This is a genomic window from Streptomyces sp. NBC_01275 (assembly GCF_026340655.1).
Taxonomy (GTDB): domain Bacteria; phylum Actinomycetota; class Actinomycetes; order Streptomycetales; family Streptomycetaceae; genus Streptomyces.
This window is the reverse complement of record NZ_JAPEOZ010000001.1, coordinates 571383-802068: the sequence shown is the minus strand read 5'-3', so window position 1 is coordinate 802068 and position 230686 is coordinate 571383. Positions and strand designations below refer to the sequence as shown.

The 230686-nt window shown below is 71.4% G+C and carries 189 protein-coding genes and 12 pseudogenes (2 of these 201 only partly in view); 103 read left to right on the top strand and 98 right to left on the bottom strand.

The features are described 5' to 3' along the window. The 6 genes in view from OG562_RS03515 to OG562_RS03490 are tightly spaced (at most 16 nt apart) and all read right to left on the bottom strand, a layout consistent with a single transcriptional unit that may run on beyond the window. Positions 1-561 carry the beginning of a (2,3-dihydroxybenzoyl)adenylate synthase gene (locus OG562_RS03515; protein ID WP_266393485.1) on the bottom strand. The gene continues 1101 nt to the left of window position 1, outside the view, so only the first 561 of its 1662 coding nucleotides appear in the window; the start codon lies at positions 559-561; its stop codon lies beyond the left edge, outside the window. Continuing rightward, positions 551-2608 (bottom strand): acetate--CoA ligase family protein, encoded by a 2058-nt coding sequence (locus tag OG562_RS03510; RefSeq protein ID WP_266393483.1) that lies wholly within the window; start codon positions 2606-2608, stop codon positions 551-553. The genes OG562_RS03515 and OG562_RS03510 overlap by 11 nt, the downstream gene beginning before the upstream one ends. Then, a complete protein-coding gene (locus tag OG562_RS03505; RefSeq protein ID WP_266393481.1) occupies positions 2605-4158 on the bottom strand; it encodes an FAD-dependent monooxygenase in 1554 nt (517 codons plus the stop codon). The genes OG562_RS03510 and OG562_RS03505 overlap by 4 nt, the downstream gene beginning before the upstream one ends. 16 nt (positions 4159-4174) lie before the next feature. Next, on the bottom strand, positions 4175-4900 hold the full coding sequence (locus OG562_RS03500; protein ID WP_266393479.1) for a maleylpyruvate isomerase family mycothiol-dependent enzyme: 726 nt from the start codon (positions 4898-4900) through the stop codon (positions 4175-4177). Then, on the bottom strand, positions 4897-5727 hold the full coding sequence (locus OG562_RS03495) for a fumarylacetoacetate hydrolase family protein (protein WP_266393477.1): 831 nt from the start codon (positions 5725-5727) through the stop codon (positions 4897-4899). The genes OG562_RS03500 and OG562_RS03495 overlap by 4 nt, the downstream gene beginning before the upstream one ends. Continuing rightward, entirely contained in the window at positions 5724-6800 is a 1077-nt protein-coding gene (locus tag OG562_RS03490) for a cupin domain-containing protein (RefSeq protein ID WP_266393475.1), read from the bottom strand. The genes OG562_RS03495 and OG562_RS03490 overlap by 4 nt, the downstream gene beginning before the upstream one ends. 122 nt (positions 6801-6922) lie before the next feature. On the opposite strand from OG562_RS03490, the gene OG562_RS03485 reads away from it, so the two are divergent. Next, positions 6923-7696 (top strand): IclR family transcriptional regulator, encoded by a 774-nt coding sequence (locus OG562_RS03485; protein WP_266393473.1) that lies wholly within the window; start codon positions 6923-6925, stop codon positions 7694-7696. Between the two features lie 397 nt (positions 7697-8093). Here the strand turns inward: OG562_RS03485 and OG562_RS03480 are convergent, their stop codons facing one another. Next, entirely contained in the window at positions 8094-9356 is a 1263-nt protein-coding gene (locus tag OG562_RS03480; RefSeq protein ID WP_266393471.1) for an amidohydrolase family protein, read from the bottom strand. 707 nt (positions 9357-10063) lie between these two features. Here OG562_RS03480 and OG562_RS03475 point away from each other — a divergent pair. From OG562_RS03475 to OG562_RS03460, 4 genes and pseudogenes are all read left to right on the top strand, one after another. Beyond that, positions 10064-11128: a zinc-binding dehydrogenase gene (locus OG562_RS03475; protein WP_266393469.1), complete on the top strand. Its 1065-nt coding sequence runs from the start codon at positions 10064-10066 to the stop codon at positions 11126-11128. Positions 11129-11393: 265 nt separating this feature from the next. Continuing rightward, entirely contained in the window at positions 11394-12338 is a 945-nt protein-coding gene (locus tag OG562_RS03470; protein ID WP_266393463.1) for an amidohydrolase family protein, read from the top strand. 940 nt (positions 12339-13278) lie between these two features. Further along, positions 13279-13473 carry a hypothetical protein gene (locus OG562_RS03465; protein WP_266393462.1) on the top strand — a complete coding sequence of 65 codons (195 nt, stop codon included), beginning with the start codon at positions 13279-13281 and terminating at the stop codon, positions 13471-13473. A gap of 712 nt (positions 13474-14185) precedes the next feature. Next, positions 14186-15028 (top strand): annotated as a pseudogene (locus OG562_RS03460) (IS5 family transposase). Positions 15029-15098: 70 nt separating this feature from the next. Here OG562_RS03460 and OG562_RS03455 read toward each other — a convergent pair. Further along, positions 15099-15467 (bottom strand): MerR family transcriptional regulator, encoded by a 369-nt coding sequence (locus OG562_RS03455; RefSeq protein ID WP_099946741.1) that lies wholly within the window; start codon positions 15465-15467, stop codon positions 15099-15101. A gap of 117 nt (positions 15468-15584) precedes the next feature. Here OG562_RS03455 and OG562_RS03450 point away from each other — a divergent pair, with 117 nt between their 5' ends. The 5 genes from OG562_RS03450 (at position 15585) to OG562_RS03430 (ending at position 20731) form a co-directional block, all read left to right on the top strand. Further along, on the top strand, positions 15585-16295 hold the full coding sequence (locus OG562_RS03450) for an SDR family oxidoreductase (RefSeq protein WP_266393452.1): 711 nt from the start codon (positions 15585-15587) through the stop codon (positions 16293-16295). 519 nt (positions 16296-16814) lie between these two features. Continuing rightward, positions 16815-17513 (top strand): polyprenyl diphosphate synthase, encoded by a 699-nt coding sequence (gene uppS, locus OG562_RS03445; protein ID WP_266393451.1) that lies wholly within the window; start codon positions 16815-16817, stop codon positions 17511-17513. A gap of 101 nt (positions 17514-17614) precedes the next feature. Next, positions 17615-18526 carry a hypothetical protein gene (locus OG562_RS03440; RefSeq protein WP_266393449.1) on the top strand — a complete coding sequence of 304 codons (912 nt, stop codon included), beginning with the start codon at positions 17615-17617 and terminating at the stop codon, positions 18524-18526. After that, positions 18526-19680, top strand: coding sequence for a Rieske 2Fe-2S domain-containing protein (locus OG562_RS03435; RefSeq protein WP_266393447.1), 1155 nt, complete (start codon positions 18526-18528; stop codon positions 19678-19680). The genes OG562_RS03440 and OG562_RS03435 overlap by 1 nt, the downstream gene beginning before the upstream one ends. Next, the gene (locus OG562_RS03430; RefSeq protein ID WP_266393446.1) at positions 19604-20731 is read left to right on the top strand and encodes a terpene synthase family protein; all 1128 of its coding nucleotides are present in this window, start codon (positions 19604-19606) and stop codon (positions 20729-20731) included. The genes OG562_RS03435 and OG562_RS03430 overlap by 77 nt, the downstream gene beginning before the upstream one ends. Before the next feature lie 119 nt (positions 20732-20850). Here OG562_RS03430 and OG562_RS03425 read toward each other — a convergent pair whose 3' ends face one another. Beyond that, positions 20851-21816: a spirocyclase AveC family protein gene (locus tag OG562_RS03425; RefSeq protein WP_266393445.1), complete on the bottom strand. Its 966-nt coding sequence runs from the start codon at positions 21814-21816 to the stop codon at positions 20851-20853. Positions 21817-22311: 495 nt separating this feature from the next. Here OG562_RS03425 and OG562_RS03420 point away from each other — a divergent pair. Both OG562_RS03420 and OG562_RS03415 read left to right on the top strand, forming a co-directional pair. After that, a pseudogene (locus OG562_RS03420) lies at positions 22312-22494 on the top strand (hypothetical protein); the annotation flags it as partial. Positions 22495-23096: 602 nt separating this feature from the next. Then, positions 23097-26312: a Tn3 family transposase gene (locus OG562_RS03415; protein WP_266393441.1), complete on the top strand. Its 3216-nt coding sequence runs from the start codon at positions 23097-23099 to the stop codon at positions 26310-26312. A gap of 33 nt (positions 26313-26345) precedes the next feature. Here OG562_RS03415 and OG562_RS03410 read toward each other — a convergent pair whose 3' ends face one another. Together OG562_RS03410 and OG562_RS03405 are read right to left on the bottom strand one after the other, a co-directional pair. After that, a complete protein-coding gene (locus OG562_RS03410; RefSeq protein ID WP_266393439.1) occupies positions 26346-27293 on the bottom strand; it encodes a chlorophyllase in 948 nt (315 codons plus the stop codon). A gap of 76 nt (positions 27294-27369) precedes the next feature. Beyond that, positions 27370-28302 (bottom strand): alpha/beta fold hydrolase, encoded by a 933-nt coding sequence (locus OG562_RS03405; RefSeq protein ID WP_266393437.1) that lies wholly within the window; start codon positions 28300-28302, stop codon positions 27370-27372. Positions 28303-28588: 286 nt separating this feature from the next. Here OG562_RS03405 and OG562_RS03400 point away from each other — a divergent pair, with 286 nt between their 5' ends. Both OG562_RS03400 and OG562_RS03395 read left to right on the top strand, forming a co-directional pair. Continuing rightward, the gene (locus tag OG562_RS03400; RefSeq protein ID WP_266393435.1) at positions 28589-29179 is read left to right on the top strand and encodes a TetR/AcrR family transcriptional regulator; all 591 of its coding nucleotides are present in this window, start codon (positions 28589-28591) and stop codon (positions 29177-29179) included. A 173-nt stretch (positions 29180-29352) separates the two neighbouring features. After that, a complete protein-coding gene (locus OG562_RS03395; RefSeq protein ID WP_266393433.1) occupies positions 29353-30354 on the top strand; it encodes a recombinase family protein in 1002 nt (333 codons plus the stop codon). Positions 30355-30395: 41 nt separating this feature from the next. On the opposite strand, the gene OG562_RS46195 is transcribed toward OG562_RS03395, so the two are convergent. After that, positions 30396-30641, bottom strand: a complete 246-nt coding sequence (locus OG562_RS46195) for a cytochrome P450 (protein ID WP_353962846.1) — start codon at positions 30639-30641, stop codon at positions 30396-30398. A 64-nt stretch (positions 30642-30705) separates the two neighbouring features. Continuing rightward, positions 30706-31086: pseudogene (locus tag OG562_RS46190) on the bottom strand (cytochrome P450); the annotation flags it as partial. Between the two features lie 470 nt (positions 31087-31556). Between OG562_RS46190 and OG562_RS03385 the strand changes: the two are divergent. Further along, positions 31557-32255, top strand: coding sequence for a tectonin domain-containing protein (locus OG562_RS03385; protein ID WP_266393430.1), 699 nt, complete (start codon positions 31557-31559; stop codon positions 32253-32255). Between the two features lie 702 nt (positions 32256-32957). Further along, complete coding sequence (locus tag OG562_RS03380) at positions 32958-33446, top strand: GNAT family N-acetyltransferase (RefSeq protein WP_266408989.1); 489 nt, start codon at positions 32958-32960, stop codon at positions 33444-33446. An 803-nt stretch (positions 33447-34249) separates the two neighbouring features. Here the strand turns inward: OG562_RS03380 and OG562_RS03370 are convergent. Both OG562_RS03370 and OG562_RS03365 read right to left on the bottom strand, forming a co-directional pair. Further along, positions 34250-35488, bottom strand: a complete 1239-nt coding sequence (locus OG562_RS03370) for a hypothetical protein (protein WP_266393428.1) — start codon at positions 35486-35488, stop codon at positions 34250-34252. Beyond that, positions 35485-36447 (bottom strand): hypothetical protein, encoded by a 963-nt coding sequence (locus tag OG562_RS03365; RefSeq protein ID WP_266393426.1) that lies wholly within the window; start codon positions 36445-36447, stop codon positions 35485-35487. The genes OG562_RS03370 and OG562_RS03365 overlap by 4 nt, the downstream gene beginning before the upstream one ends. A 283-nt stretch (positions 36448-36730) precedes the next feature. Between OG562_RS03365 and OG562_RS03360 the strand changes: the two genes are divergently transcribed. Then, complete coding sequence (locus OG562_RS03360) at positions 36731-37789, top strand: SDR family oxidoreductase (RefSeq protein WP_323187473.1); 1059 nt, start codon at positions 36731-36733, stop codon at positions 37787-37789. Here OG562_RS03360 and OG562_RS03355 read toward each other — a convergent pair. Together OG562_RS03355 and OG562_RS03350 are read right to left on the bottom strand one after the other, a co-directional pair. Continuing rightward, positions 37762-38772 carry a TauD/TfdA family dioxygenase gene (locus tag OG562_RS03355; protein ID WP_266393424.1) on the bottom strand — a complete coding sequence of 337 codons (1011 nt, stop codon included), beginning with the start codon at positions 38770-38772 and terminating at the stop codon, positions 37762-37764. The two genes, OG562_RS03360 and OG562_RS03355, sit on opposite strands and share 28 nt — an antisense overlap. Before the next feature lie 41 nt (positions 38773-38813). Beyond that, a complete protein-coding gene (locus OG562_RS03350; RefSeq protein ID WP_266393422.1) occupies positions 38814-39800 on the bottom strand; it encodes a hypothetical protein in 987 nt (328 codons plus the stop codon). Positions 39801-40379: 579 nt separating this feature from the next. Here OG562_RS03350 and OG562_RS03345 point away from each other — a divergent pair. After that, positions 40380-40895, top strand: a complete 516-nt coding sequence (locus tag OG562_RS03345; RefSeq protein WP_266393420.1) for a hypothetical protein — start codon at positions 40380-40382, stop codon at positions 40893-40895. Here the strand turns inward: OG562_RS03345 and OG562_RS46185 are convergent. Further along, a complete protein-coding gene (locus OG562_RS46185; RefSeq protein ID WP_353962845.1) occupies positions 40798-41139 on the bottom strand; it encodes a PH domain-containing protein in 342 nt (113 codons plus the stop codon). The genes OG562_RS03345 and OG562_RS46185 overlap by 98 nt on opposite strands. Before the next feature lie 423 nt (positions 41140-41562). On the opposite strand from OG562_RS46185, the gene OG562_RS03340 reads away from it, so the two are divergent. Beyond that, entirely contained in the window at positions 41563-42315 is a 753-nt protein-coding gene (locus OG562_RS03340; RefSeq protein ID WP_266393418.1) for a hypothetical protein, read from the top strand. An 844-nt stretch (positions 42316-43159) separates the two neighbouring features. Then, positions 43160-43759, top strand: a complete 600-nt coding sequence (locus tag OG562_RS03335; protein ID WP_266393416.1) for a hypothetical protein — start codon at positions 43160-43162, stop codon at positions 43757-43759. A 24-nt stretch (positions 43760-43783) separates the two neighbouring features. Here OG562_RS03335 and OG562_RS03330 read toward each other — a convergent pair. Beyond that, positions 43784-44825 (bottom strand): annotated as a pseudogene (locus tag OG562_RS03330) (hypothetical protein). 594 nt (positions 44826-45419) lie between these two features. Next, the gene (locus tag OG562_RS03325) at positions 45420-45668 is read right to left on the bottom strand and encodes a hypothetical protein (protein WP_266393414.1); all 249 of its coding nucleotides are present in this window, start codon (positions 45666-45668) and stop codon (positions 45420-45422) included. 285 nt (positions 45669-45953) lie between these two features. On the opposite strand from OG562_RS03325, the gene OG562_RS03320 reads away from it, so the two are divergent. After that, positions 45954-46985 carry a hypothetical protein gene (locus tag OG562_RS03320; protein ID WP_266393412.1) on the top strand — a complete coding sequence of 344 codons (1032 nt, stop codon included), beginning with the start codon at positions 45954-45956 and terminating at the stop codon, positions 46983-46985. A 211-nt stretch (positions 46986-47196) separates the two neighbouring features. Here OG562_RS03320 and OG562_RS03315 read toward each other — a convergent pair. Continuing rightward, positions 47197-47592: pseudogene (locus tag OG562_RS03315) on the bottom strand (hypothetical protein); the annotation flags it as partial. Positions 47593-47680: 88 nt separating this feature from the next. Further along, entirely contained in the window at positions 47681-48100 is a 420-nt protein-coding gene (locus tag OG562_RS03310) for a hypothetical protein (protein ID WP_266393411.1), read from the bottom strand. Between the two features lie 3 nt (positions 48101-48103). Here OG562_RS03310 and OG562_RS03305 point away from each other — a divergent pair. Both OG562_RS03305 and OG562_RS03300 read left to right on the top strand, forming a co-directional pair. Continuing rightward, a pseudogene (locus OG562_RS03305) lies at positions 48104-48532 on the top strand (transposase); the annotation flags it as partial. 378 nt (positions 48533-48910) lie between these two features. After that, positions 48911-49333 carry a hypothetical protein gene (locus tag OG562_RS03300; RefSeq protein WP_266393409.1) on the top strand — a complete coding sequence of 141 codons (423 nt, stop codon included), beginning with the start codon at positions 48911-48913 and terminating at the stop codon, positions 49331-49333. Between the two features lie 15 nt (positions 49334-49348). Here the strand turns inward: OG562_RS03300 and OG562_RS03295 are convergent, their stop codons facing one another. Then, positions 49349-49906: an HD domain-containing protein gene (locus OG562_RS03295; protein WP_266393407.1), complete on the bottom strand. Its 558-nt coding sequence runs from the start codon at positions 49904-49906 to the stop codon at positions 49349-49351. Between the two features lie 158 nt (positions 49907-50064). On the opposite strand from OG562_RS03295, the gene OG562_RS03290 reads away from it, so the two are divergent. Then, positions 50065-51369 (top strand): XRE family transcriptional regulator, encoded by a 1305-nt coding sequence (locus OG562_RS03290; protein ID WP_266393405.1) that lies wholly within the window; start codon positions 50065-50067, stop codon positions 51367-51369. 10 nt (positions 51370-51379) lie between these two features. On the opposite strand, the gene OG562_RS03285 is transcribed toward OG562_RS03290, so the two are convergent. Continuing rightward, the gene (locus tag OG562_RS03285) at positions 51380-51961 is read right to left on the bottom strand and encodes an HAD family phosphatase (RefSeq protein WP_266393403.1); all 582 of its coding nucleotides are present in this window, start codon (positions 51959-51961) and stop codon (positions 51380-51382) included. Between the two features lie 237 nt (positions 51962-52198). Between OG562_RS03285 and OG562_RS03280 the strand changes: the two are divergent. The 5 genes and pseudogenes from OG562_RS03280 to OG562_RS03260 all read left to right on the top strand — a co-directional run. After that, a pseudogene (locus OG562_RS03280) lies at positions 52199-52792 on the top strand (hypothetical protein); the annotation flags it as partial. Between the two features lie 874 nt (positions 52793-53666). Further along, positions 53667-55079, top strand: a complete 1413-nt coding sequence (locus OG562_RS03275) for an integrase (protein WP_266393401.1) — start codon at positions 53667-53669, stop codon at positions 55077-55079. Continuing rightward, positions 55076-57229, top strand: coding sequence for a hypothetical protein (locus OG562_RS03270; protein WP_266393396.1), 2154 nt, complete (start codon positions 55076-55078; stop codon positions 57227-57229). Before OG562_RS03275 ends, OG562_RS03270 begins: the two co-directional genes overlap by 4 nt. Then, on the top strand, positions 57226-58941 hold the full coding sequence (locus OG562_RS03265) for a hypothetical protein (RefSeq protein WP_266393395.1): 1716 nt from the start codon (positions 57226-57228) through the stop codon (positions 58939-58941). Before OG562_RS03270 ends, OG562_RS03265 begins: the two co-directional genes overlap by 4 nt. Further along, positions 58938-59468: a hypothetical protein gene (locus OG562_RS03260; protein WP_266393394.1), complete on the top strand. Its 531-nt coding sequence runs from the start codon at positions 58938-58940 to the stop codon at positions 59466-59468. Before OG562_RS03265 ends, OG562_RS03260 begins: the two co-directional genes overlap by 4 nt. Positions 59469-59537: 69 nt before the next feature. Here OG562_RS03260 and OG562_RS03255 read toward each other — a convergent pair whose 3' ends face one another. The 3 genes from OG562_RS03255 to OG562_RS03245 are packed head-to-tail and all read right to left on the bottom strand — an operon-like array spanning position 59538 to position 70411. Continuing rightward, a complete protein-coding gene (locus OG562_RS03255) occupies positions 59538-60437 on the bottom strand; it encodes an SDR family NAD(P)-dependent oxidoreductase (RefSeq protein ID WP_266393393.1) in 900 nt (299 codons plus the stop codon). Between the two features lie 30 nt (positions 60438-60467). Then, on the bottom strand, positions 60468-62831 hold the full coding sequence (locus OG562_RS03250; protein ID WP_266393391.1) for an MMPL family transporter: 2364 nt from the start codon (positions 62829-62831) through the stop codon (positions 60468-60470). 41 nt (positions 62832-62872) lie between these two features. Continuing rightward, positions 62873-70411, bottom strand: a complete 7539-nt coding sequence (locus OG562_RS03245; RefSeq protein WP_266393389.1) for a type I polyketide synthase — start codon at positions 70409-70411, stop codon at positions 62873-62875. A 494-nt stretch (positions 70412-70905) separates the two neighbouring features. Here OG562_RS03245 and OG562_RS03240 point away from each other — a divergent pair, with 494 nt between their 5' ends. Together OG562_RS03240 and OG562_RS03235 are read left to right on the top strand one after the other, a co-directional pair. Beyond that, positions 70906-72306: a hypothetical protein gene (locus OG562_RS03240; protein ID WP_266393388.1), complete on the top strand. Its 1401-nt coding sequence runs from the start codon at positions 70906-70908 to the stop codon at positions 72304-72306. A gap of 218 nt (positions 72307-72524) precedes the next feature. Beyond that, positions 72525-74381, top strand: coding sequence for an ABC transporter ATP-binding protein (locus OG562_RS03235; protein WP_266393386.1), 1857 nt, complete (start codon positions 72525-72527; stop codon positions 74379-74381). A 588-nt stretch (positions 74382-74969) separates the two neighbouring features. Here the strand turns inward: OG562_RS03235 and OG562_RS03230 are convergent. After that, positions 74970-75119, bottom strand: coding sequence for a hypothetical protein (locus tag OG562_RS03230; RefSeq protein WP_266393384.1), 150 nt, complete (start codon positions 75117-75119; stop codon positions 74970-74972). Between OG562_RS03230 and OG562_RS03225 the strand changes: the two genes are divergently transcribed. The 3 genes from OG562_RS03225 (at position 75118) to OG562_RS03215 (ending at position 78247) form a co-directional block, all read left to right on the top strand. Then, on the top strand, positions 75118-75474 hold the full coding sequence (locus OG562_RS03225) for a hypothetical protein (protein WP_266393379.1): 357 nt from the start codon (positions 75118-75120) through the stop codon (positions 75472-75474). The genes OG562_RS03230 and OG562_RS03225 overlap by 2 nt on opposite strands. Before the next feature lie 55 nt (positions 75475-75529). Further along, entirely contained in the window at positions 75530-75832 is a 303-nt protein-coding gene (locus OG562_RS03220) for a hypothetical protein (protein ID WP_266393377.1), read from the top strand. A 735-nt stretch (positions 75833-76567) separates the two neighbouring features. Then, a complete protein-coding gene (locus OG562_RS03215) occupies positions 76568-78247 on the top strand; it encodes a hypothetical protein (RefSeq protein WP_266393375.1) in 1680 nt (559 codons plus the stop codon). Between the two features lie 581 nt (positions 78248-78828). Here OG562_RS03215 and OG562_RS03210 read toward each other — a convergent pair. The 3 genes and pseudogenes from OG562_RS03210 to OG562_RS03200 all read right to left on the bottom strand — a co-directional run. After that, positions 78829-78957 (bottom strand): hypothetical protein, encoded by a 129-nt coding sequence (locus OG562_RS03210; protein WP_266393373.1) that lies wholly within the window; start codon positions 78955-78957, stop codon positions 78829-78831. 28 nt (positions 78958-78985) lie between these two features. Next, a complete protein-coding gene (locus OG562_RS03205) occupies positions 78986-79933 on the bottom strand; it encodes a hypothetical protein (RefSeq protein WP_266393371.1) in 948 nt (315 codons plus the stop codon). Positions 79934-80306: 373 nt separating this feature from the next. Next, positions 80307-80447, bottom strand: a pseudogene (locus OG562_RS03200) (NAD(+) synthase); the annotation flags it as partial. Between the two features lie 51 nt (positions 80448-80498). Between OG562_RS03200 and OG562_RS03195 the strand changes: the two are divergent. Then, positions 80499-80720 (top strand): annotated as a pseudogene (locus tag OG562_RS03195) (HSP90 family protein); the annotation flags it as partial. Next, positions 80720-81053: pseudogene (locus OG562_RS03190) on the top strand (hypothetical protein); the annotation flags it as partial. The pseudogenes OG562_RS03195 and OG562_RS03190, both read left to right, overlap by 1 nt. Before the next feature lie 170 nt (positions 81054-81223). Here OG562_RS03190 and OG562_RS03185 read toward each other — a convergent pair. From OG562_RS03185 to OG562_RS03140, 10 genes are all read right to left on the bottom strand, one after another. Further along, positions 81224-83605 (bottom strand): carbohydrate binding domain-containing protein, encoded by a 2382-nt coding sequence (locus OG562_RS03185; RefSeq protein WP_266393369.1) that lies wholly within the window; start codon positions 83603-83605, stop codon positions 81224-81226. After that, positions 83602-84120 carry a hypothetical protein gene (locus tag OG562_RS03180; protein ID WP_266393367.1) on the bottom strand — a complete coding sequence of 173 codons (519 nt, stop codon included), beginning with the start codon at positions 84118-84120 and terminating at the stop codon, positions 83602-83604. The genes OG562_RS03185 and OG562_RS03180 overlap by 4 nt, the downstream gene beginning before the upstream one ends. A gap of 65 nt (positions 84121-84185) precedes the next feature. After that, positions 84186-85139, bottom strand: coding sequence for a glycosyl hydrolase (locus OG562_RS03175; RefSeq protein ID WP_266393365.1), 954 nt, complete (start codon positions 85137-85139; stop codon positions 84186-84188). Positions 85140-85183: 44 nt separating this feature from the next. Then, positions 85184-86710, bottom strand: coding sequence for an alpha-N-arabinofuranosidase (locus OG562_RS03170; RefSeq protein ID WP_266393363.1), 1527 nt, complete (start codon positions 86708-86710; stop codon positions 85184-85186). A gap of 44 nt (positions 86711-86754) precedes the next feature. Further along, positions 86755-87828 carry a lactonase family protein gene (locus OG562_RS03165; protein WP_266393361.1) on the bottom strand — a complete coding sequence of 358 codons (1074 nt, stop codon included), beginning with the start codon at positions 87826-87828 and terminating at the stop codon, positions 86755-86757. Between the two features lie 46 nt (positions 87829-87874). After that, positions 87875-88777, bottom strand: a complete 903-nt coding sequence (locus OG562_RS03160; RefSeq protein ID WP_266408986.1) for a sugar kinase — start codon at positions 88775-88777, stop codon at positions 87875-87877. Between the two features lie 68 nt (positions 88778-88845). Then, positions 88846-89517, bottom strand: coding sequence for a bifunctional 4-hydroxy-2-oxoglutarate aldolase/2-dehydro-3-deoxy-phosphogluconate aldolase (locus OG562_RS03155; protein WP_266393359.1), 672 nt, complete (start codon positions 89515-89517; stop codon positions 88846-88848). A gap of 98 nt (positions 89518-89615) precedes the next feature. Then, entirely contained in the window at positions 89616-90437 is an 822-nt protein-coding gene (locus OG562_RS03150) for a carbohydrate ABC transporter permease (protein WP_266393357.1), read from the bottom strand. Beyond that, entirely contained in the window at positions 90437-91480 is a 1044-nt protein-coding gene (locus tag OG562_RS03145) for a carbohydrate ABC transporter permease (RefSeq protein WP_266393355.1), read from the bottom strand. Before OG562_RS03145 ends, OG562_RS03150 begins: the two co-directional genes overlap by 1 nt. Next, positions 91477-92829, bottom strand: coding sequence for an extracellular solute-binding protein (locus OG562_RS03140; RefSeq protein ID WP_266393353.1), 1353 nt, complete (start codon positions 92827-92829; stop codon positions 91477-91479). The genes OG562_RS03145 and OG562_RS03140 overlap by 4 nt, the downstream gene beginning before the upstream one ends. A 494-nt stretch (positions 92830-93323) precedes the next feature. On the opposite strand from OG562_RS03140, the gene OG562_RS03135 reads away from it, so the two are divergent. The 3 genes from OG562_RS03135 (at position 93324) to dgoD (ending at position 96671) form a co-directional block, all read left to right on the top strand. Further along, entirely contained in the window at positions 93324-94373 is a 1050-nt protein-coding gene (locus OG562_RS03135) for a LacI family DNA-binding transcriptional regulator (protein ID WP_266393351.1), read from the top strand. Then, positions 94370-95137 (top strand): SDR family NAD(P)-dependent oxidoreductase, encoded by a 768-nt coding sequence (locus OG562_RS03130; RefSeq protein WP_266393349.1) that lies wholly within the window; start codon positions 94370-94372, stop codon positions 95135-95137. Before OG562_RS03135 ends, OG562_RS03130 begins: the two co-directional genes overlap by 4 nt. 388 nt (positions 95138-95525) lie before the next feature. After that, positions 95526-96671 (top strand): galactonate dehydratase, encoded by a 1146-nt coding sequence (dgoD, locus tag OG562_RS03125; protein ID WP_266393347.1) that lies wholly within the window; start codon positions 95526-95528, stop codon positions 96669-96671. A gap of 234 nt (positions 96672-96905) precedes the next feature. Here the strand turns inward: dgoD and OG562_RS03120 are convergent, their stop codons facing one another. Continuing rightward, positions 96906-97427, bottom strand: coding sequence for a class I SAM-dependent methyltransferase (locus OG562_RS03120; RefSeq protein ID WP_266408985.1), 522 nt, complete (start codon positions 97425-97427; stop codon positions 96906-96908). Positions 97428-97573: 146 nt separating this feature from the next. On the opposite strand from OG562_RS03120, the gene OG562_RS03115 reads away from it, so the two are divergent. Beyond that, positions 97574-97762 carry an integrase gene (locus OG562_RS03115; RefSeq protein ID WP_266393345.1) on the top strand — a complete coding sequence of 63 codons (189 nt, stop codon included), beginning with the start codon at positions 97574-97576 and terminating at the stop codon, positions 97760-97762. Positions 97763-97924: 162 nt separating this feature from the next. On the opposite strand, the gene OG562_RS03110 is transcribed toward OG562_RS03115, so the two are convergent. From OG562_RS03110 to xylB, 6 genes are all read right to left on the bottom strand, one after another. After that, entirely contained in the window at positions 97925-99448 is a 1524-nt protein-coding gene (locus OG562_RS03110; RefSeq protein ID WP_266393343.1) for an aldehyde dehydrogenase family protein, read from the bottom strand. Between the two features lie 183 nt (positions 99449-99631). Further along, positions 99632-100900, bottom strand: a complete 1269-nt coding sequence (locus tag OG562_RS03105) for a GAF domain-containing protein (RefSeq protein ID WP_266393340.1) — start codon at positions 100898-100900, stop codon at positions 99632-99634. A gap of 77 nt (positions 100901-100977) precedes the next feature. Then, on the bottom strand, positions 100978-101577 hold the full coding sequence (locus tag OG562_RS03100) for an N-acetylmuramoyl-L-alanine amidase (RefSeq protein ID WP_266393334.1): 600 nt from the start codon (positions 101575-101577) through the stop codon (positions 100978-100980). 26 nt (positions 101578-101603) lie between these two features. Then, positions 101604-102617 (bottom strand): acetamidase/formamidase family protein, encoded by a 1014-nt coding sequence (locus OG562_RS03095; protein WP_266393332.1) that lies wholly within the window; start codon positions 102615-102617, stop codon positions 101604-101606. A gap of 339 nt (positions 102618-102956) precedes the next feature. Further along, positions 102957-104165, bottom strand: a complete 1209-nt coding sequence (locus OG562_RS03090) for an ROK family transcriptional regulator (protein WP_266393330.1) — start codon at positions 104163-104165, stop codon at positions 102957-102959. A 22-nt stretch (positions 104166-104187) separates the two neighbouring features. Then, positions 104188-105621, bottom strand: coding sequence for a xylulokinase (xylB, locus tag OG562_RS03085; RefSeq protein WP_266393328.1), 1434 nt, complete (start codon positions 105619-105621; stop codon positions 104188-104190). Between the two features lie 139 nt (positions 105622-105760). Between xylB and xylA the strand changes: the two genes are divergently transcribed. Both xylA and OG562_RS03075 read left to right on the top strand, forming a co-directional pair. After that, positions 105761-106927, top strand: coding sequence for a xylose isomerase (xylA, locus tag OG562_RS03080; protein ID WP_266393327.1), 1167 nt, complete (start codon positions 105761-105763; stop codon positions 106925-106927). Positions 106928-107071: 144 nt separating this feature from the next. After that, on the top strand, positions 107072-107506 hold the full coding sequence (locus tag OG562_RS03075; RefSeq protein WP_266393325.1) for a hypothetical protein: 435 nt from the start codon (positions 107072-107074) through the stop codon (positions 107504-107506). 85 nt (positions 107507-107591) lie between these two features. Here OG562_RS03075 and OG562_RS03070 read toward each other — a convergent pair whose 3' ends face one another. Both OG562_RS03070 and OG562_RS03065 read right to left on the bottom strand, forming a co-directional pair. Then, positions 107592-108938 carry an esterase-like activity of phytase family protein gene (locus OG562_RS03070; protein ID WP_266393323.1) on the bottom strand — a complete coding sequence of 449 codons (1347 nt, stop codon included), beginning with the start codon at positions 108936-108938 and terminating at the stop codon, positions 107592-107594. A 178-nt stretch (positions 108939-109116) separates the two neighbouring features. After that, positions 109117-109972, bottom strand: a pseudogene (locus tag OG562_RS03065) (SWF or SNF family helicase); the annotation flags it as partial. An 813-nt stretch (positions 109973-110785) separates the two neighbouring features. On the opposite strand from OG562_RS03065, the gene OG562_RS03055 reads away from it, so the two are divergent. Next, positions 110786-110968 carry a hypothetical protein gene (locus OG562_RS03055; protein WP_266393321.1) on the top strand — a complete coding sequence of 61 codons (183 nt, stop codon included), beginning with the start codon at positions 110786-110788 and terminating at the stop codon, positions 110966-110968. A gap of 74 nt (positions 110969-111042) precedes the next feature. On the opposite strand, the gene OG562_RS03050 is transcribed toward OG562_RS03055, so the two are convergent. Both OG562_RS03050 and OG562_RS03045 read right to left on the bottom strand, forming a co-directional pair. Beyond that, on the bottom strand, positions 111043-112008 hold the full coding sequence (locus OG562_RS03050; RefSeq protein ID WP_266393319.1) for a hypothetical protein: 966 nt from the start codon (positions 112006-112008) through the stop codon (positions 111043-111045). Between the two features lie 137 nt (positions 112009-112145). Beyond that, positions 112146-112457, bottom strand: a complete 312-nt coding sequence (locus OG562_RS03045; protein ID WP_266393317.1) for a hypothetical protein — start codon at positions 112455-112457, stop codon at positions 112146-112148. 103 nt (positions 112458-112560) lie between these two features. On the opposite strand from OG562_RS03045, the gene OG562_RS03040 reads away from it, so the two are divergent. After that, positions 112561-113457: an oxygenase MpaB family protein gene (locus OG562_RS03040; RefSeq protein ID WP_266393315.1), complete on the top strand. Its 897-nt coding sequence runs from the start codon at positions 112561-112563 to the stop codon at positions 113455-113457. Here the strand turns inward: OG562_RS03040 and OG562_RS03035 are convergent. Then, entirely contained in the window at positions 113443-113967 is a 525-nt protein-coding gene (locus tag OG562_RS03035) for a PadR family transcriptional regulator (RefSeq protein ID WP_266393313.1), read from the bottom strand. The genes OG562_RS03040 and OG562_RS03035 overlap by 15 nt on opposite strands. Before the next feature lie 151 nt (positions 113968-114118). On the opposite strand from OG562_RS03035, the gene OG562_RS03030 reads away from it, so the two are divergent. Continuing rightward, positions 114119-114877 carry an alpha/beta fold hydrolase gene (locus tag OG562_RS03030; protein ID WP_266393308.1) on the top strand — a complete coding sequence of 253 codons (759 nt, stop codon included), beginning with the start codon at positions 114119-114121 and terminating at the stop codon, positions 114875-114877. 4 nt (positions 114878-114881) lie between these two features. On the opposite strand, the gene OG562_RS03025 is transcribed toward OG562_RS03030, so the two are convergent. Continuing rightward, complete coding sequence (locus tag OG562_RS03025) at positions 114882-115481, bottom strand: class I SAM-dependent methyltransferase (RefSeq protein ID WP_266393306.1); 600 nt, start codon at positions 115479-115481, stop codon at positions 114882-114884. 162 nt (positions 115482-115643) lie between these two features. Here OG562_RS03025 and OG562_RS03020 point away from each other — a divergent pair, with 162 nt between their 5' ends. From OG562_RS03020 to OG562_RS03000, 5 genes are all read left to right on the top strand, one after another. Then, entirely contained in the window at positions 115644-116438 is a 795-nt protein-coding gene (locus OG562_RS03020; RefSeq protein WP_266393304.1) for an MHYT domain-containing protein, read from the top strand. An 84-nt stretch (positions 116439-116522) separates the two neighbouring features. Then, positions 116523-119045, top strand: coding sequence for a nitrate- and nitrite sensing domain-containing protein (locus OG562_RS03015; protein WP_266393302.1), 2523 nt, complete (start codon positions 116523-116525; stop codon positions 119043-119045). Further along, complete coding sequence (locus tag OG562_RS03010; RefSeq protein WP_266393300.1) at positions 119042-119479, top strand: roadblock/LC7 domain-containing protein; 438 nt, start codon at positions 119042-119044, stop codon at positions 119477-119479. Before OG562_RS03015 ends, OG562_RS03010 begins: the two co-directional genes overlap by 4 nt. 22 nt (positions 119480-119501) lie before the next feature. Continuing rightward, on the top strand, positions 119502-119912 hold the full coding sequence (locus OG562_RS03005) for a DUF742 domain-containing protein (RefSeq protein ID WP_266393298.1): 411 nt from the start codon (positions 119502-119504) through the stop codon (positions 119910-119912). Between the two features lie 48 nt (positions 119913-119960). Beyond that, positions 119961-120566: an ATP/GTP-binding protein gene (locus OG562_RS03000; protein WP_266393296.1), complete on the top strand. Its 606-nt coding sequence runs from the start codon at positions 119961-119963 to the stop codon at positions 120564-120566. Between the two features lie 19 nt (positions 120567-120585). On the opposite strand, the gene OG562_RS02995 is transcribed toward OG562_RS03000, so the two are convergent. Continuing rightward, positions 120586-121014: a PPOX class F420-dependent oxidoreductase gene (locus OG562_RS02995; protein ID WP_266393294.1), complete on the bottom strand. Its 429-nt coding sequence runs from the start codon at positions 121012-121014 to the stop codon at positions 120586-120588. Positions 121015-121121: 107 nt separating this feature from the next. On the opposite strand from OG562_RS02995, the gene OG562_RS02990 reads away from it, so the two are divergent. Together OG562_RS02990 and OG562_RS02985 are read left to right on the top strand one after the other, a co-directional pair. Then, a complete protein-coding gene (locus tag OG562_RS02990) occupies positions 121122-121532 on the top strand; it encodes a roadblock/LC7 domain-containing protein (RefSeq protein ID WP_266393292.1) in 411 nt (136 codons plus the stop codon). Positions 121533-121670: 138 nt separating this feature from the next. Beyond that, positions 121671-122591 (top strand): DUF6397 family protein, encoded by a 921-nt coding sequence (locus OG562_RS02985; protein WP_266393290.1) that lies wholly within the window; start codon positions 121671-121673, stop codon positions 122589-122591. Between the two features lie 18 nt (positions 122592-122609). Here OG562_RS02985 and OG562_RS02980 read toward each other — a convergent pair whose 3' ends face one another. Both OG562_RS02980 and OG562_RS02975 read right to left on the bottom strand, forming a co-directional pair. Continuing rightward, positions 122610-123476, bottom strand: coding sequence for an acyl-CoA thioesterase II (locus tag OG562_RS02980; RefSeq protein WP_266393288.1), 867 nt, complete (start codon positions 123474-123476; stop codon positions 122610-122612). A 94-nt stretch (positions 123477-123570) separates the two neighbouring features. Continuing rightward, the gene (locus tag OG562_RS02975) at positions 123571-126084 is read right to left on the bottom strand and encodes an RNA helicase (protein WP_266393286.1); all 2514 of its coding nucleotides are present in this window, start codon (positions 126082-126084) and stop codon (positions 123571-123573) included. A 145-nt stretch (positions 126085-126229) separates the two neighbouring features. Here OG562_RS02975 and OG562_RS02970 point away from each other — a divergent pair, with 145 nt between their 5' ends. Further along, on the top strand, positions 126230-127024 hold the full coding sequence (locus OG562_RS02970; RefSeq protein ID WP_266393285.1) for a metal-dependent hydrolase: 795 nt from the start codon (positions 126230-126232) through the stop codon (positions 127022-127024). A gap of 68 nt (positions 127025-127092) precedes the next feature. On the opposite strand, the gene OG562_RS02965 is transcribed toward OG562_RS02970, so the two are convergent. From OG562_RS02965 to OG562_RS02950, 4 genes are all read right to left on the bottom strand, one after another. Further along, positions 127093-127347, bottom strand: coding sequence for a type B 50S ribosomal protein L31 (locus tag OG562_RS02965; protein ID WP_266393284.1), 255 nt, complete (start codon positions 127345-127347; stop codon positions 127093-127095). A 63-nt stretch (positions 127348-127410) separates the two neighbouring features. After that, the gene (locus OG562_RS02960; RefSeq protein ID WP_266393282.1) at positions 127411-127881 is read right to left on the bottom strand and encodes a DUF5709 domain-containing protein; all 471 of its coding nucleotides are present in this window, start codon (positions 127879-127881) and stop codon (positions 127411-127413) included. Positions 127882-128742: 861 nt separating this feature from the next. After that, complete coding sequence (locus OG562_RS02955; protein WP_266393280.1) at positions 128743-130539, bottom strand: ABC transporter ATP-binding protein; 1797 nt, start codon at positions 130537-130539, stop codon at positions 128743-128745. Further along, on the bottom strand, positions 130536-132470 hold the full coding sequence (locus OG562_RS02950; protein ID WP_266393278.1) for an ABC transporter ATP-binding protein: 1935 nt from the start codon (positions 132468-132470) through the stop codon (positions 130536-130538). Before OG562_RS02950 ends, OG562_RS02955 begins: the two co-directional genes overlap by 4 nt. A gap of 243 nt (positions 132471-132713) precedes the next feature. Here OG562_RS02950 and OG562_RS02945 point away from each other — a divergent pair, with 243 nt between their 5' ends. From OG562_RS02945 to OG562_RS02935, 3 genes are all read left to right on the top strand, one after another. Then, positions 132714-133466, top strand: coding sequence for a L,D-transpeptidase family protein (locus tag OG562_RS02945; protein WP_266393276.1), 753 nt, complete (start codon positions 132714-132716; stop codon positions 133464-133466). A gap of 57 nt (positions 133467-133523) precedes the next feature. Continuing rightward, complete coding sequence (locus tag OG562_RS02940; RefSeq protein ID WP_323187471.1) at positions 133524-135230, top strand: peptide-N4-asparagine amidase; 1707 nt, start codon at positions 133524-133526, stop codon at positions 135228-135230. Positions 135231-135424: 194 nt separating this feature from the next. Beyond that, positions 135425-136909, top strand: coding sequence for a cation:dicarboxylase symporter family transporter (locus OG562_RS02935; RefSeq protein ID WP_266393272.1), 1485 nt, complete (start codon positions 135425-135427; stop codon positions 136907-136909). A gap of 105 nt (positions 136910-137014) precedes the next feature. Here the strand turns inward: OG562_RS02935 and OG562_RS02930 are convergent, their stop codons facing one another. Further along, complete coding sequence (locus tag OG562_RS02930; RefSeq protein ID WP_266393270.1) at positions 137015-137512, bottom strand: MarR family winged helix-turn-helix transcriptional regulator; 498 nt, start codon at positions 137510-137512, stop codon at positions 137015-137017. 93 nt (positions 137513-137605) lie between these two features. On the opposite strand from OG562_RS02930, the gene OG562_RS02925 reads away from it, so the two are divergent. Next, complete coding sequence (locus OG562_RS02925) at positions 137606-139417, top strand: ABC transporter ATP-binding protein (RefSeq protein ID WP_266393268.1); 1812 nt, start codon at positions 137606-137608, stop codon at positions 139415-139417. A gap of 53 nt (positions 139418-139470) precedes the next feature. After that, positions 139471-140361 carry an endolytic transglycosylase MltG gene (gene mltG / locus OG562_RS02920; RefSeq protein ID WP_266393266.1) on the top strand — a complete coding sequence of 297 codons (891 nt, stop codon included), beginning with the start codon at positions 139471-139473 and terminating at the stop codon, positions 140359-140361. Between the two features lie 12 nt (positions 140362-140373). Here the strand turns inward: mltG and OG562_RS02915 are convergent, their stop codons facing one another. The 5 genes from OG562_RS02915 to OG562_RS46180 form a co-directional block, all read right to left on the bottom strand. Then, positions 140374-141450: an NAD(P)-binding domain-containing protein gene (locus tag OG562_RS02915; protein WP_266393264.1), complete on the bottom strand. Its 1077-nt coding sequence runs from the start codon at positions 141448-141450 to the stop codon at positions 140374-140376. A 58-nt stretch (positions 141451-141508) separates the two neighbouring features. Continuing rightward, positions 141509-142534: an ABC transporter substrate-binding protein gene (locus tag OG562_RS02910; protein ID WP_266393262.1), complete on the bottom strand. Its 1026-nt coding sequence runs from the start codon at positions 142532-142534 to the stop codon at positions 141509-141511. A gap of 111 nt (positions 142535-142645) precedes the next feature. Further along, a complete protein-coding gene (locus OG562_RS02905; protein WP_266393260.1) occupies positions 142646-143455 on the bottom strand; it encodes an ABC transporter ATP-binding protein in 810 nt (269 codons plus the stop codon). Beyond that, positions 143428-144396, bottom strand: coding sequence for an ABC transporter permease (locus OG562_RS02900; protein ID WP_266393258.1), 969 nt, complete (start codon positions 144394-144396; stop codon positions 143428-143430). The genes OG562_RS02905 and OG562_RS02900 overlap by 28 nt, the downstream gene beginning before the upstream one ends. 162 nt (positions 144397-144558) lie before the next feature. Further along, positions 144559-144627 carry a putative leader peptide gene (locus OG562_RS46180; RefSeq protein ID WP_351286961.1) on the bottom strand — a complete coding sequence of 23 codons (69 nt, stop codon included), beginning with the start codon at positions 144625-144627 and terminating at the stop codon, positions 144559-144561. A gap of 138 nt (positions 144628-144765) precedes the next feature. Here OG562_RS46180 and OG562_RS02895 point away from each other — a divergent pair, with 138 nt between their 5' ends. Both OG562_RS02895 and OG562_RS02890 read left to right on the top strand, forming a co-directional pair. After that, the gene (locus OG562_RS02895; RefSeq protein ID WP_266393252.1) at positions 144766-145188 is read left to right on the top strand and encodes a secondary thiamine-phosphate synthase enzyme YjbQ; all 423 of its coding nucleotides are present in this window, start codon (positions 144766-144768) and stop codon (positions 145186-145188) included. A gap of 286 nt (positions 145189-145474) precedes the next feature. Then, positions 145475-146827, top strand: coding sequence for a phosphoglucosamine mutase (locus OG562_RS02890; RefSeq protein WP_266393251.1), 1353 nt, complete (start codon positions 145475-145477; stop codon positions 146825-146827). A 223-nt stretch (positions 146828-147050) separates the two neighbouring features. Here the strand turns inward: OG562_RS02890 and OG562_RS02885 are convergent, their stop codons facing one another. The 5 genes from OG562_RS02885 to OG562_RS02865 all read right to left on the bottom strand — a co-directional run bounded on the left by OG562_RS02885 (position 147051) and on the right by OG562_RS02865 (position 150698). Further along, positions 147051-147593, bottom strand: coding sequence for a GNAT family N-acetyltransferase (locus OG562_RS02885; protein WP_266393249.1), 543 nt, complete (start codon positions 147591-147593; stop codon positions 147051-147053). A gap of 130 nt (positions 147594-147723) precedes the next feature. Next, positions 147724-148464: a class I SAM-dependent methyltransferase gene (locus tag OG562_RS02880; protein ID WP_266393247.1), complete on the bottom strand. Its 741-nt coding sequence runs from the start codon at positions 148462-148464 to the stop codon at positions 147724-147726. A 180-nt stretch (positions 148465-148644) separates the two neighbouring features. Further along, complete coding sequence (locus OG562_RS02875) at positions 148645-148860, bottom strand: DUF4177 domain-containing protein (protein ID WP_266393245.1); 216 nt, start codon at positions 148858-148860, stop codon at positions 148645-148647. A gap of 439 nt (positions 148861-149299) precedes the next feature. After that, positions 149300-149872, bottom strand: a complete 573-nt coding sequence (locus tag OG562_RS02870; protein ID WP_266393243.1) for a hypothetical protein — start codon at positions 149870-149872, stop codon at positions 149300-149302. A 166-nt stretch (positions 149873-150038) separates the two neighbouring features. Beyond that, the gene (locus OG562_RS02865; RefSeq protein ID WP_266393241.1) at positions 150039-150698 is read right to left on the bottom strand and encodes a response regulator transcription factor; all 660 of its coding nucleotides are present in this window, start codon (positions 150696-150698) and stop codon (positions 150039-150041) included. Between the two features lie 346 nt (positions 150699-151044). Between OG562_RS02865 and OG562_RS02860 the strand changes: the two genes are divergently transcribed. Next, a complete protein-coding gene (locus tag OG562_RS02860) occupies positions 151045-151998 on the top strand; it encodes a hypothetical protein (protein ID WP_266393239.1) in 954 nt (317 codons plus the stop codon). Positions 151999-152033: 35 nt separating this feature from the next. Here the strand turns inward: OG562_RS02860 and OG562_RS02855 are convergent, their stop codons facing one another. Genes OG562_RS02855 through OG562_RS02845 form a run of 3 tightly spaced genes read right to left on the bottom strand, consistent with a single transcriptional unit; the run spans position 152034 to position 152715 of the window. Beyond that, positions 152034-152162, bottom strand: coding sequence for a hypothetical protein (locus tag OG562_RS02855; RefSeq protein WP_266393237.1), 129 nt, complete (start codon positions 152160-152162; stop codon positions 152034-152036). Between the two features lie 47 nt (positions 152163-152209). Continuing rightward, positions 152210-152374 carry a hypothetical protein gene (locus OG562_RS02850; RefSeq protein WP_266393235.1) on the bottom strand — a complete coding sequence of 55 codons (165 nt, stop codon included), beginning with the start codon at positions 152372-152374 and terminating at the stop codon, positions 152210-152212. Positions 152375-152409: 35 nt separating this feature from the next. Beyond that, entirely contained in the window at positions 152410-152715 is a 306-nt protein-coding gene (locus OG562_RS02845) for a hypothetical protein (RefSeq protein WP_266393230.1), read from the bottom strand. Between the two features lie 25 nt (positions 152716-152740). On the opposite strand from OG562_RS02845, the gene OG562_RS02840 reads away from it, so the two are divergent. From OG562_RS02840 to OG562_RS02725, 24 genes are all read left to right on the top strand, one after another. Further along, complete coding sequence (locus OG562_RS02840; protein ID WP_266393228.1) at positions 152741-153019, top strand: hypothetical protein; 279 nt, start codon at positions 152741-152743, stop codon at positions 153017-153019. Between the two features lie 368 nt (positions 153020-153387). After that, complete coding sequence (locus tag OG562_RS02835) at positions 153388-154242, top strand: sugar ABC transporter permease (protein ID WP_266393226.1); 855 nt, start codon at positions 153388-153390, stop codon at positions 154240-154242. A gap of 11 nt (positions 154243-154253) precedes the next feature. Continuing rightward, positions 154254-155141, top strand: a complete 888-nt coding sequence (locus OG562_RS02830) for a carbohydrate ABC transporter permease (RefSeq protein WP_266393224.1) — start codon at positions 154254-154256, stop codon at positions 155139-155141. Between the two features lie 121 nt (positions 155142-155262). Next, positions 155263-156912 carry an extracellular solute-binding protein gene (locus tag OG562_RS02825; protein WP_266393222.1) on the top strand — a complete coding sequence of 550 codons (1650 nt, stop codon included), beginning with the start codon at positions 155263-155265 and terminating at the stop codon, positions 156910-156912. 95 nt (positions 156913-157007) lie between these two features. Beyond that, positions 157008-158093 (top strand): LacI family DNA-binding transcriptional regulator, encoded by a 1086-nt coding sequence (locus OG562_RS02820; protein ID WP_266393220.1) that lies wholly within the window; start codon positions 157008-157010, stop codon positions 158091-158093. Between the two features lie 69 nt (positions 158094-158162). After that, positions 158163-160118 (top strand): DUF2264 domain-containing protein, encoded by a 1956-nt coding sequence (locus OG562_RS02815; RefSeq protein ID WP_266393218.1) that lies wholly within the window; start codon positions 158163-158165, stop codon positions 160116-160118. Positions 160119-160184: 66 nt separating this feature from the next. Then, positions 160185-161858, top strand: coding sequence for a serine/threonine-protein kinase (locus OG562_RS02810; RefSeq protein WP_266393216.1), 1674 nt, complete (start codon positions 160185-160187; stop codon positions 161856-161858). A 338-nt stretch (positions 161859-162196) separates the two neighbouring features. Continuing rightward, positions 162197-162400, top strand: a complete 204-nt coding sequence (locus OG562_RS02805; protein WP_210586179.1) for a cold-shock protein — start codon at positions 162197-162199, stop codon at positions 162398-162400. A 174-nt stretch (positions 162401-162574) separates the two neighbouring features. Continuing rightward, positions 162575-164086, top strand: a complete 1512-nt coding sequence (locus OG562_RS02800; RefSeq protein ID WP_266393210.1) for a DEAD/DEAH box helicase — start codon at positions 162575-162577, stop codon at positions 164084-164086. A 126-nt stretch (positions 164087-164212) separates the two neighbouring features. Then, positions 164213-165217, top strand: coding sequence for a cyclase family protein (locus OG562_RS02795; RefSeq protein WP_266393208.1), 1005 nt, complete (start codon positions 164213-164215; stop codon positions 165215-165217). A gap of 133 nt (positions 165218-165350) precedes the next feature. After that, positions 165351-168287, top strand: a complete 2937-nt coding sequence (locus OG562_RS02790; RefSeq protein WP_266393206.1) for a SpoIIE family protein phosphatase — start codon at positions 165351-165353, stop codon at positions 168285-168287. Positions 168288-168368: 81 nt separating this feature from the next. Further along, a complete protein-coding gene (locus tag OG562_RS02785; protein ID WP_266393204.1) occupies positions 168369-169925 on the top strand; it encodes a sugar ABC transporter ATP-binding protein in 1557 nt (518 codons plus the stop codon). Continuing rightward, positions 169922-170992: an ABC transporter permease gene (locus tag OG562_RS02780; RefSeq protein ID WP_266393202.1), complete on the top strand. Its 1071-nt coding sequence runs from the start codon at positions 169922-169924 to the stop codon at positions 170990-170992. The genes OG562_RS02785 and OG562_RS02780 overlap by 4 nt, the downstream gene beginning before the upstream one ends. Positions 170993-171060: 68 nt before the next feature. Next, on the top strand, positions 171061-172227 hold the full coding sequence (locus tag OG562_RS02775; protein ID WP_266393200.1) for a substrate-binding domain-containing protein: 1167 nt from the start codon (positions 171061-171063) through the stop codon (positions 172225-172227). Between the two features lie 175 nt (positions 172228-172402). Continuing rightward, a complete protein-coding gene (locus OG562_RS02770) occupies positions 172403-174172 on the top strand; it encodes an FAD-dependent monooxygenase (RefSeq protein WP_266393198.1) in 1770 nt (589 codons plus the stop codon). 111 nt (positions 174173-174283) lie between these two features. Further along, positions 174284-174838 (top strand): hypothetical protein, encoded by a 555-nt coding sequence (locus OG562_RS02765; protein WP_266393196.1) that lies wholly within the window; start codon positions 174284-174286, stop codon positions 174836-174838. 120 nt (positions 174839-174958) lie between these two features. Further along, positions 174959-175666 (top strand): class F sortase, encoded by a 708-nt coding sequence (locus OG562_RS02760; RefSeq protein WP_266393194.1) that lies wholly within the window; start codon positions 174959-174961, stop codon positions 175664-175666. A gap of 152 nt (positions 175667-175818) precedes the next feature. Beyond that, the gene (locus OG562_RS02755) at positions 175819-176961 is read left to right on the top strand and encodes a SchA/CurD-like domain-containing protein (RefSeq protein ID WP_266393192.1); all 1143 of its coding nucleotides are present in this window, start codon (positions 175819-175821) and stop codon (positions 176959-176961) included. An 87-nt stretch (positions 176962-177048) separates the two neighbouring features. Then, positions 177049-177462 (top strand): cupin domain-containing protein, encoded by a 414-nt coding sequence (locus tag OG562_RS02750; protein WP_266408983.1) that lies wholly within the window; start codon positions 177049-177051, stop codon positions 177460-177462. Further along, complete coding sequence (locus OG562_RS02745) at positions 177459-178727, top strand: beta-ketoacyl synthase (protein ID WP_266393190.1); 1269 nt, start codon at positions 177459-177461, stop codon at positions 178725-178727. Before OG562_RS02750 ends, OG562_RS02745 begins: the two co-directional genes overlap by 4 nt. Continuing rightward, positions 178724-179968 (top strand): ketosynthase chain-length factor, encoded by a 1245-nt coding sequence (locus OG562_RS02740; RefSeq protein WP_266393188.1) that lies wholly within the window; start codon positions 178724-178726, stop codon positions 179966-179968. Before OG562_RS02745 ends, OG562_RS02740 begins: the two co-directional genes overlap by 4 nt. Before the next feature lie 74 nt (positions 179969-180042). Next, positions 180043-180300, top strand: a complete 258-nt coding sequence (locus OG562_RS02735; RefSeq protein ID WP_266408980.1) for an acyl carrier protein — start codon at positions 180043-180045, stop codon at positions 180298-180300. A 1-nt stretch (position 180301) separates the two neighbouring features. Further along, positions 180302-180766 (top strand): SRPBCC family protein, encoded by a 465-nt coding sequence (locus OG562_RS02730; RefSeq protein WP_266393186.1) that lies wholly within the window; start codon positions 180302-180304, stop codon positions 180764-180766. After that, a complete protein-coding gene (locus OG562_RS02725; RefSeq protein ID WP_266393184.1) occupies positions 180763-181098 on the top strand; it encodes a TcmI family type II polyketide cyclase in 336 nt (111 codons plus the stop codon). The genes OG562_RS02730 and OG562_RS02725 overlap by 4 nt, the downstream gene beginning before the upstream one ends. A 108-nt stretch (positions 181099-181206) precedes the next feature. Here the strand turns inward: OG562_RS02725 and OG562_RS02720 are convergent, their stop codons facing one another. From OG562_RS02720 to OG562_RS02705, 4 genes are all read right to left on the bottom strand, one after another. After that, positions 181207-182247 (bottom strand): methyltransferase, encoded by a 1041-nt coding sequence (locus OG562_RS02720; RefSeq protein ID WP_266393182.1) that lies wholly within the window; start codon positions 182245-182247, stop codon positions 181207-181209. Positions 182248-182305: 58 nt separating this feature from the next. Further along, complete coding sequence (locus tag OG562_RS02715; RefSeq protein ID WP_266393180.1) at positions 182306-183541, bottom strand: nitrous oxide reductase family maturation protein NosD; 1236 nt, start codon at positions 183539-183541, stop codon at positions 182306-182308. Between the two features lie 77 nt (positions 183542-183618). Continuing rightward, entirely contained in the window at positions 183619-184635 is a 1017-nt protein-coding gene (locus OG562_RS02710) for a M56 family metallopeptidase (protein WP_266393178.1), read from the bottom strand. Further along, positions 184632-185048 carry a BlaI/MecI/CopY family transcriptional regulator gene (locus tag OG562_RS02705; RefSeq protein WP_266393174.1) on the bottom strand — a complete coding sequence of 139 codons (417 nt, stop codon included), beginning with the start codon at positions 185046-185048 and terminating at the stop codon, positions 184632-184634. Before OG562_RS02705 ends, OG562_RS02710 begins: the two co-directional genes overlap by 4 nt. 104 nt (positions 185049-185152) lie before the next feature. Here OG562_RS02705 and OG562_RS02700 point away from each other — a divergent pair, with 104 nt between their 5' ends. From OG562_RS02700 to OG562_RS02680, 5 genes are read left to right on the top strand one after another with little or no spacing between them, the layout of a single operon-like run. Further along, positions 185153-185836, top strand: a complete 684-nt coding sequence (locus OG562_RS02700; protein WP_266393172.1) for a DedA family protein — start codon at positions 185153-185155, stop codon at positions 185834-185836. Next, positions 185833-185985 carry a hypothetical protein gene (locus OG562_RS02695; protein ID WP_266393170.1) on the top strand — a complete coding sequence of 51 codons (153 nt, stop codon included), beginning with the start codon at positions 185833-185835 and terminating at the stop codon, positions 185983-185985. Before OG562_RS02700 ends, OG562_RS02695 begins: the two co-directional genes overlap by 4 nt. 29 nt (positions 185986-186014) lie before the next feature. Next, entirely contained in the window at positions 186015-186761 is a 747-nt protein-coding gene (locus OG562_RS02690; RefSeq protein WP_266393168.1) for a phosphatase PAP2 family protein, read from the top strand. After that, entirely contained in the window at positions 186715-187377 is a 663-nt protein-coding gene (locus tag OG562_RS02685) for a response regulator transcription factor (protein WP_266393166.1), read from the top strand. The genes OG562_RS02690 and OG562_RS02685 overlap by 47 nt, the downstream gene beginning before the upstream one ends. Positions 187378-187391: 14 nt before the next feature. Next, entirely contained in the window at positions 187392-188888 is a 1497-nt protein-coding gene (locus OG562_RS02680; RefSeq protein WP_266393164.1) for a HAMP domain-containing sensor histidine kinase, read from the top strand. 10 nt (positions 188889-188898) lie between these two features. Here the strand turns inward: OG562_RS02680 and OG562_RS02675 are convergent, their stop codons facing one another. Next, positions 188899-189900: a sodium-dependent transporter gene (locus OG562_RS02675; protein ID WP_266393162.1), complete on the bottom strand. Its 1002-nt coding sequence runs from the start codon at positions 189898-189900 to the stop codon at positions 188899-188901. Between the two features lie 92 nt (positions 189901-189992). On the opposite strand from OG562_RS02675, the gene OG562_RS02670 reads away from it, so the two are divergent. From OG562_RS02670 to OG562_RS02660, 3 genes are all read left to right on the top strand, one after another. Further along, positions 189993-190856: a hypothetical protein gene (locus OG562_RS02670; RefSeq protein WP_266393161.1), complete on the top strand. Its 864-nt coding sequence runs from the start codon at positions 189993-189995 to the stop codon at positions 190854-190856. 226 nt (positions 190857-191082) lie between these two features. Further along, positions 191083-193845, top strand: a complete 2763-nt coding sequence (locus OG562_RS02665) for a glucosidase (RefSeq protein WP_266393159.1) — start codon at positions 191083-191085, stop codon at positions 193843-193845. After that, positions 193842-195290, top strand: a complete 1449-nt coding sequence (locus tag OG562_RS02660) for an alpha-amylase family glycosyl hydrolase (protein WP_266393158.1) — start codon at positions 193842-193844, stop codon at positions 195288-195290. The genes OG562_RS02665 and OG562_RS02660 overlap by 4 nt, the downstream gene beginning before the upstream one ends. Positions 195291-195305: 15 nt before the next feature. On the opposite strand, the gene OG562_RS02655 is transcribed toward OG562_RS02660, so the two are convergent. The 6 genes from OG562_RS02655 to OG562_RS02630 form a co-directional block, all read right to left on the bottom strand. After that, on the bottom strand, positions 195306-195845 hold the full coding sequence (locus OG562_RS02655) for a DinB family protein (RefSeq protein ID WP_266393156.1): 540 nt from the start codon (positions 195843-195845) through the stop codon (positions 195306-195308). Between the two features lie 101 nt (positions 195846-195946). Beyond that, positions 195947-197752 carry a hypothetical protein gene (locus OG562_RS02650; RefSeq protein ID WP_266393154.1) on the bottom strand — a complete coding sequence of 602 codons (1806 nt, stop codon included), beginning with the start codon at positions 197750-197752 and terminating at the stop codon, positions 195947-195949. Next, on the bottom strand, positions 197749-201585 hold the full coding sequence (locus tag OG562_RS02645) for a DUF5682 family protein (RefSeq protein WP_266408977.1): 3837 nt from the start codon (positions 201583-201585) through the stop codon (positions 197749-197751). Before OG562_RS02645 ends, OG562_RS02650 begins: the two co-directional genes overlap by 4 nt. 314 nt (positions 201586-201899) lie before the next feature. Beyond that, positions 201900-203111, bottom strand: a complete 1212-nt coding sequence (locus OG562_RS02640; RefSeq protein ID WP_266393148.1) for an AAA family ATPase — start codon at positions 203109-203111, stop codon at positions 201900-201902. Between the two features lie 35 nt (positions 203112-203146). Continuing rightward, positions 203147-208234: a hypothetical protein gene (locus tag OG562_RS02635; protein ID WP_266393146.1), complete on the bottom strand. Its 5088-nt coding sequence runs from the start codon at positions 208232-208234 to the stop codon at positions 203147-203149. Continuing rightward, positions 208231-209085: a DUF4132 domain-containing protein gene (locus tag OG562_RS02630; RefSeq protein ID WP_266393145.1), complete on the bottom strand. Its 855-nt coding sequence runs from the start codon at positions 209083-209085 to the stop codon at positions 208231-208233. Before OG562_RS02630 ends, OG562_RS02635 begins: the two co-directional genes overlap by 4 nt. 29 nt (positions 209086-209114) lie before the next feature. Here OG562_RS02630 and OG562_RS02625 point away from each other — a divergent pair, with 29 nt between their 5' ends. Beyond that, entirely contained in the window at positions 209115-209240 is a 126-nt protein-coding gene (locus OG562_RS02625) for a hypothetical protein (protein ID WP_266393143.1), read from the top strand. Between the two features lie 35 nt (positions 209241-209275). Here the strand turns inward: OG562_RS02625 and OG562_RS02620 are convergent, their stop codons facing one another. Together OG562_RS02620 and OG562_RS02615 are read right to left on the bottom strand one after the other, a co-directional pair. Next, positions 209276-209665: a cold-shock protein gene (locus OG562_RS02620; protein ID WP_266393141.1), complete on the bottom strand. Its 390-nt coding sequence runs from the start codon at positions 209663-209665 to the stop codon at positions 209276-209278. Between the two features lie 117 nt (positions 209666-209782). Next, positions 209783-210649: a LysR family transcriptional regulator gene (locus tag OG562_RS02615; RefSeq protein WP_266393139.1), complete on the bottom strand. Its 867-nt coding sequence runs from the start codon at positions 210647-210649 to the stop codon at positions 209783-209785. Between the two features lie 68 nt (positions 210650-210717). Between OG562_RS02615 and OG562_RS02610 the strand changes: the two genes are divergently transcribed. After that, positions 210718-211623: a DMT family transporter gene (locus tag OG562_RS02610; RefSeq protein ID WP_266393137.1), complete on the top strand. Its 906-nt coding sequence runs from the start codon at positions 210718-210720 to the stop codon at positions 211621-211623. A gap of 74 nt (positions 211624-211697) precedes the next feature. Here the strand turns inward: OG562_RS02610 and OG562_RS02605 are convergent, their stop codons facing one another. Continuing rightward, positions 211698-212093, bottom strand: coding sequence for a DUF5997 family protein (locus OG562_RS02605; protein ID WP_266393135.1), 396 nt, complete (start codon positions 212091-212093; stop codon positions 211698-211700). Between the two features lie 58 nt (positions 212094-212151). Between OG562_RS02605 and OG562_RS02600 the strand changes: the two genes are divergently transcribed. After that, complete coding sequence (locus tag OG562_RS02600; RefSeq protein ID WP_266393132.1) at positions 212152-212949, top strand: LysR family substrate-binding domain-containing protein; 798 nt, start codon at positions 212152-212154, stop codon at positions 212947-212949. A 92-nt stretch (positions 212950-213041) separates the two neighbouring features. On the opposite strand, the gene OG562_RS02595 is transcribed toward OG562_RS02600, so the two are convergent. Then, positions 213042-213518, bottom strand: a complete 477-nt coding sequence (locus OG562_RS02595) for an Lrp/AsnC family transcriptional regulator (protein WP_266393130.1) — start codon at positions 213516-213518, stop codon at positions 213042-213044. Positions 213519-213760: 242 nt separating this feature from the next. Here OG562_RS02595 and OG562_RS02590 point away from each other — a divergent pair, with 242 nt between their 5' ends. Further along, positions 213761-215272 (top strand): FUSC family protein, encoded by a 1512-nt coding sequence (locus OG562_RS02590; protein ID WP_266393128.1) that lies wholly within the window; start codon positions 213761-213763, stop codon positions 215270-215272. Positions 215273-215521: 249 nt separating this feature from the next. Then, positions 215522-216568 carry a lactonase family protein gene (locus OG562_RS02585; protein ID WP_266393127.1) on the top strand — a complete coding sequence of 349 codons (1047 nt, stop codon included), beginning with the start codon at positions 215522-215524 and terminating at the stop codon, positions 216566-216568. A 97-nt stretch (positions 216569-216665) separates the two neighbouring features. Here OG562_RS02585 and OG562_RS02580 read toward each other — a convergent pair whose 3' ends face one another. The 4 genes from OG562_RS02580 to OG562_RS02565 all read right to left on the bottom strand — a co-directional run bounded on the left by OG562_RS02580 (position 216666) and on the right by OG562_RS02565 (position 220743). Further along, on the bottom strand, positions 216666-217589 hold the full coding sequence (locus OG562_RS02580; RefSeq protein ID WP_266393126.1) for a sirohydrochlorin chelatase: 924 nt from the start codon (positions 217587-217589) through the stop codon (positions 216666-216668). A 251-nt stretch (positions 217590-217840) separates the two neighbouring features. Next, positions 217841-218845, bottom strand: coding sequence for an N-acetylglucosamine kinase (locus OG562_RS02575; protein ID WP_266393125.1), 1005 nt, complete (start codon positions 218843-218845; stop codon positions 217841-217843). A gap of 52 nt (positions 218846-218897) precedes the next feature. Further along, complete coding sequence (locus tag OG562_RS02570; protein WP_266393124.1) at positions 218898-219575, bottom strand: uracil-DNA glycosylase; 678 nt, start codon at positions 219573-219575, stop codon at positions 218898-218900. An 82-nt stretch (positions 219576-219657) separates the two neighbouring features. Beyond that, complete coding sequence (locus tag OG562_RS02565; RefSeq protein ID WP_266393123.1) at positions 219658-220743, bottom strand: exo-alpha-sialidase; 1086 nt, start codon at positions 220741-220743, stop codon at positions 219658-219660. A gap of 268 nt (positions 220744-221011) precedes the next feature. Between OG562_RS02565 and OG562_RS02560 the strand changes: the two genes are divergently transcribed. Beyond that, positions 221012-221596 (top strand): hypothetical protein, encoded by a 585-nt coding sequence (locus OG562_RS02560; protein ID WP_266393122.1) that lies wholly within the window; start codon positions 221012-221014, stop codon positions 221594-221596. A 102-nt stretch (positions 221597-221698) separates the two neighbouring features. On the opposite strand, the gene OG562_RS02555 is transcribed toward OG562_RS02560, so the two are convergent. Together OG562_RS02555 and OG562_RS02550 are read right to left on the bottom strand one after the other, a co-directional pair. Then, entirely contained in the window at positions 221699-223750 is a 2052-nt protein-coding gene (locus OG562_RS02555; protein WP_266393121.1) for a HEAT repeat domain-containing protein, read from the bottom strand. Positions 223751-223924: 174 nt separating this feature from the next. After that, positions 223925-225676 (bottom strand): acyl-CoA dehydrogenase family protein, encoded by a 1752-nt coding sequence (locus OG562_RS02550; protein WP_266393120.1) that lies wholly within the window; start codon positions 225674-225676, stop codon positions 223925-223927. 73 nt (positions 225677-225749) lie between these two features. Between OG562_RS02550 and OG562_RS02545 the strand changes: the two genes are divergently transcribed. Next, positions 225750-226502, top strand: coding sequence for a PaaX family transcriptional regulator C-terminal domain-containing protein (locus tag OG562_RS02545; RefSeq protein WP_266393119.1), 753 nt, complete (start codon positions 225750-225752; stop codon positions 226500-226502). Between the two features lie 21 nt (positions 226503-226523). Continuing rightward, a pseudogene (locus OG562_RS46175) lies at positions 226524-226754 on the top strand (hypothetical protein); the annotation flags it as partial. On the opposite strand, the gene OG562_RS02540 reads toward OG562_RS46175, so the two are convergent. After that, positions 226741-227550: a pectate lyase gene (locus tag OG562_RS02540; protein WP_266393118.1), complete on the bottom strand. Its 810-nt coding sequence runs from the start codon at positions 227548-227550 to the stop codon at positions 226741-226743. The pseudogene OG562_RS46175 and the gene OG562_RS02540 overlap by 14 nt on opposite strands. A gap of 47 nt (positions 227551-227597) precedes the next feature. Further along, the gene (locus tag OG562_RS02535) at positions 227598-228575 is read right to left on the bottom strand and encodes a polysaccharide lyase family 1 protein (protein WP_266393117.1); all 978 of its coding nucleotides are present in this window, start codon (positions 228573-228575) and stop codon (positions 227598-227600) included. A 370-nt stretch (positions 228576-228945) separates the two neighbouring features. Here OG562_RS02535 and OG562_RS02530 point away from each other — a divergent pair, with 370 nt between their 5' ends. Next, complete coding sequence (locus OG562_RS02530; protein WP_266393116.1) at positions 228946-230067, top strand: non-reducing end alpha-L-arabinofuranosidase family hydrolase; 1122 nt, start codon at positions 228946-228948, stop codon at positions 230065-230067. A gap of 62 nt (positions 230068-230129) precedes the next feature. Continuing rightward, positions 230130-230686 carry the 5' end (the start) of a PHB depolymerase family esterase gene (locus tag OG562_RS02525; protein WP_266393115.1) on the top strand. 751 nt of this gene lie beyond the right edge of the window, so 557 of the gene's 1308 nt are visible here — the first part of the coding sequence; its start codon is at positions 230130-230132; its stop codon lies off the right edge, out of view.

Genomic DNA, 230686 nt, shown 5'->3' with positions numbered 1-230686 from the left:
GTCGAGCCGGGCACGTGCGCCGGCCGGGTCGTCGGCCGGTTCGGCCAGGGCGCGCAGGTCCGTGGCGTCGGTACCGGCCGTGCCACCCGCGACGAGCAACAGCCGTACGCTCGGGGTGCCTTCGGCGACCTCCCGCCCCAGGGCCTGGTGGTCGAAGTCGCCGAGTCGGTCCGGTACGGCGATCGAGGTGACCTCGGCATGGGCGGCCAGATAGCGCAGTTCGTGACCGCGGTGCGCGGGCATCGCCATCACGGGAGCGATTCCAGCCCGCAGACAGGCAAGGGTGAGTGTGACGAACTCCCAGCCGTTGGGCAGCTGGACGAGCATCGCGTCCCCGGATTTGAGACCACTGTCCAGCAGGCGGCACGCCAATCCGTCGGTTCTGTCGACGAGTTGACGGTAAGTCAGACGTGTGTCGCCGTCCACTACGGCCACCGCGTCGCCGTAGGTCTCCGCCCATTCGTGAAGGTACGAGCCGAGCGGCCTGCCACGCCAGTATCCGGCCTCGCGGTAGCGGTCGGCCGCCTCCTTGGGCCAGGGCACGAATCCCTCACGCGTCATCGGATCCTCCTTGATCCCGGGGGTCACGCAACAGCAGTACGGCGTCGAGCGCGACGACGTCGCCGTCGGGCAGGACGCGCAAAGGGTTGATCTCGCACTCGGCCACGGCATCGTCGGCGGCGAGGGAGGCCAGGGCGAGCAGTACGTGGGTGAGTCGCGCGCGGTCGACCGGGGTGGCGCCGCGCGCGCCGAGGAACAGCTGGCGGGTGGCGAGCTCGTCGAGCATCGCGTGAGCCTCGTTCGAGGACAGAGGCGCGAGGCGCAGGGAGACGTCGCCGAGGATTTCGGCAGCCGTTCCCCCGGCGCCCAGAGCCAGCACGGGGCCGAAGACCGGGTCGCGGCGTACGCCGACGATGAGTTCGGGACCGGCGGGGGCCATCTGTTCCACCAGCAGCGCGGAGCTCGCGGGCATGCGGGCGAGGGCTTCGTCGAGCTCCTTGTGGGTGCGGATGCCGACCTGGACCCCGCCCACTTCCGTCTTGTGCAGGATGTCCGCGTCGAGAATCTTCACGACGACCGAGCCGCCGAGCTCGTCGAGAGCCGCGTGCGCCGCGGCGGGGTCGGCGCACACGCGCCGTACGGGCGTGTGGATGCCCAAGTCCGCGAGGACGCCCTTGGCCGTGTGCTCGTCGACCGGCCCCGGCGGGGGCAGGGTGGGGGCATCGGAGGCGGTGAGGACGGCCTCCGGTCGAGTGCGCGCAGCCGCGTCCTCGACGAGCGCGCGTACCATCGCCGATCCCGAGGCCGGCGTGGCCGCGCAGGGAATGCCGGCTTCGCCGAGTTCACGGCGGGTCCGCCGCGCCTGCTCCACGGGTCCGCCGACGACGGCGACGAGCGGGGTGGCCGTACGGGCGGCGGTCAGCGCGGCCGGGAGGTCCACCGCCGTCGGTTCCAGCAGCCCGTAGACGGCGGTGACGTCGATACCGGGGTCCTCCGAGACCCGCTCCACGATCTGCGTGATCGTGGGTGAGGGCCGACCGGTGTCGACAGGGTTGTTCAGATAGGTGAGGGCCGGGAGCAGCTCGCGCAGCTCCTTCACCGTCCGTTCGACCAACGGGGGAACCTGGATGCCGTGGGAGCGCAGGTCGTCCGTGAGCAGCAGACCGGGTCCGGCCTGGGCGGTGACCAGGCCGACGCCTGCACGGGGATGCGCGGGGAGTCGTACACGGCTGAGCGCGGTGACTGCGTCGACGAGGTCGCGCTCGTCGTCGACGAGGACGGCTCCGGCCTGGCGCAGGGCCGTCCTGGTCACGCGCCAGGAGGTGGCCAGGGCACCGGTGTGGGAGCGGGCGAAATCTCCGATGTCGCTGCGGCCCACGACCAGGGCCACCACGGGGACACGATCGGTCAGACGCCGCACCGCCTCGGTGAGACGGCGGCCTTCCGCGGCGGTCTCCACGTGCAGGGCGACGGCCCGTACGCCATCGTCCTCGGCAAGGTGGTCGAGGACGTCGGCCTGGGTGACGTCCAGGCTGTTGCCCAGCCCGACCCCGAGGCGCAGGCCGACGCCGGCCTCGGCCAGGGCGAACGCCAGCGCGTGGTTCACGCCGCCGCTCGCGGCCACGACCGCCACCGGACCCGCTTCCAGGTCGGGCGCGCCCGGGACGAAACTGGCCGTGAGCCGTCGGTGGGGGACGAGGAAGCCTGATGTGTTCGGTCCGAGGACCCGGATGCCGGTGTCCGCCACCACGTCAGTCAACGCCTGCTGGTGCAGCACCCCGTCGCCGCCGGCTTCTGCGAAACCGCCCGCGCACACGAGCGCGGCGCGGGCACCGACGGCTGCCGCCTCGCGTAGGGCGTCCGCGGTCACGGCGGCCGGAATGCAGGAGACGACCAGGTCGGGTGTGATGCCGTGGGCTGCGGCGGCCTCGCCGACGGTGGGGAAGAAGCCCCGATCGGGTTCCGGGCGGCCGGAGTTGACCTTCATCACCGGCCCCGGGAAGGAAGCCAGGGAGTCGGCCATGGCCGCGCCGAGCTTCCCAGGCGTGGCCGATGCGCCGAGCACGGCGATGGCTCGGGGTGCGAACAGCGGTTCCAGGGAGGTCACTTGGTGCCTCCGACGAGGTCGGCCCGGCCGGAGAGGACGAGCGTGGTCGCGGTGTCGTCGTCGTAGGCGCCGACGATCGCGGCGGGCAGGCTGTGCACGAGCCGGGCTTCCTCCGCGACCAGTACGCGGGTCAGCGCCGTACCGCCGCGTACACCGACGAGCAAGGCGCCCGCCTCTGCCGTCTCACGCACCTGATCAAGAGCGAGCGGCAGACCCTCCTCAGTGTCCGGGGCGTCGATCCATACGCCCGCCCCCGACGACTGACCGCTGAAGGGGACCATCGGGATGCCGGTGCCGTCGGTTCCGGTCAGGACGTCGTCGTCGACCGTCACCCGCCGCGAGGGAAGGCGGTATGGTCCGCCGCGGAAAGGCGTCTGCAGGGGCCCCGCATCGTGACAGCGCCGCCACCATCCGTCGACGCGGTCCACGTATGCCGCGTCACGCAGGGTGAGTTTGCCCCGCGGGATGCTGCGGGTGAGGAAGTGGAAGGCGAACTGCGTCGGGTCGTCGAGCGTACGGACGTAGCGGCCGAAGTGCTCCCACCAGGACAGGCTGGGCCGCGCCGAGTTCTGGATCTTTTCCACCTTGGGGCGGCGGCGCTCCTCGTAGATCTCCAGTGCCTCCGGCACGCTGTGCGACGCCTCCCCCAGGGTCTCGGCCAGCGCGACCGCGTCCTCCATGGCCATCTTGGTGCCGGACCCGACGGAGAAGTGCGCGGTGTGCGCAGCGTCGCCCAGCAGCACCCACTTGCCCCGTCGCCACGAACGGGCCCTGCGGGTCGCGAAGTTGGCCCAGCGGGAGTTGTTGCCGACCAGCGGGTGCCCGTCGATCTGCTCGCGGAACAGGTCTTCCAGGTAGCTCTTGGTCTTCTCGTCGCTCATGCCCGGCGGGGTCGACGGATCGAAGGCGTCGAGACCGGCCCTGGTCCAGGAGTCCGCGTCGGTCTCGACGATGAAGGTGCTCAGCGACTCACTGATCGGATAGGCGTGGGCGGCGAAGACACCGTGGGGGCCGTCCTGGTGGACGAACGTGAGCCCGTCGAACGCGTAGGTGGTGCCGAACCAGATGAACTTCGCGCTCGCCACCTCGGCGGTCGGTCCGAAGTCGTCGGCGAACAGGGTGCGGAAGCGGCTGTTGGCGCCGTCGCACACCACGACCAGGTCGAAGTCGTCCAGCTCGGTGGGATCGCGGACCTCGTGCTGGAAGCGCATCTGCACGCCCTCGGCGTGGGCCCGCTCCTGCAGCAGGCTCAGCAGCGTTTTGCGTACGACAGCCGCCATGCCCATGCCGCCAACGCGCTCCCGAGCCCCGTGCACGCGGACCTCGATGTCGTCCCAATGCCGGCCGTGCTTCTCCAGCGCCTCGCTGAGGACGGGATCGGCGGCGTCAATGGCGTCGAGTGTGGCGTCGGAGAAGACCACTCCGAAGCCGAACGTGTCGTCGGGGCGGTTGCGTTCGAAGACCACGACCTCGGCGCCGGGCCGGCTCCGTTTGAGCAGTGTGGCGAAGAACAGTCCTCCGGGACCTGCGCCGATGCAGGCAACTTTCATCGTCTTTCCTTCGTGCTCACAGCCACGCGGGCAGCTTCGGCAGGGATCCCCCGCCGGTCGGGTACAGCGGGCCGGGGACGGGGCGCCCGGTCGCGTAGGCGGCCAGGCTGGGCAGGTCACCGCTCACCACGACCGGCTCGACGTCGGCCGAGTCGCCCAGCAGCCAGGTGTGGGCACCGGCCTCGGACCGCAGCCGGACGGTGGGACTGTCCGGTCGGCCGGGGAAGGAGGCGGCCACGTCGTCGACGAGGGCCGCGCACACGTCGTGCGGCACGTCGTCGAAGCTGGTGTCGATGTTCAGGTCGACGGCGTGGACCCATACCTCGCGCACCCGCATCCAGGGCACCTGAGAGAGGGGCACCTCACGGCCTCGCGCGGTGCGGACGGTCGCCGCCCAGTACTCGTCGGGCAGCGCGGCGAGCTCCTCGGCGAGACGGCCGTCGGCCGCGAGCAGCTCGGCACGCAGCTTTTCGGCCGGCTGCCGGGCGCCCTCCTCGATCTCGCGCGCACGCTGGGCGCCACTTGCGTACATGGGCGTCTCGACACCAGTACGCGCCCAGATCAGCAGGTTGACGAGGGCGTCGGCGTTGCGGGCGACGTGGGCGACGACGTGGGCGCGGCTCCAGCCCGGCAGGTACGAGGGCCTGGTGAATCCCGGGTCGGTCAGCCGGTGCACGGCGGCTTCGAAGGCCGCCGTGCCCTTGGCCGCCTGCTCCAGCACCATGGCCGGGCCTGCGCTCACCGTGTCTCCCGGCGGCAGGTGTTGCGAGTCTCGCCGATTCCCTCGATCCGGGTGACGAGGAGTGAACCGTCCTGCAGATAGCGGGCGGGCTTGCGGGCGTGGCCGACCCCGCCCGGGGTTCCGGTGGCGATCACGTCGCCGGGCACGAGGGTGACGATCTCGGACAGGTACGCGACCAGGGTGGCCGGGTCGAAGACAAGGTCACCGGTGTCGGCCTTCTGGACCGTGTCGCCGTCGACTTCACAGGTCAGGTTCAGGCCCTGGGCGGAGACCGCGGGGTCGTCGGCGGTCACCAGCCACGGTCCGATGGGGGTGGTGGCCTCGAAGGTCTTGCCCTGGTCCCACTGGGTGGTGCGGTACTGCCAGTCGCGTGCGGTGACGTCGTTGAGCACGGTGTACCCGGCGATCGCGGCCCGCGCCTGCTCTGTGTCGGCGTGCCGGACCTCGGTACCGATGACGACGCCGAGCTCGGCCTCCCAGTCCATCTGCGTGGACGCGGCGGGCAGGGTCACGTCGTCGTACGCACCGACCAGCGCCCTCGCGAACTTGGAGAACAGCGTGGGGTGCGAGGGGAGTTCGCGGCCCATCTCCAGAATGTGGGTGCGGTAGTTGAGACCGACGCACACGACCTTCTCCGGCGCGACGACCACGGGGGCGTAGTCCAGGGCGCCTTCGTATGTGTCACCGTCGGCGTCCGCGGCACGCGTCGCCCAGTCACTGTGGCGCAGGAAGGCCACCAGGTCGCTCTCGCCGAGGTCGACGGCCTTGTCCTCGTCGACGCGGACGGCGCGCGTGGTGCCGTTGACGCGGATGGTGGCGAGCTTCACTTGTGTTCTCCTCGGGAGGTACGGGCGAGACCGAGGGCCTCGTAGACGGGCTCGTCGCTGAAGCGGAAGAAGTCGACCTGGGTGCGGGCGGACAGCGAGACCTCGCACCAGGACGGGACGACGAACAGGTCGCCCTTGGCGATCTCGAAGACCTTGTCGCCGACCTGCGCGACCGCCTCACCCTCGAACACCTGCCAGACCGCGGAGCCGACCGTGCGCACCGGGGTGGTCTGGGTGCCGGCCCTCAGACGGCGCATCTCGGTGCGCATCGTGACCAGGGCGTCCCTGCCAGTGGTGGGGTTCGAGAAGCGGACTCCGGCGTGCCCGGGCTCGAGCACGCCGGGCACACCCTCCTGCTCCAACTCCAGCTGGGCGGTCAAAGCGGCATCGGTGTGCTCCCAGCGGTACGCGTTCAGCGGGGAGTTGGGCTGGTCAGGCCGGCTGATCGGGCGCAGTCCGGGGTGGCCCCACAGTCGCTGGCCGCGCGAGCGCTCGGGGGTCTCACGGGTGGAGAGCTCGTCGGGGCCGAACTCGAAGAAGCCGGCGTCCAGCTTGGAGACGAGCGGGATGTCCAGGCCGTCGAGCCAGGCCATCGGCTCATCGGTGACGTTCTGGTGCTCGTGGAAGGCCCAGCTCGGCGTGAGCAGCAGGTCACCCCGTCGCATCGCCACCGCGTCCCCGTCGACGTTGGTCCATACGCCCTCGCCTTCGACCACGAACCGGAAGGCCCCCTGGCTGTGCCTGTGCGAGGGTGCGACCTCGCGGGGTCCCAGGTACTGGATCGCGGTCCACAGGGTCGGGGTGACGTAAGGAAGGCCCGGAAGGCCGGGGTTGGAGAGGGCCATGGCGCGGCGCTCGCCACCACGGCCCACCGGCACGAGCTCTCCGGAGCGCTGCGCGATGGGCAGCAGCTCCGCCCACCGCCACAGGTGCGGCACCGCGGCTGGCTGCGGCACCATCGGCATGAGGCCGTCCACCTGGGTCCACAGCGGGATCAGACCCGCGTCCTCGAAATCCGCGTACAGCTCGTCGAGCAGCTTGCGCTCGGTCTGTTCGCTGGTGGTGTCGGTCATGGAAAACCTCCACGTTCGTGTCGTACGGCGACCGCCGGACGAAGCGCGCATCGTTCCGCGCCGTCCCTGACGCTACGCCGTGATTTCCCCTCATCGGAATCCGTGAAGGGTAGGATTCCTCTATGGAGAATTCAGGCAGTCTTTCGCCGAGCCCTTCGTATCCGGTGAGCGCCGCCGGCAACGCCCTGCGCGTCGTCCGGCTGCTGCACGAGCTCGACGAACTTCGGGTGATGGACGTCGCCGACCGGCTCGGCGTCGCGCGCTCGACCGCGCACCGCATCCTCGCGATGCTCGTCTTCGAGGGATTCGCAGTGCAGGACCGCCACAAGGTGTACCGGCCGGGGCCGGCTCTGCAGGCGATCAGGGGAAGCCAGGCAGCCCCTCCTCCGGACCTGATCACCATCGCCCACCCCCACCTGCAACGGCTGGCGGACGCCGTTCGAGAGACGACCCACCTGATGGTGCTCGAGGGCAACGGCAGCCGCTTCCTCGACGGCGTGGAAGGCCCACAGGCGCTGCGCGTCAGCTACCGCACCGGCACACTCCTGCCCGCCCACGTGACCTCGGGCGGCAAGGCCCTGCTCGCGGCACTGCCGACTGACCGGCTCCGGGCCCTCTACCCCAACGGACTCCCCGACGGCCGGGCCAAAGCTCCCAAGGACTTCGAGAGCCTGATGAACGAGCTGGTGTCCGTGCGCCGCCACGGCTACGCCCTCAATTTTCAGGAGAGCGAGCGCGGAGTGCACGCCGTCGGCGCGTGTGTGCGCGACCGCACCGGCGCCGCCGTAGCTGCCGTGGTCGTGGCGGCTCCGTCCGTCCGCTGCACCCGCGCAAGGCTCGCTGAACTGTCCCAACCTCTGCTCGCGGCCGCGCGGGACATCGGTCAGGGTCTGTGAACGGCGGCGGCGCACGCCACCGTCAAACCGCATGGTGGCGTGCGCCGTAGCGTCTTCGCAGCATGTCGTACGACCTCTGCGAAGGGCATCCCGGTGAAGGCGGCAGCTGTAGTCGTTCTCCAGAGCGGCCCCGGCCCGCGCCGCCGACCCACCGGCTGGGCGCGAACTTCGTTCATCAGCGGGGGTGACGGATCGTCAGGGCTTGAGCACGATCCTTCCTCACCGTGCGAGGACGTTCCGGTCCGTGGAAGGCTTTGAGCACGTTGTCGAGCCTGTGGCGAGGGCGATGGGGATTCGCCGATCACCATCGGCGATCAGCGTGGTGACACGCTGAGGGACAGTGCCCTTGCCACGGCGCAACCTCCATCTTGGTGCCGCGCCTCGCGCCCGGGGCTCGTCACAGTCCCAGAACGCGCTCGGCGTTGCCGTGCGCGATGCTCGCGAGGTCGGCCGGCGCGTACGGTGCGGAGCGCAGGAATTCCACCGCCGCAGCGCTGGACTCGAACGGGTAGTCGATGGAGAACAGCACCCGGTCGACACCCACGGCATGGACGGCTCCCAGCAGCGCGGCATGCGACATGACTCCGCTGGTGGTGACGTACACGTTGTTCCGCAGGTAGTAGGAGGGCAGGTGTTGGACCCTGTGCTCGGGGGGCACCTGGTCGTAGCGGCTGTCGAGCCTGGCCATCTGGAACGGCAGCAGCTCGCCCATGTGGCCCAACATCACCGACGCGCGGGGGAACTCGTCGAACACTCCGCCGTAGATCAGCCGGAGCGCATGGGCACCCGTCGTCGCGGTCCATCCCCAGGAGGGCCCGACCAGCACGGGATACCCGTCGAAGACATGCCAGTTGTCTGCCGGAACGACAGCCGGATGCAGATACAACGTCACACCGAGGCGCTCCAGTTCGGCCCAGACCGGCCTGAACTGCGGCTCGTCAAGGTAGTGGCCCCGCACATGGTCGTTGTACAGCACGCCCTTGAAACCGAGCTCCGTCACCGCCCGGCGCAGCTCCACAACCGCGGCCTTCGGATCTTGCAACGGAAGGGTCGCAAAGCCTGCGAAGCGGGTCGGATGGGCGGCGATGGCCTTGGCGAGATAGTCGTTGATCCGCCGCGCGACCGCAACGGCCTCCGCGGGATCCTCTATCACTTCCACGCCCGGCGTGGAATACGAGAGGACCTGGACGTCGACGCCGTTGGCGTCCATGTCCGCCAGCCGCAGCTCGGTCAGATCGTCCAGGCGCCGGAACCACTCCTGCTTGATCGCCTCCGGCACTGCCATGTGCTGACGGATCGCTTCCTCCTGCCGGATGGCTCCGGGAACGGAGAACGCCTCTTCCACGGCCACAATGCGCATCTTGTCCTCCGAAGTGTTCCGATGGTCCTTCGAGCGGCCGCCTGCGGGCCGGGGCGGCGGACCTGACGTCGGGTGTTTGGGGTTGCCCCCCTGGGCACCGGTGACCGCCGTGGAGACACGGCTGCCGGGCGCGGCCTCGGCGGCCCGCGCGGGCGACCCCGCGACCAGACCGCCGATCACGGCGGCTCCTGAAGCAGCGGCGGTCGCGGCGATGAATCTTCGCCGGGTGGCCTCGGTAGCGGGCTTGGTGCGGGGCTCGGCGGGCGGAGTCACGGCTTGGAAGGGACGGTCGTCGGGCATGTCCACTCTCCCTCAAGGGCGCGCGGGTGATTGCCGGGGTCCTGTCAATGGCTGTTGCGCTCCGCGAGGGTGCGCGTCGTTCGCGAGCGGTCCGACGGCCCTTCCAGCCGCGGCCGCTGAGGCATGGCGTCAGTCAGGGGGCAGGTCGTGACCGGCTGGTCCTGGTCGGTTCGCAGAGTCGGCGAGCCGCGTCCGGGGACAGGGTCCGACTGTGAGTGCACTCTTTCGGGCTGGACCAGCCGAAAGAGGTCAGGCTGTTTCTCGGTAAGTCGCTGATGCTCGTCCCTGCGTGCCACCTGACCATCAGCGTCTGAGCAGAGGCGGTGTTGGCTCATGCCGCTACAGAGCGCTCCTGCGTGGCGTGGGACTGCCGTCGTCCCTCTCTTGAACTGGAGCCAAGCTAGTTCTAGGGTACTTTCCAGTCAAGGCCAGCAAGGAAGCTGCTTAGGCTCGGCCTTTTCTCATGACCCGTAGCCAAGAATGTGGGCGGACTGTCACCGTGTGGCGGCTGCCGATGCGGCTGCGTCGGAGTGTCGAGCGTCGGGTGCGTCGGGTGCGTCGGACTCGGTCGCTGTTGCGTTCGTGGTCCGGACCTGGTGAGCCGCCTGGCCGGGATCCGTTCGCTCACGGTGTCGCCGGGTCGGGTGAGGTGCGGGCGGCTGTGTGGAGCCTGCGGTGAAGTGCGTAACGATCTGAAGGAACGTGAAGTGGAACAGACCATGATGGCGGTCCGCCTGTTCGAACACGGCGGCCCCGAGGTGCTCCAGTACATCGAGACGCCGATTCCCGAAGTCGGACCGGACGACGTCTTGATGCGCGTGCACGCCACGGCCGTCAACAGCTGGGACCTGCGCTACCGTTCGGGCAATCTGCCGCAGCCTCTCCCGGGACGTCCGCCGTGGCCCCTGCCCTTCCAACTCGGCCGGGACGCGGCCGGTGAAATCGTCGCCACCGGCGAGAACGTCACCCGCTGGCGCCCGGGCGACAGGGCGGTACAGCTCCCGCACCCCCCGTGCCGCAACTGCGCCCTGTGCCTACGCGGACTCGAAAACCTCTGCATCGACACCGCCTACCCAGGACACCAGGTCTTCGGCGGATACGCCCAGTACGTCGCCCGCCGCCAGGACGCCATCCTGCCCATTCCCGACGGCGTCGACTACGAGACAGCCGCAGCCACCATGTGGACCTACACCACCCCCCTCAACTGCGCGCGCCAAGCACCCGTCGGCCCCGGCGACACCGTGGTCATCACCGGCGCCAGCGGCGGAATGGCCATCGCCTGCGCACAACTGGCAAAACTGAGCGGAGCCACCGTCATCGGCACCACCACCAAGGCGGACCGCGACGATGCGCTCACCAAACTCGGCTACGACCACATCGTGCACTCCACCGATCCCCGGATGCCCGCACAGGTACGAGAGCTGACCCACGGCCTGGGCGCCGACGCCGTCTGGGACTGCGTCGGCGGCAACGACTTCTTCCAGCTCTCCCTCGCCTGCACACGACTCGGCGGCACCGTCATGGTCCTGGGCACACCGACCGACCAGGGATCCCGCCTCGAACTGGACGCACTCGCCGTCATCGGCCAGCAGGTGACCATCGCCAGCGTCCGCGGCGCCACCCTGCGCGACCAGCAACTATGCCTTCAACTGCTGGCAGACAAAAAGATCACCCCGATCATCGACCGCGCCTACCCCCTCGAACAAGCCGCCGAAGCCCACACCTACCTCGAAAGCCACCGACAGACCGGCAAAGTACTCCTCCTGCCCTAACACCCCGGAGCCGATCACTGACGAGGTGAAGGCGGCAGAACCCTGCCAGAGGTCGGTGGGACCGCTGTGGTGGTCCCACTTGCAGGCGTCCCGTTCGGTGACCGAGAGCTTGTCGACCCACCCAGGACCCACGGACCGGGGAGCCGGCTCACAGCGGGTGATGTCTCCTTGAACAGCGACGCCCAAGCCGCCGTGTGCCCTCGGCGAACCCGGAATCCGCCCCCCCCTCTCTCCCCTCTTCCCTCCACGATTGAGGAACGCCTTCATGCGCATCGACACACACGCGCACGTCTACCCCAGCGACTACCTGGACTTCCTGGCCGACTCGGGCGTCACCACCACCGGCGGCCAGCGTGGGCTCGGGGCGGACGACACCGACAAGGAACTCGAGGCCCGCTTCTCCCTGATGGACCGGGCCGGTGTGGACCGGCAGGTGATCTCCGCCTCGCCGCTGACGGGCGCCCTTCCGGATCCGGATCGGGCCGCCGCCGCCGCCCGCCTGATCAACGACCGGTACGTCTCCCTGGTGGACCGCCACCCCGACCGCTTCCTGGCCTTCGTCGTGCTTCCTCTGCCGCACGTCGACGCGGCCCTGGCGGAACTCGACCGCGTCTTCGACGCGCCGGGGGTGGTGGGCGTGGCCCTGACCACCTCGGCCGCGGGCCGGGCGCTGACCGACCCGGCCTTCGCGCCGGTGTGGCAGGAACTCGACCGCCGCGGCACCGTGATGTACCTCCACCCCGCCGGCGACGGCGTCGCCTCCCCGCAGATCACCGACCACCACCTCGCCTGGATGGTCGGCGCGCCCGTGGAGGACACCGTCGTAGCGGCCCAGCTCATCACCCGCGGCTTCGTGACGTGCTACCCCCATGTGCGCATCCTCAACTCCCATTTCGGAGGGGCGTTGCCCATGCTGCTGGAGCGGTGGGACAACCTTGCCCACTTCGAGGCACCTGAGGCCCCCCTCCCGCCGAGCCAGGCGGCGCGCCGAATGTGGTACGACACCGTCGCCCACAGTTCCCAGACCGCGCTGCGGGCCGCGGTCCAGGCCGTCGGCGCAGACCGACTCGTCCTCGGCAGCGACTTCCCGTACCAGGGCGGCGAGCACTACCTGGACACTGTCGCCTACATCGAACGAGCAGGTCTCGACGCAGAGGACACCCAGGGCATCCTGGCCGGCAACGCCGAAGCGCTTCTGGGACTGACTTGATCATCGGGGTGCGCTGACGAGACCATCCGGGGCCGACAGGACAGCGGTGGCCGGATGTCAGGACGGCGTGGTGGCGGGCCCGGCGACGTCCGCCGGGCCCACCACCACGCCGTGGAGCGGGAATCAGGCGCGCAGCATCCGGTCGGAGTGCGTCCCGGGTCCTCCTCCGTGGCGGAGACATCCGGCGTGGTCTGTCCGCGCTCGCCGCTGCGCCCAGGTCGCGTCACGCCGTTGGCCGATCGTCATTGCCGGGGCGTTGTTTCCGGTGGCTGCCGACGGGCGGCTGGAGGATCTCGGCCTGTGCCGAGGCTGCTCGCAAGGCGCTGTCCGCCGTGCACAGCCCGACGATGATCCTTTGCGCTGCCTCCGTCGTCGCCGCTCAGCTTGGTCACGGGTGTGCGCATGGTCAGCGACGGGGCGACTGGGGGCCTGTCTCCCAGTGTTGTCGGCGGTTCGGGCGCTGCTTACGGGTGCCGGCGGGGCCTGCGCTCGTGAGCCGGTGGCTCGTGGGGTGATGTCCCTCAGTGCTATTTGGTCCGCGACTGGTCCGGCGGATCCCCCTTGGATGTCGGATAGTAACTTGAAGTACCCGGTTGATCACATTAGGTGCTCGCAATGTCGGGTTGCCTGGAGCGCGACGATGCCTCCAGGCAACCCGACTTCAGGCTCTAGGAAAAGCCAAGTTTCTGAGGGCTGTAAGAACAAGGAATGTTCTTGGTCTGCTGGTTGTACGGCGCAAGCAGCTCGCTGACCTGCGGATATGGCAGCCGTGGGGACGTTGCCGGGACCGCCGGCCCGGGACTGGTCCGGATCTTGACTGATGCCTATCTCGGGGCGGCGGCTCTGTTGGAGTGGCCGCATCCGCCTGCCCCGCGTTGACGGTCCCACCTGGCACAGGTTGTAGAGACCGTCCACGGGCGTCCAGTTGGTCCAGGGTGCCGTGGCCGGCGGCGAGATCACCAAGGCTGCACGCAACTGGCTGGGCAACGCATTGGACGCAGCGAAGCGAAGCCAGGTCATGCTCATGGATCGCGACGACATCCTGAACCAGTTCGTTGTGACCAACCTGCCGCTTCCCGAAGGTGTACTGCCCGGTGCGATGCCATCCGGTGGTACCACCGGAGCGCCATTCTGATGCGCTGATGCAGCTTCTCCCACCTGCCGGTCAGGCAGCGCCCTGACCTTGGCGCGCGACGTACAGCGTTGCCCGGGCAGCCGCCGGCGCCCAGTCTGTGCCACCACGATTGCCCTATTCCTCCACAGGTCAGGCAGCGGGGCATCGCGTCCCACGCCCTGCCGGCAGGCACGCCCACCTCGCCGCCGGTGTCGCATGCAGACGCCCGGGTCCGTCATGGTCGGCGGACCGGGCGCTTCGCTGTTCGAAGTGGCTACGGCGACGCCATTTGGGACCACCGAGGCGTCTGCAAGCGGCCCCTGTCTGTGAAGATCGATGCTCGTGAAGGCGGCCTGAAACCGGCCCACTTGGCCCTCCGCGCCGGTCACTGATGGAGCCGATTCAGGCCGTCCCGGTGCGGGCTATGCAAACTGGGGCCTGCTGGAGGCGCCGCGGACGATGCCGTGGCCCGCGGCGGCGTCCGTCGTCCAGCAGCTGTTGCAATCGGGCCCGGATTCCGTACCAGATGGCGCAGCTTGCCGGTGTCCTGGTGGTGCCGGGTCGACGCCGGCCAGCCGGTGCCCTAAATGGGTGAGGCGGGAGAGTCCCGCCGGGGAGGTAAGAGAGCCCGGCGGTAGGTGTGGCGAATGGCCGTGTGACGACCCGGAGGCAAGACAGGCACGAGCCTGGGTGATCATGGAGTTCTTGACGCTCAGTGATCACCGGAGGGCTCGTGCCTGTCCTGCCACCATGCCTGCTCGAACCCCTGTGGGACCAGTTCGCAGCGCTGCTGCCCGAGCATGTCGATACCCATCCGCTCGGCTGCCACAACCCGCGCATCCCGGACCGGATTGTCTTCGAGCGCGTCATCGCCGCCCTGGTGCACGGCTCCGGATAGGAGCGGATCGCCGACCGCCAGTGCTCCGACCGCACCATCCGACGCCGCGTCAAGTACTGGTCACAGCTGGGCATGGCCGAGCAGGTCCACGGGCTGGCCGTGCAGGCGTACGACCGCGTGATCGGCCTCCAACTCCATGAGCTGTCCGTCGACGGGTGCATCACCAAGGCTCCCTGCGGCGGCGAGAGAGCCGGACGCTCCCCGGTCGACCGGGGCAAGCAGGGCCTGAAGCGCTCAGTGGCCACCGAAGCCCGCGGCGTCCCGATTGGTCTCGTCTCGGCCGGGGCCAACCGTCATGACTCCCCGCTGCTCGTGCCCACCCTGGAGGCCGCGAAGAAGCAGATCGGTGTGTTTCCCGAGCAGGTCAACGTCAACTTGGACCGGGGCTACGACAGTGACAAGACCCGAGCCGCGCTCGAGGAACTGGGCTTCACCGGCGAGATCGCCCGCAAGGGCGTGCCCGCACCGATCCAGGCCGGCAAGAGGTGGGTCGTGGAGCGGAGCCACGCATGGATGAACGGCTTCGGCAAGCTCCGCCGCTGCACCGAGAAGCGCCAGTGCGCTGTGGACTTCTACCTCTACCTGTCCGCCACAATCGTCACGTTCCGCATGCTCATCCGCCGCGCGACCCCGCTCTACCGCTGGGACGGACGGCCCACCGCCAAGAGACTCAAGTGACGCCTGCTGACGGGCGTCCGTCTGCGTCGGGCGGACAAGCACTGCCGCACGCCTGGGGAAGGCGCGCTGCTCAACGAGGGCAGGGCCGGCCCGCGCTCCTGGCTGTGGAGGCTGTGGTGATGATGGCGTCGAGCCGGTCCCGGGTTTTCACCAGGGTGCTGACCTGCGTATCGATGCGGTCCCGCTCGGCCGACAGCCGGTCGAGCAGCGCGGGGGTCACGTCACCGGTCTCGACGCACGGCAGCAGTTCCAGGATCGCCCTGCTCGGCAGCCCTGCGGAGTACAGCTGCTGAATCAGCTGGACGCGGTCGACCGCGCTGTCCGGGTACTGCCGCTGGCCGCTGGGGCTGCGCGCCGAGGCCAGCAGGTCCTGCTCTTCGTAGTAGCGCAGTGCCCGCACGCTCACGCCCACCCTTGAGGCCAGCTCACCGATGCGCATCAACGCCCCCTCCATGACCTGGATCACATTCCTTGCCTCTGACGTCAACGTCAGGTTCTAGCGTAGCCCGTGAACAGCCCGGACAGGAATCACCTCACCACTGCCAGGAGACTCCCCATGAAGATCACCGGTTCCGTCGCCCTCGTCACCGGCGCCAACCGCGGCATCGGCAGGCACTTCGCCCAACAGCTCCTGCACCGGGGCGCCACCAAGGTCTACGCGACCGCGCGCACCCCCCACCTCGTCGGCCTCCCCGGTGTGGAGGTACTGCGGCTCGACATCACCGATCCGGCTTCGGTCGCCGCCGCGGCGGGCGCGGCCTCGGACGTCACCCTCTTGATCAACAATGCTGGCGTCTTCACCCAGCAGAACCTCGTCACCGGGGACCCCGAGAAGATCCGGCTGGAGATGGACACCAACTACTTCGGCACCCTCAACGTGGTCCGGGCGTTCACTCCCGTCCTGGCCGCCAACGGCGGTGGGGCCATCCTCAACGTCCTGTCGGCGATGTCCTGGCTCGCCTACGACGGGGCCAACGCCTACAGCGCGTCGAAGGCGGCGGCGTGGAGCCTCACCAACGGCATCCGCCTCGAACTCGCGGGCCAGGGAACCGCGGTGACGGGCCTGCACCTGGCCAGCACCGACACCGACATGATGGCCGGGTGGGACGTGGAGAAGAACGACCCCGCCGATGTCGTGCGCGCCGCCCTCGACGGCATCGAGGCCGGGAAGATGGAGATCCTCGCCGACAACAACTGCGTCCAGCTCAAGGCGGCCCTGTCCGCCGACCCGAGCGTGCTCTATCCGCAGGCGGTTCCCGCCGCCTGACCCTTCGGCAGCCGCCCGCCCGGCCAGGCTTCAGCCGACGTTCGAGGATCTAGGGATCAGCCGGGCGCGGCCATGCGTACTCGTCACGCTCCGCACGCGCGTCCGCCGCGCTACTGCTGGGACACCTACCCACCACCAGAAGACTCAAGTGACGCCTACCGCCGGGCTCTCTAAGTGGCGGAGCCGATGGGCCCAGCCCCAGCCTGTTGCGCTGGGCGTGCACGGCGCTCAGGGCAGGCCCTGGGCCCGCTCAAGGCAGGCTGATGCATCGTGTCAATCCGTGAGCCCCCGGTGAAGGGGTGTTCCGGGAGGGTCCGGACCGTTACACCTGGATCAGGCACAGTCGCCCGAAGCCGGTCCACGAGCGGGTAAGCGTTCACGCAGGTTCGTGCCCGATTTTCCTCAAGAACGTCCCAGGCCGCGCACAGCCACCTCTGTGGGAGTAGTGCGATGACCATCAGCTCTGCCGCCGACCCGTCCATCCCTCCTGCGGAGTACCTTCCTTCGCCGTGTCCGAGCATGGCGGCACTGCGGCATGTCGCCGTGATCGTGGACGGCAATCGCCGGTGGGCGCGCGCGCATCACACCGATCCGGCCTCCGCCTACCGGCGGGGTGGTGACCGCGTCCACGAGCTCCTGACGTGGTGTGAGGCGGCCGGTATGAGTGCGGTCACGCTGTGGCCTCTGTCCGCCGACAATCTGCGGCGTGATCCCGGTGACGTGCGTGCCCTGGTCCAGGTGATCACCGAAGTAGTCGGTGAGCTCGTCGATGCCAAGCGCTGGCACCTGAACCTGTTCGGTAACACGGCGTTCCTCGGCAAGGGCGTGCACCGCAAGGTCTGCCACGCCGCGCGGCACACCGGTGTGGTGTCAGGTATGACGGTCAACATTGCGGTGGCTTACGACGGGCGTGAGGACATCACCTCGGCCGTCCGGTCGCTGCTGACCGAGCACGCCGGCCGGGGGACGGCGGTCGCGGACATCGTGGACGGCCTCACCAGTGATCAGATCGCCGGCCATCTGTCCCTGACCGGGCAGCCTCCGGTGGACCTGATCATCCGAACCTCGGGCGAGCAGCGCCTGTCCGGCTTTCTGCCCTGGCAGAGCGCTTACAGCGAGTTCTACTTCTGCGACGTGAACTGGCCCGACTTCACCCGGGCGGACTTTGACGCCGCCCTCCTCAGCTATACCCGACGATCGCGGAGGTACGGGCAGTGACGACGTGCACAACGCTCTCCACGCCCTACGATCCCCCGCGCCCGGCCTTTCCGTTTCCGTCGCTGCGCAGCGCGCATGCCGCGGGGTTCGAGGAAGGTGCGTTGAAGTGGGCGATCCAGCGGGGGCTGGTGAGCGGCGGGAAGGCGGAGGCGTACTGGCGCGAGGTGGGCCTGGGCGAGGTCAGTGCCCGCGCGTATCCGTACGCGGAGGCGTCCACGGGGCTGCTCCTGACGTGCTGGATCGGTTGGACCGCCTGTGTGGAGCGGTACTTCGACGGGCCGACCGCGCCGGCCCCGCGGGAACTGCTCGCCCTGGGGGAGAGTCTGGCGAGCGGGGATGAGCCGCTGCGGGTGCGGGATCCGCTCGCCGCGGCGCTGGCCTACCTGTGGCAGGACACCAGCAGGCTGATGCCGCCGCACTGGAGGCGGCATCTCGCGGTCAACCTCGCGGGTTACCTCCACGCCTGCGCCGCAGAATCCCAGGAGCACGACAGCGACTCGCGGCGGGTCGGGATCGACGACTTCTTCGAGCAGCGCCGGCTCACGGTCGGAAGCTACGTCTACTGCGACCTGGTCGAATTGTCCGTGGGCTTCGCCGTTCCGGACGGCCTGTACCGAAGCGAGGTCTTCCGCCGGATGCGGCAGGTCTGGAACGACCTGACCTCACTCGTCAATGACCTGGCGTCGGTTCCCAAGGAACTGGCGGCCGGGGACATGCGGCACAACCTGGTGCTCCTCATCCACCAGCAGGAGGCGATCCCTCTCGCCCGGGCCTCCCACCAGGTCGCCGCCCGCATCGAGGCACTCGCCGGGACCTTCACCGCCCTCAAGGAGCAACTCGAGGCCGAAGCCTGCCGGCAAGAACTTTCGACGAGGGACCGGGAAGGCGTCCGGCGCTGCACCGAGGCCATGGAGGCGTTCATCGCGGGAGAACAGCGCTGGCACGAACTCAGCGCCCGGTACACGCGGGCAGCCAGTGAACCTCTCGATTCGCACGCGGTGAAAGGACTGTGATGTTCGGTCGCAAGCGACAGCGCTGGTACACGAAACCCGACCTGCGCCCCGCGGCAGGCGACGAAGCCTTCCCGCCCGCCCTGCCCAACCCCGCGGGCTGGTTCTGCATCGGCTTCTCCGACGAAGTCCGGCCCGGCCAGGTTGTCACCCGCATGCTCGTGGACCGCGACGTCGTGCTGTACCGCACCCGCAAGGGGCTCCTTCGGGTGACCGAGGCATACTGCCCGCACCTGGGCGCACACCTGGGAGTCGGCGGCACCGTCGAACGCGAGAACCTCGTCTGCCCCTTCCACCGGTTCGCCTACGCACCCGACGGAACCTGCGTGAAGACCGCCTACGGCAAGCGCCCTCCCAAAGCCCGGCTGCGGCAGCTCGAGGTCCGGGAGATCAACGGCGGCATCATCTTCGCCTGGTACGACCACGACGGCGCCGGGCCGCAGTGGGAACTCCCCGAAGTCGACCTGACCGGGTATTCACCGCTGGTGCACATCACCGTGGACATGCCCACCCACCCCCAGGAGATCGGCGAGAACACGGTCGACGAGGGGCACTTCCCCGTCATGCACAAGTCGCCGATCCTGGAGATCCGCCCCTACACCTTCACGGGGCACGTCCTCGGCCTCAACTTCACGATGCGCGTCCCGCTCCCTCATCTGCCCCGCGCGGCCATGACCGTGACCTACGACGGGGAACTCCACGGCCTGGGCTACACGGCCGGATCCATGACCTTGAAGGCCGGGCCCGTCCTGCGCGGCTGGATCATGCCCACCGTTGTCGGGCCCTGGCGGATCCAGCTGCGGTTCGCCGCCTGCCTGCGCCTGCCCGCCCCGCGCTGGCTGCCACCCCGTCTCGGCCAGCCCCTGGCCTACGCCGCCGCCCGGGCCCTGTGCGACATCGGGCTGCGCACCACCGCCGCCGGTTTCGTGCTGAACGACGACAGCCCGATCTGGCACACCAAGCGCTACCAGCCGGCCCCGCGCCTGGCCGACGGAGACGGCCCGATCACGGCCTACCGCCGCTGGGCCCAGCAGTTCTACCCCGGCGGGCACCGGCTGGCCGACGAGCAGAAGGGCACCCATGCCGCCTCTCTCCCCAGCGATCGACAAGCGCCCCTTCTACTGCCCCATACCCCCCGCACCCCATCCGCCGGCTGACACACTCGACGCCGACTCGGTGCGCTGGATGGTGGACTTCGGGATCTGCACGCCCGGCTCCTGGATCACCCAGATCAACAGCGGGCACGTCGCCGCCATGATGATCCCGCTCCACGAGGGCATCCCAGCCCGGCACATGAGCTTGTTCTCCGACGTCTGCTACTGGACCTACGCCTGGGACGACGCACGCGACGCACGCCTGGACCTGCGGCCCCCCGCCGCACTGACCTCACACTGCCAGCGCCTGGACCGGATCCTCGACCACCCCGAAATCCGCCCGCACGAGAGCGACCCCTACTGCCAGGCCCTGTGGGACCTGCGCCGCCGCCTCGCCGAACTCCCCGACACCGACCAGGCCATCCGCGTCACCGACGGCCTGCGCCGCTTCTTCCACGGCTGCCACCACTGGACCCGCATGCAGCGCAAACGCGCGATTCCCAGCCTCAACGACTACCTGCTCGCCCGCAGCGACGACTGCGCCGGCAGCTGGATGGTGCCGTTCTATCCCCTCATCGGTGGCTACCGGCTCACATTCCAGGAAGCCGCCGACCCGCTCACCCTGATCCTCAACGACCTCGTCCCCCTGGTCGGCGCCCTGGACAACGACATCGTCTCCTACCACCGCGAAGCCGCCATCGGAGAGTTCAACGTCCTCGACGTCCTGCAACAGGAGAACGGCTACTCCCTCTCGCACGCCGTCACCGACACGATCGCCCTGCGCGACCGCCTCATGACCCTGTACGTACGCATCCGCGACCACCTCGCCCGCACCGCCGGCCCCCACCTCGCCCGCTTCGCACACGACATCGGCTACATCATCCGCGGCCACATGGAATGGGCCCTGGAAACCAGCCGCTACCGAGCACCCCAGAACGCGAAAACCGGGACGCTCCACGACGCCACCGCGTTCACCATCGCCTGGAGCGACCATCCCGCCGACGACAATCCCCACCCACCAGAGCTTCCTGCGATCTCGTGGTGGTGGGATTACATTCGGGCCGCCGAAGCCAACGGGTGCGGCGTGGAAGACCTGCCTCCTGCCCGGCGCTGACAGGCGCCCCGAGCAGCCGCCGGAGCGGCCGTCAGCGGCTGCCCGGGCGGAGCAACTAAGTGCACGCCATCGCGACAGGCGCGAGCGCAGGCTGCGGACGGGGAGGTCACCGGGAAGGATCACCAGAGCCAGCTCGGCATGTCGCGGGGGAACGGGCCGCCGAGTTCCGCGATGGCGACATTACTCAGGAGATAAGCCAGGATCACGACGTTGGCCAGGCCCACGCCCGCGAGGAGCCGGATGAGGGGGCGCGCCGGCGTCGTGGTTCGGCTGCTCGTCGAGAAGAGCCAGGGGACCGGGCGGGACTGGTCGATCCGGCGCAGCACGAGGACGGGGGTGACCAGGACGAGGCTGGCCGACAGAACCTCCAGCAAAGGCAGCTGGTACCAGTGCCCGGTGAACAACGTGAGCGGGGGGTACCCGACCGGATAGGCGAACACACCGGTGAACAGGAACAGGGGCTCAAGGGGCAAGTCGATGAGGGCCCCGATTCCCGCCGCGGTCAGGAACAGCCGCCAGCTGCTCCAGTGCGGCCGACGACGGGCGATCTGCCGGTACACCTTGTACTGGAGCCAGAACCAGACCATCACGATGGGATACGCCAGCCCCGAGCCGCCGGCCACCGACTCGTAGATGGGTTGGCCTGCGGTGTCCGGGCCGTGCCAGCCGGGAATATAGGGGCCCCAGGTCTCCACGTTCGGCAAGTTCTGGTTGTAGACGACGTACAGCTTGTTCCAGTACAGGATCGGGTCCTGCCACATGGACAGCACAAGTCCTGTGTAGAGCGCGGCGTCGAAGGTGACCGTCCGTTCCCGCAGGCAGCGGCGTACGAGGACGATCCCGATGGACAGTACGGTCGCGGCGACGACCACTTGCAAGGCCCAGGCCGCGGCCATCCGCGCACCCGAGATCCGGTAGCCCGACGGCGGGGCGGACCGGAGCTCGCTGAAGATGAGCCACCGGCCCAGAACCCACGCCTGCAGGGCGACAGCGGCCACCCCCAGACCGCTCCAGACACCGACCGGTGAGATACGAGTACGGACGGAGAAACCCGCGGCGACCGTCGGCCTCAGTTCTTGCGTCATGTGAAGACGTCCCTCCTGGGCGGGCTGGCCATGCGGCCTTTTCTCTGCGCCTCTCTCCTCCCTGCTTCAATGTCTGGTCCCCGCAAGACCAACCCGAACGCCAGGCCAGGGGGCGTGCGGATCGACACGACGCACCCGCCTCGAACCGTGCGACCCCCAGACCCGCCCCCACGCACTGCTCCGCTCATCTGCGCAGCGTGACGTGTCCTCGGCGAGCCGGATCGGGGAACTGCGCACGGGCGAGGCAGCCGCCGCCGTCAGCGGACGGGTGGCTACGGCGGCTTCTTCCGGCTCCACCGCGGCGCCTCCAGCCGGCCCCAGTTTGTAAAGCCCGCACCGGGACGGCCTGAATCGGCTCCATCAGTGACCGGCGCGGAGGGCCAAGTGGGCCGGTTTCAGGCCGCCTTCACGAGCATCGATCTTCACAGACAGGGGCCGCTTGCAGACGCCTCGGTGGTCCCAAATGGCGTCGCCGTAGCCACTTCGAAGTGGGCGCCGGAGGTGGCGAAGCCTAAGTCACAGGTGCCGGTGTGGCCGTGAGGGCTGGCCTGGTCGGTGCTGTCGGTGGACTACGAGCGCATCCTGCAGGCGCTCGCAGGCCGCGTCCGCCAGGGGCCATTGACGTGCCAGGAGCCGGCCGTCGGGTTCGGCACGGAGGTGGTGCCGACGCGGGTGGAGAGCCGAACGACCGTCAGCATCAGATCTCATCACAACCGGAATCCACCCAACTCGGCAGGTCACTACCCTATCTGACAGGACATGACCAAGAGGTCGGGCACACTGGGGATGAACAGCGCCGACACCGTTCATCCTCGAGGCGCGCCCGCTCGGTTGCGGATCGGTGTGAAGGTACGGCGCCAGCGTGTTCTGAATCGCTCAGCAAAGCGCGGCGGCATCCGCAAGACGCAGGAGTCGGCTCAACGCACCAAGAGAATCATGGGGCAGATGCACGGCCGAGCCGGGTTCCCCCTCCTCCGCCACCGCATCCTCCTTCGGTGATCGCCACGTGGTGAACCACCGATTACGTGACAGAGCCGATCGTTTTACAGTCCCGATCAGCTGGAGCAGATCCCTGCCTCGGCCTGGCCGGCTGTGTCCATGTTCAGCGGGGGGGGGGGCACTGTCAGCAGTCGGTCGAGGCGTTCTAGGGGGATCGCCGAGGTAAGCCCAAAAGGGGCCACAGGATGATCTTGGTTCGTTGAGGCCGCAACCCGTCACCTGTTCGGCTCCGCCTCGTTGGTGTGATGTTGGGCTTGTCGTCTGGGGTCGGGGCGGGACTTGTGACCTCGATCGAGCGGACCGCGTATCCGCGGTTCAAGCGGCTGATCACCGCGCATGAGCTGCATCTGTTCTTCTCGCCGACACGCGATGAGGTCGCGTGGGCGTCGGGGGCCACGGACTGCGACGAGCATCTGCTGGCGCTGCTGCTGAAGTCCTACCAGCGGATGGGGTGTTTCCCCAGGCTGGAGGACGTCCCGGAGATGGTGGTGGACTTCGTGCGGCGGGCGGTGGAGCTACCGGAGGGCACGCTGCCGCTGTACCAGGCGGTGAAGACCGCGAAGAACCACCGGGGCCTGGTGCGGCAGCGGGTGGGCGTGGTCTACGACCAGGCCGAGGCCCGGAGGATCGCCGAGGCGTCGATCCGCAGCGAGGCCGCGGCGAAGAACGGCCCGGCGGATCTGATCAACATCGCGCTGGAGAAGGTCGTGGGGGCCGGGCTGGAGCTGCTGGCGTTCTCCACCCTGGACACGATGGCCTCGACCGTCCGCAAGGAGGTCAACGCGTCGATCTGCGCGGGCATCCACGACCGGATGAGCGCGGTGGAACGGGCGGGGCTGCTGCGGCTCCTGGAGGAGCGCGACGCGGACGGCACCACGCAGTACAACCGGCTGAAGAAGTTCGCGCAGTCTCCGACGTGGTCGCACTTCAAGCGGCTGATCGCGCAGTTGGAGTGGCTGGACTCCCTGGGCGATTCCGGGGTGTGGACGGACGGGGTGGCGCCGCGGAAGGTCACGGACTTCGCCGGGGAGGCGGATGCGGCGGACGCGTCCGAGCTGAAGGCGTACACGCCGGTCAAGCGGGTCGCGATGGTGGCGTGCCTGGTGCACAAGGCACGGATGCGGGTGCGCGACGAGCTGGCGCTGATGTTCTGCAAGCGGGTCGGGTCGAAGACGAAGAGGGCGAAGGAGGAGCTGGAGGCGCTGCGGCTTGCCGAGCGGGAAATGACCGAGACGCTGATCGGCAACTACCGCACGGTACTCAAGCACCTCGACGACGGCGGCCCGGCCCAGGAGGCGCTGGCGAAGGCCGCCGCGATGACCGCCGATACAGTCACTGCGCTTCAGGGCCTGGACGAGCAGGCGCCGGCCGACGAGGTCGCGCGGCGGCTGGAGGGGAAGGTCTCCCCGGCGGTGCTCGCCTTCCTGAAGGCCATGACGGTGCAGGCCGGAGGGCTGGTCACAGTGCCCAGGGTGGTGGAGGGGTTCGGCGGGTTCGCCCGGGAGTACGAGCAGATCGAGAAGGTCTCCGCCCACCACGGCAACTTCTGGGAAGTGCTGCTGTACGGGCAGATCGGCCGGGACCGGGCCCTGATGTTCGACCTGGCCGGGAAGCTGGAGTTCGCCGCGACCTCGGAGGACCGCACCGTGCTGGCCGCGCTCGCGCACGCCCGCCGCAACCAGGCGGCCCGCGGCGAGTACATCAGCGCCGTCGGGGAGGACGGCCGCGTGGTCGACATCTCCTTCGCCACGCAGAACTGGCAGAAGGCCGTTCTCGACCGGACACGGCCGGGACAGTTCATGCGCCGGCACTTCGAGGCGATGGTGTTCACCTACCTCGCCGAGGAACTGCGCACCGGGGACGTGGCGGTGGCCGGATCGGAGGAGTACGGCGACTGGTCCAAGCAGCTGCTCGCGTGGGAGGTCGTCGAGGAGAAGCTGCCCGCCTACCTGGTGGAGATCGGGCTCGCCGAGGACGAGGGCGAGACCGCCGGCTTCGACGCCGGGGTCTTCCGCCGCCAGCTGGAGGACCGGCTGCGGGCCGCCGCCGCGGCGGCCGACGCCGGGTACCCGGACAACGAGAGCCTGGTGATCGACCCGTCCACCGGCATCCCGTCACTCAAGGCGCACCGCTCGGAGGGACAGCGGCCGTCGGCGAAGCGGCTGGAGCAGGAGGTCAAGGCGCGCATGCCGGAGCGCACACTGATCGGCATCTGCGCGCGGACCGCGTACTGGGTGGAGTGGTGGCGCCGCTTCGGCCCGCCCTCGGGCCACGACCCGAAGCTCGCCGACCCCTTCGGCCGGTACGTGCTCACCACCTTCGTCAAGGGCACCAACATGGGCCCGTACGAGGCGGCCCGGCACATCCCGGGCGTGAGCGGGCACGAGCTGGCGTACGTGGCGAACCGGCACTTCTCCCTCGTGCTGCTCAACGAGGCGATTGCCGACCTGGTCAACGCCCATGCCCGCCTGGACATCTCGCAGGCGTGGGGCGACGGCACGGCCGTCGCGGCGGACGGCACGCACATGGACACCTACCTCGACTACCTGCTCGCCGAGACGTCCGTCAGGTACGGCAAGCCGGGCGGCATCGCCTACCATCACATCTCGGACACCTACATCGCGCTGTTCACGCACTTCATCCCGTGCGGGGTGTGGGAGGCCGTCTACATCATCGAGGGCCTGCTCAAGAACGCCTCCGAGGTCAAGCCCGCCACCGTGCACGCCGACACCCAGGGCCAGTCGCTGCCTGTCTTCACCCTCGCGCACCTGCTGGGCTTCGACCTGATGCCCAGGATCAGGAACTGGAAGGGCCTGGTCTTCTACCGGCCGTCCAAGACCACCGAGTACGTGCACATCGACGCCCTGTTCGGCGAGGCCGGGAAGAACGTCATCGACTTCGACCTGATCGAGTCCCAGTTCCGGCACCTGATGCGGGTGGCCGTCTCCGTCCGCGAGGGCGTCATCTCCTCGGCGACGCTGCTGAAGCGGCTGCGCTCCGGCTCCCACAAGAACGCCACCTACACCGCGTTCCGCGAGGTCGGGCGCGCGATACGCACCGTGCAGCTGCTGCGCTATCTGACGGACGCGCCGCTGCGCCGGCGGGTGACGGCGGCGACGAACAAGGTGGAGTCGTTCAACCGGTTCTCCCAGTGGGTCGGCTTCGGCAACCGGGGCGTCATCGCCGACAACGACCCTGTCGAGCAGGAGAAGGCGATGAAGTTCAACGCCTTGCTGACCAACGCCGTCATCTTCCACAACGCCCTGGACATCGCCGAGATCGTCCGCCAGCTGCTGGAGGAGGGATGGGAGATCGACCCCGAGGACCTGGCGCACATCTCGACGTACCTGACCGAGCACATCAAACGGTTCGGCGAGTACTCCACCCACGAACTCGGCATCCAGCCCGACGCGTACGACCCGCACCTCGACGTCGACTTCAGCCCACTCCGCGGCGACCACCCGGAGAGTGCGGACGGCTACGGCCAGGCGGCCTGACCGCGGAGCGGGGTCAGCCAGGCGACGGACGCACTACTTGGTTTCGACGCGTCCGACGGGTCCGGGTCCGGTTGCCAGCGCCTCGCACGCTGTCTGCCACGCGGTGTCGCCGGGGTGGAGCCGGCTGTGGAGGTAGGCCGCGGTGAGCTGCGCGAGCGCCGCGACCAGGCCGGGGTTCTCGTCGGTGGTCTCGGCGGCGTCGTACCCAGCGAGCCCACCGAGTCCGTGTTCCGCGCCGAACAGGGTGAGCAGGGTCTTGGGGCCGGGGGCGAGTGTGTAGGGGTCGGTGTGCCAGGCCGGGCCCATGTCGGTGAAGTGCCGGGAGTCGTCCTTGTCGCCCGCGATGACCAGCGCGGGTGTGGTCATCGCGGAGAAGTCCGTGGTCCGGAAGAACGGCGTCTTCTCGGCCATGAACCCGGTCAGGACCTTGCCGCCTCTGCCGGGCGCGGCGAGCAGCACGCCCGCCTTGATGCGAGGCTCGATGAGGTTCGCCTCCTGCCCGGTGTCGGGGTCGGTGATCCGGGCGCCCAGCAGCTGGCTCGCGGTGAAGCCGCCGAGGGAGTGTCCGGCGACGGCGACCTTGCTGTGGTCGATCCGGCTGGCGAGCAGCGGCACGGCCTTCTCAATCACGTCGAGCCGGTCGAGGATGTACGTCATGTCCTCGGTCCGCGAGCGCCAGAAGAAGGGGGCGCCCGGGACATCGGCCAGCACGTGGCCCAGGGTCCTGGAGTTGAGGTGGGTGGGCTGGATGACGACGAAGCCGAGGGCCGCCCAGAGGTTGACGATCGGTCCGTAGCCGTTCAGGGAGGAGAGGTTGTTCGAGGGGCCGTGGCCGTGGGAGAGGAGGATCACGGGCAGGCCGGTCCCGGTCGCGGGTGCCGTGACGCGAACCTGGAGGACGACGGGCCGTCCGGGCACGGACAGGACCACCGGGCTGTACGACAGGACCGGAGCGGGCGGGCCGACGGTGGACGCGCTCATGAGGGCTGGTTCCTTTCTGCTGCGTGTGCCGCCGCCCGGCAGAGGCCGGGCGGCGGGAGGCGAGTGCTCGGGCGCGTTACTTGCTCTGCAGCGTGCCGAGCGGGTTGGGGTCCTCCTCCAGTGCGGTGGCCGCCGCCTTCCAGGCGGCGGCCTCGCCGTACAGGGCGCTGCGCAGGTAGGCCGTGGTGAGCTGCTGGATCAGGGCGACGCGTGCGGGGCTGGCGTCGGTCGTCTCGGCGACCTCGTGTCCTGGGATGCCACCGAGGGAGTGCTCGGCGTCGAACAAAGTGAGCAGGCTCTTGCTGCCGGGGCTGTAGGTGTAGGGGTCGGTGAACCAGTCCGGTCCGCGGGTGGACAGGGGGGACTGGTCCTTGTCCCCGGCGACGATGAGGGCCGGGGTGGTCATGGTGTCGAAGGACGGCTTCATGAAGGGGAAGTGCTCGGCGGCGAACGGGACCAGGTCGTCGCCCAAGCCGGTCAGGGACAGCAGCACGCCCGCCTTGACCCGGGGGTCGGACATGTCCTCACCCGGCTTGCCATCAGAGTCGAGGACACGCGCGCCCAGCAGCGTGCTCGCCGACTGGGCTCCCCAGGAGTGGCCAGCCACGGCGACGCCGTCACGGTCCAGGCGCCCGGCCAGGCCCGGCACGGAGGCTTCCAGGACGTCGAGTCCGTCCAGGACGCGGGTGAGGTCCTCGATGCGCAGGCGCCAGATCCGCGGGGTGCGGGGGTCTTCGGCGGGGATGCCCAGGGTCCTGGAGTCGAGGTGGGTGGGCTGGACGACCATGAAGCCGTGGGCGGCCCAGAAGTCGGCCAGCGGGGCGTAGCCGTCCATCGACCAGCCGAAGCCGTGCGAGAAGACGATGACGGGCAGGCCGGTGCCGGTCGCGGGGGCGGACACGCGGACCTGGAGGTCGTCACCGCGGCCCGGGGCGGACAGGACGACCGGCCGCGCTGATACCACCGTGGCGGGTATCTGTTGGGCGTTCGCGGTCTTGGATTCGGACATGGAGGTGCCTTCCGTTCGGTGCGTGCGCACTCTTGGGTTCGGTGGGCCCCGGCGGGCGGCGACGCCGCGGGCATGGGCCGGATGGGGAGCGTTTCTCATGCGGAGCCACATCGACGCCGGGTGGCGACGGGCGGGTGGCTGTTCCGGTCCCGGGTGGAGCGTGCTGAGGACAGCAGTTGGCCGCAGCACTGCCGGTCTGCCATCATGAGGGAAACGGAACCTTGTTTCGCATAAGATACGGAACGTCGATCCGTTTTGCAAGTTCGACCATGGGAGGAGTGTTGCGGTGAACGACGGCGGCCCGGGCCCGGGAAGCTCAGCCAGGTCCAATCGCAAGGACGCCCGGCGCAACCAGCAGGCGCTGCTGGACGCGGCCGCCGCGGTCTTCGTGACCTCGGGTGTGGAGGCGCCGGTACGCGACATCGCGGCCAAGGCTGGCGTCGGGGTGGCCACGATCTACCGCCACTTCCCCACCCGGGCGGACCTCGTCGTCGCCGTCTACCGCCACCAGATCGACGCCTGCGCCGAAGCCGGCCCCACCCTGCTGGCGGTCGGCCCCACTCCCTATGCCGCCCTGGGGCGGTGGGTCGACCTCTTCGTCGACTTCCTCGTCACCAAACACGGCCTCGCAGCCGCGATGCGGGGCGACAGCACCAGCTTCGAGGCGCTCCATGCCTACTTCCTCGAACGCCTCCTGCCGGTGTGCACCCAGCTCCTCGAAGCTGCCGCCGCCTCCGGCGAGATCCACTCCGGCCTCGACGCCTACCACCTCATGCGCGGCATCGGAAACCTCTGCATCGGCGCCGAGAGCGACCCCCGCTACGACGCACGCCGACTGGTCGCACTCCTCGTCGCCGGCCTACGCCAACCGAACTGACCGCGGCGCTCGTGAATCATGGATGTTCTCGCACAAACGGTCCTTTGCCCGAGCAAGATCAAGAACAGGCCGCCGGAGACCGCCGAGACTGGTTCGGGTTTGCAGAACCCGTTCTCACCCAAAGGAGGGACGGACCCCCTTCTGAGAGTTGCATTGTGCGAAAATTCGGGCCCATGACGGACCCTCAGCACCCCTCCCCGTCCGGCCGGTCGGATGCGGACGACATCGAGCAGCACGCCTGTCCGAAGTGCGACGCACAGCCCGGCTCGCCGTGCCGCTCCCGCGGCGGCGCGGTCGCCTCCGCCTACCACACCCGCCGCTTCACCCAGGTTCCCCGCCTGAAGAAGGCACTGCGGGTGCCGCCCCCCACGGACCGCAGCCCCGGCAAGCCCTGGCGGCCCGGTAGCCCGCCCCCGGCTCCGGCCGTCGCGGACACCCCGGGCGCGGACATCCGCATCGGCTACGTCCGCTGTTCGACCCTCGGCCAGGAACTCGGCTCCCAGCTCGACGCGCTCACCGCGCACGGCATCCCCCGCGACAAGATCTTCAGCGAGAAGATCAGCACCCGGGTACGGGTCCGCCCCCAGTTCGAGGCGGCGCTGAAGACCGCGCGGGAGATCAAGGCGCACGCCCCGCACTGCCGGGTGATCTTCACCGTGTACGAGATGAAGCGGCTCGGCCGCGACGCCGCCGAACTCACCGCGCTCGCCGATCACCTCACCGCCCACGGCCTGGTCCTGGAGATGCTCGCCGGGCCCCTGCCCGGCATCTACGACCCCACCGGCGCGGCGCCGCTGCTGTTCGCGTTCTTCGCGGCGATGGCGGAGACCGAGCGGGAGAACATCCGCGAGTCGACGCTGGAGGGGCTCGACACCGCGGCCCGCAAGGGCAAGCACGGCGGCCGGCCGCCGGTCATCACCGACGACATGCTCCACACCGTGCTCCGGCGAAGGGCGAACGGCGAGTCCGTCGAGCAGATCCAGCCCGACCTGATCATCCCCACCGGCAAGCGCAAAGGGCTGAGCCCGTCCGTCGCCAGTGTCTACCGGGCACTTGCCAAGCACGCCAAGCGCGAGGCGTACCCCGAAGCGGTCGAGGCGGCCCACGCCGACTTCGCCGCCCTCCAGACTGGCGAGGTTCCCGGCCCCCGGGCCCAGCCGCAGAACGTACGGTGACTCACTAGAACTTCAAGATCATCCCGTGGCCCCTTTTGGGCTTACCTCGGCGATCCCCCTTCTACGGTGCCGACGCGGGAGTGCACTGGGCGGTCGTCTGCCGGGCGGATGCGCCACTGGGCCAGGGCGTTGGTGAGCATGAGGGTGAGCTGTGTCCAGGCGTAGTGGTCTCCGGCACAGCGGCGGTTGCCTGCGCTGAAGGGGATGAAGGCGTTCGTGTGCTGGGGGGTGACGCGGTGGGGGAGCCAGCGGTCGGGGTCGAAGGAGTCGGGGTCGGGGAAGAGGATTGGGGCCGTGGTGGAGGATGTGGAGGCTGAGGTAGACGCGGGCGCCAGTGGGCAGGTGCACGTCGCCCAAGGTGACGGGTTGGATGGTGCGTCGCATGAGGAGCCAGGTGGGGTGGCGGCGCAGGACTTCGCTGAGGACCTGCCGGGTGTAGGACAGGTGGGGGATGTGCTCGGCGTGGACCTGGGTTCGGCCGGTCACGGCGTCGATCTCGGCCAGAAGCTGTGCTTCGACGTCAGGGTGTCGGGCGGTCTCGTGGAAGGCCCAGGCGAGGGCGGCGCTCATGGTGCCCGTGCCGGCGACGAACAGGTTCAGGATCTCGTCACAGATTTCCCGATCCGACATGCCGGCCCCGCTCTGGCGGTCGCGGGAGTGGACCAGGGTGGACAACAGCCCGCCGGGGTCCTGTTCTCCGGTGCGCCGCTGGTCGATCTCCTGCCCGATCACGCGGCGCAGTGCGGCCACGGCCCGGTCGGCTTCCGGGTCGGTGCCCGGCTGGTGCGCCCCGGCCAGACGTGACCGCCAGGCCGCGGCGTGACGCCGACGGGCTGGGAGCGGGCGGGGGTACGGGGCAGCCGACGGGGCATCGGGGTGATGGCAGTGTGGTCGCCCACCCGTCTTCACCCGTCGGAGTGTGCCCCGGACACGGCGAAGTCGGACGGCTGGTCGGCGGTGACCTCAGGCTTGCCGTGGACGCCTGAAGACAGGAGGACTTGGTGCCTCCATGTGGGTTACGGCGCTTTTGGTCTTCGGGAACTGGCAAGGGCTGCCTGGGTGCCGTGCGTCCTGGGAGCGAGGCCGCATCAAACATCGATTTCTGGATGTTTTAAGAGGTCAATCGGTATATGGGGCTGTTTGGGTGTCCTAGTCGCGCCGCATGTACCGGGTGCAAGGTGCGACGCGAAAGGGGCACAGGCGTGGCTGACTGGAAGCAGATCTCTGGTGGTCTGACGACGATCTCGGTGGGGTCGCGTACTCATGTGTGGGGGGTGAACTCGCTGGGGCAGATCTACCGGTACACCGGGCACGACGCGAACCCGTGGATCGGCATCCCGGGCAAGGCGGTCGATATCGGTGTGGCCGCCGACGGCACGGTGTGGCACGTGAACTCCGCCGGTGGGATCTTCCGTTACACCGGGGACCAGGGCTCCACCGACTGGGTGGGCGTATCCGGCGGGTTGACCCGCATCTCGGTGGGGTCGCGTACTCATGTGTGGGGGGTGAACTCGCTGGGGCAGATCTACCGGTACACCGGGCACGACGCGAACCCGTGGATCGGTATCCCGGGTCGTGCGGTGGACATCGGTGTGGCCGCGGACGGGACGGTGTGGCACGTGAACTCCGCGGGCGCGATCTTCCGTTACACCGGGGACCAGGGCTCCACCGACTGGGTGGGCATCTCCGGCGGCCTGTCCCGGATCTCCGTCGGCTCCCGGACGAACGTCTGGGGCGTCAACTCCTCCGACCAGATCTACCGCTACACCGGCCACGACGCCAACCCCTGGACCGGCATCCCCGGCGCCGCGGTCGACGTCGGCGCGGCTGCCGACGGCACCGTCTGGGTCGTGAACTCCGCCGGCGGTATCTTCCGCTACACCGGAGACCAGCCGAGCTGACCTGCGTGAGTAAGTCGTGCGGGGTCCCAGTCCGCAGCGACCGGGACCCCGCACGGCGAGTGCGGTGACGGCGAACCTCCACGCCCTCCCCGGCAGCGCGGCCGCGACCTCCACTACAACCAGGCCCGGTGCTGCTGCCGACCGGCGCGGGGAAACCGGTCGGCGGCTAGCGGGAGGCGTCGGCGGTCTTCTGCTCGTGGTGGTGCTTGAGCGCGTCACGGGCCGCGGCGACGTCGGCCGCGGCGAGGCCGCTCCAGAACGCATGGGCGACGATCAGCCCCGCGAGTTCGAGTTCCCTCGCCCGCAGCCGGGCGATCTCCGCCGTGTCCTCGGGATCCCAGCCGGAGGAGGCGGGCCGGGACGACGGCCGCCAGGCGTTCTCGTGCGTCTCCCACGCGTCCAGCGGTTCGGCCGATCGGCCGATGCCTTAAACGCTACGCCGCCCGCGAGGTGTTCCACCTGGTCAGGCCCACACAGTCATGACCCCCGTCATAGGGGCAGTGAGGCCCGCCAGGAACCGTTCCGACGGGGACCTCCGCGCGGAGCCGTGAGACGCCGAAGCCGCACCGAAGCGCTCCGGCGCGGCTTCGGCGTGAGATCGGTTGCGCTCGCACGAGTGGTTCCCGGGAGCGGTGCAGGAACGCCTGCCCGAGCAGCCGAACCGCCGCAGGAAGGCACTCCCCGGTGCGAAATACTCTCCCGATGAGTTCACGCACTTCCCCGATCAGCCAGCCGATCACGATACGGAGGGCAGTCGCGCGGGATGCCAAACGGCTCACGCGGCTCGTGCGTGGCTCAGGCGCCTACGAGGGTAAGTACGCAGCCGCAGTGGCGGGCTACCGGGTCGGTCCTGATTACATCGAGGCCCACCGCGCCTTCGTAGCCGTCTGCGCCGACGAGCATGGAGGCCGGGTCATCGGGTTCTACTCGCTCGTCCTCGCTCCACCGGAGCTCGACCTGCTGTTCGTCGCCGACGAAGCGCAAGGACGTGGTATAGGACGGCTGCTCGTGGCGCACATGCAGTCCGAGGCCCGTGCCGCCGGGCTCGACTGTGTCAAGGTCGTGTCGCATGTTCCCGCCGAGGACTTCTACCACCGCGTGGGTGCGGTGCGGACCGGGACCGCGTTTGCGAACCCGCCCGCCGTGCCGTGGGACCGTCCCGAATTCGAGTTTCGCATTCCTTCGGAATGACGCGGGCCGGCTGGCGGGGCACCGGCTTCGCCTGCATGGTGGCCGGCATGCAGGAGCCGCTGGACGCCGCGCGCTCCGTGTGTGCCGTCGCCTCTGCCCTGGCGGGGTGATCGTGCCGGTGCGGGCCAGACCGCTGAACGCGCTGAGGTCGCGCGGCGGTGAGAGGCGGTCGTCGAGCAGGCTCCCGAGGAAGAGGTTGTAGTGGATGCCGGCCACGGTCGCCGTCGCACCGTCCACCACCGCGCTCCACTCGTGCAGGGCGGCCAGCGCCCGCGGATCCCGCGCCAGGTCCTCGGGGGAGAGGAGTTCCTCGTTCAGGGCCCGCAGCCGGTCGTAGGAGAGCTGCCACCTCTCTTCGGTACCGGCATTGCTGCGGTGACGGAACAGGTCGGTCGAGACCGCCTTGCGCCGCATCGCGTGGACATCGGTGCCCTCGGGCCGTCGTCAAAGAGAGCGTCGGTGAGCCTGGCGCTGTCGAGATCCGGGTGAGAGCCGATCACGGGATGGGTGTTGATCATCATGCCCGGACCAACGATCCAGACCGGCGAGCGTGTGGGGTGCACGAGCGAGGGCGCCCGCCGCCCACCCACCGGGCCGGGCCCCTGGCGCGACCTCGCCCGTCACCGACTACCTGTGCGTTCCCCTCTTGGACCGCGGCCGCTGCGGACGGACGCTCAGCGCCCGGCGTACGCACAGATGTTGTGCACGACCGCGTACACCGAGGTGTCGCCGCATCAACGGCACCATTGAGGACAGGTTTGCCATCGGCCGACCGGAACGCACTTCCAGACATGAATGCGCGTTCACGCAGGAGAGATCAGCGTGCTGTGGTGGAAGCCAAGACGCGGATCGTGTCTCCAAGGGAGGCCGTCGACGTACTGCTGCAGCTGCGGCATGCGCACCCGCTGCCGGACAGTGTTGGCCGGATAGTCGTAGACGGTGACGGTATTGAGTCCCCGGTTGGCGGTGAACAGCAGACTCTGGTCGGCGGAGAGCTGACAGGCGTACACCGAATCGAGCAGCGTTCCGCGCGAGACCCGCAGCGCTGCGAGGAAGTGCCTGCTGCTCGCGGCCGGCGAGCCGCGGGTGAAGGCGTCGGTCACCTGGTGCAGTGCCTGCCGGCCGGCGAGCAGCTGCTCGGGCAGGCCGGGGCGCTCGTCGATGATCCGGTGGGTGGAGAAATCGTCCAGGTCGATCATGACGATGGTGCCGCTGCCGCCGTTGCAGTAGATCAGTTCGCGATCGGAGACGCAGACGTCCGAGTTGATGTGCGCCGGGGTCTCACGCGGGGCCGTCCAGTGGCGCAGGACCTGTCCGTGTTCGGCGTCGATCTCGAAGACGTACTCCTTGAGGTAGGCCATGGCCCACTCGTGCCAGTCGTGTCCTTCCTGGGGGAGGACACGGAAGGAGAGGGCGTAGAAGCGGTCTTCGCGGGGATGAACGGCCACATGCCAGCAGGTGGCCGGCAAGTCGACGCGGTGGGCTGTGCCCGTGCGCAGGTCGAAGATGCCGACCTCGCGGGCCTCGCCGCGACCGGGGTGGTCCATGCCGCCGTAGACGAGGTATCGGCCGGAGGCCGTGGTCTTCATGGCATGGGGCAGCTTCAGGCCGTGCGGGCCCAGGCGCTCGGGACGGCCGAGCTGGTCGATGTCGAACCGCCACAGGTGCTCGCCGATCGCACCGACGATCTCCCGGTTTCCCAGCCAGGCGATGTGCGTGGTGCCTTTGATGGACGAGTCGGTGGGCTCGATCCGCAGGGTGGACAGGCGGTCGGTCTCGGCGAGGGCCGTGGTGTCGTAGAAGAGCAGGTGCTGGCCGGTGTTGCCGAGGAACCCGAGCGAGCGGTCCGGGCTGACGCTGACGGCATGACCGCCGGCGATGCCGTCGTAGTACTCGATCTTGTACGCGTACCGGCCGGTGGCGGGGTCGTAGCGGAAGACGCAGACGCCTGCCCGGCCTTCCAGGCCGTTGAGGCCGTTGCCGTCGAGGGCGATGTGGAAGGCGTACGGGTACTCGTGCGGCTGGGTGGTGAGCGGGGTCAACGGGGCTGCCTCTCGGGCCTGAAGTGACGGAAGCCGGAACTGTCGGTGTACTCGGGCCGTGTCGGCCTCCACGGGGCCAACCCGGCCAACGGGTTCAACGGCTCGGCCACGCGGGCGACGGCGTCCCGGAGCGAGAAGTCGGCGCCGGACGTCTCCGCGACCGGCCCTGTGCTGCCCTGCCCGTGTGCCGCGATGGTATTCAGGGTGGTGTGGAAGGACCTGCGGTAGGCGTCCTCCACCAGAGCGCGCCGGACCGCGGGCCACAGCGTGGGGGTGATCGCCCGCCACAACGGTGGGAGGGCGAACTGCTGATAGGCGCAGATGGTCACTCTGGTGCCGCCCCCGGTCCGGGCGAAGGACACCGAGCCGTCGTCCTGAAGCGCGGAGGCGTTCTCGCTGTGGACCTGCCGCCAGCGCAGCAGCTGCTCGTCCGGGCCGTAGTCGATGGTCTCCAGCTTGCAGACGTCGAGTACGTCGGCGCCGCACAGCGCGAGGTAGGCGGGCTGGGCCCGGTTGATGCTCCGCTCGAGCTGCCGAATCGGCCTTCCGGCCTCATCGTGAGCCTGGACATCCGTACAGCCCGCCAGATGGCCGCTGGTCAGACCGATGACCTTGCTGATGTCGAGGCGTGTGGTGAACTCGTCGAACGGCGTCGGCACTTGCCTCTCGCAGCGGAACAGGACGGCTTCGTCCAGGTAGCGCCACCGCATCCCGTCGGCACTCGGCGGGACGGACGCGATCAGCCGGTCCAGCGGTTCCAGATGGCGGGCCACGGCCTCGAACTCCGCAGGCTCGAACGCCAGTGCATCGACGCCGAGCGGTGTCGGCGCGGTGCGGGTCGGGGCGTCATTCGGTCGGCTCCGAAGGGCGGACGCCAGCTCTGTCGCCAACTCCGCCGTCTGGTCGACGACCGTCAGTAACCTTCGCAGCGCCACTCCGGCCAGGGGGATGTCGGGCATGGTTCCGCACTACCCGGCACCATAACCTCCCATACCAGACGCGCCCGCCGAGGCCGCCCATGGCCGATCGGCGAACTGTCGAGGTGGATCGGTGTACCTATCGGCTCTCCGGGCTGGCTGCAGCGGCGCATGGATCGCGGCAGCCCAGTCGAGAAGAAGTCGGCACGCGCCAGCGATGGCGGGATCCGGCCACATCTCGGATCCGGGGCGCTGCCTGCCTCCTCACCGGTGAACATTCATCACGAACACGTCAAGTGCACTGCCATCACATGGCGGAGGATTCATGACCCGTACGGCACCGCCACCCCCAGCCCTCCGCACTCAGGGACCTCTGCCCCGTAGAGGGATTTCAAAGGGTGGCTGTGCGGTGACCGGACTCCGCGTGCTCCAGATACCCGGGACCTGTGGTTGGAAAGACTACGTCGCACTCCAGGAGAGCCGCTTCGCGGCCCAAGGGGCCGTGGTCCTGTGCCTGGGGCTGTACCGCGACGAACCAGGGTTCGCCCCCCCCGGAGACCTCTCCCACCTGGTCGGTGTGGTGCCGGACATCGTGCACCTGCACTGGCCGGAAATGCTCGCCAGGTTGTTCGGCGACGCCGAGGCGATCGCCTTCCTGCGGGAGTTCGCCGCTGGTCGACGAGTTCCTCGACGGAGCCGAACGCGTGGAGCTCTTCCACGCTGCTGGACGGGTACCCCACCTCGCTCGGATCGCCGCCAACGACGTAGACGCCTTCCACGCGGCGATCGAGGACAACCTGGTGACCACCTACGCGGTCCTGCGTACGGTCGCGGAAACCGTGGCAGCCCACTGCGCGCCGGGCGCCATCCTGGTCCTGGTTCGGTCGGCGGCACCAGGGCACACCGCTACAAGGCCGGCTACGACGCGGCCAAAGCCGCCACCGAAAGCCTCACCCGCAGTTTCGCCCTGGAGTACGGCCCGCTCCACATGTCGACGCGGGCCGCCATCGCGATCGGCCCCATCGAAGACTCCTCGACCACCTCTGCCGACGGGGTACACATCGACGCCCTCGTTCGCGACGTCGCCCTACAGTGCTACGCGACCCTCGCCGAGGTGGTCCACGCCGTCGCGGTGCTGGCGACACCGGTCTTCGACTTCGCGCACGGCGCGACCCACCTCTTCGACGGCGGCCTCGCTCAGCAACTCCGCTCCCACGCCATCGAACGACCCCCTGAGGACTGGGAGTCCGCTGAGTCACAGGAGGATGCCAGCGTCCTCTCATGGCGGTCCTGTTGGCGTGTGCGGGCGGAGGGTCGTTCTCCTCGGCGACCCGGCGACGGTGAAGATATCGCTGGTCAGCGGGCGAGAATGTGGCCGTCGTGAGGGCGGTGGTCGCGGGAGCGACGCAGGTCGGCGGTGACGTACGTGCGTTGCAGCCAGCGGTCTGCTCCGTCGTATCGAGGGTGGAAGGCGGTGCGGCCGTGGACGGTGACGCGGTTGTCGATGACGACCAGGTCGCCGGGTGTCAGGCGCAGAGTGCGGGCGGTCGCCTCGCAGGCGCGGCCGAATTCGGTCAGCGCCGCTGCGGCCTGAGGGGTGAGCGGGCGTGTGACGAGTTGAGCCATACGTATGTCGGGGTCCTCGGCTGCTCCCCACAGCACCGGTCGGGGCTTGACGCCGGACTCGGTCGCGGCAGCGTCGGGGCTGAAGGAGGGTGGTGGTGTGGTGATGAACTCCGATGCGAACAGGGCCTGGCGGTTGGCTGGGGTGAGGAGCGGCAGTGTCTGGCGGATGCCGGCGATGCGCATGCCGGCGATCTGGTCGTGGTCGGCACGCAGGCACAGGAAGATCACATAGTCGGGTGGGTGGGGGTGGAAGCCGTTTTCGGTGTGGAAGGACAGCGGCGCCGATCCGGCGTTGCCGTGGAAGGTCTCCTGCCCGGGCACGGGCACGACGTCCTGCACGAGGGCGCCGGTTTTCTCCCCCAGGTAGGCGAGAGGCTCGCCGAGCCCGCAGGCCACCATGGTGAGCACCGCCGCCGCGATGGTGGCCTGGCGCTGGACCGAGCCGGGTACGGTCGGTGTTGTGGGCAGGGCCGCCTGATCGACGGGCAGGCCGCCGATCACCAAGGTGCCGTTCGGGCCGGAATGCCTTCGAAACCGGCGCACCTCGAGGCGCAGCCGTAGCGGAAGCTCCTCCCAGGCGTCCCGGGCCTGGGCCACCCACTCGAGGCTGTCGACCTGGTCGTGCCCGCGGGTGCACAGGGTGCGGGCCAGCCGCTCGCACGCGGCGGCATCGGCCGGATCCAGTTCCCGGTCTGTGGCGAGGACGGTGTTTTGGGCGGTGTCGGGCGTCGTCTCGGGCATCGGGGTCTCCTGCCTGGGGCGTGGGCGGCGGAAGCGCGGACTCACGAGTGGCGCAGGCCGGCCACGGCGTCGGCGACGTAGTGGTCCCCGAATCGGATCAGCGAGGCGTACTGGGCCGCACGGCGATGGCGCATGAGCCGTAGTTCGGCGACGGCGTTGTCGGGTCCTCCGCGTTTCTGAGCGATGGAACGACGCAGATGCACCATCGAGTACGCGAGGGTGACGTGCCGTTCTGCATCCACGATGTCGGCTTCCAGGAGAGCACCCCGTGCCTCGGCCAGCTCCGGGGCGCGGGCTGCCAAGTGCTCGTAGGAGTCGGGAACCACGGACAGCAGGTCCTTCATCGCCGCCCGGAACAGCTTGTATCCGCGATGTTGGCGCCCGCTCAACGGGACGTCCACCGACGGAGGCGCCATGGTGCGGCGTATCGCCGCCATGTAGTAGTCGGCGGGGATCGTACTGGCGTGAGCCATGGCTGCTGGGAAGCCACGCACATACACCGTCGCATCTGCCAGCCGCAGCAGTGCGGCATCGCCGTCGCCGAGCCGCAGCGAGCGGGTGGCGTCGGCCACGGCGACCGCGGCGCAAATGTTGAACAGGACATGGACCTGGTGACCGATGAGCCAGCGAGCACTCCACATACTCTCCAACGACGATCCCGCACCGGCCTCGGGGACGGCTGCCGGCGGGACAGAATCAGGGTCTGTGCCCGGCGCTGCGCCGGTGAGATCGAGCACCGACTGCCGCATGCCGGTCACCTCCAGCGCCAGGTCGGAACCCGACAGCGGAGCATCACACAGATCTTCCAGACCGCGGTTGATGACCAGGACACCGTGCAGGGCAGCCTGTTGATCCGACAGCTCCCCCTCACGGACCCGGAAGAACGACTGACTGGTCGACTCCGCCGGCAGTCCCTCACCGACCAAGGCCGGAGCCAGATCCGACAGCGCGGCCGCCAACTCACCGGCGACCGTGGCAGCCTGCCGCAGCGCGAGGGTGCGCTCGACAGGTCTGGCGTGGGTCGACATCGCGGCCAGCACGCGCGCGGCCCGCTTCGCCTCAGCTTCGACCCGTGGGCCCAGCACCGGGACGGGCCGCCCGCCTCGGGGCTCTCGGAAGACAGCGACAGCAGGATGACCGGCAACCGGTGATAAGCCCATGGTTGAAGTATTTCGCCACGAAAACTCCACACGAAACCTGATCTGCAAGACCATTCCTGCGCGGTGCACCGGAGTTGGCCGGGGATGGTGCGTTGTCGGTGCCGGGCCGGCGGGGCGTGTCCCGATAGGGGCCTGCCGATCAGTTGTGGCGTCCTCACGATTCTGACCGCCCGATGCGGCCCGGTACCGGCAACGTGACACGCCATCGGACCGGAAGGGGGACGGGCATGTCCAGTTCGACCATGTCCAGTACGCCGCCTGCCCCGCAGACTTGTCGTCGACGTTCTGCGGGATACCGTGATCTGTTAGGGACCGAACCGCACGGCCTCGGGGGGATGATGGTTCGAGTACTTCTGCTCGGAGTGGGGACCTTTCGCAGCACGGTTGACGGCGAGTGGAGTCCCACGTCGGAGGAGTTGGCTCCGCTGCCGTCGGTCGAGCGGGGGGGTGCGTGAACTCGCCTCGGTACTCTCGCTCTTCGACGGGCTGAATGTCAGAGAACCGGTGATCGACGCGGACCGGGTAGGTGTCGAGGAGAGCTGGCGGAATCTGCGGCGTGACTCGGCGGGCCGACCACGCATCGTCCACTTCGCCGGCCACGGGGTCCCTCGTGGCCCGGTTCTGTACCTGCCCGTGTACGACAGCCGTCTGACTGAGCTCCCCGAGTCGGCGATCGATATCGGCCGATGGCTTAACGAGGTCGAGCACGGTCGCGACCAGTCGCCCGTCCTGTTCCTGCTCGATGTTTGCGGGGCAGGTGCGGCGACGGACTTCCAGCTGTTCCAGGACATTCCTGAGGACGATCGCAGAACCTGGGTGATCGCGGCCTGCACAGCGGACGAGAGCGCCTTCGGCGCACGTTTCACTAAGGCCACAGCCCAGGCACTGGAGCGGCTCCACCTAGGGCACTGGGATATTTTTGGTGTGCTGCGCGCAGGGCGCGCAGCCGGTCCTCGAAGCTGAACGCGTCCACGGAGCCGGCGTACGGCACCGGAAGCCGGACGGCTTCGCCGCTGCGCAGCTTGGCCACGACACGGAGGTTGTGGGTGCTGAGGCGGCGGTCGCCGGGTTGTACCCGCACGTCCTCGAAGCGGTCGATCTCGTCCCATTCCAGTCGGTGCCACCGCAGCACCGTGCGGTACCGCAGCCCGTCCTGGCCCGCCTCCAGGCGGCGCCCGAGGAACCCGAAAGCCGTCAGGGTCCCCACAGCGAGGACCGAGGAGCAGCCCACCCACTGGTCGTGTCCCGGAACACCGAGACCGGCCGCGACCCCTGCCCCGATCGCGGCCAGCGCGGCCACCCAGCTCTTCCCGCTCCTCGCACCTGACACCGAAATTCTCCGCCTGGGGCCCGGCCTGTTGGCCGGGCCCCAGGCATATCCGGTCCACCTCAGCACCCGAGCCCTCCGAGACGGCGCGTCTGCGAAGAGTCATCAGCATCGCTGTGAACTGCGGAAACAGCAGCGCCACAAAAAATCTCGTCATGTGCGTGGGATGAATCGCTGAACTCTCCATAGAGCAGCGCGAAATGACATCTAGTGCGAGGGTTGGTATACACCCCAATGCAAGATCAAATGGCGCTGTTTGAGGAGACCCGGCAGAACCAGCAGTCCGACGCCGAACCTGGCACCGTGACCACAACCAAGCCTTCGAAGCAGGGCAACGCCGCGAAGCTAGCCGCCGACCGCGCTTTGTACGAACGCCTGCAGCAGGACGACTTCGTGGGCCGCGAGATGGAACAGCTGCGTCAGGAACTCTGGGTCTACGGCTGGAAGGTCCTGCGTGCGTGGATGAGGGACGGAACGCTCGTCGAGAAGTGCGGCGAACGGTACATCTCGATCACCGCACGCTGGCACGAGATCGAGACCCTGAAGCGGCGCGGCGACATCCGTGACGAGGTCGCCCACGACGCCGTCCAGAGCGCCGTGGCGCTCTTCACGGAGGAATTCCTCCCTGCCGGCCAGTGGGACCCCGACCGCGGTGCCACGATGCGCACCTACTTCACGGTGACGTGCATGCTCATGTTCCGGGACGCCTTCAAGAAGTGGGCGAGCCGTCACCGGCGCCACCTTGCGATGACGGCCAACGCCGTCATCGACAGCGACCAGGTCGGACGGGACCTTCCTCCGGATGAGGCCGTGATCTACCGGTGGACCGTCCAGCGGATCCTGCGGGACGCCACCTGGGAGGCCCGAGCGATCTGCAGTCTCCTCTACCAGCAGAAAATGACGCAGAAGGAGATCGGCGACGCGCTGGGGATGACCTCCCGGGCCGTCGAGGGACACATGCGCCGGCTGCGTCTCCACGCGGCACGGCTGACCTCCCTCGGCGAGATCGACGCCCTGTATACCCGTATCGCTTCGGCGACAGCGGGTGACCGGTGAACAACGGAATCGAAGGAGGTCCCGGCCCGCAGTCCCAGCCTCCTGCCCGGCGTGGCGTGGGCCGTCGTCTCACCGGAGGAGCGATCGGCGCGGGAGCGGCGGTCACCGCGTTGACGATGGTGGGCGCCCCGTGGTGGGCCGTGGCTATCGCGGTCGTCGTCGGGATCGCGGTACCTGGCGTGCTCGCGCTCGCCCAGACCCTCGTACCGGAGGAGTCCGAGCACAAGCGCGATGTGCTGCTGGCTTGGATGCGTCATCGCGAGCGCCAAGCCCGCAACCGGGTGCCTGCTCAGCGCCGTCGCAAAGCGCGGTCGCGACAGTGACTGCCGCGTGGCGAGCAAGGAAGGGCAGCTCGTCCTGCCCGTCTGTCCGCTCCTGGCGCGCGGGAAGCCGCATCCCCGGGGAGAGCGGGCGGGGAGGACGAGGTCTTCCTCGCCACGAGGTAGGTGACAGTCCGCCGCGACTGCTACCCACCCTGGCCTGCGGAGGTCTCGCGTCTCCAGGCCGTCGCGGTTGTTGGCAGGACAGGCTCTATCGGCCCACGTAATGCAATGCGCGAATCCCACGCGATCCGTCCGGGCGCCATCGCATGCTCCCCGAAAGCCGCAACTCCGTTTCTGGCTGGTCCGGTCGGGCGGCATACTCCGATACGGCTGACCTCACCCGGCGCGTGTTCCGGCACAGCCGGAAGGCTTCACCGTGAGCACAGCGCCGGCGCACTTCAGTTGGCGAGTTTCGCCACGTACTGTGCTTAGGGCCTGTCCGGCGGATCTTCGTGGCGTCCCCGGTCGCATATGCTGAGGCCGTCGCTTCTGATACCCGGCGCCCCGTCAAGGAAGACCAGTTGACTCCGTATTCCCTTGCGTTCTACATGGACGTGGTCGCCTCCGGAACAGTGCTCGGTGCCACTCCGACGGACAGTCCCGACCGGGTGACCGCGATGCTGGGTTCCGATTTCGCCGAGAACTCCCTTGACGACCACAGCATGTGGCGCGACTACGGAATGGTTGAGTTCTTCTGGATTCGGGAAACACCGGACCATCCTTGGGAGGGGCACCACTTCACCTTGCAGGTGCATCGGCTGTCGTACTGGGGCGGCAGCATCGTGAACACGGCAATTCGCGACCGGTACGGGCGCTTCGACCGCCACCTCCGGTTCGACAAACTGGAGCGGCTGCTGGGGAAGCAGGGTGTACCCCTGGAAGACGCCCCGGACGTGAATGCTCCGACCTTCACACGGCACTGGCAGCCTGCTTCACAGGTGTCCGTCATGGTGTTCCGGGCTCACGAAGAATGGCGACAGCGTCGGCGCGGCGACGACCGTATCGGAGATGTGTACACCATCCAGTCATCGGTGAGTGCCGAAGGGGTGGCGCGGGATAGGGAGCGCTACGGCCGTCAGGACAGCCGGGAGCTGTCCGGCAGGTCCTCATCGGAGCCATAGCCGCATCGCGGCGAGGGCGATGGCTCACTGGATCAGCTCGATGTGCGGATGGTCCGGGGAGGCAGGGCAGACGTGGAGCCGGAGGTTGTAGCCGCTGGCGACCACGATCCTGGTGAAGTTCGCCGGAGGCTGGCCAGGAAGCATCGGCGTGGGATTCGCCTGCTCCTCTTCGGGGATCCAGCCCTCGCCGCCGGAGCCCCATTCGGTGGTGGCGATCGTCAGCAGCGGGACCGCCTCGGTGCCGCACTCGGAGCAGATCCGGGGCATGGGATCGGTGAGGCCCCAATGGGGCCAGCCGCCGGCCTTCCAGCCGGGAGCGATGGACAGATGGTCCCCGTAGAACTCGTCCGGGGCGACCTCGTAGTAGTTGTTTAGCGTTGATCCGGCCGCCTGCCACCTGCTTCAGTCGCCCAGTTGCTCCTGCAGTTCCTTGCTCAGTTCCATGGCGTTGGGGTACTCGGTGACCTGCTCGGGTGTGAGCAGGCACGGCTCCGGCAGATAGCCGGGGAATTGGATCGCAGGTGGCTCGGGAGGCGCGTCGAGGATGTCGGTCACGGTCGCTGCGGAGCGCCAGAAAAGTGCGGTTGCGGGGTTCGCCGGGTGGTCGAAGGGACACCAGAGGACCTGGAGCAGATCGGCTTCGGACCGACCCGGCGGGCGCAGCAGGGGGATGTCGCGTACGTACAGCTGGGCCACGGGCAGGATGGCGATCGGGCCTTCGGGCCACGGGCGGCCGACTTCGATCCGCTCCACGATGGCCTGCTCCTCAGGCGCGTACCGGGACAGTGGGTGATCTTCGTACGGCCGGCTCGCCGCTGCTGCCCGGATGCGCCGCTGCCGGCGCGCGTCTCCCGGCGAGAGGATCTCGTTCACCCGGTCCCACTCGTGCGGTCCTTCGCAGTGCGGCCACGGCTCGTCGGCGGGCCAGAGGAGCGGCCCGTCGGCTGTCGTGCGGCGTGGGCGACCCGGGGCGGGGATGCAGCCGGGTCGCCGTGCGCGCCGGCGGGGCCAGTTGAGGGAGGAGCGCGGTGACGTCGAGCGGCCGCGGCGGGGTGGTGGGACTCATGTCGGCTCCCGATGGCGCGAACTGGCTGGGATCAGTTACCGAGGTTGAGCAACCTGGTGCTCTTCGGCAGTCAGGCCGAGACCGCCGAGCGGACGCTCGCCGGTGAGGAACCGACGGTCCGGGTGGACCGTACTGCCGGTTCGAGGAGCGACAGCGTCCGCTGCTGTGCATCAAAGGCGGCGCAGATACCGACCGGCATCGGCAGGTTCGGTCCTGCGCGACCGGTCACTGGATCAGTTCGATGTGGGGATGGTGCGGGGAGGCAGGGCAGACGTGGAGTTGCAGGTCGTGGCCGCCGGCGATGCCGATCTCGGTGAAGTCGCCGGGCTGGGTGCCCAGGGGAACCCGAGTCGGGTTCGTCCGTTCCTCCTCGGGGATCCAGGTCTCGCTGCCGCCGTCTCATTCCGAGGAGGCGATGGTGAGGAGCGGGACCGCCTCGGTGCCGCACTCGGGGCAGGGGCGGTCGACGGGGTCGGTGGGGCTCCAGCGGGTCCAGCCGCCGGTCTTCCAGCCGGGGGCGTGGCAGAGGTTGTTCAGGTAGAGCTCGCCCGGGTCGTCCGCGTACGTGTTGTACCGCGCGGGGTCGATCGTCTCTCAGCGGCTCATGTCGTCCAGCTGGTCCCGAAGTTCCTTGCTCAGCTCCGAGGGGTTGGGGTAGTCGGTGACCTGCTCCGGTGAGAACAGGCACGGCTCCGGGAGGTAGCGCGCGGACTCGATGATCGGCGGCTCGGGCGGTGCGTCGAGGACGTCGGTGACGGTGGCGGAGGAGCGCCAGAAGAGGGCTGTCCGGGGGTGTCGACGGTCACGTAATTCCCCACCAGCGGCGTCAACTTCCCCGCCCAACCGTTCGAATGAGGCCGGTTTCTCCTGCGGCTGGTGATCCGCATGTGGTTTGCTCCGGTCGGCTCAGCTGATAAGAGATGTTTCGCGTCCCGTCTCGTGCCTGATGGCTTCGTAACCGAGAACTGACACTGGTGTTGCAGGGGCCTGTCGCATCGGGAGGGGAACAGACGTACTGGCTCTGAAGGTCAGTACGGGTTGTCGCGGTAATCGCGTTCGGGTCACCGCTTGGCGACGGCCGGCACCAAGTCCTTGTCCGGCCATGGTCCGATGATCGACGATGGCGAAATGTCGCCCGAGTCCGTGCCACCCCCGCGCGTCGCGCGCGCAGCCGAGAAAGCCGGTCTCGGATACTTCCGACACCGGCACGACCGCCGTACGCCCGCCTGGCGGCTGGCCGTCGAGGTGGCTCTGCTCGTGCCGCCGTTGATCCTGCTCTTCGCGTCGAACACCGGGCGACCGGACGATGCCTGGGGCTGGCTGGCGCCGCCAGTGGGCCTGCTGGCGGAGGGCGTCGGGTACTGGCGACTCTCCCCTCTCCTCTCCCGCGACGACTTGGTACCAGCGAGCCCACTGGCTCGGGATCTCGGCAAACTCGCGCTGTACACGGCCCTGCTCGGCGGCTACCTAGCCTGGCAGTGGCGCCTGGGATGGCCGGACAACTCGTTCGGCGACTGGCTGACCGTGGTCGCCGTCGCCGCCGCCGTGCCTGTCCTCGCGATCGGCTTCGACGTGCTCTTCCTGGCGTACGCGCCCTGGTACACGTTCAGCGGCGGCCTGCTGATAGGCGATTCGTGGGGCGGCCGGCGGCGGGTGGTGCGCTACGCGGACGTCAAAACCCTCCGGTACGACCAGTGGTCGCAGAGCTGGCTGGAGAGACTCAACATCAACCTAAGCTCCGACCCGTACCCCGGCTACGCCCAACGCCACTGGCACCGCCTTCGGGTACGGCGCGGGCGGGGCCTGCGCTTCATATCGACCGCGGTCGGCAGCGCGTACGACAACCTCAGCCCGCAGATCTGCGGTGGCGTCGTCGCGGCGCAGCTCCCCGGTGTCCTGACGACGATCGAGGACGGCGGGAAGGTCGCGTTCGGACCGATCACGGCGGACCGGCACCGCGTGAGGGCGGGCTCGGTCTCCGTGCGCTGGGAGAACGTCAGCCACATCGGGTACAACGAGCGGAAACTGACGGTCCACACGACCGACGGCTCACCGGGCCTGGCCCTCCGCGCCCGCCGGGTCCCGAACGGCGAGACCCTCGGAGCGCTCCACCGGAAACTGCGAGAGGAGCGCGAGCAGGACCGCCGCAAGCGCAAGTAGACGAACGCCGCGCGACCAGGACCGGAAGCTCACCCCGTACCTGCGCTGCAAGACCCGGTTCGACATCTCCGCCGGCAGTACGGCACCAGGGGACCCGACTACAGTCCCATGCCCCCTCCCGTGGAATGGGTCCCCGAGACCTGAGACGTGGCGTTCGAACGGTTGGGCGGGGAAGTTGACGCCGCTGGTGGGGAATTACGTGACGTTCCACACGAGCGTAGAGCTGGGCCACGGGCATCATGGCAATCGGGCCGTCGAACCACGGGCGGCCCTCGCGGAACCGTTGCGCGGCCTCCAGTTCCTCGGGTGTGACCGTGGGCGCCTCGGGGTCGAGGCGCAGCCGCTCGGCCGCTGCCATAGCCCTGCGGCGAAAGAGCCTGATGTCGTCCGGAGAGTGCACCACTCTCGTCCCGCGACTGTCGTGCGGTTCTTCGCAGTGGGGCCACGGCTCGTCGGCGGGCCACAGGAGCGGTCCGCCGGCGGAGCTGTCGTGCACGGTCGGCGACCCGGGCCGCGGGTGCAGCCGGGTCGCCGTGCGTGCCAGCGGGGCCAGCTGAGGGAAGAGCGCGGTGATGTCGAACGGCCGCGGTGGGGTGGAGAAACTCATGCCGGCTCCTGTTGGCGCGAACTGGGTGGGATCAGTTACCGAGCTCGAACAGCCCGGTGTCGGTTCGGTACCCGGGCGTCGGGCCTGCTCACTGGACCAGTTCGATGTGCGGATGGTCCGGGGACACTGGGCAGGCGTGGAGTTGCAGGCTGTAGGCGCCGGCGATGTCGAGGAGAGTGAAGTTCGCGGGTGGGGTGCCGATGAGGAGCGGAGTTGGGTTCGTCCGTTCCTCATCGGGCATCCAGCTCTTGCTGCCGGAGTTCCATTCCGAGGACGCGATGGTGAGGAGCGGGGTCGTCTCGGTGCCGCATTCGGGGCACGGGCGGGGCATGGGGTCGGTGAGGCCCCAGCGGGTCCAGCCGCCGGTCTTCCACCCGGGGGCGTGGCACAGGTTGCGGAAGTAGAACTCCTGCGGGTCCAGCGCGCCGGTGCTGTCCCATGCGAATCCGGCTGTCTCCCACCGGTTCACGTCGCCCAGCTGCTGTTGCAGTTCCTTGCTCAGCTCCATGGGGCACGGCCGGGCTCGAAACACCACGTGCTGGCCGACGCGCACGGCACCCCGCTGCGGGTGTCGCACACCGGCGGGCACCGCAACGACGTCACCCAGCTCCTGCCGCTGGTCGACGGCCTGCCGCCGGTACGAGGCAAGCGGGGCCGGCCCCGGCGCAAGCCCCGCGCCTTGTATGCAGACCGCGGCTACGACCACGACATCTACCGGTGGGGTCTGCGTGAGCGTGGCATCGTCCCGAAGATCGCCCGGCGCGGTCAGCCACACGGCTCGGGCCTGGGCCGTGTGCGATGGGTTGCCGAGTCCGCCATCGCCTGGCTCCACGGTCCTCGCCGCTTACGAACCCGCTGGGAAGCCCGAGACGACATGCACGACGCCTTCCTCCAGCTCGCTCACTGCATGACCCTTGCCCGCAAGCACCCAGCATTCTGAAAGGACCCCTTACTACAAGGGAGCCTGGCTGCACGGGAGCGCACAGTCGGGCAGCAACAAGGCGCCGTCAAGGGACGTTCAAAGATCGGCCCTGGCAAGGCCGCAGCACTGGGTCAAGGAGCGGTGCCACTGCGCAGCTCGGCCTGCCCAGTCCGCTGATCCGCGTTTCCGTGCGATCGGCGGCAGTTGCCCGTACGGCAGGAGCGTGTTCGGTAATGTGACGCGGTGTACTTCACTACGGTGCCCAACGCGCGGGAACCAGCGGGTACTCGTCCAGGCGTAGCGTGGCTCGGAGACGATAACTGGGATGACTACGGGTTCAAGACGGTCTTCCATTTGCGGTGCTACAACGGGAGCAGCAGCGTCAACGTAGGCGCAGTGAAGATCGGCTCGTTCGGCATGGAGGCCGGCCGGACTTCCCTGCCAAGGCGCTTCGAGGCCCTCGAGCCAGACTTCTTCTCCCTGGGGACGGATGAGAGCTGCTACGCCACGCTCCTTGACGAGTTCGATGACGAAACGCGCCTGGCCATCTTCTCCGGTCTGTGCGATGTCGCCCACGACGCCGAGCTCTTCGAACAAGCATGCAACGAACCAGTCATGCGGGACTCGCTGCTGCGTGGCACCGATGCCGATACGGTCACCGTGATCGGCCGGCCGGTCGGAGGCGAGCCCACCATCAACGACGAGGCCGATGGCGTCCGCTGGATCCTGCCCGGCGAGCTGGACTCCTACGACATCCACCACTCCATGCGGAAGCAGATCGCCCACTACCTGGACGGCACGTTCCCTCACGTCGACTGAGAGCCGTGCCCTCCCTTACCGCTCTGCCGAGATCAGCCGGACTTCAACCCTGTGTACAGCAGCTCGCAGATCCTCATCGGCTCGGCGGATGAATCGGCCGACGATGCTGTCGCAGTCGTACCGAGTGAGGATCTCCGCCAGCCGGGCATCCACGGTGGTGGGGGTGCCGTCCGGGGTGGTGGTCATATCGCAGTACACGAGAGCATCCACCAGCTCGCCGTGGTCGAGGATCGGGAACTCGGCCTCCAGCTCTTCCCGCAGCCCGCGCTCTTCCGCCTCCAGTAGCGCGAACGAGTGATTGGCGGCCAGCCGTATCAGACGCTCGTCCGCGGCTGCACAGTCACGCAGGTAGCGGGCGCCGTCCAGCGGATGGAACCCTGTCGTGGCCAGTGACGGCGTGTAACCGATGTCGTGCAGCATCGCCGCGGCCCACAGTAGCTCCGCATCGGCGCCCAGGATTCCCGCCAGGGACTGGGCCCTTGCGGCGACGCCCTGAGAGTGTGCCCAGCGACGAGGCAGGGGCTCCGCGAGGAGGGACCTGGCCAGGTCGCGGGCCCAAATGGTGAGATCCATGCTCGGCAGACTATGGCGTAGGGCGCGGGGGCCGGGCGGTGGTCGGCCGGACGTCCCGGGACGTCTACCGGTTCGACCCCCGGCTGGGCGGATGTCAGGCGGCGAAGGCGAAGTAGGTGCCGATGGTGAGGCCGGAGAAGATGAGGAGCTGGCGGGGCTTGAGGCAGGTGAACCTCGCCGTCGAATTGAAGAACGACTTGTGGATCACGGGCCACACCGACGCCCGCCCACCGCACCGCACCCGGATCGGCCACTGGGTCCGCGATGGCGAGATTCCCAGAGGCCCCTTACCGGTGGTCCTCGCCTACACCCTCACCCGCCTCTGCGGGCTCTCCCCAGCTCTGACGCCCGCTGATCTGGGTATGGACCCAGACGCGGCATCCCACCGTGGCCCTGACCATCCCGCGTCGCCTGCCGCGACGCCCGACGAAGTGGGTGATCCCACGAAGCGACGCACCGCCCTCGCGCTGATCGGCGGCACGGCTCTGACTCCGCTCATGACCCCTGGCACCGCGAGCGCCGCCACTGCGCGCGCCTACGCCCATCATGCGACGCTCACGGAACTCGACCCTTCCGATATCGCGGAACTCGAGACGGCCGTCCATGGCTTAGGCACCACGTACTCCTCCCAGCCGCCGCACGAATTGTGGCCGACGGCCGCACGCATGAGGCACCGCGTCTTCACGTTCCAGCACGAGCGCCGGCATACCCTGCGCGAGGCCCGCGAACTCGCCCGCCACGCCGGCATGCTCTCGGTGATCCTTGCCTGGGTCGCACACGACCTCGGCGAAGGTGACCTGGTCCAGGCTTACTGCGACGACGCCTGGGCGCAGGGTGAGCAGGCCGACCTCTCCGAGGTCGGTGCCTGGGCCGAAGACGTCCGCAGCACCCACGCTCTCTACGACAGCCGCCCCTTGGACGCTCTGCTCGCGGCAACCCGCGGCCTGGCCGTCGCTCCCCGGGACGGCAACGCCGCTGTACGTCTGTCCGCTCAAGTCGCCCGCGCCCATGCCCGGCTCGGCAACCACCACGAGTTCGAACGAGCCGCCGTACGCGCCCGTGATTACCAGGCGCAACTGCCGCTCCACGGCACCGGGCTGTTCGGCGTCGACGCGGTGCGCATCACTTCCTATGACGCCTCTTCGTACGGCTGGCTCGGCCACGCCAACCGTGCGCGCGCAGCTGCCGAAGAAGCCATCGGCCACTACCGCAGCTTCCCTCGCCCTCTCCAAGCCCCCACGCGGCTTGCGATCGCCCGGCTTGACCTGGCCCAGGCGCAATCAGCGCTCGGCGAGCCGGACGCCGCCGTTGCCACCGCCCACGAAGCGCTCACCAGCGGCCGGCTGGTCGACTCCGTCCGAGGCCGCACTCAGCAACTCGATCGCACCCTGCGGCGCCGTTACCCCCAGGACCCCGCTGTTACGGAGTTCGCGGAGGAACTCAAGGTCCTCCTCGCCGTGTGAGACGACCAGATCACCAGCTGGATGTCACGTATGGACGCACGTCTACCACGTCCATCCCTGCGGCCCGCGCCGCCGCCAGCCCTTCCTCCGCGTCCTCAACCACGAGGCACCGCTGCGGCGGCACTCGAAGCTGCCGCGCAGCCTCCAGAAACAGGTCAGGCGCCGGCTTACCCCGGACTGCGTCCTCGCGTGTCACCACAACATCGAACAGATGCGTCAGCCCCGTGGCTTCGATACCGGCACGGACCACGGCGCCACCGCCGCCGGACGCCACCGCACAGACCAGCCCGCCAGCACGAGCGCGCACCAGCCATTCGACCACCATCGGGAACGCCTGCAACGACGGCAACTCCTGGATGATCAGTTCGCCGCAGCGGGGGAGAACGTCGCCAAGAGGTACCGAGACGCCGAGCTCAGCCAGGAGTCCGTCCACCGACGTACCTAGTCGCTCGCGGTACCAACTCTCCCGTAACGTCACCCCATACAGCTTGAGTACCCCAGCCAGGCAGCGGAAGTTCATGGGCTGCGAGTCCACGACCGTGCCGTCCCAGTCCATGATGGCCGCGTCATACGCCGTGAGATCCGACTTCATGCGCGGACACTGCCCCGGTCCTCACCCTGCCACTCGTGCAAAGACCGTTTACGGGCCCTCGACGGTGTCCGCTGGATCTTGCCCGGGGACCTGGACTCCTTCGACCCTGTGCACAGCCGCGCACAACTGAGTGGTGTGCATCGTGAAGTTGCAGGTCACGGGTCTGGTGTGAGGGGCGGGCGGGATACTCGAGCTGGTCGTCGGGTGGGTGTCCACGGCGAAGATCGTCTGACCTGACACATCGAAGCTCACAGAGGCGTAGGCAAACGGATGCTCGACGGACGCCAAGTTGCCATACTCGCTGCCCTCGTTGCGGGTGACACGGCATGGGCAGTTGTTCTCCTTGCCGAAACGATGCCCGGCGATCCGTGGGAGCAAGCCATCACGGCATGCCTGACCGTCCTGTGCCGCCGCGACGCCGAGAAGTCCGTCGAAGACCAACTGGCGGCGCTGGCGGCCACCTATCTCGAGTGGCCGGCCGAACCCGGGATGACCGTATTCGACATCCGGCTCGGCCTTACCGTCCTCGACGCGATCGGTTCCGCCGAGGCTCCTACCGCCCACCGCATCGTCGAGGACCTCCACCGCAGGACGGCCGAGGCCGAAGACGGCTACGCGCCCCGCGAAAACCTGGCGCCCCCTCTGTTCACCGCGATCGCCACGGACAGGCAAGCCCAGGACTGCCGCGCTCCCGTGCATGCCTGCGCCCTCGGGGCAGGGACCATCCCGGGCGAGCTGCAAGGAAAGCTGACGGCGGCTCTACACGCCAGCGACATCGTGATCCGGGACAGCCTTGCACGCCCCTCCAATTCTGGACGTACAACTCGGTGATCTGCGTGAGTGATCAGCCAGGCACCGTCTTCCTTCAGACAGTCTTGCGCGGCCGGGGTTTGGTGCCGACCTCGGTCAGCTGATCACTTGCAGCGCAGCAGCGGCACTGGACCATCGGCATCGCACACATTGGTCACCGTCCGAGATGTCGGCCGGATCCACGGCGGGGATACCAAGGGGCGAGTGGGTCTGCGTGACGAGGCTCCGCCATTCGCCCACGCCAGACGAGAAAGTGGCCCACGGGACTGGAACCCCGTCCGGGATCATGTCAACGTACAACGACCCGGAAAACACCAGGTCAGCCACGGGGTGCGGCATTGAAGGACCGCCTGCAGAGGGGCTGGCCGCTATAGCAGTACGCATCCCGCGCTGCCGGGTCCCACGACCGCGTCCCGCTCCGAGGAGGTCCACCTGTCGAGTCCCGCCTTCCGATCCGCCCCCATCACGCGCCCCTGTCCCGCTCGAGCCGCGAACGCCTGGACTGCCCAGGAGACGGAGGACTTTGGCACACCTTCCAAGGCTCTGCCTCTCTGCGTCTGCGCAGGATTGATTGGCGAGGATCTGCTGTAACGCGGCTGTCGCCGTGGTCCTTACGTATCTCGCTGCACACCGCAGCGCAGCAACGCGCCACGGCGCCTGGGTTGTTGGCGCTTGAGGGTGCAGGGGCGCGAAACCTCGACCGGCTCACCGGCGACAGGCGGCCCGTGCTCGTCACGGATGGTGCGCCCCCGCCCTCCGCTCGTACCGCCTGGCCTCGTGACCGAGGCGGAAACAGGCGCGACGAGCAGGCCCTCGTAGTGCAGGGCGATACATAGCGGTGTTCTGTGGACATACGCTGTGTTGCCTCATGTCGTGTTGCGGCTGAGGGAGTCAAGTGGGCTACGAGTGGCGGCTGTTCTGGGTTGGTGACGGGGGTGATCCCGTTGGAGGCCGACCCGTCCCCGGCTGGGAGGACTTGGAGGAGCGGGAGCGGGCGCTCGGGCTGCGCGAGCGGCAGCCGATCCTCGTCACGCCGGACGGCCGGGTCGATCCTCGTCTGAGCGAGTGCCTGCGACGCTCGGCGTTCTCCGCCAAGGCGCAGGGCACGCAGGTCACGTACGCCCCGCTCTACCGGCTGTTCTTCACCTTCCTGTGGCAGCGCGGGCTGGACTGGAACGAGGCGTCGGAAGACGACGTCGAGGACTGGGAGGACTGGCGTCGGCGCGGGGCGACGAACCCGGCGCCGGTCGACGGCGGCACGTGGGCGAAGGAGCAGGCGGCGTTGAAGCTGCTGTACGGCATCGCGGCCCAGCGCGGCCTCGTTCCGTCGAACCCGGTGACGCTCGCCTCGCCGTCGGACGTGAAGACCTCGGACGTGAAGTGGCTGTCGCCCCGGGCCTTTCGGCTGTGGCGCAACGTCGGGCTCGCCGGCATGCTGCCGAGCGGCTTGGAAGACGAGGCTCGGCGCGGCCGTTCGGCTGGCCGGGACACGGCGTACGCCGACCTGATGTACTCCAGCGGCCTGCGGCGCCGCGAGGGCGGCACCCTGCTGCTCTGCGAGCTGCCGGCGCTCGGGCGGCGGAACTACTACCCGGGCAAGGCGGGCCAGGGTGTGGCCAAGCGGGCCGGCTACACCTTCTACCTCGGCCATCCGGCGCTCCAGCGCGTCGAGGGCTACCGGATGAGCACGCGCGCTTTGGCGGTGGCTCGCGCGCGACGGCGCGGCGTCTACGACCGGCTGCCCGACCTTCGCATCATCCAGACGGTCAGCCGGGCGGGCCGCGTGCAGTGGAGGAGCCCGGACGGGCGTAAGGGCGAGAGCGCGCTCGGGAGGCTGACGGCCGCCGAGCGGATGCTGCTGTTCGTCGAGGGCGAGGACGGCCTGGAGCCGGCGATGCTGTGGCTGACCGAGAGCGGGCTGCCGCTGCGGTACACGAGCTGGACGAAGGTCTTCGAGCGGGCGAGCGACCGGTGCGACGCCGCGGGCCTCGACGTCTTCGCGACGCCGAAGATGCTGCGGCACTCCATGGCCCTGCGTACCCTGATCGCGCTGCACAACGCGCTGGACCGCCGGCTCGGGCTGACACCGGCCGAGCGCCTGCACTACGAGGAGGTGTACGGGCAGGTCTGGCTGATGGTCAAGGACATGCTGGGGCACCGCAGCGATCAGGTGACGCGGGACGTGTACCTGGAGCCGGTGCGCGGGCTGCAGCTGGAGTCGCTGCTGGGCGATGACGACAACCCCGTGAACGCGGAGAAGATCGCGGAGCTGGCGGCGCGCACGGGCCTGATCCTGGACGCGGCGTGAGCGGCCGGGGGCGCCGGGCGGCGCTGCCGCCGACGGACTACCGCAAGGCGCCGATGCTGGACGCGGACGACCTGGTCATCCGTCCGGTCAGCGGTGCCGGGAAGCCGCTGGGCGTGTGGGACTTCCGGGACAGCCCCGGCCCCGTCGACTTCCGGCGGGCGCTGGTGGCCGCCCTGGCCGCGCAGGGCCGGGGCTGGGGCAGCCAGGACACCTACCAGACGAACGCCAGCACGCTGAAGCTGCTGTTCAAGGACGCGGCGGCGGCCGAGCCGCCCGTCGCCGCGACCGGGCAGATCACGGTGGAGTGGTGGAAGCAGTGGACCGGCGACATCCACGTCCGCCGGGTCCTGGCCGCGGTGATCCGGCGCGCGCCCGGGGTGCCGGAGGCGACCCGGGTGTTCCTGCAGACGCCGCGGCGTCGGCCGCCGGCCCGGCGAGGACGGCCGCGCAAGCAGGCCCACACCAGGGAGGAACTGCGCCGGATCCGGGACGCGGCCGCCGCGACGGTACGCGCAGGGCGGCTGCGGATCGCGGCGAACACCGCGGTCCTCCAGCGGTGGCGGGCAGGAGCGATCGAGCGCGGGGACAGCGACTGGCCCCTCGGGGAGGTGCTGGACGTGCTGGCCCGCACCGGTGACCTTCCGCGCCACCCCACCAGAGCCGACCGCGCGGTGACCGCGTACGCGGAGCGCGCGCTCGGCTTCGAGGGCAACGCCGCCTCGCTGGCCCGACTCTTTCCGACGCCGGCGGAGATCGGGGCGGCGGCCGTGCTGCTGATCGCGCACGAGGCGTGGAACCAGTCGGTGCTCAAGAAGATGGACGTGCCCACCTGGTGGCCGAACGCCGACCGCGAGGACCCCGCCGTGCATCAGGTCGACACGGACAAGGCCCGGCGCGGACGGCGCCGGCACGCGAGCAATACGCTCGTCGACGTCGGCGAGGGCTCCAGCGGTCGGGCCCTGCGGCACGTGCTGGAGCTGACCGCGCCGGCCCGGACCACCCTGGAGGCGCTGGGCCGGCCCGCGACGAAGCTGCTGGTCGGCCACCGCGGCCTGGGTGGAGCTGAGAATCTCCGTGACCACGAGGTTGGCAAGGCCCTGGAGGGCGCGATCCGGCGCTGGCAGCAGCAGGTCCGCGACGGCGGCGTCGACCTGCCCGCCCGGGTGCACGCCCAGGCGCTGCGCCACAGCGTGCAGGCGCACCATGGCCGGGCCCGCAACAACACCCAGGCCACCCATGAGCAGGACTACCAGCTGGAGGATGAGGACGTCCGCGCCGCCTCGCGCGGCGCGGTGGAGCTCGGGCTGGCCCAGGCTCTGGCCTCCGCCCGGCAGACGGTCGCCATGCGCCTGGTCGAGGAGGTCGACGCCGCCGACGAGGTGAGCGCCGAGCTCGTGGCCAGGGAAGCCGGGATCGACTTGGAGGTGGCGCGCCGGATCCTGGCCGGCCAGCTGCGTACCCCGGTCGCCTCGTGCGCGGACTTCCTCAACTCCGATTACAGCGCGGCCGGGGATGCCGTGCGCGGTGTCGTTCCTGCTGTGCTTCGCCTGCCGCAACGCGGTGGCCACCGGCCGCGACCTGCCCCGCATCGCCTACCTGCACCAGACGCTGGAGTCCCTGCGCGCGGCCGTGACGCCGGCGGTGTGGGCCGCGGACTGGGCGACGCACCACGCACGGATCGGCGACTTCCTCACCACCTACACCACCACCGACGCGCGGCCCCAGCTGGTCGCCGCCGTGGCCGACAGCGAGCGGGAGCTGATCCACGCGATGCTGGAACGGAGGCTCGACCCGTGAACGCTTCTTCGCCCCTGCCGGCCGGCCTGGAGATCGTCGACCCGGCCCCGGACGCCTTCGTCCTGCCGTTCAATCGGCTGCAGCCCGGCTTCGACCCCGAGCAGCTGCCGCGCTTTCGCGAACTGGCCTGGCGCCTGGCGCTGATCAGCCCCAGAGAGTCGAACCGCGCTCAACCACCCAACCGGGCACCCTGCGCCACAACTTCCAGATCTGGATCCGCTTCGCCGTCTGGCTCGGCGGCCGCGGCATCACCGAGCTCTCCCAGGTCACCACGGGCGACCTGGAGGCGTACGCCGAGCACCTGCGCCCGCTCGGCCGCCGGTGGCGTACCGACGCCAAGGCCCTGTGGGTGATCTCGCGGCTGTGGGCCTACGCCCCCTACCTACCCGAGCGCGACCGACTGGTCATGCCGCCGTGGGAGGATCCGGCCGCGGTCATGTCCGACTTCCTCGGCACCAACGACGACACCCCGGACGGCGAGAACAGCGTCGCGATCGTGCACCCGGCCGTCATGGCCCCGCTGCTGGTGTGGGCGCTGCGCACGGTCCTGGACCTGGCCCCGGACATCTTGACCGCCGCCCGCGAGCACCGCCGGCTGCTCGGCACCATCCCCGACCGCGCCCCGCGCGGTGGCACCGAGACCGCGGTGGCCCACCTGCGCGGCCTGCTCGCGGCCGGGCAGAAGCTGCCCTCCAGCGGTGCGCCCGGCGCCACCGCCGTCCGCGCCCGCTTCGGCGGGCCGCTGCCGCCGATGGCCAACACCTTCCTGGCCGGCACCCTTGGTGTCACCACCTCGCAGGTCGCCCGCGCCCGCGGCATCCTGGCCGACGAGCTCACCCCGGCCGACTTCGGCTCCGCCCCGCTCCTCGACGTCCCGCTCACCGCCCGGATCGGCGCCGCACCGTGGCGAGGGGCGATCGGCTTCGATGACGTGGACGTGCTGGTGCTGCACCTTTCCACCGCCGCCCTGATCTGCTGCGCCTACCTTTCCGGCATGCGGCCCGAGGAGGTCCTGGCCCTGCGCCGCGGCTGCTGCACCCGCGTGGAGCGCGACGACGGCACCGTACGGTTCGAGATCCGCGGCCGGCACTTCAAGGGCGTGCTCGACGAGGAAGGCAACGCGATCGGCGAAGGCGAACAGCGAGCGGACCCGTGGATCGTGCTGGAGCCCGTCGCGCGCGCCATCGCCGTCGTCGAGGAGCTCGAAGACGGCGAGCAGCTGTTCACCCGCACCCTCTACCGGTACGCCAAGGGCACCTGCATGCCCCGCACCGGCCAGTCCTCCGACACCGCTGTGGAACGGATCCGGGCCTTCACCGCCTGGGCCAATCAGCTCGCCGCCGCCCACGACCGGCCCCACGAGCTGATCCCTCCCGATCCCGACGGCGCCGTCGCCCTGCGCCGCTTCCGCCGCACCGTCGCCTGGTTCATCTACCGCCAGCCCGGCGGCCGGATCGCGCTCGCGGTGCAGTACGGCCACGCGGCCACCGCCATGTCGGAGTCCTACGCCGGGCGCTCGAAGGCCGACATGCTGGAGGTCTTGGACCAGGAGAAGGGCCTGGCCCTGGCCGAGACCCTCACCGAGGCCGGCGAACGCCTCGCAGCTGGTGAGAAGGTCAGCGGCCCGGCCGCCGACCGCTACCGCGCCGCGGCAGTCGAGTTCTCCGACCGCTACGCCGGGACCTACCTGGGACGACGCGAACTGCGCGCGCTGGTCGCCAACCCCCGACTCCAGGTCTACGAGGACCCCAAGGCGTTCCTGACCTGCAACCACGACGCCTTCACCGCGCTGTGCAACCCCGACCGCGACCGGGCGCGCGACGGCGGCCGCAGCACCCCCGACCACTCTCGCTGCCACCCGGCATGCGCGAACATCAGCCAAACCGACAGCCAGATCAGCGCCCTGCGCACCGAGGTCGCGCGGATCGACGCGGACACCGACGCTGGCCTCGACCCCTACCCCATCGCCGCCCGCGAACAGCAGCGCAAGAACCTCCTCACCGCCATCATCCGCCGTCACGACGCCCAGCAGCCGGCCGACACCGAACCTACGGAGCGCCGATGAACACCCCCGTCGTGACCGCGCGCGGCACGCGCGACGGCGCAGCGCTGGCCCAACTCGTCGGCGAGGCCCTCACCGGCGCCCAGGGCCACGCCGACACCGAGGACGCCGCGGAGATCAGAGCCATCACCGACGCCATGGTGCGCCTGCTGATCGGAGCCCCGCTACACTCCGACGGCAAGCTGACCGTCGTCTCCCTGGCCGCGGAAGCCGGCCTGCGCCGCAACAAGCTCACCCACAAGCACATCGGCCTCAAGGACCTGTTCTACGCCTTGGTCAAGGCCCGCACTCCCGTCCCCGAAACGCTTCCCGACTCAGCGCGGGCCCGCGCGGCCAGGCAGCAGCAGGACCTGGCCCGCGTCCGCGCCGAACGCGACGATCTGCGCGGACAGGCGCAGCTCCTGGCCCGGATCGTCCACGTCCTGGAGATCGAGAACAGCAAGCTCAAGGAGACCAACGCGGCCCTGGACCAGCAGGTGGCGGCCCAGTCCTCCGTCCCCGACCTCACCCGCCGGCGGCGCCGGCCCTGACTCTGGGGTCAACGAAGAGCGGCGGCACCGCCCGGGTGCCGCCGCTCTTCGTACCGAGATTGCCCTCGACTACCTCAAATCCAGCGCTTTGTTCATCAAATTCACATCTCCCGGTTGAGATGTGGGCGCAAGGCCGCCGCTGGGTGAGGAGGCAGCGCTGGCCTCGGTGATGGTCCTGGTCGTGAACCCGACGCGGTCGATGAAGGGCCGGAAGAAGCCGGGGGTTGCTGCGACGATCCCGTGGGCGCGGTGCGAGGTGATCGTCTGCGCCCGGCGTTCGATGCCTGACACGATGCTGCGCACGGCCTTGTCGACGGTGCACATCCGCCACAGCCCTCGTTCGTTTCCGCCCCATAGGCGCCGACCTGCCGGATCCGCGTGGATCGCGTCCAGCATCGGCGTTTTGAGGAACGTGGGGTGCAGGGTCCCGACGCCAACGCCGAGGTGCCGCACTTCCAGACGGATGCTGTTGCACATCGCCCAGACTCCGGCCTTGCTGGCCGTGTAGGGGGCCTGGAGCGGGGAGTGCACGAAGGCCGCCATGGAGGAGGTGGCCAGCAGATAGCCGCGTTGACGCTCGACGTGCGGCAAGGCGGCTTTGAAGGTCCGCCAGACTCCGGTCAGGTTGACGTCGAGGACGCGTTCGAAAGCGTCTGGGTTGAGGGTGGCCATCGGGGCAACGGCGCTCACGCCGGCGTTGGCGATGACGACGTCGATGCGACCGAAGTGAGCGGCGGCGCGGTCGATCGCCGTCCGGACGCTGTCGAGATCGGTCACGTCCGCTTGCGCTGCCCAGGCGACGCGGGAACCGCCGAGCGCGTCGGCCTGAGCGGCGACAGCGGTCCCGTCAAGGTCGAGGAGGGCGAGGTGCGCACCTCGGCGGCGCAACGCCTGGGCGACTGCGGAGCCGAGTCCGCCGGTGGAGCCGGTGATGGCGACGGTGCGGCCAGTGAGGTCATAGCGGAGCATGGGACCCTTTCGGGGCTCGTCCGCGCCTGGTCAGGTGGCCAGGGATGCGTCGGTTGCGGGCTTGGAGGCGGTGGTCTCGACGGTGTCGTGCCCAAGAGGCTCGGGGGCCGACGGCAGGGGAAGACGGCGCCGCAGGACAGACGGCAGCCACCAGTTGGCAGCTCCCGCCAGCTTGATGACGGCCGGCACCATCAGGGGGCGGATCACCACCGCGTCCAAGAGGACGGACAGGGCCACTGTGACAGCGATGATCTTGATGTCGGTCACGTCTGTTGCCGCGAGTGCCAGCAGGACGACGAGGACTACGGCGGCGGAGGCGGTGAACAGAGGCGCAGCGGCCTGCAGCCCCTCGGCTGTCGCTCGGGCGGTATCGCGGGACCGGTTGTACGCCTCGCTGACGCGGGCCAGGAGCAGGATTTCGTAGTCCATCGACAGGCCGAACGCGAGGAAGAACGCGATGAACGGCAGCGCGAGGTCAGTGGTGCCGGTCACGGTGAAGGCACCGACCAAGTGGCGAAGATGACCTTGCTGAAAGACGTAGACCATCGCGCCGAAGGTCGCCGTGAGGCTAAGGGAATTGATCACCAGGGCCTTGAGAGGCAGGAAGAGACTTCGGGTGAAGACGAGCAGCAAGGCCAAGGTTGCGACAACGACAACAGCCAGGGCTGCGGGAAGCCACTGAAAAGTGACGTCGCGAGTGTCGAGGAGTTCTGCCGTGGCGCCGCCGGTGAAGGCGGGTGCGGGGGCTGGCTGAGTACGGATGGTGTGCAGGAGGTGGGCAGCTGCGGCACTGTAGGGCCGGGGGGCGGAGTTGAGGGCCAGCCACGTCCCGGTGGGCAGGGTGAACCGCCGTACCCCGGCGCACGGGCGGGACGCAGCTAGTTCAGCGGTGGGATCGCAGCGGGCGCCGACGGACTTGCCGTCCAGGTAGGTGCCGGTCGCGGTACGCAATCCCTGGACGCCGGGCAGCTCGGAAAGGCGCCGGGCGTAGGCGTCGAGGCGATCAGCATCGCCGGGACTTGCGGGGCGCCAGCCGGGCAGGACGATGTCAACCTCGGTGCCTACCTGGGGGAAGCCGGTGCGCAGGTCTTCCGTGGCGGCGACGACGGGTGAGCCGGCGGGCAGCACCCGCTCGTCGCTCAGGCCGAGGTTCACATCGCGGAAGGGCAGCGCGAGCAGGACCAGGAGAGCTGCTGTGAGCGTGAGGACGGCAAGCGGGCGGCGCATGACGGCGCTCGCCAGGCTGTGCCAGCGGGCCGCGGACCGGGCGGTCTGCCGGCGACGAGCGAGGAAGTCGCGCCCGGCCCGGCGCTCGCCGAGGCAGGCGAGGGCCGCAGGAACGATCAGCAGGGCCGCCGCGGCGGCCAGCAGGACGACGCTGATGCCGGCCATGCCAAGGGAGCGCATCAGCGGGACCGGGAAGAGCAGGAGACCCAGCAGGGAGACGGCGACGACGCCGGCGGAGGCGGCGACGGTGCGACCGGCGGTGCGGACGGCGGTGATCACGGCCTCGGGGTGCGGACAGCCGCCGGCGATCTCCTCGCGGTAGCGGGCGACGAGGAAAAGGCTGTAGTCCACGGCCAGGGCCAGACCGACGGCTGTAGTGAGACTGAGGGCGAAGGTGGAGACGGGAGTGGCGGCGGTCAGGGCGCGCAGGATCGCGGTGGTGCCGGTGATGGCGACGGCGCCCACGGCAAGGGGCAAGACTGCCGTCGCAATGCTGCCGAAGATCAGGAGGAGCAGTACGAGGGTGACGGGCATGGCCAGGAGTTCCGTACGCAGCAGGTCCTGCTCGCTGTGCAGTTGGAACTCGTGGGTGACGACGGCCTCGCCGGCTGCCCGGATCTCCAAGGGCCTGTGTGGGCGGGCAGCGTGGACGAGGACGTGTTCGGTGGCGTCGTGCCGGACGTGCTCTGTCGCATCGAGCCACAGGGCGACGAGGGCCGTGTGCCCGTCGGCGGCGCGCAGCAGTGGGTCGGGCGGGGGCGGTGGCGTATGGGCGGCGGTGGTTGGGCTGAGAGGGCCCGTCCAGTACGAGTCGACGCCGGTGACGCCGGGTACCTGGCGCAGATCCTCGGCAAGTCGGGTGCCGGCGGTGCGCGCAGCCGGATCGTCGACGGACCCGGTGGTGCGGGCGAGGAGCAACAGGGGCGGCATACCCCCGTGGGGGGACTGCGCCAACCGGTTGCGTACCTGCGCCGCCGGGGTGTTCTCGGCAAGCCAGCCGCCGCTGCTCAGGGTTGCGGAGACTCCGGCGGACAGCAGACCCGTGAGGACGACGAAGAGTGCGGCGGCGGCCAGGACGAGCCGGTTGCGGCGTACGGCCCACCGGGCGAGCGCGGCGAGGGAGCCCGGGATGTGCGAGCGGTCGGGATGCAGGGGTGGCTCGCACATCACGGTCAGCCTCTCTACTACAGGTGTACGGGTCGGTGAGATCAGGGAGTGGGAGTGCTGAGTGCGGGCCCGGCCGGGCCCGGCACGGGCAGAACCGGCGCTGTTGAACTGGGCGCGGCCGGCGCCGGCACGGTGGGGGTCTGGTGGCCGAGGCGGATCAGGGCGCGGCGGGCCAGGTCGGTGATGCCCTGGGCGTTGAGGAATTCCAGGGTCGGCAGTTCGCAACCCAGACGCCGGCGCGCGGCGACGACGGCTTCGACGGCCATCAGGGAGTCCAGCCCGAGCTGGTCCAGGCGGCGGTCGCGGTCGAGGCGGGCGGGGTCGGTCTGCAGGATCTCGGCCAATACCTGGGTGATGGCGTCGGCCGCCAGGGTGAGTGCTTCGTCGGGGGTGGCGGTGGCGAGACGGTGACGTAGCTGGTCGGGTCCGTCGTCCTGGGGGGTGTGGAGGGGGATGAGACCGGCGAGGCGGGGGGTCTGCACGGCCGGCATCATGCTGCGGATGCGGGCCCAGTCGATCCTGGCGGCGGCGGTGACGTCGGCGTCCTGGGCGACGGCGTCCGTGAGGGCGGTGCAGGCCTCGGCGGGGGTGAGGTTGTCCAGGCCGAGGCGGGCGAGCATGTCGGTGATGCCGTGGCGGGCGGCGTAACCGGTGTCGCCGACGGCACCCCAGGCCACGGTCGTGCCGGGCAGGCCGGCGGCGCGCCGGGTGCGGGTGAGTGCTTCGAGGTAGGCGTTGGCGGCGGTGTAGTTGGCCTGGTAGGCATTGCCGAACCAGGCGGTGACCGACGAACAGGTCGCGAACAGGTGGAGGTCGCCCTCGCGGGTGAGCGCGTCCAGGGCGGCCGCGCCGAGCATCTTGGGCTCCAGAGCGGTGCGCAGACGTTCGTCGGTGAGTTCGGCCAGCGGTGCGTCGTCCAGGACCATCGCCGCGTGAATCACGCCACCCAGAGGGAAGGCATTGGTGTCGATGGTGGCGAGTGTCCGGCGCAGGTCCTCTCCGCGGGTGACATCAGCCGCGTGGGCAGTGGCGGTGGCGCCGCGCTGGGCGAGCGTCTGAATGAGCTGGGAGGCGTCGGGGGTGTCGGCGCCTCGGCGGCCCAGGAGGGCGAGGTGGCGTGCGCCGTGGTCGACGAGACGGTGGGCGAGGGCTGCTCCCAGGCCGCTGAGTCCGCCGGTGACCAGGTAGGTGGCGTGCGGGGAGAGCTGCAGGGGCGGGTCGGTGCGCTCCAGGGGAGGTGGCTCCTCGAAGGTGATGACGACCTTGCCCAGGTGGCGGGAGCGTTGCAGGACACGCAGTGCCTCGCTGATCCGGGTGGCCGGGTAGGCCAGGTGCAGCAAGGGGCGGTAGGTTCCGTCCGCGATGAGCTGGGCTGTTTCGTCGAAGCAGGTCCCGGCCTGGGGCAGGCGGCCGGAGATGAGCTGGTAGGCGTCCACGCCGAAGAAGGCGATGTTGTTACTGAAGGGCCTCAGCGCCAGGGGGGTGGAGGTGTAGATGTCGCGCTTGCCGAGTTCCAGGAAGCGTCCGCCGGGCCGCAGGAGTTCCAGGGTGCGGCTGATGGCCTCTCCCGCCAGGGAGTTGAGGACGACGTCGACGCCCTGGCCGCTGGTGAGGTCGCGGACGTGCTCGGCGAAGTCCAGGGTGCGGGAGTCCAGGACGTGGCGGACGCCGAGCATGCGCAGCAGGTCGCGTTTGGCGGGGGTGCCGGCGGTGGCGATGACGTGGGCGCCGCGGGCTTGGGCGAGCTGGAGGGCGGCGAGGCCGATGCCGCCGGCGGCACCGTGGACAAGGACGGTCTCGCCCGCTTGGAGACGCGCGAGGCGTTCGAGGGCGTGGTGGACGGTGAAGTAGACCACCGGCAGGGTGGCGGCTTCGGTGAATGTCATGCCGTTGGGGATGGTCCCCACGAGGCGGGCGTTGACGGTCACGTGGGAGCTGAGGCTGCGAGGGGCGAGCGCGTAGACGCGGTCGCCCGGCACCAGGTGGGTGACGTCGGCGCCGACTGCAGTGACCGTGCCGGCGCATTCCAGGCCCAGAGCCGGCCCATCTGGCACCGGGGTCTCCGCGCCCGGAGGCAGGAGGCCAACGGCGAGCATGACGTCGCGGTAGTTGAGGGCGGCCGCTGCGACGGCGATGGTGACCTCGTCGGCGGCGGGCTGCTGCGGCCGGTCCGGGGCCCAGATGAGCCGGGGGCGCAGGCCGGCGTCGTGCAGACGCAGCGTGAAGGGCGTTGAGCTGGAGGCCTCGGGCGCGGTGGTGGAAGCGGGCCGGGGGACGGTGCGCGGGACGAAGCGCCCGCCGCGGGTCAGGACGACCTCGTCCTCGTCGGTAGGCTGGAGCAGTTCGGCCGCCAGGCGCCGCGCGTCGTCGGCGGGCCAGGCCCCGGCTTCCAGGGAGATACGCCGGATGGTCAGTTGGGGGATCTCGTTGGCCAGGGAGCGGGTAGCGCCCCACAGTGCTGCGTCCTCAGGAGCGCCCGGCCGTTCGGGGGCGGGGTGGATGCCGCTGGGCCGGGTAACGATCCACAGGTTGGCTGCGGCCCCGGCCGGCAGGTTGGAGCCGGTTTCGGCGAGGTCCCGCAGCACACCGAGTCGGGCGACGGCCTGGTCGCACATGTCGGCGGGGCTGTCGCTGGAATCGGCGTCGAAGACCAGGACCGTGTGCGGGGGCTGCTGTTCCCCCGCGACCTGCGCCCACTGCCGAGGCGTCTGGTCCAGGCCGGCGACGCGGACGTCGACGCCCGCCTCGAGGAGAACGACGACGAGGTCACGCAGCAGGTCGCCGTCGGGCTTCTCCCCAGCCAGCAGCCAGCGCGCGTCCGGGGAGGCGGGCGGCGCGAGGGGGACGGGGAGGGCGGGGGAGCGGGGTGCGCGGCGGGCGCAAAGCACCGAGTACTCGAGTTCCGGCAAAGCTTGGTCATGCCCGAGTTGGGCGACCTCGTCGAAGCCGCACTCGCGCAGCAGGGGTGCCCATGCCTGCCCCGGCAGCAGAGGGGAGTCCTGGCGCAACGGGGCGTCGGTGAAGTCCCAGAATCCCTCGAGGGTGCCGAAGCAGGGGGCCAGCAGACCGGGTTCGTGGGTCTCGTGGGCGAGGAGTTGTCCGCCGTCGGCAAGGAGGTGAGTGATTCGGGCGAGCGTCGCACGCAGGTCTCGGGTGGCGTGCAGGACGTTGGTGGCGATCACCACGTCGAAGGAGCCCGCAGTGAAGCCCTGCTCGGCCGGGTCCTGGTTCAGATCCAGGCAGCGGTAGTCGACGAAGTCGAAGTCGGCGAAGCGCGCCTTGGCGGAGGGGAAGAAGCCGGCGGACAGGTCGGTGAAGGTGTAGGCGGTGCGCTCGGGCGGCAGGTGCGGCAGGAGCAGGGCGGTGCTGCTGCCGGTACCGGCACCGACCTCCAGGATGCGCAGCGGCCGGTCCTCGGGCCAGGTGCGGACCTGTTCGCGTACCAGGGCGAGCAACAACTGATTGTGGAAGCGGGGCTGGACGGCGTCGCTGTAGAAGTACTCGATCAGATGGCGGTCGGGTTCATCGAAGAGCAGCGTCAGCGGATCGCGCTTGCCGCGCAGGACATCGGCCAGGTGCAGGCAGCACCGGCCGAACAGGGACGTCTCGACCGCATGCCGGGGGAAGTCGCGGACGAGTTGCTCGAACAGCTCCAGCGCCGGAGGGCCGTCGGTGTCGGGAAGGCGCCAACGGGCAGGGCGGCCTTCTCCGGCCTGCTGAGTCGGGTGCAGCAGGCCGCGGGTGGCATGGGCGAGCAGCTCGGCCAGACGGGTGTGGCGGGGCTGCATGCCGCCTGCCACCAGATCACCGGTGTCGAACTCGCTCTGCCCTTCCGGCAGCAGCTGGGCGAACGCGTCGGCGATCAGGCGCGAGCAGCACTCGCGTAGACGCTGCAGCCCGGCTTCGTGCCCCTCCTCGCGCCAGGTCTCCTCCAGACGGTCGCGGTAGGGCAGACACGCCTGCGCCAAGGCGGTGGGCGAGGGCAGGAGGCCGGACAGCGCCGGGTCGGCGGTCCCTGGAGCCGCGCGCAGCACGTTGACGAGGTGCTGCACGGGTTCGGTGGGGGTATGGCCCATGCGGCGCAACCGGCAGCCGGTGAGCTGGAGGCAGACAAGGCCGTCGGCGTCGGACAGGGTGATGTCCCAGCACGTTTCCTGGGAGTTGTTCTCCCGCAGGCGTACGTGGATCATCCCGCTCTGCGGCGGAGTGCGCCACAGGCGCAAGGCTTCGACGGCCACCGGCAGGAACGGCAGGTACTCGCCGTTGACGCCGGTCAGGCAACCGCCTGCCTGGAGTGCGCCGTCCAGGAGCGCCGGGTGGACGTGGTAGCCGTCGGCGGGTTCGCCCAGAGTGTAGGAGGCGAGGGCTTCCCCCTCGTGCAGCTGCAGCTCCGTCAGGACCTGGAAGGCCGGGCCGTACACGAGGCCGGCGCGCCGGGCCCGGGCGTAGTGCTCGGTGACATCCATGCGGGTGTGCAGGCGCGAGCGCAGGGCGGCGAGGTCGACGGAGGGCGGCGCGGCGGCCAGCAGACGCCGCACGCGGGCCCGGGCGTACGGCTGCCACGGCAGGTCGTCGCCGGTACGTGCCGCGATCGTCAGGGCTTGGTCGCCGTCGCTGAGCGAGACCTGTACGCGCACGTCGGCGGCCTCGTCATCCCAGGGCAGATCGAGAGCACGGGTGATGAGGAGATGGTTTACCTCGACGGGGGCATCGTGGACGAGGCCGCCTGCGGCGAGGGCCATCTCCAGGTAGGCGGCGGCAGGCATGACGGCGGAGCCTGCGACCTGGTGGTCGGCCAGCCACGGCAACCGGGTGGGCTCTACCAGGTTGGACCAGCAGGGCTGCTGCACGGGGACGCGTGCCCCCAGCAAGGGGTGCTGCACGGGGGTGGTCTCACCAGCTACGCGCAGCCACCACTGAGGGTCACCGTGCCATTGCCGCTCGCGCTGCCAGGGATAGGCCGGCAAGTCGGTCGTGCATCCGGGCTGCGGGAAGAAGACGTCCCACTGGATGTGAGCGCCTGCGGCCAGCACCTGGGCCGCCGCAGTGTCGACAGCGGCGGGCCCCGGCACGGCCCGGGCACAGGTAGCCGTGACCAGCACAGGCTGTTCCAAGCCCTTGACCGCCTTACGCAAGTACGGCCGCAGGACGGGGTGAGGACCGATATCGACGAAGATGTCGAAACCGTCATCGAGCAACGTATGCAGAGCCGGTCCGAACAGCACGGGCTCGCGGACGTTGCGCCACCAGTAGTGGGCTCCGAGCTCCTCGCCCGGGCAGACGGTGCCGGTGACCGTCGAGACGAACGGAACAGCGGTGGCGGCAGGGCGCAGCCCCTCCAGGGACGCGAGCAGGCCGTCCCGTACGGGGCCCATGGCTTGGCTGTGGAAGGCATAGTCCAGCTCCAGCATGCGGAAGAAGACCGCGCGCAGCTCCAGGTCGGCGCCCAGGGCTTGGAGGTGTTCCTCGGGACCGCAGATGGTGACGTCCTGGTCGCCGTTGACGGCGGCGATCTCCAGAGCGCCGGCGTAAGGGGCGAGTTCCTTGATCGCCTCCTCCGCGGACAGGCCGGCTGCGGCCATGCGGCCTCGGCCGCGCGTGGCTGCCTGGGCGCGGCTGCGTTCGGCGACCACCCGGGCGGCGGCAGGCAGGTCGAGAGCGCCGGCGATGTGGGCGGCGGCGATCTCGCCGACGCTGTGGCCCACAACCGCGGCCGGGCGGATACCGCGGGCCTTGAACAGTTCCACCAGCGCGATCTGGAAGGCGAACAGCAGCGGCTGGGCGATCTCGGTGGCCTCGATGCGCGCGGGGTCGGCCGCGGCCATCTCCTCGCGCACCGACCAGCCCAGATGGGGCCGGAGGGCGTCATCGACCCGGTCGAGCGCTGCCCTGAACACGGGTTCCTCGCGCAGCAGGTCCGCCCCCATGCCCGCCCACTGGGAGCCGTTACCGCTGAAGGCGAACACCACACGGCCCTCCGCCACAGCCTGTCCCGTGGCGGTGGCGGCCGGCAGGGGCAATGCCCCCTGGCCAACGGCCTCCAGCGCTTCGGCTGCCTGCCGGGCACCGGAAGCGAGGACCACGGCCCGGTGCGGGTGCAGGGTACGACGACGCGCGGCCGTCCACGCGACGTCGTAGAACCCCTCGGAGGTCTCCTCCTGCAGCCGCTGAGCCATGCGGGCCGCCGCGGCCTCCAGCGCCTCCGGGGTGCGGGCCGAGACCACTACCGGCAGCACGTCCTTGGGGGGCTCGCTCGGGTTGTTGACGGGCACTACGGGCGCGGCGGCCAGGACGACGTGGGCGTTGGAACCCCCGAAGCCGAAGGAGTTGACGCCGACCACGGGGCGCTGCCCGGTAAGGGACCTGGCGTCGGTGCACGGATCGAGCTGCCAGCCCTCGAAATCGATGTGAGGGCTGAGCGGCTGCGCGTGCAGGGTCGGCGGGATGCGGCGGTGACGCAGGACGAGGAGGGCTTTCACCAGTCCGGCCATGCCGGATGCGGCCTCCAGGTGACCGGTGTTGCTCTTGACCGATCCGATCGGCAGCGGCCCGATCGTACGGCGGGTGCCCAGGGCTCGGCCGATGGCGTCGCACTCGATCGGGTCGCCCACCGGTGTTCCCGTACCGTGGGCCTCCAGATAGGACAGGTCGTCGGCGCTCACGCCGGCCTGGGCGTAGACCTGCTCCAGCAATGCTGCTTGTGCCTGGGCGCTGGGGAGTGCCAGCCCGGTGGTGCTGCCGTCGCTGTTGACGCCGCTCGCCAGGATCACTCCGTGAATGCGGTCGCCGTCGGCGAGCGCATCGGACAGGAGCTTGAGGGCCACGACGCCGCCGCCCTCCGCACGCACGTAGCCGTCGGCTTCGGCCGAGAAGACACGGCAGCGGCCGGTCGGCGACAGCATGGAGGCGGCCGAGAAACCGGTGAAACCGAACGGACTGAGCAGGACGCTCACTCCGCCCGCCAGAGCCATACGCGCTCGGCCTGCGCGCAGCGTCTCGCACGCCTGGTGCAGGGCGGTCAGGGCCGAGGAGCAGGCGGTATCCACCGCCATGCTCGGCCCGTGCCAGTCGAGCAGGTGGGAGATGCGATTGGCGGCGTTGGTCGCGGCCAGACCAGCCATCGAGTACGCGTTGGGGGCATCACCGCCGGTGGACTGCAAGTCGGCGTAGTCGTGACTGGACATGCCGACGAACACTGCCGTATCCGACCCGGCGGTGGCGGTCTGGTCGATGCCGGCGTCGTCCAGGGCCTCGACCGCCATCTCCAGCAGCAGCCGGTGCTGCGGATCCATGCGCGCCGCCTCGCGCGGTGAGACCCGCTGGAAGTAGCCGTTGTCAAAACCGGTCACGTCCTGGAGGAATCCGCCCGCCGCCGTGTAGCTCTTGTTGCTCCTGCGCCGCTGGGTGTCGACGAACCGCTCGGGATCGAACCGGTCCGGCGGGACCTCACCCACCAGGTCACGTCCTCCCTCCAGCGCCGCCCACAGGTCCTGCGGCCCATCGACGCCGCCCGGCAACCGGCACGAGAGGCCCACGATCGCCACGGCGGGCCTGTCAGGGGTCGTGGGGGCCACAGACACAGAGTTCTCCCGGTGCACAAGAAAAAGGGGGCGGCAAAGACGCCTTGCAGGTGATGGCACGCGAAAAGTGCTTCCGCCGCCGGTGACGCCGTGATCTTAGGGAAAGCGACGAACAGTCCTGGCACGCGATGCGCGTGCGGGTGAACGCTAGAGGCAAATCTGCAGAATATAAGGGGTGATTTCGGCCGATCCGGCGGCCCAGGGCAGCTGTGCCATTCACCCATGTGCGTGAAATACGTCGCGCCCCCAGGGTGCTGACGTGCAAAAACGCCGCGCACGCGTCAACGGATCGCTCGTCTATCCCCGGAAAGGGTGGCGGTAGATGGGTGTTCCTTCAGGTGCCGGTAAGGTCGCCGACGTCCCAAGCCCGTTTTCACACGCGGCCTCTTGCGCGTCCACGGCAACAAACGTGTCACCGCCGCGCTTTCGCGCGCCACGACCCAGCCGACGAAGGCCCCTTTCAAGGCGGCCGCAACGTTCCCGGAAGGTAGGCCATGAGCAGTTCACCAGTCGCCGTACCCGACGTCCAAACCGATGTCACCGCTTGCGGCTGGTGGCGTCCGTGCACGGTCCAGGTCATCGGCGAGGTGCCGGCAGGACAGCAGGCGCTGCGGTCCTTCCTCAACCATCTGGTCGCCTCCTTCGAGGTACAGGGCCACACCGTCCTGGACCGCTCCTACGGCGACGTCGACCTGATGCTCATGTGCGGGCAGATCCCCGAGGGACCGCAACCCCTGCGCGAGAGGATCCCGGACACCTACCCGCCGCTGAGTGCCATGCTGCGCCACCAGCACGGCCTGCGCCGCAACCCCCGCCATGTCGTCGCCGTGGCCGAGGTGCCCGAACGGCTCAGCGCGCTCCCCCACGCAGAAGTCGTCGCCACCGCCCGCACAGCCATGGGCCGACTCGGCGCAGCCAAAGTCCTGTTCGTGTCCCGCGGCGACGCTCCCGGTCAGGTGGCAGAGGTGACGTTCTGCAACATGGAGGGCGGTCATCCCACCGAGACCACGGACATCGCCGACCGCATGCGTGATCGGCTGGTCACCGCGGCGTGCGCCCGGCAGGTCGCTGAGGACTACGACACCGTCCGGGACGCGATCACCCCCGAGGCGTGGCAGGCCAGCACCGCGCCTGAGCAACTGGCGTACGCAGGCCAGCGGATGGGCAAGCTGGGACTGCTGCCGGCGCCGGTGAAGGTGTCCGACTTCGTCTCCGACCAGCTGGCCGACATGTACGAGGTCTACATGGGAATGCGGGGTTTCAGCGAAGGCATGCTGTTCGCCTTCGACCCCGATCTCAACTGCCTCGTGGTCAGCGCATCAGGTTCCTGGGACGTCGACAAGCGCAGCCTCACACGGGAGCAGACCGTGGCCGTCGAGCCGCGCCTGGCCGACGGCCAGCGCCTGCGCGTCCTGGCCCCCAGCGGCACGCTGCCAATGCAACCATCAGTAGAGACATGGGAGATCTGCGCCCTGATGGAGGCATGCCCCACCGTACGCGTCACGAAGGACCCGTCAGGTACCTGGGTCCTGGACCCCGACGGAGAACGCGAAGTACCGCTCATCCGGGCCGGTATTCACGCCCACGTCGGCGTCGTCTCCAGCGACCACACGGTGATCGAAACCGTTGAGGCGGACCGCGAACAGTTCCCCTACGGCTTCGGCTGCGGTACCGACCTGACGGTCGAGATCGCCCGCGACACCGTCCGCCGGTCACACGCCGTCAACGATCCGGCCGACCCGCGGACGTACGTGCGCTGGCCCTTGCTGTACCACGGGGAGATGGCCGTCGAACTGTGGAAGCCCGGCCTGCCCGCCCAGCCCTTCGAAGGATTGCTCGACCTGTACGGCACAGCAGTGCAATTCACACCCGACGATGTCCCCCAGCCGGTATGAGGGGGCCTTCCGGCTCCCTCCCCTGGACGGACCAGCAGAGAGCAGCCTGCCACCGTCGACTGTAGCCGTGCCGCGGGCTTCGATCGGTGATCGCCACTGCCTGCACCGGACCCGGAGCCGGCAGTACGCCTCCTCTTCCGCGACACGATGAGCAAAGCTCCGGGCTGCGGTCGATCGGCTCCTCCCTCGCCCGGTCTTCGTAAACGAGGCACCGCGATATGACCTTCCCGTCCGTCCGCTCGCGATCGTCGACCCGTTCACTGACTCCGGACTGCGGGGCGTTTCCAGGGCTGCGCATCGGCCAGGACCTCCTGTGCGGTGATCGACTGCTGCTCGCTCTGGCGGCCATCCTGTCCCTTGCTTCGGCCGCAGCCGGTCTGGCGGTGCCGTGGCTGGCGATGGGCGTGATGCACGCTCTCACCCGGCACCAGCCGGTCACCCCTCCCGCCGTGGGCATGAGCGTCACTGTCCTGGGCGCGGCCGGGCTGCAAGCTCTGAGCGGGTGGTTACTGGCGGGAGTCGGCGAGCGCGCCGTGTTGCGTCTGCGGCGCCTGGCCATGGGGCATCTGCTGCGGCTTCCGCTGCGCGCGGTACGCGACGAGGGCACTGGCAGCCTCACTGCCAGGGTCACCTCAGACGCTGCGCTCCTGCGTCTGCTGATCGAATCCGGTTTCGTCCACCTCCCGGTGGCGCTCATCGCCACGGCGGCCACGCTTACCGCCATGGTCGTCATCGACCCAGGCCTCACCATGGTCGCCGTCGGAGCTTTCGGGCTCACCGGAGCTTGCATCGCCCCAATGACGGCCCGGTTGAAACGCCTCGCAGTCGCCCAGCAGCACGCGCTCGGACAGCTCGCACAGAGCCTCACCGCCCACCTCGTCGCACTCGTCACCGTCAAAGCCTGCCGCTATGAGAGTGAGGCCGCACACAAACTCGGGCACGCCGCAGACGCCGTTCGTTCGGCGTGTCTGCCCGCCACCCGCTTGCAGTGCCTCATCGGCCCGGTCGTGAGTTTGGGCCAGCAGATTGCCGTGCTAGCCGTCGCATTGGCAGCAGGGCAGCAAATCACGCAGGGACAGTTGCCTCTGGCCGCCTTCAGTGGCTTCTTTCTCTACCTGCTGCACCTCACCTCGCCCCTGACAGTCGTCGCCCTAGGCATCGGCCATCTACAGGCGGGACGAACCGCACGAGGCCGCTTCCACCACCTCCTCACTCGCCCAGCGGAAGCGGAACAAGACACGACAGCAGCTCCCATCCTGCCCCTACCCCGCCCCGACGCACATGCGGTGACCTTCCGCCGTGTCACCTTCCGCCTTCCACAAGGCCACCCTGTCTTGCACCAAGCGAGTTTCCACATCCCCGCGACCGGACTAACCGCCCTCATCGGTTCCTCCGGCACCGGAAAGTCCACGGTCCTCACGCTGATCAACTGCCTCACACAGGCCGAGCACGGGGAAATCCGCGTCCTGGGCAGGTCCGTCAGCAACTGGCCCCTCGGCGACCTGCGCCGACGCGTCACCTACGTCGACCAACAGTCCACCCTCATCGAAGGCACCATTCGCGAGAACCTACAACTTGGTCTCGTCAAACCGCCCAGCGAAGCAGACCTGCTGAACGCGTTGGAGACGGTCGGACTACGCCAAACCGTGTTGCGTCTCCCCCAAGGCCTCGACACGCCCCTGGGCCGCGTCCACGACCTGTCCGGCGGGCAACGCCAGCGCCTCGCCGTAGCCCGCGCCCTACTCACAGACAGCGACATCCTCCTCCTCGACGAGCCAAACTCCCACTTGGACACCATTAGCGAGCGCCTCGTCAGCCGAGCCGTGGACGACCTGGCGGCCACCCGCTGCGTCATCGTCGCCAGCCACCGACTGCCCACCATCCGCAGGGCCCGGCACATCATCCTGCTCACGGAGGACGGGACAGCAGTCTCCGGAAGCCACGAGCACCTTCTCACTTGCAACAGCCACTACAGAGAACTCACCACTGGGCACGCCATAGAAGCGGGCTCACCGCTTAGAACACCGCCAGTCGACTCTCCGCACGCCTCAACTCCCGGTCTCGTCGGCAATTGAGCCCTCGCAGAGTCCGACATTCTCTGTCCGAGCCGCACAAGCCTGCTCGGTTGCCTGGGTGCGTTGCGGTGTGCTCCGAGTGGGCGGTGGCGACGTAGCACTTGACCGTCCGCTCCTTGATCGGGCAGCAACCCAACCGCGAATTCGGACATCGAAGCTGCCCTCGCTGAGGTGCCGCCAGAATGCCGTCTGCCTCGCCGGCGCTGCTGGCGCGCACCGAGGCCGTGGGAGTCTCGGCCAATTCAGCTAAGGCAGTGGTGTCCTGGGCAGCAGTCATCGGTCGCAGCCCTCTCCTCCTAGTACCGTCATCGACCAAGCGGCAACACGCAAGAACCGTCTGCAGAAGCAGAAGTTCCCTGGTTACCGAAACCGGGGATCTTCCAGAGCATTGACGGTGTTCGCATTCGGCTGTGCTTGGCGGTGGAGCCGTGGCGGACCCAGTTGGCAGAGCCGTACGCATTCGAGAGGAGATGTTGGGTGGCTGTTGCCAGCTGCTGGTACATCAATGACCACACTTCATGCCCACGGCCACTGCTGCTCGCTACGCAAGGTCTCCTTCCGGACCCCTCGCTTGCCGCCGTGAGGAAATCATCCGCTGTATCGATGCATGATACCTGGCTGCATCTTGTCGTCCACGACGGGGCGGCGGCCGTGCAGAAATGGGGATCTCTTCTGCATACCGATGCGCGCCTGGATTTCCGGCATGAAGCCTTTCTCGATGCGAAGGTGATATTGCATGGCTCGTTCTCCGGCGCTGAAGCTCGCCGAGGTTCTCGCGGAGATCCGTATGAGTCTGCTCACGGCGGTTGCCCAGCAGCGCGGGCGCGGCCCTCACCTGGAGGCGTTCTTCGGCTGCATGTACTACGCGGCGACGCGGCCTGCGGAGGTCATTCATCTCCGGCTCGGACAGTGCCATCTGCCCGACTCCGGATGGGGGATGCTCAACCTGTCGGGTGGCGTCGTCACAGGGTGCAAAGAGTGGACGGACGGCGGTTCGGTGCACGAGGTGCACTCCCTCAAGCGCCGCGCGGCTACCGCGACCCGGCCTGTGCCCATCCCGCCGCAGTTCGTACGCATGCTCCGCGCACATTGAACGCTTCGGCGTGGCGCCGGACGGCCGACTGTTCCGGAACGAGGCCGGCAACTATGTGGACGCAGCTGCATATGGCACAACGTGGGCGCGGGCACGGAAGTACGTCCTGACCCGTACAGAACTCGCCTCCGAGCTGGCCAAGCGGCCCTACGATCTCCGGCACGCCGGGATCTCGTTCTGGCTGTACTCCGGTGTGGACCCCGCCGAGTGCGCTCGTCGCGCGGGCCAGAGCATGGAGGTCCTCTTCCGCCACTACGCCAAGTTCCTGGACGGCGTCCGAGAGCAGGCCAACCGCCTCATCGAGCAGTCCATGCAGGAGTGGGACCGTGTCAGCCAGGGCGCGGAGTCTGAAGGGTGAGTAGGGGTTGGTCCGTGACTGGTCCGGAAGTACTGGTCAGGATCGGGACAGCGGTGGGAGGAACTGGGAGTTATGACGTAAGTCGGTCCCTGCTCTGGGCGGGCCGAGAGGAAGGTGCCTGGCGGGCAAAAGCCCAGGTCAGGCACCTTTTTTCGTGCCTCTAGAAGAAGCCCAGCTTCTTCGGCGAGTACGAGACCTGGAGATTCTTCGTCTGCTGGGGGTACACGCCTTGCGTGTGGCTGACCTGTGGAAATAGCTTCTGCTGAAGCCGGTGGAGGGTTGCCGGCCCGGGAATGGTCCGGATCATGGTCGGGGGGCGATCCGGCTGATGTCCGTAGTCCGCTTGGGTAGGAGGCCCCAGTCCGGATCCTCCACCCATTCCGGAGCGGTTCAGTGCATGATGTCGGCCTCCTGGTGCTGGCGCTGTCAGCGAGTTGCGCCATCCGTGCAGCGTGGTTCAACGCTGCCCCGGCGGGCGGGAGACGAGCCGATACGGGCTTGCCGTGCGACGGCGTCAGCGCCTCGAACGAACGGCCCGGACGTCCGGTGGCGGCACGCGCGGCAGCCGGCCGAGGGGCCGAGGCGCTGATGTGGTGCGCGATACGCGAGTGGGTGCGACGGACGGGAGAAACCCGGCCGTGACGCCTGCGCGGGTCCGCGAGTTCCAGGAGCCCTCAGGGCCACGAATTCCTCGGCGGGCTTGTACAGCGTCCGTAGCGCACCGGGAAAGCCCCTATGCCCCTACAGTCCTTCACCCTGCCGACCCCTGCCTCACTGCAACCCCCAGCATCGGCACTGCGCCGGGAACGCCGTTCGTCCGGACCGGCGAGGTACCGCGTCCCGCTCCTCGCCATCGCCGCCGTACTGCCCCTGTACCGGGGGTGGGATGCCGTTCTTGCGACGGACGGCGGTGACCTCGCCGCGCAGTACGCGTGGGCGGGGTTCGTGGGCAGGCACCCGGTCACGCCGTACGGGCTTTTCTGGTTCGGCGGGATCCACACCGTCAACTACAGCGTCATATCACCGCACTTGATGGCACTGTTCGGTGTCCGTGCTGTCTCCGTGCTGTCCGGGGTCAGTGCCACCTGGCTGCTGGCCGTGCTGCTGGAGCGCACCGTTCCCCGTGTGTCGCTGTGGCCCGGGCTGGTCGGAGCGCTGGGCCTCTGGTACAACGTCGTGCTCGGCCGCACCACGTTCGCCCTCGGTCTGGCCTTCGCTCTCGCGGGCCTGCTCGCCGTGGCCGACCGTGCGCCCCGCCCGTCCCGGCTTGCCGCCGCCGTGTTCGGGGCGCTGTGCGCGACCATGGGCAGCCCGGTGGCCGGGCTCTTCCTGCCGGTGGGGGGCGCCGGATATCTGGTCGCCCGGCAGTACGGCAAGTGTCTCGCCCTGACGCTCCCGCCCGTCGCCGTCGTCGGCTTGACGACCCTGCTGTTCCCCTTCCATGGCGAACAGCCCATGGCCGCGGGCCGGATGATCCTGCCCGTGCTGTTGTCCGCCGCCGTGGTGTGGGCGTCCTCGCGCAAGTGGCGGGTGGTGCGGGCAGGCAGTGCCCTGTACGCCGCCGGGGTCGTCCTGGCTTGGCTGGTCCCCTCGCCGATCGGCAACAACGTGGAGCGCCTCGCCCTGCTCTTCGCCCCCGCGGTGTTGCTCGCGGCCGCGCTGCACCGCCGCTCCGGAGCCACCGGGAACGGCGTACGCCGAACTCATATGCGCGCGATGGCTCTGGTGACCGCTCTCTCCCTCTCCTATCTCTGTGTGACGTCGCTGATGCATCTGCGGAGCCCGGACCCCGTTCCGGGCTGGGTCACGCACACCGACGGAGTGCTCGCCGCGCTCGCCCGCCTGGGTGCGGACCGCGGCCGGGTCGAGTTGCCGACGGATCGCGACCATCGCGGGGCCAGCCTCCTCGGCCCGCACGTCGAACTGATGCGGGGCTGGAATCAGCAGTTGGACGTGGAACGGGGACGCCTGTTCTACGAGGGCGACCTCGACGGGCCGCGGTACCACGCCTGGCTGCGCCACTGGGCGGTGGGCTACGTCGAGCTGCACGACGGCCCGCCCGATCGGTCCGCGGAGCGCGAGACCGCTCTGATCAAGGAGGGACAGCACTGGCTGGAGCTCGTCTGGCACGACCGGTACTGGAAGATCTATCGCGTCCGCGACACTCTGCCGCTGGTCTCCGCCCCGGCCGAGTTGCAGCAAGCGGGAGAGGCAGGGCTGACCTTGAGGATGCCTCGCGCCGGGACGAGCACCGTGCGGATCGCGTATTCGCCGTGGTTGCGGGCCGAGGGAGCGTGCGTCAGCGCGGACGGCCCGTGGACCCGGCTGACCGTGCCCAGGGCGGGCGTGTACCGACTGACCTCGGACTACGCCGCAGGGCCTGTCGACGATCGCGGCTGCTGGTCGGCAGGGTGAGGGAATTCCGTCTCCGCCGGGACGCATTTATGGAGACGGACCGGCCGAGGTCGTTCGCGTTCACCGGCGGGTCTCCGCAGCGGTGGGTCCAACTCTCCACTTGCCGAGGACCTTGCCGTGCTGACCGACACCCTCGCCACCGGGCCGGCGACCGTCGTCGGTCACTCCCGTCGTCCGGGCCGGGGCAGGTCCAGAACAGGCAGATGCGGTCGAGGCCGGCGAGGACGGGTTCAAGGCGTCGCACGCCGTGGTCTCGGCCCTGTGCGGAGCAGCAGCGCTTGTAGCCCGTTGCCGTCGGCGCGGTCCGAGAAAGCCGGTGCCGGGCCGTCCGGTTCGGTTGCGCAGGGCGCGGTTGTCCACGGCGGCCGGATGCCCTTCTCGCGCCAGTCGCCCGCCGGCCGTGTGACGGACGGCGGACGGGCCGCCGAAGCGGTGCGGCGGGCAGACGCCGGTCTGAGTAGGTGACGGTGACCCGGGGTGGGGGTGGGCGCATGCGGCGCCCGTGAGAAGGGCGTGGGGAGGGTGGTCTGCTCAAACATCGGCGCGGAAGACATAGGAGGTGACGCTCTGGGCCGGCAGGCTCAGCGAGGTGCTGCCGTCGGACACGGCCGGCCGATCGCGGTCATGTTCTCGCCGGCGCTGGTGCGGTAGGCGCCGGCGGCCGAGACGTCGCCGGACGGCAGCCGGACGTCCACGGACGGGGCGTTCATCCTGGTGGCCGACGGCCGGATCACCTGATCAGGTGCCCGTCGCTCCCTCGCCCGCCTCGACCAGACCGATGGCCTCCGGGAAGCTGGAGGCGAACGCCTTGTGGGCGGGGTCGGTCTCCTTGCAGGCGGCCTCCCGGAAGAGGCGGATCAGCTCATGCCGGTCCGCGTCAGGCGCCTGGTTCATCCGCCTCAGCAGGGTCCCCGTCCACGCTTCGGTGATCTTGACGGCGTCATCGTCGTCGACGGTGTCCTCGTCGGCCAGCGCGATACTGCCGAGCAGAGCCGTGTACGCGGCCGCGAGCACTTGAGACCGGGTCACCGAATTGTCGGCTGCGGCTGGCGGTTCCTGCGCAGGGAGGCAGAGTTCGTCGGGAAGTTCCAGCAGCGACCGGTCTGCATTCCAGAAGGTTCTATAGACCATGTCCTGGCTGTGCATCGCTCCAGCCAGCCTGCGGAAGACGCGGGCGAATTCCTGCCGGTCGTCGTCCGCCAGACGGTGCAGACCGTCCTGCACGATCCGGATGCCCCGTCCGGTGAGCCGCGCCTTGCCCTCCACGCTGATACCGGCTGGCTCACCGGAATCGTCACCGCTCGGATCGCAGGAACGGATGGCGGCGATGAGACCGAGTACACCCTCCGTGAGGATGTACTCGATGAACCACTGCCTCGGCTGGCGGCCCGCGACGTAGGTTCCAGGGGCCAGGTCGTTGAGCTCGACCGCGTCACGGGTGCGGAAACCGGCAAGCGTGAGCACGCTTTTGATCGTCTCGTCCATGAGTGAACCGACTCGCGCACCGTGCTCGATCACAGGTTCCCGGAGATCGAGCCCGTCCGGCTCCATGAATTCGAGGACAGCCTCGATCAGGGATTCACCGGCATTCCAGCTGATGTGGACGCCGCCTGCCGGACCATCAATGGTGTCGACGGAAACGCACGCGCCGACCTGCCTGTCGGCCAGGGTGTTGGGGTGTTGCACGTAAGCGGGGAGACCGGCGTGTTGCAGCTGTCGGCATACCGTCTCCGCCAGTGCGTGCCACTCGGCGATGACTTCTTCGGGAGCGTGTGGAATGCCATTTCTTCAGCATTTGCGCGCTTCTGGGGATCAATGTATGTCAAGGGGTCTCCTGAGGGAGCCGTCCGCAGCGAAGGGAATTCGGACTGTCGATTCTCCCATTCACAGATCAAGCCTCCTGCCGGCGTGACGAACAGCGCAAGATTACGGATGCCGGAGGCCCCGCCGGGACGGAAGTGTCGGCGGGGCCTGACAGTGGCTGGATCACCGATCCCGGTCAGTCATGCTTCCTGTGCATGGGGGAACACCACTGTGCTGCGGCTGGAGAACCAGGCAGTTGGGCGATCATGCGCTGTCGGGACTTGATGTTGCCGAGCACGAAGTCCTGGTGGTGGGCGTCGCGGAAGCTCACGTCAGCGCCCAGCACGGCCTCGAGCGCGGCGTCATTACCCGCGGGCTTGATGCCCATGGTCAGCAGGCAGACTTGGCCGCATGGATCACCGTAAAAGGGGCGCGGTCCGTGATGGCCGTCGTCAACGGCGGCTACACCTACGACCGTGAACTGGTCCACCGGCTGCCCGAGATCAGGCCCGAGGCCGTCGTCGCCGACCTCGACCCGGCGACCCTCACCGCCCACCTCGACCCCGTCGACCGGGAGACGGAACTCGCTGCCGCCTACCTCGCCCAGGCCCGCGACGCCCTCGCCGTCTTCGACTGCGACGTCGCGCTGCGCACCTTCCAACCCGCCTCCAGGAGGCCCGCCTGCTGCGGCTGCGGGCGAGCGCGCTCGGCCTGCGCCTGCAGGCGTCGGGGAGCGAGGCGCACGTCGCGCCGGTCCTCGCCGAGGTGGATCTGCCGCACGCGTTCGCCACCCGGCACGACCTCGACGGGCAGATCTCCGGCGCCTCATGCTGCGGGCCAGCACGCACGCCATCTCCGGCGTCCTGCCCGCCGCGGTCACCGAGATCGACGCCCTCCTCGACCGGCTGAAGGCGCACGGCCCCGCCTGGCACCTGCCCCGCACGCGGACCTGACCGAAGGCCTGCGACTGGCCGCCGACCGGTCGGCCGACGCGGTCGACTCCGGCTTCAACCGCACCGGTGGCACGCGCGCTGCCCCGGGCTCCGCCGATCCTGTGAGGATCGGCGGAGCCCGGGGCAGTGAAGTGAGTCTGTGCAGTGCGCCTTCCGCACCAGGAGGCGTGGGTGTCCGGCCCGTGGCCGGCCGGACACGTCCACGCCCACCGGGTGTTGTTCACTGCTGGGTCAGGGTGACCTCGTCGCAGTAGCCGTCGCCGCTTCCGGAGACGAGGTGGCAGTAGACGCGAGCGGTGGTCACGCCTGCCCCTGTGGTGAAGGTCGTCGACTGCTTCGAGTAGGTGCTCAGCGTGGTCGAGGCACTCGCGACGGCGGAGCCGTTGTAGAGCTTGGCCTCCAGTGCCGTCGTGGTGCCGGCGGTCTGGCTCGCGAGCGCGCCGGTCAGCCGGTAGGTCGTGTTCGGCGTGAGGTTGTAGACGATCTGCCACAGGGAGCCGCTGCTCAGGGACGAGTTCGTCAGCGCGGCGGCGTTGCCGTTGGACGCGGTGCTCGTGAGCGAGTAGTCCCCGTTGCGCCAGGGCACGGTGTGGCCGGACTCCAGGTTGCCGTTGACCACATAGTTCTTGACGGGGGTGACGGCGAGGTCGTCGCAGTAGCCGTTCCCCGTGCCCGAGCTCTTGTAGCAGTACAGCCGCGCGGTGTTGGCCGTCGCCCCGGTGGTGAAGTCGGCGGAGACGTACGTCCAGGCGGTGCCACTGGCGCTTGCCGTCGTTTCGAGGCCGCCGGTGTTCTTGACGCCGACGTTCATGACCTCGCCAGCGACGGCGGACTTCACCCAGCCCGAGACGCGGTACGTCGTCCGGGGCGCGACGGGGACGGACTGTTCGACGGAGGCGGGCGACGGCCCGACCCGGACGGCGTAGGTTCCGGTGTGTGCGCCGGAGTTCACCACCGAGGCGGAGTTCCACGGGCTCCACGCCGTGAGCGAACCCTTCTCGAATCCGAGGTTCTCGTTCGCGAGGCAGGTCGCGTCGGAGGGCGTGCTGTACTGGTCGGCGCCGATGTCGGGTGCGCAGACCGAGGGGACGGTCGAACCCCAGTAGTCCTGGCCGCCGTTGCCGGGGACGACGACTCCCGCGCCGATCGCCGGGGACGATGCGGTGAGCTGGTAGCCCGCGACGCTGCCGATGCCCGTGCCGCCGCTGCCGGGCGAGACCAGAAGCGGATCCGCGGTGATCTTTCCCGGGTCGGACGGCTCACTGGCCGGGTGGTTGCCGTAGAAGAGGTTGTTCCGCCAGGAGAAGTTCGAGGCGGTCTGGCCGGTGGTGTAGACGTATCCGCCGCTGCCCAGGTTGTAGATGATGTTGTTGGCGAGCGTGAGGTCGTTCCAGGCGCCCGTGACCTCGAGGATGTTCGCGGTGGATCCCGAGGGAAGGTAGATCGTGTTGTTGTAGAACGCGGAGTCCTGCGATCCGTCCATGGTGATGACGCGAAGACGGTCGTCCTCGCTGACGTTGTAGCGGACCGCCGCGTTGCTGGCGAGGTGTGACCCTCCGCCGCAGCCGCAGAAGAGGATGAATCCGCCCGCGTTGTCGTGGCTGTAGTTGTACTGGACGACGGTGCCGTCCTGACCGTAGTCGACGTCGAAGCCCTGGCCGTCGGTGTTCCCGGAGTTCTTCTGGGTCCCGTACGCCTCGTTGTACTGGATCACGGTGCCATCGGAGTCCCAGGCCCAGATGCCCGCGTTCGCCGAGTTCGCCTTGGCCGCGTTGTAGACCACGTTGTGCTCGATGACGGCGTTCTGCGACATCTGCACGACGATGCCGTCGCCGTCCGTGTCATGGACGGTGTTGTTCTCGACGACGACGCCGGTCCAGGGTGTCCAGGCCGGAGTGTTGCAGCCGATGGACGGCCGGCACAGCCATGTGCTCGACATGTTGATACCGCTGCGGGCGACGTTGGCCACCGTGTTGCCGTCGATGTCGACGTCGTTGAAGACGCTGGGCGTCGTGGTCCCGAGAACGGCGAAGAGAATGCCGGCGCTGCCGTCGACTTCCTTCGACTGGTTTCCGTTCACGTCGTGGACGTTGAGGTTGCTGATCTTGTAGTGGTCTCCGGTGCCGTAGTTCTCGAGCACCACGTAGACACCGCGTCGCGCGTTCGCCCCCTTCACGGCGCCGGTGTTCGTCACCTCCAGGTTGGCTATCTCCCAGTACTCCTGGTTGTAGAGGTAGACCGCGTCCGTGCCGCCGCCTCCGGCGATGACCGGCAGGGCGCCGGTGCCGTAGGCGTCGATGGATATGGAACCGCCTGCCGCGCTGCCCGAGCCCAGCGGGTGCAGGGTGCCGGAGCAGGTCGTCCCTCTCTTCAGCAGCAGCTGGTCGCCGGGGGCGAACGTCGTCGCGTTGGGGCCCGCCAGTGAGTTCCACGGTGATCCGGAGGTGCCGGTCCCGTTGGCCGGAGCGGAACAGTCCACGTAGTAGGCCGTGCCGGCCGCGTGGGCCGGCACGGCGGGCGTCAGCGCTACCGCCGCGCAGGCGAGCAGCATCGTGACGACCGCACTGACTATGAACCGTTGCGTCTCTCTTACGTGTCTCATGGTGACTCTTTCCGTACGACGTTGTCGGAAGGGGCGGACGGGCTCGCCGTGACCTTGCGGAGCGCGGCGACGATCGCCTGGGTGGGAGCGGGGTGGTTCGACCAATCGGCGGCCACGTGTCCGTCGGCGCCGATCAGCAGTGTGTGGAGCTGTCCGTCCGCGGACAGCTGTGTTCCGGCGGAGGCGGAGTCCGCGGCGACCACGAGTTCGGGCCGCACGGCCCAGTTCGCCGCGAAGTTCTGCAGTGCGGCATCGGTCGTATGACCGTCCGAGTCGCTGATGAGGACCCGGACACCGGGATACTGCAGCGCCACGCTCCTGAGCGACGGGATCTGGCTCCGCGCGGCCGCCGCGTCGACATCACCCTGGTCGTCGATGGGAAGGGCGGACACGACGGTCGGGCCCGATACGGCGATCCGTTTCCCGTCGAGCAGGGTCACACCTGAGTCGGCCGGCGCCTCGGCCTGGCATGCGGTGACGAAGAGCAGCGCGGCGGCGAACGGGATCACGCGCATGAGGTGTGCTGCCGAATGGAAGGGCGGGCGTCGGCCTCGCGCGATCCGAGGGCGATGGACTCGTGTCACCGGACCGGCCCTTCGAGAGGCAGGACGGGGGCCTCAAGGGCTTCGTCGCGGTCGCACACGAGGGTGTCCCCGTTCACCCGCAGGCGGGCGACCTGGATCGAGCTTCGCCGGTCGGCGTAGCCGCCGTCGGCTACCGCGCCCTCGGCGGATCGCCCCGGGTGCGTGAAGTAGAAGACGAAGGCGCCGAGTTCGCTGGTGACGACATCGGCGTGGAACCCGTAGGACGCGTCGTCGGTGCCCTGCCCGGGGCGGTCGAGAACGAGTCCTCGCGGTTCCCACGTCTCCAGGTCCCGCGAGTGAAGAACCCTCTGGCCGTGCCATTCGTCGACGAGCATCCAGTAGCTGCCGCCGAGCTCGAACACGTTCGGGCCTTCGTGCGCCGAGCACTCGACGGCAGGGCCCCGGACGCTCCACCGCGCCAGATCTTCGCTGTCCGCCGCGTAGGTGTGTGCGTGATCGGCCTCGTCCTTGTACCACATGCGGTAGCCGCCCGAGGGGAGCCGCAGGACGCAGGCGTCGATCACTGTCTCGGACGAGAGCGGCAGGGTGGAGCGGTAGGTCCAGGAGAAGAGGTCGTGGCTCGTGTAGTGGCGGATCACGCGTGCGTGGCCCTCCCACCGGGTCGGGACACCGCGGATCACGCTGACGAACATGTGGTACTCGGTTCCGTCGTCGACGATCTCCGGGGCCCAGTAGGTGTGCCGCCCGGGCTCGATGGCCAGCCCTTCGGCGATTCCCCGGTACAGCCAGGTGGCTCCGCCGTCCGAGGAGGACGCGATCCCGACGTCGGTCCCGTGCACCCAGCTCACGTCGTTCATCGGTGGCGCGTCGGCTCGTCGGCTCGTGTAGAACATCCACCACTCGCCGGCATGCCGGTTCCAGATGACGGTGGGATCGGTCGCGCCGTCGTGAACAGGGTCTCGGAACAGAGGTTGGGGCACGGCTGTCATGGTTCTTCCCGGGCGTGAGTGCGGTGGCGTCCTATGACACCGAATCAGTTCTGGCGGTTCGTCAGGCGGATCATGTTCCAGGAGAGCGGCTCGAGTTCGGCGTGGAGGACGCCGCCGGTGAGGGTTGTGCCGGTGGCGGCGTGCGGGGTGACACGGTCGGGCCGGTCCGCGGTGTTGACGGCCTCCGGGTCGCCGTCGGCCAGGGTCAGGTGTTCGACGACGGTGCGGGCGTCGGTGCCGCGCAGGTCGATCTCCAGCGGCAGGACCGTGTCCTGGCCGCGGTTGACGGCGAACACGGTGATGTCGCCGGTCTCGTCGTCCAGCACGGCGGTGGCGTGCAGCAGCGGTACGTCACCGAAGCGGTCGGTGTGGTACGTCGGGCTGTCCACCTCGACGCGCAGCACCCGGCCGCGTCCGTGCGCCGACGCCTGGGCGAAGGGGTAGAACGTGGTCTGCCGCCAGGCCGCGCCGCCCGGTTCGGTCATGATCGGCGCGATGACGTTGACGAGCTGGGCGAGGGAGGCCGCGGTGACCCGGTCGGCGTGCCGCAGCAGGGCGATGAGCAGTGAGCCGAAGACCACGGCGTCGGTGACGGTGTAGACGTCCTCCAGCAGGCGCGGCGCCTGCTGCCAGTCCTCCACGTGGTGCGGGTTGGGCCGCTTCTGGTACCAGACGTTCCACTCGTCGAAGGAGAGGTTGATGTGCTTCTTCGCCTTGAGGCGGGCCCGGACGTGGTCGCAGGTGGCGACGACCGACTCGATGAAGTGCTCCATGTCCACGGCCGAGGCCAGGAAGGAGCCGCGGTCGCCGTCGATCTCCTCGTAGTAGGCGTGCAGGGAGACGTGGTCGACGAGGTCGTACGTGGCCTCCAGCACCGTCGCCTCCCAGGAGGCGAAGGTCGGCATGGAGGAGCTGGAGCTGCCGCAGGCCACCAGCTCCAGGCCGGGGTCGACCTGCCGCATGGCGCGGGCGGTCTCGGCGGCGAGGCGCCCGTACTCCTCGGGCGTCTTGTGGCCGGTCTGCCAGGGGCCGTCCATCTCGTTGCCCAGGCACCACATCCGGATGCCGTACGGCTCCTTGCCGCCGTGGGCGACTCGGCGGTCGGACAGTTCGGTGCCGCCGGGGTGGTTGCAGTACTCCAGCAGCCGTACGGCGTCCTCGACGCCGCGGGTGCCGAGGTTGACGGCCATCATCGGCTCCATGCCGGTCTTCCCGCAGAAGTCCATGAACTCGCCGAGGCCGAACTCGTTGGTCTCGGTGGACTTCCAGGCCAGGTCCAGCCGGTTGGGCCGCTCCTCGCGCGGGCCCACGCTGTCCTCCCAGCGGTAGCCGGAGACGAAGTTGCCGCCGGGATAGCGGACGGTGCTGACGCCGAGCTCCCGGACCAGCTCCAGGACGTCCTGGCGCAGGCCGTCCGCGTCGGCGGTGGGGTGGCCGGGCTCGTAGATGCCGGTGTAGACGCAGCGGCCCATGTGCTCGACGAACGATCCGTACAGACGGGGGTTGACGCTGCCGACGGCGAAGGCCGGGTCGAGGGTGAACCGTGCGAAGGAGGTGCCGGGGTGGGACATGACTGCCTTTCGAGCAAGTGTTTCGAGCACGTAGGGGAGCGCGGTCAGAGCGCCAGTGCGCAGACCACCGAGGGGGATGAGACCGGGGGGTGGGGCTGGGTGAGGGTGCCGCCGTCCCCGACCCGCAGGGCGGCGAGGGTGCCGCTGTGCTGGTTGGCGACGAGGAGGTGGCCGGCCGCCAGGGTCAGACCGCGTGGCCAGGAACCGCCTGCGGGGACCTCGCCGACCGGTTCCAGGGCGGTGCCGGTGAGGCGGAACGCGGCGACCGTGTCCGCGCCGCGGTTGGTCACCCAGACGAAGTGTCCGCAGGATGAGGCGACGATTCCGCCGGGCTGGTTGGTGACGTCCGGGGTCGCCGTGGCGGGTACGGAGGAGAGGGCCGTCAGGATGCCCGTGGCGGCGTCGTAGCGGTGGCAGGTGACGGTCGAGGACAACTCGTCCGCGCTGAACACCAGGTCACCGTCGGGGGAGAAGGCGAGGTGGCGGGGTCCGGAACCCGGGCTCGACGGGTTCACCGCGACCCGCTCCAGGATTCCGGTGCGGGTGTCGAGCCGGTAGGTGAACACCGCGTCCGCCCCGAGGTCGGTGGCCAGGACGAAACGGCCTGCCGGGTCCAGAAGGACCTGATGGGCGTGGCTGCCCTCCTGCCGCCCGGTGACCGGTCCCGACCCCTGGTGGACGACCAGGTCGGTCGCCTCCAGCAGGCGTCCGTCCGGGCCGAGCCGGTGCACCGCCACGGTGCCCGGTGCGGTGTCGCTGCCGTAGTTCGCGGTCAGCAGCCACCCGCCGTCCGGGTGGACGGTGAGGTGGCACGGGTTCGCCCCGCCGCTGTTCACCGGGTCGCCCAGCGGGGACAGGGCGCCGTCGCCGTCGCGGGAGACGGCGCTGACGGTGCCCGACTCGCCCTCGTTCGTGCTGTAGACGACGTCGAGCGACGGGTGAGCCGCCAGGAAGGAAGCTGCGCTGACGGGCAGCGGCTTCACCTCGTCGTCGTACGTCAGCCGGCCGGTGCCGGGGTCGAGGTGCACGGAGGCGATGCCGGGGCCTTCGCCGCCGGAGTCCGGAGTGTAGGAGCCGGTGAGGACGGGGATCGCGTCGGTGGAGGGGCTTGAGAGCATGGGTGGTCCCGAAAGTGCTGGTGCGGTGGCGTACGGGGAGGAGGTGTCAGCGGACGATGTCGTCGTGGTGGTCGAGCAGGCCCAGTTCGGAGCGGCGGGGCAGGCCCTCCCAGTCGCCGGCGGTGCTCACCGCGAAGGCGCCGAGCAGGGCGGCGGTGTGCAGTCGCCGCTCCGGGGGCTCGTCCGCGAGGAGTTCGGCGAGGTACCCGGCGGCGAAGGCGTCTCCCGCGCCCACCGAGTCGTGGACGCGGACCGGTACCGCGGGTTGCCGGTAGGACTGTCCGTCGAGGAGTGCGTACGCCCCTTCGGCGCCGAGCTTGATCACGGCGCCGGCGGGTCCGAGGGCGCAGATGCCCTTGGCGAGTTCCTCCGGCCCCTCGGTGCCGGGCACGACCAGGGCGGCCTCGTGCGGTCCGGCGAAGACCAGGTCGCTCCTGCGCAGCAGGGGCAGCAGGGTGCGCCGGGCTTCGTCCTCGCTCCACAGCAGGGATCGGAAGTTGATGTCCAGGGAGACGGTCACCCCGGCGGCGGCGGCGATGTCCACGGCACGGGTCACGGCCGCGGCCGGTCCCTCTCCGAGCGCCGGGGTGATGCCCGTGATGTGGAGGATCGCCGCCCCCGCGACGACGTGCTCGGGGATGTCGTCGGCGGTCAGCCGGGCCCCTGCTGTTTGGGTGCGGTAGTAGCGCGTACGGCTGTGGGTGGTGGTGCGATGTTCCTTCAGCAGGAGGGAGGTGGGGGCGGGGTCGCGCACGGCGACGGTGGTGACACCTTCGGCCCGCAGTTCTCGCAGGACGAGGTCGCCGAGTTCGTCGTCGCCCACCCGGCCGATCCAGGTGGCGGATCCGCCGAGGCGGCTGACGCCTATGGCGACGTTCGACTCGGCGCCGGCGATCCCGAGGCGCAGGGTCGTGCCGAGCGTGAACGGGCCGGGGCCCCGGGCGCCCATGACGGCGAGGACGTCGCCGACGGTCACGAGGTAGGACTCGGGCCCGGAGTCCGGGGGTGAAGTCGTGCTCACGCGGTCGCCTCCCCGGCCCGTGCGGTGATCCCGACCGCGTCCAGCAGTGCGCGCGCCCTCGCGGTGAGCGCGTCCAGCGCCCCCGGAGCCGGGTCGCGGTCCGCCCCGCGCAGCAGCGGGGAGCCGATGCCGACGGCGCAGGCGCCCCCGTCCAGGTAGTCCCGCGCCTCGTCGATGCCGACGCCGCCGACGGCGACGAGCGGGATGTCGGGGAGGGGTGCCCGCAGCTGGCGTAGATGTCCGATCCCGCCCGTGCTCGCGGGGAAGAGTTTGACGGCGGCGGCGCCCGCCTGCCATGCCTGGGACACCTCGGTCGGCGTCCAGGCGCCCGGGTAGCACGGGATGCCCCGGTCCGCCGCGTGCCGGACGACGGCGGTGTCCACGACGGGGGCGACCAGGAACTCCGCTCCCGCCGCCAGGGCGTCCCTGGCCTGGGCGCCGGTGATCACGGTGCCGGCGCCGATCGCGACGCCGGGGCCGAGTTCCGCCCGGATGCGGGTCAGCGCGTCGAGCGCTCCGGCGGTGGTGAGGGTGACCTCCAGGCAGGTGACGCCGCCGGCCGCGAGCGCCCGGGCCACGGCGGGCAGCCCGGAGGCGTCGGCCGACCTGAGGATGGCCATGACCCGGGTCCGGCCGAGCTGCGGGGTGAGGGCGGGACGCTCGGTCATGCCCCCACCGCCGCAGGTGCCATGGCGTTTGCCTGGGTGTCGGTCATGCGAAGTTCCTTTGCGGCGAGGTGCGTTGGTGAACACGAGTCAGGCGTAGGTCACTTGAGTCCGGAGGTGGCGACGCCGGCGACGAAGCCCCGCTGCAGGATCAGGAACAGCGCCAGCACGGGGACGACGTACATCACCGCGCCCGCGGCGACCAGGTTCCCCAGCGGTGAGCCGTGCGCGTTGACGTAGCCGTAGGCGAGCTTGACCGCGAGGGTGGTGTGGGCGTCGTCCAGCAGCAGGGAGGGCGCGATGTAGTCGCCCCAGGTCCAGCTGAAGGACAGGATCAGGCTGGTGGCGATGACCGGCCAGGACTGGGGCAGGAAGATGCGCCAGAAGATGCGGATCTGCCCGCAGCCGTCGATGATCGCGGCCTCCTCCAGCTCCTTGGGCATGTTCGAGAAGAACTGCCGGAACAGGAAGATCAGGTACGGGGCGCCACACAGGCCCCACAGCACCCACGGCACATAGGTGTTGGTGAGGTGCAGCTTGGCGAAGAGCAGATAGGTCGGGATGAGGGTGAGGATCTGCGGCAGCATCATCGTCGACAGCAGAACGTTGAAGACGAGTTTCTTGCCGGGCGCGTGGAGGCGGGCGAATCCGTAGCCCGCCCACGCCGAGGCCAGAGTGACCAGTACCGCGTACACGGTGGCGATCGTCAGGGAGTTGCGAGCGTAGCCGAAGTAGTCGATATGGGTCAGCGCGTCACGGAAGTTGCTCAGGTTGGGGTGGTGCGGCCACCAGTGGACGGGCAGGGCGCGCAGCTCGTCGGGGGCTTTCAGAGCGGTGTCCAGCAGCCAGGCGAACGGGCCCAGGAAGAGGACGAGGGCACCGACCAGCAGCATGTAGACGGCACTTCTGCGGCGGAACACCATCACTTGCCTCCGAGCGTGCGTGGCCGGGACTGCTTGTCCGGCTCCGGGTCCACGGCGTAGAAGACCGCGCCCTTGCTGAGTTTGAAGACCAGGAAGGTGATGGCGACGATGATCAGGAACAGCACCCAGAGCATCGCGGAGGCGTATCCGTAGCGGCCGTTGGCGAAGTACTGGGCGAACACGTGGATCATGAACAGGTAGTTGCCCTCGGGGACGGCCGTGACGCCCCTGGGGGTGGGGTCGAGGGAGATCAGCAGCGGCAGGAAGCTCTGCACGGCGGCGATGATGCCGGTGATGACCTGGAAGAACAGCACCGGGGAGAGCAGCGGCAGGGTGATCCGGCTGAAGGACTGCCAGGTGTTCGCCCCGTCGATGCGGGCGGCCTCGTACAGCTCTTTGGGGACGTCCTGCAGCCCCGCGAGTGAGACGATCATGGCGTTGCCGGCGCCCCACAGGGTGAGGGTGACCAGGACCCAGCGGGCGTAGGGGTCCATCAGCCAGCTGATGCCGTCGAGGTTCAGGGCGTCCAGGGCGCCGTTGGCCGCGCCCGAGTCCCGGTCGAAGATCAGCTTGAAGGTGAGGGCGGCGCCGACCGGCGGGACGACGGCGGGCAGGTACAGCAGGGTGCGGAACACTCCGCGAGCCCGGATCGGCTGATTGACCAGGATGGCGAGCAGCAGCCCCGCGGCGAGCGTCAGCGGCACGGTGATCGCCGTGAAGATGCCGGTGCGGGCCAGGGAGGACATCGTCTCCGGGTCGGTGAAGACCTCCCGGTAGTTGTCCAGGCCGACGAAACGGGAGTTGTTCGACAGACCGTCGGCGTTGGTCAGGCTCAGCCACAGCGCATAGCCGAGCGGAAAGGCCGTCAGGGCCAGGAAGCCCAGCACCCACGGGCCGGCGAACACGTAGAAGGACAAGGCCCGGCGGCTGGACAGCGAGCGGCGTCTGCGGGCGCTGTGCGCGCCGGTGCGGGGCCCGGGCCGGGCGGCCGCCTCCCCGGAGGGAGACGGCGCGCCCGGCGCGGTGATCTGTCCGGTGCTCACCCCACGAGCTCCTTGCCCTGGGCGAGCTGCTCGTTCATCCGGGAGTTGAGCGTGTCGGCGACCTTGCCGGCGGGCGTCCCGGACTTCACGGCGCCCGGCAGGACCTTGGTCAGCACGCCCTCCAGGGCGGCCTGCTGGGCGTACGGGGTGAAGCTGAGCACCGAGAAGTGCGGCAGCTCCTGCTCCTGCACCTGGAACGCCTGCTTCTGGAAGGCGTTGGTCTGCGGCATCCTCGAGCGCAGCGACGTCAGCGAGGGAATGCCCCAGCCGCTCGCCGCGCGGTCCTGGGCGGGCTTGCCGCCGAAGTACCACTCGAAGAACTTCCAGGACGCGTCCTTGTTCTTGGCGTCCCTCGGGATCCAGAAGCCGGTGGCGCCGAAGCAGGAGCTGACGCGGTTGCCGCCGAGCTGCGGGGCGGGCGCGAAGCGGGAGGCTGCCGCGAGTTTGGGGTCACCGCCGATGAGGCCGCCGAACCAGTAGCCGTTGCAGCTCATCGCCATGCGGTTGGCCTGGTAGGTGGGGCCGTCCCAGCCGTCCGGGTTGGGGTTGGTGACGCTCGGGCCTATGTCGGCCTTCGCGTAGTCCAGATACCACTGCAGCGCCTTGAGCGCTTCGGGGGAGGAGAAGTCCACCGTGGCCAGGTCCTCGGCGAACAGGCTGCCGCCGGCCGACGCGGTCATGCCCATGAGCTGCGGGAAGACGCCCATGCCGGTGGCGTTGAGGCCGTAGACCTTCACCTTGCCCAGGCGGCGCTTGACCAGCTTCTTGCCCAGGTCCAGCCACTCGTCGTAGGAGATCGGCTCGGTCGCGCTCGGCACGTCCAGTTTCGCGGCCTCGAACAGATCGGTGCGGTACCAGAACATGGAGTCCTGGGAGTAGTCCTTGGCCATGCCGTAGCGCGGTCCGGCGCCCTGCTTCTTGCCGTCGTAGCGCCACACGTCGTTGACCGGGTCGAGGTCGGAGACCTTCAGCGCCGAGCTCTTGGCGAAGTACGGGTCGAGGTCCGTCATCAGGCCGCGGGCAGCGAAGTACGGGGTCTCGGTCGCGCCGAAGCCGCGGACCACGTCCGGCGGGTTCTTGGCGGCCAGCATGGCGTTGAGCTTGGTGGGGTCCCAGATGATGACGTTGATGTTCATCCCCAGCGCCTCTTCGGCAGCCTTGAGGGCGTTCTTGTCCCACTCGTTCTGCACCGTCATCACGGTGAGTGTCGTCTTACCGCTCCCGGACCCGTTCGCGGTGTTGCCGACGGAGCCGGCGCAGGCGGACAGTGCGGACGCGCCGAGCGCGGCACCGGCGGAGACGGCGAGGAAGCGCCGCCTGTCGAGAGAGGCCGTCTTTGACGTGGGCATGCTAATTGCCTTTCGTGCGGGACGTACGCGAATGCGGGACGTACGGCGGCTGCGGGACGTACGAGGGGCATGGCGGCATGAGGGACTGCCGCGGGAAGCGAACGGCAGGGCGGGCGGCCGGTGGAACGCCGGCGCGCTCGGCGGTGGTGTGAGATGCCCCGGACCGAGCGCATCCGTCTGCGTGGACGGGTGGGCGGACCGGAGTGGCGGGGACCGCGGGTGCGACGGTGGTCGCGTTCGCGGTGAGCCCGGGGTGGGGCGGCTCCTCGGCCCAGTTGACTGAAGGTCAGCTGTGGCCGACATCTTGCGGTTCCGATATGACCGATTTTTTGAATCTGCTCAGGCTTGTCGCTTATTTCGGCCTGAGGAAACCGGTTGACTGAAACTTTCGCGAACGTTAGGTTGCGTCACCAGAAGGTGTCAAGAGGCCAGAACGCGTCATCCCGGTCCGCAGCAGCGCGGACCGGGCAACGCCCACCGGGGAGGGAGAGCACGTGTCGGAACAGCCCGTCCGGGCCAGGCTCGTGGATGTGGCCCATGCGGCCGGAGTCTCCAAGGCCACCGTGTCCAAGGTGCTCAATGGCCGGCCGGACCTGTCCGTCCGGCCGGAGACGCGCCAGCGCGTCCATGAGGCCGCCGAGGCACTCGGCTACCGGCCGCACTCCGGTGCACGGGCCCTGGCAGGCGCCAGCACCCACGCACTGGCCCTGCTGGTCCCCGCCCTCGCGAACCCCACGTACGTCACCATCGCCCGCGGCGCCTACCAGCGGGCCCGCGAACGGGGCTATCTCTCCCTGCTGGCCGAGGACTTCGACGGGCAGGAAGCCGACGAGTCCTTCCACGACCTGGTGCAGGAGGGCAGGGTCGACGGGCTGCTCATCGCCTCGGCGCGCCCCGGCCATCCCCTGCTGGACGCGCTGAGCCGCAGCGCGGTCCCGCACGTCTTCCTCAACCGCTCGGTCGAGGGCTCCGGCCGCAACATCACCATGGACGTCGCCCGCTCCAGCGTGACCGCGCTCGACCACCTGCACGGCCTCGGCCATCGAGTGGTCGGCCACATCGCGGGCCCTCCCGGGATCACGCCCAGCGAGGTCCGCAAGGAGGCGTTTCTGCGCCACGCCGACGCACTGGGACTGGACGCGGCTCCGGTCGCCTCCGGGGACTTCACCGAGGACGGCGGCGGATCCGCCGCACGGGAGCTGTTGCGCCCGCCCGCCGATGGTGCGCGCCCCCCGGTCACCGCCCTCTACACCAGCTCACTCGCCCAGGCGATAGGCGCCATGGCCGCGATCAGGGACCTCGGCCTCAGGATCCCGGAGGACGTCTCCGTGGTCGGCAACGACGACCTGCCCGTGGCCGCGCACCTCCATCCCCCGCTGACCACCGTCGCGATGCCCCTGCACGACCTGGGAACCGCCGCGGTGGACGCCCTGGTGGCCACTATCGAGGGCACGCCGGTGGGCGACGTCGTCGTACCGACCGAGCCGCGGCTGGTGCTGCGCGGCTCCACGGCCAGACCAGCACGACCAGGAGAAACGCCATGACCGTCGCCGCCGCACCGGCACGTTTCACCGGCCATACGGCCCTGCTCACCGCGGCCGCCTCCGGCATCGGGGCGGCCACCGCCCGCCGGCTGGCGGCGGAGGGAGCGTCCGTCCTGGTCACCGACGTGGACGCCGAGGGCGCCCATCGCGTGGCCGAGGAGATCCGCGCCGAGGGCGGGCGGGCGCGGGACCGTCCCCTCGACGCCACCTCGCCGACGGAGTGGGCCGCGGCCGTCGCCGACGCCGAGTCCTGGACCGGACGCCTCGACGTGCTCCACCTCAACGCCGGGCGCAACCTGCCCGGAGCGGCACACGAACTCGACGACGCCGCCTGGCACGACCAGCTGCGGCTCTCCCTCGACTCGGTGTTCTACGGCGTCCGGGCCGCGGTACCACTGCTGAGGACGGCGAGGGGCGCGGTGGTGATCACCTCGTCCGTGCACGCGGCCCTCGGCTTCAAGGGCTATCCCGCGTACGCGGCGGCCAAGGGCGGGATCGACGCCCTCGTACGCCAGCTGGCGGTCGAGTACGGCGGACAGATCAGGTTCAACGCCGTCCTGCCCGGAGCCGTGGTCACCGCCCTGTGGGCCGGGGTACCCCACGAGTACAAGGCGAAGACCGCCGCGCGCACCCCTGTCGGCCGGCTCGGCGCCCCCGAGGACATCGCCGCCGCCGTGGCCTTCCTCGCCTCCGACGACGCCTCCTTCGTCACCGGCCAGAACCTGCTCGTGGACGGTGGCCGCAGCATCAGCTCCCAGGAGTAGGCCGCCGCGCCCTGGCCGTTCCGGGCCGGCAACACGCTGCCGCGCTCCGGCCGTTCCGTGCGACCGACCGACCGCCGACCGCACGCCCGGCCAGCACCGGGCACGACCCGACCGCGGAAGCCCGGCGTCGCACCCCGGCTCACCCCCGCCGGGCACGACCCGACCGCCGAACGTCGGCGCCGCACCCCGGCTCTCCGCCGCTCACCCCCGGCGCCGCACCCCCGCCGCGCGTCCTGCGCAGCAACCCCTTCGCGTGCCTGACCCTCTGCCTCCCCGCCCGAGCGGGCGCTTGCCCGCGCTCGCTCCCACCATGACCGCCCCACCCTCCATCCCCACGTACCGGCCCCCCGCCCCGCCGTGCCCAGCACAGAACTCGGAGACCCACCCCATGAAGATCACTGGATACGAACTCTTCCTCGTCGAACCGCGCTGGCTCTTCCTTCGCGTCGACACCGACGAGGGCATCTCCGGGTGGGGCGAACCCATCGTCGAGGGCAAGGCCCACACCGTCGCCCGCTGCGTCGAGGAGATGTTCGACTACCTGGTCGGCCAGGACCCGGCGCGGATCGAGGAGCACTGGCAGGTGCTCGCCAAGAGCGGCTTCTACCGCGGCGGCGTCGTCCTGAACAGCGCCCTGTCCGGCATCGACCAGGCCCTGTGGGACATCGCGGGCAAGACGCACGGTGTCCCCGTCCACCAGCTGCTCGGCGGCCACGTGCGTGACCGGGTGCGCGTCTACGGCTGGGTCGGTGGCGAAACCCCCGAAGAACTGGCCGAGTCCGCGGCCGCGCAGGTCGCCAAGGGCATGACGGCGGTCAAGCTGAACCCCTGCGGCCAGCTGGAGCCTCTCGCCACGCCCGCCGCGATCAACGCCATCGTGGACGGGGTGAGTGCGGTCCGCGAGGCCATCGGACCGGAACGCGACCTGGCGCTGGACTTCCACGGCCGCTTCAGCGGGGCGATGTCGCGCCGTGTACTTCCGCTCCTGGAGCCGCTGCTGCCGCTCTTCGTCGAGGAGCCCGTGCTGCCGGAGTTCTCCAGGGACCTCGGCGCCGTGGTGCGCTCCACCTCCATCCCCATCGCCACCGGCGAACGGCTCTACTCACGCTGGGACTTCCGCTCGGTGCTCTCCGACGGCATCGCCGTGGCCCAGCCCGACATCAGCCACGCCGGCGGCATCTCCGAGACCCGCCGGATCGCCGCGATGGCCGAGGCGTACGACGTCATGGTGGCCCCGCACTGCCCGCTCGGCCCGATCGCCCTCGCGGCCAGTCTGCAACTCGACTTCGCGATCCCCAACTTCCTCATCCAGGAACAGGCACTGGGCATCGGCTACGGCGACAGCAGCGGACTGCTGGACTACCTCGCCGACACCACGCCCTTCACGTTCCATGACGGCTACATCGACCGCCCGACCGCGCCCGGTCTCGGTATCACGATTGATGAGAACGCGGTCCGCGCCGCCGCCGAACGCGGCCACCGCTGGCGCAACCCGGTCTGGCGCAACACGGACGGCTCACTGGCCGCCTGGTAGTCCCTGACAGCCCCAGGAGCAGGTACCCCATCACGGCAGCCTGGGTCACCTCCCCTGAGTCGCGCGAGCGTGAAGGCGTCGTCCCGCGGCCGTCCGAAAGGGGGAAGCGGTGCCCACCGTCGTGCAACTGTGGGCCGGGAAGGCGTGGACCGTCCGCGGGGCGGCCGACGCCTTCCCCGACTCGCTCCCGGCCCGGTGTTCGTCACCCACCGCCGCCCGGCCCGGGGGACGTCGTCAGCCCCGCGGCGTGTGCCCGGACACCGGCCTGGTGCGGCTGTCGTACGGGTCCAGGCACAGCCAGCGCACGTTGTCCTCTGCGTGCTCTGCGCGTGCCCGGTCAAGCGCGCCCTCGGCGAAATCCGCGGCCTCGACGCTGTGGCCGAGGGAGGCAAGGAAGACGGCCAGCTCGCCGGTCCCGCATCCGGCATCGAGGACACGGCCGCCCTCGGTTGCCGGGGCGTGCTCGACGAGGAGCGAGAGAATCAAGGGGGCGCCAGGGCGCAGTCCGTCGCGCAGTGCCGACAGCGAACGGTGCGGGTCGATGAACCCCAGCGTCCCGATCGCGTAGGCGGCGTCGAACGGCTCGGCTCCGGCCAGATACTCGGCCACGTCTCCTTGGACGAACTGCACACCCTGGACGTCCGCGGGACTGGTGACAGCGCGTTCATGCTGGCTCGGGGACAGCTCGATTCCAGTGACGCAGGCGCCGTGCGCCTGGACGAGACGGACGGCGAGGTGGCCGGCCCCGGAGCCGATGTCCAGGACGCGGAGGCCGGTGATGTCACCAAGGAGCTTCCGGCCCGACCCCCTCCCAGGACGCCCAGGCCAGCTGGTCCGGAATGGGCGGCATATAGGCGCGGGCCAGTTGGCGCTGGCCGTAGACCTTCCAGGCTTGGGTGTTGATGTCCTCGACGGGTTACTCGGGAGTTGACCTGGCCGAGTGCGCCCGCCGCGCCGGCCAGAGCATCGAGGTTCTCTTTCGCCACTACGCCAAGTTCCTTGACGGCCTTCGAGAGCAGGCGAACCGTCTCATCGAGCAGTCCATGAACGAGTGGCAGCGCGTCAGCCAAGGTGACGTGCCCGAGGGATGAACCGGGGGTTTGGTCCGTGACTGGTCCGGAAGCACTGGTCAGGAGGGGTGCAGTCGTGGGAGGAATTGGGAGTTGGCGTGCAAGCCGGGCTCGGTCGAGAGCGGGTTGAGCGAAGGGCGCCTGACGGGTGAAAACCCAGGTCAGGCGCCTTTTCGCATGTGTCTAGAAGAAGCCCAGCTTCTTCGGCGAGTAGCTCACCAGCAGGTTCTTCGTCTGCTGGTAGTGCTCCAGCATCATCTTGTGCGTCTCGCGTCCGATCCCCGACTGCTTGTATCCGCCGAACGCGGCATGCGCCGGGTAGGCGTGGTAGCAGTTGGTCCACACGCGGCCCGCCTGGATGGCGCGGCCCGCGCGGTACGCCGTGTTGATGTCCCGCGTCCACACCCCCGCCCCGAGGCCGTACGACGTGTCGTTGGCGATCTTGATCGCATCGTCGAAGTCGTCGAAGGACGCCACCGAGACCACCGGGCCGAAGATCTCCTCCTGGAAGATCCGCATGCGGTTGTCGCCCTCGAAGATCGTCGGCTGGACGTAGTAACCGCCCTTCAACTCGCCGTCGTACTCGGCGCGTTCACCGCCAGTGAGGACCTTCGCGCCCTCCTGTCGACCGATGTCGATATAGGAGAGGATCTTGGTGAGCTGGTCGCCGGAGGCCTGTGCGCCGATCATCGTGTCGGTGTCGAGGGGGTGACCGGGCTTGATCAGCTCGGTGCGGGCGACGGCTGCCTGCAGGAAGTCGCCGTAGTTCCCGCGCTGGATCAGGCCGCGTGACGGGCAGGTGCACACCTCGCCCTGGTTCAGCGCGAACATGGTGAAGCCTTCGAGGGCCTTGTCGCGCAGGTCGTCGTCCTTGTCCCACACGTCGTCGAAGAAGAGGTTCGGCGACTTGCCGCCGAGCTCCAGCGTCACCGGCTTCAGGTTCTCCGCGGCGTACTGCATGATCAGTCGTCCCGTGGAGGTCTCGCCCGTGAACGCGACCTTCGCCACCCGCGGGCTGGACGCGAGCGGCTTGCCCGCCTCCTCGCCGAAGCCGTTGACGATGTTCACCACACCCGGCGGCAGCAGATCCGCGACCAGGCTCATCCAGTAGTGCAGGGAGACCGGAGTCTGCTCGGCGGGCTTGATGACGATCGCGTTGCCCGCGGCGAGCGCCGGCGCGAGCTTCCAGGTCGCCATCAGGATCGGGAAGTTCCACGGGATGATCTGCGCGACGACCCCGAGCGGCTCGTGGAAGTGGTACGCCACGGTGTCGTCGTCGACCTCGCTGAGCGAGCCCTCCTGGGCGCGGACCGCGCCGGCGAAGTAGCGGAAGTGGTCGATGGCCAACGGGATGTCCGCCGCCAGGGTCTCGCGGATCGGCTTGCCGTTCTCCCAGCTCTCCGCGACGGCGAGCGGCTCCAGGTACGCCTCCATGCGGTCGGCGATCTTCAGCAGGATGTCGGAGCGTTCGGTGGCCGAAGTACGGCCCCAGGCGGGCGCGGCCGCGTGCGCCGCGTCGAGCGCCCGCTCCACGTCCTCCGCCGTGCCGCGCGCCACCTCGGTGAACGGCTGCCCGTTCACCGGAGAGGGGTTCTCGAAGTACTGCCCGCGGGCCGGCGGCACATACTCGCCGCCGATGAAGTGGTCGTAGCGCGCCTGGTAGGAGACGATCGAGCCCTCGGTTCCGGGCGCCGCGTAACGGGTCATCCTGGTCTGCCTCCTTCAGCAGCGCTGCCCGCCGTTGGACAGCTCTGTGCCGGAGGGTAGGGAGGCGGACGTTGCATCTACGTTGCGGTGCCGGCTCGGCGTCAGGCGATGGTCGCGTCCCCGGAGCCCCCGGAGCCCCCGGAGCCCCCGGAGCCCCCGGCACCCCCGAGCCGGGCCGTGGGCTCAGGAGCGTGCCCACCCGGCCGGTGCCGCCAGCTCCGACTCCAGGGCCGCCAGCCGTGCCCGGACCGCGGCCGTCGGACGGGCCGCCGCGAGCGCCCGCCACACGTCGAGGTCGTCCTCGCCCCACGGTGCGTGCGCCCAGTCCGCCAGCAGGTCGGGGTCGCGGCGGGCGATCAGCGCCGCGCGCAGACCGTCGGCCAGACGCTGTCTGAGCCGTACGACCGCCGGCGCCTGCGACGTCGGGAGCAGCGGCCCGGCGTACGCCGTGACGGCCGCGGTGACCGCTCCGGCCGCCAGCCGCCGTTCGACCACGGTGACGTCCGACTCGACGGGCACGGTGAGCCGGTAGGGGCGCGACGCCAGCAGCCCGGGACCGAGGACCCCGCGCAACCGGGCGAGCTCGGCCCGCAGCGTCACCGGGGGCGCCGACTCGTCCTCGTGCAGCGCGCACAGCAGTTCGTCGCCGGTCAGGCCCTCGGGGTGGTGGGCCAGCAGCATCAGGATCTCGCTGTGGCGGCGGCTGAGCCTGATCGTGCGGCCGTCGGTGACCAGGCGTGCCTCGTCCCGGCCCAGCACGGTGAGCTGCGGCCCGTCGGGCTCGGGCCCCTCGGGGGCGAGGAGCGCCAGGTGTGACTCCGCGGCCCGCGCGACCGCCTGTACGAAGCCGAGGCTGTGCGGATGCGCCAGCCCGTCCCCGCCGGTGATGTCCACGGCGCCCAGCACCCGCCCCGTCCGCGGATCGTGCACCGGGGCCGCGGCACAGGTCCACGGCTGCACCCGCCGGATGAAGTGCTCGGCCGCGAACACCTGCACCGGCCGGTCCAGGGCGACCGCGGTGCCCGGCGCGTTCGTCCCCACAGCGCTCTCCGCCCACCGGGCGCCCGGCACGAAGTTCATCCGCCCCGCCTGCCGCCGGGTCGCCGCGTGCCCTTCGACCCACAGCAGCCTGCCGTGCGCGTCGCACACCGCGAGGAGATGCTCGCCGTCGGCGGCGAACGTCCCCATGAGCTCGCGGAACAGCGGCATCACCCGCGCCAGCGGATGCTCGGACCGGTAGGCGCCGAGATCGCCGTCGGTCAGCTCCACGCTCGCCGTGCCGTCGGGGCCGACGCCGGCTCGCGCGGAACGCCGCCACGAGTCGGCCACGACGGCACGCACCGGCCGTGGGACCGTGCCCGCCTCGGTGAACGTCTCGTGCGCCCGGCGCAGGATCCGTACACGTTCGGCAGGGTCGGCCCCCGGCTCAAGGGCCACCCAGGGATCGGTCAACTCGTCCTCCCGGCAGGCGATACGGCTGGGGACATCGTCACTCCGGGTACGCGGGCCGACAACCGTTCGGACGGCACTCACCCGAAGTCGACGAGTCTCATGTAGCGGTCCCAGTCCCAGTCGTGACCAGGATCCGTGTGGTCGGTGCCCGGCACTTCGTAATGGCCGATGATGTGCGCGCGGTCCTTGGCGATGCCGTACCGTTCGCAGACCGAGGCCGTCAGCCGGGCGGACCGCGCGTACAGCGCGTCGGTGAAGTAGGCCGGCTGGTCCACCCACCCCTCGTGCTCGATGCCGATGCTGCGCGTGTTGTAGTCCCAGTTCCCCGCGTGCCACGCGATGTCGGACTCCCTCACGCACTGCGCCACATGACCGTCGGCGGAGCGCACGACGTAGTGCGCGGACACTTTCTTCCGCGGGTTCTGGAAGACGGCCAGGGCCTTGGCGTAGGCGGTCTGGGTGACATGGATGACCACGCGGTCGACGGGATGGTCCGAGGGCCGGTTCGCCGTCGTGTAGTTGGAGGCGGTCGCGGGCTGCCACTGGGCGAGCGGGTAGTCGACGGTCTGCGTCTGCGCCCCGGCCCGCGCGTCGGGAAGCAGCGCGTACGGGACGGCGGCGAGAGCCGCGCCCTTCAGGATCCGCCGCCTGTCGGGGAGGGGCCTTGCTCGTTCCACGGGAGTGCCTTTCAGGGGGTGCGGACTCAGTGGTTCAGCGTCGCCGCGGTCTCGCGCAGCCGTGCGTGCACGCCGCGGTGGGTCTCGCGGGCGGGCAGCCACTCCTTGCGGAGCTTGGCCACGCACGTGTAGTTGGTGTCGCACACGTTGGCCAACGGCGACTCCACGGCCTGGGTTGCGAACTGGTACGCGTCCAACTCGCTGAATCCGTAGTCGCGCACCAGCCACCGCACCAGATCGAGCTGGGAGATCCGGAACGCGTCCTCGAGCGGGCGGGCCGACCCCGTCGAGACGATGTGCGTGTCCGACTCGATGCGCGGCCAGGGCGTGGCCAGCCCTTTGAGGAGCTCGACGATCACCACGGTGTTCATCGCGCACTCCACGGCGACCCCGCAGGTCTCGCCCTCGCCCTGCCGGGCGTGCCCGTCGCCCAGGCTCAGCAGCGCCCCCTCGACGTTCACCCCCAGGTAGCAGGTGACCCCGGCCCGCATCTCGGGCGTGTCCATGTTCCCGCCGTGCGCGTCCGGCACCAGTGCCGAGCGCACCTCCAGGTTGGCCGGCGCCACGCCCACCGTGCCGTGCATCGGGTCCAGGGGCAGTTCGAGTGCGAGGCCGCTGTCGTGCGCCCGGAACAGCGCCGTACGGCGGGTCCGGTCGAGCTGCCAGATCCACACCCGTTCCGGGAGCGGGGGCTGGAGCGTGGCCGTGGTGTGCGTCGACGTCAGCGCGCCGAACAGGGGGACCGTGGAGGAGGCGGCCCAGTCGCGGGCCGGTTCGATCGACACGAAGTGCACCGCGACCGTGTCGCCCGGCTCGGCGCCCTCGATGTGGAAGGGCCCGGTCTGCGGGTTCAGGAAGGGGAACTCGCACACCTCGGACACCAGGTCCTTCTCCGAGCGCACCCGCCCCGCGAAGCAGTCCTCGGTGTACAGGTCGAGGACCGTGCCGGGCGCGATGCGAGCCACGGGCGGAGCACCGCCGAACGTCCAGGCGTACTCGCCCGGTTCGGGGCGCACGGTCAGGATCCGGGGGTCGCTCATGGCTGCACTGCTCCGTTCTGCGGACGGCCGGCGGGGCCGAGGTGGCGGTAGCGGCGGGGTGACAGCAGAGGAGTCGGGCTCGTCCAGGTGGCCCCGCGTGCATCACGTTACGGCGCTGGCGGGGTCGGCAGAAGGAAGTGCCGTGGTTCGGTGGACAAGCGGGGAACTGTGGACAACTCGCTCACCCGAACGGGGAGTTCCACCTCGGTCGGCACGTCAGGCGGTACCTGCGATACCTCGTCAGGCCTGCACTCTGACCGGCCTGCACCCCGCCAGGCCCTACACCTCGACAGGCCTGCACCCTCGCCAGGCCTGCGTCCCCGGCCCGCTGAGGCCCCCTCAGACCCGTCCCGCCACCGCCGCCGGATCGTCCAGCACAGCCCGCACCACCGAGTGCGCAGCCCCCAACAACGGCCCCTCGGAGCCCAGCCGCGACACGGACACGGGGCGGGGCGGACCGGCCGTGCGCCGGGCGAGTTCGGTTTCGAGGGACGGCAGCAGCCAGGGCGCGAGTCCCGCCAGAGCGCCGCCGAGCACGACGCTCTCCGGGTCCAGCAGATTGAGCGCTCCGGTCAGGGCGATGCCGAGCGCCGTGCCCGCCTCGTGCAGAGCCCGTCGTACATCCGGGTCTCCGTTCGCCGCGCGCCCCGCGAGCAGTCCGACGCGGTCGCCGCCCGGCTCCAGACCGGCCGCCCGCAGGACCGCCTCCTCGCCGGCGTACTGCTCCAGACATCCGCGTCCGCCGCACACGCAGTCCGGCCCGTCGGGACGGACCGGCACATGGCCCAGTTCGCCCGCGAAGCCGCGGGTTCCGCGCAGCAGGCTGCCGTCCACGACCAGCGCGGCGCCGATGCCGATCTCGGCCGAGACGTGCAGGAAGTCCTGCGGGGTGTCCTCGCCGAGCCAGAGTTCGGCCAGTCCGCCGAAGTTGGCCTCGTTGTCCACCGTGAGCGGGAGGTCCCCGGGCAGCAGCGCGCCGAGGTCGGTGTCGTGCCAGTCGAGGTTGGGTGCGCGGACGACGGTGCGCGCGTCGCGGGCGACCAGGCCGGGGACGGCCACGGCCAGCCCGGCCGGCCACAGCCCCGCGCGCTCCGCCTCGGCGACGACCTCGCGCACCAGCCCGGTCAGCTCCTCGATCACCGGCTCGGGCGGGCGACCCCGGTTCGTGCCGTGCCGCACGGCCCGCGCCCGCACCTCGCCGCGCAGGTCCACGGCGCAGACCGCGAGATGGTCGACGCCGACCTCGGCGCCTATGCCCGCCGGGCCGCGCCCGCTGACCGCCAGCGCCGATCCCGGGCGGCCCACCCGGCCAGGCCGCTCGGGGCCCAGCTCTTCCAGCAGCCCGGTGCGTATGAGCTCGTCGACGAGGGTCGACACCGCCGCACGGGTCAGGCCGATGCGCGAGGCGACCGCCGCCCGCGAGAGCGGTCCCTCGGCGCTGACGGCGTGCATCACCCGGGCCAGGTTGCGACGGCGCATGCCCTGCTGGGTGTCGGGCAGCGCACGTCCCGGGCCGGTCGGGCGGGCCTCGTGCAGCGGTGCGGTCATGCCTCCGTCGATTCGTCGATTCCTACCGGTTCTCCAGCAGCGGGGTCGCGTCGGAGAGTACCCCGGTGATCCGGGCGAGCGTCGCCTCGTCCCGCTCGACCGCCTCGAGCACCGGGCCCCGGGTGGTGTTCCAGCGCCTGGCCACGGCGGCCGGGTCCTCGCCGGTCAGCAGACCGGCGGCCTGTGCAGCGGCGCCCAGCGCGACGAGTTCCTTGGCCTCCGGGATCTGGACCGGGCGCCCCGACAGCCGACGTACGGTCTGCTGCCAGGCCGTGCCCCGGGCGCCGCCGCCGATCAGCAGCAGGGGGGCCGAGCGGTCCGCGTCCTCGTCGAGGACCAGGTCGAGGGCGCCGAGCAGGGCGTGGACGGCGCCGTCGTAGGCGGCCTGGAGGAGCTGTCCGGCGGTGGTGTCGTGGCGCAGGCCGTGCAGCAGCCCGGAGGCGTTCGGCAGGTTCGGGGTGCGCTCGCCGTCGAGGTAGGGCAGGAGCGTGAGGTCTCCGGCAGCTTCCACGGCCTCGCGGTCCAGGCCCAGCAGGGTCGCGACGCGGTCGACGGCGAGCGTGCAGTTCAGGGTGCAGGCCAGCGGCAGCCAGTCGCCGTGGGCGTCCGCGAAGCCCGCCACGGTGCCGGTCGGGTCGGTGGGGCGGCGCTTCGACACCGCGTACACCGTGCCCGAGGTGCCGAGGCTCAGCACCGGCGTGCCGGGACGCAGCCCCAGCCCCAGTGCCGCCGCCGCGTTGTCGCCGGTGCCCGGGGCGACCAGGGTGCCCTTGGAGAACGGCAGGTCGTGGCTGTCGCGCACGGTGCCCGCCACCTCGCCGGGCCGCACCACGCGCGGCAGCAGCGCGGGGTCGAGGCCCACGTGGGCGAGGATCTCCGCGTCGTAGGCCTCGGTCCCGGAGGCCCACCAGCCGGTGCCCGAGGCGTCGCCGCGGTCGGTCGTGCCCTCGCCCGTGAGGCGCTCGGTCAGGTAGTCGTGGGGGAGGCGCACGGCCTTCGTCGCGCGCAGGGCCTCCGGCTCGTGCTCGGCCAGCCAGGCCCACTTCGTGACCGTGAAGGAGGCGGCCGGGACGGAGCCGGTGCGCTCCGCCCAGAACTTCGCGCCGCCCAGTTCCTCGGTCAGCCGACGGGCCTGCGGGGCCGAGCGCACGTCGTTCCACAGCAGCGCCGGGCGCACCGGCTCGCCGCGCTCGTCCAGCGTGACGAGCCCGTGCTGCTGCCCGCCGATCGACACCGCGGCGGCCTCGTGCGCCGCGTCGCCGCACTGGCGCAGCGCCTCGCACAGGGCGTCCCACCACTGGCGCGGGTCGCTCTCGCGGCCGGCCCCGGAGGACACACTGTGCGGTGCCTGGCCGCTCGCCACGACCTCGCCGGTGGCCGCGTCGACGACCAGCGCCTTGGTGGACTGGGTGGACGTGTCCACGCCGACGACGAGCGGACCCTCGGCTGCTGACATCGGGCTCTCCCTAAGTTTTTCCGCGGCTCTGCGGGATCTGTCTTCCCAGAGATGCGTTCGCATACTAATTTGTAAACGGCCATGACGAAATAGTCTGCAGGGCAGTCCGCCAGACAGTCTTCAAGCGAGGAGCCGCGGCATGAGTTACCAGCCCACCCCCGATGACAGGTTCACCTTCGGTCTGTGGACCGTCGGCTGGCAGGGAAGGGACCCCTTCGGCGACGCCACGCGGCGGGCCCTGGACCCGGTCGAGACCGTGACGCGCCTGGCCGAGCTGGGCGCCTACGGCGTGACCTTCCACGACGACGACCTGATCCCCTTCGGGGCCTCCGACGCCGAGCGCGAGGAGCACGTCAAGCGCTTCCGCCAGGCCCTGGACACGACCGGCATGACCGTGCCGATGGCCACCACCAACCTCTTCACCCACCCCGTCTTCAAGGACGGCGCGTTCACGGCGAACGACCGCGACGTGCGCCGCTACGCCCTGCGCAAGACGATCCGCAACATCGACCTGGCCGTCGAGCTCGGCGCGAAGATCTACGTCGCCTGGGGCGGGCGCGAGGGCGCGGAGTCCGGTGCCGCCAAGGACGTACGCGTGGCCCTCGACCGCATGAAGGAGGCCTTCGACCTGCTCGGCGAGTACGTCACCTCGCAGGGCTACGACCTGCGCTTCGCGATCGAGCCCAAGCCGAACGAGCCGCGCGGCGACATCCTGCTGCCCACCGTCGGTCACGCCCTGGCGTTCATCGAGCGCCTGGAGCGCCCGGAGCTGTACGGCGTGAACCCCGAGGTCGGCCACGAGCAGATGGCCGGGCTGAACTTCCCGCACGGCATCGCGCAGGCGCTGTGGGCGGGCAAGCTGTTCCACATCGACCTCAACGGCCAGTCGGGCATCAAGTACGACCAGGACCTGCGCTTCGGGGCCGGCGACCTGCGGTCCGCGTTCTGGCTGGTCGACCTGCTGGAGAGCGCCGGTTACGAGGGCCCGAAGCACTTCGACTTCAAGCCGCCGCGCACCGAGGACCTCGACGGCGTCTGGGCGTCCGCCGAGGGCTGCATGCGCAACTACCTGATCCTCAAGGAGCGCGCCGCCGCGTTCCGCGGTGACCCGGAGGTCCAGGAGGCCCTGCGGGCCTCCCGCCTGGACGAGCTGGCCCAGCCCACCGCGGCCGACGGCCTGCAGAGCCTGCTCGGTGACCGCACCGCCTTCGAGGACTTCGACGCCGACACGGCCGCCGCGCGCGGCATGGCCTTCGAGCGGCTCGACCAGCTCGCCATGGACCACCTCCTCGGCGCCCGCGGCTGACCTACGATTGCAGTCGAACGGTCTTCGTTCGAGGCCTCCGCACCGAATACGCCGGAATCATGCCGTCCATGGCATGAGCCCGTATCAACTTCCGTGCGGGGGTCGCGCTGTGGGCGGTCCGCGGCGACGCTGGACGCTATGGCCATGCCACCCGTACCGCCTCAGCCGCCCGGCCCGCCGGGCGACACACCGCCCCCGGGCGGCTTCGGACCGCCTCCCTCGGCCTTCGGACACGACGACGGGACAGGAGGCGGCGGTTGGCCGCCCTCTCCGCCGCAGGGCCCGCCGGGCGGCTCCGGAAGGCGCAGGACCCCCCTCTTCGTCGTGCTGGCGCTGCTGGCCGCCGCGGGAGCCGTCCTCGTCGTCGTGCTGATGTCGTCGTCCGGCGACTCGCCGAGCGACAAGCCGTCCGGAGGGAGCGGCGCCGGCTCGTCTCCGGCCCCGTCCCCGAGCCTTCCCGTCGAGCTGCCCAGCGGGCTGCCGAGCGAGCTGCCGTCCCAGCTCCCCACGGAGCTGCCGAGCGAGCTGCCCAGCGATCTGGAGTCGCTGTTGCCGTCCCTGAGCGGACTGCTGCCGTAACCGGCACGCGCGCGCAGGGCGGCATCCCCCCACGCGCGCGTGCCGGACTACCGGGCCTCCTAGTCGTGCCGGACTACCGGGCCTCCTAGTACAGGTCTCGCGGCAGCCGCACGTAGGTCACGGTCGTCTCGACGCCGCTGTCGACCAGTCGGCCCTGGGCGTCGAACGCGCCGTTCCCGTCCGTCATCCCGAAGTCGTTGTCGTTGATCAGGGCGAGCGTGTCGCGGTCCACGCGCGCGACGCCCTCGATCTTGCCGGGCACCCCGGCGACCGCGCCCAGATCGACGACCAGCCGCTTCGACAGCACTGGGACCCCGGAAGCCGCGGGGTCGTCCAGCTGTTCCAGCGAGGGCGACGTCGAGTCGTCGTCCCATCGGGTGCCCAGGATGTTCGCACCCCGTCCCAGCCGCACCGACTGCAGCCGCGCGGCCTTGTCCGTGCGCTCCTCGACCAGCAGCCGGTCGTCGCCCACGGCGACCACCGAGGAGATCTTGAGCTCGGAGGTGTCGTCCTCGCTCGGGTCGACCACGTCCACCGGGTCGAAGCGGTAGGCGTACTCGGCGGTGACCGCCTTCTTCTTGGGCGAGAAACGCAGCAGTCGCGCGGTGCGCGAGCCCTCCCCGGCACCGGTGTCCGGCAGCGACAGCGGGCTCTGCACCGCCAGCACGAGATCACCGCCCGGCAGCAGGGCGAGCCCCTCGAAGCCGCGGTTGACCTTCCGGTGCAGCAGGACCGCCGGCAGCGCCTCCACCACCGGGTAGTCCGCTCCCGTGAGCTTCAGCCCCTTGGGCACGTACCGCGTCAGCACCTTCCCGCGCGCGGACACGTGAACCAGTGAAGGGGCGTACTCGTCGACCAGCCAGAAGCTCCCGTCGGCCGCCCGCACGACGCCCTCGGTGTCCAACCCGTTCGGGTTGTAGGACAGAGGCGTCAGAGCGTTGTAGGAGTACGGCGCCTCGTCGCGTCCCTCCTGGTTCGACAGACCGGTGACGGGCTTCCCGGCGGAGGTGGTGACGGGGATCGCCTCCAGCACCTTCACCGAGTCCCCGGACACCTTGATCCGGACGATCGTCGGGTCGAATCCGGGCACGGCGAAAGTACGGCGCTTGGCGCCTCCCACCTTGATCTGCCCGTTGGGCCCGCGGTCGGTGACGGTCCAGAACTCGCCCTTGCGCCCCGCCGGGTAGATGTCGCTCCCGATGCCGCCGAGGTCCACAGCCCGGTCGTCGTCCACCGTGCCGGGCAGCAGGGCGTTGCTGAACGCGCCGAGCGGGATGTCGCCGAGCGTCGCCGTCCGCGTGACGTACGCCTGCCCCGCCGAGGCGCCCGCGGCGGCCGGTCCGGCGGTGACGAGGGCGGCCAGCACGGCGAGCGGTATGCCCACTGCGACGGAACGGTGGACGCGGCGCCGGCCGGCGGCGTACAGGGACATCGGGCCTCCTGAGGGGCAAGTTCGCTGACAGCGGCCAGAGTTGGGTCACCCGCGGAACGCCGTACGACGCTCCGGTGAACACGGGGCGTCGTACGTCCGTCGGACCGGCGCCCCACCCTGGATCGCGAGGTCCCCGACCTCGGGAAAGCGCTTCCTCGCCGTCGGGGCGAGCCGCGGCTCACGCTGTCGCCGGGTCCTGGGCCGCGCCTGCGGCCGGCATCCAACGGCCGGACTCCTTGCGATAGGGCCACCAGCGCCCGTCCCGCCCAGACGCAGCTGGCAGGCCGATCCGACCACCGTCCACCGGTTCCCCCGCACCGCAGCGCCGGCCGCTCGTCCTCCTCCCAGGCCGCCTCCAGAGCGGCACGCGCGCGTGCCAACGCCTCACCCTCTACGGTCCACTCCTCCTTCAGCACCGACAGGGCGGCCGCGCCTCCGTGTCGCCAGGCCCGTCCAGCCAGCGCCAGTTGCTCCCGGCTGCGCCCCGAGCCGGCGGCCAGCCGGTCGGCCACCGCTCTGTCCGCCGCCGAAGCTCCGGTGACTCCGTGGCCGCCCGCGGCCAGGCGCACCGCGTCCTGGACGAGGGGCGATTCGGCCGCCCGAGGCCGCCGTTCCACCCCGGTGCGCAGGGCCTCCGCGAGCAGGAGGTGCGCCGCAGCGGCCGTCCGGGCGGCCAGGATCTCCAAGGCGTCCGGGTCCACCCCGGAAGGCGGCGGGGCGTCCGTGTCCAGGGTGGGCGGCACTCCCGGCTCCTCCGGCCGGCCGGGCACGTCGGGCAGCGGCGGCAGGGCGTTTCCGGCCGCGTAGGCCTCCACCGCGTCCACACCCTCCGCCCGCGGCGGCTCCGATGCGGCCGGCGCGGACTCGCCACGGGCCTGGAGGCCGTCCAGCAGGGCCTGCTCGGCGCGTCCACGGACCAGCAGCAGCACGAAGGGATCCTGGTCGAGCAGCCGCGCCACCTGGTAGCAGAGCGCCGCCGTGTGACCGCAGTGGTCCCAGGCGCCGCAGTCGCACTCCGCCTCCAGATCGCCGAGATCCGTACGCCGGCGTCGTGGCCCGCAGCGACGTCGGCGGCCCACGCGCGCAGCTCCGGCATGCGCTGGGGCTCACGCGTCGCGTAGGCCGGTGTGCCCGTCACCAGCTGCGCGGCGGGGCAGCGGGGCAGCGGGTCCGCCACCGCGTCGAGGAAGGCGCGCAGCAAACGCTCCGGGTCCGGCAGCCGTAGCGGCGGGCTGTCGTCCACCGGCACGGCGTGCGCCTCGGGCGGCATCGCGTCGGCCAGCCGGCGCACACACTCGAGGTCCTCCGGCTCCAGCGGGCCGACCCGCCAGGCGTCGTGATCGTCGGACGACAGGCCGGGCAGGAGCAGGCCACGCGCCACGAACTGGAGGGCCGGCAATCTCGCCGCACCCCAGAAGGCGGCGGACCGATGCACCTCCGCGGCCGCGCGCGCGGGTGAGCACGGACAGGGCCTTCCTGCACCGGCAAGAGCACGGCGGGTACACGTGCCGCCGCCACGCCGGCCCCGACAGGCCGGACGACGGTCATGTCCTCGACGGACCCCGCCCCGACGACGGGGGGAGCGCCGCCGGCCGGGTGCCAGAAGGCGATTCCGCCGGTACGGGCCGGGACGCCGGGCAAGTACACGACATGACAGCGGGCCAGTTCAGAGATCTCGGACGATGCTTCCGCGGGAACCCTCTGCTCCGCGAACCTGGGAGCCAGAGGTTCTCAGGGACGTCTCGGGGGTACCTCAGGGACGTCTCAGGGTCGTGTCCGGAACCGCGCGCGACGCGGACCCGTTTTCATGGCAGAGAGCGGCAGTAGCCGCGAAGGAGGCGACGCACATGTCGAAGAAGGCGAAGATCGCCGCAGGAGGGGTGGCAGTCGGGCTCCTCCTGCTGATCTGGCTGCCCTGGTGGGCGGCCCTGCTGATCGTGCTGGGAGTCCCGGCAGCGGCCTACCTCACGCTGGACCCGTCGCAGCGGCGCAGGCTGCGCCGCGTCACGCGCAAGGAGCTCGGCCGCTGACTTACGTCTTCGGAGGGCGGGCTTCCGCCCTCCGAAGACGTAAGCAGGGGTGCAGAGATGCGGGCCACGGGGCCTCAAAGGGGCCGTACGGCCATCTTGTCGAGTGCTTCCAGGAGCCCCGGCAGCTCGGGCCCCCGGCCGACCGGCAAGACCTCGCCGGGCTCGTCGTCGAGCAGGACGAACGCGATGTCGTCCGTCCTCGCCACCAGCGACCAGCCGGGGCCGTCGGCGCGCAGGGTACGGGCGTCACCCGGTGCGAACGACGACCGGACACGGCCCAGCGGAGGCGGGGCGTCCACATAGGCGCGCACCTCGGCGAGGACGCGCCGCACGCCGCTGTGCCCCTTCGGCGCCTCCCGCTCGGCCTTCTCGGCCCCGCCGTCGCCGCCGCTCGTGCCGCCTTCGCCGTCAGTGCCGCCTTCGCTGTCAATGCCGCCTGTGATGCCTGTCATGCCTGTGGCGCCTGCGCTGCCCACGCGGTCGTCGGATGCCGGGTCGGCGACCTCGGCGTCCCCGGCGCCGCCCCGCGCAGGCGCGAACTCGGCGTCGTCGATCTGCTCGCGCCACAGGGCCCACTGGAGCGCTATCTCGTCGGCCCCCAGCCGACGCTGGGCCGGACCCCACGTCGTCGTGTCCGGCGGGCACAGCGCGGGGCTGTCCACGATCTCCGGGGCGGGGTCGTGCGGCGCGGGCACGCCGGGCGCCGCGACGGCGACCGCCAGCGGCCAGCCGGGCAACGCGGCGACGACCGTCCGCTCGTCCGGCGACAGGTCGTACTCCATGCCGCAGTCCCATGACGCGATGGCGACGGCCACCAGCGACACGTCGTCGATGACGACCGTCCACCGTGCGCCCTCGCCGTCCTGGCCCAGCACCAGACCGTAGCCGTCGGCGAGCGGCGCGAGGCCGAGCGCCGCACAGGCCTCCGGATAGTCGTCGCCCAGCACACTCGGGAACTTCGCCGGCGTCAGCAGCACCGCCGTGAGCACATAGAGCGCATCGTCCTCGGCGGCGACGGCGTTCTCGTCCGTCCCGGCCATCCCAGCCTCCCCATCGGTTCGTCCAACGGCGCGCACCCTAGTGCGACGGGAAGGCGCTTGTCACGACTCCCGGGTAATACCCGGAGCTGCGGTTTCCCGAGTGGAGCGATGGATCTACCCCGCATCGCCGCGGATGTTCACAACGCCGGCAGTCCGAGGAGCGCCCGGGCCACCGTCCGCGGCGACTCGTCGCGCTCCCTCGCGAGGGCGATGACGGCACGGCACGCCAGCTCGTTGACGCCGAAGGACAGCGCCTCCGGCGACACCCAGCCCGCCGCCTCGTCGATCCGGTCCTGATCGTCCTCCGCGCAGGCCGAGACGTACGCGGCGGCCGCCTCGAAGAGATTGGGCGGGCGCCTGCCGCCGCTGCGGGGTCGCTCTCCGGGGCGCGACTGCACGCGCGTGGCGTCGCGGAGTCTCGCGAAGGCCTTACGGACCGTGCCGAACATGATGACCACCTTCCCCCTGCGTGCGGGCGTGCCTGAGCGGAGCGTTCATCTCCTGCTACCCAACGTAGAGTTGGACGGACGGCGGCAGAAGGGGGACGGTGCGGTGAAGCGCTTCGAGAGGCTTGAGCAGATCCGGCGGATGGATCCGTACGAGGACGCTTTCGAGATCTACCGGCTCACCGCGGCGTACGAGTTCCCCTGGGACGTCACCCGGGCCCTGGAGCTGGCTCTGTACCGCACGTACGCCGTGCCGAGCATCGGTCGGCTGCTCGCGCGCACGGCGGAGCTCACGGACCGCGCCCAGAGGCGCTACGACGACACCTCGCTGCTCCTCGACGCCGTAGTCGAGCACGGCTTCGACAGCGACCGGGGCCGTACGGCCGTGCGCCGCATCAACCGGATGCACAGCAGCTACGACATCGGCAACGACGACATGCGGTACGTCCTGTGCACGTTCGTCGTGATGCCCAAGCGGTGGATCGACGCCTATGGATGGCGCAGGATGTCGCGCCACGAGATCGTCGCCTCGACGGTGCACTACCGCACTCTGGGGGAGCGTATGGGCATCAAGGACATCCCCGAGTCCTACGAGGAGTTCGAAGCCTGCCTGGACGCCTATGAGGAGGCGCACTTCGCCTGGGACGAGGGCGCGCGGCGCGTCTCGGACGCCACGCTCGCCCTGATGGCCTCGTGGTACCCGCGGCCGCTCGCCCCCGCTCTGCGCGCCGGCACGCTCGCCCTGCTCGACGAACCGCTCCTGAAGGCCTTTCGCTACGCCCCGCCAGGTCCCGTCGCCCGCGCACTGGTGCGTGGCGCGGTACGCGCGCGTGGACGTGCGGTCCGGCTGCTTCCGCCGCGTCGGGCGCCGCACTACGCGCGGCAGAACTGGGAGATCAAGAGCTACCCCGACGGCTACCGCCTGGACGAGTTGGGCACCCGTCCGGTGCCCGGCCTACGGGGCTGCCCCGTACGGCACGTGGACGGGTCAGCCGCCCAGTGAGTCCAGGGTGTCCCGCAGCCAGGTGAGCTCGGCCCGGGACGTGGCCCGCGCGATGGTCAGCACTCCGCGCCGGAAGGGGTCGTCGAGGTCCTCGGCCCGCACCGGCCGGTCGCCGTCGTAGAAGAAGCTCGTCGGCTCCTGCAGGAAGGCCAGTCGGCGGCGCAGTACGGCCGCCTGGGCGGCGGAGTCGTCCAGGTGCCGGAGGAAGGCGAGCACCGTGAACCAGTGGTTCTCGTCGGTGATGTCGCGCTGTGCGGGCTCGGCGAGCCGTCGGCGCAGCTCGCTCCTGCCCTCCTCGGTGAGCCTCAGGACGTGCCGTGGGGCTGCCACCGCACCGGGTTCCGTGGCCCGCACCAGAAGGCCCGACTTCTCCAGCCGTTTGATCGCCGGATAGAGCGTGCTCTCGGCCACGGGCCGGACGTGCCCGGTCAGCGCCGTGATGCGTTTGCGCAGCTCGTAGCCGTGCAACGGGACGTCGTACAGAAAACCGAGGATGGCGAGCTCCAGCATGCCCGCATTCTGTCGCAGAAGGGGGGTACATCGCTTCAGCTGTACATCGGATCAGGAATACCTCGTTGACTTTATACATCGATACCGAGGTATCGTCAGGAGGACTGGAATCGACGGCGGTGGCGCTCCACCGGGGAACGGGGACGAGACGATGCGGCAAGCCGAGTTCGACCACAGGGGGAGCCGTGTGCGCTGGACCGAGACGCCGGGGGCGGAACCCGCGCGTGTGTACGTCCACGGGCTGGGAGCGGCCTCGGCGGTCTACCACGCGCACGTGGCGGCCCGTCCCGAACTCGCCGGTCGGCGCAGCCTGTTCGTCGATCTTCCGGGGCACGGCATCAGCGACCGGCCCGAGGACTTCGGCTACACACTCGAGGAGCACGCCGACGCCCTGGCGGCCGCGCTGGACGCGGCGGAGGTGACCGGCGCCGAACTCGTCGCCCACAGCATGGGCGGCTCGGTGGCCATCGTCCTCGCGCACCGTCGCCCGGACCTGGTCGCCCGGCTCGTCCTCACGGAGGCCAACCTCGACGCCTTTCCGCCGCCCGGCGCGGGCAGCAGCGGCATCGCGGCCTACTCGGAGGGCGAGTTCGTCGACGGCGGGTACGCGCGCGTGCTGGACCGGATCGGCCCCCTGTGGGCGGCGACCATGCGGCTCGCCGACCCGCGCGCCCTGCACCGCAGCGCCGTCGGCCTCCGGCGCGGATCGGATCCGGTGATGCGCGACCTCCTGGCCGGGTTCGACGCGATCGAGCGCGTCTACCTCCAGGGCGAGCTCACCGGCGAACTCGACGGGGCGGCCTCCCTGGAGGCGGCGGGCGTGCGGGTCGTGACGGTGCCGGGGGCCGGCCACAACGTCATGTTCGACAACCCCGACGCCTTCGTGAAGGCGGTGGCGGGAGGGGCGTGAGCCGTCAGCCCTCTCGTACGGCCAGGGCCAGGAAGCGGGCGTCCTCGTCGACGTACGACGTCATGCGCCAGCCGGAACCGGCCAGCAGCGGGCGGAGGTTCGGCTCGGCGCGCAGGTCCTGCGGGGTGATCTGCCGGCCCTGGCGCGCCGCGAGCGCCGCCCTGCCGATCGGGTGGAACAGCGCCAGCGTGCCGCCGGAGCGCACCACGCGCGCCAACTCCCGCAGATTCACCGCCGGCTGCGGGAGGTGGGAGACGAGCCCCGCCCCGAACACGGCGTCCAGCGACGCGGAGCGCAGCGGGAGCGCGGCGACGTCGGCCAGCACCAGCTGTCCGTCGCGGTCCCGTCCGGCCCGAACGGCGGCCTCCAGCATGGCCGGGGTCAGATCGGCCCCGACCACCACTCCCGAGGGCCCCACGGCCGCACGCAGCGGCGTCAGGGCCCGTCCGGTGCCGCAGCCGGCGTCCAGCACGCGGTTCCCCTCGCGCAGGCCGAGGTCGGCGACCGCGGCCGCGTAGGCGGGACCGTCGTCGGGGAAGCGGGCGTCCCAGTCCGCCGCGCGGGCGGCGAAGAACTCCCGGACGTGTGTGTGGTCGTCGCTCATGCTCCGCATGATCCCTCACCCTCCCTCACCGACACGGATGACGACGCGGCGCGCATGTTCGAGCGTGACCCGATCGTTCCGGTGTACGTCTGCGTCATATTGCGGCACCTTTCGAAATGCGCCCCCTTTGTGCCCCTGTGCCCCCACTAGCGTCCCGTGGCCATGGGACACCTGGACCACGCCACCTTCGGCTGGCTGACCCCCGTGCTGTCGTACGCGATGGCCTGCATAGGCGCCGCGCTGGGGCTGCGCTGCACCGTCCGCGCACTCGGCGCCACCGGACGTTCACGCCGCAACTGGCTGATCACCGCCGCCTCGGCGATCGGCACCGGCATCTGGACCATGCACTTCGTGGCCATGCTCGGCTTCGGCGTCAGCGGCACCGACATCCGCTACGACGTTCCGCTGACCGTGCTCAGCCTCGTCGTCGCCATGGCCGTCGTCAGCGCCGGCGTCTTCGCCGTCGGCTACGGCCGCGACCGCACCCGCGCGCTGCTGATCGGCGGCCTCACCACCGGCCTGGGCGTGGCGAGCATGCACTACCTGGGCATGGCCGCGGTCCGGCTGCACGGCGGCGTCGCCTACGCCCCGACACTCGTCGCGGTCTCCGTCGTGATCGCGGTCGTCGCGGCGACCGCGGCCCTGTGGGCGGCGCTCAACATCAAGTCGCCCGTCGCGGTCACCATCGCCTCCCTCGTCATGGGGGCGGCGGTGAGCAGCATGCACTACACGGGGATGTTCGCGGTGAGCGTGCACGTCACCCCCTCCGGCGCGGCGCTGCCCGGGGCCACGGCGATGCAGTTCATCTTCCCCCTCGCCGTTGGCCTGGGGTCCTACCTCTTCCTGACCTCGGCCTTCGTCGCGCTGTCGCCCACCACGGGGGAGCGCGAGGCATCGGCCTCGGCACAGCAGCCCGTGGAGAGCGCAGCAGGCCCTCGGCCGGCCCGAACCGCCTGACGGCCCCCCGTCGGACCACCGTCTGACGGACCGGACGACGTGTCCCGTCGTACCACTGTCGAACCACTTCCGAGCGAGGAGGCCATGCGTACACCCCGGAGGACCCCCACGGCCGAGGCCGACACGCCGACCCCCGCGCGCGGGCGGCGTGCCCACGCCGGACCGCCCGCCGACGAAGGGCCGGACGACGAGACCGATACGCCGACGGACGCGATACCCACGCGCGCGGGACGTTGGCGGATCCGGCCGCGCACCGTGCGCGCCAAGATCGTCTGCCTGCTGATGGTGCCGGTCGTCTCCCTGCTGGCCCTGTGGGCGTACGCCACCGTCAGCACCGCCCAGGACGTCTCCAGACTGCGCCAGTTGCAGCGTGTGGACTCCCAGGTGCGCACCCCCGTCGCAGCCGCGGTGGCCGCCCTGCAGACCGAGCGGGCGGCCGCCGTACGGCACGCGACCGACCCGGCCGCTGTCCAGGACGAGGACCTCAGGACGCTCGCGGCCAGGACCGACCGCGCGGTGGCCGGACTCCGCCTCGGTGAGCACAGCACCGTCGCCGACGGCCAGGACCTGCCCGCCGGAGTGGCCCAGCGGCTCGAGACGTTCGTCTCCGGCGCCGAAGGACTCCCCTCGCTGCGGACCGCGGTGCTCGACGGCAGCGCCGGCTGGGAGGAGACGTACGGCCGCTACACGAGGACCATCACGGCGGCCTTCTCGGTGGGCGGCGCGCTCTCCGGCATCCAGGACGCCGAACTCGGCTCCGACGCGCGCGTGCTGCTCGAGTTCTCCCGCGCGGGCGAGGCCCTGGCCCAGGAGGACGTCGTGCTCGCGGGCGCGCGACTGGCCGGCCGCCTCGGCGGGGAGCGCCTGCGGCTGTTCACCGGTGCCGTCGCCACGCGGCGCACTCTGACGGAGTCGGCCGTCGCGGACCTGCGCGGTCCCGAACGCGCGGCCTGGCAGCGCCTCGCCGCCACCAGCGCCTACGCCGCCGTGGACGCGGTCGAGGACAAGGTGCTCGCCGACCAGCCCGGCGCTCGGGCGCTCGCGGCGGCACCACAGGACACCTGGGACAAGGCCCACGCGCGCGTGCAGGACGGCATGCGGACCATCGAGGCGGACGCCGGACGCGATGTGGCCGACCGCGCCGACCCGTTCACCCGCGGCCTGCTCACCCCGGCCGGAGCCGCGGTCCTGCTGGGCCTCGCCGCCGTCGCCGCCTCGCTCGTCATCTCCGTGCGCATCGGCCGCGGCCTCGTCGTCGAACTGGTCAGCCTGCGCAACGGCGCCCTGGAGATCGCCCGGCGCAAACTCCCCGAGGCCATGCGGAGACTGCGCGCCGGGGACGAGATCGACATCCGGGCCGAGGCCCCGGCCGGCCCGCCCTCCGAGGACGAGACCGGCCAGGTCGCCGAGGCCCTGACCACCGTGCACCGCGCCGCGCTGCGGGCCGCCGTGGAGCGCGCCGAACTCGCCAGCGGCATCTCCGGTGTGTTCGTCAACCTCGCCCGCCGCAGCCAGGTCCTCGTACACCGGCAGCTGAGCCTCCTCGACAGCATGGAGCGCCGCTCCGACGACCCGAACGAACTGAGCGACCTCTTCCGGCTCGACCACCTCACCACCCGCATGCGGCGCCACGCCGAGAGCCTGATCATCCTCTCCGGAGCGGCCCCCGGCCGGGCCTGGCGCATGCCGGTGTCCCTGACCAACGTGGTCCGCGCCGCCGTGTCCGAAGTCGAGGACTACGCGCGCGTGGAGGTACGGCAACTCCCCGAGGCGTCCGTCGGCGGCGCGGCCGTCGCCGACCTCACCCACCTGCTCGCCGAACTCGTCGAGAACGCCGCCCAGTTCTCGCCCCCGCACACGCGCGTGCGCATCACCGGTGAACCGGTCGGCAACGGCTACGCCGTAGAGGTCGAGGACCGGGGCCTGGGCATGGGCAAGGAGACCCTCACCGAAGCCAACCGGCGCATCGCTCAGTCGGAGGCGCTCGACCTGTTCGACAGCGACCGGCTCGGCCTGTTCGTGGTCAGCAGGCTCGCCGCCCGGCACGGCGTCAAGGTGCACCTGCGGACCTCGCCCTACGGCGGCACGACCGCGGTCGTCCTGCTGCCGACGGCCCTGCTGCACAACGGCAAGCCGGAACGCTCCGCCCGAGAGGTGGCGTCAGCGGCCCACCGGCCCGAGGAACGCCACTACGCGCGCGTGCCCGCCGCCGACCGTCGGCAGGAGGCCGTCCCCGCGTCCGCGGAGCGGCCGGCGCTGATCGCCCCCGTACGGGCCGTCGCCGAACCGGCGGCCGCCGCCACCCCGCCACCCGGAGTCACCGCCTTGCGTCTGCATCGCCCCCCGGACGACTCCGACGGATCGGACGACCTCCCGCGCCGGGTGCGGCAGGCGAACCTCGCCCCCCAGTTGCGTCGGCCCTTCCCCGAGGAACCGGTCCAGGCGTCCGAGCCGCGCGACGACACAGGGCGTACCCCCGAACTCGTACGGGACCGCATGGCCGCGTACCGGGACGGCTGGGCACGAGGCGGCGGCAGGCAACCCGGCCGCGACGTCACCCCGGACGCCGCACCGGGCAGCGACAGCAGCGAAGGAGACCCCGCATGATCCACGACCCGAGCACGAGGTCGGCCCAGCCGTCCGGCGAACTCGACTGGCTGCTGGACGACCTGGTGATGCGCGTGAGCGAGGTACGGCACGCCGTGGTGCTGTCCAACGACGGACTCGCCGTCGGCTCCTCGACGGACCTCGGCCGTGAGGACGCCGAGCACCTCGCGGCCGTGGCCTCCGGCTTCCACAGCCTGGCCAAGGGCGCGGGCCGGCACTTCGGCGCCGGCGGCGTGCGCCAGACCATGGTGGAGATGGACGACGGCTTCCTGTTCGTGGCCGCCGCCGGCGACGGCTCCTGCCTCGCCCTCCTCACCGCCGTGACCGCCGACATCGGCCTGGTCGCCTACGAGATGGCACGGCTGGTCAAGCGGGTCGGCGAGCACCTCTACACACCGGCACGCCTCGCCGCGCGGCCGCCCACCGCCGGATGAGACGAGAGAGCGACCGGCACCGATGACCGAGGACACGACCGGCGCCCCGCACGAGCCGGGCAGCCAGTGGTACGACAGCGAGGCCGGGCCCCTGGTCCGCCCGTACGCCATGACGGGCGGACGCACCAGGTCGGGCCCCACCGGAGTCCGCTTCGACCTGATCACCCTGGTCACCCTGGATCCGGGCGCGCCCGGCACCGACGGCATGGTGCTCGGTCCGGAGCACCGCACCCTGATCGACCTGTGCCGCACGGAGACCCAGTCCGTCGCCGAACTCGCGGCGGGCGCGGACCTCCCCGTAGGCGTGGTCAGGGTGCTCCTCGGCGACCTGCTGGAGCTCGGCTGCGTCACCGTCAGCCTCCCGGTTCCGCCCGCTCAGCTGCCCGACGAACGGATTCTGCGCGAAGTGATCGAAGGGCTGCGGGCTTTGTAGATGAACGTTCAGACCCACCCGAACGCGTACTCCCGAGAGAAGTGATCCATGGTCTCCGAGCACTCCGACGGCCCGGGCGCCGAGACGGCCCCCCTGGCGTTGAAGATTCTGGTCGCCGGCGGGTTCGGCGTGGGCAAGACCACGCTGGTCGGCGCGGTCAGCGAGATCAAGCCGCTACGCACCGAGGAACTGCTGAGCGAGGCAGGCCAGTTGGTGGACGACACCGACGGCGTCGACCAGAAGGTCACGACGACCGTCGCCATGGACTTCGGCCGGATCACCATCCGTTCCGGGCTCTCCCTCTACCTGTTCGGCACTCCGGGCCAGGACCGCTTCTGGTTCCTGTGGGACGAGCTGTCGCAGGGCGCGCTGGGCGCGGTGGTGCTGGCCGACACCCGACGACTGGAGGACTGCTTTCCGGCGGTCGACTACTTCGAGCACCGGCACATCCCGTTCGTGGTGGCCGTCAACTGCTTCACGGGCGCACGGGCATACGGCGTCCCCGACGTCTCGCGCGCCCTCGACCTCGACGGGGGCACTCCCGTCGTCCTGTGCGACGCCCGAGACCGCGACTCGGGCAAGGAGGTGCTGATCCGGCTCGTCGAATACGCCGGGCGGATGCACACCGCCCGACTCCTCGACTCCGTGAGCTGACCCGCCGTGCCGGTCCGCGTCAGCCCGCGATGGCCTTCTGCGCCAGAACCTTCTCGACCGTGACGCGGACGAGCAGTTCGCCCGGCACCCCGTTGCGGGCGCCGAACTCCGCGGCGCGCTCCTCACCCATGTACCGGGCGCCGATGCGACCCGCCCAGTGCCGGACCTCGTCGAGATCCTCCGAGATCAGGGCGCGGCCCTGCAGCACCACGTAGTCGAACGGCGGCCGGTCGTCGTCCACACACAGGGCGACCCGGCCGTCCCGTGCCAGGTTGCGTCCCTTCACCGTCTCCTTGCCCGTGTTGAACACGATCTCGTCCCCGTCGAGCAGGAACCAGACCGGTGCCACATGCGGACTTCCGTCGGCCCGCACGGTCGACAGTTTGCCGGTGCGGGTGCCGTCCGAGACGAACGCCCGCCATTCCTCGTCGGTCATCTTCTGCGCCATGCCCTCATCCTCCTTGCTCGCGCGCCCGGTCCTGGGGAAGGCTGGCGGGCGGATCCGCCGGGCAGGCGGAGACACCACACGGGGAACGTCACGCGGGGAGACGGAAGATGGCGCAGAAGCAGGGGCTGGGCTGGCTGCTGGACGATCTTACGGAGCGCGTCGAGCATGTGCGGCACGCACTGGTCCTGTCCAACGACGGGCTGGTGGCGGGCGCGAGCACCGGACTGCGTCAGGAGGACGCCGAGCACCTCGCCGCCGTCTCGTCGGGACTGCACAGCCTGGCCAAGGGATCCGGCCGCCACTTCGGCGCGGGCGGGGTGCGCCAGACGATGGTCGAGTTCGACGACGCGGTGCTGTTCGTCACCGCGGCCGGCGCCGGCAGCTGTCTGTGCGTGCTCAGCGCTGCGGAGGCCGACATGGGCCAGATCGCCTACGAGATGGCCCTGCTCGTCAACCGGGTCGGCGAGCACCTCACCGTGGACGCCCGGCATCCCGGAGCTCCGCTGACAGACCTCTGACCTGCACTTTCTTCATCCTCCGTGGAGTTATCCACAGGCCCCCACGAGATCGGCGAATCCGGCTACGGTTTTTCCCGAGGCCATCGCGGACAGTGCGGGCCTGCTTCACTCCACTTCACTCCACGGGGGAGACCGACCATGTCCGGCAACACCGTCACGCCACCACACACGTCTTCCTGCGCCCCGAGCCGTGCGGCCCGGGAACTGAGCCTGAAGCGCAGCGAGTTCGACCTCGCCGTGCACCTCGGGCGCATCCGAACCCTGCCCGACGAGGGAGGCGGGGGCCGTCGGGTGACCCGCGCGGAGATCGACAGGCTGCTCGGCCTGCCGGGCTTTCCCGACACGCTGCGCGCAAGCGTGCGGGCCGTGGGCACCGGCGACGGCGCCGCCCTCATGGACGTGCCCGCCACCCGGTTCACCCGCCTCGCGCGACAGGGAGTGGTGGTGCCCGTCAAGTTCTATCTGAATCGCTACCGAGCCGTGGTCTGGCTCTATCTCGCCGAAGAGCTACGACAGTTCGCGGCCGACGGGAACAACGCGCCCCTGCTCAAGGGGCGGACGCCCCAGCCGATGCGAGCCCGGTTGGCCGCGGGCCTGGACCTGCGGCCGCGGAACTGGCGAGGACGCCACCTGGGCTTCCTGCTCCGGCAGGCCGAAGGCCCCTGGCAGCGCGCCGGAGCCCTCGCCGGGTTCCTCGACCCCCTCCAGATCGCGGAGATCGTCAGGGATCCCTACGAACGCTCCCACCTGCACAGGTTCCGTCCCGGACCGCCGGCCCACGGCACGCCGGGCACACCGGCCGCGCACCTCGTCGAGAAGATCACCACAGCAGCGGATCCCGACGAGATCAGCTGGCTCAGGTCCGACCTGGAACGCACCCTGGAGGAGGCCCGAAACCACCGACCCGCGCCCCGACCCTCCCCGAAACGGGCCGCGCCGTACCCGGCGATGCCGCCGAATCCGGCCTCGCCTCGCCCGGCGGACGAACCGGAGGCGACCGACGAGCCCGAGCGGCCGACGCGCGGGCTGTTGAGCTGGCTGCGCCGCCGAAACGTGTGATGCACCGGGGAGCGGGGACTACAGCGCCCGGAACAGCCCTTCCTGGACGACGGACACCAGCAGACGTCCGTGCAGGTCGTAGATCCGGCCACGGGCCAGTCCGCGCCCGCCCGTCGCGATCGGAGACTCCTGGTCGTACAGGAACCACTCGTCCGCGCGGAACGGCCGGTGGAACCACATGGCGTGATCCAGCGACGCCATGTCGAAGTTCCGCGGACCCCAGAGGGGTTCGACCGGCAGACGGACGGCGTCCAGGAGGGTCATGTCACTGGCGTAGGTGAGCGCGCAGGTGTGCACGAGCGGGTCGTCGCCGAGCGGCCCGACCGCGCGCATCCACACCGCGCTGCGCGGCTCGGCGTCCTTGATGTCCTCGGCGCTCCAGCGCAGCCGGTCCGCGTACCGGATGTCGAAGGGCTGACGGCGCGCCATCCGCTCCAACTGCTCGGGCAACGCGCCCAGATGGGCTCTGATCTCCTCCGTCACCGTCGGCAGGGACTCCGGGTCCGGGACCTCGCGGGCCGGCGGCAGCTGATGCTCGAAGGGACCTTCCTCAGGCTTGTGAAAGGAGGCGGTGAGATTGAAGATCGTGCGCCCCTGCTGCACGGCGGTGACCCGGCGGGTCGTGAACGACCGTCCGTCCCGCACCCGCTCGACCTGGTACACGATCGGCACACCCGGCCGGCCCGGGCGCAGGAAGTACGCGTGCAGCGAGTGCACGGGTCGGTCGCCCTCGGTGGTCCGCCCCGCTGCGACGAGCGCCTGGCCCGCCACCTGGCCGCCGAAGACCCGCTGCAGGGACTCCTGCGGGCTGCGGCCACGGAAGATGTTGACCTCGATCTGCTCCAGGTCGAGCAGGTCGACGAGTCTCTCGGCGGGATTCGTCATCGGTGCGCTTCTCCTGTGCCTTTTCCTGAGCGGCCTTTTCCTGTGTGCGCTTCTGAGCCTGCTGCTCTGCTTGCCTCCGTGCCTTCGGCGGTGCTCACAGCTGGCCTACGGCGGTGACGCGGACGACCGCACGGCTCTCGGCGTCGGAGGCCGTGAGGTCGACCTCCGCACTGATGCCCCAGTCGTGGTCGTCGTTCGGGTCGTCGAAGATCTGGCGGACGCGCCACAGGGCGTTCTGCGGCTCCTCCTGGATGACGAGCAGCTTGGGGCCACGGGCGTCCGGTCCGGTGCCGAGGTCGTCGTACTCGTCCCAGTACTTGTCCATCGCCTCGCCCCACGCGTCGGCGTCCCAGCCGGACTCTGCGTCCAGCTCCCCGAGCTCCTCGACGTGGTCGAGGGCGGCGAGCTCGACACGGCGGAACATCGCGTTGCGGACCAGGACCCGGAAGGCGCGCGCGTTGGCGGTGACCGGCTTGACCTCGTCGGCCTTCTCCTGAGCCTCCTCGGCGGTCATCTCCTCCGGGTTGGCCAGCTGCTCCCACTCGTCCAGCAGGCTGGAGTCGACCTGGCGCACCATCTCGCCCAGCCACTCGATCAGGTCCTGCAGGTCCTCGGACTTCAGATCGTCCGGGACCGTGTGGTCGAGGGCCTTGTAGGCACTGGCCAGGTAGCGCAGCACGATGCCCTCGGTGCGGGCCAGCTCGTAGTGGGACACCAACTCCGTGAAGGACATCGCCCGCTCGTACATGTCACGGATGACCGACTTCGGCGACAACGGGTGGTCGCCGACCCACGGGTGGCTCTTGCGGTACGTGTTGTACGCGTGGAAGAGCAGCTCCTCCAGAGGCTTCGGGTACGTGACGTCCTGGAGGCGCTCCATGCGCTCCTCGTACTCGACGCCGTCCGCCTTCATCGCGGCCACCGCCTCGCCGCGCGCCTTGTTCTGCTGGGCGGCCAGGATCTGCCGCGGATCGTCCAGCGTGGACTCGACGACGGAGACCATGTCCAGCGCGTAGGACGGCGACTCCGGATCCAGCAGTTCGAACGCGGCCAGCGCAAAGGTGGACAGCGGCTGGTTCAGCGCGAAGTCCTGCTGCAGATCCACGGTGAGGCGGACGATGCGGCCCGTGGCGTCCGGCTCGTCGAGCTTCTCGACGATCCCGCCGTCCAGCAGCGAGCGGTAGATCGCGATCGCGCGCCGGATATGCCGCAGCTGCTGTTTACGCGGCTCGTGGTTGTCCTCCAGCAGATGCCGCATCGCATCGAAGGCGTTGCCGGGCCGGGCGATCACCGAAAGCAGCATCGTGTGCGTCACCCGGAAACGGGACGTCAGCGGCTCCGGTTCGGACTCGATCAGCTTCTCGAAGGTGTTCTCCGTCCAGCCGACGAAGCCCTCCGGCGCCTTCTTGCGCACCACCTTGCGGCGCTTCTTCGGGTCGTCGCCGGCCTTCGTCAGCGCCTTCTCGTTCTCGATGACGTGCTCGGGCGCCTGGGCGACCACGTAGCCCGCCGTGTCGAAGCCGGCCCGCCCGGCCCGGCCCGCGATCTGGTGGAACTCACGGGCCCGCAGGGTGCGCACGCGGTTGCCGTCGTACTTGGTCAGCGCCGTGAACAGCACGGTGCGGATGGGCACGTTGACGCCCACACCCAGCGTGTCCGTACCGCAGATCACCTTCAGCAGACCGGCCTGGGCGAGCTTCTCCACCAGCCGTCGGTACTTGGGCAGCATGCCGGCGTGGTGGACGCCGATGCCGTGCCGCACGTAGCGCGAGAGGTTGCTGCCGAACTTCGTGGTGAAGCGGAAGTTGCCGATCAGCTGGGCGATCTGCTCCTTCTCCTCGCGCGAGCACATGTTGATGCTCATCAGGGCCTGCGCCCGCTCCACCGCCTGCGCCTGGGTGAAGTGCACGATGTAGACGGGCGCCTGCTTCGTCGCCAGCAGGTCGGTGAGCGTCTCCGTCATCGGCGTGTACTGGTACTCGTAGGACAGCGGCACGGGCCGGGTCGCCGAGCGGACCACCGAGGTGGGGCGGCCGGTGCGCCGGGTGAGGTCCTTCTCGAAGAAGGACACGTCGCCGAGCGTCGCCGACATGAGGACGAACTGCGCCTGGGGCAGCTCCAGGATCGGGATCTGCCAGGCCCAGCCGCGGTCGCCCTCCGCGTAGAAGTGGAACTCGTCCATGACCACCTGGCCGACGTCCGCGGCCTTGCCGTCGCGCAGCGCGATCGAGGCGAGCACCTCGGCGGTGCAGCAGATGATCGGGGCGTCGGAGTTCACGGACGCGTCACCGGTCAGCATGCCGACGTTCTCCGTGCCGAAGATCTTGCACAGCTCGAAGAACTTCTCCGACACCAGCGCCTTGATCGGGGCCGTGTAGAAGGTGACCTCGTCCCGGGCGAGGGCCGCGAAGTGCGCGGCCGCCGCGATCATGCTCTTGCCGGACCCGGTGGGCGTCGACACGATCACGTTCGCACCGGAGACCACCTCGATCAGCGCCTCCTCCTGGTGGGGGTAGAGCGTGAGACCGCGCTCCTGAGCCCAGGACTCGAAGGCTTCGTACAGGGCGTCGGGATCTGCGGTAGGCGGCAAACGATCGATGAGGGTCACGACCCCATCTTGCCTGTCCGCGGGTCCGATGGGGGAATCGGATGCCGGAGCGAAGATCACGACCGCTACGCTGTGTCGCCGACGGAGCGTCAACGCACCCGGTCAACTGGACAGCGGCACACGAGGAATGGGGCGGGCAACGGCCATGATGGGACCAGCACACTCACTGTCGGGCGCCGCGGCCTGGCTAGGCGTCGGCGCGGCGGCCGCCGCAACCGGGCACACGATGCCCTGGCCCGTCCTGCTCGTCGGCGCGCTGATCTGCGCCGGAGCGGCGCTCGCCCCGGACCTCGACCACAAGGCCGCCACCATCTCGCGCGCCTTCGGTCCCGTCTCACGGTGGCTGTGCGAGATCGTCGACAAGCTCTCCTACGCCGCCTACAAGTCCACCAGGAAGCAGGGCGACCCGCGCCGCTCCGGCGGGCACCGCACCCTGACGCACACCTGGCTGTGGGCGGTCATGATCGGCGCGGGGGCGTCGGCGCTGGCGATCACGGGTGGTCGCTGGGCGGTGCTGGCGCTGCTCTTCGTGCACATGGTGCTGGCGATCGAGGGTCTGCTCTGGCGGGCCGCCCGGGGTTCCAGCAGCGATGTGCTGGTGTGGCTGCTGGCCGCGACCAGTGCGTGGATCCTCGCCGGTGTCCTGGACAAGCCCGGAAACGGTTCGGACTGGCTGTTCACCCAGCCCGGCCAGGAGTACCTGTGGCTCGGGCTGCCGATCGTGCTGGGCGCCCTGGTGCACGACCTCGGGGACGCGCTGACCGTGTCGGGCTGCCCGGTCCTGTGGCCCATCCCGATCGGGCGCAAGCGCTGGTATCCGATCGGTCCGCCGAAGGTGATGCGGTTCCGGGCCGGCAGCTGGGTCGAGCTGAAGGTGCTGATGCCGGTGTTCATGGTGCTCGGGGGAGTGGGCTGCGCGGCAGCCCTCAACTTCATCTGACTCGTCTGCTTCATCTGACGGGTGCTGCCAGGGGCGCCGCCGTCGGCGGTGCCGGCTCGGGCTCCGGCTCAGGTCGCTTCGCCCTCGCCGTAGCGCCGCTCGAAGCGGGCGATCCGGCCTTCCGTGTCCACCGTGCGCGCCTTGCCCGTGTAGAAGGGGTGGCTCTCCGAGGAGATCTCCACCTCCACGACGGGGTAGGTCTCGCCGTCGTCCCACTCGATCGTCCGGTCGCTGGTCGCGGTGGACCGGGTCAGGAAGGCGTAGCCGGCGGCGCGGTCGCGGAAGACGACCGGGCGGTAGTCGGGATGCTTGTCCTGCTGCATGGATGCTCCTCGTGCGGTGGCGGTGGCGGTGGCGGGGCAGGGCCGGTCGGGGTCAGGGTCGGGTCAGCCGGACAGGGTGTCCTCGTCGACGATGTGCATCGCGGCCTCCTCGGCGGAGGCGGCCGCTCCGTCGATGCCGACGTCCGTGGCGATCAGCGCGCTCTCCTCGTCCTCATGGGCTCCCTCGTCGGGCGCCACGAGCCGGCCGGAGCGTGCGCCGCCGACCTCGTTGTCCAGGAGTTCCCCGTCGGTGCCGTCGCAGTCGCCGAGGCCGTCCCCGTCGGTCAGCGCGAGGTCCGGGACCTCCTCCGCGAGCCGCTGGTCCAGCGTTTCGCCCTGTCGGCGTTCGGCGGCCGTCACCCCGCTGTGCTCCACGGCCCACGGTCGCTCCGGAGGGGACCAGCCGCGGTCGAGGGGGTCGCCGACGCCGTCGTTCTCCAGCGTGTCCTCCGTGTCGAGGAGCCCCGTATCTTCCTGGATGTCGGACGCGTCGGGCTGGTAGACGTCGTCTCCCCATCCGTCGGCGCTGTTCACGGGTACCTCCAGGGGGTGACGGGCCCGCTCTCACCGTGGTCGGCGGTGGGTCACCGCCGCACGCAGCACCGCCCGAGCGCGGCCTGTGCCGGACGGATCCTGGCCGCTTCCCACGCGGGTGCCGCTATCCAGCGTTCCACCCCGCTTCGGGACCGCGCAACGGCAGAGGCCGGTTCGACCGCCCCTCTGGGTATCGACGTCCACCCCACCACCGGCCCTGGGCCCGACTCTGGCCCTGGGCCCACCACCGGCCCTGGCCCCAGCCTCGGCCCTGGCCCCAGCCTCGGCCCTGGCCCCAGCCTCGACCCTGGCCCCAGCCTCGGCTCTGGCCTCCGCCCTTACCTCGACGCTGACCTCGGTCCGGACCTCCGCCCTGACCTCGACGCTGACCGTGGCTCCGGCCTCGGCCCCGACGCTGGCTCTGGCCCAGACGCCGGCCTCAGCCTCGGCCTTGGCCCCGCCGCTGGCCCTGGCCTCGACCCCGGCTTTGGCTCCAGCTCCGGTCCTGGCCCCAGCAGTGGCCTCGACCCCGATGCCGCCCCGCCGTCCCGGGTGCCAACCCCACCCTCGGCTTTGGGCTCGGTCCCAGAGCCGGCCTCGGTTCCGGGACCGGCCCAGGGCTCGGCGTCGCCCCAGCCCCAGACCGCGCCTGCCCCGGTGCAGGCCCCGACCCCCGCCTCCGTCGCCCACACCCGCCGAACCAGCGCCGACACGCACCGCACCAGCGCCGACACGCACCGCACCAGCGCCGACACGCACCGCACCGGCACCTGCCACGAGCCGCGTCGGCGGCGGCGGTGGGCCGTCGCCTACGTACTCGCCTTCATCCGGGCCCTGGCCCCCGCCCCCGTGCTCGTCCCCTCACCCGTGCCACGACCGCCACAGTGCCGCGTACGCTCCCTCCGCCGCGACCAGCTCCGTGTGGCTGCCCAGCTCGCTGATACGGCCGCTCTCGACGACGGCGATGACGTCGGCGTCGTGGGCGGTGTGCAGGCGGTGGGCGATGGCGACGACGGTGCGGCCGTCCAGGACATGGGCGAGGGACCGCTCCAGATGCCGGGCGGCACGCGGGTCGAGCAGCGAGGTGGCCTCGTCCAGGACCAGCGTGTGCGGGTCGGCCAGCACCAGCCGGGCCAGCGCGATCTGCTGGGCCTGCGCCGGAGTGAGCGCGACGCCGCCCGAGCCGACCTCGGTGTCCAGACCGCCGTCCAGCGCCCGCGCCCAGCCGTCCGCGTCGACCGCGCCCAGCGCCGCCCACAGCTCCGCGTCCTCGGCGCCGGTGCGGGCCAGCCGGAGGTTGTCGCGCAGGGAGCCGACGAAGACGTGGTGCTCCTGGTTGACGAGGGCCACGTGCGAGCGGACCCGCTCGGCGGTCATCCGGGACAGCTCGGCGCCGCCGAGGGTGACCTGGCCGCTGCGCGGCGCGTAGATGCCGGCGAGCAGCCGGCCCAGTGTGGACTTGCCCGCGCCCGAGGGACCCACCAGGGCCAGCCGGGTGCCGGGCGCGACCTCCAGGGACACCTTGCGCAGCACGTCGACGCCCTCGCGGTAGCCGAAGTGGACCCGGTCGGCGAGCACGTCGCGTCCGTCCGGCGCGAGCCCGCTGTCCCCGCCGTCTGGCTCGATGTCGCGCACCCCGACGAGGCGGGCCAGCGACACCTGGGCCACCTGCAGTTCGTCGTACCAGCGCAGGATGAGGTTCACCGGGTCGACGAGCATCTGCGCCAGGAGCGCGCCGGTCGTCAGCTGACCGACCCCGATCCAGCCGTGCAGGACGAACACCCCGCCGAGCATGAGGACCGAGCCGAGCACCGTGACGTGCACCATGTTGATCACCGGGAAGAGCACGGACCGCAGCCACAGCGTGTAGCGCTCCCAGGAGGTCCACTGCTTGATCCGCTGCTCGGACAGCGCGATACGGCGGTCGCCGAGACGGTGGGCCTCGACGGTGCGCCCGGCGTCCACGGTCTCGGCGAGCGCGGCGGACACGGAGGCGTACCCCGCGGCCTCGGAGCGGTAGCCGCCCGGAGCCCGCTTGAAGTACCAGCGGCAGCCGACCACCAGCAGCGGCACCGCGACCAGCACGGCCGGCGCCAGGGGCGGCGCCACGACGACGAGTCCGCCGAGCAGCAGTGCCGCCCACATCACGCCGATCGTCAGCTGCGGCACGGCCTCGCGCATCGCGTTGGCCAGCCGGTCGATGTCCGTGGTGATGCGGGACAGCAGATCCCCGGTCCCGGCCCGTTCCAGCACCCCCGGCGGCAGCCGCACCGACCGTACGAGGAAGTCCTCGCGCAGGTCGGCCAGCATCCGCTCGCCGAGCACGGCGCCACGCAGCCGCACCTGCTGCACGAAGACGGCCTGGACGACCAGGCCGAGCACGAACAGCGTGGCGATGAGCCCGAGGTGGAGCTCGCGGGCTCCGTCCGACAGCCGTTCCACGAGGTCGCCCAGCAGCCACGGGCCCACCATCGAAGCGACGGTGGCGACCGTGTTGACGAAGAGGAGGAGCAGGAAGGCGCGGCGGTGCCGTCGCAACAGTTCGGACACGTAGGCGCGGACGGTCGCGGGGGCCCCGATGGGCAGTGTGTTCGCCGTCGTCGGCGCCGCCGGGTCGTACGCCGGTGGCGCCACGCCGATCTTACGGACGCCGGTCATGCGGTCTCCTCGATCTCTTCTCGCGCTTCTTGCTCTTCTCGTGCTTTTCGCTCATCTCGCGCTTTTCGTTCGCTCTCGTCGAGAGCGTCCAGTTCATGCAGCTCTTCCAGCTCTTCCAGCTCTTCCAGTTCGTCCAACTCGTCCAGTTCATCCATCTCGTGCGCTTCGAGTTCCTTCAGGACGCCACTCAGGGGGGGCTCCTCGTCGGTCTCACGGGTCACCACGGCCCGGTACCGGGGCTCGGTGCGCAGCAGCTCGCGGTGCAGGCCGACCGCGGCGACCTGGTCCTCGTGTACGAGGACGACCAGGTCGGCCCGGTCCAGCAGCAGCGGGGACGAGGTGAACACCACCGTGGTGCGCCCCGTCCGCAGCTCCCGCAGCCCCTGCGCGATCCGTGCCTCGGTGTGCGAGTCGACGGCGGAGGTGGGCTCGTCCAGGACGAGCACCTCCGGATCCGTGAACAGCGACCTGGCCAGGGCGAGCCGCTGCCGCTGGCCGCCGGACAGGGAGCGGCCGCGTTCGGTGATGCGGGCGTCCATGGGGTCATCGGCGTCCAACGAGCCCTGTACGAGCGCCTCGAGGACGTCCCCGCACTGGGCGGCGGCCAGTGCCGCCTCCGCGTCGACCTCACCGGAGGCGGGAACGTCGAGCAGGTCGCGCAGGGAACCCGAGAGCAGCACCGGGTCCTTGTCCTGGACCAGGACGGCCGTGCGCGCGGAGTCCAGTGGCAGCTCGTCCAGCGGGACCCCGCCGAGCAGCACCGACGGGCCGTCCACGGCGGGGTGTCCCCCCAGCCGTTCCGCCAGCCGCCCGGCCGCGTCCGGGTCGCCGCACACCACGACGGTGAGCCGGGCGGCCGGGGCGAGCAGTCCGGTGGCCGGGTCGTACAGGTCGCCCGAAGGGAGGTCGGCCGCCCGCGATCCACCGGCGTCCGTGACCCGCTCCAGAGACAGCACATGGGCCGCCCGTTTGGCCGACGGCCGCGAGAAGGAGTAGGCCATCGCGATCTCCTCGAAGTGCCTGAGGGGATAGGCCAGGACCATGACGGAGCTGTAGACGGTGACCAGTTCGCCGACGGTGATACGGCCCTCGCGGGCCAGGTGGACCCCGTAGCAGACGACCGTGATCAGCAGCAGGCCGGGCAGCAGGACCTGGATCGCGGAGATCAGCGACCACATCCGCGCGCTGCGCACGGCCGCGTGCCGGAGTTCCTGCGAGGCCTGGCGGTAGCGGTCGAGGAACAGCTCCTCGCCGCCGATGCCTCGCAGCACCCGCAGGCCGGCCACGGTGTCCGAGGCCAGTTCGGTGGCGCGGCCGGCCTTCTCGCGCTGGACGTCGGCCCGTCGGGTCGCGCGGGGCAGCAGGGGCAGTACCGAGAGCGCCAGGACGGGCAGGCCCACGGCGACCAGGACGCCGAGCGCCGGCTGGTAGACGGCGAGGCCCACACAGACCAGGACGACGGTGAGGGCCGCGGCGGTGAAGCGCGACACGCCCTCCACGAACCAGCCGATCTTCTCGACGTCGCCGGTGGACACGGCCACGACCTCGCCGGCCGCGACCCGCCGGGTCAGCGCGGAGCCCAGGTGGGCGGCCTTGCGGGCGAGCAGCTGCTGGACGCGGGCGGCTGCGGTGATCCAGTTGGTGACGGCGGTGCGGTGCAGGAAGGTGTCCCCGAGTGCGGTGGCGGCGCCGAACAGGGCCATCAGCCCTCCGGCGAGGGCGAGCCGGGCGCCGGAGCGGTCGACCGCGGCCTCGACGGCGTACCCGACGCAGAACGGCTGCGCCGAGACGGCGGCGAAGTGCAGCAGTCCCCAGGCCAGGGATGTGAGCTGGCCGCCCAGTTGGTTGCGGCCGAGCCACCACAGGAAGCGAGGTCCCGAGCGCGCGTCGGGCACGCCCGGGTCGGGATACGGAAGGTCTTGGATCTGCATGACGTCCCAGTGGCTCGTGTCAGGAGGGGAGGGGGAAAGGGATGAGAGGGGGGCGGGCGAAGGGAGCGGGCGGCGGAAGGAAGGACCGCGGGGAGCGGCAGCAAACCGTGAAAGGTTCGCGTCGCGGTGTGGTCAGAATCAACCTATTTTCCGCGGTGGCGTAAGGATCCGGCGGTCGGCCGACGCGGCCCGGATGTCCGTAACCTCACGCAAACGACCGGAAAGTGATGCGAGCATGGGCCGATGCGACATGGCGGTGTACGGCGCTGGAGCGCCTCGACGGCGGCCTGCGGTTTCCTTCTCGCGGCTCTCTCCGCGTGCGGTGCGGCGGGAGTGGGACAGGGTGACGGCGGCCGGGCGGGAGCGGGCGCCGAGGGTGCTCGCACCGCGCCGAGCACGACCCCGACGGCTCCGACGACCCGGATCCCGGACGTCGGCGACCGGTTGCAGGGGCGGATTCCCTCCGTGTCCCGCCAGGTCCTGGCGGTGTACGGCGACGGAGAGGACTCCGCGGACGCCACGGCCGTGCTCTATGTCAAGCGTGGCCCGACCTGGGAACCTGTCCGCAACTGGCCGGCGCACAACGGCAAGAAGGGTTGGACCGCCGACCATCGCGAGGGCGACAACCGCAGCCCCGTCGGCGTGTTCACGCTCACCGACGCGGGCGGCGTCCTCGCCGACCCCGGCGCCCGGCTGTCGTACACGCAGGCCGACTCCTTCGCCGCGCCGCGGGAGTGGGAGAGGTCCCACTGGCATGACTTCGACTACGTCATCGCCATCGACTACAACCGCCTCAAGGGCAATCCGCCCGACGACCCGACACGGCCCGGGGGCGAGGAGAAGGGGGGCGGGATCTGGCTGCATATGGACCACGGCAGCGGTACGTCGGCCTGCGTCAGCCTGTCCCGAGCGGCGATGGAGTACCTGCTGCGCACGCTCGACCCGGATCGTCATCCCGTCGTGGTGATGGGGGACCGGGCCGCGCTGAAGGCGTAGCACTCCCGAGGGAGGCGTCATTGCGGGGAGCGGGCAACTCCCCGTAGAACACCGGCCATGAGATGCCGGATTATCATGTCCATGCTCACCGGGGCGATCCTCCTGGCGGGCACAGTCCTCGGGGTTCCGTCCGCGCAGGCGGCCGTCGCGGGCGAGGCCGCTCCCCGGTCCGCCCACGGCCACCAGGAGATCGCCGCCGACGCTCCAGCCCGTGTCCCAGCCCGCGTCCCGGCCGATGTCCCAGCCGAGTTCGGCGCCGACTGGCACGACCCCCTCACCGCCGCCCCGCCCGTGACCAGGCCGGACGCCAAGTCCTGCCAGGTCACGATCGCCGAGGCCCAGTTCCGTGACTTCACGCCGTACCGGGGGACGTACACCCCGCCGGACGGGTGCGGCGACCGCTGGAGCAAGGTGGTGCTGCGACTCGACGGCAAGGTGAAGGGGCGGCAGTTCGACCGGCTCGGGTATCTGCACGTCGGCGGTGTGGAGGTCTTCCGTACGTCGACTCCGGAGCCGTCGCCCGATGGGATCGAGTGGGCCGTGGAGAAGGACGTCACTCGCTACAGCGACACGTTTCGTCAGGCCCAGGACGTGGAGATGCTCATCGGCAACGTCGTCGACGACACGTACACGGGCGTGATCGACGTCAAGGTGACGCTCACTTTCTACGCGGGTCACCGCGAGGGAAAGCAGGCCGCGGCCGTCCCTGACCGCGTCCTCACCCTCGCCGACGGCGCGACCCTCACCACGCCCCGCAACAGCGAACGCGTCGTCGCCGAGGTGTACGCCACCGGCTCCGGCGGCGGCTGCGAGGAGTACTGGTACCTGACGGTGCCCGCGACGGCCCCGTACTCCTGCCAGGCAGACGACGGCCCCTACCGTGAGGTGCAGATCAAGGTCGACGGACGACTTGCCGGAATCGCCGCCCCGTTCCCGACCGTATGGACCGGCGGCTGGTCCAACCCCTTCCTCTGGTACGTGATCCCGGGCCCGCGGGCCTTCGACGTCAAGCCGATCGAATACGACCTGACGCCGTTCGCCGGCCTGCTCAACGACGGCCGCCCGCACCGCGTCGAGGTGTCCGTCGTCGGTGTGCCCGAGGGGCAGAGCGGCTGGAGCACACCGGTCAACGTGCTCGTCTGGCAGGACGCCGGCAGGGCTCACGTCGGCGGAGAACTCGTCACCCACAAGGAGGGCGCGCTCACCGACTCCGTCGTCCACACGCCCGGTACGGAGCACCGCGTCGACACCCGGGGCGGCCACCGCCTGACCGTCAGCGGATACCTCGACACCTCGCACGGCCGCGTGACGACCACCGTCACCCGCACCCTGGCGAACACCTCCGCGCACCGCTGGACCGACGGCGAGAGCGTGGACGGCCTCGACGCCGTCTGGACGGACGACGAGTCGGTCACCGTCGGCGGCCGCGAACCGGCCCGCACCGACCGGACCGACCGCACTCACCGGACGTACACGATGAACGGCACGACCACCCTCGGCGCGGACGACCGCCTGCGCACCGTTCTGACCCTCGGCGACCGGGCCGACGCCGTCACCACCCGAAACGGTCGGCGCACGGCCTGGTCGCGGCTCGACGACACCTACACGGGCGACGCCACGTTCACCGTGAACGTGCCGCGCGACCAGCGCCACGCCGTGGGCACGACGAGCGAGCGCTACCGGCTGCGCGGCTCATCGGGTTGTTACGACCGTGCCTTGACGACCGTGCAGGGAGTCCTCACGGAGAACCGCGACGGTTGCTGACCTGCTGACCTGCTGACCTGTTGGCCTGCCGGTGGTGTGCGATGCGTCACGCGCGGGGTGATTTACATATTCGCAACGTGGAGGTCTTCCGCGTGAGCGAGAAACCCTCCAGAGTGATCGCCACGGAAGCCGCTTTCCGTATCGCAGAAGTCCCGTTCGGCTTCTGCGGATCACCGTCCCCTCTAGGAGTGCCCGTGCCGCCGTCCGTCCCGTCTCTGCCGCGACGCGTCGCACGCATACTGCGTACCTCTCTCTTCGCGCAGGTCGCCTGCGCGCTCGTGCTCGGAATCGCCGTCGGGAAGCTGTGGCCCGACGTGGCCACGGATCTTCAGCCGCTCGGCGACGGCTTCACCCGGCTCATCAAGACGATCATCTCCCCTCTCGTCTTCTGTGTGGTCGTCGTCGGCATCGCCAAGGCCGGCGACCTGAAGGCGTTCGGCCGGATCGGCCTCAAGGCCCTGATCTGGTTCGAGGTCGCCTCCACGGCCGCCCTGCTGATCGGTCTCGTCGCCGCCAACGTCGTCCAGCCCGGCTCGGGAATGCACGTCGACCCGTCCACGCTCGACACCTCCGCGGTCGACGCGAAGACGGGCGGCGGCTCGCTGCCCACGACGACCGAGTTCATCGTGAACGCGCTGCCCACCAGTTTCATCGGCGCCTTCGCCGAGAACTCCCTGCTCCAAGTGCTGATCCTGGCCTGCCTGGTGGGCGCCGCGCTGCTGCACCTCGGCCACACCAAGGTGCCGCAGGTGCTGCCCGCCATCGAGCAGGCCCAGGAGATCATCTTCGCGATCGTCGGCTTCGTCATGCGGCTGGCCCCGATCGCGGTGTTCGGCGCGATGGCCGTCCTGATCGGCCAGTACGGCCTCGGCGTCATCGAGACGTACGCCAAGCTGATCATCCTGTGCTACGCGGCCGCCGCGCTGTTCATCGCGCTCCTCGCCGTCGCCCTCAAGGCGGTCACCGGGCTCAGCCTCTGGAAGTTCCTGCGCTACATCCGTGAGGAGATGCTCCTCGCGCTCGGCACCGCCTCCACCGAGTCCGTCATGCCGCGCGTAATGCAGAAGCTGCGCAAGGCCGGCGCCCGCGACGACGCCGTGGGCCTGGTGCTGCCGACGGGGTACTCCTTCAACCTCGACGGCGCGTCCCTCTACCTGTCCATCGGCACCCTGTTCATCGCACAGGCCGTGGGCGTGGACCTCAGCCTGGGGCAGCAGATCACCGTGGTCCTGGTGCTCATGCTCACCAGCAAGGGCATGGCGGGCATCCCCGGTTCGGCCTTCCTCGCCCTGTCCGCGACCGCGTCCTCGCTCGGCGCCATCCCGGCCGGCGCGGTCGCCCTGCTGCTGGGCGTGGACCGCATCATGGACTCGATGCGCGTCGTCACCAACCTCCTCGGCAACTGCGTCGCCGTCTTCGCCGTCTCCCGCTGGGAGGGCGCGCTGGACATGGAGCGGGCGAAGAAGGTGCTGAACGGCGAGGTCGTCCCGGCAGCGGGTAACTCCTTGGAGGCCCCTCAAGATTCCTCGTCGGGCGCCACGCCGGGCGCCTCGGCGGACGTTTCGAGGGATGCGGAAGCCGGGGAGCCGACGGGCTCCGAGAAGCCGGAAGCGGCCGAGGCCCCGGCGGCGGTTCCCGCTCAGCTCACCAAGGAGACCGCGGCCGAGACCAGTAGCTGACGGACACCGGCACAACGGGCCGCGGCCACCCCTTCCGCAGTACGGAGGGGTGGCCGCGGCCCGTTGTCGTGCAGTTCGGCAAGGCGTGGTCCCACCGGACGTGGTTCAGCAGGTCCGCCCCCGCCCTCGTCCCTGCCCCCGGCCCTGCTCCGGTGAGCGTCCCCGCTCCTGCACCCCGTCCACCAGCGCGTCCAGCAGTCCACTCAGGACATGGCGCTCCACGTCCGTCAGCGGATCCAGGATCTCCTGCGCGGCGGACACGCGCGCGCCCCGCAACTCGCGCAGCGCCTCGTGCCCGTCGTCCGTGAGTTCGATCCGGATGACCCGGCGGTTGGTGGGGTCGGGCATCCGGCGCACCATGTCGTTCGCCTCCAGCCCGTCGACCAGCGTGGTCACGGCCCGCGGGACCACCTCCAGCCGCTCGGCGAGGTCGGCCATGCGCGGCGGCGAGCCGCAGTGCGCCAGCGTGCGCAGCAACCGGGCCTGGGCCGGCGTGACGCCGAGGCCGCACTGCTCCAGATGGCGCTTCTGGATGCGGTGCACCCGGCGGGTGAGCCGCAGCAACTGCTCGGCGAGCAGGCCGTCGGGATCGGGGGTGGTCATGCGGGAACAATATCAGGACGCCATTCATTGTGAGTATAGGTAACAATGAGCTATGCTCTGTCAGTCCTCACCGTCTCACCCTCCGTAGGAGCCATGCCCCGCGACCACATCGACTGGACTCCCCCTCCCGGCACCTCGACCGACCAGCCTCGGCAGGTGCGCCGCATCCTCCGACTCTTCCGCCCCTACCGCGCCCGCCTCGCCGTCGTCGGCCTGCTCGTCGCCGCCTCGTCGCTCGTCTCCGTCGCGACTCCCTTCCTGCTGAAGGAGACCCTCGACGTCGCCATCCCCGAGGGGCGCACCGGCCTGTTGAGCCTGCTCGCCCTCGGCATGATCCTCAGCGCCGTCCTCGCCGGCGTCTTCGGCGTCCTGCAGACGCTGATCTCCACGACGGTCGGCCAGCGCGTCATGCACGACCTGCGCACGGCCGTGTACGACCGCCTCCAGCGCATGTCCCTGGCCTTCTTCACGCGCACCCGCACCGGTGAGGTGCAGTCCCGCATCGCCAACGACATCGGCGGGATGCAGGCCACCGTCACCTCCACCGCGACGTCCCTGGTCTCCAACTTCACCAGCGTGGTCGCCACCATCGTCGCGATGATCGCCCTCGACTGGCGCCTGACGGTGGTCTCGCTGCTTCTGCTGCCGGTGTTCGTCTGGATCAGCCGCCGCGTGGGCAACGAGCGCAAGCGGATCACCACCCAGCGCCAGAAGCAGATGGCCTCGATGGCCGCCACGGTCACCGAGTCGCTGTCGGTCAGCGGCATCCTGCTCGGCCGCACCATGGGCCGCTCCGACTCCCTCACGCGGTCGTTCGCCGAGGAGTCCGAGAGCCTGGTGGACCTCGAGGTGAGATCCAACATGGCGGGCCGCTGGCGTATGGCCGTGATCGGTATCGTCATGTCCGCCATGCCGGCGGTCATCTACTGGACCGCGGGCGTGACCCTCCAACTCGGCGGCCCGGACGTCTCCCTCGGCACGATCGTCGCCTTCGTCTCGCTCCAGCAGGGCCTGTTCCGCCCCGCCGTCAGCCTCCTGGCGACCGGCGTGCAGATCCAGACCTCGCTCGCGCTCTTCCAGCGCATCTTCGAGTACCTCGACCTGCCCATCGACATCACCGAGCGCGTGAACCCGGTCCACCTCGACCAGGTCAAGGGCGAGGTGCGCTTCGAGGACGTCGCGTTTCACTACGACAAGGACAATGACGCGGTCGGGCCCGTCCTGCACGACATCGACGTCACCGTCCCCGCCGGCGGCAGCCTCGCGATCGTGGGCCCGACGGGTGCCGGCAAGTCCACGCTGGGCTACCTGGTGCCGCGGCTGTACGACGTGACGGGCGGCCGGGTCACCCTGGACGGCGTCGACGTCCGCGACCTGGACTTCGACACCCTCGCCCGCGCGGTGGGCGTCGTCTCGCAGGAGACGTACCTCTTCCACGCCTCGGTCGCCGAGAACCTGCGGTTCGCCAAGCCGGACGCGACCGACGAGGAGCTGTACACGGCCGCGCGCGCGGCGCAGATCCACGACCACATCGCCGGCCTGCCCGACGGGTACGACACGGTCGTCGGCGAGCGCGGCCACCGCTTCTCCGGCGGCGAGAAGCAGCGTCTGGCCATCGCGCGCACCATCCTGCGCGACCCGCCGGTGCTGATCCTCGACGAGGCGACCAGCGCCCTGGACAACCGCACCGAACGGGCCGTCCAGGAGGCCATCGACGCGCTCTCCGCGAACCGCACCACGCTCACCATCGCCCACCGGCTGTCCACCATTCGAAGTGCCGACCAGATCGTCGTCCTGGACGGCGGCCGGGTGGCCGAACGGGGTACGCACGAGGATCTCTTGGAGCAGGACGGGCGGTATGCGGCCCTGGTGCGCAGAGACGCCCGACTGGAGCCGACGAGCTGACAGTATGCCAAGTTATGTCGCATTTGCTGCGATATGAGGGTTAACGTGCCCGCATGCAGATGAACACTCCGCCACGGAGCACGATTCGACTGACGCGCCGGGGCCGTCTCGTCCTCATCGCGACCGGAGCCGTCGCGGCCGGCACCGCCGTGGCGGTGCCGATGCTGAACCTGGAGCATCGGGAGGAGCCGAAGAAACCGACCGCCCTGGTCATCCCGGAAGGCTGGCGCGCGAGCCAGATCTACGAGGCGGTCGACAAGATCCTCGCCCTGCCCGCGGGGACCACCCGGAAGACGCTGCCGCAGGCCGGCCTGAAACTGCCGAACGACGCCGACGGCAACCCGGAGGGCTACCTCTTCCCGGCGACGTATCCGCTGGGCGAGAAGGCGACGCCCCAGTCGCTGCTGTCGTTCATGGTCGACACGGCGAACAAGAAGTTCAACGGGGCGCCGACGGCCGCCGGCGCCCAGCGCAACGCCATGAACGTGTATCAGGCGGTCACCATCGCCAGCCTCGTCCAGGCAGAGGCCGCCACCGAGGTCGACATGGGCAAGGTGGCCCGGGTCGTCTTCAACCGGCTGGAGCGCGGCATGCCGCTGCAGATGGACTCCACCATCAACTACGCGCTGAACCGCTCCACGCTGAAGACGACGGCGAACGACACCCGCATCGAGAGCCCTTACAACTCCTACCAGCGCATGGGCCTGCCGCCGACGCCGATCGACAACCCCGGCGAGGAGGCGATGCGCGCGGCGATCAGCCCCACCCCGGGCGACTGGCTGTACTTCGTCACGGTCAAGCCCGGCGACACCCGCTTCACGGCGGACTACGCGGAGCACCTGCGCAACGTCGCCGAGTTCAACCGCAACCAGCAACAGAACCAGCCACAGAACCAGAAGCAGCGCCAGAATGGTCCGCAGAGCCCGTCGGCGCCGGTCAGGTGACCTGGTGGGGCGTCAGGCAGCGACGGGCTGTTCCGCCAGCAGCCGCCTGATGTCCCGGACGGCGGCGCGACCGGCCCGGTTGGCGCCGATGGTGCTGGCCGACGGCCCGTAACCGACGAGATGGACACGCGGATCGGCGACCGCGCGCGTGCCCTCGATCCGGATCCCGCCGCCCGGCTCGCGCAGCCGCAGCGGAGCGAGATGGTCGACGGCGGCCCGGAAACCGGTCGCCCACAGGATGACGTCGGCGGCCACCTGCCGCCCGTCGTTCCACTCCACACCGTCGGGGGTGATCCGGTCGAACATGGGCAGCCGGTCGAGCACCCCGTCCGCCAGCCCCGCGCGGATCGCGTCGTTCAGCGGCAGCCCCGTCACGGACACCACGCTCCTCGGCGGCAGCCCCTGCCGCACCCGCTCCTCCACCAGGGCGACCGCCGCGCGCCCCGCGCCCTCGTCGAAGGGCCCCTCGCGAAAGACGGGCGGCCGCCGCGTCACCCACGTGGTGTCGGCCGCGTACGGCGCGATCTCCAGCAGATGCTGGGTCCCGGACGCCCCGCCGCCCACCACGACCACCCGCTGACCGGCGAACGCCTCGGGGCCCGGGTAGTGCGCGGTGTGCAGCTGCCGTCCGCGGAACGTCTCCTGGCCCGGATAGCGCGGCCAGAAGGGCCGGTCCCAGGTGCCGGTGGCGTTGATCAGGGCCCGTGTGGACCACGTACCGTCGGACGTCTCCACGAGCAGCCGCCCGCCGGAGCCCTCCCGGACGGCCCGCACGTCCACCGGCCGTCGCACCCGCAGGTCGAAGCCGCGCTCGTAGGCGTCGAAGTACTCGACGACGACCTCGGACGACGGCCGATCCGGATCGGCGTCCGTCAGCTCCATGCCCGGCAGCGCATGCATCCCGTGCACCTTGCCGTACGTCAGTGAGGGCCACCGGAACTGCCAGGCGCCGCCCGGGCCGGAGGCGTGGTCGAGCACCACGAAGTCACGCTCCGGTTCGAAACCGGCGCGCCGCAGGTGATAGGCGCCGGCCAGACCCGCCTGACCGGAGCCTACGACGACCACCTCGACCTCACGCATGTCGTTCACGGTTCTACCAACAGTGCGGAGGGCGTGGATCTTCCCGGGGCGAGGGTGACGCCGACGACTACGAGGAGGTGCGCGCCGCGGTGGTGGAGGCGGGCAGGTCGCCGTTGTAGCGCGGGTCCACGAAGTCGGCGAAGTCCACCTTGCGCGGGATGAGCTTCAGCTCGGTGAACGTGTCGGCGATCCGCTGCTCGGAGGCGATGAGCGGCTTGTCGACCGCGACCGAGATCCGGGAGGAGTAGGTCTGCTTCACCGCGGCCAGCGCCACCTCGTACGGCAGCCCGGTGTCCTTCGCCCACACCTTGGCCCACTCCTCCTGATGGCCGTACACCCAGGTCGTGGCCCGCCGCAGCCGCTCCAGGTAGTCCTTGACGGCGGCGGCCTTCTTCGTGTCCTTCAGCGCGGAGGGCGCGGCCACCTGGAAGGTGAGACCGTTGGTGATCCCGTCGCCGGTGGTCAGCACCCGCCCCTGCTTCGCCTCCAGCACCTGCGAGGTGTACGGGTCCCACACCGCCCATGCGTCGACCTTGCCGGAGGTGAACGCGGCGAGCGCGTCGGCCGGCTGGAGGTACTTGACCTTCACGTCGCTCAGGCTGAGCCCCGCGGCCTCGAGCGAGGCCACCAGCTGGTAGTGCGCGGAGGAACCCTGCGCCACGGCGACGGACTTGCCCCTGAGCTGCTCGGGGCTGGTCAGTCTGGAGTCGTTCGGTACGAGGAGGGCGTCGCCCTTGGACGTGCCGTGGAACGCGGCCACGACCGTGACCTTCGAGCCGGCGCCGGCCGCGAAGACCGGCGGGGTGTTGCCGACGCCGCCGATGTCGACGGCCTTGGCGTTGACCGCCTCCAGGAGCGGCGGGCCGGAGGTGAACGTGGACCACTTGATCTTGTAGTCGAGGTTCTTCAGTTCTCCGGCGGCTCGCAGGATGGCTTCGGAACCTCCCTTCTGGTCTCCGACGTTGAGTGTGAGAGAGCCCTTGCCGTCGGTGCCGCTGCCGGCGGCTGTGCTGGCGGACGAGTTCCCGCCGCAGGCGGTGAGCAGGAGGGCGAGGGGGAGCAGCAGGGCGGCGGGGACGAGGCGTCGTCGCATGGGGGTCCGTTCTGGGGGAGTGCGCGGTGAGGGGAGCAGGGAGTGAGGGAGCCAGGGGAGTGGGGGCAAGGGGGGTGGGGGGACGGGGGAGCGGAGGGTGAGCAGGGGGTGTCAGGCGGCTTCGGTGGTCGTCGGGTCCACGCCGAGTCGGCGCAGCAGGCCGGCGCGCAGTTCCGCGAACCGGGGGTCGGCGATGTCGCGGGGGCGGTCGAGGTCGATCTCCTGCTCGTGGGCGATGACCCCGTCGTCCATCACCAGGACACGGTCGGCGAGCAGGACCGCCTCCTCGACGTCGTGCGTGACGAGCAGCACGGCGCAGCCGCGGCGCTGCCACAACTCGCCCACCAGCCGCTGGGCCTTGATGCGGGTGAGCGCGTCGAGCGCGCCGAACGGCTCGTCGAGCAGCAGCAGATCGGGCTCGCGCACCAGGGCGCGGGCGAGGGACGCGCGCTGGGCCTCGCCGCCGGAGAGCGTCTTGGGCCAGGCGTCGGAGCGGTGCCCGAGTCCCACTTCCTCCAGAGCCTGGTCGGCGACGGGACGCGCGGGCCGGCCCGGCAGACCGAGAAGCACGTTGCGCCACACCTTCTTCCACGGCATCAGCCGCGGCGACTGGAAGGCGACGGCCTTGCGGCGCGGCACCAGCACGGTGCCCTCGATGTCGCGGTCGAGGCCGGCGAGGATGCGCAGCAGCGTGGACTTGCCGCAGCCGCTGCGACCGAGGAGGGCCACGAACTCGCCCGGCCGGATGTCCAGCCGGAGGTCGTCGATGACGGCACGGCCGTCGAAGGAGCGGGTCAGACCCTCGACACGGACGGCCTGTGGCGTGCGGACCGTCTGCGGGGCGTCGGCCGTGTGCTGCGGGGCCCAGGCCGTTCGGGGGCTCGTCGGCCGGCTCATCGGCCGGTGAACGTCGGTCGCCATTGCAGCAGCAGCCTTTCGAGGGAGCGGACGATGAAATCGGCGAGCAGGCCGAGGAAGGCGTAGACGATGAGGCAGACCACGATCACGTCGGTCCGCAGGAAGTCCCGTGCCTGCACCATCAGGAACCCGATGCCGGAGTCGGCGTTGATCTGCTCGGCGAAGACCAGCGCGAGCCAGGCGATGCCGAGCGAGTAGCGCAGCCCGGTCATCGCCCCGGGCAGCGCGCCCGGCAGGACGACGTGCCGCACGAGCCCCCACCGCGACAGCCCGAGCGACTCGCCGGCCTCGATCAACTGGGCGTCCACGCCCCGGATCCCGGCGTACACGTTGAGATACAGCGGGAAGGTCACTCCGAGGGTGATGATGGCGATCTTCGGGGCCTCGCCGATGCCGAACCAGATGATGAACAGCGGGATGAGTCCCACGAACGGCACGGTCCGCAGCATCTGCACCGGAGCGTCCACCAGATCCTCACCGACCCGGAACAGCCCGGACACCAGGGCGAGTCCGGTGCCGACGACCGTCCCCAGCACCAGCCCCACGGCCACGCGCTGGAGCGAGGTGCCCATGGCCGAGGACAGCGACCCGTCGGAGATCAGATCTCCGGCGACCTGGGCGATCCGGCCGGGTGAGGCGAGGACGTCGGAGGTCAACACGCCTGTAGTGCTGAGGAGTCGCCACAACGCGAGGAGCAGAACCGGGCCGGAGGTACGGCGCAGCCAGCGGGGGACGCGGGTACGGCGGGAGGAGCGCGGGAGCAGGACTTCGAGGTCTTCGAGGTCGAAGCTGTGACTGGAGCTGGAGCTGGAGCTGGAGCTGGAGCTGGAGCTGGAGCCTGCGTCGGATCCGGGGCTGGTGCTTGCGGGCTCGTCGCCCTTCGAGACGGATATAGGTGAGATATCGGGCTCGGAGGATTCAGGCGGGGCATGGCTGATGCTCATGGAGGCTCCACGGAGAGGGACGGCGGCCGATGGGGGACGGACGGACGCACCTCGGCGCCGCCACATCACGGTGGACTCAGGTCCGACCGGACGCGCGGGTAGGGCGGGCGAAGGTGAGCGTGAGGGGTGGGGCTGAGGGTGGAGCGGGAAGGCGAAAAGGCGTCAGCAGCCGCGGCGACACGCGGCAGAGGCCACCCGCAGCAGGTCGATGTGACCGCGCGTGGTGAGCATGGCTGAACGCAACATGCGGCTGAACGTAGCCAGACCGTATGCCCACGGTCAACGGGCGTCTCGCAGATCGGACCCCTCGTATCACGGACCGGTCCGTCGGGCGAGTGCGGAACCCGGCGTATGGGTCAGGATGGGGGCATGTCAGATGCGTTCACCACCCGAGTTCTGCACGTGGCGTCCGGCTCCCGGGAGCGGGTCGTCGATCTCACCGGGGAGTGCGAAGCCTTTCTGCGCGAAGTGGCCGCGGGCCGCGACGGCCTGCTGAACGTCTTCGTCCCGCACGCCACGGCCGGGATCGCGGTCATCGAGACCGGCGCCGGCAGCGACGACGACCTCCTCGCCGCCCTGCACACCCTGCTCCCCGCCGACGACCGCTGGCAGCACCGCCACGGCAGCCCCGGCCACGGCCGCGACCACGTCCTCCCCGCCTTCGTCCCGCCCCACGCGACCCTGCCGGTGCTGGACGGCAGGCTGGAACTGGGGACGTGGCAGTCGGTGTGCCTGGTGGACACGAATATCGATAACGTCAACCGTCAGGTTCGGCTGAGCTTTCTGGGCTGAGCAAGATCGTCCTAGGGTGGCCGCGAAATCTTCGACATCGCCGCACCGGCCTTCCCGGTCGGTCGGCCGGCCGGAGGAGGGGCGGCCCGTTCTGTAGCCAACTGGGCCTGGGATGTTCACCGTTGATTTGCCGGACCTCGTCGTGGCACCCTCAAGTGATCAACATACAACCCGCTTATGGCCCCAGGGCTACGGAACCCGGCGCAGGCCTGCCCGAACCTCCCGAAGGTCGGTGACTCGCTGATCGCCGAGTTCGTCACCACCTCAGGAGCGCACAGTGACACGCTTGTTCGGCACGGACGGGGTTCGCGCCGTCGCCAACGCAGTACTGACTCCCGAAATCATGACGGCGCTCGGGCGGGCGTTGGGCGTTCATCTGTCAGGCTCCGCATCGGCGCGGCGACGCGTGGTCGTCGGCCGGGACCCGCGCCCCTCCAGTGAACTCCTCGAGGCGGCCTTCCTCGCCGGTCTGTGCAGCGCGGGGAGCGACGCGATCACCGTCGGCGTCGTGCCCACCGCAGCGGTCGCTCACCTGACCACTCACTTCGGAGCGGCCGCCGGTGCGGTGATCACCGCGTCGCACAACCCGTTGGAGGACAACGGGTTGAAGCTGTTCGATCACGCCGGGTACAAGTACGGCGAGGCCGACGAGATCCTCATCGAGGAACTGGTCCATGCGGGAACAACGCCGTGGGCGCCGCTGCGTGGTCGGGCGGTGGGGCGAATCCGGGATCACAGCCATGTCGCAAGCGAGATCTACATCAGCCACCTTGTGGCCGAGATGCCCGACCTCGACGGAGTGGTGCTCACCGTGGACTGCGCGAACGGTGCGTCGGCCACCATCGCCCCCGCGGCCTACCGGCAGGCCGGCGCCACCGTGATCGAGATCGCCGGTGACACCAGCGGCAACAAGATCAATTGCGGTGTGGGTGCAACCAGCCCCGAGTACCTGCAAAAAGCACTCGGCAACGACATCAGCTCGATCGGCTTCGCTCACGACGGCGACGCCGACCGGCTGGTGGCCGTGGACGAGCTGGGACGCATCGTCGACGGCGCCGACCTTCTGGCGATCTTCGCCGTCGACGCGCACCAGCGGGGCCGACTTCCGCACGACGGACTGGTCACCACGCCCATGACGAACAGCGGTCTCGGCACCTCGCTCGCAGACCGTGGGATCAAGGTCGTCGAGTCGTCCATCGGGGACCGCGCGGTGCTGCGCACGATGCTCGCGAACGGGTACGCACTCGGCGGCGAACAGAACGGGCACGTCATCAGCCTGGCAAGGGCGACCACGGGGGACGGCATCCTGTCCGGGCTACTGCTGCTGGAGATCATGCATCGCAGCGGAAAGAAGCTCCACGAGCTGACCGCGGTCTGGCGCCGCCGGCCGCAACGGATCGTCAATATCCCGGTTCCGGACCGACAGTTCCTCGAACGGGCCACGGGCCTGAATCAGTTGGTGACAGAGGAACGAGAGAAGCTCGCCCGTGTGGGAGGACGGTTGACCGTGCGGCTGTCGACGATCGAGGACATCGTGCGGGTCGTATGCGAAGGACCGGTCGATGACATCGCGGACTCGGTGACGGCACGGGTCGTGGCCGACATTCATAGCCGCCTCGAGCGGGAGGCGCAGGGCTGATCCGGCATGGCTCTGCATGCGTCCCATGACGAGCGGAGCCTCGACGAACACGCCGGCGCCGGCTTGAAGGGCGTGCTCCTGGACCGGGATGGAGTACTAGATGCCCCACCGGCCTCCGGGTACGTCACCGGGTCGGCCGAACCCAAGCTCTTGGTTCGTGCCGCGAACCATCTCGGCCTGTGGGCGGCCGACCTCCGGCCCGGACGTGGGTTCGGGCCGCAGCCTAGCTCTGTGAGTCCGGCTTCCAGTCCTGGACGAGGAGCCCGAGCAGCACCTCGTCCAGGAACTCGCCCATCACCCAGGCCGAGGAGCGCAGCACGCCCTCGCGGACGAAGCCGTTGCGCTCGGCGGAGCGCAGCATCGCGGCGTTGTCCGACAGCGTCTCGATCTGCAGCCGCTGCAAGCCGCGCACGACGAAACCGTAGTGGCACAGCACCGCGACCACGTCGGTGCCGTAGCCCTGGCCGCGGGAGGACGGCAGCAGCCCCAGTCCGATGTGCGCGGACCGGTTGTGGTTGTCGATGTTCCACAGCACCGCGGTGCCGACCAGCGTGCCGCTTTCCAGCTCCACCACGGAGAACGGGACGTGCCCTTGTTCCTTGTCGTCCACCACGAGCCGCGAGTCCTTCGAGCCGGGCGTGATCGGCCGCCACGGCCGGCCCTCGGACCGCGAGGAGTTGACCACGTCGTCGTAGAGCTCGGTCCGCAGGATCGGGATGTCGTCCTCGTGCCGGGCCCTGAGCCCGACCTTGCTTCCTCTTAGCATGCAAGCTTCCTATCCGACCGGGCTGGCCTGCGGCAATCCAATAAGGCAGCCGGCAGCCGACCAACAGAGCAAAGGCATACCGGCTGTCACACGAGGCGCCCGTACCGCCCGGGGCCGAGCGTCACCCGCGTCAGGCCGGCTTGCGCCACACGGAGATGTGCTTCGCTGAGTCCTGGGTGAACGGCGCTCTGCGCCAGTCCGCGACGCGCAGTTCCAGTTCCAGCCCCGCGATCCGGGCCATCAGGTCGAGCTCCGCCGGCCAGGCGTACCGGTGCCGGGAGTGCCCGCGGCGGTAGCGGTCGTCGTCGCCGTCGCGGGTGAGGTGGTGGGAGACGAGGATCTGCTCGACCAGGTCGAAGGTGTCGAACCCGAGATGCCGCTCGGAGAGGTCGAACGGCACAGCGACCTGCCCGGGCGGCAGGAACCGCAGCGGCGGCACGCCCAGTTCGACGACGAAGCGGCCGCCGGGCGCCAGGTGCCGGGCGGCGTTGCGGAAGCACTCGACCTGCTCGTCCTGTGTGAGCAGGTTGGAGAGGGTGTTGTAGACGAGGTACACCAGGGTGAACTCGCCGGGGACGACGGTCGTGGCCATGTCCCCGAGGGAGACCGGAAGCGCGTCCTCGTCGATCTTGCGCCGCAGGACCGCTGCCATGGGCTCGGACAGTTCGATGCCCACGACGGGCACGCCGCGTCTCCGGAGCGGGACGCCCACACGGCCGGTTCCGATGGCGAACTCAAGTGCCCGGCCGTCTCCGGCGAGTCCGGCGAGGAAGTCGAGAGTCGGTTCGAGGACAGCGGCCGAGGACATCTCCGTCTCCTCGGCGTCGTAGCGGTCGGCGGTCGCGCGGGTCCACAGCTCACTGCTCGTCACGGGCCGCCACTTTGCCGGGCGCGCCGGGGCAGTGTCGACCTGTTTACCGTGCCCCCGTAGGGGCACGCTCCCGCCCTGGCAACGGCTTTGCCGCCGTCAGGAGGCGCCGGCCGGCTCGCGCTGAGTGCTGAGTGATCTGCGGAGCCCGCCGTTCACCGTGCCGTACAGGACCCGCGGTCGTCAGCGGCGCGGGCGCTCCAGAGTGAGGAGAAGGCCCTCGACCGCACCGGGTCCGATACGGCCCTTGACGTCGGCGGCCGTGATCGCCTTGAGTGCCCAGCCGTCCTCGGCGTGCTTGTTCAGAACCTTCTCCAGCTTGTCGCTGTCCAGGGCGTCTCCGATCAGGGACTCGCGGAAGGTGACGACCTTGTACTCGAGTGCGTAGACGTTGCTCATGTCTGGGGCCTTCCCGTGGATGGACTGGCTGACGGAACCGGGGACAGCCAATCACCGATCGACGCCGCCGCACACGGCGGGGTGAGGTCGTGTCGTCGGGAGGGGGCACGGAGCCGATTACCCGGCCGACCCCGCCGTCGGTCGCGAGGGTGCGGGCCGGGGGCCTTGCGGGTGTCGGAGCGGGACGACGCCGACGCACCGGCCGTCGCGGTCCGGCAGACGCGCCGGTCGCCGCCGACCAGCACAGAGACTTACGGCCGTCCGCGCTGAGCAGTTCCAGCAGCTCCGCGTCGAGGGCGTCCCAGCCGGTCCCGTGCGCGAGGGAGGGCGGGTTGGAACAACAGCATGGTGGGCCTCCCGCTCCCCGACGGCCCCGACCGGCGTCGGGTCGACCGGGCCGGTCGGCGGTCGAGTGCGGGACATGAGGAGAACGCCTCGGTCAGAGAGCGAACGCCTCGGTCAGGCGCACGCTGTAGCCGTCCTCTTCCATCAGGACGACGGTGACGCCGAAGGGGGAGGGGTGGTCCAGGTCGAGCGGGGTGAAGGAGTAGTCGACTGCGGCCCGGATCGGCGCGACCAGCTCGCCTCCCACCTGTGGCTCGAGCGCGGGAAGCCAGTGCGGCCGGACCGCGACCCGGCCTTCGGGAGAGCCGGGCTGGAGCTGCTCCGTGTAGGGGAACCGGTGGAGCACATGGCCGTCCTTCTTGGCGTGCACCATGTTGAGGCAGGGCGCCGGGCCGCCGACGGGCAGTGCGCAGGCGGTGGCGACGTGCTGGGTCTCCCAGGCGAGGACGACTTCGTCGGCGTCGGCCGCCGCGGCGATGTTCGAGAGCTCGACGATGCCGGTGACCGCGTCCTGGCCGGTCTGCACGGGCCGCAGCCAGATCAGACCGACCAGCTCGCCGCGGACCAGCGGCATGATGACCGGGCCGGGCACGCCTTCCTCCCCCAGCCCTGCGGCGTACGCGTTCTTCATCGACTCGACCAGTGCGTCCCAGATCCGCGTGTCCACGAACTCTCCCTCGACAACTGCACGTTCACGATCGCGTCGACCCTGTCACGCCGGCCGCGTCACCGCCAATGACCGGCGTGGCCCGTGGCTTTGGATGACACGCAGAGTGACATGGAGAGTGACATGGAGATGAACCGCCGAGACCGCCGCCGTCGCGTCGGTCCGCTCAGATCAGCCCGGCCCGGATGGCGTAGGAAACGGCGTGAGCGCGATTGCGAACCTGCATCCGCTTCATCGCGCCGTACAGGATGTAGCGCACCGTGCGTTCGGAGTAGGAGAGTTCCGTCGCGATCTCGTCGCACTGCTTTCCTGCGGCGATCAGGCGCAGCACGTCCGCCTCGCGGGGGCTGAGCGGGGGCACGGTCCCGCCTCGGACGGCGGCCGCGTTCTGTTGCGCGTTCTGATCCGCCCGCTCGAAGGCCCGTGCCTGAGGCGGCGGAGCGGGTGGGGCGAAGGGCGCGTTCCTGTCGCTGCCGGCCACCGCGCGCACGGAGCGGGCGAAGACGTCCGGGCTGCAGAACTCCCACCACACGACGGCGCGGACGCCTCGGCTTCGCGCCGTCGGCATGTCGGCCCGCCACTGCTTGCCCACCACCATGAGAAAGCGCGCGCCGGGCTTGTCGCAGAGTCGGTGGAGCAGGTCCAGGGCGGACGCGTCCGCCACGTCCACGGCGACCACGATCGCGTCGGCCTCCCGGATCCTGTCGCGCGGCAGTTCGCGCAGACGCGGGTCCAGCGCGACGAAGCCGGCCAGTCCGGCGCGGATCAAGGGGGCGGGCGCGTGAATCGCCACGCGCACGGTCTCGACGCGTACTTGCTGAGGCATGCGCCCTCTCCGACTCGCGTGTTCAGGAGGCTGATGGTGCCACCCGTGGGGAGCGAACATCCGTGCTACGGGGCGCCTGTACGTCGGCCGAGGGAAATCTGGCGCGAGCGGCTGACCGGCCTTCGCGCCGGAGCCAACCGGAGTGAACTGGACCGAACTGGAATGAACCGGAGTGAACCGGAGTGAACGAGTAACGCCCCTTCACGACCTCGCCGTGACCTCGCTGTACAGATCGGCAAGGTTCGCGGGTTCGGCTTCACCGGAGGCGGCGGGCGCACCACGATGGCCTGCGACTTCCAATGACTCCTGGCAGTTCTCAGCAACTTCTAGCAACAAGGGTGGCCGCATGATCGCGACCATTGTCCTGTCCGTGGTGCTCGGCCTGGTGCTGCTCGGCGCCGCCGCCGCACTGTTACGGGACAAGCGCAACTTCTCCTCCGGACGGGGGCGTACCGCGGGTCCGGGCACCGGCCGGAAGGCCCTCGAGACGGTGGCCCTGGGCCTGCGGGCCGTGGCCGAGGGACGCGCGCACGGTCCGCGCCCGATGCCCGATGTGCACGCCGTCGTCTACTCGGGACGGCGGCTGACGCTACGGCTCGCCCACGCCGACCCGGACGCGCCCTCGCCCTGGACCGCGGACGGCTCCGGGAAGGAGTGGTCGGTGGAGTCGGCCAGCCTGCGCCGGACCGGCAACGCGGGCGCCGGGCCCACGCATCCGTACTCCCTGACCGTCACCCTCGGCCTGCACGACGGCGACCGGGTGCTGGTCGACCTGGCGCAGTTGTCGGGGGCGATCGCCCTGACGGGTGATGACATCGATGTCCTGCGCCTGGCGCAGGCCCTCATCACCGAACTGGTCTCGGGCCCGGTCGGGCTCCTCGCCCACGTCGTTCTGGTGGGTTCGGCGGCCACCGCCTCCGTGACCGAGGGACTGGGCGTGGGCGCGCGGCCGGCCCGCCTGCACACCGCGGCCACCCGGAACGAGGCCCTGACCAGCGGCGACGCCGAGCCGACCGGGCCCGTCCCGGCGGCCTCGGCCTCGTCCTTCCGGACTCTGCACCTGAGCAGAGAGGGCGGCGTCGCGGCCTCCGCGACGCACACCCGTCGGCTCTTCGTGGTGACCGCCGCCCAGTTCCGCGACGAGCGATGGAAGGACACCCTGCTGCGCAGGACGGACGCGCTGCTGGTGCTCGGCTACATTCCCGACGCGGACTGGCACTTCAAGGTGAACGCCGACGGCTCCCTGGACACCGGCCGGCTCGGTGTGCCCATCGACACCCACACCGCCTGCCTTTTCTGATCCCTTCCCGACTCCTTCCCGCCCCTTTCCCGATCTCACCGCGCCCTTCGTTCCGAGAAGGCGCCGGACCCGCCGCCCGGCACCAGGTCGCGGCCGGCCAGGCTGCCGTCCAGCCAGGCCGCGGCCAACTCGGCGAGACCGGAGCCGCACTGCCGCGCTTCCACACCAGGGCCGCCCTGAGCGAGGCCGGGATCACCGTCCCCGGACGCAGTCAGGCCACCGCCGAGAACGAGCGGCTGCTCGCGGCCCTGATCGCCGAAGGGCTGAGCAACCGGCAGATCGCCACGGTGCCGCGGCTCGGCGAGGACGCGGTCGCCAACCGTCTGTCCCGGCTGTTCGCCCGCACCGGTCTGCGGTCCCGCACCGAGGTGGTCACGGCCGTGCTCACCGGCTACCGCACGAACGGGTCGGCTACAGCCACTCGTCCAGGGCGTCGATGAGGCGGTCGAGAGCGGGCTCGTCGGAGGAGCGGTCCGTGACGACCGTACGGCCGTCGTACTCCAGCGTGTACTGGAACATGTCGGCCGCTCCCGTGTTGACGCTCGACGCGGGGACGTCGGCGAGTGCCGGATCTCCGAGCAGCGTGCGCAGTTCCGTGAACTGGGCCGGGGTGGTGTGGTGTACCTCGGTCTTGCCCCGGTCGGTGGTGCGGACGGTCCCGTCGCCCCGGAGGACCACCTCCTGGTTCACGCCGGCGAAGCCGCCGGTGACGGTCATGGTCACCAGCTTCTGATCCGGGCTGGTGACGGGCACCGGAGACGGACTGGCGGACGCCGAAGCCGGCACGGAGGGAGAGGCGGAGTCGGAGGGGGAAACGGAAGCGGATGCGGAGGGGGAGGGGGAGGGGGAGGACGGGGAAGGCGTGAAGGAGACGGTCGCCGTGGCCGTCGTGCTGTCCGTCGGCTCCGCCTGGCTCCCGCCCCCGGAGGAGCAGCCGACCAGGGCCAGCACAGCGGCCGCGCACACCATCGCCGTACTCCGAGTCAGCACCGTGTCTCCCCGCCTGTCGATTGCTGAATGACCGTCATATCAGGGTTTCCACGCTGTGCGTTCCGCCCTGAGCCCCCGCGTCGCGCCGTGGCCCGCGCATTCACCCGGGAGGCTCCATGCCCGGTTGTGCCGGCGTCGGTGAGGACGCCGAGGCGGTTGCCGACCCGGGTCGGCTCCCCCCGCCCCCAACTCCCAGTTGTGTCAGAAGTGTTGACCGGATCTCTGGAAACGTTTTAACTTCACCTCACTCGACCCCCGAGGGGAGGAGGCTCCGTGGCGACGTCGCTGCGCGAGAACCCCAGCAAAACGGCAGAAAATCGCTCCTTACGTCGCCCGTCACGGCGACAGAAAGAGCGAAAAGGTTTTCACGGACGCGGCAGCCGGACGCTGTTCCTGCTGATGCTTCCGGGGCTCGCGTACTTCCTCGTGTTCCACTACGGGGCGCTCGCCGGGAACGTCATCGCCTTCAAGGAGTACGTGCCGTTCGACGGTCTCTGGGGCAGTCCGTGGGTCGGACTCGGCAACTTCCAACGGATGTTCGAGGACGCCGAGTTCTGGGACGCGGTCCTCAACACCCTCTGGATCGCGGTCCTCCAGCTCGTGTTCTACTTCCCGGTCCCGCTCGGTCTCGCCCTGCTCCTGCACAGCCTCACCTGGAGCACGGTCCGCCGCTTCGTGCAGTCGGTGGCCTATCTGCCGCACTTCATCTCGTGGGTGATCGTCGTCGCCCTGTTCCAGCAGGTCCTGGGCGACACCGGGATGGTGAACAGCTACCTGGGCGACGCGGGCCTGCACAGCGTCGACGTCATCGGAAACCCCGACGCCTTCCGGCCGCTCGTCGTCGCGCAGGTGATCTGGAAGGACGCCGGCTGGGGAACGATCATCTTCCTCGCCGCCCTCTCCCAGGTCGACGAACAGCAGTACGAAGCCGCCGCGATCGACGGCGCCGGACCCTGGCGACGCTTCTGGCACATCACCCTGCCCGCCATCCGGCCCGTGACGGTGCTGCTGCTCATCATGCGGCTCGGCGACATCCTCTCCGTCGGCTTCGAACAGATGCTGCTCCAGCGCGACGCCGTCGGCCCCCAGACGGCCGAGGTCATCGACACCTTCGTCTACTACCAGGGCATCGTCGGCGGCGACTACGGATTCGCCGCCGCCGCGGGCCTGTTCAAGGGCCTGGTCGGCGCACTGCTCGTCTACGCGGCCAACAAGGTCGCCCACCGCCTCGGCGAACAGGGGGTCTACAAGTGAGAGGTCCACAGGTGAGCGCCCACGCCCGGCCCGGCTGGATGGAGAAGCCGAAGCCCCTCACCCAGGCCGCGAAGGCCGTCGCCCTCACCGCGGTCGTCCTCCTGGTGTGCGTGCCCTTCCTCGTCATCCTGTCGACCTCGCTCGCCGCCCCGCGGGAGGTCGTGGCGAACGGCGGCTGGGTGCTGTGGCCCGAGAACCCCAGCCTCCAGGCGTACCGGGACATCCTCGACGGCGGCATCGTCACCCACGCCCTCGCCGTCAGCGCCGGCGTCACCGTCGTCGGCACCGCGCTCAGCCTCGCCTGCACGGTCACCCTCGCCTACGCCCTCTCCCGCCCCGGCGTGTTCGGCGGCCGACCGGTCCTGCTGCTGATCCTGTTCACCTTCCTCTTCCCACCCGGCATGATCCCGGGCTTCCTGCTGGTCAAGGAGCTCGACCTGCTGGGGAGTTACGGCTCGCTGATCCTCCCGGTGCTGGTCAACGTCTTCAACCTGGTCGTCCTGCGGGGCTTCTTCCAGGGCATCCCCGAGGAGCTGTACGAGGCGGCCCGCCTCGACGGCGCCGGGGACTGGCGCGTCCTGTGGTCCGTCGTGCTGCCGCTGTCGAAGGCGGCTCTCGCTGTGGTCGGCCTGTTCTACGCGGTGGCGTACTGGAACTCCTGGTTCTACGCCTCGCTCTACCTGGAGAGCGACCACTGGCCGCTGCAACAGGTGCTGCGCACCTACGTCGTGGCCGGCTCCGGCCTCACCGACACCACCACCGGCGAGGCCACGGTCAACGCGCCGCAGACGATCCAGATGGCCGTGCTGGTCATCGCCACCGTGCCGATCCTGCTCGTCTACCCCTTCCTCCAGAAGTACTTCACCAAGGGCGTGCTCACCGGCGCCGTCAAGAGCTGAGCCATCACCCCGCACGGCCCATCACCCCGCACGGCCCATCACCCCGCACGGCCCGTCACCTCGCACAGCCCATCACCTCGCACAGCCTCTCCAAGAGCCGCACGCAGAAAGGTCATTCGTCATGCCCAGCATGTCCCGACGCACGCTGCTGCGATCCGTGGCCGCGGGTGGCGCCGCCGTCGCCGTCCCCGGTCTGCTGACCGCGTGCTCCACCGGTTCGGACGACGGAGACGTCTCCAACGCGGGCAAGGAACTGGCCCCGTGGCCCGCCTACGCGGCGACCGCCGGCCCCCGACCCGACCTCGCCCCCACCGACGCTGGCGTCCAGGCCGGTTTCACCTCCTACCCCTCCACCTTGGCCCCCTCGGTCGCCCGCACCCCCGGCGACGGCTCCACCGTGAAGGTCCTCACCGTCACCTTCGGCACCCCGCCCAAGCCGGCGGCGCAGAACCAGTACTGGCGGGCCGTGGAGAAGGCCCTCGGCGTGGAGATCGAGTTCACGGTGGTCCCGCAGGCCGACTACCAGAAGAAGATGGCCACCGTGATGGCCGGCGACCCCGACTCGCTGCCCGACGTCATCAACGTCTTCACCGGCGTCACCCTGCCCCGCGAGGCCCAGTTCGTGCAGCGCAGGGCCGAGGACCTGACCCCGTACCTCTCCGGCGCGGCGGCCAAGGACTACCCCAACCTCGCCGGCATCCCCACCCACGCCTGGCACGACATGGGCCGCATCGGCGGACGGCTCTACGGCATCCCCCTGGAACGCCCGCTGCCCGGCTCCACCCTCTGGCTCAACCAGGACCTGTTCACCGAGGCCGGCATGAAGGGCGGCTGGACCTCGGCCGACTTCACCGCCGTGGCGAGGAAGGCCACCCACGGCAAGAAGTACGCCCTCGGCGCCTCCGTCGGCTCCCTCTTCGGCAACGCCGTCCACGCCGCCGCCCACCACGCCCCGAACGGCTGGGCGGTCGACAAGAACGGCGCCTTCCACGCCAACTACGCCGACGACCGCTACAAGGCCGCCGTCGCCTTCCAGGCCCAGCTGCGCAAGAACGGGTCCTACCACCCCGACGCCACCTCGATGTCCCAGGTGGACCTCAGCACCCTCTACCTCAACGGCACCGTCGCCTCCCTCCAGGACGGCTTCGGCGCCTACCAGAGCCGTTACCCCGACTCCGAGGGACTGTTGACCCCGGCGCCGGCCCTGCCGTACAGCGTCGACGGCGCCCCCGGCGGCCTCGTCGCCGCCCGCCGGTCCTTCGGCTACACGATCCTGAAGAAGGCCGGCAAGGAACGCGTCCGGATGCTGCTGCGCCTCCTCGACTACCTGGCGGCCCCCTTCGGCACCAAGGAGTGGGAACTCGTCCACTACGGCCTGGAAGGCGTCCACTTCACCCGCGGCAAGGACGGCGCCCCGCAGGCGACGAAGCTCGGCGAGGTGGAGAACGTCTCCAACCTGCCCTTCCGCTATCTCGCCGAGGGCCCCCAGGTGCTGTTCCTGCCGGGCCTGCCCGACGCCGTGCGCGCCCTGCACACCTGGCAGCAGGCGGTGGTCCCGCTCGCGATCCGCAACGCCTCCTTCGGTCTGAAGTCCCGCACCGAGACCTCGCAGGGCGCCACCCTCAAGGCCCTGATGGACGACACGATCACCGCCGTGATCGCCGGCCGCGCCCCCCTGTCGGAGTACGACGAGGCGGTACGGAAATGGCGCTCCCGCGGCGGCGACAGAATGGCCGGGGAGTTCGCCGAGGAGCACGCCGCCAACACCTGAGGCGGGGGCGCCGGCAGACGCTCACGGCAGGCGCGCGCCGAGACGCGGACAGAGCGCTCGCACGGGCGAGGGGCACGAGGAGAACGGGGTACGACATGACCGCACAGGGACCGGGACGGGGACAGTCGCCGGGGCAGGGCCGGGTGACCATCCGCGAGGTCGCCGAGCGGGCGGGCGTGTCCGTGGCCACCGTCTCGCGCGTGCTCAGCGGCAACTACCCGGTGCCGCCCGCCACCCGCACCCGGGTCCTGCGCGCCGCCCGCGCCCTCGACTACGTCGCCAACGCCCACGCCCGCGCTCTGGTCGGCGGCGGCCGCAAGACGGTCGCCGTCGTCGTCCGCCAGGTCACCAGCCCGTTCTACGCCCAGGTCGCCGAGGGCGTCGAGGCGGAGGCGGCCACCCACGGCTGGCTCTGCCTGGTCGGCACCACCGGCGGAGACCCGCAACGCGAGCTGGAGTTCGTGCAGCTCATGCGGGAGGAGGGCGCCCGGCTGGTGATCCTGGTCGGCGGGGTCGTCGAGGACGACGCCTACCGCGAACGCGTCGCCCACTACGCCCAGGCCCTCGACTCCGCCGGCGCCCGCCTGGTGCTGTGCGGCCGGCCGGCGCCCGACCCCGACATCCCCGCGCTGGTCGTCGAGTTCGACAACGAGGCAGGCGCCCGCGCGATCACCGGACACCTGCTCTCGGCCGGCCACCGCAGGATCGTCTTCCTCGGCGGACTGCCCGGCAACACCGCCCTGGACGCCCGCGTCACCGGCTACCGCGCCGCCCTCGCCGGACACGGACTGCCCCCGGAGGCCGCCCATGTCGTCGACTGCGGCCTCGGCCGGGCCGCCGGGCTGCGCGCGATGGCCGAACTCCTCAAGGAACGCCCGGAGTTCACGGCCGTCTTCGCCGGGGACGACATGGTCGCGGCCGGCGCCCTGCGCGCCATAGCCGAGGCGGGACTGCGCGTCCCCGAGGACCTCTCCGTCGTCGGTTACAACGACATCCCGCTCGCCGAGGACTTCCACCCGCCCCTCACCACGGTCCGCACCCCCGCCGAGGAACTCGGCCGCGCCGCCGTACGCATCGCCCTGCGCGACCCGGAGAACGCCGCCGGCGCCCACCATCTGCTCGGCACCCACATCGTCGTACGCGACAGCGTCGCCGCGCCCCCGCCCGGGCGCGCCCACTGACCGACGGCCCGACTGACGAGGGCCCCCGCTGTCCGACGGCCCACCGACCGACGGAGGACCCACCGCCGTATGACCGCGCCGCACCTGTCGGCCGACGCCGGCCAACTGCCGCCCCCCGACCATGACTTGTCCCCCCGTACCGGCTATACCCGCGCCCACTGGGAGGCCGCCGCCGACCGGCTGCTGGCCGCGTTGCGGCCGTACGCCACGCCCGGACTCGCCCAGTACCGGCTGCCCGGCCGCACCGGTCACGCGGGCGCCTGGTCGGACGGGCTGGAGGGATACGCCCGCTCGTTCCTGCTCGCCGCCTTCCGCATCGCGGGCTCCGGCGGGCGGGTCGGCCCCGAACTCGTCGAGCGCTACGCCGCGGGGCTCGCCGCCGGCGTCGACCCCCGTCATCCGGAGCACTGGCCGCCCATCACCGACCGCGGTCAGCCCATGGTCGAGGCCGCCTCCGTCGCCCTCGCCCTGCACGAGACCCGTCCCTGGATCTGGGACCGACTCCCGTTCCGTACACAGGAGTTGGTCGTCGACTGGCTCGGCGGTTTCGTCGGCGCCACCGCCAACGACTCCAACTGGCGGCTGTTCCAGGTCATCACGGAGGAGTTCCTCGCCTCCGTCGGCGGCCCGCACGACCGCGCGGAGATCGACGCGGGCCTCGACCGCCTCGACGACTGGTATCGCGGGGGCGGTTGGTACACCGACGGGGACGGCCGGAAGTTCGATCACTACAACGGCTGGGCCCTGCATCTGTACCCCGCCCTGTGGGCCCGCGTCGCCGGTCCCCGCGCCGACCCGGCCCGCGTCGCGGCCCATCGCGCCCGGCTGCGCGAATTCCTCGGCGTCCACCAGCACTTCTTCGGCTCCGACGGCGCCCCCGTCCACCAGGGCCGCTCCCTCACCTACCGCTACGCCGCCGCGGCCCCGCTGTGGGCGGGCGTCCTCGCCGACGCCACCCCGCTCCCGCCCGGCCGCACCCGCCGCCTCGCCTCGGGCGCCCTGAAGCACTTCACGGACCGTCGAGTGCCGGACGAACGAGGCCTGTTGAGTCTGGGCTGGTACGGCCCCTACCTCCCCGTCACCCAGCCGTACTCGGGACCTGCCTCCCCGTACTGGGCGAGCAAGGCCTTCCTCGGGCTGCTCCTGCCCGCCGACCACCCCGTGTGGACGGCACGCGAGGAACCCGGCCCCGTCGACACCGCCGACCGGCGGCTGGCCCTGCCCGCCCCCGGCTGGCTGCTGCACTCCACGGCCGCCGACGGAATCGTCCGGCTGGTCAACCACGGCTCCGACCGGCTCCCGCCGCCGCCCACCCCGTCCGACGACAGCCCGCACTACACCGCTTTCGCCTACTCCACCGCCACCGCCCCCGAGACCCCGCCCGCCGACGAGCCGCCCGGCCCCGACAACCGCATCGCGCTGCTGACGCCGACGGGCCCGACCCGCCGCGGCCGTATCCACCCGCTGTACGCGGACGGCCGGCGCGCCGCGTCCTGGCACACCCCGCTCGGTTCGGACGGCGACGAGCCCGCGCGCATCACCACCGTGAGCGTGGTGCACGGACCGTGGGAGGTCCGCGTCCACCGCGTCGAGGCCCCGGCCGGGACACCCGTGAGGGAGGGCGGCTGGGCGCTGGCCTGCGACGACGTCCCGCCCGCCGCACGGACCGGCCCGGGCTGGGCGCTGGCCCGGCGCGCCGACGGTCTGACCTCCGCCCTCGTCGGCCTGCTCGGCTGGCAGAACGCCACCGCCGCCGTGACCCGCGCTCGCGGCCACAACGCCTACGGCGACCACTCGGCCGTCCCGGTCCTCACCGCCAACCACCCGGGCGGCGCTCTGCTCCTGGCGACGCTGGTGGTCCTCACCGCCGATCCCGCCGATCCCGCCGATCCGACCGATCCAGCTGATCGACCGGTCTCGGCGGACATCCCGACCGGCGCGTACGCGGTCACCGCTCCCGACGGAACCCTGCGCATCGGCTTCCCCGACGGCACGACCGAGACCGTTGCCCCGCCGCTCGGCTAGAGTCTCGCCTCATCCTCGGTCGGACGTCCTGCCCGGGGTCGTGCGCTGGGTGGGGGTACGGCAGCAATGGGGCCCGAACGAATGGAACTGGCCGGCTACGAGATCCAGGAGGTCCTGGGCCGGGGCGGGTTCGCCACGGTGTACCGGGCCAGACAGCTGGCCGTGGGCCGGGAGGTCGCGCTGAAGGTGGACAGCAGGGTGCTGTCCACCCCGCGCGACCGGCAGCGCTTCCTGCGCGAGGTCACTGCGGCCGGGCAGTTGTCCGGACACCCGCACGTGGTGCCCGTGTACGACGCCGGGGTCCTCTCCGACGACCGCCCCTACATGGTCCTGGAGCTGTGCCCCGGCGGTTCGCTCGGCGACCGGCTGCACCGGCAGGGCCCGCTGCCCCCGAAGGAGGCGCGCGACATCGGCGTGAGCCTCGCGGACGCGGTGGCGGCCGCCCACGCCGCCGGCGTGCTCCACCGCGACATCAAGCCCGGCAACGTCATGTTCAACCGGTACGGCGGTGTGGCTCTCACCGACTTCGGGCTGGCGGCCATGCCCCGACCCGGGCGGGAGCTGTCCGTGACGCGCGAGGCGCTGACCCCCGCGTACGCCCCGCCCGAGGCCTTCCACCGGGCGGACCCCAGCCCGGCCGGTGACGTGTACTCGCTGGCCGCCACCGTCTACGCCCTGCTGCGGGGCTGCCCGCCGCACCACCCGGACGACGGGACCCAGCTGAGTCTCGCCGAGCTGATCGTGCGCCACACCTGGCCCTACCCCGACCTGCCCGGAATGCCGGCCGCCCTCAACGCCGCCCTCCGGCACGCCCTGGCCCCGGACCCGGCCCGGCGGCTCTCCGACGCGGGCGCGTTCCGCGACGCCCTCGCCGCCGTCGACCTGGGAGGAGGCGTCGGCCCGGGAGGCGCCGGCGGCTTCGGCCCTGCGCCCACCATGACCACGGTCCCGTCGTACCGCGACGAGCCGCCTGTTCCGTCCGTTCCGTCTGTTGCTCCTGTTCCCTCCGTTCCTTCTGTTTCCTCCACCCAGCCGTATGGCCCGCCCCCTCCGTACGGCGCGGGCGGTACGACCGAGGCCACCGGGCCGGGCGGCGGCGGGGGGCGGAAGGAGCGGAAGGAAGGGCGACGGCCCCGGCTGATCGCCGTCCTGGCGGCCGTGGCCGTCACCGTGAGCGTGTCGGTCACCGTGGTCGTCTACGAGAACGGCCGATCGGACGGCGGCGGCGCGGACTCCTCCTCAGGCGCTTCCGCGGACTCCTCCTCCGGCGCCGCCGCCGCGGACAAGGAGGACAAGGGCGTGTCCGGCTTCGGCGTCGCGACCACCACGGAGAACTGTCCCGCGACCGGCGTCGACGGCGTGGGCGGGCGGTGCGTGGCGACCCCGGAGTGCTGGAGCGGCATCACGGACATCTCGGGGATCATCACCGTCAGCCGCGCGGACTGCCAGACCCGGCACGTGTGGGAGACCTTCGCGATCGCCCCGCTGCCCGACGACGGCATGACGAACAACGCGCGGGACCTGATCAAGCATCCGGACGTCAAGGCGCTGTGCTCGTCCGAGGTGATGGCCGAGACCATGGTCCCCGGCGGCCGCGAGACCGCGAAGGAGTGGAGGGTCGACATCCTCCCGCCGACCGCGTCGGAATGGGACAAGGGGCTGCGCGTCTTCCGCTGTGTGGCCGCGGCCGAGACGACGGACGGGCAGAAGACCGGCAGCCAGTTCGCGGTCGGCGGCTGACCGCCGGTCGACCGCCGTTCGACCGGCGTGGGATCAGGGAAAGAGCGAGTTCTCCGTGCGCGCCCCTTGTGTAATCCGAAAATTCATCTTTCGCGCCGCTCCCGCACGGGCGCGACACGGCGCGACACGGCGGTACAGGCGGAAAGTAGTACGGATGTATGGGGCGTGCTAGGCTTGAGGGTAGTTGCAGTTGTGGTTCCCGAAACTTCAAGTGCCTCGGCGACTATATGTCGTCGGGCATTTTTTGTATCTCCGGCTCATCCGGACGGGGTTCATTGTGGCAACGCACGGGTTCACACAGTGTGGGCCCGCGGGCACTGCCCCGAAGGAGATATGACATGGCTACTGGCACCGTCAAGTGGTTCAACGCTGAAAAGGGCTTCGGCTTCATCGAGCAGGACGGCGGCGGCCCCGACGTCTTCGCCCACTACTCGAACATCGCCACCCAGGGCTTCCGTGAGCTCCAGGAGGGCCAGAAGGTGAACTTCGACGTCACGCAGGGCCAGAAGGGCCCGCAGGCGGAGAACATCACCCCCGCCTGACGCCGAAAGCGCAGGACGCAGCTGGGTCCCCACCTCACGGTGGGGCCCCAGCTTGTTGTTTTTTAAACCGATGGAATTCCTTCGGTCTTTCCATCCGGCTCGTTCTTGCAATTCATCCGGCTCGCTCCCGCCGGGAATTCCTCGATACGTGCCCCCCGTCGAGGAAGGTTCTCCGTGAGCCGTTCAGCCGGCACGAACGATCGTGGCGGGCGCCGCCACTCCGCCCCGCGGTACGCACCGAAGTCAGCCCCGCGATCCACATCGAAGTCCGCTTCGCGATCCGCACAACAGTCCGCACCGCAGGGGGAGTTCGCGCTCCCCGTCGCCGTCACCCCGCCCCTGCCCCCGGCCGCGACCTTCGCCGAGCTGGACATGCCCGTCGAGCTGTCGAAGACACTCACCGATCTCGGCCTGCGCGAGCCGTTCCCGATCCAGGCCGCCACCCTGCCGAACGCCCTCGCCGGACGCGACGTCCTGGGGCGCGGACGCACCGGCTCGGGCAAGACCCTCGCCTTCGGCCTGGCCCTCCTCGCCCGTACGGCGGGGCAGCGCGCCGAGTCGCGCAAGCCGCTGGCCCTGATCCTCGTCCCCACCCGCGAGCTGGCCCAGCAGGTCACCGACGCGCTCACCCCGTACGCCGGAGCGCTGAAGCTGCGGCTGGCCGCCGTGGTCGGCGGGATCTCGATCAGCCGGCAGACCGCCGCCTTGCGAGCCGGGGCCGAGGTGGTCGTGGCGACCCCCGGCCGTCTCACGGATCTCGTCGAACGCAAGGACTGCCGACTGGACCGGGTGCAGATCACCGTCCTGGACGAGGCCGACCAGATGGCCGACATGGGCTTCATGCCCCAGGTCACCGCATTGCTGGACCAGGTCCGCCCCGACGGTCAGCGCATGCTGTTCTCGGCCACGCTGGACCGCAACATCGACCTCCTGGTCCGTACGTACCTCCACGACCCGGTCGTGCACTCCGTCGACCCGTCCGCCGGCGCGGTCACCACGATGGAGCACCACGTGCTGCACGTGCACCCCGCCGACAAGTACGCCACCGCCACCGAGATCGCCGCCCGCGACGGGCGCGTGCTCATGTTCCTGGACACCAAGCACGCCGTCGACCAGTTCACCCGGCACCTGCTCGGCAGCGGAGTGAAGGCCGCGGCCCTGCACAGCGGCAAGTCGCAGCCCCAGCGCACGCACACCCTGGGCCGGTTCAAGGACGGCCACCTCACCGTCCTGGTGGCCACCAACGTCGCCGCGCGCGGGATCCACGTCGACGACCTCGACCTCGTGGTCAACGTCGATCCGCCCGGCGACCACAAGGACTACCTGCACCGCGGCGGCCGGACCGCCCGGGCGGGCGAGTCCGGCACGGTCGTCACGCTGGTCCTGCCCAACCAGCGCCGGGACGTGGCCCGCCTGATGTCCGACGCGGGCATCAGGCCCCAGGTCGCCCAGGTCCGCTCCGGCGAGGCCGAGCTGAGCCGCATCACCGGCGCACAGGCCCCCTCCGGCGTCCCCGTCGGCGGCAGCGGGCCGGTCACGGAGCGCCCCAAGCGCGGCGGCGCTCCCTTCCGGGGCATGGGCGCCCGCCCGGGGACGACCGGTCGCGGCGGCGAGTCCCGCCGGTCCGCCGAGGCCCGCCAGATCGCCGAGGCCCGCAAGGCCGCCCGGGTCCGCCGGGGCGCATAGCCGCCCTCGGCGCGGGCCGCCGGTACCTGTGCCAAGCTGGGGTTCTGATCACCAGGACGACGCTCTGGAACGTTGTGGGCGTACGGCGCTCCGGATGTTCCGCAGGCGGGAACGGTGTGAGTGCAGATGACCTCCAGCTCCGCCGACGCTCCACAGCCCGGGTCGGCCCACGCGGACGAGCCGGCCCACGCGGACGGGCCGGCCCGCGCCGACAACGGGCCCGCCGTCTCCCGTCGGGAGTTCGACGCGCTCTTCGCCGCGGTGCGCACCTGGGGGCGCTGGTCCCCGGCCGACCGTGGCGCGTGGAACCGGGTGACCGCGGAGCGGGTGCGGCGGGCCGCGGCCCGAGTGCGCTCCGGGACGGTGGTCCCGATGGCGCTGCCCTGGAACACCCGGCCCGGCCCCGACAACCCCAGACCAGCCCTGCACCACATGACCGACCTCGGTGACGTGGAGCGCCCGGAACCCTCCGCCCACAAGGACTTCCTCGCCTCCGACTACCACGGCAGGAGCGTCACCCATCTCGACGCCCTGAGCCACATCGCCTACCGGGGGCGGCTCTACGACGGCCGGGTCGCACGCGAGGTCGTCGACGCCGCGGGCGCCCGCTTCGGCGCGGTCTCGACGCTCGGGCCCCTGGTGACGACGGGGGTGCTCCTCGACCTCCCCGCCGTTCTGGGGATCCGCTGGCTGGAGCCGGGGCGGGCGGTGCACGCGCGGGACGTCGTCGCCGCGGAGCGGGCGCTCGACGTGACGATCGGCGAGGGCGACGCGGTGCTGCTGCGCACCGGGCACGTCCGCCGCCGCGCGGAACGGGGTGCCTGGGACTCCGGCACGGCGAGCGCGGGCCTGCACGTGGACGCCGTACCGCTGCTGGCCGAGCGGGGGATCGCGCTGCTCGGGAGCGACGGGGACAGCGATGTGCGGCCGTCGCCCGTGGCGGGGGTGCACTCGCCGGTGCACGCCCTGGCCCTCACCGCGATGGGGGTGCCCCTGCTGGACAACCTCGACCTGGAGGCCCTCTCCGCCGCCACCGCCGAGGCCGGACGGCACACGTTCCTGTTCGTCGTGGCACCGCTGAACGTGCCGGGAGGAACGGGCTCGCCCGTCAGCCCCGTCGCGGTGCTGTGACCACCGGCCCCCTTCCGGTCACCGCACGTGAGGGCCAGGGCCGGCCGTGACTGGAGTCCAGGATGTCCGTATCCTCGGCAATGTCAGACTCTTTCCGAAAAGCGGATTATCGCGGGCGCGAGTGAGGCGAAGCGTGGTTCGGTCCGGCAGGGCACCGACGCCGACGGGGCGTGCGACAGACGGCACGGGACCCGCCCGTTTCCGCGAGCGGTTTCTGCAGGGCGAGCGGGTCGAGAGCGGCGTACGCGCATCGATCCTGGACTCGTGGCAGCGCTGTCGGTCCCTGGGGCTCTCGCCGGACCAGTCCGACCTGCCCTTCCGGGAGGACTTCGACTCCGACGGCCGGATCGTCCGCGCGGCCGTGCCGGTGCTCGACCGACTGCAGTCCAGGTTCGCCGGCAGCCAGATCAACATCTCCGTGGCCGACGCGAACGGCACGGTCCTGCTGCGCCGGTTCGGCGAGACGTCCCTGGCCAGAAGCCTCCCGGCGATCCAGCGGGTCCCGGGCTTCGTGTTCGCCGAGCGGTTCGCCGGCACCAACGGCATCGGTCTCGCGCTGGCGGAACGGCAGCTCATCCGGGTCTACGGCGCCGAGCACTTCGCGGAGCGCTCCCAGGGGAACGCCTGCGTCGCGCTACCCGTCCGCGATCCGCTCAGCGGCCGTATCGAGGGCGTGCTGTGCTTCGGCTATCCGCGCTCCGCCGAGACCCCGCTGCTGGGCACCGTGATCCGCAAGGCGGCCCAGGCCATGGAACGGCGGCTGCTGGGACAGAGTTCCGTGCGTTCGCGCGCCCTGCTGCGGGCGTATCTGACCACGGGAGCCGAAGGCGCGGGCGGCCCGGCCCGCGGCATCGCGGTGGACGAACTCGCCTTCGATCTGCGCCCCCGCGACCGGGCGATCCTCATGGAGAAGGCCGCCGAGCTGATCTCCCGCGCACAGCGGGGCGCCGTCGAGGTGTCCCTGCCCGACGGCCGCAGGGTCACCCTCGTGAGCCGTCCGATGACGAGCGCGGCCGGTGTGGCGGGGATCGCCATCGAGGCCGTCCTTCCCGCCCCCGCACGGCAGGAGCCGCTGGTCGTCCCGCGCCGGATCGGCGAGCCGCCGGGCTTCCCCGTCGAGACCGTCGAGACCGTCGGGACGGTCGGGACCGTCCCGACCGTCGACATCGCCGAGCCCGTCGGGGCCGCTGTCGTCGCCGCCGTCGCCGGGCGCGCGGGACTCGCCGTCGCCTCGCGGTCCCGGTACCTCTCCGAAGCCCCACCCGGCCGGGTCACCGCCGGCGCCAGGGGCGGCACGGTCGACGGCGCCGACGGTCTGCCGGGCGACGGTCTGCCGGTCGGGCGTCCCGACCCCCCGCCCTCGGCCCGAGGGCTCGTCCTGGTGGGCGAGCCGCACGTGGGGGCGTACGCCCTGGCCGCGCGTCGGCGCCTGGAGCTGCTCTCCGAGGCCAGTGCCCGGGTGGGCACCACCCTGGACGTGCGCCGCACCGCCGAGGAACTCGCCGAGACGGCCGTCCCGCGCCTGGCCGACTTCGTCACCGTCGACCTGCCCGAGGCCGTGCTGCGCGGCGACGAGTCCACCGACCCGGACAACGACCTGCGCCGCACGGTGGTCCACGGCATCCGTGACGACCTTCCCTTCACCCCGGCCGGCAAGCGGATGGAGTTCGGCGCGACCGCGCCCCAGCTGCGCTGTCTGACCAGTCGGCAGGCGGTGCTGGAGCCGGACCTGAAGGCCGCCGCGGGCTGGCTCGCCCAGGACCCCGAGCACACCGAGCAGCTGCTGGCCCACGTCCACTCCCTCATCGCCGTACCCCTGCTGGCCCGCGGCGTCGTCCTGGGCATCGCCAGCTTCTACCGTGCCCAGGATCCGGCCCCCTTCGGGGACGACGACAGCTCGCTGGCCCAGGAGCTCGCCAGCCGCGCCGCCCTGTCCATCGACAACGCCCGGCGCTACACCCACGAACGCACCATGGTCCTGGCCCTGCAGCGCAGACTGCTCCCGCACGGGCTGCCCGACCAGGACGCCGTCGAGGTCGCCCACCGCTATCTGCCCGCCGAGTCCGACGTGGGCGGCGACTGGTACGACGTCATCCCGCTCTCCGGCAGCCGGGTCGGCCTGATCGTCGGCGACGTCGTCGGGCACGGCATGCTCTCCGCCGCCACCATGGGCCGGCTGCGCACCGCCGCCCGCAGCTTCGCCGAACTCGACTTCCCCCCGGACGAGGTCCTCACCCACCTCGACAACCTCGTGGGCCGCCTGGACCGGGAGGACCCCGACGGCGAGGGCGTCGGCATCATCGGCGCGACCTGCCTGTACGCCGTCTACGACCCCACCACGCAGCGCTGCCTCATGGCCCGCGCCGGCCACCCGCCGCCCGCGCTGGTCCGCCCCGACGGCACCGTGTCCTACCCCGACCTGCCGGCCGGGCCCCCGCTCGGCCTGGGCGGGCTGCCGTTCGACGCCGTCGAGATCGACCTCCCCGAGGACAGCCAGCTGGTCCTCTACACCGACGGACTCATCGAGGACCGGCACCGTGACGTCGACGTGGTCCTCGACGAGCTGCGCGCGGCCCTGGCGCACACGAAGCGCACCCCCGAGGAGACCTGCCAGGCCATCCTGGACACGGTGGCGCCCGCCCACCCGTGCGACGACATAGCGCTGCTCGTCGCCCGCACCCATGCCCTGGACCCCGACCGGATCGCCGTCTGGGAGCTGCCGGCCGACCCGGCGTTCGTCAGCGAGGTCCGCGCGTCCGCCCTGCGGCGGCTGTCCGACTGGGGACTCGACGAGGCCGCGTTCTCCGTCGAGCTGATCCTGAGCGAGCTGGTCACCAACGCCATCCGGCACGGCGCCGGCCCCATCCGGGTACGGCTGCTGTACGACCGCAAGCTCATCTGCGAGGTCTCCGACGCCAGCAACACCGCCCCCCATCTGCGCCGGGCGGCCACCACCGACGAGGGCGGTCGCGGTCTGTTCCTCGTCGCCCAGCTGTCGCAGACCTGGGGCACCCGCTACCTCTCGGAGGGCAAGGTCATCTGGGCCGAGTGCGGGCTCGACGGCGCGTGAGCGCGAAGCCCGCCGGGAGGCTCGCTGTGAAGCCCGCCGCGAGGCCCGCGTGAATTGTCCTGAATGATGTAATTTACGAAGATGCCCGTGCCCGACGCTCCCGACCCGACGTCCGCGAAGGCGGGCCCGTCCTCGGCGGCGGAGCCCCTGGTCTCCATCCGCGGGCTCGGCAAACGGTTCGGCGGCACCCTCGCGCTGGACGGGGTCGACCTCGACGTCCACGCCGGCAGCGTCCTCGCCCTCCTCGGGCCCAACGGCGCCGGCAAGTCCACGCTCATCAAGGTGCTCGCCGGCGTCCACCGCGCCGACGCGGGGCACGTCACGGTGGACGGGCACCCCCTCGGCAGCCGGGCCGCCTCCCGCGCCATGTCCTTCATCCACCAGGACCTCGGCCTCGTGGAGTGGATGACGGTCGCCGAGAACATCGCCCTGGGCACCGGGTATCCGCGCCGCACCGGACTGATCTCCTGGCGGCGGACCCGCGAGCGCTGCGCCGACGCCCTGCGGATCGTCGCCGCGCCCCTCGACCCCGACACGCCGATCGCCCGACTCGCCCCCGCCGAGCGCTCGTTGGTCGCGATCGCCCGGGCCCTCGCGACCGGCGCCCGGCTCATCGTCCTCGACGAGCCGACCGCCCGCCTCCCCGCCGCCGACTGCGCCCGGCTGTTCCGCGTCCTGCACACCCTGCGCGATCGCGGCCACGCCGTCCTCTACGTCAGCCACCGGCTGCCCGAGGTGTACCAGGTCGCCGACGCCTTCGCCGTGCTGCGCGACGGCCGCCTCGTCAGCCACGGCCCGCTGGCCGGCCACAGCCCCGCCCGCCTCGTGCACGACATCGTCGGCACGCAACCGGCCGCCCCCCGCCCCGCCACGACCCCGGCCGCCGGCCCGGTCGTCCTGCGCCTCGACGGCGTACGGACCGCCGGAACCGGACCGGTGAGCCTGGAGTTGAGGGCCGGGGAGGCCCTGGGCCTGGTCGGCCTCTCCGGCGCCGGACACGCGGAACTGGGCCGGGCCCTCGCCGGCGCCCGGCCGCTCCTGAACGGGCGGGCCCTGCTCGACGGCCGGCCGTACCGCCCCCGCACGGTCGCCGACGCCGTCGCCCTCGGAGTCGGCCTCGTGCCCGGCGACCGCCAGCGGGAGGGCTGCCTGGCCGAGCTGACCGTGCGCGAGAACCTCCTGGCCGATCCCCGCGCGGGAGGCCGGCCGGCGCTGCGCTGGATCAGCCCCCGCCGGGAACGCGCCGAGGCCGCCGCGCTGATCGAACGGTTCTCGGTGCGCCCCGGCGACAGCGAGGCCCCCATCGCCACCCTGTCCGGCGGAAACCAGCAGAAGGTCATGATCGGCCGCCGGCTGCGGGCGGGCCTGCGCCTGCTGATCCTCGAGGAGCCCACCGCCAGCGTCGACGTCGGCGCCAAGGCCGCGATCCACCGTCTGCTCGACGATGCGCTGGCCGAGGGCCTCGCCGTCCTGCTCGTCTCCACCGACTTCGAGGAGGTCGCGGACGTGTGCCGGCGCACCCTGGTCTTCGTCCGCGGGTCCGTGACGGCCGTGTTGAGCGGCGCGGCGCTCACGGTCGCCGGACTCACCCGGGCGGCCTCCGCCCTGCCCCCGTCCGCTACCGGGACGACTCCATGACCGCGGGACCGGCCCGCCCGGGCGGGCACCTCATCGGCGTCTACGGCCTGCCGGCCCTCACCGTCCTGCTCGTCCTGGTCTTCTCGCTCGCCCTGCCCCGCACCTTCCCCACGCTGGACACCGTCGACTCGATCCTGTCCAACCAGTCGATCCCGGCCGTCCTCGCGCTCGCCGCCATGGTCCCCATCGTGACCGGCGCCTTCGACCTCTCCCTCGGATACGCTCTCGGCCTGGCCCACGTCATGGTGATGCAGCTCGTCGTCCACGAGGGCTGGCCCTGGCCGCTCGCCTGCCTCGCGGTGATCGTCGGAGGGGCGGCGGTCGGCGTCCTCAACGGCGTCATCGTCGAGTTCGGCCGCATCGACTCCTTCATCGCCACCCTCGGCACCGGCAGCATGCTCTACGCCGTCACCGGCTGGGTCACCGACGGCGGCAGGATCGTCCCCGGCCCCCAGGGCCTCCCGGAGGCCTTCACCGACCTCTACGACTCCTCGTTCCTGGGCCTCCCGGTCCCCGCGTTCTACGTGCTCGGCCTCGGGATCGTCCTCTGGCTGGCGCTGGAGCGGCTGCCACTGGGCCGCTACCTGTACGTCATCGGCTCGAACCCGCGCGCCGCCGACCTCGTCGGCATCCCGACCCGCGCCTACACCGTGGGCGCGTTCGCCGCCTCGGGACTGATCGTCGGCTTCGCCGGCGTGCTGCTCGCCGCCCAGCAGCAGCTCGGCAACCCGAGCGTCGGCCTCGACTATCTGCTGCCCGCCTTCGCCGGCGCCCTCCTCGGCTCCACGGCGATCAGACCGGGCCGGCCCAACGCCCTCGGCACCCTGGTCGCCGTCGCCGTCCTCGCCGTCGGCCTCACCGGCATCGGCCAGCTGGGCGCCGACTTCTGGACCGTCCCGCTGTTCTACGGCGGCACCCTGCTCATCGCCGTCGGCCTGGCCGGATACGCGGCCCGCCGCCGGGTGCGCGGCGGCGACCTCGCCGCCCGCGACGCACCCGCCGCCGTACCCCCGGGGCCGCCGTCCTCCCCGCCCCGGGACGGCGGTACGGCCGACACCGCGCCCTGACGTCGACGGGCGCCGTCTCCGTGTCCCCGGCCGCAGCCCCCGGCTCGTTCCCCTCGCGAGGAGCTCCCGTGCACCGAAACCGCCGAGCCACCCCCGGCGTCCGCAAGGTCCGGCTCGTCTCCTGCGCCCTGCTGGCGACGGCGAGCGTCCTCGTCGGCTGCGAACGCGGCTCGTCGAGCGGCCCGCAGGCGTCCACCACGGGCCCGGGCGGCTGCCCCGCCGTCCACGCCCGGGCCCAGGCCGCGGTCACCGGGGCGGAGCAGACCGACGTCCCCTGGGGCGGACCGACCACCGGACCTGTCGCGGTGTCCGGCGGCCGGACCCTCGTCTACGTCGCCCAGGCCATGACCAACCCCGGTGTCGCGGGCGCCGCGGACGGGGTGAAGGAGGCCGCGCGGGTCATCGGCTGGAACGTCCGGGTGATCGACGGCGGCGGCACCCCCACCGGCATCCAGGCGGCGATGAGCGAGGCCCTGACCCTCAAACCCGCCGGCATCGTCATCGGCGGATTCGACCCCAACGCGACGTCACGGCAGGTCGCGCGGGCCGCCGCGGCGGGCATCCCGCTGGTCGGCTGGCACGCGCTCGCCGCTCCCGGCCCGAGCCGACGGCCCGAGCTCTTCACCAACGTCACCACCCGCGTCGAGGAGGTGGCCGCGGTCAGCGCGCAGTGGATCATCGCGCACTCCGACGGCCGCGCCGGCGTCGTGCTCATCACCGACGCCTCCATCCCCTTCGCCAGGAACAAGTCCGACCTGATCAAGGAGGAGCTCGCCACCTGTCCGGGCGTGCGGCTGCTGGCGTCCGAGAACATCCCGATCGCGGACGCCAGCAGCCGCACGCCCCGGGAGATCTCCTCCCTGCTCTCGCGCTTCGGCGGCAGGTGGACCCACTCCGTCGCCATCAACGACCTGTACTTCGCCGACGCGGCCCCCGCCTTCCGCGCGGCCGGCGAGAAGGGATCGGGGCCGCCCTTCAACATCGGCGCGGGCGACGGCGACCCGTCCGCCTTCCAGCGCATCAACCACCGGCAGTACCAGTCCGCCACCGTGCCCGAGCCGCTGTCCCTGCAGGGCTGGCAGATCGTCGACGAGTTCAACCGAGCCTTCTCCGGCCGCCCCGCCAGCGGGTACGTGGCCCCGGTCCACATCTCCACGGCCGCCAACAGCGAGGGCGCCACGACCTGGGACCCGTCGGGCTACCAGCAGGCGTACCGGACGATCTGGGGCAAGTGACGGGACGTCAACGGGCGGGACGTCAGCAGACGCGACACCAGCGGACGGGACGTCAGCAGGCGGGGCGTCAGCAGGCGGGTGAAGCCTGAGCCGCCGATTTCCGCACGGGGCATGCATGAGGACCTCGGCCGCATCCGGCCGAGGCGGGGGACACGACGTGCTGGAGGAGAGAGTGATGAACGAACGAGCCGAGCAACCCGACCCCCACACCCTCAGAGTCCCGGTCCTCATCGTCGGAGGCTCCCTGGTCGGCCTGTCGACCTCGTTGTTCCTGGGCCGGCTGGGCGTACCGCACATCCTGGTGGAGCGCCACGCGGGCACCTCCATCCACCCTCGCGGCCGGGGCAACAACGTCCGCACGATGGAGGTGTTCCGGGTGGCGGGCGTCGAGCCGGCCATCCACGAGGCCGCCGCCACCCTGGCCGACAACCACGGCATCCTGCAGACGCCCACCCTGGTCGGCGACGCGGGCGAGTGGCTGTTCCGGGACATCGACCCGGGCGGCGGGCTGGCCCGCTTCAGCCCCAGCTCCTGGTGCCTGTGCAGCCAGAACGACCTGGAGCCGGTGCTGCTCGAGCACGCCCGGCGGCTCGGCGGCGACCTGCGGTTCTCCACCGAACTGATGTCGTTCGACAGCGACCCCGCCGGCGTCACCGCGGTGGTCAAGAGCCGGGAGACGGGCGAGCACACCACCATCCGCGCGGACTACCTCGTCGCCGCCGACGGCCCCCGCAGCCCCGTCCGGGAACAGCTCCGCATCGGCCAGAGCGGCCCCGGCGACCTGTTCCACAACGTCAGCGTCACCTTCCGCTCCCGCCGCCTCGCCGACGTCGTGGGCGACCGCCGCTTCATCGTCTGCTACCTGACGAACCCGGACGCCGACGGCGCCCTGCTGCCCGTGGACAACCGCGAGCACTGGGTCTTCCACGCCCCCTGGCACCCCGAACACGGCGAAACGCTCGAGGAGTTCACCGACGAGCGGTGCATCGAGCACATCCGCCGCGCGGTCGGCGTCGCGGATCTCGACGTGGAGATCACCGGCCGCGCCCCCTGGCACGCCGCCCAGCGCGTCGCCCGCAGCTACCGGTCCGGCCGGGTCTTCCTGGCCGGCGACTCCGCCCACGAGATGTCCCCCACCGGGGCGTTCGGCTCCAACACCGGCATCCAGGACGCGCACAACCTCGCGTGGAAGCTGGCCGCCGTGGTCGACGGCTGGGCGGGGGAGGGGCTGCTGGACACCTACGACGCGGAGCGCCGCCCGGTGGCGGAGGCGACCAGCGCCCGTGCCGCCGCCCGGTCGGCCGAGCACAGCCACCCCGGTTTCGCCCCGCCGCCCGGCGCCGGCGGCGGCCGTCAGCGAGGCATCCTCAACGTGGCCCTCGGCTACCGTTATCCGCAGGGAGCCGTCGTCGGGGCCGACCGCACCGCCCCGGTCGTCCCGGAGAACCTCGACCTGACCGGCGAGCCCGGCAGCAGAGCGCCCCACCTGTGGGTACGCCGCCAGGGCGAACAGGGCCGGGCCGAACAGGGGCAGGGCGAGCGGAACCAGGGCGAGCGGAACCAAGGCAAGCGGAACCAGGGCGAGCGGAACCAGGGTGGCGAGCGCATCTCCACCCTCGACCTCTACGAGCGGGACCTGGTCCTGCTCAGCGACGCCGAGGAGCCGAGCGGCTGGCACGCGGCCGCCGTCCGCCTCGCCGCGCAGACGTCCCTCCCCATCAGGTCGTACCGGGTGGGCGGCGGACCCGAGGCCGATCTCGTGCCGGAGGACGACGCGGACTGGGCGGAGCGCCACGGCATCGCGTCCGGGGGCGCTGTGCTGGTCCGGCCCGACGGGTTCGTCGCCTGGCGGTCGCCGGGCCCGGACCCGGACGCCGACTCGACGCTCCGTCATGTCCTGGGCGCCCTGCTGACGGCGACACGCCCGGGCGGTTCACCCGAGTGATCCGCTGGAGTGGTGGCCGGTCGACGGGTGACTGACGGTGGATCACGTCAGGGCCGGGTCAGATCAGCTGACGAGACGACAGCTGCCCGGCCACGACGGAAGGACCATCAGATGCGCACTGCCCGCATGATCCTGGCCACCGCGGCGGCCTCGGCCGTCCTCGCCATCGGCGCACCCGGCGCCTTCGCCGCCGGCGGGGACTGGAACCAGGACGACACGTCCTACGGCAAGGAGCAGGACAAGGAGCACGGCAAGGAGGAGGACAAGGAGTACGGCAAGGAGTCCAAGCACGAGGAGCCGCGCGGCGGCATCCACACCGGCGGCGGCGCGCTCACCGCGGTGAACGACAACAGCGACTGGGGCGGCTCCAAGGAGTCCAAGGAGTCCAAGGAGTCCAAGGAGTCCAAGGGCGAGGAGAGCTGGAAGGACAAGGACAGCGAGGGCGGCAAGGAATCCTCCTACGGAGACAAGGAGGACAAGGAGGAGTCCTGGAGCAAGGAGGACTCCGGGAGCGGTGACCACGAGAAGCCCAGCGGCGGGATGCACACCGGCGGTGGGGCGCTCGCCGCTCCCGCGGTGACCGCGGGCGGGCTGGCCGTGCTGGCCGTCGCCGCGACCGGTCTGTACACCACGCGCCGCAAGAAGACGGCCGGAAGCGTGGCCTGACCCATGTCGCCTGCGATAGCGAAGCCGCGGCCGCCACCCGTGCCCCGAGTGGCGGCCCGGCTCGCTGTTCGTCCGCCCCGTCCGCTCCTCGCTGCCGTGCCCGAATGAGGTGGTCCTCCGATGGCAGCCCCTTCCTCCCCCACCGACCCCGCGTCCGCCGAACAGGGATCCTCCCGTGGCGGTGTGACGATGATGTGCGCCGCGGCGATCCTGGTCCTGGCGGCGACCCTGCTGGGCGGCAACGACCCGTCGACCGACCCGTCCGGCGTCACCGCGATCGCTCCGCGGGCCTCCGCGTCGGCGCAGCGGGCCGAGGCCCCGGCCGCGCGGCCCGGCGCGTCGGCCCCGCCCGCCGGTCAGCCCGCGGGAAAGCATCTGCCGCGCTCCAGGCCCGTACGCCTGCTCATCCCGAAGATCTCGGTCGACGCCCCCTTCACGGCCCTCGCCATCGGCCGCGGGGGCCGGCTGGAGCCGCCCCCCGCCGCCGACGTCAACCTCGTCGGCTGGCACGCCAAGGGCGTCTCCCCGGGCGAGGCGGGCACCGCGATCATCGCCGGACACGTCGACACGAAGACCTCAGCGGCCGTCTTCGCGAACCTCGGCGAACTGGAGAAGGGGGATCTCTTCACCGTCGTACGAGCCGACCGCCGCAAGGCGTCCTTCCGGGTCGACAGCGTGGAGATCTTCGACAAGGCGCACTTCCCCGACCGGCGCGTGTACGGCGACACGCCGCAGGCGCAGGTGCGGCTCATCACCTGTGCGGGTGACTACGACCGCACGGCCAAGGACTACACCGACAACCTCGTGGTCTTCGCCCATCTCGTCTGACGTCACCCGCGTAGTTCATACGAGTCGCGGACTTCGGGGGACGGGCACACGATCGAGAAAAGCTGACGTCGCATCACCGTGACCGGCGTCCCCCACTGCCCTCGACCGTCCCCAACGCCCCCGAATCGCCCCTCGAAGGAGATGTGCGCAGGATGACCACCACGTCCGAACGTGTTTCAGGCTCGCTCAGGCGAGAGATGTCGCAACGTGTCTCGCAGTCCGTGTTCGACGGCTCCCGCCTCCGGGTCGTCCTGCTGGTGGACGTCTACGACGGCGCCCAGCAGCAGTTCCTCGAGGCCTACGAGCAGCTCTGCAACCAGGTCGCGTCCGTTCCCGGGCACGTCAGCGACCAGCTGTGCCAGTCCATCGAGAACCCCTCCCAGTGGCTGATCACCAGCGAGTGGGAGAGCGCCCCGCCGTTCCTCGCCTGGGTGAACGGCGAGGAGCACGTGCGGATGGTGGAGCCGCTGCACAGCTGCGTCCGGGACACCCGCTCGCTGCGCTTCCACGTCGTCCGCGAGACCGGCGGCGCGGCGCCGCACGCCGACACCGCGCAGCGCCGGCTCCAGACCTCGCCCAGGATCGGCGACGGCGTGATCCGGCACGCCCTCACCTTCACGGTCAAGCCGGGCAGCGAGGAGACCGTCGCCAAGATCCTCTCCGACTACGCCTCGCCCGAGCCGAAGGTCGACGACTCCACCCGGCTGTGCCGCACCTCGCTGTTCATGCACGGCAACCGGGTGGTGCGGGCCATCGAGGTGCGCGGCGACCTGCTCGCCGCCCTGCGCCACGTCGCCCGGCAGCCCGAGGTGCGGGCGGTCGAGGAGGCCATCAACCCCTACCTGGAGCAGGACCGCGACCTCGACGACCCCGAGTCGGCCCGCGTCTTCTTCACCAGGGCCGCGCTGCCCGCCGTACACCATGTGACGGCGGAGGGGCAGCAGGCGAAGGCGGAGCGGTACGCGTTGTACTACCCGGCGCAGGACGGGTGCGGGATGCGGCTGGCCGAGCTGCTCGCCCGGCAGGACGAGGCGGCGGCGGACGACCCGCGCACCCCGGTGCTGCGCAGCACGATCTTCCAGCGCGACGACGTCGTGGTGCGGCTGATCGACGTGCGCGGCGGTCTCGACGCCGCCGACCCCGCGCTCGCCCTCGGCCTGTCCGACCTCGGCCAGGCGGCCGAGCTGACGACGCTGCGCGTGGACGCGTCCGCGCCCAAGGACGCCGAGCTCGCGCGCTTCCTCGGGCTCGCCCGAATGGACCTCGTCACCGACCGCCGCTCGCCCGACGCCTGATGCGCCCTCAGGCGGGCCGCGGCGGCCCCGCCCCCACCCCGCGTCGATCGCCACGTCGACGCAAGCCCTGACCGGAGGAACGTCGTGATCACATCCCGTCACAGAATCGTGGATCTCAGCGAGGTCGAGCCCAACCGCCGGCGCGGCGGCGACCTGCGCGCCATGCTCACCCCGGCCACGGTCGGCGCCACCAGCGGTTTCATGGGCCTGGCCCTCATCGAGCCCGGCGATCGCATCGGTGAGCACTACCACCCGTACTCCGAGGAGTTCGTGTACGTCGTGTGCGGGCGGCTGGAGGTGGACCTGGACGGCGAGCCCCACCCGCTCCAGCCCGAGCAGGGGCTCATGATCCCCGCCCATGTGCGCCACCGCTTCCGCAACGTCGGCAAGGTGGAGGCGCGGCTGGTCTTCCACCTCGGCCCGCTGGCCCCGAGCCCGCCGCTGGGCCATGTGGACACCGAGGGGACCGACGCCCGCGCCGAGGCCGAGGTCCGTTCATGACGAGACGTGTGGCGGTCACCGGCATAGGCATCGTCGCCCCCGGCGGCATCGGCCTGCCCGCGTTCTGGGATCTCCTGGCGGGCGGGCGCACCGCGACCCGGGCCATCACGTTCTTCGACCCGTCGGGCCTGCGGTCGCGGATCGCCGCCGAGTGCGACTTCGACCCGGCGGCCCACGGGCTGGACGCCGAGGACGTCGCCCGGTGCGACCGGTACATCCAGTTCGCGCTGGTCGCCGGGGACGAAGCGGTCCGGGACTCCGGCCTCGACCTCGCCCGGGAGAACCCCTGGCGGGTCGGGGTCTCCCTGGGCACCGCGGTCGGCGGCACCACCCGCCTGGAGAACGACTACGTCATGGTGAGCAGCGGCGGGCAGCGCTGGGACGTCGACCACCGGGAGGCGCGGCCGCATCTGCACCGCGCGTTCTCGCCCAGCAGCCTCGCCTCGACGGTCGCGGAGCGGTTCGGGGCGTGCGGGCCGGTGCAGACCGTCTCCACCGGCTGCACCTCGGGCCTCGACGCGGTCGGATACGCCTTCCACACCGTGCAGGAGGGCCGGGCCGACATATGCATAGCCGGTGCGTCGGACTCGCCGATCTCACCGATCACCATGGCCTGCTTCGACGCGATCAGGGCCACCTCCTCGAACAACGACGACCCCGCCCACGCCTCGCGTCCCTTCGACGCCGACCGCGACGGGTTCGTCATGGGCGAGGGCGGCGCGGTGCTCGTCCTGGAGGAGCTCGAACACGCCCGGGCCCGCGGCGCCCATGTGTACTGCGAGCTCAGCGGGTACGCCACCTTCGGCAACGCCTACCACATGACCGGCCTGACCAGCGAGGGACTGGAGATGGCCCGGGCCATCGAGGACGCCCTCGACCACGCCCGGCTCGACGCCACGGCCGTCGACTACGTCAACGCGCACGGCTCGGGCACCAAACAGAACGACCGCCACGAGACCGCCGCCGTGAAACGGGTCCTGGGCGGGCACGCCTACGACACGCCCATGAGCTCCATCAAGTCCATGGTGGGGCACTCCCTCGGCGCGATCGGGGCGATCGAACTCGTCGCCTGTGTGCTGGCCCTGGCCCACCAGGTCGTGCCGCCGACCGCGAACTACGAGACCCCCGACCCCGAGTGCGACCTGGACTACGTCCCGCGCGTGGCTCGCGAGCGCAGGCTGAACAGCGTGCTCTCGGTGGGCAGCGGGTTCGGCGGCTTCCAGTCCGCGGTGGTCATGAACCGGCCGAGGGAGAAGACACGATGAGCGAACCGCATCCACGGCGCGCCGCCGTCACGGGTATCGGCGTGGTCGCGCCCAACGGCGCCGTCACGGAGACCTTCTGGAAGTCCACCAGGGAGGGCATCAGCGTCCTGGACCGGGTCACCCGCGAGGGCTGCGAGCACCTGCCGCTGCGGGTGGCCGGCGAGGTCCGCGACTTCGATCCGGCCTCGGCCGTCGAGGAGCGCTACCTCGTCCAGACCGACCGGTTCACGCACTTCGCGATGGCCGCGGCCGACCTCGCCCTGGACGACGCCCGCCTCGGCCGGCCCGACACCGACGAGGCGCCGTTCTCCGTGGGCGTGGTCACCGCGGCCGGATCCGGCGGCGGCGAGTTCGGGCAGCGGGAACTGCAACAGCTGTGGGGCAAGGGCAGCCGCTTCGTCGGCCCTTACCAGTCCATCGCCTGGTTCTACGCCGCCAGCACCGGCCAGATCTCCATCCGGCGCGGCTTCAAGGGCCCCTGCTCGGTCGTCGCCGCCGACGAGGCCGGCGGCCTGGACGCCCTCGCCCACGCGGCCCGGGCCGTACGGCGCGGCACCGACGTCATCGTCGCCGGCTCGACCGAGGCGCCGCTGGCCCCCTACTCGGTGGTCTGCCAACTGGGCTACGACGAGCTCAGCACCGTCGAGGACCCGACCCGCGCCTACCGTCCCTTCACCACCGCGGCCTGCGGATTCGTGCCCGCCGAGGGCGGCGCGATGCTCGTCGTGGAGGCGGAGGAGTCCGCCCGGGAGCGGGGCGCGCGGGTGCGGGCCCTGGTCGCCGGACACGCGGCCACGTTCACCGGCGCCTCGCAGTGGGAGAAGTCCAGGGAAGGTCTCGTCGAGGCCATCCGGGCCGCCCTCGACGAGGCCGACTGCGCCCCCGAGGAGATCGACGTGGTCTTCGCCGACGCCCTGGGCGTGCCGGCGGCGGACCGCGCCGAGGCCCTGGCGATCGTCGACGCCCTCGGCGCGCACGGCAGGCGCGTGCCCGTCACGGCGCCGAAGACCGGAATCGGCCGGGGCTACTGCGCGGCGCCCGTGCTGGACGCCGCGGCGGCGGTGCTCTCGATGGAGCACGGCCTGATCCCGCCCACCCCCAACGTCTTCGACGTCTGCCACGACCTCGACCTCGTGACCGTCCGGGCCCGGGCCGCAGAGCCCCGCACGGCCCTGGTCCTGAGCCGCGGGCTCATGGGGTCGAACTCGGCGCTGGTGCTACGGCACGGCGACCGGGTGTGAGAGAACCGGCGCTTCGCAGCGGGGCGCCGCTGAGCAAGGAGAGGAACCGCATGAGTGACCGCACGACAGACCGCATGAGCGGCCGCATCACCGTGGAAGAGCTGGCCGAACTCATGAAGAAGTGCGCCGGAGCCACCGTCCTCCCGGAGGATCTCCAGCGGCAGTACGAGTCCGGCTTCGACGTCCTCGGCGTCGACTCGCTCGGTCTGCTGGGCATCGTGGGCGAGCTGGAGAACCGGTACGACACGCCGATGCCTCCCGACGCGGAGCGCAGCAAGAGCCCCCGGCAGTTCCTCGAGCTCGTCAACAGTGCCCTCATGACAGGAGCGTGACATGGCCGCACACACCCAGAACGAGATCACCGTCGCAGCACCGCTGGACCTGGTCTGGGACATGACCAACGACGTGGCGAACTGGCCGCAGCTGTTCACCGAGTACGCGTCCGTCGACATCCTCTCCGAGGAGGGGAACAGGACGACGTTCCGGCTGACCATGCACCCGGACGAGAACGGCACCGTGTGGAGCTGGGTCTCGGAACGGGAGACGGACCGCGACGCGCTCACCGTCCGGGCCCGCCGCGTCGAGACCGGCCCCTTCGCCTACATGAACATCCGGTGGCAGTACAAGAAGACGCCCGACGGCGTCCGGATGGTCTGGACGCAGGACTTCGAGATGAAGCCCGAGGCGCCGGTCGACGACGACTGGATGACGGACAACATCAACCGGAACTCCAAGATCCAGATGGCTCTGATCCGGGACCGCATCGAGAAGGCGGCCGCCGAGCGGGGAATCTCATGAAACACCAAGGCCTGATCGTCGCCCGCATGGCTCCCGGGGCGGCTCCGGACATCGCAAAGGTGTTCGAGGAGTCGGACCGGGGGGAGTTGCCGCACCTCGTGGGCGTCTCCCGCCGCAGCCTCTTCCAGTTCGGTGATGTGTACCTGCACCTCATCGAGTCCGAGGAGGACCCCGGCCCCGCCATCGCCAGAGTGGCCGGCCACCCCGAGTTCCGGGGCATCAGCGAGCGGCTGGCGTCGTACGTCACCGCCTACGACCCGGCGACCTGGCGTTCGCCGAAGGACGCGATGGCCCACTGCTTCTACCGCTGGGAGCGGGACGCCGCCACCTGACCCCCCCCCAACGGCCACTGGTCGCCGGGTCCGCTCTCTCGCGGACCCGGCGACCAGTGGTTTGTGGGGTTCTCTCGGTAGTCGTCCGTGCGGTTCCTGTACGGCGTTTCAGCGGGCGCGGTCGCCCGGGACCGTGCAGTCGAACGCGTGCAGGTAGGGGTTGACGGGGCGGATGTCGTCGATGACCAGGCCCGCCTCGGTCAGCCGGGAGACCATGCTCTCGGTGGTGTGCTTCGCCCCGCCGACGTTGAGGAGGAGCAGCAGGTCCATCGCGGTGCTGAACCGCATCGAGGGCGTGTCGTCGACGAGGTTCTCGATGACCACGACCCGCGCCCCGGGCCCGCCGGCCTCACGGACGTTGCGCAGGGTGCGCGCGGTGCTCTCGTCGTCCCACTCCAGGATGTTCTTGATGACGTAGACGTCGGCCTCGACCGGGACGGCCACCCGGACGTCGCCGGGCACGATGCGGGCGCGGTCCGCGAGGTCGCCTCCCTCGCGCAGCCTCGGCACCGCGTTCTCCACCACCCGGGGCAGATCGAGCAGAGTGCCCCGCATCGTGGGGTACTTCTCCAGCAGGCTCGCCACCACATGGCCCTGACCGCCGCCGACGTCGGCGACCGACGAACTCCCCGACAGATCGAGGAACTCCGCCACGTCCCGCGCCGACTGCACGCTGGAGGTGGTCATGGCGCGGTTGAAGACGTCGGCCGACTCCGGGGCGTCCTCGTTGAGGTAGGGGAAGAACTCCTTGCCGTAGAGGTCCTCGACGACGTTGCGGCCGGTGCGCACCGCCTCGTCGAGCTTCGGCCACGCGTCCCAGGTCCACGGCTCGGTGCACCACAGGGAGATGGCGCGCAGGCTGTTGGGGTCGTCCTCGCGCAGCAGCCGGGAGACCTCGGTGTGCGCGAACCTCCCGTCGGGCTGCTCGGCGAACACGCCGTAGCAGGACAGGGCGCGCAGCAGCCGTCGCAGCTGCCGGGGTTCGGTCTTCACGGCGGTCGCGAGGTCTTCCACGGGCAGGGGTTCGTCGCCCAGGGCGTCGGCGACGCCCAACCGGGCGGCCGCCCGCAGCGCGGCGGCGCAGGCCGCCCCGAACGCGAGCTCCCGCAGCCGCATGGACGGCGGTGGGGCAGTCTGTGCGGTCGTCATGTGCCGCCTTCCTTGTGTCGGTGTTCGTGCTGGTGTCTGCGCACGCGCGCGTGTCCGGTCAGCACAGTCCCGCGGGCTGCGACGCCCGGCAGGAGTTGCCTGCGAAGGTGTTGTCCTTGCCGGTGTCGGCGTTGACCAGGTCCGCCGGGGAGTTGCCGCTCAGCACGTTCTCGCTGATCCGGTTCCGGTCGCTGGTGGTGCCCACGAAGCTCTTGAACAGGACGATGCCGCCCGAGAGCGGGGAGGCGCCGACGTTGTCGGTGATGACGTTGCGCGTGACCAGGCTGTCCTCGGCGCCGGTCAGGACGATCCCGGAGCCCTGCAGGGCGTCCAGCCGGGTCGTCTTCGGGCAGGACTTGTTGTTGCGGGCGATGCGGTTCTCGCGCACGGTCACGAAGCCGGCCTTCGGCTTGTTCTCGTCGCCCACGACGAACACCGCGGCGCAGTTTCCGGTGAGGCGGTTGCGCGCGACGGTGAGGTTGCGCAGGCGCCGGACGGTGATGCCGATCCGGTTGCCCTCCAGCCGGTTGCGCTCGACCAGCGTGCCCTGGGTGTCCGAGGCCCCCTGCTCCTCCTTGATGGTGTTGGCGAGGAACAGGCCCGCGTCGCCGTTGTCGCGGGCGGTGTTGTCCCGGAGCACGCTGCGGACGGAGCGCTCCTGGGCGATGCCCCACACCCCGTTGTTGACCGCGGTCACGTTCCGCACGGTCAGTCCGTCGGTCGCCATGGCGAACACACCGGTCCTGGTGAACCCGGACACCGTGAGGGAGGCGACGGTGACGCCCTTGACGTCGCTGTCCTTCGTGCCCACGACACAGATGCCGTTGCCGCCCTCGGCACAGCTCTCCGAGGCCTTCTTGGCGGTCGTGCCCGTGGCCGTGCCGGTGGTCGTGCCGGTGGTCGTGCCCGTGGTCGTGGTCGTGCCTGTGGTCGTGGTCGTGCCTGTGGTCGTGTTCGCGGTCGTGGTCGTACCCGTGGTCGTGGTCGCCGGCGCCGTCGTGGTCGTGGCGGGCGGGGTCGTGCTCGTGGTGGGGGTCGCGCTCGGCTCGATCACCGTCTTGCGGCCCACCCCGCGCAGGGTCAGCCCGGGCGTGCTCACCTTGACGCTCTCGTGGTAGGTGCCCGCGGTCACGAGCACCGTGTCTCCCGATGCGGCGGCGTCGACCGCCTTCTGGATCGACTCGCCCGGCTTGACCACGTGGAGCCGGTGAGCGGGGAGCTGCGGAGCGGCGCCGAGCCCGGCACCGACGAGTGCGGCGGTGCACGCCAGGTATGCGATATGGCATTTCGTCATATTTCGCACGCTATGGCCCAATGGGCCGTGCCGACAGGCAGGATGGGCCATCCGGCGGCGTGTCCTGCGAGCGTCGGTCACCGGTGCGCGGGAAGCGCGGGGCTCTCTCCCTGGGCGATCTCGATCGCGCCGTGCAGGTCGGCGGCCGCGTCGACGGCGGCGAGCGGCGACAGGGGCGCGCAGGTCAGCAGCAGGCAGGCCAGCGCGCGGGGGAGCAGGCGGAGCGCGGGCCCGGCGGGCGCGGCGGCTCCCAGGAGCGCGGTGACGCGCCGGGGTACGGCTCCGGCGGTGGCCGACAGCGCCATCCGGGGGCGGCGCGGGTCGCGGTCGGCGGAGTCGGCCGAAGGGGCCGAAGGGGCTGAGTGGGCGGCCAGGGCCGCGCGGGCGATCGCGCGGGCGGTGAGGGCGCGGTCGCCGGTCGCCTCGGCGGCGGACTCGTCGGCCCAGCGCTCCAGGGCGTAGGCGAGGGGGGTCCGCAGGCCGCGCAGTGCCGGGTGGAGGGCGCCGGCGAGTTCGCCGGCCGCGAGGAAGAGGTGGTGCCGGCCGGTGAGATGGGCGCGCTCGTGGGCGAAGAGCACCTCGCGTTCGGGGGCGGTGAGGGCGCGCAGCATGCCGGTCGTCACGACGATGCGGCCGGGGTGACCCGGGCGTCCGGGCAGGGCGTAGGCGTCGGGGCGGTCGTCCTGGCGTACGCAGAGGTCGCCTGCGGCCGGCCCGCTCCCGGCCGCCTGCCGTCGGGCGGCCCGCAGTTCGCGCAGATGACGTCGGCCGCGGTGCAGGACCAGGCCGCCCAGCACCGTCAGCGCGACGGCGGCCGCCAGGGCCGCGACCGCCCCGCTCGCCGCCGACCCGCCGCCGAGCAGGGACGGGGACAGATGCCCGAGCCGCGCGACGAAGGGCAGCCGCAGCGCGCCGGCCAGCGCGAGCAGCGCCAGCGCGGCCGTGCTGGACAGGGCGAGCACCAGCGCGAGCGCGGTCAGGGCCCAGGCCGCCGCCCGGGGCGCCAACTGCTCGGCCCCCCGGCGGGTGACCGGGACGGCGAGCAGCGGTGCGAGCAGCGGCAGAAGCAGGGGAACCCATACGGCGTAGATCACGGGGCAGCGCCTCCGGGCGCCGCCTGGCCGTCGTCGAGCAGGGCCCGCAGGAGCCGTTCGTCCTCGGGGGAGAGATCGGAGACGAAGCGGGCGAGGGCGGTGCCGCGGTCCTCGTCCTTGTCGAGCTCGGCGTGCATACGGCGGGCGGTGAGGCCGGGGGCGTCCTGGGCGGGGGAGTAGGCGTAGCCGCGGCCGGCGCGGGCCCGGGTGACCGTGCCCTTGGCGTGCAGGCGCGTGAGGATCGTCGTCACGGTCGTGCGGGCCAGGTCGTCGCCGAGCGCCAGCTGGACGGCGCCGGGGGTCAGCGGGGCGTCGGCGGCCCACAGCGCGGCCAGCACGGTCGCCTCCAGCCCGCCCGCCGGCCGGCGGTCCGTGCGCCCCTCGGGCGACTCGTCTCTCTGCCCCTCACGCATGGGAACGCTCCTCGGCTCTCTTTCGTCTACAGTGCAGTAGACCGTCTACGTCGCTGTAGTCACCCCGTCCGGCGGGCGCCTGCCCGCCCGGACCTCCTCCCAGTATGAGAGAGGTCGCAGCCATGGCCGCTGCCCAGTTCGCCGTCGCCCAGGCGGTCGACGTCCTGGACGCCGGATCGCTGCTCTCCGCCTTCGGCGCTCTCGGCGTCGCCGCCGTGCTCTTCGCCGAGACGGGCCTGCTGGTGGGGTTCTTCCTGCCCGGCGACTCCCTGCTGTTCACCGCCGGACTGCTGTGCGCCGACCGGGCCCACGGATCCGTCCACCTGTCGCTCCCGCAGGTCCTGGTCGCCGCCGCCGCGGGCGCGCTCGTCGGGGCGCAGACAGGATTCTGGATCGGCCGACGCGGCGGCCGCGCCCTGCTGTCCCGCAGCCGGTCGAGACGGCTGCACGAGGGGGCCGCCCGCGCCGAGGAACTGCTGGGGCGGTACGGGCACGCCAGGGCGGTGGTGCTCGCCCGCTTCGTGCCCGTCGTGCGTACGGTGCTGAATCCGCTGGCCGGGGCGTTGGACGTGCCGGTGCGCGTCTTCACGGTGTGGCAGGTCGCCGGCGGACTGCTGTGGACGGTCGGTCTGGTGCTGGGCGGGTACGCGCTGGGCTCCTCGGCGCCCGACGTGGACCGGTATCTGCTGCCGCTGGTCGCGCTCGTCGTGTGCGTCTCGCTGACCCCGCTCGCCCTGGAGCTACGGCGGGCACAGCGGCGCCGCACCGCGGAAGGAAAGGCCTCGTGAGCGTCCTCGCCCGGCTCTTCGCCCGGCCTTCCGCCCGGCTTTCCGCCCGGCTTCTCGGCGTCTTCCGCACGCCTCTCGCGAACCGGGCCGCCCCGCTCGTGGACCGTGCGGCCGACACACGGCTGCGGCCCCTGGGCGCGACGTCATGACCCGATCGGCCTTCGGGAGGAGGGGGCTTGTGCGGGGGTCTCGGCGGGGGCCTCTTCTCCTCGCCGCGGTCTGCGTCCTGCTGTTCGTCGCCCTCGCGGTCGTCGTGTCCGTACGCCAGGGCGCGCCGCTCCCGGGCGACCGGGCCGCCCTCACCTGGTCGCCCGGGCATCGGCCGCCGGTGGCGGAGGCGTTGGCGCGGGGGCTCACCGCGACCGGGACCGGACCATGGCCGTATCTGATCGCCGTCATGGCCGGCGTGATCGCGGGGCGCGGTACGTCGGAGCGGTCACGGGCCGTCGTCGGCGCGCTGGCCGTCCTGCTGGCCGGGCAGGCGATCCGCGCCGGGCTGATGGAACTGCTCGCCCGGGCCCGCCCGCCCCGCGCCGGCTGGGCCACGCCCGCCTCGGGCTACGCCTTCCCCTCCGGCCACACCACCACCGCGGCGCTGGCCGCCGGGCTGCTGGTCTGGGCGGTGAGCCGCCGCGCCGAACCGGCCCTCGCGCTGACCGCCTGCACGGTCGCGCTGTGCTGGGCGACCGCGGTGGGGCTGACCCGTGTGTATCTCGGCGTGCACTGGGCCTCCGACGTCCTCGGCGGCTGGCTGCTCGCCGCCGCCTGGCTGGGACTGTGCGCCTGGGCCGTGGCCCGTTGGCTGCCCGAGGAGTTCACCCGGCGTACGACCCCCGTGGCCCGGGCCACGGATCCGGCACCAGAACCGACGGAGGACGATGCGCCACAAGATCCTGGTCGTCGAGGACGATCACGCCCTGCGTGACGTGCTGCGGCGGGGCCTGGGCGAGGAGGGCTTCGACACCCTGCCCGCCGCCGACGGCGCCACCGCGCTGCGGCTGGCCGGGGACGACGTCGCCGCGGCCGTCCTCGACGTCGGACTGCCGGACGCGGACGGCCGCGACGTCTGCCAGGCGATGCGGGCCAACGGCTTCCTGTCGCCCGTCATCTTCCTGACCGCCCGGCACGCCCTGACCGACCGGCTGTCCGGCTTCTCGGCCGGCGGCGACGACTATCTGCCCAAGCCGTTCCACCTCGTCGAACTCGCGGCCCGGCTGCGCGCCGCCCTCAGACGCACGGCGCCCCCCGCCGCGGCCCGGGCCGGGGACCTGACGCTGGACGCCGCCCGGCACCGGCTCACCGCCCAGGACGCCGAGGTCGATCTGACGCCGACGGAGTTCCGTCTCCTGGCCGCGCTGATGGCGGCCGCAGGGCGGCTCGTGAGCCGACGTGAACTCGTCCGGGCGGCCTGGCCCGAGGGAGCCCAGGTCAGCGACAACACCCTGGACCAGTACCTGACCCGGTTGCGCCGCAAGCTGCGCGAAGCGGGCAGCGAGCAGACGATCGGCACCGCGCGCGGGATCGGCCACCACCTGTCATGAAGGGCTTCCCGGTCATGAAGGGCCTCCCGTTCACCAAGGGCCTCCCGGTCATCAAGCGCTTCCCGAGAGGGTGGGCGCCCCGGCCGCGCACCCTGCGCGGGCGGCTGTCCCTGGTCGCCCTCACGACCGCCACCCTGCTGATGGTGATCCTCACCGTCGCCTTCAACGCCGTGGTCCGCCATCACCTCGCCCGACAGGCGGACGACGAACTGCGCACCCGCGCCGCCGCCGTCGCCACCACCGTCGACACCGGCGGTCCCCAGGTGCGCGTGCTGGAGACCTCCAACGACCGGCTGCTGGACACGAACGTGTGGATCTACGCGGGCACTCGACTGATCGAACAGCCGCCGCCCGCCACGACCACCGGCTCCCTCACCCGGGTCGCCGACCGTCTCGCGCGCGACGGGGGCCGGCGGTGCGTCACCGCCGGGGCGCACGGACCCGACCCGGTACGGCTGTGCTCCGAGCCCTTGCCCGTGCCCGACGCGCGCCCTCCGGCGACCGTCGTCACCGCGCTCGACCTGTCCCCCTACCGGAGCTCGGCCGACGCCCTGCTCCTGGGATCCTTCGCCCTGGACGCCGTGATGCTCGCCTGCACCTACGCCCTCACCCGGCTGGCGGTGGGCCGTGCGCTGCGCCCCGTGCGGACCATGACCGACCAGGCCACCCAGTGGAGCGCCGTCGCCTCCGAGGAACGCTTCGGCGACGCGGGGCGCCCCGTCGAACTGGCCCGTCTGGGCACGTCGTTGGACGCCCTGCTGGACCGCATCCGGGCGGTGCTGCGGCACGAACGCCAGCTGACCGGCGAGCTCTCGCACGAGCTGCGCACCCCGCTCAGCCGCATCATCGCCGAGCTGGACTGGTGGCGGTCCCGCCCGCGCACCGCCGCGGAGACGGACGCCGCCCACGCGGTGATCGCCGACGCCGCCGAGTCCATGCGCACCATCTGCGACACCCTCCTGGCCGGCGCCCGGGACGATGGGGGAGCGGCTCCCGGCACGGCCGTCGTACTCCCCGTGCTGCACTGCCTCACCGGACGACTGGACGCCCCCGCGCACATCGCCGTCACGGTCACCGTCGAGGGCGAGGGCGACCACGAGGGGGAGAGCGAGGGCGACGGCGGTGACCGTGACGGGGACGGCGACTGGGACGGCGACGGCGAGGCGGGCCGTCTCGAGGTCGGAGTCCAAGGAGCCCTGCTGGAACGCATCGTCAGCCCGCTCCTCGCCAACGCCCTGCGCTACGCACGTTCAGGCGTCACCGTCCGGGCCTCCCGCACACCCGGCGGCGTACGCATCGACGTCTGCGACGACGGCCCGGGCGTACCGCCCGCCTTCGCCGAGCAGCTCTTCCAGCCCGGCCGCCGCGCCGAGCCCGACGACGGCCACGGCGGGGCGGGCCTCGGGCTGCCCCTGGCCCGCCGCCTGGCCCGCTCGGTCGGGGGCGAGGTGTCCCACGACGCCGGACACACACCCGGCGCACGCTTCCGCGTCACCCTGCCCGCCGGCTGACCGACGGGGCTCATCGCCCGGTGACGACCCGGCCGGCGGCCGTCTTCTGCAGCAGTCCGTACGCGAGGACCGGCAGGAGCAGGTGAGGTCTGCCGGGCATCCAGGTGGTGATCAGGACCGCGCTCGCGCTGCTGTTGTTCATGCCGCAGGCCAGCGTCAGCGACGAGGCCACGCCCGCCTCCAGACGCAGGACGCGGGCGGCGAGCCGGCCCAGCGCGAAGGAGAGCAGACAGACCACGGCGGCCACCGCCAGCGCGGCCGCGATCAACAGCGGGCGGGGCCGGGCGAGCACGGAGCCGAGGGCGCCGCTGGCGTTCACGTAGGTCAGGACCAGCGAACCGGCCATCGCCGACGGGACCACCGCCCCGAGCAGCCGGCCGAGCCACCGCGCCGGCAGGACGAGCGCGCCCAGCAGGCCCGCCGCGCAGGGCAGGACCACGGCCGTGAGGGCGAATCCGCCGTGGGCCGACCGGCCGGCGTCGGCGAGGGCGTGCGCGTAGCCGCCGCTGAGCAGCGGCGTCAGCGTCTCCAGCAGGAAGGGGGTGGTGAGCGGGCTGAGGAGAGTGGAGGCCAGGACGAGTCCCACCATCGTCGGCTGGTCGCCGTCCCCCCTGTCGGTCCACACGGTGGCGCCCGCGGCGACGGGCATCGCCACGATCAGGATCACCGCGGTGAGCAGCCCGCTGCCCCCGTCGCTGTCCGGGGTGCGGCGCAGCAGGAACGCCACGAACGGTACGACCGCCAGCGGGATCGCCAGATGCAGCACGAGCCCGGCGAGCAGGACCTTCGGCCGCCGCAGCAGGCGGCCCAGCGCGCGCACGGGCACCTGGAGCCCGGCCGAGAACAGCACCAGGGACAGCAGCAGCGGCGCGGTGTGCAGCGTCAGCTGCGCCGACGGCAGGGGATGGGGGCGCCGTAACCACAGGCCGGGCCCGGGCAGGAGCAGCGCGACGGCGTAGGCGAGCACGACGGCGCGGCCGAGCCGGCGCCGCAGCCACGAGGTGGGGTGCATGCGCTCATCGTGATCGGGCGGCGCGCGCCGGGGGCGATGTGCCGCGCGGCGGTCAGGATGCGTTCAGGTAGCCGCTGACACCGTCGGGCCTCATGACGTACGAGATCTCCGAGACCCCAGAAGCCGCCCGGAACGCCACCGGCGCCGCCCGGAACGGAGCGGGCCCCGCCCGGCGCGGAACCGGCCGCGCCCACGGCCTGCGCTGGAACAAGGTCCCCGAAGTGACCGCCTACTTCTGGATCATCAAGGTGCTCTGCACGACGGTCGGCGAGACCGCGGCCGACCTGCTCGACGAGAAGGCCGGCCTGGGCCTGACGGGCGTGTCGGTGCTGATGAGCGCGCTGCTCGCCGCCGTCCTGGTCGTGCAGTTCCGTACGACGGCCTACCGCGCCGGCGTGTACTGGCTCGCCGTCGCCCTGATCAGCGTGGTCGGCACGCTGATCAGCGACAACCTCACCGACAACATGGGCGTGCCGCTGGAGACGAGCACCACGGTGTTCGCGCTCCTGCTCGTGGTCGTCTTCGTGGTCTGGCACCGGCGTGAGCGGACCCTGTCGATCCACGGCATCGACACCACGAGCCGCGAGGCGTTCTACTGGCTGGCGGTGCTGTTCACCTTCGCTCTCGGCACGGCGGCCGGGGACCTGGTCTCCGAGCGGATGAACCTCGGCTACCGGCTCGCGGCCGTCCTCTTCGCCCTGGCCATCGCCGCCGTGGCGGTCGCGCACCTCGCGCTGGGCCTGGACGCGGTGTGGAGCTTCTGGATCGCCTACATCCTGACCCGGCCGCTCGGCGCCTCGATCGGCGACTACCTCTCCCAGGGGACCGGCGACGGCGGACTCGGTCTGGGCGCCGTCGTCACCAGCGCGCTGTTCCTGGCCGTCATCCTCGGCCTGGTCGTCCATCTCGCGGTGACGCGCAAGGACGTCACGGAGCCGGACACGCCCGACGCCTGAACGGCGAGGGTCTCCTCCGGACCGATGTGGCCGATGGGACGGGCGGGCCTGATGGGAAGGGCGGGCCTGATGGGACGGCCAGTGTCGCTGGGGCGGGCGGGACCGCTGGGACCCGTGGAACCGGTATCACGCGTTCGGCCTAAGCGGGGGCCCGGATGTGTCATTGCGGCCCGGAGCGAACCGGACGAATCTGGACGCACATGCCGGGCGGCGAGAAGGACGGGCGATGACGGACGACGGTGGCGCACCGGACCCCGAGCGGCGGCGGCTGGCGGAGGCCGACGCGGGCACCGCGCCCTGGCGGCGCTGGGGACCGTACCTCAGCGAGCGGCAGTGGGGGACGGTCCGGGAGGACTACAGCGCCGACGGCGACGCCTGGTCGTACTTCACCCACGACCAGGCCCGCTCCCGGGCCTACCGCTGGGGCGAGGACGGCATCGCCGGCGTCAGCGACGACAAGCAGCGGCTGTGCTTCGCCCTCGCCCTGTGGAACGGCCGCGACCCGATCCTCAAGGAACGGATGTTCGGGCTGACCAACGCGGAGGGCAACCACGGCGAGGACGTCAAGGAGTACTACTTCCACCTCGACAACACGCCCACCCACTCGTACATGAAGTACCTGTACAAGTACCCGCAGGGGGAGTTCCCCTACGGAGACCTCGTCGACGTCAACCGGGCCCGCGGCCGCCGCGACGCCGAGTACGAGCTGCTCGACACCGGCGTCTTCGACGAGGACCGCTACTTCGACGTCGTCGTCGAGTACGCCAAGGCCGGCCCCGAGGACCTGCTGGTCGAGATCACCGCGCACAACCGCGGCCCCGACGAGGCGGCCCTGCATCTCCTGCCGACGCTGTGGTTCCGTCACACCTGGTCCTGGGCGGGCGGCTCCGCGGTCCCGGCGCTGCGGGCGACGGACGGGGCGATCCGCGCCGACCACGAGGAACTCGGCCCGCGCTGGCTGCACCACGAGGGCGGGCCCGAGGCCGCGCTCTTCACCGACAACGAGACCGACGACGAGCGGATCTTCGGCACCCCCAACACCACCCCGTACGTCAAGAACGGCATCGACCGCCGCGTCGTCCATGGCGAGACGGACGCCGTCAACCCGCTGCGCACCGGAACCAAGGCGGCCGTCCACCACGTCCTGACGGTCCCCGGCGGCGCGAGCGCCACCGTCCGCCTGCGCCTCACCGACGCCGAACTCCCCGACCCCTGGCGGGACTTCGGCCAGGTCATGGACGTGCGCCGCACCGAGGCCGACGCCTTCTACGACGGTCTCACCCCGGACGGCATGGACGAGGAGCGACGGCGCCTGGTGCGCCAGGCGCTGGCCGGGATGCTGTGGAGCAAGCAGTACTACTACCTGGACGTGGAGCGCTGGCTCGCCGAACACGGCGTCGACCCGCTTGCCGCCGACCCGCGCCTGCGCAACAGCGGCTGGTACCACATGGTCAACGACGAGATCATGTCGATGCCGGACACCTGGGAGTACCCCTGGTTCGCCGCCTGGGACCTCGCCTTCCACACCCTCCCCCTGGCCATGGTCGACATCGCCTTCGCCAAGGGCCAGTTGGAGCTGCTGCTGCGCCGCCTCTATCTGCACCCCAACGGCCAGATCCCGGCCTACGAATGGAACTTCGGCGACGTCAACCCGCCCGTGCACGCCTGGGCGGTCCTCTTCGTCTACGAACTGGAGAAGCACCGCACCGGCCGCGGCGACCGCGCCTTCCTGGAGAACGCCTTCCAGAAGCTGACGAAGAACTTCACCTGGTGGCTCAACCGCAAGGACGTCGACGGCAACAACGTGTTCCAGGGCGGTTTCCTCGGCCTCGACAACATCGGCGTCTTCGACCGCAGTGCCCCCCTGCCCACCGGCGGTCACCTCGACCAGGCCGACGGCACCGCCTGGATGGCGCTGTACTGCCAGAACCTCCTCGACATCGCCATCGAACTCGCCGTCGACAACCCGGTCTACGTCGAGCAGGCCCAGATGCTCTTCGAGCACTTCGCGTGGATCGCCGTCGCCATGAACCGCATCGGCAAGGACAACGCCAGCCTGTGGGACGAGGAGGACGGCTTCTTCTACGACGTCCTGCGCCTCCCCGACGGCAGCGCGACCCCGTTGAAGGTGCGCTCCCTCGTCGGACTCATTCCGCTCGCCGCGACCAGCATCATCGGCGGCCGGGCGGACCGTATCTTCCCCGAACTGGTCGAGGGAGCAAGGGAGTTCATCAGGCGTCACCCGGCCGTCGAGGCGTTCGTCTCGCAGCACGTGACCACGGACCCAGGCGCCGACGGCCGCTTTCTCTTCGCCCTCTTCGGCGAGGACCGGCTGCGCCGCATCCTGGCCCGCATGCTCGACGAGGACGAGTTCCTCGGCCCGCACGGCATCCGCTCCCTCTCCCGCCACCACGCCGAACACCCCTACGCCTTCGAGGTGTACGGCGAGACGTACGGCGTCGGCTATCTGCCCGCCGAGTCCGACTCGGGCATGTTCGGCGGCAACTCCAACTGGCGCGGCCCGGTCTGGTTCCCCATCAACATCCTGCTGATCCGGGCCCTGTTGAACCTGCACGGCTACCACGGCCCCGACTTCACCGTGGAGTGCCCCACCGGCTCCGGACGCCGTCTGAACCTCTACGAGGTCGCCCGTGAGATCTCCGACCGGCTCACCGCCGCCTTCCTGCCCGACGCCGACGGGCACCGCCCGGCACACGGCGACCAGCCCCAGTTCGCCAAGGACCCGCACTGGAAGGACCTGATCCTCTTCTACGAGTACTTCCACGGCGACAGTGGCGCGGGGCTCGGCGCCTCCCACCAGACCGGCTGGACCGGGCTGGTGGCGGCCTCCGCGACGCTGTTCCACACCATCAGCGCCGACGCCTGGCGCAGCGGCTCCGGCCGGGACTCCCTGCGGCCCGTCGACGGCCCCGACCGACCCGGCGGCTCCGACGGCTCTCTGGGCGAGCGTGAGGAGCCCCTGTCATGACGGTCCTCCACGAGATCAACACCCTGGTCTGGCTGGGCGAACTGAGCCGCCGACACGGGCGTCGCCTCACCCTGGGAGAGGTGCCCGGAGAGGTCTGGGACGAGGTCGCACGCCCCGGGATCGACGCCGTCTGGCTGATGGGCGTCTGGGAGCGCAGCCCGGCCGGTCTGCGGATCGCGCTGCGCGAGGAGAGCCTGCTGCGCTCGTTCCGCGAGGCGCTGCCCGACCTCGCCGAGGCGGACATCGCCGGATCCCCCTACTGCGTACGGGACTACGTCGTCGACGCCTCCCTCGGCGGACCGCAGGGACTGGCCGCGGCCCGCGCCCAACTGGCCGCGCGCGGACTGCGGTTGATCCTCGACTACGTCCCCAACCACATCGCCCCCGACCATCCCTGGCTCACCGCGCATCCCGACCGCCTGATCCAGGGCACGCCGGCCGACCTGGCCCGGGCGTCGGCCGACTACATCGAGGCCGCCGGACGGATCTACGCCCGCGGCCGCGACCCGTACTTCCCGCCCTGGCCCGACGTCGTCCAGCTCAACGCCTTCAGCGACGCCCTGCGCACGGCCACTGTGGACACCCTGACGGCCATCGGCGACCAGGCGGACGGCGTGCGCTGCGACATGGCGATGCTGCTGATGAACGACGTGTTCGCCAAGACCTGGGGCGAAGCGGCGGGACCGTCCCCCGCCGAGGACTTCTGGCCGTACGTCATCCCGCGCGTCCGCGCCCGCCACCCGGACCTGGTCCTCCTCGCGGAGGCGTACTGGGACCTCGAAGGGGCCCTCCAGGAGCAGGGCTTCGACCACTGCTACGACAAGCGGCTCTACGACCGGCTCCTGCACGACGACGCCGACTCCGTCCGCGCCCATCTGCGGGCCGACCTCGCCTACCAGCGCGGCCTGGTCCGCTTCCTGGAGAACCACGACGAGCCGCGCGCCGCCGCCGTTCTGCCCGGCGGCCGGGAACGCGCGGCGGCCGTGACGGTGGCGACCCTGCCCGGCGCGACGCTCTGGCACGAGGGCCAGTCCGAGGGCCGCCGGGTGCGCCTGCCGGTGTTCCTCTCCCGCGGGCCGGACGAAGCCCCCGACGCATCCCTGCGCGCCTTCCACGACCGCCTGTTGCCGGCCGCGGCCGGCGTGCGCCGTGGCGAATGGCGGCAGGCGACCCCCGTCGGCTGGCCTGACAACGACACCCACCGCAACCTGCTGGCCTGGACGTGGACGGACGCGGACGCCCGCCATCTGGTCGTCGTCAACTACTCCGACCACCCGGCCCAGGCCCGGCTCCCCCTGCCGTGGGACGACCTCCCGGGCCGTGAGCACCGGCTGACCGACGTGCTCACGGACCGGACGTACGACCGCGACGGCGACGAACTCGCCGCCCCGGGCCTGTTCGTGTCCCTGGACGCCTGGGACACGCACGTCCTCCGAGTCGACTGACCGAACCCGGACCGCTCAGCCCATGGTCTTCGAGCCGTCCAGGGACTCCCGGATGATGTCGGCGTGACCGGCGTGCTGGGCGGTCTCGGCGATGATGTGCAGCAGCACACGGCGGGCCGACCAGCGCGCGCCCGGCTCGAACCACGGCGCCGACGGCAGCGGGTGGTCGGCGTCCAGGCTGGGCAGGGTCGCGACCAGTTCGTCCGTGCGGCGGGCCACCTCGTCGTACTCCTTCAGCACTCCGTCCAGCGTCTCGCCGGGCAGCATCCGGAACGAGTCGACCCGCGCGGCGAAGTCGGCCTCCGTCATGGCGTCGAAGTCGCCCAGGGCCGAGGGCCCCTCGACGATGAAGTCCGCCCAGCCGCGTTCCACCCCGGTCACGTGCTTGATCAGGCCCCCGAGACACAGCTCGCTCGCGGTGGTCCGCTGCCCGGCCTGCTCGTCGGTGAGGTCGCGCGTGGTGAAACGCAGGAAGTGCCGGTGCTTGCCCAGCACCGCCAGCAGGTCGGCGCGCTCGCCGGTGACGGTCTGGCCGGGGGTGGTGGAGTCGTTCATGGTCCTCTTCTCCCGTGCGGGGTGTTCCGCGGTCGAGGACCACGTTAGGAGCGATAGAGGTCAGATCCTGACCTAAAGGAGCCGCGAAACGGGACGGGTTCTCAGCCCGCTCCCGACCTCGCCCCCGGCCTTGACCCCTGTGCCGACGCCGTCGCCCGCGCGCCCCAGGCCGCCGCGCACAGTCCCCGCTCCACCTCGGCCGTGTAGTGGGCGGCGGCCAGCCAGGAGCGCGCGAACCGGGGCGTGTCGGCCGGCAGGAGACGGCCGAAGGCGTCGCGGGCACGGTCCGCGGCCGTGGCGTGCAGGTCCTCGAGGAGATCGGCCGCGGTGGCGAGACCGACCCGGCGCAGCCGGGCCGCGTCCCCCGTCTCACCGCCCGGGAAGGCCAGCACCCGGCGCCCCCCGGACACGGCCTGCTGGACCCGCCGGCGCAGCAGATGGAGCGGGGCCTCGTCCGGCACGGGCGCCACGGCGGGCGGGGGCGTCGGCGCGGGCAGGTCCGCGCGCCGGAGCCGGTCCAGGCCCAGGTCCACCCGGGCGTCGGGCTGGGCGGGGTGCCCGGCGGCGAGCAACGATGCACGGGGGAGCGGCCCCGCGGCCAGCCGGGCGACGATCCGCAGCCGGCTGCCCGGGGCGGCGGCCAGCAGCCGCAGGTTGTCGCGGTAGGGGAGCGCGGGATCCTCGTGGGCGGCGGCGAGTCGCAGCGTCAGCCCGTCGCAGTCGGCCAGCAGACAGTCGCCCGTCGCCTCCCGGACCGTGCCCGCCAGCGTCACGTCGAGGAAGAGCAGATCGTGCCCTTCGTCGCCGAGGGCCCGGGTCACCTGCTCGGCGACGGGCACCGCCCACAGCGCGTCCAGCGGCTCCCCGCGCCAGTCCGCACCGGACGCCCGCACGGCCCGCACCCCCGCCCCCGCGCCGAGCCGGCCGGTCGGCGAGACGGTCGCACCGGACACGGCGAGGCCCGCGCGCGACAACTCGCGGTGGGTGAGCGCGGTGTCGCCGATCCGTACGGTCCGGTCGGCGGCGCCGGTCGCCCGGCCGGGCCCGCCCGGAGCCACGTCGGAGACGGTGTAGAGGCGACCCTGGGCGTCGGCGGTCCAGGTGACCGCGCCCGCGTACCCCGTCGCGGTGAGGACCGGCTCGGAGAACAGCCCGTACAGCCGCAGCGAGCCGTCCGGCGTGTACGGCTGCCGCACGGCGCCGCGCAGCCCGGCCAGCTCCGTGCCGGTGGCGTACGGCAGCCGGTGGGCCACGCCCAGTACGGTGCGCAGGGCGTCGACGAGCTCCGGGAGCCGATGGGCCGGGTCGGCGGAGCGGGCCGCGCGCACCCCGGTGACCACGGAGACCGCCGCCGCGGCGGCCCGGGGGAGTCCCGCGAGCCGTGCGGTGTGCGCGGCCCGCAGCAACTCCGCCTGGAGCACCGCCCCGGCCCCGTCCACCCCGGCCTCCAGCACGGCGGCCCCGGCGTCGAACACGGCTCGGGCGGCGGCGAGTTGGCCGGGGGTGGGGGTCTCGGCCCCCGCTTCCGCAACGGGGTCCGGCTCGGGGGCCTTCTCGTCCCGTGGCGCGTCCTGGGCGACCGGCGCCGCCGAGGCCGCCGCCGCGCGGTGCAGACAGTCCGGGGCGAGCAGACAGCCGCAGCGGATGGCGTCCGCGCTGGTCACCGTGCCCCCGGGGGCGTGCAGTTCGAGGTCGGTGTCGTCATCGACGGCGATCCGTACGAGGTCGCCCTCGACGACGACGGGACGGGCCGCCAGCTTGGCGACGCCCGCGTCCAGCCGCTTGCGCAGCCGGGGCGACAGCGCCTCGACGAGTTCCGCGGTCACGGCGGGGGCGACCGGCGGCAGGCCCGGGCGCGAGCCCGGGCCCGGGTGGCCGGGGTGGTCCGGCGGCAGATTCGGGCTCATGCGATCTTCTCCCCTACCCAGCGGGCGAGTTCGAGCGGACTGAGGGCGGCGACGGGCATGCCCGCGGCGACGAGCTGACCCGCGACGCCCGTGGAGTAGCGCGGGCGGCCGGTGTCGTCGAGACTCGCGCAGCCCAGGACGTGACACCCCGCCCCGACCAGCGCGCGGACCTCGCCGAGCAGCCCGCCCAGCGGGTAGCCCTCCTCGAAGTCGCTGACGACCACGACGAGGGTCCGCGACGGCACGGTGACCAGCTCGCGCGCGTGCCGTAGCCCCGCCGCGATGTGCGTGCCGCCGCCCACGCTGACCTCCAGCAGCAGCGACAGCGGGTCCTCGACGTGACCGGTGAGGTCGATGACCTCCGTGGAGAAGGCCAGGAAGTGCGTGGACAGGGTGGGCACCCCGGCCAGCACGGAGGCCGTCAGCGCGGCCCACACCGTGGACGCCTCCATGGACCCCGACACGTCCGTGACCAGGATCAGCCGCCAGTCGGCGGCCCGCCGCGCCCGGGTACGGAACACCGGGCGCTCGGGGACGACCCGCACCGTGCCGTCGGGGCCGCGCCGCGCGTTCGCGAGGTTGGCCCGCAGGGTGCGGGGCAGGTCCAGGCCGCCGCCCGGCCGTCGGCTGGGGCGCGGCAGGGTCGTGCCGTGCAGGGCGGGACGCAGCCGGGTGGCCAGCTGCCGGGTCAACGCCTCGACCAGCCGCCGTACGAGGGGCCGCAGCGCGGCGAGGCGGGCCTCGGGCAGGCCGCCCGCGTGCTGGAGCACGGCACGCAGCAGATCGACCGAGGGCCGCGCGCTGTCCGCGTCCAGCTCCGTGAGCACGTCCTTGCGGCCCGCCGCGGCGGCCGCCGCCAGCACCTCCTCCCGGACGCCCTCGCCGAACAGCGCCGCCAGCTCCTGCGACCACTCCCGCACCCCGGGATACGACGCCTCCCGGCCGCCGCCCGCGCCCGCCAGGTCGCCCCGGCTCCCCTCGCCGCGCCCGCTGCCGTACAGCTCGTCCAGCGCGGTCGCCAACGCACGCGCGGAGGGCGGCAGCCGGTCGCTCCGCCGCCCCAGCACGAGCCGCCAGCGGTCGGCGGGGTCGAGGAGGTGATCCTCGGCTTCGGGGGAGGGAGGCTCGGAAGCGACGTCGACGCGGGCGCCGACAAGGGAGTCGGCCGGAGAAGTGCCGCTGGTGCTGGTGCCCGGGCCGGTTCTGGTCCCGGTGCTGGTGCCGGGCCCGTCGGGCGGGGCGGTGCCCGGGGTGGCGTCCTCGTCCGCGCCGCCGGGGGAGGACGCCCTTGCGGAGCCGTCCGCGCCGGTCTCCCCGACCGGGTCGGCGCTGCCGGGAGCGTCGGCCGCAGAAGTGCCGCCGGGACGGGCCCCCCTCGCTGAGACGTCCCCGTCGGCAGCCTCGGCCGCCGCCGGCAGCCCCAGCGAGCGCAGGGTCGCGCGGGCCGCGAGGTCCGCCCCCGTCCAGGTGGCGAGGGCGGCCGGGTCGACGCCGTCGGTGTCGGCGACGCGGCCGGTGCCGAGGCGTTCCTCGACGGTCGCGAGCAGACGGTCGCGGGCCGCGGGGCTAAGGGTGTCGAATCCGCCGCGCAGCGCCGGAAGCCGGTCGAGGAACTCCCGGTCGGGCAGCTCCGAGACCCGGTCGAGCAGCGGCTCCAGCGCGGGAGCCGCCGCCTCCAGCAACGGGCCCGCTGCGGTCAGCAGTCCGCCCAGCCGGGCGGTCAGGGCCGACCGCGCGTGGGGGTCGACGGCCCCGTCGACCCAGGAGGCGACACGGTCGCCGAAGGCCCGGGCGTCCTCCTGCCCGAGCAGCACCCGCACGGCCCCGGCCGCGCCGCGCATCAACGGCGAGCCGTCGGCGGCCAGCCGGGCGAGGGCGTCGGTGAGCCGGATGCCGCCCACCACGTCGGCCCGGTGGGCGAGTTCGAGCAGGGCGCGCGCGTCGGCGGGTTCCTCCGAACCGGTCAGCCCGTCCACCTGCCGCACCGCGGCCGAGGTGAGCAGCTCGGCCACGGCGGCGGTCCGCGCCGTACGCTCCGCGTCCGCGCCGAGCCCCGGGACATGGCCGGAGCCCAGCCGGTCCAACAGGGCCAGCGCGGCCAGGAGTTCGGGCAGCGTACCGGCGTGGGGCAGCACCTCGGCGACGTCGTCGAGCCGCTCGTCCGCGAGCCCGGGCAGACCGCACTCCGCCGCCTGCGCGAGCCCCTGAAGGACCTGCGCCGCCGTCGCCCCGCCCGCGTCCCGCTCCCCGCGCCGACGCTCCCGCAGCACGCCCTCGGCGGCCTGGGCCGGGGTGACCCCGCGGACGCCGGCCGCGCTCAGCATGGCCGCCGTGGCGGGCGTCCAGCGCACCTCCCAGCGGGAGGTGAGGGCCTCGGCGCCGCCCGCGGCGACGACCTCCCTGGCCTCCCCGTACGGCACCCCGCACACCGTCAGTCGGCGCAACAGCAGCTCACGGCGCCGGTCGAGGTCGGACCGCAGCGGGTCCAGCCGCAGATCACGGGCCGCGCCGCCGCCGTCCCCCGGTCCCGGCAGGCCCAGCGCCGCCGCCTCGGACTCGACCGCCGGGGCGAGACCGCTGCGCGGCGCGTCCGGGGCGGGCCGGCCGGTGCGCGTGCCGACCAGCACCCGCTCCATCGCCCGTGCGACGGCCCGCCCCCGCCCGTACGGCTCACCCTGCGCGAGCACCGTCTGCACCGCCTCGACCAGCTCGCCCCGGCCCGCCGCGGGCAGCCCGCGCAGCCGCGCGAGGTCCGAGGCGAGCCGGCTGATCTCCCGCGCGTCGGCGGGCCCGGAAGGATGGCCGAGGCTCCGCAGCTCCGCGCACACCCGCACGGCCGCCCGGGTCAACGCCTCCTCCAAGACCGCCGGATCACCCGCCGCCCGCAGCACCAGGTGCTGCCACTCCGGGTCCCGGATACCGGCCGGGTACCCGGACCGCTCGTCCAGGAGGGCGTAGGCGTAGGGGATGAGGGACGTCGTCCAGGCGGCGCGCGAGTCGGCGGCGCGCTGGCCGACGGACTCGGGCTGACTGCCGGCGTCGGCGTCGGCGTCGGCGTCCGCGTCTGCGCCGGAGTCGATGTCGGCCGACGTCGTCGTCAACGCCGGTGCGTGGAAGGCCCCGACGATCACCGCGGCCCGTTCGCCGCGCGCGGTGGCCTCGGCGATCCGGGCCCGCATCCATCGCTCGCGTCGCAGGTCCAGCTCGGGCACACCGCCGGAGGCGGCCGCGTCCTCGCGCAGTGCCCACCCCGTCAGCAGGGCCGCCCGGCGCAGCGCCTCGGGCGGGGAGCCCGGGGCGATGGCCTCCACGAGCCGGTCCCACAGGTCGTCCCCGGGACGCCCGGTCAGCCGGGCCCGCAGCGCGGTGGCGAGACCGGGCCCCACGGCGTCCTGGGCGGCGGCGTGGCGTCCCTCGCCCCAGGCCCGGTCCGCGAGCGGCAGGTCGCAGGCGAGCACCGGGACGCCGTGTCGGCGGGCCCAGCGCACGGCCGCGAGCTCGGGCGAGAAGTCCGCGAACGGATAGAAAGCCGGGCCCCCGCCGCTCCCGTCACCGGGGGCGGCGGCGAGCGCCACCGGGGCCCGTGTCTCCTCGTGCCCGAGCCAGGGCAGCCACTCCTGCATCTCGGCCGGCAGCTCCACGAGCACCACGTCCGGCTTCGCCTCCGCCAGCAGCGCGGGCACCGCCGCGGCCAGCGAAGGCGCGTGGTGCCGTACGCCGACGAGATAGGGCGCGGCCGGGTCCGTGAGGGCGGCGAGGGCCTCGTCGGGCGAGCCGGGGGGACCGGGCGAGCCGGGGGGACCGGCGGACCCGGCCGACCCGGCGGACCCGATGAGCCCGGCAGATCCGGCCGATCCGATGAGCCCGGCGGACCCGGCCGGTCCGGTGAGCCCGGCGGACCCGGCCGGTCCGGTGAGCCCGGCGGACGTGGCGGACCCGGCGGACCCGGCAGGTCCCGTGATCCCGGCAGATCCGGCAGACCTGGTGCACTCGGCGGACGTCGCGGACCAGGCAGACCCGGCAGGTCCAGTGAACCCGGCAGACCTGGTGCACTCGGCAGGCCCGGCAGGCCTGGCGGACCGGGTGAGGCCGGCGGACGTGCCGGCCCGGGCGGTGCCGGTCCGGTCGTGGGGAAGGGACACGGCCGTCAGCCCTCCAGGACCGTGCGCAGGTCCCACAGGGTGCGCCAGGTGGCGGAACCCTGCTCGGCGCGTCGCCGGACGGGGCCGTCCCAGTAGCCGCGCAGCCGGGCCGCGTCGACGGGGTCGTCCTTGCGGACGACGCCGAGCAGATGCCCCGGCAGCAGCCCCAGCACGTCACGGTCCCCGGGGAAGTACGCCGCCGCGAGCGCCAGCGCGCCCGCCACGGACACGGCCTCCGCGGTGCTCATCACCGTGGACGGCCGCTCCACCTCCCAGCCCTCCGCCGACCGGCCCTCGCGCAGATCGCGGAAGGCGGTGACGAGGGCCTCCAGCACCGCGTCGTCGACCTGGAAGGGCGCTCCCACCCGCTCCACCGAGGCGCGGGCCTGGCCGCGCACCAGCGCGGTCTCCGCGTCGAGGTCCGCGATGGGGCCGACGGTCTCGAAGTTGAAGCGGCGCTTGAGGGCCGCGGACATCTCGGAGACGCCCTTGTCGCGCACGTTCGCCGTGGCGATGAGGGTGAAGCCGGGTGCCGCGTGCGCCAACGCGTCGTCCGTGCCCGCCAGTTCGGGTACGGCGATGCGCCGCTCGGAGAGCAGCGACACCAACGCGTCCTGTACCTCCGGCAGACAGCGGGTGACCTCCTCGACCCGGGCGACCGCGCCCCGGCCCATGGCGGTCAGCACCGGCGAGGGCACCAGCGCCTGCCGGCTCGGCCCCTGCGCCAGCAACAGGGCGTAGTTCCAGCCGTACTTGAGCTGGTCCTCGGTGGTGCCCGCCGTGCCCTGCACGACCAGGCCGCTGGTGCCGCACACGGCGGCGGACAGCAGCTCGGACAGCATGGACTTGGCGGTGCCGGGCTCGCCGACGAGCAGCAGACCGCGCTCTCCGGCGAGCGTGACCACACACCGCTCGACCAGCGCCCGGTCGCCGACGAACTTGCCCGCCACCACCAGACGGCGCGGCACCCCGTCGGGCGTCTCCGCCTCGTCGGGCAGCTTCAGGGCGCGGCCGTCGCTGCCCATGACGAACGTGACGACCGCGCGCGGGGTGAGCCGCCAGGCGGGCGGGCGCGGACCGTCGTCGTAGGCGGCGAGGAAGGCCAGTTCGGCGGCGTACAGGTCCTCGGGCGGGACGACCTGACGGGCCGGAGCCGGAGCCGGAGCCGGGGCCGGGTCCGGGGCGTGGGAAGGGGCGGTGGTCAGGGGAGCGGTCATCGGAGTGCGGTCTTCCAGGTGCGGTGGGACGGCGGTCATCGGCGGCGGCCCTTGCGGGTCGCCCGGGTGGTGAGCTGCTCGTAGGCCGGCGCGTCACCGGCGCGGACGCGGGCCCATGCGCGGGCGTACAGCTCGGGCACCGGCAGCAGCGGCACCGTGCGGGAGTAGCCGGCGTTCGGGTAGAGCCCCTCCTTCCAGAGCTCCACGGGCAGCCCGGGCGACTTCAGGTCGAGCCAGCCGCAGGGCAGGAACAGGGTGCGCCCGGCGCGTGCCCGCTTGGCCTCGACGACCAGGTCCGTGGCCGCGAGTTCGGCCCGCGCCTTCTTCATTCGGGCGGGCTTCCAGCCGGTCCAGCGCGCGCAGTTGCGGTCCGTCGGGTCGGGCAGCGCGAGCAGTTGGAGGTAGAGCGCCGCCGCGTCCTCGCCCAGACCGTGGGTCTCGGCGACCTCGGCGACCAGCGCGGGCACGCAGCCGGTCGGATCCTGCGCGTGTCCGGCGGGCCCCTGGGGGTCGAGGCCGGCCGCGAGCGCCCGGGCGAGATCGTCGCCGAGGATCGTCCGCAGGGCCCGTATGCCGGTGCCCCGCCACTGCCCGACGAGCCCCTCGACGAGCCCGAACACCGGGTCGTCCGGGCCGTCCAGCGCGCCCGTGCGGACCAGGACGGTCTCCTGTTCGCCGTACCAGGGGCGCAGCACCAGGGCCTCGCCCACGCGGGTCAGACCGTCCGCGTCGGCGCCTCCGGTGGCAGGCATCCCGTACGCCTTGCGCAGGGCGACCGAGGTGGCCCCGCCCTTCTCCGTCCATGCGATGTCGAGGTCGACCAGCAGCCCCGGGTCCGCGACGCGGCGACGCAGCGCGGCCAGGCCGTCCGGCAGCGCGGCGCGCAACGGATGCCCGTACGGCAGGGCGTAGGCGAGTCCGGCCAGGGCCTCCACCGCGCGCGTCAGGTCGTACTTCCCGGGCAGCGCCCGGGGGTCCTCCGCGACCAGGTTGCCGTCCTTGTCGACGCGCTGGACCGTGGTGCGGGCGAGCCAGGGGGTGCGCCGCGGGTTGAGTACCTCCTCGGCGGAGCCGGTGGACAGGCCGGCGGCGACGAGTTCCGCGGCGAGGTCCTCGGGCAGGCGGACGACCCCGCCGAGCCGCTCGGCCCACACCCCGGCCGCCGCGTCCGTGTCCGGACCGGACGTCCACAGGTCGCCCGGGTCGCCGGGCAGCAGCGCGCCGATGAGCGCCTCCCGGTCACCGGCCCCGAGCGAGCCCAGCAGCCCGTCGCCGAGGTTCTTCTGGCGCGGCTTCAGCCCGGTCGCTGCGCTCACCTCGTCGGTGAGCTGCTCGGGCCGGCCGGCCAGCAGCAGGGCCGCCTGGATCGGCCCCAGCGCGTCCTGCGTCGCGGAGGTGAGGGCGGCCGGGGCCTCCGTCTGCCAGGGCGCCGCGCCCTTGTCCCGGACGAGCCGGGTCACGGCGGTGATCGCCTCGGCGGGGAACACCGCCGGGTGCGCGGTCTCCTTCTCCAGGGCGAAGTGGGCGACCGCGCCGAACGCTCCGGTCGGATCGTGGTCCAGGGCGAGCCAGTTGACGCGCACACGGTCGGTGTCGACGTTCTGGCAGCCGAGCACGACGACCGTACGGCCCTCCCTGCGCAGCACCTGACCGACGCGCTCCTGCTTCTCGTAGGGCTCGCTCAGCAGCACCTGGCGCAGCGCGCCCCCGGGCGCGGCCAGCGGTCCGTCGGCGACGGCCTCCAGCAGCAGGAGCAGTGCCTCGCGGTGGGTGTCGGTCACGGCCGGGGAGGCGGCTCGGTAGGCGAGCGGGCGCAGCACGTCCAGCACGGACGGCCACACCAGGCCGATGCCGGGGACGGTGAACTCGTCGCTGCGCCACCCGTCGGCGAGGCCGGCGTGCCGGGAGGACTCCGGCAGCGGCTTGCCGTCGGCGGGCTTCTGGGACAGCACATGGTTCACGGCGCGGATCTGGCGCAGCGCGCGCCACTGGGGTTCGCCGCCCCACCAGCCGCTGTGGTGGGTGAGCCCGGCCGTGGCCTCGCGCAGCGTCTGGTCGTCGCCGTGCTCGGGCCGCAGGTCGGCGAACATGCCCTCGACCCGGCCCCGGTCCGCCCGCGGACGCTCGACCGGCGGCGCCACGAACGCCGCGGTCGACTCCGCCAGTCGCAGCACCGCGTGCACCAGGGCGGCGACGCCGGAGAGCAGCCGCGGGTCGCCGAGCGCGGGCAGGCAGCGGGACACGACGCCCCGGAGCACCTCGTCCGCGGTCGGGACGGCGGGCCGGTCCGGGGCGGTGGATCCACCGGCGCCCCCGGCCGCGGTCGCGGGGGAAGCGGCCCGCTGCGCGCCGACGGACCGCTTCGGGCGGGTGGTCTGCTGGGCGACGCCGGCCGCGGCCAGCTGCGCCTGCCGCTCCGCCAACGCCTGTGCACCGGCCCGCAGCACCTCGGCCGCCTGCTCGTCGGTGAGCGCGCGCAGCACCGCCGAGGCGTCCTCGTCGCGGGGGCGCAGCGCGTGCCAGAAGGCGAGGGGCGGCACCAGACGGGTGCCGGAGGCGAACTCGCCGCCCTTCTCCACCGTCGTCACCCGGCCCAGTTCGCCGGTGACAGACGTGTCGTCCCCCGCGTACAGGGCGATCTGCCGGTGGAGGACGACGACGGCGGGCTCGGCGCCTCCGGGCAGCCGCAGCGCGCCGAGCGGAACGCCCGGGGTCCGGCCGTCGACCGACGGCACCGTGACGGTCCGGCCGTCCGGCGTGCCGGCGACCGTGCGGGCCTCGGCGCCCTCGCCCTCCGAGCGGACCCAGCGGCCCAGGACCGTGCCGTCGGTGCCGAACGGGCTCCGCTCCAGGCCCGGCTGAAGGGGCAGCACCTCGCAGTGCTCCTGCAGCAGGGCCGCGTCCTCGCGGATGCCCGACCGCAGGAACGCGGGCAGCGAGGCACGCCCGTGCGTGCCGGTGACCGGGTCGTACTCCAGCCACACCTGCTGGCGGCCCTGCCGTCCCTGGCGCCAGAACGAGGTCCCGTCGCCCAGGACGGTGCGCCGGGGCGGCAGGACCGTGTCGCCCGCGTGCAGGGTGCGCCCGCCGCTGGCGCGGCCGCCGCCGGCCAGCGGGATCGAGGCCTCGTCCGCGTCATGACTGCTGTACCAGTGGGGGAGCTGCTCGCCGCCGAGGGTGAACACGTCGGCCGGGCGGGCGGACCAGTAGCCCAAGGACTTGCCCTCCTGCCGCCACGCGACCAGCAGTTCGCCGTCGGTGTAGCGGAAGCTGGGGCGCTGCCAGCGGTCCAGCTCGACGGGTAGGCGCAGGTCGTGCTCCAGCAGGATCTCGTCGGGGCCCACGACGATCACCTTGTGGCGACGGGCGAGGATCAGCGCGGGCCAGGCCTCGCCGACGGACAGCGTGTCGTCGCGGTCGCGCGCGGTCTCGGCGTCGAGCCGGCGCAGCGCCTCGTCGAGGGCGGGCCAGCCCAGCTCGTCCAGGATCCCGGCGCGAAGGGTGTGGCCGAGCAGCGGCGCGACCTGGTGCGCGGCGACCCGGGCGACGGCGGCCGGACTGACCTGCGCGGCCACCGTACGGAAGGGCCGCAGTCGTTCGAGCGCCCCGCGCGCGGCGGGCAGACCGGCCGCCGCGGTCAGCTCCTCGGCCGCGAGGTCCAGCCACTCGCGCAGCACGTCGGCGAGTACGGGATGGGCGGCCAGGCCCTTCAGCACCCCGGATTCGATGCGGTGACCGCTGAGGGTGCCGATGTCGGCGTACAGCAGCCGGCGCAGCCGTGGGTCCGCCGCGGTGGCCGTCAGGTCGCGCCGTCCGGGCCTGCTCTCGGTCAGCCAGCGGCCCAGGGAGAGGTACACGACCTGGTCGGCGGCGGGCAGCTTCAGCGGCACGCCCTGCGCCACGCACAGGTCCAGCAGATCGAGGTCGGCGCCGGCGTTCCAGCGGCCGGTGAACAGGTCGACGGGGCGGCCCTGCGCGCACAGCCGGGGCGCCATCCGCTCCACGAGCGCGAGGTTCGCCACGGAGCGCTGGGAGACAGAGCCGCCGTGCTTGCGGTGCAGGGCCCAACGGCCGAGCCAGTCCGCCGCGTCGACGTCGTCCGCCGCCGCGCCGGCCTCGCCCGTGAGCAGCAGATCCGCGCCGCACTCCACGAGCAGCGTCAGCCAGGACTCGTCGTCCTCGACGCCCCGGCCCAGACCGGCCGGCATGATCTCCAAGAGCCGTGCCCGCACGGCCGGCTGCTGCTCGGCGAGGACGGCGAGCGTGGCCCGGTAGGAGTTCCAGAAGGACCCGGGCGCCCGGACCGCCGCCGGCGAGGCGAGCAGATCGGCGACCAGGGCGCACTCCTCGGTGACCCGGTCGAGACCCGCCGCCTTGATCAGCCCCCGTGCGTCCTGCGGCAGCGACGCGTACGGCGGCATGCCGGCCGCGCAGCGCTCCACGGTCAACTGCCGGAACTGCGCCCAGGCCTGAGCCGGGCTGAGGCGTGCCGCGAGCGCCTTGACGTGCTCCTTCAGCGCCTTGACCGTCAGCGCCCCGGCGAAGGCGAACTCCAGGAAGACGGCACGCTGCCGCTCCTCGTCCACGACCAGCGCGTGCACCCGCTCCGCCTCGCGGGCCTTGCCGAAGAAGGCGGCCGCGTACGTCGTGTTCTCGTGCTGGAGGAAGACGCGGGCCGCCTGCTCGTAGAAGGTGGGCAGGAAGTGCGGGACGGCCCGGCCGAGCCGGTCGCCGAGCTCCTCGAAGCCGTCCTTGGCGGTGCCGGGACGGGACTTGGCCTGCCGCGCGAGCCGCTCGACGTCCTTGACCAGCGCCAGCGCGTGGTGCCCGTTCGCCGGGTCGTTGACCAGCGCCCAGGCGGGGAACCCGAGCGTCTCCCGGCGTACCTGCCCGACCTCGGGGGTCTCCGGCTCCCGGGCCAGGCCCAGGAAGTCCAGCGCGAGATCCTCGGCCTCGCCGAGGGTCCCCGGCACGAGCCGGACGATCCGCCGGTCGTCCAGCGCGGGATGGGTGTACGTGCGGACGGTGAGGGTGTCGGCGTCCTCGCGGGTCGTGGCCCCGGAGGGCAGCACGGCACCCGCGTCCAGGAGCGTGCCCGCAGTGGTCTCGTCGTAGGTCGTCATGCCGCCCGCTCCTCGTCCTCGATGTCACGTCCGGCGTACAGCGCGGCCGCCATGCGCATGCCCTCCGACCAGGCCACCGGCCCGATCTGACCGAGCTTCAGCGCCCGTCCTGCGGAGTCGGTGAACGTCAGGGGGCCGGTCTCCGTCTCCTCGTAGCCCTCGTAGTCGCCGACCCATACCCGGGCCTCGACGGTGCGGCCGTCCTCCAGGACGGAGAGGACGGCCTGGCCGCCGCGCACGCGGTAGCCGAGCTGGGTGACGCGGCCGTGCAGGAACCGCTGTTCCTTGAAGGCCCCGCCCGCATAGTCCTCGACGGTCGTGCTCTCGGCGTCTAGCGCGGCGGGCCTGCGCCACACCTCGCGGAAGAGCTGCTGGGCGCGCTGCTCCACGCCGAGCTCGACGGCGAACTCCCGCAGCTCCTCCAGGTCTTCGAGGAGCACCGGATGCGGGAGGCGGACCAGGTCGGGGGCGATGCGCACGGTGTCGCCGTCGAGGTCGACCAGGCCGAGGCCGCGCTCGGGGTCGGCGTCCCGCAGGAATCCGGCCACCTCGCCGTCGGCTCCGGTGACCACGAGATCGCGCAGCGCGGCCTGCCAGGCCGGGTCGGGCCACACGCGGGCGACGACGGCGAACGGCACCGGCAGCGAACGCACCATCCACCGCTCCACGTCGGCCAGGCACCGGCGTTCGTGCCGCTCCAGCCACTCGGTGAGCTGACGCAGTCCCACCACCGCCGGATCATCGGCGATCTTGGGCGGCACGGACTTCAACCGCCGCCCGGCCGCATTGCGGCACACCACCTTGCCGTCGTCGAGAGCGACCTCGTAGTCGCCAGCCGACACCCACCCCATACGTGCCTCCCCGCACCCGCAGTGATCAAGTGACGGGAACTGTAGGACAGGGCACTGACAACGGGGTCGGCGAGCACGGCGATTCGGCGTTCGGCGAGGTGAAGCAGCAGGTCAAGGACCCTGCGCAGCCGAAAGCGGTGGCGGTGGGGGAGTGACACTCCCCCACCGCCACCGCTTTCGGCCGGTGAGGTCAGCCCTCGACCCAGCCGTGGTTCTTCGCGAACTGCGCCAGCCCGGCGCGGACCTGGACGATCTGTTCGCCGGTGAGCGAGGGCGCCGCCGTCAGCAGCGCCTCCGTGACGTCCCGGGTGAACTCCTCCGTGCTGAGCACATCGCACAGGACGTCGTCGTCGGCGGTGAGCGGCTTGCCGTCCTCGCCTCGCGCGAGCCGCACCCCGGACGCCTTCGGGCCGCGCTCACCGTCCTCGATCTCGAACTCCACCACGATGCCCCGGCGCACCTGCGACTCGGGCATCAGCATGTCGTTGACGTGCAGGAAGACATCCTCCCCGCCGTCGTCGGGCGCGATGAACCCGTAACCCCGCTGGCTGTCGAAGCGCACCACACGACCAGCAACCATCCCAACCCCCAGCAACCTCGAAACACCCACGTCGGTGAACCTCCTCCGATCGTAGCCAAACCGACGGCTTCCAGGCGAACTCCCGACGCTTCGCGGTCGCGGTTCAACGTTCCTGGCTCACGGCATGCGGTACAGCGCGGTGAGCAGCTCCACCACGGCCTGTGTCGCGGGATGCGGATCGTCGCGCCACCACATGAGGCGCACGGCGACGGGCTCCGCGTCGCGCACCGGCCGGTAGACGACCCCGGGGCGCGGGTACTGGTTGGCGGTCGCCTCGGCGGTCACCCCGACGCTGCGGCCGGTCGCGATCACCGTCAGCCAGTCGTCGACGTCATGGGTCTCCTCCGTGGCGGGGCGCGCGTCGGCCGGCCACAGGTCGGGGGTGGTGGTGCCGGTACGGCGGTCGATGAGGAGCCTCCGCCCGCCGAGGTCGGCGAGGCGCACGGAGCGGCGCCGGGCCAGGGGATCGTCGGCGGCCAGGGCGCACAGCCGCCGCTCCAGCCCCACGATCGCCGAGTCGAACCGCCGGTCCCCGGGCGGCCGGCGCACCACCGACAGGTCGCAGGCGCCCTCGGCCAGCCCGGCGCTCGCGGAGTTCACCCGCACCAGCTGAAGCTCCGTCTCCGGGCGCTGCGCCGCCCACTGGCGCTGGAAGGCGAGGGTGTGCCGACCGAGGGCCGACCAGGCGTAGCCGATCCGCAGCCGGGTGTGGCCCGAGGCGGCCTCCTGCACCAGGGTCTCCACCTCGCCGAGCACCCGCCTGGCGTGCGCCGCCACCCGCAGCCCGGTCGCGGTCGGGGTCACCACCCGGGAGGTCCGTCTCAACAGCCTTACGCCCAGGGCGCGTTCGAGTGAGGCGAGGGTGCGGGAGACAGCTGCCTGGGAGACGCCGAGCACGGCTGCCGCGTCGGTGAATCCGCCTTCGTCGAGGATCGCCACGAGACACCGCAGCTGCCGCAGCCCCACATCCGCCCGACCATCCATGACCACAGCGTATAGGTGTGCTGCTTCATGCATTTTGCGCAACGTCGGGGCGGGAGGACGATCCACGTATGCCCACCGCATCCACACCGCCGACCGCCGTCTGGGAGGCCGCGGTCCCCGCCGCCTCGCAGCCTCACGGAAAGCGTCAGAGCCTCGCCGGCGTGGCCACCATGGTCGGCAGCGGTCTGTCCAACCAGACCGGCGCCGCAATCGGTTCCCTCGCGTTTCCCGTGCTCGGCCCCGTGGGCGTCGTGGCGGTACGGCAGTACGTGGCCGCGGCGGTCCTGCTGGCCGTCGGCCGCCCCCGCCTGCGCTCCTTCACCCGGCGCGAGTGGGGACCGGTCCTGGTGCTGGCCCTGGTGTTCGGGACGATGAACCTGTCCCTGTACACGGCCATCGACCGCATCGGCCTCGGGCTCGCGGTGACCCTGGAGTTCTTCGGGCCGTTGGCCATCGCGCTGGCCGCCGCGCGCCGCCGGGTCGACGCCTGCTGCGCGGTGATCGCCGCGGCGGGCGCGGTCGCCCTGATGCGTCCCCGGCCCTCGACCGACTACGTGGGGATGGGCCTGGGCCTGCTGGCCGCCGTGTGCTGGGCGTCGTACATCCTGCTCAACCGCACGGTGGGCCGGCGGCTGCCCGGTGCGCAGGGGTCCGCGGCGGCCGCGGCCGTGTCGGCGCTGGCGTTCCTGCCGGTCGGCGTCGTCCTCGTGCTGCGCGAGCCGCCGACCGCCGAGGCCCTCGGCTACGCCGTCGTGGCCGGCGTCCTGTCCTCCGCCGTGCCCTACCTCGCCGACCTGTTCACCCTGCGGCGCGTGCCCCCGGCCGCCTTCGGCCTGTTCATGAGCGTCAACCCGGTGCTGGCCGCGCTGGTCGGCTGGCTCGGGCTCGGCCAGGGCCTCGGCCTCGTCGACTGGTCGGCCATCGCGGCCGTCGTCTGCGCCAACGCCCTGAGCATCGCCGTACCGCGCACCTGACCGGCAACCCGTTTCAGAAGCAGGGCGACCGGGGGTCAGGAGCGGCCGACCACGGGATCAGAAGCCGACCGCGGTCAGGACTCGGTGTCCTCGGCCCGCTCTGCGTTGCGCTTCTTGATGCGGACCGTCTCCTTGCGGACCTCGGCCTGGGTGGCGCGCTCCTTCTCCAGCCACTCCGGCCTGGCGTCCTTGAGCGCCTCGATCTGCTCGGTGGTCAGCGCGTCCGTCACACCGCCGCGGGCCAGGCCCGCGATGGACACGCCCAGCTTCGACGCGACCACCGGACGGGGGTGCGGGCCGCTCTCGCGCAGCGTCCGCAGCCACTCGGGCGGGTTCGTCTGGAGCTCGGTCAGCTCGGCACGCGAGACGACGCCCTCCTGGAACTCGGCGGGCGTGGCGGGGAGGTACACACCCAGCTTCTTCGCCGCGGTGGCGGGCTTCATCGTCTGGGCGGTCTGCTGCGACTTCATACCGTCCAGACTATCCGCCGCGGACGAGACCTCCGACCACAGCCGGTAGCCTGGCGGGATGACCGACTCGGCCGATTCCCCCTCGTTCCGGCTCGCGTACGTCCCCGGAGTGACGCCCGCCAAGTGGGTGCGGATCTGGCACGAGCGCCTGCCCGACGTCCCCCTCACCCTCGACCAGACGACCGCCGCCGAGGCCTCCGACCTCTTGCGCGACGGCACCGCGGACGCGGCCTTCGTCCGCCTCCCGGTCGACCGTACGGTGTTCAGCGCGATCCCCCTCTACACCGAGACGACCGTCGTCGTGGTCCCCAGGGACCACCTGATGACGGCCGCCGAGGAGGTGACCCTGGACGACCTCGCCGAAGAGGTGGTCTTCCACCCCCTCGACGACGTCCTCGACTGGGACCAGCCGCCCGGGCAGCCCGCCTTCGAGCGCCCGGCGACGACCGCCGACGCGATCGAGCTGGTCGCCGCGGGCGTGGGCGTGCTGCTCGTGCCCCAGTCGCTGGCCCGCCTCCACCACCGGCGCGACCTCACCTACCGCACGGTCGTCGACGCCCCCCAGTCGGCCGTCGCCCTGTCCTGGCCCGAGGACGCGACCACCGACCTCGTCGAGGACTTCATCGGCATCGTCCGCGGCCGCACGCCCAACAGCAGCCGCGGCCGCGCCCCGCAGACGCCGGCGGAGCGCGCGCCCGAGCGCCGCAAGCCCGCGGCGGGCCGGACGACGGGCGGCGCCAAGTCGACGGGCGGCAACGGCACACGCGGCCGCGCCGGCGGTGCGAAGGGCGCCGGCGGTGCGAAGGGCGGCGGCCGGCGCGGAACCGGCGGCGGCAAGCCTCGCCGCCGGTCGTAGAGAGTCGTCGAAAGAGTCGTCGAAAGAGTCGTCGAAGGCGTCGTCGAAAGCGTAGAAGAGTCGTCGAAAGCCTGGAAAGGCGTTGCCGCGCGCTACTGCGCGGCCGTCCGCCCGATCGACTCCACCAGCGGCAGCAGCCGGTGCGGCACCCGCTCGCGCAGGGCGACCTCGGTGCGGGTGCGGACCACTCCCGGCATGCTGATCAGCTTCTGGATCACGTCCTCCAGATGCGCGTTGTCACGTGCCACGACCCGGGTGAGGAGATCGCCGCCACCGGTGATCGAGAAGGCCTCGACGATCTCCGGTACGGCGGCCAGCGCGTCGCCCACGTCGTCGAGGTGGCCCTGGGTGACCTCGACGTGCACGAACGCGAGGACCGGGTGGCCGAGCGCGGCGGGGGAGAGGGTGGGGGCCGTGCCGGTGATCACGCCGTCCCGCTCCAGCCGGTCCAGGCGGGCCTGCAGGGTGCCGCGGGCGACGCCGAGGATCCGGGCGTACTCCCGCACGCTCGTGCGCGGCTGGTCGAGCAGCAGCCGCAGGATGCGGGTGTCGAGCTCGTCGACGGCCATGGTCCCCGGCCTCCTCGTCGTCGTTCTCCTGCGACCTTCTTTTGAACTTCTTTGACTGTACCCATGGCCCAGTGGTCCGTTGGTCCTCTGGTGGCAGGCGGCAGGGCTTCCCGGCTGAGCCATTGGACCAGTGCTTTCGGGCTCTGTTGATCCAACAGCCCTCCGGATGCTGAGATGGTGGCATCGATGGCGCTGCGGACTCCGCGGCGCCTTTCTCATGGGTGGGGAAGGGGCGGGGCAAGGTGCTGAAGAGGGTGTTCGCGGCGCCGGATCCGGGGCGGGTGCGACTGCGGTTCGCCTCCCGGGCGGTGCTGGGGATCGGGCTCGCCGTGGCGCTGTGCGGGCTGGCCGGACACTCGCTGACGGCGGCCGTCACCGGCGGTCTGGCCGCGCTGCTCGCCCTGTTCACGGTGGCCGACGCGACCGTGCGCGGGCAGGTCCTGACGACCGCGCTCCTGCCGGCCGTCGGGCTGCCGGTGCTCGCGCTCGCGGCCGTGCTGCACGACGTGCCCCTCGCCCGCGACCTGACGTTCCTCGCCGTCGTGGGGGCCGGGGTGTACGCGCGGCGGTGGGGGCCGCGAGGACACGCGCTCGGGGTGTTCGCCTTCATGACCTTCTTCGCCGCGCAGTTCCTGCACACCGTCCCCGACCAGCTGCCGGAGCTGTCCGCGGCGGTGCTGCTGTCGCTGGCGGCGTCGTCGCTGGTGCGGTTCGGGCTGTGGCGCTACGAACGGCGACTGCCCGCGCCGGCGGCCGTGGCCGCGCCGACCGGCGGTTCGGGGCTGGCGCGCATCACGACGCGGCAGGCGGTGCAGGCGACCGTCGGGGCCGGATTCGCCCTCGCCGCCGGACAGGCGCTCTCCGACCAGCGCTGGTACTGGGCCGTGGGCGCCACGTGGTGGGTGTTCGTGAACACCACCTCGCGCGGCGAGACGCTCGTACGCGGCTTCCGGCGGTTTCTCGGGACCGTCATCGGGATCGTGCTTGGCCTGGTCGTGGCCGTGCCTGTGCACGGGGCGCCGGTGGCGACGGCGGTGCTCGTCGCGGTGAGCGTCTTCGGGATCTTCTACACCGCAGCCGTCTCGTACACCTGGATGATGCTGGCCGTCACGGTCATGGCCAGCATGCTGTACGGACTGCTCGGCCTGCTCGACCCGGCGCTGCTCGCGCTGCGGGTGACCGAGACGGCCGTGGGCGCGCTGGGCGCCGTGCTCGCGGTGCTGCTGGTGCTGCCCGTGACCACGCACGCCGTGACCGACGCTTGGGTGGAGCGGGCGCTGCGCTGCGTGCACGCCTGCACCGCCGAGGCCGCCGCCAGACTCGCCGGTTCCCCTACGGCGGACCCGGCCCGGCGGGTGGCCGAGCTGGAGCAGATCCTCTCCCGGGTCCGGCTGTCGTTGGCGCCGCTGGTGCATCCGTTCAGCCCGCTGCGGGCACGCAAGAGCCGGGCCCGGCAGGTGCTCGCCCTGCTCGACGACTGTGCGCGTGAGGTGCGCGGGCTGGCCTCCGTCGCCGCGCACCCCGAGGCCTCGCACGACGCCCGGCTCGCCGCGGCCTGCGCGCGCGTGGAGTCCGCCGTCGAGGCCCTCACCGCCGCCCCGAACGGCGGCCGCCGCCCCGGCGCCGAAGCCGCCGCCGCGCCGCAGACCGCGCACACCCCGCCGGTCCTGGCCCACCTGCACGCCCTCGAACAGGCCCTGCTCGACCTCGCCGTCCCCCTGCGCGGATCCGACCGAGTCCCGACCACCGCCTGAGCAGCCCTCCCGCGGCGGATCCTCGTGCGGTGCGCCCCGTCGTGCGGCGCGCCCGGCCCGAGCCGCTCACGAACCGCTCCACGGCCCCGCCCGCCCCGCCGAAACCCTGTCGAATCCCCGCTGAATCCCAGCTCGATCCCCATCGGACCCCCTCCGGAACGGGTCCGACCGGTCCGTCACTATGGTCTAGACCGTTAGTGATCGACTGCTACCGTCACCCCGGACAGCAGCGACCGAGAGGGGACAGCGGTGGCAGACCTCGGCGGAGGACGGCGGCGGGCGTTCATCGGTTCGTTCACGGCGGCGGGAGGGCCCGGGATCGTGGCGGCCGCCGTGGACCCGGGCAGCGGCGGACTCACTGTCTTGGGCAGTGTGAACGGCCTCGCCGACCCCTCCTACCTGGCCCTCTCGGCCGCCAGGGACACGCTCTACGCGGTCAGTGAGACGGCCGACGGCGCGGTGGCCGCGTACCGGGTGGCAGGGGACGTACCGGAGCCGGTCGGCGCGCCCGTGCCGGTCGACGGCAGCGGGCCCACGCACCTCAGCGTGTTCGACGGACACGTCCTGACCGCCAACTACGGCTCCGGCAGCGTCACCGCCGTCCCGGTCCGCCCTGACGGCACGCTGGCCCGGGCCGCTTCCGGCGTCCTCCGGCACACCGGCTCCGGCCCGCACACCCGCCGCCAGCAGGCGCCCCACGCCCACCAGGTGCAGCCCGACCCCAGCGGGCGCTGGGCGGTCAGCGTGGACCTCGGGACGGACTCGGTGCGGGTGTGCGCCCTGCGCGAGGGCAGCCCGGTCGTGCACCGGGAGAACGCCCTGCGCCCCGGCTCCGGACCGCGTCACCTGGCCTTCCACCCGGGCGGCTCGTACGCGTACGTCGTGAACGAACTCACGCCGACCGTCTCCGTCTGCCACTGGGACGCTCTGGAGGGCTCGCTGAAGCCGCTGGCCGAGACCGCCGTGCTGCCCGGCGCACCGGCCGCCGACGCCTACCCCTCGGGCATCGTCGTCGCGCCCGACGGCCGGTTCGTGTGGACCGCCACCCGCGGCGAGGACGTACTGTCCGTGTTCGCCGTGGAGGGCGACGGGGAGGCGCTGCGCCTGGTCGGCACCGTGCCCTGCGCCGGGCACTGGCCGCGGGCCGTCGCCCTCTCCGAGTCCGGAGCTTTCCTGTACGTCGCCAACGAGCGCTCCGGCGACGTCACCTGGTTCGCCCTCGACCCGGCCACGGGCCTGCCCCGGCGCGCCGGCTCGATCCCCGTCCCCGCCGCGTCCTGCGTGGTCCTCGGCTGACCCCGCCCGGTCCGCCCGCCCCGCCCCGGGCACGACGAAGGGCCCCCTCCTCGGCCGGAGCGGGGCCCTTCGTCGTGTCGTACGGCGTCCGGCCGGTTCAGCGGACCGGCGCGCCCTGCGGCTGCGGTGGGGCGATGCCGAGGGCGGTCGTGTACTTGGCCAGCGCCAGCTTGCCGATGGCCGGGTACGGGCCGAGCGCCTCGGCGGCGGCGCAGCCCGCCTCCCTGGCCGCCTCCGCGATCAGCGTGGCGTCGATCTCCGGGCCGATGAGGTACGGCGCGAGCGCCAGCTGCTGAGAGCCGGAGGAGCGCAGCTGCTCGGCGACGGAGGAGATGGAACCCTCCTGGTCGAGGGCCGCGGCCATCACCGGCACGGCGAGACGCGCGGCGAGCAGCATGCCGGTGATGCCGGCCGCCTGCACGGCCTCCTCGCCGCCCACGGAGGCCAGGATGATGCCGTCCGCGGCCGTCGCCACGGTGAACAGCCGGGCGCGGTCCGCGCGGGCCAGACCCGCCTCGGACAGGCGCACGTGCAGTCCCTCGGCGAGCAGCGGGTGCGGGCCGAGCACATCGGTCAGGTCGGCCGCGATCCGGCTCTCCATGACGGCCTGGCGGACCTGGCGCAGCAGCGCCCCGTCCGGACCGGCCAGCAGCGGCACGACGACGGCGACCGGCCCGTCGGGCTCCTTGACGTCCAGTCCGGCGGCGCGGGCCTGCTCGTAACGGGCGGTGCGCTCGTCGGCGGCGTGCGCGAGCACGGACTGCAGGGTGGGGAAGGCGGTGTCGTCCCCGTCGAGGTACCCGATGCGCGCGTCGAGGCCGGGGAGCTCGGAGCGGGCGATGCTCACGATCTCCTCGGCGAGGCCGCGGGTGGCGGCGCTCGGCGTGCCCGGCACCGCGAGGACGAGCGCGGGCGCGCCCTCGGGAGCCGCCAGCGGCTCGGGTCGGCGGTGCCGCCCGGGCTGGCGAGGTCGCGGCATTCGTACTGGCAGGCCGGACGCGGGCCCAGTGGGGGAGCTCATGGCGACGCATGTTACTGGCTTCCTGGGCTCCCTTGTTCGGGGAGGGTGCACGTGAGCGGTATCCGTCCTGTTTTGTCTGATGAGTTACGTACGGATCAGAAGTGATCAGCGTGTTTTCCGGGCGACTTGCCCTCGAAGGGAGCAATCCCCCTTTTGGGTAACGGTGTACGACTCACCCACCCCGCTCGTCCACCCTGCTCACCCACTCTGCCGCCCCGTCTCTCTCGCCCGTCCTCTTCTCTCCGCGCGCCCTACGCGCGACGCGCGACGCGCGCGACATACAGCATCGCCTCGTCGGCCGGCAGGGCGGGCGCGCCCGCCGCCAGACCGGCGGCCAGCCGCACCGCCCCGTGCAGCGGATCCCCCTCGGCGGCCACCCGCCGCCCCCGCGGCAGCCGCCCGGCCAGCTCCTGGGCCAGGGGTACGAGGAGGGGGTCGCCCAGCTTCAACAGGCCCCCGGTGACGGCGTAGAGGGGTTCTCCGTCGGCCGGGCAGACGGCGGCCGCCGACTCGGCCAGGTGCCGGGCCGCCGCGCGCAGGATGTCCGAAGCCACCGGGTCGTTCGGCGCGCATGCGGCCACCCGGGGTGCGAAGGAGGCCAGGACGGCCGCACGGTCGTCGCGCGGGTAGAGCAGGCCGGGCAGACCGGGCATCGGGCCGAACTGCTCCTGGGCACAGGCCAGCAGCCGGGCGGAGCCGCCGGGTCGTCCGTCGTGCGCGCGCAGCGCGGCCTCCAGGCCCGCCCGCCCGATCCAGGCGCCGCCGCCGCAGTCGCCCAGCAGATGACCCCAGCCGTCCGCCCGGCGCCAGGCCGTCAGGTCCGTGCCGATCGCGATCAGGCCGGTGCCCGCGGCGACCACGGCTCCCGGCCGTGGGCCCAGCGCGCCGACGTAGGCGATGACGGCGTCGGCGGCGAGTGCGATCGTGGGAACGCCGAACTCGCGCGCCAGGGCGTCCGGGAGTTCGGCGCGCAGGGCGTCGCCCAGAGTGGCGAACCCCGCCGCGCCGACCACGGCCGCCGCGAACCGGGCGACCCCGGTCTCGGACGTCAACCCCCGCACCATGGGGGTGAGTCGGGCCATCAGGTGCCCGGGGTCGATGCCTCGCGCACCGGTGCGCACCGGCTCCCGGGACGACCGTTCGGCGACCGCGCCCCGCTCTACGGTGCCCACGGCGACCCGCAGCCCGGAGCCGCCCGAGTCCACGGCGAGGATGCCGGTGCCGGTCCCCGTGCCTGCGCCTGTGCCCGCGCCCATGCCTCTGCCCAGCCCCGTGCCTAACCCGTTGCCGGGACCGGCGAATCGGGGGTCACGGCAGGCGCCAGTCCACCGGTTGACCGCCCTGCCGGATCAGCAGGTCGTTGGCCCTGCTGAACGGCCGTGAGCCGAAGAAGCCGCGGTCCGCCGACATGGGGGAGGGATGCGCGGACTCCACCGAGGGCAGATCGCCCAGCAGCGGACGCAGATTGCGGGCGTCGCGGCCCCACAGGATGGACACCAGGGGCTTGCCGCGCGCCGCCAGCGCCCGTATCGCCTGCTCGGTGACCTCCTCCCAGCCCTTGCCGCGGTGTGCGGCGGGCTTGCGAGGAGCGGTGGTCAGCGCCCTGTTGAGGAGCAGCACGCCCTGCTGCGTCCACGGCGTCAGGTCGCCGTTCGACGGCTGGGGCAGGCCCAGGTCCGTGGTCAGCTCGCGGTAGATGTTGATCAGGCTGCCGGGCAGCGGGCGGACGTCCGGCGCGACCGAGAACGACAGTCCCACCGCGTGCCCCGGCGTCGGGTACGGGTCCTGTCCGACGATCAGGACGCGGACGTCGTCGAAGGGCTGCTGGAAGGCCCGTAGGACGTTCTGTCCGGCAGGGAGGTAGGTGCGTCCCGCGGCGATCTCCGCGCGCAGGAAGTCGCCCATCTCGGCGATGCGTCCGGCGACGGGTTCGAGGGCCTTCGCCCAGCCCGGCTCGACGATTTCATGCAAGGGTCGTGGTGCCACGGGCGTCACCCTACTGCCGTACATGTGTCGGTGATCAACCAGTGGCCAAGGCCCGGCGGTCGCCCCCCGCTTCCGGTCCGGTTCATGCGACCACCGCGGCGCGCACGCACAGCACGTCCGGCAGATGCGACGCCAACTGCCGCCAGCTGTCGCCGTGGTCGGCCGAGGCGAACACCTCGCCGTTGCGATTGCCGAAGTACACGCCCGCCGGATCGGTGTCGTCCGTGCACAGCGCGTCGCGCAGCACGGTGCCGTAGTGGTCCTCCTGCGGCAGGCCCGCCGTGAGCGGCTCCCAGCTCCTGCCCGCGTCCTGGGTGCGGAAGACCCGGCACCGGTGCTCGGCGGGGACCCGGTCCATGTCCGCGTTGATCGGGAACACGTACGCCGTGTCCCCGCGGGTCGGGTGCGCGGCGACGGCGAAGCCGAAGGTGGAGGGCAGGCCCGCGCCGATGTTCGTCCAGTGCCCGCCCGCGTCGTCGCTGCGGTAGACCCCCCAGTGGTTCTGGAGGTAGAGACGGTCCGGGTTCACGGCGTCCCGCGCGACCTTGTGCACGCACTGGCCGAACTCCGGGTCGGGATCCGGCAGGAACACCGCGGAGACCCCGGAGTTGGAGGGCGCCCAGCTCGCGCCGCCGTCCGTCGTGCGGAACACGCCGGCCGTCGAGACCGCCACCGTCACCGCCCGGGGGTCGCGCTCGTCGGTGAGGACCGTGTGCAGGCCCTCTCCGCCGCCGCCCGGCACCCACCGGGACCGTGTGGGGTGCTCCCACAGGGGGCGGACCAGCTCGAAGCTCTCCCCGCGGTCCTCGGAGCGATACAGCGCGGCCGGTTCCGTGCCCGCGTACACCACGTCCGGCTCGGCCGCCGCCGGGTGCAGCTGCCACACCCGCTCCAGCGAGGCCTCGGTGTCCTGCGGGAACTTGACGGCCGGCGCGGCCGGTTCGGTCCAGGTGCGGCCGAGGTCGTCGGAGTGGAACACCGACGGCCCCCAGTGCGCGCTGTCCCCGCCGGCCAGCAGCCGCGGCCGGTCACCGCGGGTGTCGAGGGCGACCGAGTAGATCGCCTGTGCGTTGAAATAGGGCGATTCGTCGAACTCCCATGTGCCGTCGCGCCTGCGCCCCAGGAACAGTCCTTTGCGCGTGCCCACGGCCAGCAGCACCTCAGTCATGTCGAACACCTCCGTGACCTCTTCGTCCCAGACACCGGCCAGTCTGCACCCCGCCACTGACAGTCACCCCTGGAACGGCGTCACCGCAGGTCACAGCGGGTACTGCGGACCGGGACCGCTGGGTGTCGGCCACCTTCGGCGAGACACCTGCGCGGGCGAGGGGGACCGTGGGACTGTCGGGACCGAGGACTCGCCCTGAGCATCCGGACCGTCTGCCTCGTATGGGAGGGCGGCCGGGATGTTCGCGCTCATGAGGAGGAAGCCTTCGATGGCGTTCCGTGGTCCGAAGGTGTGGCTGTGGCGCTGGCGGCGCAACCCGCTCAAGCGTCGCGCCGACACGGTGGAGGCCTGGGTCGTGCTCGGCGTGTGGGCGCTGACCGTCCTCGCCGGGGTGCTGGCGGGATGGACGGCCGCGGGGTCCGTCGAACACGGTCTGGCCCGGGAACGCGTCGAGTGGCGCCCGCTCGTGGGACGACTGACCGAGCCGGCGCCAGGAAAGGCCGCCGCGCAGACCGGTTCCGCCGGCGGTGACCAGGTCTGGGCGAAGGTCGGCTGGACCGGACCGGACGGTTCCACGCACTCCGGCCAGGTCCGGGTCAGCCCCGGCAGCCCCACCGGCACCCCGGTCACGGTCTGGACGGACCGCCAGGGCCGTCTGGTGACCGAGCCGGCCACCCCCGCCCAGGCCAGCCTGCGCGCGTCTTTGGTCGGCGGTCTCGCGGGCGTGGGCACGGCCGTCCTCCCCTTCGCGGGCGGCCGCGTCCTGCGCAGCCGTCTGGAACGCCGACGCGTGGAGCAGTGGGACACCGACTGGGCGCGCTTCGACGCGCTCTGGGGGCGACCGATGGGCTGAGCCGGGGACCGGGGACCGGGGACCGAGGGCCGGGGACCGAGTGTGGAGTGCCCAGGCCCGCAGGGCGACGACGGCTGTACGACCGTACGGCCGACCGCTCGGCTAGGAGGCCGTCGTCGTCGCCGTCACCCTCCCGCATACCCTCAGCAGCTCCTCGTCCCTCGGTATGTCGTGGCTGCCGTGGCCGGGGCTGCCTTGGCCGCCCGGCTGGGCTGTGTGGCGGCGCGGGGCCGCGAGTTCCGTCGTAGCCAGGTCGCGCAGGGGCGCGGCGGCGGGGCCGAGGGCGCCGAGGCAGGCGGCGATGCCCACGCGCGTGCGCGGGTGTTCCGCCCAGGCGGAGCGCAGCACCGCGGCGACGGACGCGTCCGCCTCCCCGGTGATCCGGCTGACGGCGCAGGCCGCCGCCGTCCGCTCCGGCGCCGTGTGCGCCTGCGTCATCCGGCGCAGCGTGGGGAGCGCCGGGCGGGCCGCAGGGCCGAGCAGCGCGAGTGTCCGGGCGGCATGCGTCCGGTACCGGGAGTCGGCGTGCGTCGATCCCCGCAGCAGGACGGGCAGGACGACGGAAGCGTCGCCCTCGACCGACCACAGCGCGTCCGCCGCGGCGAGCGCCTGCTCGCCCTCCAGCGCTGCGTGCAGCGCCGGGACGGCCGCTCGTGCGGCGGATCCGATCGCCCCCAGCGTCTCGATCGCGGCCCGTGCGCACCGGTCGTCACCGTGGCCGAGACCGGCGTCCGAGAGCAGACGCAGGACCCCGGGCACGGCCTCCGCGTCGCGCAGCGCCCGCACCGCCGGCAGCAGGGCCGCGGCGCGCGTCGCCGTGTCGGGGGAGCCGAGGGGCACGGCGGCGAGCGCGTGCCGCAGATCCGGTGCGAGCGGGGCCGCCGACGCGCCCAGGTCGGCGACGACTCTCCCCAGGTCCCGGGGGAGGACCGGCCCCGCCAGCACCTCGGCCAGCACGGGGGCCGCGCGCGGATCCCCGCTTCTGGCCAGGGCGCGCAGGGGACCGCCCAACGTGGGCGCCTCGCGCCGCCATCGTCGTAGCCACAGGTCGGGGCGCGCGGCCACCAGCGCGTGGAGGTCGTCGGCGGCCGGGGCGGCCAGGGTGAAGAGGTCGTCCAGGACGGACACGGCCGCGTCGCGCAGGCGCCCTTCGTCCTCCTGAGCCTCGCCCTCCCGCGACCGCAGCCGTTCCCCGATCGACGCCACCGTCGCGTCATGGCCGCCGCGCCACTCCCGGAACAGGGCGGCGGACAGCAGCACGGCGTTGCACCGGTCGGTCGGCTCCGGACTCGTCAACTGCCCGTGCAGCAGGGCGATCCGGTCGGACAGCCGGTCGTCGAGCGCGGTGTGCAGGGTGCGCAGCAGCCGGGTCCCCTCCTCGTCCGACGGCCGCAGCCGCCGTAACCGGTCGACGAGCGAGGGCGCGTCGGCCGCCGCCGGAGACGGGATCGGACAGCGGCGGCGGCGCGCGGAGCGCTCTCTGAGCAGCCCGAGCACGACCGCGACCAGATCGGCCGGCAGACGCTCGGGAGCGCAGGCCGCGAGCTGGCCCAGGGCGGCGAGTCGCGGCCCCGGCCCGTACGGCGGGCCGCTCTGCGCGGCCAGCAGCTCCACCGCCCCGGCGCACTGTCCGGGGCCCCGACGCGCGAAGTGACCGAGGCCGTCGATCAGGGCGATCACGATCCGGTCGTCCCGCTCCACCATGAGCCGCTCCCGCACCAGCCCCAGCACCCGCGCCGGTTCGTCGAGGAACCGCACGACCGCCGCGGCCGCCGCCCTGCGCACGGCCGCGTCCGGATCCCCGGCCAGCCGGACGAAGACCTCGGCGCCGGCCCGGACCGCCGAGACGCCGCCCGCTCCCGGTTGGGCCCCCGAGCCCTCCCCGGTGCCGATGCTCACCAGCAGCTCCACGAGCCCGCCGCGCTCCCGGACCCGCTCGTCGGCGGCCAGCGCGAGCAGAAACGGAACGCAGGCGAGCGTCGAGTCGTACACCCTCCCGTCGTGGTGCACCGCGCCGTACATCCCGTCCAGTGCGGCGGCGCGCTCGCCGGGCTCCGCGGAGGCGAGCCCCCTGAGCCATCCGGGCACGTCCTCCGCGCTGCCGTTCGCATGCCGCAGCGAGGTCCAGTCGACCTCGTCGATCCCCGTGAACACGTTGTCCTCCCCCGGACGGTGTGTCAGAAGTGCCAACTGATCACGAGTCTGCACCACGCCACTGACAACGAAGCGGAATCGAGCGGTTACGCACAGATGACGTGCGTCGAATCTCGATCGGAAGGCCCGTCGGAGGCTGACGTTCCCGTCCGGGATCCGCGGTCGGCGTGCCCGTCAGGAGCCGTCGGGCAGCGCCCGCGTCAGGATCCCGTCGACGTCCGCGCCGTCGGGGAGCGTGCCGAAGGCGTACCCCCAGTCGCCGCCGAGGCGGGTCGCGCAGAAGGCGTCGGCGACCGCGGGCGGCGCGTGCCGGACCAGGAGGGAGGCCTGGAGGGCGAGGGCCATCTGCTCGACCAGACGGCGGGCGCCGGCCTGCGTCGCCTCGCCGAGCCGGGACCTGAGCCGTGCCACGGCCGCGTCCAGCCGGGCGTCCGCCCCCTGCGCCAGGGCGAGTTCGCCGAAGAGCGCGTCCACGGTGGCGGGCTCGCGGGTCAATGCCCGCAGTACGTCGAGGGCGTTGACGTTGCCCGAGCCCTCCCAGATCGACAGCAGCGGCGCCTCGCGATAGTGCCGGGGCATGCCGGAGTCCTCGACGTAACCGTTGCCGCCCAGGCACTCCAGGGCCTCCGCCGTGAAGGCCGGACCCCGCTTGGTCACCCAGTACTTGCCGACGGCGGTCGCGATCCGCCGGAAGGCCTGCTCGGTCCCGTGGCCGTCGTCTCCGCGCACCGCCCGGTCGGCCGCCCCCGCCAGCCGCAGCGTCAGCGTGGTGGCGGCCTCGGACTCCAGCGCCAGATCGGCCAGGACGTTGCGCATCAACGGCTGGTCGATCAGCCGCGCGCCGAACGCACGGCGGTGGCGGGCATGATGGCCCGCCTCGACGAGCGTCTTGCGCATCAGCGTCGCCGACATCATCACGCAGTCCAGCCGCGTGCAGTTGACCATCTCGATGATCGTCTTCACGCCCTGGCCCTCGGGCCCGACCAGCCAGGCCACGGTCCCGTCGAACTCGGGCTCGGAGGACGCGTTGGAGCGGTTGCCCAGCTTTTCCTTCAGCCGCTGGATGCGAAACGTGTTGCGGGCGCCGTCGGGCAGGACGCGCGGCACGAGGAAGCAGGACAGCCCGCCCGGCGCCTGCGCCAGCACCAGGAACACATCGCACATCGGCGCGGAGGTGAACCACTTGTGCCCGCGCAGGGTGTACACCCCCGGCTCCGCCGTGGGCGTGGCCGCCGTGGTGTTCGTCCGGACGTCGGAGCCGCCCTGCTTCTCGGTCATCCCCATGCCGGCCAGCAGCCCGCGCTTCTCGGCCGGCGCCCGCAGCCCCGGGTCGTACTCCCGGCTGGTCAGCAACGGCTCGTAGACGGCCGCGAGCTCCGGTTGGCGGCGCAGGGCGGGTACGGCGGCGTACGTCATCGACGTGGGGCAGCCGTGCCCGGCCTCCGTGTGCCCCCAGGCCAGCCCGCTCGCCGTCCGGGCGACATGGGCGCCGGGGCGGCTCTCGGCCCAGGGCGAGCCGGCCAGCCCCTCGGCGACCGCCTCCCGCATCAGCGCATGCCAGCTCGGGTGGAAATCGACCTCGTCGACGCGGTGACCGTAGCGGTCGTGCGTGCGCAGCACGGGCTCGTGCCGGTTGGCCAGCTCGCCCCACTCCTGCGCCTCGACGCCGCCGGCCCGCAGACCGATCCGGCGCACGTCCCGCTCCGCCCACCCAGCGCCCTCCCGCCGCAGCCCTTCCAGCAGCGCGACGTCGTCGGACGCGTCGTAGGGGGCGAGGGGAGGCGGCTGATTGGTGACGTCGTGTGTGGCGTACGACGCGACGGGCGCCGCGGGCTGGGACGGCGACGGCGGCTGGGACGGGGACGGGGACTCGGATGGGGGCCGGTTCTGGGGCTGGTTCTGCGGCTGCGCGAGTATCTGGGCCATGTCGACCATGTTGCACTCTCTCTGCGGTCGCAGCAATAGTGCAACATGCAGGCTGCACGTACAGTACGTCCTCATGCGGATGAACGTGTCTGCGGAGCCCGGCGAGGTCGATCTGCGCCCGCTGTCCGCGCGGTCGGTGGTCCTGAGCCTGCTGCTGGGGACGCATCCGCCCGAACTCGCGGCGAAGGACCTGGTGCGCGGAGTGGAGCCCTTCGGGGTCGGGGGGTCCACGGTGCGGGCCGCGCTCAGCCGGATGGTGGCGGCGGGCGACCTGCGGCGGACGGACTCCGTCTACCGGCTCAGCGACCGCCTGCTGGAACGCCAGCGCCGCCAGGACGACGCCGTGCATCCGGACACGCGCGCGTGGGACGGCGACTGGGAGACGGCCGTGATCACCGCCACGGGCCGCGGCCCCGCCGAACGCGTCGAGCTGCGCGCCCGGTTGGCGGCCCTCAGGCTCGCCGAACTCCGTGAGGGCGTCTGGCTGCGCCCGGCCAACCTGGGCCGGCCCTGGCCCCCGGACCTCGGCGACGTCCTCCAGTGCTTCACCGCCCGCCCCGGGACGCCCGCCCGCGAGCTCGCCGCGAGCCTCTGGCCCCTCCCCGCGTGGGCGGACACGGCCCGGGCCCTGCTGGCCCACGTCGGGCGCACGCACCGGCCCGCCGACCGCTTCACGGCCCTCGCCGCCGTCGTACGGCATCTCCTCGCCGACCCCGTGCTGCCCGCCGAACTCCTGCCCGCCGACTGGCCGGGGCCCGCCCTGCGCGCCGCGTACGGCTCTTACCGGCGGGAACTCACGGAAACGACGTTGGGACCGGTTTCTTAGCTCCGCCACACTGCGTTCCGCCACACTGCGTTCCGCCACACGGCGTTCCGCCACACTGCGTTCCGCCACACGGCGTTCCGCCACACGGCGTTCCGCCACACGGCGTTCCGCCACACTGCGTTCCGCCACACTGCGTTCCGCCACACGGCGTTCCGCCACACGGCGGCGGCCGTGCGAAGCGCCGTGCGGGGGGCGCTTCGTACGGCCGCCTTTCACCGTGGGGGGTCGGTGAGCGGGACTACTTGTACGTGATGTCGGACGTCGCGTACTTGCAGTAGGTGCTGTCGGGGCCCGTGCCGTTGGTGGTCGGCTCCGCGCCCGTGTTGTTCCCGATGTACTTCTGGCATGGGATGATCTTCTTGCTGCTGTCCCCGACGATGGTGATGTTGCGCAGGGTGGCCGAGTCGCCGTAGTTGGTGTTGATGCCGACGAGCTTGCTGCCCTTGTAGGTCGCCTCGATGGTGTTGAGGTTGATCGTCCGCTTGTACTGGGCGCTCTTGCAGTTGCCGCAGCTGCGCACGAAGGTGCCGAAGTTCTGCACCGCGAAGTTGGAGACGTTCAGCGTTCCGGCGCCGTTGAACTGGAACACCTTGTCGCTGGCCTCCTTCGCCCCGCCGCCGGAGACGGTGTAGACGTTGGAGGACGAGGAGCCGAGGAACGTCGCAGCGTCCTCGCCGACGTCCTCCCACCAGACGTTCTGCAGTGTGCAGCTGCCCAGACAGTGGATGCCGTCCGCGGCGGGCGCGCCGATGATGACGTTCTTCAGGACGGCGCCGGCCGCCAGTTCCAGGATCGGCCCCTGGTCCTCGTCCTGGCTGCCGCTGCCGAGGTCGCCGGTGCCGTACAGGCGCTTCATCGCGTAGTCCTTGGTGCCGGACACGGAGATGGTGGCGGAGACGGCCTGACTGCCGTTGGCGGTGGGCCAGGTGGCGGCGCTCGCCGGGGTGAGCGCACCACCGGTCATGATCATGCCAACCGAGAGGCCGACGGCTGCCAGGGCTCCGGTCAGGGTGCGCCCACGGGCGCGCCGAGGTGCTGGGGAAGTCATGTCCCGATGCCTTCTTCCAGGTGGGGGAGGGTTTCCGGTGGGGAGGGTCAGATCTTTCCGGCGCCCGCGCCGGACGTCACCGAGGCGACGACGGAGGAGGCGGGCTCGGCGGTGTAGCTGTAGGGCGGCTGGGTGAACGTGCCGACCTGCGAGACCTCGGTCGCGGCTCCGCCGAGGTCGTTGCCGGTCAGGTTGGCGTAGCCGTCCACGTCGCTGTCGCGGTTGGTGGTGACGGCGACGAGCGTCGAGCGGAAGACGTTGTTCTCGACGAGCATCTGGGCGCCCATGCGCGAGTGCACGGCGGTCTCGGCCCCGACGACGTAGTTGTCGTAGAAGTGCCCGGTGCCGAAACGGAGACTGGGGATGCGCGAGTAGACGTTGCTGAAGTAGTTGTGGTGGTACGTCACCCTCAAGTGCCCGGTGTCCTGGCCCGCGTTGTTGTCGCTGTGGCCGACGAGCGAGCCCTTGAAGTGGTCCTTGAAGGTGTTCCAGGACACGGTGACGTAGTCCGAGGCGTGGTTGATGTCCAGCAGGCCGTCGTAGTAGTCCTTGTCGTGATCGCGGTCGGCCGAGAAGGAGTTGTGGTCGATCCACACCTTCGTCGACGCCTGGACCTCGATCCCGTCGGCGGGCTTCAGCGGCTTGCTGATGTTCAGGTTGCGCACCACGACGTTCGTGACCTTCTTCAGCCGCAGCCCGCCGCCGGTGAAACCGGACGACGAACCGACGCCCAGCACCGTGGTGTTGGAACCGATGTCGACCTGACCGCTCAGTGAGATCAGGCCGTTGACCTTCACGACCTTCGCCGTGTCGCCGGTCACGGCCGTCTTGAACGCGTCCAGCGTCGACACGGTGACCGCCGCGGCGCTGCCGCCGCCGGTCGTGCCGGCGCCGAACCCGACCGGAGAGGCGTCGGCCGCGCCCGCCGACTGCGGGAGGACGAGAACCGCCGCGGCGCCGAGTGCGGCGGCCGCCGCGACGAGAGCGGATCTTTGCACGTGTGTACGTGGGGGGCCGGTACGCATGCGGGTGCGTCCCTTCAGGAGAGCTAAGTGATCGCATACATGAACGACGTACGCCATGTTGAACGCCGAACACGGGCAAGGCGGCCCTTTTGGGGACTCGACGAGCGGCTCGGTCACACTGCTGAACGGAACGTAGGGGGCAAGCGCTTTCTAGTCAACGCTTTGCGCAGAACGCATTCGGTCGCCCTCGGCCCGTCCCCGGCCCGCCCCCTTCTCGCCCCGGCCGGCCGGCAAGGGCTTCCGGGAAGTTGCCGTGGGAGCGCTTCCATGGAGGGCGTGTGCATGCCACCATGCGATGCGGACGCCTCCCTTCATGAGCCTCGACGACGGCTCATGAGCTACCGCGAGCTGCGACGAGAGGGATGAGTCGATGCCGACTCCGCGCACGCGCACGTTCACCGCCGGGCTGGTCCTGCTGCTGATCGCCGTCGCCTGTCTGGTCCTCGGGCCCGGCCCGGCCGCCGCGACGGCCGGGGCGACAGCGGCCGTGACGGGAACGGCGCCCGACCGGGCCGGACCGCTTCCCGGCTCCTTCGCCTGGACCTCCACCGGCCCGCTGATCAGCCCCGAGCCGGATGCCGCCCACCCGATCGTCTCGGTCAAGGACCCGACGGTCTTCCGCTACAAGAACCGCTGGCACGTCTACGCCACCACCGCCGACACGGCCGGCCGGTGGAGCCTGGCCTACACCAGCTTCGCCGACTGGTCCCAGGCCGCCTCCGCGCCGCAGACGTTCCTCGACGCCAACCCGAACATCGGCGACCGGTACGCGGCCGCGCCCCAGGTGTTCTACTTCGCGCCGCAGCAGACGTGGTACATGGTCTACCAGACCGGTCCGCCGTCCTACTCGACCACCAAGGACCCCACGAATCCCGGCAGTTGGAGCGCGCCGAAGTACTTCTTCGACAGCGAGCCCCAGGTCGTCACGGACAACAAGGGCACCGGCGGCTGGCTGGACTTCTGGACCATCTGCGACCAGCGCGACTGCTACCTGTTCTTCTCCGACGACAACGGCCACCAGTACCGCTCCCGGACCACCCGCGCCGAGTTCCCGGGCGGCTTCCGCGACACCGCGATCGTGCTGTCCGAGCCCAACCGCTTCGACCTCTTCGAGGCGAGCAACGTCTACCGCCTCGGCGACAGCGGTAAGTACCTGATGCTCGTGGAGGCCCTGGCCACCGGCTCCGACTGGCGCCGCTACTTCCGCGCCTGGACGTCCGACAGCCTGGGCGGCGCCTGGACCCCGCTCGCCGACACCGAGGCCAACCCCTTCATCCGGTCCGGCAACGTCACGTTCGCCGACGGCCCGTCCGCCTGGACGAAGGACTTCAGCCACGGCGAGATGATCCGCGACGGCGTCGACCAGACCCTCACGATCGACCCCTGCCGCCTGCGCTACGTGTACCAGGGCCTGGACCCCGCCTCGAGCGGCCCCTACTCCCAACTCCCCTGGCGTCTTGGCCTGTTGACCCAGACGAACGCCACCTGCTGAGCGCCTCCCGCCCGTTCTCGACTGCGACGTCCCCCGAGCCGCTACCAGAAAGGGACCAGCGCGTGTCATCGACCCTCAACTCCCCCGGGAGAGTCCTGCGTTCGTTACTCGGCGCACTGGTGCTCCTCCTCGCCGCCGCGCTCCTCGGCGCCCCCGCCGCCTCCGCCCGCACCGAGGCCGCCGCACCCGTCCCCGCCGCTGCCCTCACCGAGGTCACCGGCTTCGGCGCCAACCCCAGCAACCTCCAGATGTACGTGTACGCCCCGGCCGCGGTCGCCGCGCACCCGCCCGTCCTCGTCGCCGTCCACTGGTGCGGAGGCTCGGGCCCGGCGATGTACTCCGGCACCGAGTACGCCCAACTCGCCGACCAGTACGGGTTCGTGATCGTCTACCCGTCCGTCACCCGCAGCAGCAAGTGCTTCGACGTCTCCTCGCCCCAGGCGCTCAAGCGGGGCGGCGGCAGCGACCCCGTCGGCGTCAAGTCGATGATCGACTGGGTGACCGCCGCCTACTCCGCGGACACCTCCCGGGTGTACGCCACCGGCATCTCCTCCGGGGCGATGATGACCAACGTCCTGCTCGGCGACTACCCCGACGTGTTCGCCGCGGGCGCCGCGTT

Coding starts and splice junctions, on each gene's coding strand:
- OG562_RS03260 (WP_266393394.1), top strand. CDS start 58,938: ATGAACACCCCCGTCGTGACCGCGCGCGGCACGCGCGACGGCGCAGCG.
- OG562_RS03180 (WP_266393367.1), bottom strand. CDS start 84,120: ATGCGCGTGATCCCGTTCGCCGCCGCGCTGCTCTTCGTCACCGCATGC.
- OG562_RS03380 (WP_266408989.1), top strand. CDS start 32,958: ATGAGTTCACGCACTTCCCCGATCAGCCAGCCGATCACGATACGGAGG.
- OG562_RS03030 (WP_266393308.1), top strand. CDS start 114,119: ATGCGGCAAGCCGAGTTCGACCACAGGGGGAGCCGTGTGCGCTGGACC.
- OG562_RS03090 (WP_266393330.1), bottom strand. CDS start 104,165: ATGACCGCACCGCTGCACGAGGCCCGCCCGACCGGCCCGGGACGTGCG.
- OG562_RS02845 (WP_266393230.1), bottom strand. CDS start 152,715: ATGACCGTCACCGGCGGCTTCGCCGGCGTGAACCAGGAGGTGGTCCTC.
- OG562_RS03150 (WP_266393357.1), bottom strand. CDS start 90,437: ATGGTGTTCCGCCGCAGAAGTGCCGTCTACATGCTGCTGGTCGGTGCC.
- OG562_RS03425 (WP_266393445.1), bottom strand. CDS start 21,816: ATGACGCAAGAACTGAGGCCGACGGTCGCCGCGGGTTTCTCCGTCCGT.
- OG562_RS02660 (WP_266393158.1), top strand. CDS start 193,842: ATGACGGTCCTCCACGAGATCAACACCCTGGTCTGGCTGGGCGAACTG.
- OG562_RS02715 (WP_266393180.1), bottom strand. CDS start 183,541: ATGACGAAATGCCATATCGCATACCTGGCGTGCACCGCCGCACTCGTC.
- OG562_RS02785 (WP_266393204.1), top strand. CDS start 168,369: ATGCCCGTGCCCGACGCTCCCGACCCGACGTCCGCGAAGGCGGGCCCG.
- OG562_RS02910 (WP_266393262.1), bottom strand. CDS start 142,534: ATGCGACGACGCCTCGTCCCCGCCGCCCTGCTGCTCCCCCTCGCCCTC.
- OG562_RS03320 (WP_266393412.1), top strand. CDS start 45,954: ATGTCGCCCGAGTCCGTGCCACCCCCGCGCGTCGCGCGCGCAGCCGAG.
- OG562_RS03365 (WP_266393426.1), bottom strand. CDS start 36,447: ATGCCCGACATCCCCCTGGCCGGAGTGGCGCTGCGAAGGTTACTGACG.
- OG562_RS02600 (WP_266393132.1), top strand. CDS start 212,152: ATGACCGACTCGGCCGATTCCCCCTCGTTCCGGCTCGCGTACGTCCCC.
- OG562_RS02700 (WP_266393172.1), top strand. CDS start 185,153: ATGAGAGAGGTCGCAGCCATGGCCGCTGCCCAGTTCGCCGTCGCCCAG.
- OG562_RS02675 (WP_266393162.1), bottom strand. CDS start 189,900: ATGCACCCCACCTCGTGGCTGCGGCGCCGGCTCGGCCGCGCCGTCGTG.
- OG562_RS02795 (WP_266393208.1), top strand. CDS start 164,213: ATGACCTCCAGCTCCGCCGACGCTCCACAGCCCGGGTCGGCCCACGCG.
- OG562_RS03235 (WP_266393386.1), top strand. CDS start 72,525: ATGACCTTCCCGTCCGTCCGCTCGCGATCGTCGACCCGTTCACTGACT.
- OG562_RS03155 (WP_266393359.1), bottom strand. CDS start 89,517: ATGACCGAGCGTCCCGCCCTCACCCCGCAGCTCGGCCGGACCCGGGTC.
- OG562_RS02665 (WP_266393159.1), top strand. CDS start 191,083: ATGACGGACGACGGTGGCGCACCGGACCCCGAGCGGCGGCGGCTGGCG.
- OG562_RS02765 (WP_266393196.1), top strand. CDS start 174,284: ATGCGCACTGCCCGCATGATCCTGGCCACCGCGGCGGCCTCGGCCGTC.
- OG562_RS02670 (WP_266393161.1), top strand. CDS start 189,993: ATGACGTACGAGATCTCCGAGACCCCAGAAGCCGCCCGGAACGCCACC.
- OG562_RS03360 (WP_323187473.1), top strand. CDS start 36,731: ATGACCCGTACGGCACCGCCACCCCCAGCCCTCCGCACTCAGGGACCT.
- OG562_RS02805 (WP_210586179.1), top strand. CDS start 162,197: ATGGCTACTGGCACCGTCAAGTGGTTCAACGCTGAAAAGGGCTTCGGC.
- OG562_RS03110 (WP_266393343.1), bottom strand. CDS start 99,448: ATGACCCGTTACGCGGCGCCCGGAACCGAGGGCTCGATCGTCTCCTAC.
- OG562_RS03185 (WP_266393369.1), bottom strand. CDS start 83,605: ATGAGACACGTAAGAGAGACGCAACGGTTCATAGTCAGTGCGGTCGTC.
- OG562_RS03170 (WP_266393363.1), bottom strand. CDS start 86,710: ATGTCCCACCCCGGCACCTCCTTCGCACGGTTCACCCTCGACCCGGCC.
- OG562_RS03115 (WP_266393345.1), top strand. CDS start 97,574: ATGTCCTCGACGGGTTACTCGGGAGTTGACCTGGCCGAGTGCGCCCGC.
- OG562_RS02535 (WP_266393117.1), bottom strand. CDS start 228,575: ATGCGTACCGGCCCCCCACGTACACACGTGCAAAGATCCGCTCTCGTC.
- OG562_RS03410 (WP_266393439.1), bottom strand. CDS start 27,293: ATGAGCGCGTCCACCGTCGGCCCGCCCGCTCCGGTCCTGTCGTACAGC.
- OG562_RS02940 (WP_323187471.1), top strand. CDS start 133,524: ATGAGATGCCGGATTATCATGTCCATGCTCACCGGGGCGATCCTCCTG.
- OG562_RS02575 (WP_266393125.1), bottom strand. CDS start 218,845: ATGGGCGCGGGCACAGGCGCAGGCACGGGGACCGGCACCGGCATCCTC.
- OG562_RS03255 (WP_266393393.1), bottom strand. CDS start 60,437: ATGCTCCGCTATGACCTCACTGGCCGCACCGTCGCCATCACCGGCTCC.
- OG562_RS03490 (WP_266393475.1), bottom strand. CDS start 6,800: ATGACCGACACCACCAGCGAACAGACCGAGCGCAAGCTGCTCGACGAG.
- OG562_RS03130 (WP_266393349.1), top strand. CDS start 94,370: ATGACCGTCGCCGCCGCACCGGCACGTTTCACCGGCCATACGGCCCTG.
- OG562_RS02895 (WP_266393252.1), top strand. CDS start 144,766: ATGTCAGATGCGTTCACCACCCGAGTTCTGCACGTGGCGTCCGGCTCC.
- OG562_RS02980 (WP_266393288.1), bottom strand. CDS start 123,476: ATGACGAATCCCGCCGAGAGACTCGTCGACCTGCTCGACCTGGAGCAG.
- OG562_RS02945 (WP_266393276.1), top strand. CDS start 132,714: ATGCGACATGGCGGTGTACGGCGCTGGAGCGCCTCGACGGCGGCCTGC.
- OG562_RS03045 (WP_266393317.1), bottom strand. CDS start 112,457: ATGTTCGGCACGGTCCGTAAGGCCTTCGCGAGACTCCGCGACGCCACG.
- uppS (WP_266393451.1), top strand. CDS start 16,815: ATGGCGGCACTGCGGCATGTCGCCGTGATCGTGGACGGCAATCGCCGG.
- OG562_RS03210 (WP_266393373.1), bottom strand. CDS start 78,957: ATGAACGCCCCGTCCGTGGACGTCCGGCTGCCGTCCGGCGACGTCTCG.
- OG562_RS03250 (WP_266393391.1), bottom strand. CDS start 62,831: ATGTGCGAGCCACCCCTGCATCCCGACCGCTCGCACATCCCGGGCTCC.
- OG562_RS03010 (WP_266393300.1), top strand. CDS start 119,042: ATGATCCACGACCCGAGCACGAGGTCGGCCCAGCCGTCCGGCGAACTC.
- OG562_RS02540 (WP_266393118.1), bottom strand. CDS start 227,550: ATGACTTCCCCAGCACCTCGGCGCGCCCGTGGGCGCACCCTGACCGGA.
- OG562_RS03310 (WP_266393411.1), bottom strand. CDS start 48,100: ATGGAGCTGAGCAAGGAACTGCAACAGCAGCTGGGCGACGTGAACCGG.
- OG562_RS02650 (WP_266393154.1), bottom strand. CDS start 197,752: ATGAGCCCGAATCTGCCGCCGGACCACCCCGGCCACCCGGGCCCGGGC.
- OG562_RS03070 (WP_266393323.1), bottom strand. CDS start 108,938: ATGTCCCTGTACGCCGCCGGCCGGCGCCGCGTCCACCGTTCCGTCGCA.
- OG562_RS02930 (WP_266393270.1), bottom strand. CDS start 137,512: ATGACCACCCCCGATCCCGACGGCCTGCTCGCCGAGCAGTTGCTGCGG.
- OG562_RS02745 (WP_266393190.1), top strand. CDS start 177,459: ATGACGAGACGTGTGGCGGTCACCGGCATAGGCATCGTCGCCCCCGGC.
- OG562_RS02615 (WP_266393139.1), bottom strand. CDS start 210,649: ATGGATGGTCGGGCGGATGTGGGGCTGCGGCAGCTGCGGTGTCTCGTG.
- OG562_RS02725 (WP_266393184.1), top strand. CDS start 180,763: ATGAAACACCAAGGCCTGATCGTCGCCCGCATGGCTCCCGGGGCGGCT.
- OG562_RS02755 (WP_266393192.1), top strand. CDS start 175,819: ATGACCACCACGTCCGAACGTGTTTCAGGCTCGCTCAGGCGAGAGATG.
- OG562_RS03505 (WP_266393481.1), bottom strand. CDS start 4,158: ATGAAAGTTGCCTGCATCGGCGCAGGTCCCGGAGGACTGTTCTTCGCC.
- OG562_RS03020 (WP_266393304.1), top strand. CDS start 115,644: ATGGGACACCTGGACCACGCCACCTTCGGCTGGCTGACCCCCGTGCTG.
- OG562_RS03295 (WP_266393407.1), bottom strand. CDS start 49,906: ATGGATCTCACCATTTGGGCCCGCGACCTGGCCAGGTCCCTCCTCGCG.
- OG562_RS02860 (WP_266393239.1), top strand. CDS start 151,045: ATGATCGCGACCATTGTCCTGTCCGTGGTGCTCGGCCTGGTGCTGCTC.
- OG562_RS02530 (WP_266393116.1), top strand. CDS start 228,946: ATGCCGACTCCGCGCACGCGCACGTTCACCGCCGGGCTGGTCCTGCTG.
- OG562_RS02640 (WP_266393148.1), bottom strand. CDS start 203,111: ATGACCGCTCCCCTGACCACCGCCCCTTCCCACGCCCCGGACCCGGCC.
- OG562_RS03350 (WP_266393422.1), bottom strand. CDS start 39,800: ATGTCGACCCACGCCAGACCTGTCGAGCGCACCCTCGCGCTGCGGCAG.
- OG562_RS03035 (WP_266393313.1), bottom strand. CDS start 113,967: ATGCTGGAGCTCGCCATCCTCGGTTTTCTGTACGACGTCCCGTTGCAC.
- OG562_RS02835 (WP_266393226.1), top strand. CDS start 153,388: ATGCTTCCGGGGCTCGCGTACTTCCTCGTGTTCCACTACGGGGCGCTC.
- OG562_RS03355 (WP_266393424.1), bottom strand. CDS start 38,772: ATGCCCGAGACGACGCCCGACACCGCCCAAAACACCGTCCTCGCCACA.
- OG562_RS03225 (WP_266393379.1), top strand. CDS start 75,118: ATGGCTCGTTCTCCGGCGCTGAAGCTCGCCGAGGTTCTCGCGGAGATC.
- OG562_RS03095 (WP_266393332.1), bottom strand. CDS start 102,617: ATGAGCGACCCCCGGATCCTGACCGTGCGCCCCGAACCGGGCGAGTAC.
- OG562_RS02705 (WP_266393174.1), bottom strand. CDS start 185,048: ATGCGTGAGGGGCAGAGAGACGAGTCGCCCGAGGGGCGCACGGACCGC.
- OG562_RS02635 (WP_266393146.1), bottom strand. CDS start 208,234: ATGACGACCTACGACGAGACCACTGCGGGCACGCTCCTGGACGCGGGT.
- OG562_RS02565 (WP_266393123.1), bottom strand. CDS start 220,743: ATGACTGAGGTGCTGCTGGCCGTGGGCACGCGCAAAGGACTGTTCCTG.
- OG562_RS02970 (WP_266393285.1), top strand. CDS start 126,230: ATGATGGGACCAGCACACTCACTGTCGGGCGCCGCGGCCTGGCTAGGC.
- OG562_RS02605 (WP_266393135.1), bottom strand. CDS start 212,093: ATGAAGTCGCAGCAGACCGCCCAGACGATGAAGCCCGCCACCGCGGCG.
- OG562_RS03215 (WP_266393375.1), top strand. CDS start 76,568: ATGCCCCTACAGTCCTTCACCCTGCCGACCCCTGCCTCACTGCAACCC.
- OG562_RS03165 (WP_266393361.1), bottom strand. CDS start 87,828: ATGCTCTCAAGCCCCTCCACCGACGCGATCCCCGTCCTCACCGGCTCC.
- OG562_RS02770 (WP_266393198.1), top strand. CDS start 172,403: ATGAACGAACGAGCCGAGCAACCCGACCCCCACACCCTCAGAGTCCCG.
- OG562_RS03025 (WP_266393306.1), bottom strand. CDS start 115,481: ATGAGCGACGACCACACACACGTCCGGGAGTTCTTCGCCGCCCGCGCG.
- OG562_RS03450 (WP_266393452.1), top strand. CDS start 15,585: ATGAAGATCACCGGTTCCGTCGCCCTCGTCACCGGCGCCAACCGCGGC.
- OG562_RS02865 (WP_266393241.1), bottom strand. CDS start 150,698: ATGCCTCAGCAAGTACGCGTCGAGACCGTGCGCGTGGCGATTCACGCG.
- OG562_RS03000 (WP_266393296.1), top strand. CDS start 119,961: ATGGTCTCCGAGCACTCCGACGGCCCGGGCGCCGAGACGGCCCCCCTG.
- OG562_RS02780 (WP_266393202.1), top strand. CDS start 169,922: ATGACCGCGGGACCGGCCCGCCCGGGCGGGCACCTCATCGGCGTCTAC.
- OG562_RS02810 (WP_266393216.1), top strand. CDS start 160,185: ATGGGGCCCGAACGAATGGAACTGGCCGGCTACGAGATCCAGGAGGTC.
- OG562_RS03140 (WP_266393353.1), bottom strand. CDS start 92,829: ATGCCCACGTCAAAGACGGCCTCTCTCGACAGGCGGCGCTTCCTCGCC.
- OG562_RS02545 (WP_266393119.1), top strand. CDS start 225,750: ATGCGGATGAACGTGTCTGCGGAGCCCGGCGAGGTCGATCTGCGCCCG.
- OG562_RS02685 (WP_266393166.1), top strand. CDS start 186,715: ATGCGCCACAAGATCCTGGTCGTCGAGGACGATCACGCCCTGCGTGAC.
- OG562_RS03015 (WP_266393302.1), top strand. CDS start 116,523: ATGCGTACACCCCGGAGGACCCCCACGGCCGAGGCCGACACGCCGACC.
- OG562_RS02730 (WP_266393186.1), top strand. CDS start 180,302: ATGGCCGCACACACCCAGAACGAGATCACCGTCGCAGCACCGCTGGAC.
- OG562_RS02720 (WP_266393182.1), bottom strand. CDS start 182,247: ATGACGACCGCACAGACTGCCCCACCGCCGTCCATGCGGCTGCGGGAG.
- OG562_RS03285 (WP_266393403.1), bottom strand. CDS start 51,961: ATGAAGTCGGATCTCACGGCGTATGACGCGGCCATCATGGACTGGGAC.
- OG562_RS02595 (WP_266393130.1), bottom strand. CDS start 213,518: ATGGCCGTCGACGAGCTCGACACCCGCATCCTGCGGCTGCTGCTCGAC.
- OG562_RS03485 (WP_266393473.1), top strand. CDS start 6,923: ATGGAGAATTCAGGCAGTCTTTCGCCGAGCCCTTCGTATCCGGTGAGC.
- OG562_RS03240 (WP_266393388.1), top strand. CDS start 70,906: ATGAGCAGTTCACCAGTCGCCGTACCCGACGTCCAAACCGATGTCACC.
- OG562_RS03055 (WP_266393321.1), top strand. CDS start 110,786: ATGTCGAAGAAGGCGAAGATCGCCGCAGGAGGGGTGGCAGTCGGGCTC.
- OG562_RS02950 (WP_266393278.1), bottom strand. CDS start 132,470: ATGCAGATCCAAGACCTTCCGTATCCCGACCCGGGCGTGCCCGACGCG.
- OG562_RS03435 (WP_266393447.1), top strand. CDS start 18,526: ATGTTCGGTCGCAAGCGACAGCGCTGGTACACGAAACCCGACCTGCGC.
- OG562_RS02620 (WP_266393141.1), bottom strand. CDS start 209,665: ATGGTTGCTGGTCGTGTGGTGCGCTTCGACAGCCAGCGGGGTTACGGG.
- OG562_RS02905 (WP_266393260.1), bottom strand. CDS start 143,455: ATGGCGACCGACGTTCACCGGCCGATGAGCCGGCCGACGAGCCCCCGA.
- OG562_RS02610 (WP_266393137.1), top strand. CDS start 210,718: ATGCCCACCGCATCCACACCGCCGACCGCCGTCTGGGAGGCCGCGGTC.
- OG562_RS02990 (WP_266393292.1), top strand. CDS start 121,122: ATGGCGCAGAAGCAGGGGCTGGGCTGGCTGCTGGACGATCTTACGGAG.
- OG562_RS02735 (WP_266408980.1), top strand. CDS start 180,043: ATGAGCGGCCGCATCACCGTGGAAGAGCTGGCCGAACTCATGAAGAAG.
- OG562_RS03175 (WP_266393365.1), bottom strand. CDS start 85,139: ATGACAGCCGTGCCCCAACCTCTGTTCCGAGACCCTGTTCACGACGGC.
- OG562_RS03430 (WP_266393446.1), top strand. CDS start 19,604: ATGCCGCCTCTCTCCCCAGCGATCGACAAGCGCCCCTTCTACTGCCCC.
- dgoD (WP_266393347.1), top strand. CDS start 95,526: ATGAAGATCACTGGATACGAACTCTTCCTCGTCGAACCGCGCTGGCTC.
- OG562_RS03050 (WP_266393319.1), bottom strand. CDS start 112,008: ATGGCCGGGACGGACGAGAACGCCGTCGCCGCCGAGGACGATGCGCTC.
- xylB (WP_266393328.1), bottom strand. CDS start 105,621: ATGTCAGCAGCCGAGGGTCCGCTCGTCGTCGGCGTGGACACGTCCACC.
- mltG (WP_266393266.1), top strand. CDS start 139,471: ATGCAGATGAACACTCCGCCACGGAGCACGATTCGACTGACGCGCCGG.
- OG562_RS02985 (WP_266393290.1), top strand. CDS start 121,671: ATGTCCGGCAACACCGTCACGCCACCACACACGTCTTCCTGCGCCCCG.
- OG562_RS02550 (WP_266393120.1), bottom strand. CDS start 225,676: ATGGCCCAGATACTCGCGCAGCCGCAGAACCAGCCCCAGAACCGGCCC.
- OG562_RS02820 (WP_266393220.1), top strand. CDS start 157,008: ATGACCGCACAGGGACCGGGACGGGGACAGTCGCCGGGGCAGGGCCGG.
- OG562_RS02740 (WP_266393188.1), top strand. CDS start 178,724: ATGAGCGAACCGCATCCACGGCGCGCCGCCGTCACGGGTATCGGCGTG.
- OG562_RS02580 (WP_266393126.1), bottom strand. CDS start 217,589: ATGAGCTCCCCCACTGGGCCCGCGTCCGGCCTGCCAGTACGAATGCCG.
- OG562_RS02875 (WP_266393245.1), bottom strand. CDS start 148,860: ATGAGCAACGTCTACGCACTCGAGTACAAGGTCGTCACCTTCCGCGAG.
- OG562_RS03160 (WP_266408986.1), bottom strand. CDS start 88,777: ATGGGCGCCCGGGGCCCCGGCCCGTTCACGCTCGGCACGACCCTGCGC.
- OG562_RS03075 (WP_266393325.1), top strand. CDS start 107,072: ATGCCACCCGTACCGCCTCAGCCGCCCGGCCCGCCGGGCGACACACCG.
- xylA (WP_266393327.1), top strand. CDS start 105,761: ATGAGTTACCAGCCCACCCCCGATGACAGGTTCACCTTCGGTCTGTGG.
- OG562_RS02760 (WP_266393194.1), top strand. CDS start 174,959: ATGGCAGCCCCTTCCTCCCCCACCGACCCCGCGTCCGCCGAACAGGGA.
- OG562_RS02965 (WP_266393284.1), bottom strand. CDS start 127,347: ATGCAGCAGGACAAGCATCCCGACTACCGCCCGGTCGTCTTCCGCGAC.
- OG562_RS02560 (WP_266393122.1), top strand. CDS start 221,012: ATGGCGTTCCGTGGTCCGAAGGTGTGGCTGTGGCGCTGGCGGCGCAAC.
- OG562_RS03470 (WP_266393463.1), top strand. CDS start 11,394: ATGCGCATCGACACACACGCGCACGTCTACCCCAGCGACTACCTGGAC.
- OG562_RS03005 (WP_266393298.1), top strand. CDS start 119,502: ATGACCGAGGACACGACCGGCGCCCCGCACGAGCCGGGCAGCCAGTGG.
- OG562_RS02655 (WP_266393156.1), bottom strand. CDS start 195,845: ATGAACGACTCCACCACCCCCGGCCAGACCGTCACCGGCGAGCGCGCC.
- OG562_RS02995 (WP_266393294.1), bottom strand. CDS start 121,014: ATGGCGCAGAAGATGACCGACGAGGAATGGCGGGCGTTCGTCTCGGAC.
- OG562_RS02925 (WP_266393268.1), top strand. CDS start 137,606: ATGCCCCGCGACCACATCGACTGGACTCCCCCTCCCGGCACCTCGACC.
- OG562_RS02815 (WP_266393218.1), top strand. CDS start 158,163: ATGACCGCGCCGCACCTGTCGGCCGACGCCGGCCAACTGCCGCCCCCC.
- OG562_RS03230 (WP_266393384.1), bottom strand. CDS start 75,119: ATGCAATATCACCTTCGCATCGAGAAAGGCTTCATGCCGGAAATCCAG.
- OG562_RS02680 (WP_266393164.1), top strand. CDS start 187,392: ATGAAGGGCCTCCCGTTCACCAAGGGCCTCCCGGTCATCAAGCGCTTC.
- OG562_RS03405 (WP_266393437.1), bottom strand. CDS start 28,302: ATGTCCGAATCCAAGACCGCGAACGCCCAACAGATACCCGCCACGGTG.
- OG562_RS02900 (WP_266393258.1), bottom strand. CDS start 144,396: ATGAGCATCAGCCATGCCCCGCCTGAATCCTCCGAGCCCGATATCTCA.
- OG562_RS02630 (WP_266393145.1), bottom strand. CDS start 209,085: ATGGGGTGGGTGTCGGCTGGCGACTACGAGGTCGCTCTCGACGACGGC.
- OG562_RS02955 (WP_266393280.1), bottom strand. CDS start 130,539: ATGACCGGCGTCCGTAAGATCGGCGTGGCGCCACCGGCGTACGACCCG.
- OG562_RS03455 (WP_099946741.1), bottom strand. CDS start 15,467: ATGCGCATCGGTGAGCTGGCCTCAAGGGTGGGCGTGAGCGTGCGGGCA.
- OG562_RS02825 (WP_266393222.1), top strand. CDS start 155,263: ATGCCCAGCATGTCCCGACGCACGCTGCTGCGATCCGTGGCCGCGGGT.
- OG562_RS03480 (WP_266393471.1), bottom strand. CDS start 9,356: ATGCCCGACGACCGTCCCTTCCAAGCCGTGACTCCGCCCGCCGAGCCC.
- OG562_RS03395 (WP_266393433.1), top strand. CDS start 29,353: ATGACGGACCCTCAGCACCCCTCCCCGTCCGGCCGGTCGGATGCGGAC.
- OG562_RS02885 (WP_266393249.1), bottom strand. CDS start 147,593: ATGCTAAGAGGAAGCAAGGTCGGGCTCAGGGCCCGGCACGAGGACGAC.